The organism is Streptomyces sp. NPDC048659 (assembly GCF_040650575.1).
Classification (GTDB): domain Bacteria; phylum Actinomycetota; class Actinomycetes; order Streptomycetales; family Streptomycetaceae; genus Streptomyces.
Genome location: NZ_JBEZHM010000010.1, coordinates 1 through 191653 on the forward strand (window position 1 = coordinate 1; position 191653 = coordinate 191653).

The 191653-nt window shown below is 74.7% G+C and carries 147 protein-coding genes, 5 pseudogenes and 1 riboswitch; of the genes and pseudogenes, 86 read left to right on the top strand and 66 right to left on the bottom strand.

The window, feature by feature from the left end; all coding sequences use genetic code 11:
- Positions 1 to 159: 159 nt before the first annotated feature.
- Positions 160 to 549, bottom strand: a complete 390-nt coding sequence (locus tag AB0C99_RS10460; protein WP_362472343.1) for a helix-turn-helix transcriptional regulator — start codon at positions 547 to 549, stop codon at positions 160 to 162.
- 103 nt (positions 550 to 652) lie between these two features.
- Positions 653 to 1438 carry a class I SAM-dependent methyltransferase gene (locus tag AB0C99_RS10465; protein WP_362472346.1) on the bottom strand — a complete coding sequence of 262 codons (786 nt, stop codon included), beginning with the start codon at positions 1436 to 1438 and terminating at the stop codon, positions 653 to 655.
- Between the two features lie 257 nt (positions 1439 to 1695).
- Here AB0C99_RS10465 and AB0C99_RS10470 point away from each other — a divergent pair, with 257 nt between their 5' ends.
- Entirely contained in the window at positions 1696 to 2283 is a 588-nt protein-coding gene (locus tag AB0C99_RS10470) for a sulfite oxidase-like oxidoreductase (RefSeq protein WP_362472348.1), read from the top strand.
- 23 nt (positions 2284 to 2306) lie between these two features.
- Here AB0C99_RS10470 and AB0C99_RS10475 read toward each other — a convergent pair whose 3' ends face one another.
- Both AB0C99_RS10475 and AB0C99_RS10480 read right to left on the bottom strand, forming a co-directional pair.
- Positions 2307 to 2660 (bottom strand): GNAT family N-acetyltransferase, encoded by a 354-nt coding sequence (locus tag AB0C99_RS10475; protein WP_362472351.1) that lies wholly within the window; start codon positions 2658 to 2660, stop codon positions 2307 to 2309.
- A gap of 59 nt (positions 2661 to 2719) precedes the next feature.
- Entirely contained in the window at positions 2720 to 3643 is a 924-nt protein-coding gene (locus AB0C99_RS10480; protein ID WP_362472354.1) for a pirin family protein, read from the bottom strand.
- A gap of 106 nt (positions 3644 to 3749) precedes the next feature.
- Here AB0C99_RS10480 and AB0C99_RS10485 point away from each other — a divergent pair, with 106 nt between their 5' ends.
- Complete coding sequence (locus tag AB0C99_RS10485; protein WP_362472357.1) at positions 3750 to 4253, top strand: carboxymuconolactone decarboxylase family protein; 504 nt, start codon at positions 3750 to 3752, stop codon at positions 4251 to 4253.
- Positions 4254 to 4258: 5 nt separating this feature from the next.
- On the opposite strand, the gene AB0C99_RS10490 is transcribed toward AB0C99_RS10485, so the two are convergent.
- Positions 4259 to 5614, bottom strand: a complete 1356-nt coding sequence (locus AB0C99_RS10490; RefSeq protein ID WP_362472360.1) for a glycosyltransferase 87 family protein — start codon at positions 5612 to 5614, stop codon at positions 4259 to 4261.
- Positions 5615 to 5727: 113 nt separating this feature from the next.
- Between AB0C99_RS10490 and AB0C99_RS10495 the strand changes: the two genes are divergently transcribed.
- From AB0C99_RS10495 to AB0C99_RS10505, 3 genes are read left to right on the top strand one after another with little or no spacing between them, the layout of a single operon-like run.
- Complete coding sequence (locus AB0C99_RS10495) at positions 5728 to 6897, top strand: molybdopterin-dependent oxidoreductase (protein WP_362472363.1); 1170 nt, start codon at positions 5728 to 5730, stop codon at positions 6895 to 6897.
- Complete coding sequence (locus AB0C99_RS10500; protein WP_362472366.1) at positions 6894 to 7307, top strand: hypothetical protein; 414 nt, start codon at positions 6894 to 6896, stop codon at positions 7305 to 7307. Before AB0C99_RS10495 ends, AB0C99_RS10500 begins: the two co-directional genes overlap by 4 nt.
- An 18-nt stretch (positions 7308 to 7325) precedes the next feature.
- Positions 7326 to 7523, top strand: a complete 198-nt coding sequence (locus tag AB0C99_RS10505) for a hypothetical protein (protein ID WP_362472369.1) — start codon at positions 7326 to 7328, stop codon at positions 7521 to 7523.
- A gap of 228 nt (positions 7524 to 7751) precedes the next feature.
- On the opposite strand, the gene AB0C99_RS10510 is transcribed toward AB0C99_RS10505, so the two are convergent.
- The 3 genes from AB0C99_RS10510 to AB0C99_RS10520 are packed head-to-tail and all read right to left on the bottom strand — an operon-like array spanning position 7752 to position 9735.
- Positions 7752 to 8402 carry a methyltransferase domain-containing protein gene (locus tag AB0C99_RS10510; protein ID WP_362472372.1) on the bottom strand — a complete coding sequence of 217 codons (651 nt, stop codon included), beginning with the start codon at positions 8400 to 8402 and terminating at the stop codon, positions 7752 to 7754.
- The gene (locus AB0C99_RS10515; protein ID WP_362472375.1) at positions 8399 to 9031 is read right to left on the bottom strand and encodes a DUF2064 domain-containing protein; all 633 of its coding nucleotides are present in this window, start codon (positions 9029 to 9031) and stop codon (positions 8399 to 8401) included. The genes AB0C99_RS10510 and AB0C99_RS10515 overlap by 4 nt, the downstream gene beginning before the upstream one ends.
- Entirely contained in the window at positions 9028 to 9735 is a 708-nt protein-coding gene (locus AB0C99_RS10520; RefSeq protein WP_362472378.1) for a glycosyltransferase family 2 protein, read from the bottom strand. The genes AB0C99_RS10515 and AB0C99_RS10520 overlap by 4 nt, the downstream gene beginning before the upstream one ends.
- A gap of 117 nt (positions 9736 to 9852) precedes the next feature.
- Between AB0C99_RS10520 and AB0C99_RS10525 the strand changes: the two genes are divergently transcribed.
- Complete coding sequence (locus AB0C99_RS10525) at positions 9853 to 10659, top strand: response regulator transcription factor (protein ID WP_362472381.1); 807 nt, start codon at positions 9853 to 9855, stop codon at positions 10657 to 10659.
- Positions 10656 to 11765, top strand: a complete 1110-nt coding sequence (locus AB0C99_RS10530; RefSeq protein WP_362472383.1) for a HAMP domain-containing sensor histidine kinase — start codon at positions 10656 to 10658, stop codon at positions 11763 to 11765. The genes AB0C99_RS10525 and AB0C99_RS10530 overlap by 4 nt, the downstream gene beginning before the upstream one ends.
- A 231-nt stretch (positions 11766 to 11996) precedes the next feature.
- Here AB0C99_RS10530 and AB0C99_RS10535 read toward each other — a convergent pair whose 3' ends face one another.
- The 4 genes from AB0C99_RS10535 to AB0C99_RS10550 form a co-directional block, all read right to left on the bottom strand.
- A complete protein-coding gene (locus tag AB0C99_RS10535; RefSeq protein ID WP_362472385.1) occupies positions 11997 to 13070 on the bottom strand; it encodes an NAD-dependent epimerase/dehydratase family protein in 1074 nt (357 codons plus the stop codon).
- Positions 13071 to 13133: 63 nt separating this feature from the next.
- Positions 13134 to 14150 carry a quinone oxidoreductase gene (locus AB0C99_RS10540; RefSeq protein ID WP_362472388.1) on the bottom strand — a complete coding sequence of 339 codons (1017 nt, stop codon included), beginning with the start codon at positions 14148 to 14150 and terminating at the stop codon, positions 13134 to 13136.
- Between the two features lie 28 nt (positions 14151 to 14178).
- Positions 14179 to 15243: a sulfotransferase gene (locus tag AB0C99_RS10545; protein WP_362472391.1), complete on the bottom strand. Its 1065-nt coding sequence runs from the start codon at positions 15241 to 15243 to the stop codon at positions 14179 to 14181.
- A 122-nt stretch (positions 15244 to 15365) separates the two neighbouring features.
- Positions 15366 to 16676 carry an MFS transporter gene (locus AB0C99_RS10550; protein WP_362472393.1) on the bottom strand — a complete coding sequence of 437 codons (1311 nt, stop codon included), beginning with the start codon at positions 16674 to 16676 and terminating at the stop codon, positions 15366 to 15368.
- 56 nt (positions 16677 to 16732) lie between these two features.
- Here AB0C99_RS10550 and AB0C99_RS10555 point away from each other — a divergent pair, with 56 nt between their 5' ends.
- Positions 16733 to 17368, top strand: coding sequence for a helix-turn-helix domain-containing protein (locus AB0C99_RS10555; protein WP_362472395.1), 636 nt, complete (start codon positions 16733 to 16735; stop codon positions 17366 to 17368).
- A gap of 167 nt (positions 17369 to 17535) precedes the next feature.
- Here AB0C99_RS10555 and AB0C99_RS10560 read toward each other — a convergent pair whose 3' ends face one another.
- Both AB0C99_RS10560 and AB0C99_RS10565 read right to left on the bottom strand, forming a co-directional pair.
- Complete coding sequence (locus tag AB0C99_RS10560) at positions 17536 to 17700, bottom strand: hypothetical protein (protein WP_362472398.1); 165 nt, start codon at positions 17698 to 17700, stop codon at positions 17536 to 17538.
- A 42-nt stretch (positions 17701 to 17742) separates the two neighbouring features.
- Positions 17743 to 18882, bottom strand: a complete 1140-nt coding sequence (locus tag AB0C99_RS10565; protein WP_362472401.1) for a helix-turn-helix domain-containing protein — start codon at positions 18880 to 18882, stop codon at positions 17743 to 17745.
- A 255-nt stretch (positions 18883 to 19137) separates the two neighbouring features.
- On the opposite strand from AB0C99_RS10565, the gene AB0C99_RS10570 reads away from it, so the two are divergent.
- Positions 19138 to 20148 carry a hypothetical protein gene (locus tag AB0C99_RS10570; RefSeq protein ID WP_362472403.1) on the top strand — a complete coding sequence of 337 codons (1011 nt, stop codon included), beginning with the start codon at positions 19138 to 19140 and terminating at the stop codon, positions 20146 to 20148.
- A gap of 78 nt (positions 20149 to 20226) precedes the next feature.
- Here AB0C99_RS10570 and AB0C99_RS10575 read toward each other — a convergent pair whose 3' ends face one another.
- Both AB0C99_RS10575 and AB0C99_RS10580 read right to left on the bottom strand, forming a co-directional pair.
- Positions 20227 to 21201, bottom strand: coding sequence for a class I SAM-dependent methyltransferase (locus AB0C99_RS10575; protein ID WP_362472406.1), 975 nt, complete (start codon positions 21199 to 21201; stop codon positions 20227 to 20229).
- Between the two features lie 53 nt (positions 21202 to 21254).
- The gene (locus AB0C99_RS10580; RefSeq protein WP_362472409.1) at positions 21255 to 30866 is read right to left on the bottom strand and encodes an amino acid adenylation domain-containing protein; all 9612 of its coding nucleotides are present in this window, start codon (positions 30864 to 30866) and stop codon (positions 21255 to 21257) included.
- A gap of 207 nt (positions 30867 to 31073) precedes the next feature.
- Here AB0C99_RS10580 and AB0C99_RS10585 point away from each other — a divergent pair, with 207 nt between their 5' ends.
- Positions 31074 to 38135 carry an amino acid adenylation domain-containing protein gene (locus AB0C99_RS10585; RefSeq protein ID WP_362472411.1) on the top strand — a complete coding sequence of 2354 codons (7062 nt, stop codon included), beginning with the start codon at positions 31074 to 31076 and terminating at the stop codon, positions 38133 to 38135.
- A gap of 227 nt (positions 38136 to 38362) precedes the next feature.
- On the opposite strand, the gene AB0C99_RS10590 is transcribed toward AB0C99_RS10585, so the two are convergent.
- The 3 genes from AB0C99_RS10590 to AB0C99_RS10600 are packed head-to-tail and all read right to left on the bottom strand — an operon-like array spanning position 38363 to position 42444.
- Positions 38363 to 38632, bottom strand: coding sequence for a phosphopantetheine-binding protein (locus AB0C99_RS10590; protein WP_362472414.1), 270 nt, complete (start codon positions 38630 to 38632; stop codon positions 38363 to 38365).
- A gap of 23 nt (positions 38633 to 38655) precedes the next feature.
- Positions 38656 to 39837 carry a cytochrome P450 gene (locus AB0C99_RS10595; RefSeq protein WP_362472416.1) on the bottom strand — a complete coding sequence of 394 codons (1182 nt, stop codon included), beginning with the start codon at positions 39835 to 39837 and terminating at the stop codon, positions 38656 to 38658.
- A 6-nt stretch (positions 39838 to 39843) separates the two neighbouring features.
- Entirely contained in the window at positions 39844 to 42444 is a 2601-nt protein-coding gene (locus AB0C99_RS10600) for an AMP-binding protein (RefSeq protein WP_362472419.1), read from the bottom strand.
- A gap of 257 nt (positions 42445 to 42701) precedes the next feature.
- Here AB0C99_RS10600 and AB0C99_RS10605 point away from each other — a divergent pair, with 257 nt between their 5' ends.
- The 25 genes from AB0C99_RS10605 (at position 42702) to AB0C99_RS10725 (ending at position 70799) form a co-directional block, all read left to right on the top strand.
- Positions 42702 to 43736, top strand: coding sequence for a VOC family protein (locus tag AB0C99_RS10605; RefSeq protein ID WP_362472422.1), 1035 nt, complete (start codon positions 42702 to 42704; stop codon positions 43734 to 43736).
- A complete protein-coding gene (locus AB0C99_RS10610; RefSeq protein WP_362472425.1) occupies positions 43733 to 44842 on the top strand; it encodes an alpha-hydroxy acid oxidase in 1110 nt (369 codons plus the stop codon). The genes AB0C99_RS10605 and AB0C99_RS10610 overlap by 4 nt, the downstream gene beginning before the upstream one ends.
- Positions 44839 to 46161 carry a PLP-dependent aminotransferase family protein gene (locus AB0C99_RS10615; protein ID WP_362472427.1) on the top strand — a complete coding sequence of 441 codons (1323 nt, stop codon included), beginning with the start codon at positions 44839 to 44841 and terminating at the stop codon, positions 46159 to 46161. The genes AB0C99_RS10610 and AB0C99_RS10615 overlap by 4 nt, the downstream gene beginning before the upstream one ends.
- 4 nt (positions 46162 to 46165) lie before the next feature.
- Complete coding sequence (locus AB0C99_RS10620) at positions 46166 to 47233, top strand: N-acetylneuraminate synthase family protein (protein WP_362472430.1); 1068 nt, start codon at positions 46166 to 46168, stop codon at positions 47231 to 47233.
- Complete coding sequence (locus AB0C99_RS10625; RefSeq protein ID WP_362472433.1) at positions 47217 to 48026, top strand: SDR family oxidoreductase; 810 nt, start codon at positions 47217 to 47219, stop codon at positions 48024 to 48026. Before AB0C99_RS10620 ends, AB0C99_RS10625 begins: the two co-directional genes overlap by 17 nt.
- A 26-nt stretch (positions 48027 to 48052) precedes the next feature.
- The gene (locus AB0C99_RS10630) at positions 48053 to 49978 is read left to right on the top strand and encodes a transketolase C-terminal domain-containing protein (protein WP_362472436.1); all 1926 of its coding nucleotides are present in this window, start codon (positions 48053 to 48055) and stop codon (positions 49976 to 49978) included.
- A 13-nt stretch (positions 49979 to 49991) separates the two neighbouring features.
- Positions 49992 to 50666, top strand: coding sequence for an RraA family protein (locus tag AB0C99_RS10635; protein ID WP_362472439.1), 675 nt, complete (start codon positions 49992 to 49994; stop codon positions 50664 to 50666).
- Entirely contained in the window at positions 50666 to 51556 is an 891-nt protein-coding gene (rfbD, locus tag AB0C99_RS10640; RefSeq protein WP_362472442.1) for a dTDP-4-dehydrorhamnose reductase, read from the top strand. Before AB0C99_RS10635 ends, rfbD begins: the two co-directional genes overlap by 1 nt.
- Positions 51556 to 52200 (top strand): HAD family phosphatase, encoded by a 645-nt coding sequence (locus AB0C99_RS10645; RefSeq protein WP_362472445.1) that lies wholly within the window; start codon positions 51556 to 51558, stop codon positions 52198 to 52200. The genes rfbD and AB0C99_RS10645 overlap by 1 nt, the downstream gene beginning before the upstream one ends.
- Position 52201: 1 nt before the next feature.
- Positions 52202 to 53521, top strand: a complete 1320-nt coding sequence (gene lat, locus AB0C99_RS10650; protein ID WP_362472448.1) for an L-lysine 6-transaminase — start codon at positions 52202 to 52204, stop codon at positions 53519 to 53521.
- Between the two features lie 103 nt (positions 53522 to 53624).
- A complete protein-coding gene (locus AB0C99_RS10655) occupies positions 53625 to 53840 on the top strand; it encodes an MbtH family protein (RefSeq protein ID WP_362472451.1) in 216 nt (71 codons plus the stop codon).
- Between the two features lie 173 nt (positions 53841 to 54013).
- The gene (locus AB0C99_RS10660; RefSeq protein ID WP_362472454.1) at positions 54014 to 56764 is read left to right on the top strand and encodes an AAA family ATPase; all 2751 of its coding nucleotides are present in this window, start codon (positions 54014 to 54016) and stop codon (positions 56762 to 56764) included.
- 166 nt (positions 56765 to 56930) lie between these two features.
- The gene (locus AB0C99_RS10665) at positions 56931 to 60044 is read left to right on the top strand and encodes a BTAD domain-containing putative transcriptional regulator (protein ID WP_362472456.1); all 3114 of its coding nucleotides are present in this window, start codon (positions 56931 to 56933) and stop codon (positions 60042 to 60044) included.
- Between the two features lie 281 nt (positions 60045 to 60325).
- Entirely contained in the window at positions 60326 to 60655 is a 330-nt protein-coding gene (locus tag AB0C99_RS10670) for a hydroxyisourate hydrolase (protein WP_362472459.1), read from the top strand.
- A 310-nt stretch (positions 60656 to 60965) separates the two neighbouring features.
- Positions 60966 to 61331 carry a hydroxyisourate hydrolase gene (gene uraH / locus AB0C99_RS10675; RefSeq protein WP_362472462.1) on the top strand — a complete coding sequence of 122 codons (366 nt, stop codon included), beginning with the start codon at positions 60966 to 60968 and terminating at the stop codon, positions 61329 to 61331.
- Positions 61332 to 61397: 66 nt separating this feature from the next.
- Positions 61398 to 62375: a helix-turn-helix domain-containing protein gene (locus AB0C99_RS10680; protein ID WP_362472465.1), complete on the top strand. Its 978-nt coding sequence runs from the start codon at positions 61398 to 61400 to the stop codon at positions 62373 to 62375.
- A 304-nt stretch (positions 62376 to 62679) separates the two neighbouring features.
- A complete protein-coding gene (locus AB0C99_RS10685) occupies positions 62680 to 63477 on the top strand; it encodes a fumarylacetoacetate hydrolase family protein (protein ID WP_362472468.1) in 798 nt (265 codons plus the stop codon).
- 52 nt (positions 63478 to 63529) lie between these two features.
- A complete protein-coding gene (locus AB0C99_RS10690) occupies positions 63530 to 64423 on the top strand; it encodes an acetaldehyde dehydrogenase (acetylating) (RefSeq protein WP_362472470.1) in 894 nt (297 codons plus the stop codon).
- Positions 64420 to 65457: a 4-hydroxy-2-oxovalerate aldolase gene (dmpG, locus tag AB0C99_RS10695; RefSeq protein WP_362472473.1), complete on the top strand. Its 1038-nt coding sequence runs from the start codon at positions 64420 to 64422 to the stop codon at positions 65455 to 65457. The genes AB0C99_RS10690 and dmpG overlap by 4 nt, the downstream gene beginning before the upstream one ends.
- 55 nt (positions 65458 to 65512) lie before the next feature.
- The gene (locus AB0C99_RS10700; RefSeq protein WP_362472476.1) at positions 65513 to 65743 is read left to right on the top strand and encodes a phosphopantetheine-binding protein; all 231 of its coding nucleotides are present in this window, start codon (positions 65513 to 65515) and stop codon (positions 65741 to 65743) included.
- Positions 65744 to 65811: 68 nt separating this feature from the next.
- Positions 65812 to 66903 (top strand): histidinol-phosphate transaminase, encoded by a 1092-nt coding sequence (locus AB0C99_RS10705; protein ID WP_362472479.1) that lies wholly within the window; start codon positions 65812 to 65814, stop codon positions 66901 to 66903.
- On the top strand, positions 66900 to 67865 hold the full coding sequence (locus AB0C99_RS10710) for an LnmK family bifunctional acyltransferase/decarboxylase (protein ID WP_362472481.1): 966 nt from the start codon (positions 66900 to 66902) through the stop codon (positions 67863 to 67865). Before AB0C99_RS10705 ends, AB0C99_RS10710 begins: the two co-directional genes overlap by 4 nt.
- Positions 67862 to 68407, top strand: coding sequence for an adenylyl-sulfate kinase (cysC, locus tag AB0C99_RS10715; protein ID WP_362472484.1), 546 nt, complete (start codon positions 67862 to 67864; stop codon positions 68405 to 68407). Before AB0C99_RS10710 ends, cysC begins: the two co-directional genes overlap by 4 nt.
- Complete coding sequence (cysD, locus tag AB0C99_RS10720; protein ID WP_362472487.1) at positions 68404 to 69393, top strand: sulfate adenylyltransferase subunit CysD; 990 nt, start codon at positions 68404 to 68406, stop codon at positions 69391 to 69393. The genes cysC and cysD overlap by 4 nt, the downstream gene beginning before the upstream one ends.
- A 2-nt stretch (positions 69394 to 69395) precedes the next feature.
- Positions 69396 to 70799, top strand: coding sequence for a GTP-binding protein (locus AB0C99_RS10725; RefSeq protein ID WP_362472490.1), 1404 nt, complete (start codon positions 69396 to 69398; stop codon positions 70797 to 70799).
- Positions 70800 to 70830: 31 nt separating this feature from the next.
- Here the strand turns inward: AB0C99_RS10725 and AB0C99_RS10730 are convergent, their stop codons facing one another.
- The 4 genes from AB0C99_RS10730 to AB0C99_RS10745 form a co-directional block, all read right to left on the bottom strand.
- Positions 70831 to 74742, bottom strand: coding sequence for an amino acid adenylation domain-containing protein (locus AB0C99_RS10730; protein WP_362472493.1), 3912 nt, complete (start codon positions 74740 to 74742; stop codon positions 70831 to 70833).
- Complete coding sequence (locus AB0C99_RS10735; protein ID WP_362472496.1) at positions 74739 to 82979, bottom strand: amino acid adenylation domain-containing protein; 8241 nt, start codon at positions 82977 to 82979, stop codon at positions 74739 to 74741. The genes AB0C99_RS10730 and AB0C99_RS10735 overlap by 4 nt, the downstream gene beginning before the upstream one ends.
- 75 nt (positions 82980 to 83054) lie before the next feature.
- Positions 83055 to 84104, bottom strand: coding sequence for a MupA/Atu3671 family FMN-dependent luciferase-like monooxygenase (locus AB0C99_RS10740; protein ID WP_362472498.1), 1050 nt, complete (start codon positions 84102 to 84104; stop codon positions 83055 to 83057).
- Positions 84105 to 84149: 45 nt separating this feature from the next.
- On the bottom strand, positions 84150 to 87869 hold the full coding sequence (locus tag AB0C99_RS10745) for an amino acid adenylation domain-containing protein (protein ID WP_362472501.1): 3720 nt from the start codon (positions 87867 to 87869) through the stop codon (positions 84150 to 84152).
- A 263-nt stretch (positions 87870 to 88132) separates the two neighbouring features.
- Between AB0C99_RS10745 and AB0C99_RS10750 the strand changes: the two genes are divergently transcribed.
- Together AB0C99_RS10750 and AB0C99_RS10755 are read left to right on the top strand one after the other, a co-directional pair.
- A complete protein-coding gene (locus tag AB0C99_RS10750) occupies positions 88133 to 89407 on the top strand; it encodes an MFS transporter (RefSeq protein WP_362472504.1) in 1275 nt (424 codons plus the stop codon).
- Positions 89408 to 89661: 254 nt separating this feature from the next.
- Positions 89662 to 92022: a collagenase gene (locus tag AB0C99_RS10755; protein WP_362472507.1), complete on the top strand. Its 2361-nt coding sequence runs from the start codon at positions 89662 to 89664 to the stop codon at positions 92020 to 92022.
- A 70-nt stretch (positions 92023 to 92092) separates the two neighbouring features.
- On the opposite strand, the gene argJ is transcribed toward AB0C99_RS10755, so the two are convergent.
- The 4 genes from argJ to AB0C99_RS10775 form a co-directional block, all read right to left on the bottom strand.
- A complete protein-coding gene (gene argJ / locus AB0C99_RS10760) occupies positions 92093 to 93271 on the bottom strand; it encodes a bifunctional glutamate N-acetyltransferase/amino-acid acetyltransferase ArgJ (RefSeq protein WP_362472509.1) in 1179 nt (392 codons plus the stop codon).
- Between the two features lie 175 nt (positions 93272 to 93446).
- Positions 93447 to 95078, bottom strand: a complete 1632-nt coding sequence (locus AB0C99_RS10765) for an ABC transporter substrate-binding protein (RefSeq protein WP_362472511.1) — start codon at positions 95076 to 95078, stop codon at positions 93447 to 93449.
- 68 nt (positions 95079 to 95146) lie between these two features.
- The gene (locus AB0C99_RS10770) at positions 95147 to 96775 is read right to left on the bottom strand and encodes an ABC transporter substrate-binding protein (RefSeq protein WP_362472514.1); all 1629 of its coding nucleotides are present in this window, start codon (positions 96773 to 96775) and stop codon (positions 95147 to 95149) included.
- Positions 96775 to 97857, bottom strand: coding sequence for a GNAT family N-acetyltransferase (locus AB0C99_RS10775; protein WP_362472517.1), 1083 nt, complete (start codon positions 97855 to 97857; stop codon positions 96775 to 96777). Before AB0C99_RS10775 ends, AB0C99_RS10770 begins: the two co-directional genes overlap by 1 nt.
- 156 nt (positions 97858 to 98013) lie before the next feature.
- On the opposite strand from AB0C99_RS10775, the gene AB0C99_RS10780 reads away from it, so the two are divergent.
- The 5 genes from AB0C99_RS10780 to cs1 are packed head-to-tail and all read left to right on the top strand — an operon-like array spanning position 98014 to position 104518.
- Complete coding sequence (locus AB0C99_RS10780; RefSeq protein ID WP_362472520.1) at positions 98014 to 99735, top strand: thiamine pyrophosphate-binding protein; 1722 nt, start codon at positions 98014 to 98016, stop codon at positions 99733 to 99735.
- Between the two features lies 1 nt (position 99736).
- Positions 99737 to 101287 carry an asparagine synthase-related protein gene (locus AB0C99_RS10785; RefSeq protein ID WP_362472522.1) on the top strand — a complete coding sequence of 517 codons (1551 nt, stop codon included), beginning with the start codon at positions 99737 to 99739 and terminating at the stop codon, positions 101285 to 101287.
- Entirely contained in the window at positions 101284 to 102564 is a 1281-nt protein-coding gene (locus AB0C99_RS10790) for an ATP-grasp domain-containing protein (RefSeq protein WP_362472525.1), read from the top strand. The genes AB0C99_RS10785 and AB0C99_RS10790 overlap by 4 nt, the downstream gene beginning before the upstream one ends.
- A gap of 53 nt (positions 102565 to 102617) precedes the next feature.
- On the top strand, positions 102618 to 103538 hold the full coding sequence (speB, locus tag AB0C99_RS10795) for an agmatinase (protein WP_362472733.1): 921 nt from the start codon (positions 102618 to 102620) through the stop codon (positions 103536 to 103538).
- A gap of 2 nt (positions 103539 to 103540) precedes the next feature.
- Positions 103541 to 104518 carry a clavaminate synthase Cs1 gene (gene cs1 / locus AB0C99_RS10800; RefSeq protein WP_362472527.1) on the top strand — a complete coding sequence of 326 codons (978 nt, stop codon included), beginning with the start codon at positions 103541 to 103543 and terminating at the stop codon, positions 104516 to 104518.
- A 14-nt stretch (positions 104519 to 104532) separates the two neighbouring features.
- On the opposite strand, the gene AB0C99_RS10805 is transcribed toward cs1, so the two are convergent.
- Together AB0C99_RS10805 and AB0C99_RS10810 are read right to left on the bottom strand one after the other, a co-directional pair.
- Entirely contained in the window at positions 104533 to 105789 is a 1257-nt protein-coding gene (locus tag AB0C99_RS10805; RefSeq protein ID WP_362472530.1) for an MFS transporter, read from the bottom strand.
- 52 nt (positions 105790 to 105841) lie between these two features.
- Entirely contained in the window at positions 105842 to 106636 is a 795-nt protein-coding gene (locus AB0C99_RS10810; RefSeq protein ID WP_362472533.1) for an AfsR/SARP family transcriptional regulator, read from the bottom strand.
- Between the two features lie 514 nt (positions 106637 to 107150).
- Between AB0C99_RS10810 and AB0C99_RS10815 the strand changes: the two genes are divergently transcribed.
- The 5 genes from AB0C99_RS10815 to AB0C99_RS10835 all read left to right on the top strand — a co-directional run bounded on the left by AB0C99_RS10815 (position 107151) and on the right by AB0C99_RS10835 (position 113461).
- Complete coding sequence (locus tag AB0C99_RS10815) at positions 107151 to 108212, top strand: MBL fold metallo-hydrolase (protein WP_362472536.1); 1062 nt, start codon at positions 107151 to 107153, stop codon at positions 108210 to 108212.
- A 284-nt stretch (positions 108213 to 108496) separates the two neighbouring features.
- Complete coding sequence (locus tag AB0C99_RS10820) at positions 108497 to 110923, top strand: glycoside hydrolase domain-containing protein (RefSeq protein ID WP_362472539.1); 2427 nt, start codon at positions 108497 to 108499, stop codon at positions 110921 to 110923.
- Positions 110924 to 110976: 53 nt separating this feature from the next.
- Positions 110977 to 111639 (top strand): M15 family metallopeptidase, encoded by a 663-nt coding sequence (locus tag AB0C99_RS10825; protein ID WP_362472542.1) that lies wholly within the window; start codon positions 110977 to 110979, stop codon positions 111637 to 111639.
- Between the two features lie 242 nt (positions 111640 to 111881).
- The gene (locus tag AB0C99_RS10830; RefSeq protein WP_362472545.1) at positions 111882 to 112658 is read left to right on the top strand and encodes a hypothetical protein; all 777 of its coding nucleotides are present in this window, start codon (positions 111882 to 111884) and stop codon (positions 112656 to 112658) included.
- Positions 112659 to 112798: 140 nt separating this feature from the next.
- Positions 112799 to 113461, top strand: coding sequence for a deoxynucleoside kinase (locus AB0C99_RS10835; RefSeq protein WP_362472548.1), 663 nt, complete (start codon positions 112799 to 112801; stop codon positions 113459 to 113461).
- A 43-nt stretch (positions 113462 to 113504) separates the two neighbouring features.
- On the opposite strand, the gene AB0C99_RS10840 is transcribed toward AB0C99_RS10835, so the two are convergent.
- The 5 genes from AB0C99_RS10840 to AB0C99_RS10860 all read right to left on the bottom strand — a co-directional run bounded on the left by AB0C99_RS10840 (position 113505) and on the right by AB0C99_RS10860 (position 120501).
- Positions 113505 to 115691 (bottom strand): discoidin domain-containing protein, encoded by a 2187-nt coding sequence (locus AB0C99_RS10840; protein ID WP_362472551.1) that lies wholly within the window; start codon positions 115689 to 115691, stop codon positions 113505 to 113507.
- A gap of 155 nt (positions 115692 to 115846) precedes the next feature.
- A complete protein-coding gene (locus tag AB0C99_RS10845) occupies positions 115847 to 117217 on the bottom strand; it encodes a GH1 family beta-glucosidase (RefSeq protein ID WP_362472554.1) in 1371 nt (456 codons plus the stop codon).
- 110 nt (positions 117218 to 117327) lie between these two features.
- Positions 117328 to 118167, bottom strand: a complete 840-nt coding sequence (locus AB0C99_RS10850) for a carbohydrate ABC transporter permease (protein ID WP_362472736.1) — start codon at positions 118165 to 118167, stop codon at positions 117328 to 117330.
- Between the two features lie 13 nt (positions 118168 to 118180).
- Positions 118181 to 119173, bottom strand: coding sequence for a sugar ABC transporter permease (locus AB0C99_RS10855; protein ID WP_362472557.1), 993 nt, complete (start codon positions 119171 to 119173; stop codon positions 118181 to 118183).
- Between the two features lie 11 nt (positions 119174 to 119184).
- A complete protein-coding gene (locus AB0C99_RS10860; protein WP_362472560.1) occupies positions 119185 to 120501 on the bottom strand; it encodes a sugar ABC transporter substrate-binding protein in 1317 nt (438 codons plus the stop codon).
- A 138-nt stretch (positions 120502 to 120639) separates the two neighbouring features.
- Between AB0C99_RS10860 and AB0C99_RS10865 the strand changes: the two genes are divergently transcribed.
- Positions 120640 to 121986: an ROK family transcriptional regulator gene (locus tag AB0C99_RS10865; protein WP_362472563.1), complete on the top strand. Its 1347-nt coding sequence runs from the start codon at positions 120640 to 120642 to the stop codon at positions 121984 to 121986.
- A 109-nt stretch (positions 121987 to 122095) separates the two neighbouring features.
- Here the strand turns inward: AB0C99_RS10865 and AB0C99_RS10870 are convergent, their stop codons facing one another.
- From AB0C99_RS10870 to AB0C99_RS10880, 3 genes are all read right to left on the bottom strand, one after another.
- Entirely contained in the window at positions 122096 to 123460 is a 1365-nt protein-coding gene (locus tag AB0C99_RS10870; RefSeq protein ID WP_362472566.1) for a carbohydrate-binding protein, read from the bottom strand.
- A 226-nt stretch (positions 123461 to 123686) separates the two neighbouring features.
- Positions 123687 to 124622 carry a LysR family transcriptional regulator gene (locus AB0C99_RS10875; RefSeq protein ID WP_362472568.1) on the bottom strand — a complete coding sequence of 312 codons (936 nt, stop codon included), beginning with the start codon at positions 124620 to 124622 and terminating at the stop codon, positions 123687 to 123689.
- Positions 124623 to 124706: 84 nt separating this feature from the next.
- Positions 124707 to 125195: a MarR family transcriptional regulator gene (locus tag AB0C99_RS10880; RefSeq protein WP_362472571.1), complete on the bottom strand. Its 489-nt coding sequence runs from the start codon at positions 125193 to 125195 to the stop codon at positions 124707 to 124709.
- Positions 125196 to 125338: 143 nt separating this feature from the next.
- Here AB0C99_RS10880 and AB0C99_RS10885 point away from each other — a divergent pair, with 143 nt between their 5' ends.
- Positions 125339 to 126616, top strand: coding sequence for an NAD(P)/FAD-dependent oxidoreductase (locus AB0C99_RS10885; RefSeq protein WP_362472573.1), 1278 nt, complete (start codon positions 125339 to 125341; stop codon positions 126614 to 126616).
- 38 nt (positions 126617 to 126654) lie between these two features.
- Here the strand turns inward: AB0C99_RS10885 and AB0C99_RS10890 are convergent, their stop codons facing one another.
- The 4 genes from AB0C99_RS10890 to AB0C99_RS10905 all read right to left on the bottom strand — a co-directional run bounded on the left by AB0C99_RS10890 (position 126655) and on the right by AB0C99_RS10905 (position 129188).
- Positions 126655 to 126966 (bottom strand): hypothetical protein, encoded by a 312-nt coding sequence (locus tag AB0C99_RS10890; protein ID WP_362472576.1) that lies wholly within the window; start codon positions 126964 to 126966, stop codon positions 126655 to 126657.
- Positions 126967 to 127411: 445 nt separating this feature from the next.
- The gene (locus AB0C99_RS10895; RefSeq protein WP_362472579.1) at positions 127412 to 127867 is read right to left on the bottom strand and encodes a hypothetical protein; all 456 of its coding nucleotides are present in this window, start codon (positions 127865 to 127867) and stop codon (positions 127412 to 127414) included.
- A complete protein-coding gene (locus AB0C99_RS10900; RefSeq protein ID WP_362472582.1) occupies positions 127864 to 128619 on the bottom strand; it encodes a hypothetical protein in 756 nt (251 codons plus the stop codon). The genes AB0C99_RS10895 and AB0C99_RS10900 overlap by 4 nt, the downstream gene beginning before the upstream one ends.
- Positions 128610 to 129188: a sigma-70 family RNA polymerase sigma factor gene (locus tag AB0C99_RS10905; protein WP_362472739.1), complete on the bottom strand. Its 579-nt coding sequence runs from the start codon at positions 129186 to 129188 to the stop codon at positions 128610 to 128612. Before AB0C99_RS10905 ends, AB0C99_RS10900 begins: the two co-directional genes overlap by 10 nt.
- 153 nt (positions 129189 to 129341) lie before the next feature.
- Here AB0C99_RS10905 and AB0C99_RS10910 point away from each other — a divergent pair, with 153 nt between their 5' ends.
- The 4 genes from AB0C99_RS10910 (at position 129342) to AB0C99_RS10925 (ending at position 133673) form a co-directional block, all read left to right on the top strand.
- Positions 129342 to 129851 carry an Asp23/Gls24 family envelope stress response protein gene (locus tag AB0C99_RS10910; protein WP_362472584.1) on the top strand — a complete coding sequence of 170 codons (510 nt, stop codon included), beginning with the start codon at positions 129342 to 129344 and terminating at the stop codon, positions 129849 to 129851.
- A gap of 64 nt (positions 129852 to 129915) precedes the next feature.
- Complete coding sequence (locus AB0C99_RS10915; protein ID WP_362472587.1) at positions 129916 to 130932, top strand: DUF6286 domain-containing protein; 1017 nt, start codon at positions 129916 to 129918, stop codon at positions 130930 to 130932.
- Positions 130929 to 131528 (top strand): hypothetical protein, encoded by a 600-nt coding sequence (locus AB0C99_RS10920; RefSeq protein ID WP_362472589.1) that lies wholly within the window; start codon positions 130929 to 130931, stop codon positions 131526 to 131528. The genes AB0C99_RS10915 and AB0C99_RS10920 overlap by 4 nt, the downstream gene beginning before the upstream one ends.
- Positions 131529 to 131588: 60 nt before the next feature.
- Positions 131589 to 133673, top strand: a complete 2085-nt coding sequence (locus AB0C99_RS10925) for an MMPL family transporter (protein WP_362472591.1) — start codon at positions 131589 to 131591, stop codon at positions 133671 to 133673.
- Positions 133674 to 133708: 35 nt separating this feature from the next.
- Here the strand turns inward: AB0C99_RS10925 and AB0C99_RS10930 are convergent, their stop codons facing one another.
- The 3 genes from AB0C99_RS10930 to AB0C99_RS10940 all read right to left on the bottom strand — a co-directional run bounded on the left by AB0C99_RS10930 (position 133709) and on the right by AB0C99_RS10940 (position 136054).
- A complete protein-coding gene (locus AB0C99_RS10930; RefSeq protein ID WP_362472594.1) occupies positions 133709 to 134515 on the bottom strand; it encodes a hypothetical protein in 807 nt (268 codons plus the stop codon).
- A gap of 281 nt (positions 134516 to 134796) precedes the next feature.
- Entirely contained in the window at positions 134797 to 135264 is a 468-nt protein-coding gene (locus AB0C99_RS10935) for a DUF5959 family protein (protein WP_362472595.1), read from the bottom strand.
- Positions 135265 to 135349: 85 nt separating this feature from the next.
- Positions 135350 to 136054, bottom strand: a complete 705-nt coding sequence (locus AB0C99_RS10940; RefSeq protein ID WP_362472598.1) for a TetR/AcrR family transcriptional regulator — start codon at positions 136052 to 136054, stop codon at positions 135350 to 135352.
- A 139-nt stretch (positions 136055 to 136193) separates the two neighbouring features.
- On the opposite strand from AB0C99_RS10940, the gene AB0C99_RS10945 reads away from it, so the two are divergent.
- Positions 136194 to 137279 (top strand): alpha/beta hydrolase, encoded by a 1086-nt coding sequence (locus AB0C99_RS10945; protein WP_362472601.1) that lies wholly within the window; start codon positions 136194 to 136196, stop codon positions 137277 to 137279.
- Between the two features lie 99 nt (positions 137280 to 137378).
- Here the strand turns inward: AB0C99_RS10945 and AB0C99_RS10950 are convergent, their stop codons facing one another.
- The 3 genes from AB0C99_RS10950 to AB0C99_RS10960 all read right to left on the bottom strand — a co-directional run bounded on the left by AB0C99_RS10950 (position 137379) and on the right by AB0C99_RS10960 (position 139757).
- Positions 137379 to 137876, bottom strand: a complete 498-nt coding sequence (locus tag AB0C99_RS10950; RefSeq protein WP_362472742.1) for a hypothetical protein — start codon at positions 137874 to 137876, stop codon at positions 137379 to 137381.
- Positions 137877 to 137912: 36 nt separating this feature from the next.
- Positions 137913 to 139181 (bottom strand): hypothetical protein, encoded by a 1269-nt coding sequence (locus AB0C99_RS10955; protein WP_362472603.1) that lies wholly within the window; start codon positions 139179 to 139181, stop codon positions 137913 to 137915.
- A gap of 69 nt (positions 139182 to 139250) precedes the next feature.
- Positions 139251 to 139757, bottom strand: a complete 507-nt coding sequence (locus AB0C99_RS10960) for a hypothetical protein (RefSeq protein WP_362472606.1) — start codon at positions 139755 to 139757, stop codon at positions 139251 to 139253.
- Positions 139758 to 139917: 160 nt separating this feature from the next.
- On the opposite strand from AB0C99_RS10960, the gene AB0C99_RS10965 reads away from it, so the two are divergent.
- Positions 139918 to 140907, top strand: coding sequence for a LysR family transcriptional regulator (locus AB0C99_RS10965; protein WP_362472608.1), 990 nt, complete (start codon positions 139918 to 139920; stop codon positions 140905 to 140907).
- A 111-nt stretch (positions 140908 to 141018) separates the two neighbouring features.
- On the opposite strand, the gene AB0C99_RS10970 is transcribed toward AB0C99_RS10965, so the two are convergent.
- The 3 genes from AB0C99_RS10970 to AB0C99_RS10980 all read right to left on the bottom strand — a co-directional run bounded on the left by AB0C99_RS10970 (position 141019) and on the right by AB0C99_RS10980 (position 143853).
- Positions 141019 to 141984 (bottom strand): MASE1 domain-containing protein, encoded by a 966-nt coding sequence (locus AB0C99_RS10970; protein WP_362472611.1) that lies wholly within the window; start codon positions 141982 to 141984, stop codon positions 141019 to 141021.
- 141 nt (positions 141985 to 142125) lie between these two features.
- Positions 142126 to 142968 (bottom strand): PP2C family protein-serine/threonine phosphatase, encoded by an 843-nt coding sequence (locus tag AB0C99_RS10975; protein ID WP_362472614.1) that lies wholly within the window; start codon positions 142966 to 142968, stop codon positions 142126 to 142128.
- A 207-nt stretch (positions 142969 to 143175) separates the two neighbouring features.
- A complete protein-coding gene (locus tag AB0C99_RS10980; protein WP_362472617.1) occupies positions 143176 to 143853 on the bottom strand; it encodes a TetR/AcrR family transcriptional regulator C-terminal domain-containing protein in 678 nt (225 codons plus the stop codon).
- Between the two features lie 144 nt (positions 143854 to 143997).
- Here AB0C99_RS10980 and AB0C99_RS10985 point away from each other — a divergent pair, with 144 nt between their 5' ends.
- Positions 143998 to 144702 carry a TetR family transcriptional regulator gene (locus AB0C99_RS10985; protein WP_362472619.1) on the top strand — a complete coding sequence of 235 codons (705 nt, stop codon included), beginning with the start codon at positions 143998 to 144000 and terminating at the stop codon, positions 144700 to 144702.
- Positions 144699 to 145364 carry an epimerase gene (locus tag AB0C99_RS10990; protein WP_362472621.1) on the top strand — a complete coding sequence of 222 codons (666 nt, stop codon included), beginning with the start codon at positions 144699 to 144701 and terminating at the stop codon, positions 145362 to 145364. Before AB0C99_RS10985 ends, AB0C99_RS10990 begins: the two co-directional genes overlap by 4 nt.
- A 67-nt stretch (positions 145365 to 145431) precedes the next feature.
- Here the strand turns inward: AB0C99_RS10990 and AB0C99_RS10995 are convergent, their stop codons facing one another.
- Both AB0C99_RS10995 and AB0C99_RS11000 read right to left on the bottom strand, forming a co-directional pair.
- A complete protein-coding gene (locus tag AB0C99_RS10995) occupies positions 145432 to 145734 on the bottom strand; it encodes an SDR family oxidoreductase (protein WP_362472624.1) in 303 nt (100 codons plus the stop codon).
- 23 nt (positions 145735 to 145757) lie between these two features.
- Entirely contained in the window at positions 145758 to 146627 is an 870-nt protein-coding gene (locus tag AB0C99_RS11000) for an SDR family NAD(P)-dependent oxidoreductase (protein ID WP_362472626.1), read from the bottom strand.
- Positions 146628 to 146744: 117 nt separating this feature from the next.
- Between AB0C99_RS11000 and AB0C99_RS11005 the strand changes: the two genes are divergently transcribed.
- The 10 genes and pseudogenes from AB0C99_RS11005 to AB0C99_RS11050 all read left to right on the top strand — a co-directional run.
- The gene (locus AB0C99_RS11005) at positions 146745 to 147971 is read left to right on the top strand and encodes a glycosyltransferase (RefSeq protein WP_362472629.1); all 1227 of its coding nucleotides are present in this window, start codon (positions 146745 to 146747) and stop codon (positions 147969 to 147971) included.
- A 197-nt stretch (positions 147972 to 148168) separates the two neighbouring features.
- The gene (locus AB0C99_RS11010) at positions 148169 to 149659 is read left to right on the top strand and encodes a YHS domain-containing protein (RefSeq protein ID WP_362472631.1); all 1491 of its coding nucleotides are present in this window, start codon (positions 148169 to 148171) and stop codon (positions 149657 to 149659) included.
- A 1-nt stretch (position 149660) separates the two neighbouring features.
- Positions 149661 to 149906: a toluene-4-monooxygenase system B family protein gene (locus tag AB0C99_RS11015; RefSeq protein WP_362472634.1), complete on the top strand. Its 246-nt coding sequence runs from the start codon at positions 149661 to 149663 to the stop codon at positions 149904 to 149906.
- A complete protein-coding gene (locus tag AB0C99_RS11020) occupies positions 149903 to 150259 on the top strand; it encodes a Rieske 2Fe-2S domain-containing protein (RefSeq protein ID WP_362472637.1) in 357 nt (118 codons plus the stop codon). Before AB0C99_RS11015 ends, AB0C99_RS11020 begins: the two co-directional genes overlap by 4 nt.
- Positions 150259 to 150618 carry an MmoB/DmpM family protein gene (locus AB0C99_RS11025; protein ID WP_362472645.1) on the top strand — a complete coding sequence of 120 codons (360 nt, stop codon included), beginning with the start codon at positions 150259 to 150261 and terminating at the stop codon, positions 150616 to 150618. Before AB0C99_RS11020 ends, AB0C99_RS11025 begins: the two co-directional genes overlap by 1 nt.
- A gap of 1 nt (position 150619) precedes the next feature.
- Entirely contained in the window at positions 150620 to 151639 is a 1020-nt protein-coding gene (locus AB0C99_RS11030; RefSeq protein WP_362472648.1) for a hypothetical protein, read from the top strand.
- Between the two features lie 49 nt (positions 151640 to 151688).
- Positions 151689 to 152003 (top strand): annotated as a pseudogene (locus AB0C99_RS11035) (RHS repeat-associated core domain-containing protein); the annotation flags it as partial.
- A 60-nt stretch (positions 152004 to 152063) separates the two neighbouring features.
- Positions 152064 to 152303: a hypothetical protein gene (locus AB0C99_RS11040; RefSeq protein WP_362472651.1), complete on the top strand. Its 240-nt coding sequence runs from the start codon at positions 152064 to 152066 to the stop codon at positions 152301 to 152303.
- A gap of 30 nt (positions 152304 to 152333) precedes the next feature.
- Complete coding sequence (locus AB0C99_RS11045) at positions 152334 to 153341, top strand: hypothetical protein (protein WP_362472654.1); 1008 nt, start codon at positions 152334 to 152336, stop codon at positions 153339 to 153341.
- A gap of 209 nt (positions 153342 to 153550) precedes the next feature.
- Positions 153551 to 153679 (top strand): annotated as a pseudogene (locus AB0C99_RS11050) (MBL fold metallo-hydrolase); the annotation flags it as partial.
- Here the strand turns inward: AB0C99_RS11050 and AB0C99_RS11055 are convergent.
- Positions 153675 to 154334, bottom strand: a complete 660-nt coding sequence (locus AB0C99_RS11055; RefSeq protein WP_362472657.1) for a helix-turn-helix domain-containing protein — start codon at positions 154332 to 154334, stop codon at positions 153675 to 153677. The pseudogene AB0C99_RS11050 and the gene AB0C99_RS11055 overlap by 5 nt on opposite strands.
- 79 nt (positions 154335 to 154413) lie before the next feature.
- Here AB0C99_RS11055 and AB0C99_RS11060 point away from each other — a divergent pair, with 79 nt between their 5' ends.
- Positions 154414 to 155340, top strand: coding sequence for a sterol desaturase family protein (locus tag AB0C99_RS11060; protein ID WP_362472660.1), 927 nt, complete (start codon positions 154414 to 154416; stop codon positions 155338 to 155340).
- Positions 155341 to 155516: 176 nt separating this feature from the next.
- Here AB0C99_RS11060 and AB0C99_RS11065 read toward each other — a convergent pair.
- Together AB0C99_RS11065 and AB0C99_RS11070 are read right to left on the bottom strand one after the other, a co-directional pair.
- Positions 155517 to 155624: pseudogene (locus tag AB0C99_RS11065) on the bottom strand (TetR/AcrR family transcriptional regulator); the annotation flags it as partial.
- A gap of 198 nt (positions 155625 to 155822) precedes the next feature.
- Complete coding sequence (locus AB0C99_RS11070) at positions 155823 to 156368, bottom strand: PadR family transcriptional regulator (protein WP_362472663.1); 546 nt, start codon at positions 156366 to 156368, stop codon at positions 155823 to 155825.
- Between the two features lie 55 nt (positions 156369 to 156423).
- Here AB0C99_RS11070 and AB0C99_RS11075 point away from each other — a divergent pair, with 55 nt between their 5' ends.
- Positions 156424 to 157953, top strand: coding sequence for an MDR family MFS transporter (locus AB0C99_RS11075; protein ID WP_362472665.1), 1530 nt, complete (start codon positions 156424 to 156426; stop codon positions 157951 to 157953).
- 199 nt (positions 157954 to 158152) lie between these two features.
- Entirely contained in the window at positions 158153 to 159112 is a 960-nt protein-coding gene (locus tag AB0C99_RS11080) for an AraC family transcriptional regulator (RefSeq protein WP_362472668.1), read from the top strand.
- A gap of 131 nt (positions 159113 to 159243) precedes the next feature.
- On the opposite strand, the gene AB0C99_RS11085 is transcribed toward AB0C99_RS11080, so the two are convergent.
- Positions 159244 to 160116 (bottom strand): NAD(P)H-binding protein, encoded by an 873-nt coding sequence (locus AB0C99_RS11085; RefSeq protein ID WP_362472671.1) that lies wholly within the window; start codon positions 160114 to 160116, stop codon positions 159244 to 159246.
- Positions 160117 to 160559: 443 nt separating this feature from the next.
- On the opposite strand from AB0C99_RS11085, the gene AB0C99_RS11090 reads away from it, so the two are divergent.
- Entirely contained in the window at positions 160560 to 160865 is a 306-nt protein-coding gene (locus tag AB0C99_RS11090) for a WhiB family transcriptional regulator (protein ID WP_362472744.1), read from the top strand.
- Between the two features lie 198 nt (positions 160866 to 161063).
- On the opposite strand, the gene arr is transcribed toward AB0C99_RS11090, so the two are convergent.
- From arr to AB0C99_RS11105, 3 genes are all read right to left on the bottom strand, one after another.
- Positions 161064 to 161474 (bottom strand): NAD(+)--rifampin ADP-ribosyltransferase, encoded by a 411-nt coding sequence (gene arr, locus AB0C99_RS11095; protein WP_362472674.1) that lies wholly within the window; start codon positions 161472 to 161474, stop codon positions 161064 to 161066.
- A gap of 192 nt (positions 161475 to 161666) precedes the next feature.
- A complete protein-coding gene (locus AB0C99_RS11100; RefSeq protein WP_362472677.1) occupies positions 161667 to 163190 on the bottom strand; it encodes an aldehyde dehydrogenase family protein in 1524 nt (507 codons plus the stop codon).
- Positions 163191 to 163239: 49 nt separating this feature from the next.
- The gene (locus tag AB0C99_RS11105; RefSeq protein WP_362472747.1) at positions 163240 to 164478 is read right to left on the bottom strand and encodes a GAF domain-containing protein; all 1239 of its coding nucleotides are present in this window, start codon (positions 164476 to 164478) and stop codon (positions 163240 to 163242) included.
- Between the two features lie 281 nt (positions 164479 to 164759).
- Positions 164760 to 164864: riboswitch (ZMP/ZTP riboswitch) on the top strand.
- Positions 164865 to 164892: 28 nt separating this feature from the next.
- On the opposite strand from AB0C99_RS11105, the gene AB0C99_RS11110 reads away from it, so the two are divergent.
- The gene (locus AB0C99_RS11110; RefSeq protein WP_362472680.1) at positions 164893 to 165747 is read left to right on the top strand and encodes a bifunctional 5,10-methylenetetrahydrofolate dehydrogenase/5,10-methenyltetrahydrofolate cyclohydrolase; all 855 of its coding nucleotides are present in this window, start codon (positions 164893 to 164895) and stop codon (positions 165745 to 165747) included.
- 164 nt (positions 165748 to 165911) lie between these two features.
- The gene (locus tag AB0C99_RS11115; protein WP_362472683.1) at positions 165912 to 166691 is read left to right on the top strand and encodes a hypothetical protein; all 780 of its coding nucleotides are present in this window, start codon (positions 165912 to 165914) and stop codon (positions 166689 to 166691) included.
- A 76-nt stretch (positions 166692 to 166767) separates the two neighbouring features.
- On the opposite strand, the gene AB0C99_RS11120 is transcribed toward AB0C99_RS11115, so the two are convergent.
- A complete protein-coding gene (locus tag AB0C99_RS11120; RefSeq protein ID WP_362472686.1) occupies positions 166768 to 168198 on the bottom strand; it encodes an SWF or SNF family helicase in 1431 nt (476 codons plus the stop codon).
- Complete coding sequence (locus AB0C99_RS11125) at positions 168195 to 171176, bottom strand: DEAD/DEAH box helicase (RefSeq protein ID WP_362472750.1); 2982 nt, start codon at positions 171174 to 171176, stop codon at positions 168195 to 168197. The genes AB0C99_RS11120 and AB0C99_RS11125 overlap by 4 nt, the downstream gene beginning before the upstream one ends.
- Before the next feature lie 359 nt (positions 171177 to 171535).
- Between AB0C99_RS11125 and AB0C99_RS11130 the strand changes: the two genes are divergently transcribed.
- The 3 genes from AB0C99_RS11130 (at position 171536) to AB0C99_RS11140 (ending at position 175052) form a co-directional block, all read left to right on the top strand.
- Positions 171536 to 172642, top strand: coding sequence for an acyl-CoA desaturase (locus AB0C99_RS11130; RefSeq protein ID WP_362472689.1), 1107 nt, complete (start codon positions 171536 to 171538; stop codon positions 172640 to 172642).
- A 117-nt stretch (positions 172643 to 172759) separates the two neighbouring features.
- Positions 172760 to 173293 carry an MOSC domain-containing protein gene (locus tag AB0C99_RS11135; RefSeq protein WP_362472692.1) on the top strand — a complete coding sequence of 178 codons (534 nt, stop codon included), beginning with the start codon at positions 172760 to 172762 and terminating at the stop codon, positions 173291 to 173293.
- A gap of 151 nt (positions 173294 to 173444) precedes the next feature.
- Positions 173445 to 175052 carry a phospholipase gene (locus AB0C99_RS11140; RefSeq protein ID WP_362472695.1) on the top strand — a complete coding sequence of 536 codons (1608 nt, stop codon included), beginning with the start codon at positions 173445 to 173447 and terminating at the stop codon, positions 175050 to 175052.
- Between the two features lie 279 nt (positions 175053 to 175331).
- Here the strand turns inward: AB0C99_RS11140 and AB0C99_RS11145 are convergent, their stop codons facing one another.
- From AB0C99_RS11145 to AB0C99_RS11165, 5 genes are all read right to left on the bottom strand, one after another.
- Positions 175332 to 176267: a MurR/RpiR family transcriptional regulator gene (locus AB0C99_RS11145; protein WP_362472698.1), complete on the bottom strand. Its 936-nt coding sequence runs from the start codon at positions 176265 to 176267 to the stop codon at positions 175332 to 175334.
- 114 nt (positions 176268 to 176381) lie between these two features.
- The gene (locus AB0C99_RS11150) at positions 176382 to 177836 is read right to left on the bottom strand and encodes a tannase/feruloyl esterase family alpha/beta hydrolase (protein WP_362472701.1); all 1455 of its coding nucleotides are present in this window, start codon (positions 177834 to 177836) and stop codon (positions 176382 to 176384) included.
- Positions 177837 to 178025: 189 nt separating this feature from the next.
- On the bottom strand, positions 178026 to 178865 hold the full coding sequence (locus AB0C99_RS11155) for a hypothetical protein (RefSeq protein WP_362472704.1): 840 nt from the start codon (positions 178863 to 178865) through the stop codon (positions 178026 to 178028).
- A 142-nt stretch (positions 178866 to 179007) separates the two neighbouring features.
- Positions 179008 to 181176, bottom strand: a complete 2169-nt coding sequence (locus AB0C99_RS11160; RefSeq protein ID WP_362472707.1) for a reprolysin-like metallopeptidase — start codon at positions 181174 to 181176, stop codon at positions 179008 to 179010.
- A 126-nt stretch (positions 181177 to 181302) separates the two neighbouring features.
- Entirely contained in the window at positions 181303 to 181905 is a 603-nt protein-coding gene (locus AB0C99_RS11165) for a methyltransferase domain-containing protein (RefSeq protein WP_362472710.1), read from the bottom strand.
- Positions 181906 to 182089: 184 nt separating this feature from the next.
- On the opposite strand from AB0C99_RS11165, the gene AB0C99_RS11170 reads away from it, so the two are divergent.
- The 10 genes and pseudogenes from AB0C99_RS11170 to AB0C99_RS11215 form a co-directional block, all read left to right on the top strand.
- Positions 182090 to 182989, top strand: a complete 900-nt coding sequence (locus AB0C99_RS11170; RefSeq protein ID WP_362472713.1) for an MHYT domain-containing protein — start codon at positions 182090 to 182092, stop codon at positions 182987 to 182989.
- Between the two features lie 440 nt (positions 182990 to 183429).
- The gene (locus AB0C99_RS11175; RefSeq protein WP_362472716.1) at positions 183430 to 186231 is read left to right on the top strand and encodes a nitrate- and nitrite sensing domain-containing protein; all 2802 of its coding nucleotides are present in this window, start codon (positions 183430 to 183432) and stop codon (positions 186229 to 186231) included.
- The gene (locus AB0C99_RS11180; RefSeq protein ID WP_362472719.1) at positions 186228 to 186662 is read left to right on the top strand and encodes a roadblock/LC7 domain-containing protein; all 435 of its coding nucleotides are present in this window, start codon (positions 186228 to 186230) and stop codon (positions 186660 to 186662) included. Before AB0C99_RS11175 ends, AB0C99_RS11180 begins: the two co-directional genes overlap by 4 nt.
- A 12-nt stretch (positions 186663 to 186674) precedes the next feature.
- Positions 186675 to 187091, top strand: coding sequence for a DUF742 domain-containing protein (locus tag AB0C99_RS11185; RefSeq protein ID WP_362472722.1), 417 nt, complete (start codon positions 186675 to 186677; stop codon positions 187089 to 187091).
- Positions 187072 to 187686 (top strand): ATP/GTP-binding protein, encoded by a 615-nt coding sequence (locus AB0C99_RS11190; protein WP_362472725.1) that lies wholly within the window; start codon positions 187072 to 187074, stop codon positions 187684 to 187686. Before AB0C99_RS11185 ends, AB0C99_RS11190 begins: the two co-directional genes overlap by 20 nt.
- 127 nt (positions 187687 to 187813) lie before the next feature.
- Positions 187814 to 188236: a roadblock/LC7 domain-containing protein gene (locus AB0C99_RS11195; protein ID WP_362472728.1), complete on the top strand. Its 423-nt coding sequence runs from the start codon at positions 187814 to 187816 to the stop codon at positions 188234 to 188236.
- Between the two features lie 60 nt (positions 188237 to 188296).
- Positions 188297 to 188458 (top strand): annotated as a pseudogene (locus tag AB0C99_RS11200) (DUF6397 family protein); the annotation flags it as partial.
- A 144-nt stretch (positions 188459 to 188602) separates the two neighbouring features.
- Entirely contained in the window at positions 188603 to 189538 is a 936-nt protein-coding gene (locus AB0C99_RS11205; protein ID WP_362472753.1) for a DUF6397 family protein, read from the top strand.
- A 432-nt stretch (positions 189539 to 189970) separates the two neighbouring features.
- Positions 189971 to 191557, top strand: a complete 1587-nt coding sequence (locus AB0C99_RS11210; protein ID WP_362472731.1) for an ATP-dependent DNA ligase — start codon at positions 189971 to 189973, stop codon at positions 191555 to 191557.
- Positions 191554 to 191653, top strand: a pseudogene (locus tag AB0C99_RS11215) (TetR family transcriptional regulator); the annotation flags it as partial. The gene AB0C99_RS11210 and the pseudogene AB0C99_RS11215, both read left to right, overlap by 4 nt.

Genomic DNA, 191653 nt, shown 5'->3' on the forward strand with positions numbered 1-191653 from the left:
CGAGGGGGACGAGCAGGGCGGCGGTGAGCGCGGCGGCGGCGGTGCGGCGTCTGGCCGGGGAGAGGGCGAAGGACATGACGGTACGACTCCTTGGGGACGACGTGCGACGGCGTGAACGGGGCGAACGGGGCGAACGGTGGGAACGGCGGTGACGAGCTGTCAGGTGCGGTCGATGTGCACGCTGGTCGACTTCACGCGGGCGGTGGCCCGCATGCCGACCTCCAGTCCCAGCTCCTCGACGGCCTCCCGGGTGAGGAGGGACACCAGGCGGTGCGGCCCGGCCTGGATGGTCACCTGGGCCGCGATGTCACCGAGCTTGATCGCGGTGACGATCCCCGGGAACGCGTTGCGCGCCGACGTGTACGAGACGTCCTCGCCGTCGCCCTGGGCGAGCTCGGCGGAGAACGCGGCCAGCGACTTCCCGTCGATCACGCGCCGGCCGCTCTCGTCGCGGTGCGTCGCGACCCGGCCCGCGTCGGCCCAGCGCCGCGCGGTGTCCGGGCTGACGCCCAGCAGACGCGCGGCCTGCCCGATGGTGTAGGACTGCATGTTCGATACCGTAGGGCGCTCGGCCTCGCATCTGCAAGAAAGCCGTACGAGCCTCCATGGCGGATGCGAGCGCGCTTGGAGGAAGCGACGAGCCCCGCGGCCGTCAGGGCGTCGCACGGACGATGACCAGGGAACCCTCGTACGTGGGCCGGGTGCGCAGGTGCCCGTGGCGCGCGTCCCACGCCCCGGAGCGCAGGTCGTCGGTGAGCTTCCGGTCGAAGCGCTCCCGGGCGTCGTCGTCGATGAAGCTCCAGGCCGAACACGCCTGGCGGGCCGCCGGGTCGAGCAGCATCTCGGGGCGCCCGAAGTACGCCTCGTTGAAGCCGTCGGTGCAGTCGAGCGGGATCGGCACGCGCCGGGTCTCCACCGTGCCGCCGAGGGCGGCGGCCATGGTCGCGAGCGGCGGGTGGCGGCGGGCCTCGGCGTCCAGGACCTCGGGGGCGTACGCGTACAGCCAGAAGTCGCGGACGAGCAGCGGGTCGCAGGTCAGGACCACGACCGGGCCCCGGGTCACCCGGCGCAGCTCGCGCAGCCCGGCGGTGACGTCGCTCCACTGGTGGACGCTGAAGAGGGTCATCGCCCCGTCGAAGGTGTCGTCCGGGAACGGCAGGTCCTCGGCGACCGCGTCCACCGCCCGCGCGAGCCGGACCGGGCGCCGGGCGCGCATCGACTCCGAGGGCTCGACGGGTGTGATGCGCCCGGCCGCCGTCTCGTACGAACCGGCCCCGGCGCCCACGTTGACGACGCTCCGGGCCCCGCCGAGCGCCTCCGCGATGGCCTGCGCGATCCGGTCGTCGGGGCGGCGGCGGGAGGAGCGGTCCGGGCCGACGGGGCCGTGGGCGGCGCGGCCGACACCGCCGGCGCCGCCGTCCTCGGTGCGTACCTGCATGGTCCTACCTCGCCTTGGGAGCGGAAACGGGGCCGCGCGACCGCCGGAGGCGCCGGGTCGCGGGTGCGGGACGGCGCCCCACGGAAGCATCGTGCATCCACGAGGGGAGATACGGAAGACGCTTCGCAGATGCCTGGCGAATCACCTGTGAGACTCACAGATGCGAGTTCGGACGAAATGCCGACCGCTGTCCGGCCGGAGGGGAGGGCGATGGGTACAGTGGATCATCCACGAGGGCCACAGGTGCGAGGTGTGCGGTGCGAGGTGACGCCCTTCCCCCGGGGCAGCGCGAGGCCAGGGGATGGCCCCTGTCCCACTACGGGCCGGTGCCCCGCTTCCGCCCGGAGCGCTGGAACCTCCAGGTCTTCGGCGCCACGGCGAGCGGCGGGAAGCACTCCTGGACCTTCGACGAGGTGACCGCCCTGCCGACGGCCACGATCACGGCCGACCTGCACTGCGCCTCGGGCACCTCGACCTTCGGCCACGAGTTCTTCGGCGTCCCGGCGGCGGTGCTCCTGGAGCTCGCCCCGCCCGCCCCGGCGGTCACCCATGTGATGGCCTGGGCCGAGTACGGCTACAGCGCCAACCTGCGCCTCGCCGACTTCGCCGCCGAGCGGACGCTGCTGGCCACCCACCACGGCGGCGAGCCCCTCACCGTCGAACACGGCTTCCCGCTGCGGCTGGTCGTGCCGCACCTGTACGGCTACAAGGGGCCGAAGTGGCTGCGCGGGATCGAGTACATGACCCGGGACCGGCGCGGCTTCTGGGAGGAGCGCGGCTACCACAACACCGCCGACCCGTGGGCGGAGCAGCGCTACGCGTACCAGGAGGACGAGCCGGGCTGAGCGGACGGTCTCGGCGGACGGCCTCAGCGGCCGAGCCGGGCGTCCAGCCAGGCGAGGACCTCGGGCGTCACCGGGTCGGTGATGTCGGCGAACTCCTGGTGCTTCTTGAGGAACTTGGCGACGTACGGGCAGACCGGGACGATCCGCATCCCGGAGGCGCGCACGTCGGTCAGCGCCCGCTCGACGAGGATCGAGGCGAGCCCCCGGCCCGCGTACGCCTCGTCGGTCTCGGTGTGGAAGAACACCCGGCGGTCCTCGCGGTCGCGGTAGGCGGTGAGGCCCGCGCGCTCGCCGTCGACGAGGATCTCGTAGCGGTGCCGCTCGTCGACGCGGCGCACGACGGGGGCGGCTGTCGCGGGGGTGGTCTGCTCGGTCATGGCGATTCCTTGTCGGTGGAGGGCGGTGACGGACGGACGTGACGGAGGGGTGCGCCCGGTCAGGCGCGGGGCGGGTTGCGGCGCGGGGTGATCACGGCGTTCGGGAGCGCCGGGGCGGGGAGCCGGTCGCCGGGGTAGCCGGGGACCTCGCCGAAGCGGTCGGAGGCGCGCTCCCACTCCTCGCGGGCCTCGACGACGTCCTGGTGGTCGCGGCCGATGAAGTTCCACCACATGACGATCTCCTCCTCGAACGGCGTCCCGCCGAGCAGCACGGTCCGGGCGGTCCGGGCGGAGTCGTTGACGAGGGTGAGGGCGGTGCGGCCGGGGGCGGCGTAGCCGAGCTCGGCGGGCTTGAGGGCGGCGCCCTCGAAGCGGACGTCCCCCTCGTCGACGAGCAGCCCGTGCTCGAACTCCGGGTCCACCTCCAGCGTGACGGAGGCCCCCGCGTCGAGGAGGACCTCGGCGCCGAGGAGCGGGGTGAAGGTGCCGACGGGGGAGGTGTCGCCGGCCAGGGTGCCGAGGAAGACGCGGAGTTCGGCGCCGTCGACGCGGACGGGCCGGGGCGCGTGGTGCTGGAAGGCGCGCGGGGCGTGGCGGTGCGCCTCGGGCAGGGCCACCCAGAGCTGGACGCCGTGCAGTTCGGTGGTGTCCGGGGTGGAGACCTCGGTGTGGGCGATCCCGTGACCGCCCGTCATGAGGTTGATCTCGCCGGGCCGTACGAAGGCGTGGGTGCCGAGGCTGTCGCGGTGCTCGATCTCCCCGGCGAAGAGCCAGCTGACGGTCGCCAGGCCGGTGTGCGGGTGCGGGGCCACGTCCATGCCGCCCGACTCGGCGACGCGGTCGGGGCCGTAGTGGTCGGCGAAGCACCAGGCGCCGATGAGGGTGCGGGCGCGCTGGGGAAGAGTGCGGCGTACGGTCATCGCGCGGGGGCCGCCGAGCGGGACGTCCCGGGCGGTGAGGACCTGCACCTCGGTCTGCGCCATCTTCTCGGTCCTCTTTCCCGGTTTCCCAGATGTAGTTTCGTTTTCAACAATTATGGGTGATCATAGAGCCGAAGGCAACCCACCACCACGGGCGAAGGAGCACAGGGTGACCGAGACCCCCCAGACCACGACGGCGGCCCCCCGGACGAACGGCCGGATCTACCTCGACAAGCAGAGCCCCGCCGCCTACAAGGCGCTGCTCGGCACCGCCGAGGCCGTCCGCGCCACCGCCGCCGACGCCGGGCTCGACCGGATCCTCGTCGAACTGGTCAACCTGCGGGTGTCCCAGCTCAACGGCTGCGCCTCCTGCCTCGACGTGCACACCAGGGCCGCCCTGCGCGCGGGCGAGACCAGCCGGCGCCTCGGCGTGCTCGCCGCCTGGCGCGACACCGAGCTCTTCACCGGCCGCGAGCGCGCGGCCCTGGCCCTCGCCGAGGCCACCACCCACCCCTCCGACGCCCTCGCCCAGGAACGCGCCTACGCCGAGGCGCGCACCGTGTTCACCGACGACGAGCTCTCGGCCGTGCTGTGGGTGGCCGTCGCCATCAACGCCTTCAACCGCGTCTCCATCCTCAGCAAGCACCCGGTACGCGACACCCCCGCCCGCTGACCCGCTCAGGGGGCCGCGCACACGCCCCCGGCCGCCACGGCCCGCCGCCCCCGGGCACCCGCGCCCACCCCCACGGCCACGGCCGCCGCCCCGTAGGCGGCGGCCGTCCCCCAGGGGCCCGTCGCCGGACCCGCGAGATACGCCACCGCCCCGGCCGCCGCCACGCCCAGCCACTCCCACCGGCCGTCCAGGGCCACCAACGCCACCAGGAGCAGCGCGTACCACGAGTAGCCCGGGGTCAGCAGCAGGAAGGCCGCGCCCGTCGTCACCAGCGCCCCGCTCCAGGGCCGCTCCGGATCCCCGCGCCACCACACCGCCGCCGCGACCGCCGCGATCCCCAGCAGGGCCGCGGGCGCCGCCCACGCGTCCGGCAGCACCAGCCGCAGCAGCGCGTAACGGCCGCCCGCGTCGGCCGAGTCGTACCCCTCCTCCCGCGCGTACCCGCCGAGATAGCCGAGGACGGAACCCTCCGACACCAGGAGGTACGGGACGTACGACAGCGCCACCGTCACCGCCGCCGGCACCAGCACCGCGAGCACCCCCCGGGGCCGCCGCAGCCCGGCCAGCGCGCCCGGCAGGAGCAGGACGGGCAGCAGCTTCGCCGCGACCGCCAGCCCGAGCAGCACCCCGCCGGCGACCCGCCGCCGGGCCACCACCAGCAGGCCGACGACCGCGAACAGCACGGCCAGCACGTCCACATGGGCGTTGTCCACCGCCTCCACCGGCACCGCCGGACACCAGCCCCACAGCGCCGCCCGCCAGACCTCGCCCCGACGGCGCAGGAAACCGGCCAGCACCCCGGTCACCGCGAGCGCGAGCGCCGCGGCCCCGGCCTGCAGCGGCTTGTGCCGCGCGTCCGCCGGCCCGACCGCCTCCACCAGCAGGAACCAGCCCTCGGCGACCGGCGGATAGATCGTCGGCACCGAGGGCCGGTTGATCCGGGTGCAGCCGCCGCCCGGCAGCGGCGACAGCTCCCGCCCGGCCGCACAGGAGGCGGGATCCGGGAACAGCCAGGTGTCCCGCAGCGGCACGAGCGCCGGATCCGCGGGCACATGGTCGTACGGCGAGATCCCGGCGGCCTGCACCCGCCCGTCCCACGCGTACCGGAAGGAATCCGTCGACGTACGCGGCCCCGCCAGCAGCCCCGTCGCCGTCACCGCGACCGCCCCCGCCAGCACCAGCGGCACCACCGCCCGGCCCGGCACCCGGCGCAGCGCCACGACGGCACAGGCGAACAGCGCCCAGGCGGCCGCGTACCCGGCGAGGAAGGCGGTGCCGCCCGAGCTCCCGCGCACCAGCGCGGCGAGGACGGCGACCAGCGCCGCCAGCGGAAGAACGGCCGTGAGCAGAGGGCGGGACATGGACGCAGCGTGCCAGCGGCCGGGCGGGCGGGCCCGCCGACCCGGCGGGGCGTTCGGGTTTCGTAAGGTGTCGGACCGCCCACCGGCCCGCCCGGAGCGGTGTCATGGACGGCATGACCCCCCGCACGTCCGGGCCGCGCCCGCCCGTCCGGCCGGAGTTCCGGCCGCCCTCCTTCACCGGCCGCCTCCACGACGCCCGCACCGCCACCGCCGTCGGCCGCTGGCTCGGCGCCGCGTTCGCCGTCTGCTTCCTCACCGGGCTCGTCAGCCACTACCTCCAGCACCCGCCGGACTGGCTCGCCGGCCGGCTGCCCGCCCGCCCGGTCTGGGGCTACCGGCTCACCCAGGGAGTGCACGTCTCCACCGGGATCGCGGCGATCGTGCTCCTCCTGGTCAAACTGTGGACCGTCTACCCCCGCCTCTTCGTCTGGCCGCCCGTCCGCTCCGTACGGCACGCGCTGGAACGCCTCTCCGTCGCCGTCCTCGTGGCCTCGGCCGTCTTCGAGGTGCTGACCGGACTGCTCAACATCGCCCAGTGGTACCCCTGGCCCTTCGCCTTCGTGCCCGCGCACTTCGCGGTCGCCTGGGTGGCGGCCGGCGCGATCCTCCTGCACATCGCCGTCAAGGCCCCCGAGATCGCCGCCCATTGGGGACGCCGCTCCCCGGGGACGCGGTCGCTCCCCGCCGCCGACGCCGTCGACCGCCGCTCGCTGCTCCTCGGCACCGCCGCCGCGGCCGGGGCGGTCACCCTGACCACCGTCGGACAGTCCCTCACCCCGCTCAAGACCCTCGACCTGCTCGCCCCGCGCCACCCCGACCACGGCCCGCAAGGACTCCCCGTCAACCGGACGGCGGCGGCGGCCGGGGTCTCCGCGGCCGGCCTCGGCGCCTGGCGGCTGGAGGTCGCGGGCCCCCGCCCGTACACCCTCACCCTCGACGAGCTGCGCGCGATGCCGCAGACCGCGGCCGCGCTCCCCATCGCCTGCGTCGAGGGCTGGAGCGTCCAGGCGCACTGGGCCGGGCTCCGGGTGCGCGACCTGGTCGAACGGGCCGGGGGACGGCCCGGGACCGCCGCACTCCGCGTCACCTCGCTCGAAGTGAGCGGCTCCTACCGGGTGATGGAGATGGGCCCGCAGTACGCCGACGACCCGCTGACCCTGCTCGCCCTGACCCTCAACGGGAGCGCCCTCTCCCTCGACCACGGCTTCCCCGCCCGGATCATCGCCCCGAACCGGCCCGGCGTCCTCCAGACCAAGTGGGTCCACCGACTGGAGGTCCTGTGAACCCCCGCGAAGCCGTACGGTACGGGGCCGGGGCCCTGGGCGTCGCCTCGATCGGCCTCGGCCTGTGGCTGCTGACGACCGGACCCGACCCGCTGGGCGTCCTCGTCTGGCTGGCCGGGGCGCTCCTCCTGCACGACGGGGTCATCGCCCCGCTGGTCCTCGCCGCCGGCCTGCTGCTCGCCGCCCGGCGCGACCGCGGCCTGCTGCGCGGCGCGTCGATCGTGGCGGGCACCCTCGTCCTGATCGCCCTGCCCCCGCTGCTGCGCCCCGGCCCGCCCCCGAACCCCTCCGTCCTCCCGCTGCCCTACGCCCGCAACCTGCTCCTGCTGCTCGCGGTCGTGGCCGCGACCACCGCGGCCGTCGCCCTGACCCGACGGCTCCGCGCCCGGCGGGACGCGCGGGAGGAGTGACCGCTCTACGCTGCCGTCATGCGCAGACCGAAACCGCACGAAGTGCCGCCCCCGTACCGACGCTTCGCCGGGCACTGCCACGTCTGCGGCCTGGGCCTCCAGTGGGAGGCGCACAGCCGCACCGCGGTGGTCGACGGCACGGGCGGCACCTCCTGCGAGGAGTCGTTCACGGGCCGGCACGTGCTGATCCCGGCGCGGCGGAGGGGCGGGGGGTGAGGGGGAGGGGGCGGAGGGCTGGGGCGGGGTGAGCCTCGGCCCGGCCTGCGGCTTGGGCCGCGCTTCGGCTCGGTCCGGCCTTTGGGTCGGTCCGGCCCTCGGGTCGGTCCGGTCCTCGGGCTCGGTCCGGCCCTTGGCGCGGCCCGGCCCCCCGGGGCTCAGCCCACTCCTCGGGCTCAGCCCACTCCTCGGGCTCAGCCCGTTCCCCTGGCCCGGCCCGGCCCCGGCTCAGTCTGCCCCCGGCGTCAGCGTCGTGAAGCGGCGGTCCGACACCGACCAGTGGTCCGTGACCCGCCAGCCCGTCGCCGCCGCGTGCCGGGCCAGCGGGCGGGGGCCGACCCGGGCCCAGGGGAACGGGGCGCCCAGGCCGCCCCGGCCGTCGGCGACGCGGACCTCGCAGCGTTCGTCGACGTCGGCGGGCGCGCACTCGGCGACCAGGCGGCCGGAGCGCGACACGACCTGCCGCAGCCGGCGCAGCAGCGCCGCCGGATCGCCGCCGATGCCGATGTTGCCGTCGATCAGCAGCGCCGTGTCCCAGCGGCCCTCCCCGGGCAGCGGCTCGAACACGGACCGGCACAGCGCCGGACCGCCCAGCCGCCCGGCCCGCGCGACCGCCTCCGGGCTCAGGTCGATGCCCAGCGCCGGGCGCCCCTCGGCGGCGAGCGCGGCGACCAGCCGGCCCGGGCCGCAGCCGACGTCCAGGACCGTGCCGCGACAGCGCGCCAGCACCGACCGGTCCGCCAGATCGGGCGCCCGGCACCAGCGTTCCACCTCCAGCGGCAGCAGCCGGCCGTCGTCCCGGCGCAGGAAGAGCGGGCCCCGCCCGGAGCGCAGGGCGGCGCCGTACGGACCGGCGCGCCACGTCGTCGTCGCCGTCACCCGACCGCCCCCGCCACCCGCGCGGTCAACGCGCCGTGCCGCGCCGCGAACCGCGTCCCCGGCGCCTCGGCCGCCACGAACGCGGCGTCCTCGGCCGTGTCCACGTCGCGCAGCACCGGCAGGGTCCCGACCCGCAGCCCGGCCGCGCCCAGCCGGCGCCGCTGGAGGGCGCCCGTGTCGGGGCGCGACATCGGCACGCCGAGCAGCAGGGCGGGATCCGGCGCCGCGAGCCCGAGGGCCCAGAAGCCCCCGTCGGCCGCCGGACCGAACCAGGCGTCGTGCGCCTCCCAGCACAGCGCGGGCGCGAGCAGACCCGGCGTCACCTGCGGGGTGTCCATGCCGATGAGCAGCGCGGGCCCGGGGCACCCCGCGAACGCGGCGGCGAGCCGCGCGTCCAGCCCGCCCGCCGCCTGCGGCACGATCTCGAAGCCCGGCGGCAGCCAGGGCCCCGGCCGCCCGTCGAGCACCAGGACGTGCCGGGCGGCCGGGACGAGGAGCGCGGCGGCGAGGGTGTCGGCGAGCGCCGCCTCGGCCAGCTCCGCCGCCTCCCGGGGGGTGAACGGGGGCGTGAGCCGGGTCTTCACCCGGCCCGGCAGCGGCTGCTTCGCGATGACGAGGAGGTCCGTCACGGGCGGGCACCCCCGGCCACCAGGCCGGCCGGCGCGGGCTCGTCGAGGACCCGGCTCATGTCCCGTACCGCCTGCCAGGTCCCCTTCCAGGTGCCGGTGACCTTCGAACGGCCGGTCCGCGGCAGATACGGGACATCCGTCTCGCGCACCCGCCACCCCGCGTCGGCCGCCCGCACCACCATCTGCAGCGGATAGCCGCTGCGCCGGTCCGAGAGCCCCAGCCCGAGCAGCGCCTCGCGCCGCGCGACCCGCATCGGCCCCAAGTCGCGCAGCCGCAGCCCGGTGCGGCGGCGCAGCAGCAGCGACAGCGCCAGGTTGCCCGCCCGCGCGTGCGGCGGCCAGCTCCCGCGCCCCACCGGGCGGCGCCGCCCGAGCACCAGGTCCGCGGCGCCCTCGGCGACCGGGGCCAGCAGACCGGGCAGCAGCCCGGGGTCGAGCGAGGCGTCGCAGTCGCAGAAGCAGACGAACTCGGCCTCCGCGGCGAGCAGCCCCGCGTGGCAGGCGGCCCCGAAGCCGCGCCGCGGCTCGTGCACCACGGTCGCGCCGAGCTCGGCGGCGAGGGCGGCGGAGCCGTCGGTCGAGCCGTTGTCGACGACGACCGGCCGCCAGCCGGAGGGGATGCGGGCGAGGACCCAGGGCAGCGCCCCGGCCTCGTCGAGACAGGGAAGGACGACATCTACGGTCACGGGTTTCACGGGTCCCACCGTAGGAACCCCGACCCCCCGGAAGGCCGCTTGGGACCTTACGAAACGCGGACATCGCCCCGCACACCGCCCGGCCGGCGGTGACCGGACGCCCGCCCGGGTGCCACGCTGTCCCGCATGAACGAGCACAGCGCACCCCGCCCGGCCGCCCGGATCCTCGTGGTCGACGACGACCCGACCGTGGCCGAGGTGGTCGGCGGCTACCTCGACCGGGCGGGCTTCGCCGTCGCGTTCGCGGCCGACGGCCCCGGGGCGCTGCGCCGGGCCGCCGAGATCCGCCCGGACCTTGTCGTCCTCGACCTGATGCTGCCGGGGCTCGACGGCCTCGACGTCTGCCGGAGGCTGCGGGAGAGCGGCCCCGTACCGGTCATCATGCTCACCGCGCGCGGCGACGAGGAGGACCGGATCACGGGCCTCGAAGTCGGCGCGGACGACTACGTGACCAAGCCGTTCAGCCCCCGCGAGCTGGTGCTGCGGGTGGCGTCCGTGCTCCGGCGCGGTGCGACCGCCGGGGCCGCAGGGGCCGCAGGGACGGGGCCCGCCCTTCCGGAGCGGCTGCGGGCCGGGAACCTGACCGTGGAGCCGGCCACCCGCAGGGCGACCCGGGAAGGCCGTGAACTCCCGCTCACGCTCAGGGAGTTCGACCTCCTCGCGTACCTCCTGGCGCATCCTGGCACGGCCCACACCCGGGAGGAGCTGATGCGCCGCGTCTGGGGCTGGGAGTTCGGCGACCTGTCCACCGTCACCGTCCACGTCCGGCGGCTGCGCGCCAAGATCGAGGACGATCCGGCGGCACCGCGCCTCATCCAGACCGTGTGGGGCGTCGGCTACCGCTTCGAACCGGCCGGGAGCGGGGCCGAAGCCGAGGTCGAGGTCGAGGACGAGGTCGAGGACCGGACCGGGGCCGAGGCCGGTGCCCTGTGAAGGACGTCCTCCTCATCGCCGCCTTCGCGCTCGCCGGAGCCGCCTGCGCGGGCGCGGTCGGCGCGGTCGTGATCCGGCTGGTGCGCCACCGGTCCGTCGCCGTCTCGCTGACCGTCGTCGCGGCCGTCACCGTCACCGCGATGCTGGCCGGCACGCTCGCCGTCGCCCAGGCCATGTTCCTGTCCGGGCACGACCTGTGGGTGGTGACGGTCGTCGCCGCCATGGCCGCGCCGGTCTCCCTGGGCACCGCGCTGCTCCTCGGGCGCTGGGTGGTCGCCCGCAGCCGCGCCCTGACCCACGCGGCCCGCGACTTCGGCGACGGCGGCAGCTTCGCCGCGCCGCGCGGCCCCGCCACCGCCGAACTGGCCGCGCTGACCCGGGAGCTGGCCGCCACCAGCGCGAAACTGGAGGCGTCCCGGCGCCGCGAGCGCTCCCTGGAGGCGTCGCGGCGCGATCTGGTCGCCTGGATCTCGCACGACCTGCGCACCCCGCTCGCCGGGCTGCGGGCCATGGCCGAGGCGCTGGAGGACGGGATGGCCGCCGACCCCGCCCGCTACCACCGCCAGATCCGGACCGAGGTCGAACGGCTCACCACGATGGTCACCGACCTCTTCGAACTCTCCAGGATCCACGCCGGGGCGCTGTCCCTCAGCCCGAGCCGGATGTCGGTGTACGACCTGGTCGGGGACGCGCTGAGCGGCGCCGACCCGCTCGCCAGGGAGCACCAGGTGCGCCTGCTGGGCGGCCGGGTCGAGTCGGTGCCCGTCGAGGTGGACGGCAAGGAGATGACCCGGGTGCTGGCCAACCTCCTGGTCAACGCCATCCGGCACACCCCCGCCGACGGGACGGTGGCCGTGGCGGCCGAACGCCGGGGCGGTGCCGTCGTCGTCTCCGTCACCGACGGCTGCGGCGGGATCCCGGACGAGGACCTGCCCCGGGTCTTCGACACCGGCTGGCGCGGCACCCCGGCCCGCACGCCGCCCTCCGGGGCGGGCCTCGGGCTGGCGATCGTACGCGGCATCGTGGAGGCCCACGCGGGGCGCGCGGAGGTACGGAACGTACCGGGCGGCTGCCGCTTCGAGGTCACGCTGCCGACGGCGGGTTGAACGGGGGCGGGTTGAACGGGGCGGGTCGAACGGGGGCGAGCCGGGAGGCGGCGGGCGGGCAGGCGCCGGGCCGGGAGGCGGCGCGCCGACGCGGCCGGACAGCCCCGCGCCGACGGGCCGCCGTGGGCCGCCGCCCGCCGCCCGCCGCCCGCCGTCGGCTGTCCCCCGGCCGGCGCCCAGCCCACAGCACCGCCCACATCGCCGCCCAGCCGCCCGCCCGGCGCCTCGCGGCTACCCGCCGACCCCCGCCGAAGCCCGCTGCCCGGCCCGCGCGAACTCCGTCATCCCCTCCGCGAAGCCGACCCGGGGCCGCCACCCCAGGGCCTGCCGCAGCCGGGTGGAGTCCGCCGTGATGTGCCGGACGTCGCCGAGCCGGAACTCCCCGGTGACCACCGGCTCCGGGCCACCGCTCGCCGCCGCGAGGGCCGCCGCCATCTCGCCGACCGTACGGGGCTCGCCGGTGCCGGTGTTGTACGCGGTGAGCGCGCCGGGCGGCACGCCGCCGTCCCCGCGCAGGGCCTCCAGCACGACCGCGTTGGCCGCCGCCACGTCCCGCACGTGGACGAAGTCCCGGCGCTGCCCGCCGTCCTCGAAGACCCGGGGCGCCTCGCCTCGGGCGAGCGCGGAGCGGAACAGGGAGGCCACTCCGGCGTACGGGGTGTCCCGGGGCATCCCCGGCCCGTACACGTTGTGGTAGCGCAGCGACACCGCCGTCCCGCCCGTCGTCCGGGCCCAGGCGGCGGCCAGGTGCTCCTGCGCCAGTTTGGTCGTCGCGTACACGTTGCGGGGGTCCGTGGGCGCGTCCTCCGCCACCAGGCCCGGGGCGAGCGGGGCGCCGCAGTCGGGGCAGCGCGGCTCGAAGCGGCCCGCCGTCAGGTCCTCGGGGCGGCGGGGGCCCGGCCGGACGCGACCGTGCCGGGGGCAGCCGTACCGGCCCTCCCCGTACACCACCATCGAACCGGCGAGGACGAGCCGCCGCACCCCGGTCTCCACCATGGCCGCGAGCAGCACGGCGGTGCCGAGGTCGTTGCAGCCCACGTAGCCGGGGGCGTCGGCGAAGTCCTTGCCGAGGCCGACCATCGCGGCCTGGTGGCAGACCGCGTCAGCGCCGCGCAGGGCCGCGCGGACGCTCGCCGCGTCCCGCACGTCCGCGTGCAGGAACTCCGCGTCGGGCGGCTCGGGGGCGACGGGGTGGGCGCTGGGCAGCAGGGCGTCGAGCACGACGGGCTCGTGGCCCGCCCGCCGCAGGGCCCCGACGATGTGCGAGCCGATGAACCCGGCTCCTCCGGTGACGAGTACGCGCATGGGCGCACGCTACGGACCCGCCGGGCCCGGCGCGGCGGTGCGCGCCGGGCCGTAAGACTTCCGTCATACGGGCGGAGGACCGGCCGGGCTCTCGGGGCTCTCCGGGCCCGGGGCGCACACGAGCAGGGTCTTCGCGATCGTGGTGCGGGATTCCAGGGCCGCGTGGGCCGCCGCCGCCTCGGCGAGCGGGTACGTGCGGCCGACGCGGACCCGCAGGTCGCCGTCCCGGACCAGGCGGAGCACGGCGCCGCCGCGGCGCAGCAGTTCCTCGCGGCCCGCGATGTGGTGCTCCAGGTTGGGGCGGGTGACGAACGCGGAGCCGGCTGTGTTCAGGCGCTGGAGGTCGAACGGGGGGACCGGGCCGCCGGACTGGCCGTAGACCGCGAGGACGCCCCTCGGGCGCAGCGCGGCGAGGCTCTCGTCGAAGGTCGGGCCGCCGATCCCGTCGTAGACCGCGGCGGCGCCCGCCCCGCCGCTGTGCCGGCGCACCGCCTCGGTGAGCGCGCCCGGCGTGTAGTCGACCACCTCGGCCGCCCCGGCGGCCCGCGCCGCCGCCGCCTTCGCCGGGGTGGAGGCGGTGCCGACGACCGTGCCGCCGCGCAGCCGGACGAGCTGGGTGAGGAGCGTGCCGACCCCGCCGGCGGCGGCGTGCACGACGACGGTGTCGCCGGGCCGTACCGGGTGGGTGTCGTGGCTGAGGTAGTGGGCGGTCATGCCCTGGAGGAGGGCCGCCGCGGCCGTCTCGGGGGCCAGCCCGGCGGGCACCGGCACCAGCCGGTCGGCGGGCAGGGCGGCGAACTCGGCGTACGCGCCGGGGAGGTTGGCCCAGGCGACCACGTCCCCGACGGCGACCTCGGTGACCCCGGGCCCGAGGGCGACGACCGTGCCGGCGCCCTCCTGGCCCGGCACGTAGGGGAGTTCGCGCGGGTAGACCCCGGACCGGAGGTAGACGTCGACGTAGTTGACCCCGGCGGCGGCGAGCCGGACCAGCGCCTGGCCCGGTCCGGGCGCCGGGCGGTCCACGTCGACGAGCCGCAGCACCTCGGGGCCGCCGGGCCCGCTCACCCGTATCGCTCTCATGGCGGGGATCGTACGCCGGGCGGGCGGCTCAGGCGGCCGTGTCATAGCCGGCCTCCTCGGCCAGGTCGCCGACGATCGGCAGGACCTGGCGGATCTCCCGCTCGTGCCGCAGCCACTTGTCCGGGTCGGGCCTGGTCTGGGTCATCACGACGGGCAGGTCGCGGCGGCCCCAGGACTCGGCGAACGGCAGGTCCACGGCGTCGGCGACGGCCTCCATCGCGGCGACCGGGTCGGACTTGACGTCCTCGTAGCGCAGCAGCACGGAGTTGCCGGTCGGGGCGAGGGCTTCGGCCGCGTCGAGCACGGCCCGGTTGTGGGCCAGCCAGTTGCGGGCGCAGACCTCGGCGAGCGGCAGCCCGGTCCAGTCCCGCCAGCCGGGCGGCAGGCTCAGGTTCCACCACTCCTTGCCCCAGGGGAAGACGTCCGAGTAGCCCTTGATGTCGAGCGGTTCGGGCACCGGGTAGGAGAAGAACATCCGCGGGTTGAGCCAGGCGTCCATGAGGGAGCCGATGCTGGTGCGCGGGTCGCGGACGACGAAGACGTACTTGGCGTCGGGGTACAGGGCCTGGAGGAAGGGGATCCGGAAGCAGGACTGGATGCTCTTCTCCACCAGCCGGATGCCGTCGGCGAGTTCGGCCCCGGTGGGGCGCGGGCCGCGCGGCGGGAAGCAGAACGGGGTGATCTCGTCGAGCTCGCCGCCGTCCCGGGTGGTGGGCGGGCCGACCGGCAGCTCGCCGGGGAAGCGCTCCTGGAGGGCCTTGAGCGGCACGTCGTAGTAGTACGGCTGGGGCCCCTGGGCGCTGATGAAGTCGAGGTAGTCGAGCTTGTCGTCGACGGACCACTCGGCGCCGGGCCGGCGCGCGGCGGCCAGCAGGTCCGCTTCCAGGCGCGCCGCCACCTCGGGGGTCGCGTCGGATGCGTCGAGGGCGTTGGACTCCCAGCCGCGGCGGCTGGGGTGCAGCTCCCCGCGCTCCCAGATCGGCTTGCCCTCGCGGCCGATGCTCCAGACGTGCTCGCTGCGTTCGACGAGGCTGCGGACCAGGCTGGTGCCGGAGCGGGGGTGGCCGACGATGAAGATGGGCTGCTTGAGCATGGCGGAACTCGCCTTCGTGAGGAGGGGAGTGAGGAGGGTGTGAGGAGACGCGTGAGGCGAGGTGTGCCGAGAGGCGTCAGGAGGATGCGAGGATGCGAGGAGGGGCGTGAGGCGGGGGCCGGTCAGGCGGGCCAGCGGGCGGACCGGACGTTCCGGTTGGCCAGCCCTGCGGCGGTGATCAGCGCCTGGACACCGGCGATCACGGCGATCGCGCCGGTGACGCCGAGGAACTGCAGGGTCACGCCGCCGACCAGGGAGCCGAGCGGGGAGCCCGCGCCGATGAGGGTGATGGTGGCGGCGATGGCACGGCCCCGCCGGTGGTCCGGGGTCTGCCGGAAGATCATGATGTCGACGAGGATCTTCAGGGCGGGCAGTCCGAGCGCCGCCAGCGTCAGCATGGCGAAGACCCAGACCGGGCCGAGCGGGAACGCCAGCAGGGCGACCGCGAGGGTGGTGAGCGTGGAGGCGGCGAGCAGCAGCCCGCCGGGGCTGAGCAGCCGGTTGAGCCGGGGCACCAGCACCGAGCCGAGGAGCATGCCGACGGCGGTGCCGGAGAGCGCCAGGCCGATCGTCCCGGCGGAGTGGTCCTGCTGACGCAGGGTCACCATCACCATGAGGATGGCGGCGGTGACGCTGAAGTAGAAGACGCAGACGAGGAGCAGGGCGGAGCGCAGCAGCCGGTCGCCGAGGAGCTCGACCAGCCCGGAGAAGGCCGTGGTGAGCGGGGCGAGGGCACTCTTGCCGCTCTTCTCGGCCTGGTCACCCCGGTCACTTGCCTCACTCCCCTCACTCCCGTCGCTCTCGTCGGGCCGTGGGCTCGCCGGTACCTTGACGGCCAGGGCGCAGAGGAAGGAGATGACGAAGCCGGCGATGGCGGCGAGGAAGGGAAAGGCGCGGGAGACGAGGTAGAGGGCGCCGCCGAGGGGCGGTCCGGCCAGTGCCGCGGCCCCGCTGCGGGCCTCGTCCTGGCTGAGCGCCGCCGTGAGCTGATGGTCCGGCACCACGGCGCGGATCAGCAGCATCCGGGCGGGCGCCCCGAAGGCCGTACCGGCGCCGAGGGCGACCGCGGCCACCATCAGCAGGCCGAAGTCCGCCCAGCCGGCCGCCAGACCGAGCACGATGAACGCGAGGGTGAGGGCGCGGACGGCCTCGGAGACGAGGAGGACGCGGCGCCGGTCCCAGCGGTCGACGAACACGCCGGCCGGAAGTCCGACGAGGAGGGCGGTGCCGATCTGGGCGAAGCCGAACAGGCCGGCCAGGGCCGGGGATCCGGTCAGCGACATGATCAGGAGCGGATAGGCGACCTCGACGGTTTCGAGGCCGAGGTTGGCCGCGGCCGCTCCGATCCACAGAATTTGGAAGCGCCGGTTTCGGCGCAGGGGTGTCGGCGTGGGGAGAGTCGCGCTATCACCCTGATGTAAGCGTTCACTCATGCGTGAACGGTAGCATGGACATGAATGATTCGCTACGAGGAAACGGAGTGGGGCACATGGCCGACGATGCCGAAGCGGTGACGGTCGTCCGCGAGGTGGACGACGTGGAGACGCTCAAGGCCCTGTCCGACCCGCTCAGGCTGGCGATCCTGCGCACGATGATGAGCGACGTGCGCGCCGGGCACCGGGTGAAGGACATCGCCCGGCTGCTCGACCAGCCGCCCACCCGGCTCTACCGGCACATCAAGGTGCTGGAGGCGGCGGGCCTGATCAAGGTGGCGCAGACCCGGATGGTCTCGGGGATCCAGGAGAGCCAGTACCAGGTCGCGCAGTTCGCGCTGCGGCTGAGCCGGGACCTGCTGGCCGCGCCGGGCAACGCGGGGGATCTGGCGGACGCCTTCGCGGCGACCCTGAACGACTTCCGCGACCGGCTCGTCCGGGACATCATCAGCGGCCGGTTCCAGCCGGAGCCCGAGGCCGCCGCCGACGAGGGGAGCGCGGGCGCGGACCCGCTGGGGCCGATGGTCGTCGCGCTCGACCGGCGCCTGACACCGGAGCGGGCCGTGGAGTTCCGCTCACGCCTGACGGAGCTGATGGAGGAGTTCAACCGCCCCGACGACGAGGAGAAGGCCGATGTGCCGGTCGAGTTCCTGCTGATGTTCTGGGCACCCAAGGACCCCGCGGACGGCTAGCGCGTGTCTCTACGATCGGTTCGTCGACCGACCGGGTGTGTCCGTCCGATGACTGATCACTGATGCGACGCGGGACCGGATCGAGCCGCTGACGCCGGCCGATCCGGTCCGTGGCCCGCGGTGTGCGGGGGTGGCGGGCGGGACGCGAGAGCCGTCCCACCCCGAAGTCAGCCGGAGCACGCCTTGACGATCACGTAGATGATGACGCCGATGATGATCAGGCCGAAGCACCCGCCGCCGTCGTCGCCGTCGACCGAACGCCGGATCCGGTCGCGTTCGTCACTGCGTCCCCGCTCGTATGCCTGACGCTTCTCCCAGTCGTCGAAGTACACGGTTTCTCCCCCCGGTCACCGTATGAACGATCTCGCTTCAGCTCAGAACCCAGCCTGGACCGGCGAGCCTTCATCGTGGGGTCGGCCCGCTGGATCGGTTTGTGGGTGTGCGCAGGGTGACTTGTCGTCCCGTGCGGCCTGTTGGAGACGGGTCGCTTCCGCGCGGTACTCGCCCGGGCTCATCCCGTACGCGGCCCTGAACGCCCTGCTGAACTCGGCCGGTACGAGAAGTCCCCAGCGGGCGGCGACGGCGGCGATCGGCCGGCCGCGCATTCGGGTGTCGGCAAGGTCGGCCCGGCAGCGTTCCAGGCGCCGGCGCCGGATCGTCGCCGAGACCGTGGCCGGTTCCTGCCGGAACAGGGCGTGGAGGGACCGGAGGGAGATGTGGTGGTGAGCGGCGATGGCCGCCGGTCGGAGCCCCGGATCGCCGAGGTGGTGCGTGATGAAGGCGTTGATCTGGGCACGGAGCACCGTGGCGCGGGTCTCCGACGGCACGAGCTCCGCTCTGTCGAGCCGGTCGGCGGCGAAGGAGGTGACCAGGTCGGCGGTGATGGTGCCCAGGCGGTGGGCTTCCGCCGGCCCGATCTCGGACGCGTGGGCGAGCAGGGTGCGCAGGTGCCGGCACAGCAAGGCACCGCTCGCCCCCTCAGGGACGAGTCGTCGCGCGAGGAGACGGTCGGCCTGCGCGGACGGCAGGGAGAGAGCGTTCCTCGGGATGCGGAGCAGAGCCACCTCGGTCATGCCGTCCGGGTCACGCACGCCGGCTTCCAGCGGGTGGGACGTGTCGAAGAGGACCATGTCGCCCCGGCCGACGAAGGCGTCGTTGCGGAGTTGGGTGGCCGCCATGGCACCGCGGCGTATCCACCCGAGCTGGTAGGTCTCGGGATCGAGACGCCGGATGTGCCGTGCCGTCCGGGCGGCTTCCAACGGAGGAAACCTGAAGTGTGCCACCTGCACCACACCGAGTTGGAGGGCCGACACCTCGGAACGGAAGTCCGCCGTGTACGGGGTCGAGAGCGTGATGGGGAAGATGTACTGCCGGATCTGATCCGAGTACCACGCGAAACGGTCCGGGGCCTGGACGGCCTCACTCGACAGGGTGACGAAGAGCCCGTTCTTTCCGCCACCGCTCTCTTGGTCCGGGCGCGGTTCGGCCGCTGCCTGAGGATTCACGTTGCCCACGTGCCCATGGTGGGGAGCGGGCGCGAAAGCCGGACAGCCCGTTTCGGGCCATGACGGCGTGAGCTTCGCGCCGATTCGCCTCCGGCTGCCGTGTCGCCGTGCTGTCCGCTCCGGTCTCACCCGCTCCAGGCCCGGAGTCCTTGGCGACCCCTTGCCGGACCCCGGCAGCGCGTCGGCCGGCGCGCTGCCGGGGCCCCCTCTCGTGGTGCCGCCCTCGCCCGGGGAGGATGGAGCCGCAGGGGGAGGGGGAGCAGGATGAGGCATGTGCCGTTTTTCCGTTGGGTGCTGACACTGGGTGTCGTGCTCTTCGCGTGCTCGGTGGGGCTCGACAGCGTCAGATCGGAGCTGCCCGAGGCGCGCCAGATCGATCTGTCGGTGGTCGACGAGAAGCCCGACGGGACGTGCAGGGTGCGGTGGGTCGACCCGTACCAGAAGAAGGTGCGAGAGGCGCCCTACCACTGCGACGCCGGGCGGGCCGACAGTCTCAAGGCGCCCCAGTACTTCGATCATCGCGGCTACGGCTGGGAGTCCGGCTTCATGATCACCGAGGGCCCGGACCGGGGGAACCTGGAGGACCTCACCGCCGAGCCGGACCTCGGGGCCTCGGGCGTCCTCCTGCTGCTGGGGGTGCCGCTCATCGGCGTGGGGCTGATCGGCGGGAACCTCCGCGCCCTGCCGCGTGTCATGGGGGTGCGGGCGGGGCTCGTCCGCCGCGCGACCCGGCTGTCCGAGGCGGCCGCCTGGGCGGCCGAGGACTACGAACGGGCCCTGGCGGCGGTACGGGAGGCGGAGCACCGCGCGCTCCCGTCGCGGGCTTCCGGCGGTACCCCGGACCCCCGCCTCGTCACGGCCCTGTGGGCCCTGCGGGAGGCGGGCCCGCAGGCGCGCGAGACGGCGGCCCTCGCCCGGGCGCTCGCCGACCGGACGCACGCGCTCCTGCACTACGCGGCCCCCGCCGCCGGCCTGCGGACGATGCTGCGGGCGGGCCCGTCGGCGCGCCTGAACGCCGAGGGCGCGCTCAACGACCTGCGCTGGCTGCTGGCCGACGCCGAGCGGAATGGCCTCCCCGAGCGCTTCGCCCAGACCTCGGTCGACCTCCTCCGCGGCCAGGAGTCCGACCAGGCCACCCTCGCGGCCCAGGCCGACTACACCCGGAACCCCGACGCCTACCACGCCCTGCTGGCCCAGCTGACCGGCCCCGAACCGGAGAGCCGACCTCGGGCGACGCCTGCGCGCCGGGCGCCGCAACGGTACGGACGGCGGTGACCGCGCCCGGACGCCCCCGGGTCCCGGCCGGTGAGGCCGGGGACCGGGGGCGTCCGGTGGGTGGGGCGGAGGGTTGGGTCACTTGGCCGCGATGAAGAGGCGGCCGCCCGGGAAGCGGTGCGGGATGCACTCGGCCTTTTCGAAGCCGGCCTGGCGGAAGCGGGACAGCCAGTCCTCCTCCGGGGGGAGGGTCACGTTCATGAAGCCGGCGTGCAGGTAGGTGAAGAGGGCGCTGAAGCGGCGCTCCCGCTCCGCCGACGCGTACGGGACCGCGTCGGTGATCGCCATGATGCCGCCCGGCCGCAGCGCCTCCCGGCAGCGGCGCAGCACGCGGTCGAAGACGTCGCCGTCCAGGACGATGTCGTGGAAGACGAAACCGGCGTGGATGACGTCGGCGCCCTCCACCGGACCCGGGTCGTCCGCGATCGACTGGATCGGCCGCTCCACCACCGTCAGTCGCTCGCCGACCCCCGCGTCGCCGGCCGCGCGGGCCGCCTCCGCGCAGGCGCCCGCGCTCATGTCCAGGGCCACGCCGGTGCTCTCCGGCAGCCGGCCCAGCAGGTCGATCAGCAGGCCCGCGGCGCCCGCGCCGAGGTCCACGATCCGCTTCGGCCGCGCGGCCAGGATCGCCTCGGTGGCGGCCGGGTAGAAGCCCTGGCTGCCGATCCACCGCGAACTGACCGCGACCTCACGCCCGTTGCGCTGGTGCCGGGCGGCGGCGCCGGCCGGGTCGCGCAGGAACTCCGCCGGGTTCTGCACGTACGGCTGGTTGGCCCGCAGCGACCAGGTGAGGTACCCGGCGTCGTGGATCCGGTCAGCGAAGTCGTCCGCGATCCGGAACTCCTTCACCCCCGTCGGCACCAGCAGCGCCGCCGCGACCAGCGTGGCCAGGAAGCCGTCCATGCCCTCCTCGGGCACGTCGGCGGCCATCGCCAGCTCCGCCGCGCCGACCGGCTCGCCGCGCTCCAGCAGCGGGACGATGCCCAGCCGGTCGGCCATCTCCAGCAGCGTGGCCGTGGCGGCGAGATCGGCGGCGGTCTCCGAGGGGCTCATGCGTGACATCGTGCTCTCCCATTCCCATACGAGGATCGACTCGGGTTCTGAGGTCATCGGGGGTCCGGCTGGTGGCCGGAGGACTCGGGCGGCCCGGCGGGGCCGGTGCGGCGCCGCAGCTTCGGGCGGCCGCGGCCCGCGGACCGGCCCAGGCGCTCGGCGAGGGCCGCGACCGTCGGGGACTCGAACAGCGCGGCGACGCTGAGGCTCGCGTCGTAGCGCGTCCGCACCCGGTTCAGCAGCCGGGTCGCGAGCAGCGAGTGGCCCCCGAGGTCGAAGAAGTTGTCGTGGACGCCGACCCGCTCGGCCTTCAGGACCTCCGCGAACATCGCGCACAGGGCCTCCTCCCGCTCGTCGCGGGGCGCCGTGTAGACGGGCCCGGCCGCCCGCGGGTCCGGCGCGGGGAGCGCCCTGCGGTCGACCTTGCCGTTGGCGGTCAGCGGCAGCCGGTCCAGCGTCACGAAGACGCTCGGCACCATGTGCTCCGGCAGCAGCGCGGCGACGTGCTCGCGCACCGAGGCCACGTCCGCCCCGGCCGGCACCAGATAGCCGATCAGCCGCTCGCCGTCCCCGGTCACCGTCGCGTGCGCCACGTCCGGGTGCCCGGTCAGCGCCGCCTCGACCTCGGCGGGTTCGATCCGGAAGCCGCGCACCTTCAGCTGCGCGTCCGCCCGGCCCTCGAACTCCAGCACCCCGTCCGCCCGGCGGCGGGCCAGGTCGCCGGTGCGGTACATGCGCCCGCCGGGCGGCCCGTACGGATCGGCCACGAAGCGGCCCGCCGTCACCTCGGGCTGGCGCGCGTACCCCCGGGCGAGCCCGGTCCCGGTCACGTACACCTCGCCCGGCACCCCCGGGGGCACCGGCCGGAGCCGCTCGTCGAGCAGATAGACGCCGGTGTGGTCCATCGGCCTGCCGATCGGCACCGTGCGGGCCGGGGCCCCGTCGAGCGGGTGCCAGGTGGAGATGATCGTGGTCTCGGTGGTGCCCCAGGCCGCCGCGACGGCGGTGTCCGGCGCCCCGGCCAGCAGCTCCGCGACCGTCGCGGGCGACACCACGTCCCCGGCGACCCACACCAGGTCCATCGCCGCCATCGCCGCCGGAGCCTCGGCCACCATCAGGTTGAACAGCGCCGAGGTGAAGACCGCCGTGGTGGCCCCGCCCCCGGTCACCGTGCGGGCCAGCACCTCGGTGTCCAGCTCGCCCTCCGGCGCGATCACCACCCGTCCGCCGGTCAGCAGCGGCAGCCAGATCTCGTACGTGGACGGGTCGAAGGAGACCGGCGAGTGCATCAGGGCGTCGGCGGGCCGCAGCCCCGCCCAGGCGCGGTCGGCCACGAACTCGGCGACGGCGCGGTGCGAGACGCTCACCGCCTTCGGCGTGCCCGTCGAACCGCTGGTGAACATCGTGTACGCCGTCAGTTCCGGGTGGCCCGTGACGGACGGGCCGTGCTCGGCGGTGCCGGGGGACGGGCGGACGACCGTGACTCCCGTCAGGTCCGTCCGGTCCTCCGCCACCAGCAGCCGCGCGCCCATGTGGTCGACCATGTGCTGCCGCCGGGCGAGCGGCGCGGAGCTTGGCAGCGGCAGGTAGCCGCCGCCCGCCTTGATCACGGCCAGCACGGTGACCAGGTAGTCGATCCCGCGCGGCAGGCGCACCGCCACCGGGTCGTCGGGCCGGCAGCCCGCCGCGACCAGCGCGTGCGCCAGGTGGTTGGCCCGCCGGTCCAGCTCCCCGTACGTGATCGAGCGGTCGCCCTCGACCGCCGCCACCGCGTCCGGCCGGGCCGCGGCCCGCCGGGCGAACAGCGTCGCCAGGTCCTCGCCGACGACCGGCCGCCCGGTCTCGCGCGGCGCGGCCAGCGCGCTCCGCCGCTCCTCGTCGGAGAGCAGCTCGAACCGCCCGATCGGCGCGTCCGGGTCCGCGACCGCAGCCGCCAGCACCCGTAGCAGCCGGTCCGTCAGGGACGCCACCGTCTCCCGGTCGAACATGTCGGTGCGGTAGCGCACCTCGCCCGTGATGCCCTCGGGCTCCCGCCCCGCCCCGAGCCGCTCGGCGAAGCTCAGGCTCAGGTCGAAGTCCACCGGGCCGACCTTGAGCGAGGCCAGCTCGCCCTCCGTCGGCGCCGCCGACACCTCCGTACCGGACAGCGCGAAGGCGGACTCCGCGTTGTTCTGGAGCACCAGCATCGTCTGGAACAGCGGGTGCCGGCTCAGGCTGCGGGCCGGGTTCAGCGCCGACACCAGCCGGTCGAACGGCAGCTCCTGATGGGCGTACGCGGACAGGTCCAGCTCCCGGACCCGGCCCAGCAGTTCGCGGAAGCTCGGATCGCCGGAGGTGTCGGTGCGCAGCACCAGGCTGTTGACGAAGCAGCCGACGAGCTGGTCGAGACCGTCGTCGCTGCGCCCCGCGACCGCCGTGCCCAGCGGGATGTCGGTGCCCGCGCCGAGCCGGGTGTACAGCGCGGCGAGGGCGGCGTGCAGCACCATGAACAGCGTGGTGTGGGTGGACCGGGCCAGGTCGAGCAGGCCCGCGTGGAGCGGCGCGGGCAGGGCGACCGGGAGCAGCGCGCCGCGCAGGTCCGAGGAGTCCGGCCGGGGCCGGTCGTAGGGCAGCGCCAGCTCCTGCGGGAGCCCGGCGAGCCGCTCCCGCCAGTGCGCGGTGAGCCGGTCGCCGTCCGGGCCCGCGAGCAGCGCCCGCTGCCACAGCGTGTAGTCGGCGTACTGCACCGGCAGCGCGCGGGCGGCCGGGGCCCCGCCGGCCAGGCGCGCCGCGTAGGCGGCGGCCAGGTCCTGGGCGAGCGGGAGCTGCGACCAGCCGTCGCCGGCGATGTGGTGCATCAGCAGGAGCAGCGTGTGCCGCTCCGGGCCGGTGCTGAACAGGTGCAGCCGCAGCGGGAGTTCGGCGGTGAGGTCGAAGCGGTGCGCGGCGGCGGCCGTCAGCTCCCGGTCCAGCTCCTCGGGCGCCACCTCCGTCACCCGCAGCACCTCGTCCGGGTCGGCCCGCTCCAGGACCTCCTGGCGCGGCACCCCGTCCGTCTCGGGGAAGCGGGTGCGCAGCGTCTCGTGCCGCGCCAGCAGGTCGCCGACGGCGGCGCGCAGCGCGCCGGTGTCCACGGGCCCGTCCACCCGCAGCGGGAGCGGCCAGCCAAGACCGTTCCACCGGGAGAGGAACCAGAGGCGTTCCTGGGCGTACGACAGCGGGAGCGGCTCCGGGCGGGCGGCCGGGACCAGGGCCGGGCGGGCGCGGCCCGCCGGGTCGGCGGTGCCGCCGGTGCCGCCGGAGCCGATCCGCGCGGCGAGCGCCGCCGCCGTCGGGGCCTCGAACAGGTCGGCCACACCCAGGTCCGCGCCGAGATGGGTGCGGATCCGGTTGACCAGCCGGGTGGCGAGCAGCGAGTGCCCGCCCAGGTCGAAGAAGTTGTCGTGGGCGCCGACCCGGCTCCGGCCGAGCAGTTCGCCCATCAGCCCGGCCACGATCTCCTCGGTCGGGGTGCGCGGCGCCGTGTAGCCGGCCCCGGCGGTGAACTCCGGCTCGGGCAGCGCCCGGCGGTCCACCTTGCCGTTGCCGGTCAGCGGCAGCCGGTCCAGGAGGACGAAGGCGCTGGGCACCAGGTAGTCGGGGAGCGCCCCGGCCAGGTGGTCGCGGACGGCGGCGAGGTCCGGCGCGGCGCCGTCGGGCACCAGATAGGCGACCAGGCGGCGTTCACCGGCGGGGTCCTCGTGGGCGGTGACGAACGCCTGCGCGATCTCCGGCAGCGCGGTGAGCGCCGCCTCGGCCTCGGCGGGCTCGACGCGGAAGCCCCGGATCTTCACCTGGGCGTCGGCCCGTCCGACGAAGTCCAGCGTCCGGCCGGCCCGCCGCCACCGGGCGATGTCGCCGGTGCGGTACATCCGGGCGCCGGGCGGGCCCCACGGGTCGGCGGTGAAGCGCTCGGCGGTCAGCCCGGGCTGTCCGGCGTAGCCCCGGGACACCCCGGTGCCCGCGATGTACAGCTCGCCCGGCACCCCGGTCGGCACCGGCCGGAGCCGCGCGTCCAGCACGTACAGGCGGGTGTCGTCCATCGGGCCGCCGATCGGCACCCGGGCGGGCACCGGCTCCGCGCCGGACATCGAGAAGCGGGTCGAGCAGGTGGTGGTCTCGGTCGGCCCGTACAGGGCGCGGACCGTCAGCTCCGGGTGGCGCTCCAGCAGCCGGGCGACGGCGGCGGGCGGCACGACGTCGCCGCCGGTCAGCACCTCCCGGACGCCCGCGAAGCACTCCGGGTCCTCGGCGAGCGCCCCGAACAGGCCCGAGGTCAGCCAGATCCGGTCCACGCCGGAGCCGGTGACCGCCGCGGCGAGCCCGGCCGCGTCGAGGATCCCCTCGGGCGCCACGACGACCGTGCCGCCGGTCAGCAGCGGGGTCCAGATCTCGTGCACCGAGGCGTCGAAGCCGGTCGCCGAGTGCATCAGCACCGTGGCCCCGGCCCGCCAGAGGCCGTCGCGGACGAATCCGGCGGCGTTGCGGTGGGTCAGCACGACGGCCTTCGGGACGCCGGTCGAGCCGCTGGTGAACATCACGTACGCGGCCTGGTCGGGGTGGGGGTGGGGGAGCGGCGGGTGGTCGGCGGTGCCGTCGCCGGGGGGCAGCACGGTCAGGCCGGTCAGGCCGTCGAGTCCGTCCGTCCCGGTGAGCCCGGCCGCACCGGTCAGCCCGGTCAGCCCCGCCGCACCGGCCGACTTGTCCGTCCCGGTCGGCCCGGCCGCACCGGTCAGCCCGTCCGTCCCGTCCGTCCCGTCCGTCCCGTCCGTCCTGTCAGTCCCGTCCGCACCGGTCAGCCCGGTCAGCCCGGCCGTCCCGGCCGTCCCGGTCACCGAGTCCGCCCCGGTCCCGCGGTCGGTGACCAGCAGTTCGGCACCGGCCCGCTCCGCCATCTCGCGCAGCCGGGCCGCCGGTACGCCCGAGGGCAGCGGCAGGTACGAGGAGCCCGCCTTGAGCACCGCGAGCATCGACACGACCAGCTCGGCCGAACGTTCCTGCAGCAGGGCCACCGGCCGGTCCGGGGCCGCGCCGGCCTCGACCAGCCGGTGCGCCAGGTGGTTGGCCCGCCGGTCGAGCTCGGCGTACGTGAGGACCGTCGGGCCCGCGATCGCCACCGCGTCGGGGTGTTCCGCCGCCCGCGCCGCGAACAGCCCCGGCAGCGAGGCCCCGGGCAGCTCCCGCGCGGTGTCGCGCCGGCCGTGCAGCAGCGCCTCGCGCTCGGCGGCGCCGAGGACGTCGAGCCCGCCGAGCCGCCGGTCGGGGTCGGCGGCCACGGCCGCCAGGACCCGCACGAACCGGTCGGCCAGCGCCTGGACGGTCTCCGGGTCGAACAGCCCGGTGCGGTAGACGATCTCGCCCACGATGCCGTCGGCGGCGCCGTCCCCCGCGTACCCCTCGGTCAGGTTCACGAACAGGTCGAGCTGGGCGGCGGACGGCGTCGAGCGGACCACCTCCACGTCCAGACCGGCGAGGCCGAAACCGGCGTCCTCGTTGTTCTGGAGCACCAGCATGGTCTGGAACAGCGGGTGGCGGCTCAGCGAGCGGCCCGGGTTCAGCGCCTCCACCAGCCGGTCGAAGGGCAGCTCCTGGTGGCTCAGCGCGGCCACGTCGGAGGTCCTGGCGCGCTCCAGGAGCTCGCGGAACGTCGGGTCGCCCGAGGTGTCGGCGCGCAGCACCACGTTGTTGACGAAGAAGCCGACCAGCTCCTCCAGCTGGTCGTCGCCGCGCCCGGCGACCACCGTGCCGATCGGGATGTCGGTGCCCGCGCCGAGCCGCGTGTACAGCGCCGCGAGCGCCGCGTGCAGCACCATGAACAGCGTGGTCCGGCTCCGCTGCGCCAGGTCGAGCAGCGCGGTGTGCAGCTCCGCCGGGATCCGCAGCGGCAGCAGCTCGCCCGCGTGGTCGGCACCGGCGGGCCGGGGCCGGTCGTACGGCAGCGCCAGCTCCTCCGGCAGCCCCGCCAGGTAGTCCCGCCAGAACCCGGTCAACTGCTCCTGGTACGCGCCGGTCAGCAGCTCCCGCTGCCACAGCGCGTAGTCCGCGTACTGCACCGGCAGCGGCGCCCGCTCCGGCGCGCCCCCCTCCCGGCGGGCCGCGTACGCGGCGGCCAGGTCCTGCGCCAGGGGCCGCATCGACCAGCCGTCGCCCGCGATGTGGTGCAGCACCAGCACGAGGACGTGCCGTTCCGGCGCGGTCCGCAGCAGCCGCACCCGTACGGGCGCCTCGGCCGTGATGTCGAAGGGCTCCCGGCACGCGGTCCGCACGGCCTCGTCCAGCTCCGCCTCGGCCACGTCGAGGACCCGCACCGGGCCGTCCGGGCCGCGGTCCTGGCCGCCGTTCGGGCCGTCGACCGGGCCGTCGACCGGGCCGCCGTCGGGGCCGATGTCCGGGCCGCCGTCCGGCGCCGCGGGCAGCACCCGCTGGAACGGGCTGCCGTCCCGCTCGTCGAAGACCGTGCGCAGCGTCTCGTGCCGGGCCGTCAGGTCCCGGACCGCGCCGTTCAGCGCCGCCAGGTCCACCGGGCCGGCCAGCCGCAGCACCACCGGCAGGTTGTACGTCCAGCCCAGCGGGTCCATCCGGTTGACGAACCACAGGCGCTGCTGCGCCCAGGACAGCGGCAGCCGCTCCGGCCGTTCGCCCGCCACCAGCGGCGGCGCCTCCAGCTCGCCGGTCGCCGCGATGGTGGCGGCGAGCCCGGCCATGGTCGGCGTCGCGAACAGCGCGTCGAGCCCGACCCGTACGCCGAAGGCGCCCCGGACCCGGTTGAGCAGCCGGGCGGCGAGCAGCGAGTGCCCGCCCAGCTCGAAGAAGTCGTCGTCGATGCCGACCCAGGCCCGGTCGAGGAGCTCGGCGGCCAGCTCGCACAGCAGCTTCTCCCGCGCGTCCCGGGGCGCCCGCCCCGACACCTCGCCGCGGAAGTCCGGCTCGGGCAGCGCCCGCCGGTCCAGCTTGCCGCTCGCGGTCAGCGGCAGCGCGTCGAGCACCACGAACGCGGCGGGCACCAGATAGGAGGGCAGCTCCCCCCTGGCCAGGTCGCGCAGCGCGGCGACGAGCAGCCCGCGCCGCCGGGTGGCGATCGGGTCGTTGGTGAAGGCGGCGGCGCCCCCCGGCCGGTACGTCCCGGCCAGCGCCCGGGGGTTGTCGGCCGCCGGGAACACCACGTCCACCAGGTCGGGGCCCGCGGCGGACCAGGTGACCACGGCGGTGCGGCCGTGCGCCCCGGCGAGGGCGTGCCAGTCCTCCGGGTCGGTCCGGTCCGCGGGCCCGTCGAGCGCCGCGCGGGCCGCCGCCACCGGCTCGCCCGCCCGGACCGCCCGCGCGGCGGCGACCTCGCCGGCGACCCGCGCGTTGCGCACCCCGGTCAGCCGCAGCGCCGTCCCGTCGGCCAGCCGCGCGGCCAGCTCCTCCGGGTCCCGCACGTCGGGGCCCCAGCGCAGCTCCGGGACACCGGCCAGGTCCTGCGCGGGGGTGCCGGGGCCGTGCAGCACCACGTCGTAGCGGTGCTTGGTCAGCTCGTTGTGGTCCGCGCCCCGCTTGAGCCGTACGTCCACGGCGCCCGCGCCGACGGAGTGGAACAGGCCCGGGTCGATCAGCAGCTCCTTCTCCAGGAGCACCGCCTGCTCGACCTCGCGGCGCAGCGCCTCCGGCTCCGGGTCGTGGCCGAGCTGCCCGAGCCGGACGCCGGTCCACATGGCGTCCACGAGCGGCAGGCAGCGCACGTCGCCGACGAGCAGCCGGCCGCCCGGCGCGAGCAGGCCGAGCAGCTTGACCAGGACGTCCCGCAGATAGCGCTCGTCGGGGAAGTACTGCACCACGGAGTTGATCAGGATGGTGTCGAAGCGGCCCCGCGGCAGCCCCTCGGTGTCGTCGGCGGGCTGGACCCGCAGGGTGACCTTCGCGGCCTCCGGCTCCCCGGCCAGCCGGTCGCGCAGGCCCTCGACGGCGGACGCCGAGTAGTCGGTGCCCCAGTACTCGTCGACCTCGCCGACCAGCCGGGTCAGGATCAGGCCCGAGCCGACGCCGACCTCCAGGACCCGCCGGGGCGCGAAGTCCCGCACCCGGCCGACGAACGCCTCCCGCCAGCGGCCCATCTCCTCGACCGGGATGCCCTCGCCGGTGTACGTGGAGTTCCAGCCGGAGAAGTCGGAGCCGAAGGCCGAGCGGTCGGACTCGTCGTAGAAGGTCTCGTAGATCTGCTGCCACTCGTCGACGTGCCTCCCGGCGTTGCCGTCGTCGTCGCTCTCCCGGACCGGCGCGGCCACCACGTAGGCCGCGAGGCGCTTCTCGCCCCGCTGGTCCTCGTGCACCAGCACCCGGGCCTGCTCCACCGCCGGGTGCCCGGTCAGCACCGCCTCGATCTCGCCCGGCTCGATCCGCAGGCCCCGGATCTTCACCTGGTCGTCGGCCCGCCCGCAGTAGGCGAGCTGTCCGTCCGGCAGCAGCCGCACCAGGTCGCCGGTGCGGTACATCCGGCTCCCCGGCTCCCCGAAGGGGTCGGCGAGGAAGCGCTCGGCGGTCAGCGCGGCCCGGTTCACATAGCCGCGGGTCACCCCGCCGCCCCCGCTGTACAGTTCGCCGATCTCGCCGGGCGGTGTCGGGCGCAGCGCCGCGTCCAGGACGTACAGGCGGGTGTCCCCGGAGCGGGAGCCGATCGGCGGCGCGTCGGGGCCGGGCACGAGCGGCGCGGACAGGGTGATCGCGATCGTGGTCTCGGTGGGGCCGTAGCCGTTCACCATCCGGCGGCCCGGCGCCCACAGCTCCACCAGGCGCGCGGGGCACGCCTCGCCGCCGACCATCAGGGCCCGCAGCGCGGGCAGCGCGGCGGGCGGCACGGTCGCCAGCACCGACGGGGCGACGAAGGCGTGGGTGATCCCGTTGTCCGCGAGGAACGCGGCCAGCTCCTCGCCGGCCGGCGGGTCCGGCGGGGCGACGACCAGCGTGCCGCCCGGCGCGAACGCCAGCAGCACCTCGATGATCATGGCGTCGAAGCTGGGCGAGGCGAGCTGGGACACCACCGCGTCCGGGCCCGATGCCATCCGCTCCACCAGATCGGCGGCGAACGCGGGCAGCCCCCGGTGCGGCACGGCGACGCCCTTGGGGCGGCCCGTCGAACCGGAGGTGTAGATGACGTACGCGAGGGAGAGCGGGCGGTGCGCGGGGGAGGGTGCGCTCGCGGGCTCCTCCGCCGGGCCGGACCCGCCCGCCTCCGCCTCCGCCAGCAGCTCCGGCAGGGACCACTGGGCCGTGCCGGGCGTGTCCGGCAGGCCGTACCGCTCCGCCCCCGAGGTCAGCAGGGCGCGCGGGGCGCTGTCCGCGCACATGAACGCGATCCGCTCGGCCGGGTGGTGCACGTCCACCGGCAGGAACGCGGCGCCCGCCTTCCCGACCGCCAGCATCGCGACGATCAGCTCGGCCGAGCGCGGCAGCGCCAGCGCCACCAGGTCCTCGGCGCCGACACCTCGGGCGCGCAGCACCCGGGCCAGGCGCCCGGCCCGGGCGTCCAGTTCGGCGTAGCTCAGCTCGACCGGGCCGCAGCGCAGCGCGGGCGCGTCACCGCGGCTCGCCGCGTGCCCGGCCACCAGGCCGTGCAGGGACTCGTTCGGGTCGATAGCGGCCGACGGCAAGCGCTCCGGCGAAAACGGCATCGCGGGTCTCCATGGTCGTTGTGTGCCGGTGGGTCCCATGCGGGCTGGCTCATGATGGGCGGACCCCGAAGAGGGCGACAACCCCTATCCGCACGCCCCGGAACCCCTGGCCGCAGTCCCTTTCGACACGCGTGACCTCGTCTTCCGCGCGCGCCGCCCTATCGTGCGGCCGACGCCCGTCGACGCCTCGCCGGCCCAGGAGGATCCGTGTTCCCGTTGGTCCCGCTGTCCTTCGCGCAACAACGCCTCTGGTTCCTCAACCGCCTGGACCCGGACGCCTGGACCTACAACCTGCCCCTCGCGCTGCGCCTGGAGGGCCCCCTCGACACCGCCGCCCTGCGCGCCGCCCTCGGCGACCTGGTGGCCCGGCACGAGAGCCTGCGCACCGTCTTCCCCGAGGTCGACGGCGAACCCCGCCAGCAGGTCCGCGAGCACGTCGACACAGACGCGTTCGTCACCGTGCGGGACGTCGGCCCGGACGGCCTCGCCGCCGACCTGGACCGGCTCGCCCGGCACACCTTCGACCTCACCGCCGACCTGCCGCTGCGGGTGTGGCTGCTGCGCGCGGGGGAGGAGGACCACACCCTGTACGTGGTGCTCCACCACATCGTCGGCGACGGCTGGTCCATGGCGCTGCTCGGCCGCGACCTCGGCACCGCCTACGCGGCCCGCCGGGCCGGCGCCGCGCCCGGCTGGGAGCCGCTGCCCGTCCAGTACGCCGACTACGCGCTGTGGCAGCGCGAGCTCCTCGACGGGCCCGACGGCGCCGAGCTGCTCGCGCACTGGACCGACCGGCTCGCCGGGCTGCCCGACGAGCTCCCGCTGCCGCTGGACCGGCCCCGGCCCGAGGTCTCCGGCGACGACGGCGCCGAAGTGCTGGCCGAGCTCCCCGCCGAGCTGCACACCAGGCTGCTGCGGCTCGCCCGCGACGCGGACGCCTCCCTCTTCATGGTCGTGCACGCCGCCCTCGCCGCCCTCCTGACCCGGCTCGGCGCGGGCACCGACATCCCCCTGGGCACCATGGACGCGGGCCGCGCCGAGGAGGACCTGGAAGACCTCATCGGCTTCTTCGTCAACACCCTCGTGCTGCGCCTCGACACGTCCGGCGACCCCACCTTCCGCGAACTCCTCGGCCGGGCCCGCGCGGCCGACCTCGCCGCCCTCGCCCACCCCGAACTCCCCTTCGACCGGCTCGTCGAGGCCCTCAACCCCAGCCGCGCCCTCAACCGCCACCCGCTCTTCCAGGTCGCGCTCGTCCTCCAGAACAACACGGCCGCCCGGTACGCCCTCGACGGACTGACCGTCACCGAGACCCGCAACCGCGCCGTCGCGGCCCACTTCGACCTCTCCGTGAGCTTCACCGACCGCTACGCCCCCGACGGCACCCCGCTCGGCCTCACCGCCCAGCTCGTGCACCGCACCGAGCTCTTCGACCGGGACACCGTCACCGCCCTCGCCCACCGCCTGGTCCGGATCCTCGAACAGGTCGTCGACGACCCCGACCGCGCCCTCGGCGAACTCGACCTCCTCGACCCCCGCGAGCGCCACGCCGTGCTGCACGCCTGGAACGGCGAGACCGGCCCCGAACCGGCCACCGGCCTCGCCCGCGCCGTCGCCCTCCAGGCCGCCCGCACCCCCGCCGCGCCCGCCGTCACCGACCCGGCCGGCACCCTCGACTACGCCACCCTCGACCACCGCGCCGACCTGCTGGCCGGCCGCCTCGCCCGGCTCGGCGTCACCGCCGAGACCCGGGTCGCCCTCCTCCAGCAGCGCTCCGCCGACCTGGTCGTGGCGATGCTCGCCGTCCTCAAGGCCGGCGGCTGCTTCGTACCGCTGCCGCTGACCGCCCCCACCGACCGCCTCCTCGACATCATGGAGCGCTCCGGCGTCACCCTCCTCCTCACCGACGACGCCCTCCACGCCCACGACGCCGCGACCGGCGCCGGACTGCCGACCCTGAACGTCACCGGCTTCCGCGCCGACGACGCCGACCGCGCGGCCGTCCCCGCCGCCGACGCGCACCCCGACCAGGCCGCGTACATCATGTACACCTCCGGCTCCACCGGGACGCCCAAGGGCGTCGTCACCACCCAGCGCGGCGTCCTCGCCTTCGCCCGCGACCGCTGCTGGCAGGACCCCCGGCCGCGCCGCGCGCTGCTCCACTCACCGCACGCCTTCGACGCCTCCACCTGCGAGATCTGGGTGCCGCTGCTCTCCGGCGGCGAGATCGTCGTGGCACCCCCCGGCGACGTCGACGGCGCCGTCGTCAAGGCCGCCGCCCTCACCGACGTGCTGCTCGTCTCCGGCCTCTTCCAGGTCATCGCCGAGGAGGACCCCGACTGCTTCGCCGGGCTGCGCGAGGTGATGACCGGCGGCGACGTCATCAGCTCCACCGCCGTCCGCGCCGTCCTGCGCCGCCACCCGGAACTCCGGGTCCGCGCCACCTACGGCCCCACCGAACTCACCATGTGCTCCGTGCAGATGCCGCTCGCCGACCCCGACACGGTCCCCGACAGCGTGCCGCTCGGCCGGCCCATGGACGACACCTCCGTCTACGTCCTCGACGAGCGGCTGCGCCCCGTCCCCGTCGGCGTCGTCGGCGAGCTGTACGCGGCCGGCGCCGGACTCGCCCGCGGCTACGACGGACGCCCAGGACAGAGCGCCGAACGCTTCCTCGCCGACCCCTTCGGCCCGCCCGGCACCCGCATGTACCGCACCGGCGACCTCGCCCGCTGGCGCGCCGACGGCACCCTCGAATTCGCCGGACGCGCCGACGCCCAGGTGAAGATACGCGGCTTCCGCGTCGAACCCGGCGAGGTGGAGAGCGTCCTCGCGCGCCACCCGCACGTCGCCCAGGCCCACGTCCACGCCCGCGAGGACCGCCCCGGCGACAAGCGGCTCGTCGGCTACCTGGTGCCCGCCGTGCCGGAACCCGACCTGGCCGGCATCCGCGCCGCCGCCGCCTCCGTCCTGCCGCCCTACATGGTGCCCGCCGCCCTCGTCCCGCTCGCCCAACTGCCCCTCACCCCCAACGGCAAGATCGACCGGCGCGCCCTGCCCGCCCCCGAGACGGAGACCGCCGCGAGCGAGCGCGTCGCCCCCCGCGACGACCGCGAACGCGCCCTGTGCGCCCTGTTCGCCGAGGTCCTCCAGCTCCCCGAGGTCGGCGTCCACGACGGCTTCTTCGCCCTCGGCGGCCACTCCCTGCTCGCCATCCGCCTGGTCAACCGCGTCCGCACCGCCCTCGGCGCCGAACTCGGTGTCGCCACCCTTTTCCAGGCGCCCACCGTCGCCGAACTCGCCGCCCGCCTCGCCGCCCCCGACACCACCCGGCGCATCCCCGCCGTCCCGCGCACCGAGGCCATGCCGCTCTCCCACCAGCAGGAGGGCCTCTGGTTCCTGCACCAGCTCGACCCGGCCTCCCCGGTCTACAACGTGCCGCTCGCGCTGCGCCTGACCGGCCCCCTCGACCCCGAGCGGCTCGCCCGCGCGCTGGGCCGCCTCGTCGGGCGCCACGAGAGCCTGCGCACCCGCTTCCTCGTCGCCGACGGCGTCCCCGTCCAGGTCACCGACCCGGCCCCCGCCGACCGGCCGCTCCCCGTCACCCCGCTCCACCCCGACGAGCTCGCCGACACCCTGGCCCGCGCCGCGACCCGCCCCTTCGACCTCGCCGCCGACCCGCTGCTGCGCACCGAACTCCTCCGGCTCGGCCCCGCCGACCACGTCCTCGTCCTCTGCGCCCACCACATCGTCGCGGACGGCTGGTCCGCCGGCGTCCTCCTCGACGAACTCGCCACCCTCTACACCGCGCCCGACACCACCCTCCCCGCCCTCGGCATCCAGCCCGCCGACCACGCCGTCTGGCAGCGCGCCCGGCTCGCCGACGCCGAGCTCGACAAGCAGCTCGACTACTGGCGCGAACGGCTGCAGGCCCTGCCCCAGCTCGACTTCCCCGCCGACCACCCCCGCACCACCGCCGCCGCGCACCCCGGCGCCACCGCCGAACTCCACCTCCCCGACGGCCTCGGCACCGCCCTGCGCGGCCTCGCCGACACCGAGCGCGGCTCGCTGCTCTCCGTCGTGATGGCCGGCTTCCTGCTGGTCCTCTCCCGCCACACCGGCCAGGACGACATCGGCATCGGCTCCGTCCTCTACGGCCGCGACCGCCCCGAACTCGAACCCCTCGTCGGCTACTTCGCGAACACCGTCGTGCTGCGCGCCGACACCTCCGGCGACCCCACCTTCCGCGAGCTCGTGCGCCGCTGCGAAGAGGCCGTGCGCGGCGCCGGCGAACACCAGGACCTCCCCTTCACCACCCTCGTCGAGGAGCTGCGGCCCGCCCGCGAACCGGGCCGCAACCCGCTCTTCCAGATCAGCCTCACCCTGCACGCCGACGAGACCGCCGCCGCCGGACCCGCCTTCGGGCCGGTCACCGCCGAGGCCGTCCCCGTCGCCGGCCGGGTCGCCCGCTTCGACCTCGCCGCCCACGCCACCGTCACCGCCGACGGCGGACTGCGCCTCCAGGCCGAATACGCCACCGACCTCTACGAGCCCGACCGGATCACCCGGCTCCTCGGCCACCTCGGCCGGGTCCTCACCCGCGCCGCCGCCGCCCCCGACGCGACCCTCGGCACCTTCGCCCTCACCGGCCCCGAGGAGTCCGCCCTGCTGCGCGGCTGGAGCGCCGCCCGGCGCGAGGTCCCCGCCGAGGGCTCGCTGTGGGACCTCTTCGCCGCCCAGGCCCGCCGCCGCCCCGACGCCGTCGCCGTCGTCGCCGGAGACGAGCGCGTCACCTACCGCGAACTCGCCCGCCGCGCCGAACGCCTTGCCGCCCGCCTCGCCGCGCGCGGCGTCACCCGCGGCGGCCTGGTCGGCCTGAGCCTGCACCGGGACGCCGACCTCGTCGTCGGCATCCTCGGCATCCTGCGCGCCGGCGCCGCGTACGTACCGCTGGACCCCGACCACCCGGCGCAGCGCCTCGCCTACATGGCCGCCGACGCGGGCCTGTCCGTCGTCGTCACCCGAAGCGGCCTCGACGTGCCCGGCGAACCGCTCCTCGTTGACGCCGACACCGACGGCGAACTCCCCGTCCCGGCACCGGCCGCGACCGCCGCCGACCTCGCCTACCTGATCTACACCTCCGGCTCCACCGGCGCGCCCAAGGCCGTCACCGTCCCGCACGGCCAGGTCGTCCGGCTGCTGCGGTCCACCGAGGAGTGGTACGGCTTCGACGAGCGGGACGTGTGGACGCTCTTCCACTCCTTCGCCTTCGACTTCTCCGTCTGGGAGCTGTGGGGCGCCCTCGCCTACGGCGGCCGGCTCGTCGTCGTACCGCAGTGGCAGACCCGCTCGCCCGAGGACTTCCACCGGCTGCTCGCCGAGGAGCGGGTCACCGTCCTCAACCAGACCCCGGCCGCCTTCCGGCAGCTCGTCGCCGCCGACGAGGAGCACCCCCGCGAACTCGCCCTCCGTTACGTGGTCTTCGGCGGCGACGCGCTGGACGTCGACGCCGTACGCCGCTGGTTCGACCGGCACGGCGAGGAGTACCCGCGCCTGGTCAACATGTACGGCATCACCGAGACCACCGTCCACGTCACCTACTGCCCGCTCACCCGCGAGCTGCTGCGCGACAACACGAGCCCCATCGGCGAGCCCCTCCCGGACCTGTCCCTGTGGGTCGTCGACAAGGCCGGGCAGCCCGCCCCCATCGGCGTCCCCGGCGAGCTCCTCGTCGGCGGCGCGGGACTCTCCTGGGGCTATCTCGGGCAGCCCGGACTGAGCGCCCGCCGCTTCGTCGCCGACCGCTTCGGCGGCACCCCCGGCGCCCGGCTCTACCGCTCCGGCGACCTGGCCCGCCGCCGCGCCGACGGCGGCCTGGAGTACCTGGGCCGGATCGACCACCAGGTCAAGATCCGCGGCTTCCGCATCGAACTCGGCGAGGTGGAGGCCGTGCTGGCCGCCCACCCCGACGTCGAGAACGCCTGCGTGACCGTGCGGGACGACCGGCTCGTCGGCTACCTGGTGCCCAAGACCGGCACGACCGGCGGCACCGGTGTGGACCTCGCCGCGCTGCGCGCCCACCTCGCGGAGCGGCTGCCCGGCTACATGGTGCCCTCCGCCCTCGTCCCCGTGGAGCGCATCGCGCTCACCGGCAACGGCAAGGTCGACCGGGCCGCGCTGCCCGCCCCGGAGGCCGCCCGCGACGGCGAGTTCCTCGCCCCGCGCGACGCCACCGAACGCGCGGTCGCCGAGGTCTGGGCCGCCCTGCTGGGCACCGAGCGGATCGGCGTCCGCGACAGCTTCTTCGACCTCGGCGGCACCTCCCTCGACCTGACCCGGCTGCGCGCCGCGCTCCGCGACCGGCTCGGCGTCGAACTCGACATGCGCGACCTGTACTCGGCACCCACCGTGGAGATGACCGCCATGCTGCTCGAACCCTCCCGCACCGCCCGCACCCAGCCCTCCCCGCTGGTCCCGATCAAGGCGTCCGGCAGCCGGCCCCCGCTCTTCCTGGTCCACGCCGTCGGCGGCTCCGTCGTGCCCTACCTGCCGCTGGCCCGGCTCGTCGACCCCGACCAGCCGCTGTACGGGCTTGAGGACCCGGGACTCGACGGCGGCCCCCTCACCGCGGACCTGGGCTCGCTCGCCGCCCGCTACGTCGACGCGATCCGCGCCGTCCAGCCGCACGGCCCCTACCACCTCGGCGGCTGGTCGCTGGGCGGCGTGGTGGCCGCCGAGATGGCCGCGCGGCTGACCGCCGCGGGCGAGACCACCGCCCTCGTCGTCATGCTGGACACCGGGATGCCCCCGTACCTCGGCGAGGAGCTGCCCGACCGGGCGGTGCTCCTCGGCGGCTTCGTCCACGACCTGGCCGGCCTCGCGGGCGTCCCCGCGCCCCCGTACGACGAGGCGGGGCTGCGCGGCCTGCCGCCGGAGCTCCAGGACGAGCGGCTCCTCGACCTGCTGGAGCGCGCCGGACTCGTCCCGGCCGGCATCCGCGAGGACATGCGCGAGCGGATCCGGGTCTTCGAGGCCAACACCCGCGCCCTGCTGCGCCACCGCCCCGGACCGATCGACGCGCGCCTGGTCCTGCTCTCCGCGAAGCAGCAGCCGCACCGCCCGAAGACCCGGCCGTGGCGCGTCCTGGCCCGCGGCGGCTTCGAGTACCACACCGTCCCCGGCGACCACCACACCATGCTCCAGCAGCCCCACCTGACGGCCCTGGCGGAGAGCCTGCGCGGGGTCCTGGCCCGCCTGGTCCGCCCCTGACACCCGTCCCGCCCCGCGCACGCACACGAAGGCCCCGGCCGGTCCACCGGCCGGGGCCTCCGCGCGTCCGCGTCCGGGCGTGGTACGGGGTGGGGAGGCGGCGCGTCCCGGCGCGGACCCGCCCGGCCCCGGGCCCGTACCGCCCCCGCCGGGCACGCGAAGACGGCGGGAGCGGAGGTCCGCTCCCGCCGTCGTCCGGTCGGGTCCCGCCGGGCCGCCCCGGGAGGTCAGCCGCCGGCCGGGGTCCCGTCGGGACCGGCCAGCCGGGCGGCGAAGTCCGCGAGAACCGGGTGCTCCAGCAGGACCCGGACCCGCACCGAGACGCCGAGGCGGCGGCGCACCGCGGCCACCACCTCCATCGCGGCCAGCGACTGGCCGCCCAGGGCGAAGAAGTCGGCGTCCGCCGTGACGGGGACGCCCAGCACCTCCTCCCAGATCGCGGCGATCTCCCCGAGCCCGGGCGGCGGCGCGGTGCCGGTGGTGTCGGCCGTGTCCATGGTCGATCAGCTCCTTGACGGGATCACGCCGGGCTCAGCCGCACCGGCAGTCGGGTCAGTCCGTGGATGAAGTTGCCGGGGCTCCACTCCGGCTCGCCGGCCGGGGCGATCCCGCCCACCCGGCGGAGCAGCGCCGTCAGCAGCGCCGTCAGCTCCAGGCGCGCGACCCGGGACCCGACGCAGACGTGCGGGCCCCAGCCGAAGGCGAGGTGCCGGTTGGGCGTCCGGTCGGGCCGGAAGACGTCCGGGTCGGCGAAGACGGCCGGGTCGCGGTTGGCCGAGCAGATCCAGGCCGTCACCCGGTCGCCGGGGCGCAGCGCGGTCCCGGCGACCGTCACCGGCCGGGTCACCGTCCGCAGCGCGTGCAGCCCGGGACTGGTCCAGCGCAGGATCTCCTCGACCGTCGTCGGCAGCAGTTCGGGCCGCGCGCGCAGCGCCGCCCACAGCTCCGGGCGCTCGCCGAACACCAGCAGCGCCCCGGCCGCCGAGTAGCGCACGGTCTCGCTCGCGCCGGTCAGCACCCCGCTGCAGTTGAGGATGAGCTCGTCGTCGGTGAGGTCGCCGCCCGCCGCCAGCAGACCGCTGATCAGATCGTCGCCGGGGCGGGCCCGGCGCTCGGCGATCAGGTCCGCGAAGTAGCCGAAGATCTCGGCGTTGGCGTCCAGCCGGTCGATCGGGTCGGGGGAGTCCAGGCCGTCGGTGGTGAGCCGGCCGATCAGCGGCCAGTCGACCCGGGGCAGGTCCATCATGGCGCAGATGACCTGATTGGGCAGGAGTTGGGCCAGCCCGCCGACGGCGTCCAGGGTGACGGGGCCGCCGCCCGGCGGACCGAGCGCCTCGTCCACCAGTTCGGTGACGCCCGCGACGATCCGGTCCTGCCGGCGGCGCAGCGCCGCCGGGGTGAAGGGCGCCCCCACCACGCGGCGGATGCGGCCGTGCCGCGGCGGGTCGCTCACCACCATCATCCGGTCCGCGACCAGTTCGGCCGCCTCCCCGGAGCCGCCGAGCCGGATCCCGGCCCGGGAGCTGAAGACGCCCGGGTCGCCCAGGACGGCGAGGACGTCGTCGTACCGCGCGGCCACCCAGAAACCGGGTCCCTCGGGCTCCGGGTGCCAGGTCAGACCGGGCCGTTCGCGGACGGCCGCCAGCAGACCGGGGAAGCGGTGTCCGGAGAAGACGTCCGGCGCGAGCAGGTCGATGTCCATCGCCGCTCAGCGCGCCTCGATGACGGAGAACGGCGACCCGGGGATGGGCAGCACCCGGTGCAGCTCGTACCCGGCCGCCTCCAGGATCCGGCGGAAGCCGGCCCGGTCGCGCTCCCGGCCGCCGGTGAGCACCATCATGCCGAGGTCGCTCCAGTGGCTGACGTGCCCGGCGCCGTCCTCCGGCACCAGCATCTCGATGACCAGCAGCCGGCCCCCGGCGGGCAGCGCCCGGCGGCTCGACCGCAGGATGTCCACGGCCTGGGCGTCGGTCCAGTCGTGCAGCACGCTGCACAGCAGATGGGTGTCGGCGCCGGTGGGCACCGAGGCGAAGAAGTCACCGGCCACCGGGCGGCAGCCGGGCACCCCGCCGCGGAGGTTCACCTCCTCGATCACCGAGGGGCGGTCGAAGAGCACCCCGTCGGCGTGCGGGGCGACGGCGAGGATCTCGCCGAGGAGGAAGCCGTCGGCGCCGCCGATGTCCATGATGACGCGCGCGTCGGACCAGTCGACGGCCCCGGCGGCCTGCCGGTAGAGCCGCCCGGTGCGCTCCCGCATCCGGCGCAGGAAGGCGAGGTTCTCGCCGCGCCGGGAGTTCTTGACGCCGAAGAAGCCGCCGTCGCCGTCGTTGTCGGCGCCGTCGCCGAAGGAGGCGGTGCCGGTGCGGAAGGTGTCGGTGGCCCGCAGCCAGGCGAGCGGGCTCTCCGCGTTGACCAGCGACGCGGAGAGGCTGTCGGGGTGGTCCCGGCGCAGCCGCGCGCCGAGCGCGGTCAGCCGGAAGCCGCCCTCCCGGTCGCCGGCGAAGAACCCGGCGGCGGTGAGGGCGGCCAGCAGCCGGCCCAGGGCGTCGGGGTCGGCGTCGATCAGCTCCGCGGTCTTCGCCACGGGCAGGGGGCACGCGGGGTCCAGCACGTCGGCGACGCCGAGTTCGACGGCGATCCGCAGGGCGTGCGGCAGGACCGCGACCATGCTGTCGTCGACGAGCGTGAGGTAGTCCCGCACGATGGGGTCGGTGGCCTCGACGGCCTCGGTTCTCTCCGCTCCCGGCGCCCTCTCGGGGCGCTCCGCGGGCTCCGTGAGCCGTGTGTCCTCCGGCCGCTGCGGGGCGAGGGTGCTCCCGGCCGTCGTCTCGGCGGATTCGGTGTACGTGGTGGTCATCGTCAGCCCTTTTCCGGGAGTCGGTACGCGCAGCAGTTCGGTCACGGCACGGTGGTCGACCTTGCCGTTGGCGTTGAGGGGGAGTGCGTCGAGCCGGCGCACCACGTCGGGCACCAGGTGGCCGGGGAGCCGGTCGCGCAACTCGGCGCGCAGCCGGTCGGGTTCGGTGTCGCCGGTGAAGGCGAGCGCGAGGCGTTCGTACGCGCCGCCGCGGCCGGGCAGCGCCACCGCGACGCAGTCGCGCACCCCGCCCCGCGCGGTGGCGCGGCTCTCCACCTCGCCGAGCTCCACCCGGTAGCCGCGGATCTTCACCTGCCGGTCGGCGCGGCCCAGGAAGTGCAGCACCCCCTCGGCGTCGCGCTCGGCGCGGTCGCCGGTGCGGTAGACCCGCGTGGGCACCCCGTCGAGCTCGACGGTGACGAACGCCTCGGCGGTGCGCTCCGGGTCGTTGAGGTAGCCGTCGGCCAGGCCCGCGCCGGAGACGCAGAGTTCGCCGTCGACGAGGTGGATCCCGGTGCCGGGCGCCGGGCGGCCGATGGGCACGCCGTGCGGCAGCGCGCAGTCCTCGGGGCTGATCCGGTGCATGGTGGCGAAGGCGAAGCTCTCCACCGGGCCGTAGCAGTTGACGACGGTCGTGCCCGGGTGCGCCAGCAGCAGCTCGCGCACCGGACCGGGGGAGAGGCGTTCCCCGCCGATGAACATCAGGTCCACGCCCCGGAAGCAGTCCGGGTCCAGCCGCACCAGCAGGTTCACCACCGAGGCGACCAGCACCAGGGTGTTCACCCCGTGCCGCTCGACGAGCTCGCGCAGGGCGTCGGGCAGCAGGTGGTCCTCCTCGGGCAGCACCACGGTGCCGCCCCGGCTGAGCATCCCCCACAGTTCGAGCCCGCAGGCGTCCCAGCCGACCGGGGCGAGCTGCGGCAGCGTCCGCCCGGGGCCGAAGGCCGCCAGCGGGCCGCTCTCGAAGAGCCGCAGCACCGCCCGGTGCGGGGTCACCACCCCCTTGGGGGCGCCGGTCGAGCCGGAGGTGAAGAAGACACAGGCCGGGGCCTCGGGCCCGAGCTCCGCCGGGACCGGTCGCGGCGCGGCGACGGGCGTCGCCGGCGGGGTCCAGCAGGGGGCGCCGGCCAGCGGGGTGTCCGTGACGAACAGCTCCGCGTCCAGCAGGCGCAGCAGCTCGCGGACCCGCTCGTCGGGCCATTTCACGTCGATGGGGCAGTAGGCCGCGCCGGTCTTCAGGACGGCCAGCAGGAGGGTCACCATCCGGGCCGAGCGCGCGACGCGGACCGGGACCAGGCTGCCCGGTCCCACCCCCGCGGCGGCCAGGGCGGCGGCGTGCGCGTCCGCCGCCGCGACCAGTTCGGAATAGGTGACGGGGCCGTTTTCGTCAATCAGAGCAATATGGTCGCCATATTCTGCCGCGCGTTCGTCGAGTGCCTTGTGAATCAGCACGTACCGCTCCTTGTCCGCAGCTTCGATCCGTCGCATACTCACCTGCCGCCCTGGCCCGCGCAACCCCTATGAACCCCATAGCGGACCCCCCGGCACCCAAGTGCGAGAAGGCGGGTTCCGCACTGTTCGGCGGCTGGCACGGGCTTCCGTTGACATTCTTCCGAGGCCGTCCGTAGCTTTTCGGCGTCGCGGTACCGGGATCTGAACAATTCTTGTTCCCGACGTCGAAACCGATTATCGAGCCTTGGGGGAATTCAATGTCGTCCGGACCCCAGACCAGAAATCAGCACGCCGTCGACGCCGAGATCGACCACATCACCCTCTCCGTCGGCGACGCCCACGCCAGGGCCGCCGAGTTCGTCGAGCGCTACGGCTTCGAGGTCATCGCCGCCGGCGAGACCCCGGAGTTCACCGCCGTGGCGGTGGGCCAGCGGGACACCGTCCTGCTGCTCCTCCAGGGGCGCGTCGACTCCCATCCGGCCAGCCTCTACACCGCCCGGCACGGCGACGGCGTCAGCGACATCGCGCTGCGCGTCGCCGCACCGGACCCCACGGTGCTCGACGCCTTCGGCGACGTCACCCACAGCTTCGTGCACCGGCCCGAGGGCGAGCCCTGGTCGCTGCCCGGCATCACACCCGTGCCCTCCGACGATGCCGATGGCGCCGACGGGGCAGCCGCCACCGGAGCCGCCGAACCGCTGCCCCGCCACCTCCTGTGCGTGGACCACATAGCGGTCTGCCTGGAGAACGGCGAACTCGACCGCACCATCGAGTCCTACCGCGCCGCCCTCGGCTGGGAGGTGGTGTTCGAGGAGGACATCCACGTCGGCGCCCAGGCCATGCAGTCCAAAGTGGTGCAGAGCCCCAACGGGGGCGTGACGCTCACGCTGATCCAGCCGATGAGCGGCGCCGCCCCGGGCCAGATCGACGACTTCCTGAAGAAGCACGGCGGCGCCGGTGTCCAGCACCTCGCCTTCGCCGTGCCGGACATCGTGGACGCCGTCGCCGACCTCGGCACCGCCGGCGTACGGTTCCTGTCCACGCCCGACACCTACTACGAGGACCTCGCCGAGCGCCTCGGGGACTCCGGCTACGCGGTCGAGGAGCTGCGCAAGTACAGCGTCCTCGCCGACCGGGACCACGACGGCGAGCTGTTCCAGATCTTCACCCGCTCCGAGCACCCGCGCCGCACCCTCTTCATGGAGATCATCGAACGGCGCGGCGCCACCACCTTCGGCAGCAACAACATCCGCAAGCTGTACGAGGCCGTCGAACGGCAGGACCTGCTGTGACCGGCGGTCCCGGTGTCCTCACGGGCGAACCGCTCACCCTCGACGACGTCGAGGACCGGGCCCGCGCCGTACTGCCCCCCGAGGTCTACGACTTCGTCGCGGGCGGCAGCGGCACCGAGTCCACGCTGTACGCCAACCGCGGCGCCTTCGACCGCTGCCACCTGGTGCCCCGGGTCCTCAACGGGGTGGAGCACGCCGACACCTCGGTCACCCTGCTCGGGGCCCCGGCCTCGATGCCCGTCGCCGTGGCGCCGATGGCCTTCCACGCGATGGTGCACCCGGACGGCGAACCGGCCGTGGCCCGCGCTGCCCGCGCGGCAGGCGTCCCGTTCACCGCGGCGACCCTGGCGAGCCGCCCGCTCGACGAACTCGCCCCCGCCGGGGGTCAGACGTACCTCCAGCTGTACTGGCTGCGCGACCGGGACCGCACCGCGTGGCTGATCGCGGAGGCCGAGCGGCTGGGCGCCCGCGCCCTGATCCTCACCGTGGACGTCCCCTTCATGGGGAGGCGGCTGCGGGACCTGCGCAACGGCTTCACCGTCCCGGCGCACGCCGCTCCGGCGAACCTGTCCGGCGCCCAGCGCGGCGCCGGACAGAGCGTCGGCGGCCACGCCGCCTCGGTGATCGACCCCACCCTGTCCTGGGCCGACCTGGAGTGGGTGCGCGCCCGGACCCGGCTGCCGCTCGTCCTCAAGGGCGTCCTCGACCCGGCGGACGCGCGGCGCGCGGTGGAACTCGGCGCCGACGGCCTCGTGGTGTCCAACCACGGCGGACGGCAGCTCGACGGCGCCGTGCCCAGCCTGACGGCGCTCCCCGCGATCCGGGACGCGGTCGGCGACGACTGCGAACTGCTCCTCGACAGCGGGGTGCGCAGCGGCACGGACGTGCTGCGCGCGCTGGCCCTCGGCGCCTCCGGGGTGCTGCTCGGCCGGCCGGTCCTGTGGGGCCTGGCCGCCGGCGGCGAGTCCGGGGTGGCCGGGACGCTCGAACTGCTGCGGACCGAACTGGAGGTGTCGATGGCCCTCGCCGGCGCGCCCAACGTGGCCGCGGCCCGACGCCTCGGCGTGCGCTGGGCGCCGTGCGCGGACGAACGGGAGGGAACATGACCGAGGCGTCCCACGCCTCGACGGCACGGCCGGGGACGGTGCTGGACCTGGCCGGGCTGCACGGCTCGCTGTCCGATCCGGCGCTGCTGTCGATGAACCTGCTCAACGAGGTGTCCGAACGCTACCCGGACGCGATCTCCTTCGCGGCCGGCCGGCCCGACCCCGGCGGCTTCGCCGTCGAGGACGTGCACCGCTACCTGCGCGCCTGGACCGGGCACGTCACCGACACCGAGGGCGCCGCCACCGCCCGCAACCGGCTCTACCAGTACGGCAGGACGAAGGGCGTCATCCAGGACCTGGTGGCCCGCAACCTCGCGGCCGACGAGTCCATCCACGTCGACCCCGAGTCCATCCTGGTCACCGTCGGCTGCCAGGAGGCGATGGTCCTGGTGCTGCGCGCGCTGCGCGCCGACGACCGGGACGTCCTGCTCGCCACCGACCCCGCGTACGTGGGGATCACCGGCGCCGCCCGCCTGGTCGACCTGCCGGTCGTGCCCGTCGGCAGCGGCACCGGCGGCCTCGACCTGGACGACCTGGCCGCCAAGGTGCGCGGCGCCCGCGAGGCCGGACTGCGGCCCCGGGCCTGCTACCTGGTGCCCGACTTCGCCAACCCGACCGGGCTGAGCCTCGACGTGCCGACCCGGCACCGGCTGCTCGACCTGGCCGCGGAGCTCGACATCCTGATCATCGAGGACAACCCGTACGGCTTCTTCGGCGGCGGCGCGGCCCCCCGGCCGACGCTCAAGTCGCTGGACACCGGCAACCGGGTCGTCTACCTCGGCTCGTACGCCAAGACCGCCCTGCCCGGCGCCCGGATCGGCTTCGTCGTCGCCGACCAGCCGGTCGTCCGGGACGGCACCGCGGCCGGCGTCCTCGCCGACGAGCTCTCGAAGATCAAGAGCATGATGACCGTCAACACCCCGCCGATCGCCCAGGCGGTCATCGGCGGCATGTTGCTGGAGCACGACTTCGCGCTGCGCGAGGCCAACCGGGACGCCACCGCCCGCTACGGGGAGCGGCTGGACCACCTGCTCGACGGACTCGCGCAACGCTTCCCCGCCCCGTCGCAGGTCGGCTGGAACCGGCCCGACGGCGGCTTCTTCCTGGTCGTCACGGTCCCGTTCGTCGCCGACGACGACCTGCTCGCCTACTCGGCCAAGCGGCACAAGGTCATCTGGACGCCGATGCACCACTTCTACGCGGCGGGGGGCGGACTGCGGCAGCTGAGGCTGTCCATCAGCTCGCTCACCCCGGAGAAGATCGACCTCGGTCTGGACCGGTTCGCTTCGCTGGTGACCGACCTTCTGGAGAGGACCTGAAACCATGAGAGCGCTGACGGTAAACGAGCGGATCGTCTCGGACGACACCGACGCCTACGTGATCGCGGAGATCGGCCACAACCACGAGGGCGAGCTCGGCAAGGCGGAGGAACTCATCCGCCAGGCCGCCGCCGCCGGGGCCAGTGCGGTCAAACTGCAGAAGCGGGACAACCGCTCCCTCTACACCCGGGAGATGTACGACTCCCCGTACACCGGGCGCAACAGCTTCGGCCCCACCTACGGGGCGCACCGCGAGTTCCTGGAGTTCGGCCGCGCCGAGTACACCCACCTCCAGCAGCTCTCCGCCGAGCTCGGCGTCGACTTCTTCGCCACCGCCTTCGACTTCGCCAGCGTGGACTTCCTCGCCGAACTCGGGGTGCCCGCCATCAAGATCGCCTCCGGGGACGTCCGCAACACCCCGCTGCTCGCCTACGCGGCGAAGGCCGGCAAGCCGCTGATCGTCAGCACCGGCGGCGCCGACATGGAGACGGTCCGCCGCGCCTGCGGCACCATCCTGCCCATCAACCCCGAGCTCGCGCTGCTCCAGTGCACCGCGACCTACCCCGCCCAGACCGAGGAGCTGAACCTGGCGGTCCTCGGCACCTACCGGGCCGAGTTCCCCGACACCGTGATCGGCTACTCCGGCCACGACCTCGGCCCCTGGGCCGCGTGGACCGCGTACGCGCTCGGCGCCCGGGTGGTGGAGAAGCACGTCACCCTCGACCGCACCCGGCCCGGCAGCGACCACAAGTTCTCGCTGGAGCAGGAGGACATCGCCGAACTCGTCGACGGGCTGCGCCGGGTGCGCCGCTCGCTCGGCAGCCCTGACAAGCAGGTCCTCGCCGCCGAGCGGCCCGCCGTCCTCAAGATGGGCAAGAAGCTGGTCGCCCAGCGCGACCTGCCGGCCGGCCACCGCCTCACCCTGGAGGACGTGGCCATCAAGTCACCGGGCGACGGGCTCACCCCCGACCGGCTCGCCGACGTCGTCGGCCGCCGCCTGAGCGGCGCCCTGACCGCCGACGCCGACATCGTCCTCGACGAACTGGTGGACGGCGATGCCGGCCGCGACTGATCTGACGGGCACGGTCGCCGTCGTCACCGGCGTCTGCGGACGCCTCGGCCCGGTCTGGGTGGACGCCCTGCTCGGCGCCGGTGCCGACGTCGTCGGCCTCGACGTGCGCGACACCGAGGGGCCCGAGCTGCGGGCGGTCGTCGAGGCCCACGACCCGAAGCGCTTCCTGCGCCTGGTCGCGGACGTCACCGACACCGGCAGCCTGCGCCGCGCGCTCGACAGCTGCCTGGAGCGGGCCGGCGAACCGGCCGTCCTCGTCAACAACGCGGGCATCGACAGCCCGCCGTCCGCCGACGGCGGCGGCCGGTTCTTCGAGGACGTCCCGGACGGCGAGTCCGGCGCCGTGCTCGACGTCAACGCCCACGGCACGCTGCGGATGTGCCAGGTCTTCGGCTCCCGGATGGCCCGCAACGGCACCGGCTCCATCGTCAACATCGGCTCCATGTACGGGGCCCTCGCCCCCGACCCGCGGATGTACGAACACCTCCCGGTCGACCCGCCGTTCCTGAAGCCCCCCGCGTACGGCATGTCCAAGGCCGGGGTCGCGGCCCTCACCCGCTACCTCGCGGCGCTGTGGGGACCGGCCGGGGTCCGGGTGAACACCCTGTCGCCCGGCGGGGTGCTCGGCGCCCAGGACCCCGTCTTCCGGGAGAAGTTCGACGCCCGCGTCCCGCTGCGGCGGATGGCCCGCGCCGACGACCTGACCGGACCGCTGCTGTTCCTCGCCTCCGACCAGAGCCGCTACGTCACCGGCACCGAGCTCGCCGTGGACGGCGGGTTCGGCTGCTGGTGACCCCCACCCCTCCCCGAGGAGAAGCCATGGACAGGCCCCTGGCCTGGATCCCGCGCGCCGAGTTCGTGCGCGTCCTCGGCCACGTCGCCGACCCCCACGAGCGGGCCCTCGCCTTCTCGGCGATGTGCCGGATCAACACCCTCTACATGATCACCCGCGCCGGATCGGGCCACATCGGCTCCAGCTTCAGCGCCGCCGACATCGTCAGCCGGCTGCTCCTTGAGGAGCTCGACCGGCCCTTCGAGGCCGACGGAGACGTCTACTTCTCCTCCAAGGGCCACGACGCGCCCGGACTGTACGCCGCCATGATCGGCCTCGGGCTGCTCGACGAGGACCTCCTGCACCGGCTGCGCCGCATCGACGGACTGCCCGGACACCCCGACGTCGGCACCCCCGGGATGCTCTTCAACACCGGCTCCCTCGGCATGGGCATCTCCAAGGCCAAGGGCCTCGTCCTCGCCCACCGGCTCACCGGCCGCACCTCCCGCGTCGTCGTCATGACCGGCGACGGCGAGCTCCAGGAGGGCCAGAACTGGGAGGCGCTGCCCAGCGCCGCCCGCCACGGCATGGGCGAACTCACCGTCGTCGTCGACCACAACCGGCTCCAGTCCGACACCTACGTCACCGACGTCAGCGACCTCGGCGACCTGGCGGGCAAGTTCACCGCCGCCGGGTGGGGCGTGCTGCGCTGCGACGGACACGACCCCCGGCAGCTCGCCGCCGCCTTCGCCCGCCGCGCCGCCGACCACCCCGACCGGCCCGTCGTGATCATCGCGGACACCGTCAAGGGCGGCGGCTGCGCCACCTTCGCCGCCACCTCCATGGCCCCCGGAGAATGGCGCTACCGCCACCACAGCGGCGCCCCGAGCCCCGCCGACCACGACACCGCGTACCGGGAGCTGCTCGACACCGCCGACGGCATCCTCCGCGCGAGCGGCCTGGACCCGCTGCGGCCCGTCGGGCTGACCCTGGACCTGCCGCCGAAGCCGCCCGCCGTCCGGCTGCCCGAGGTGTACGGGCGGCTGCTCACCGAGGCGGCCCACGAGGACCCCCGGATCGTCGCGCTCGACGGCGACCTGGTCCTCGACACCGGCCTGATCCCCTTCCGCGAGGCCCACCCCGACCGCTTCGTCGAATGCGGCATCGCGGAACAGGACATGGTCTCCATGGCCGGCGGGCTCGCCGCGGGCGGACTGCGCCCCTTCGTGCACTCCTTCTCCTGCTTCCTCCACTCCCGCCCCAACGAGCACATCTACAACAACGCCACCGAAGGGCGGCCAGTGGTCTACGTCGGCTCGCTCGCCGGACTGCTGCCCGCCGCGCCCGGCCACTCCCACCAGGCCGTCCGCGACGTCTCCGCGCTCTCCGGCGTCCCCGGCCTCGCCATCCTGGAGCCGTCCCACCCGGCCCAGCTCGCCGCCGCCCTCGACCACTGCCGCACCACCGCGGACAGCGTCTACCTGCGCCTGTCCAGCCAGCCCGTGCCGCCCGAGCTCGCCGAACTGCCGCCCGCCCCGCTGGAGGTCGGCCGGGGCCGGGTGCTGCGGCCCGGCGGCCCCGTCGTCGCCCTCGGCGCCGGGCCCGTCGTCCTCGCCCAACTGCTCGGCGCCGCCGAACTGCTCGCGGCCCGTGGTGTCGAGCTGACCGTCGTCGACCTGCCCTGGCACAACCGGGTCGACCCCGAGTGGCTCGGCAAGCTCCTCGCCGGCGTCGGGCACGTGTACGTCGTCGAGCACCAGTACGTCCACGGCGGCCAGGCCGACCTGATCGCCCGCCGCCTCCTGGAGTCCGGCACCGCCGACGGCACCGCCTTCCGCGGCATCGGCCTCACCGAGGTGCCCCGCTGCGGCACCGAGGCCGAAGTCCTCGCCGCCCACGGCCTGGACGCCGCCCACCTCGCCCACCTCATCGGCGCCGACGTCCTCGGCGACGCGCCCGCACCCACCCACTGACGGGAGAACCACCGTGGAGACCGTCCGCAACGCACTCGACCGGCCGCCCCTGGAGATCGTCGAGGGCTTCCGCGCCGTACTCGCCGAGTACAGCCCGAGCTGCCTCGTCACCGACGCCCGCCGCCGCGTCGGCGCCATCGGCGGGCTGCTGCCCGTCAAGCACCACCACAAGATCGCCGGACCGGCGCTCACCGTGAACCTCTCCATCGACGACCTCGTCGACTGCATGCCGGTCCTCGTCCAGGCCCAGCCCGGCGACGTCATCGTCGTCGCCTGCCACGAGACCACCCGCACCGCGATGTGGGGCGGCCTCATGTCCACCCTCTCCCAGCAGATCGGCATCGCCGCCGGCATCGTCGACGGCGCCGTCCGCGACGTCGACGAGATCCGCGACCTGGACTTCCCCGTCTGGTACCGCAGCACCGTCCCGCGCCCCTCGCCCACCGCCGTCCACGACCGCACCGAGCCCGTCCAGGTCAACGTGCCCGTGGTCGTCGACGGCCAGGTCATCAACCCCGGGGACATCGTCGTCGCCGACGAGAACGGCATCGCCGTCGTCCCCAAGGACGACGCCGCCGCCGTCCTGGAGCGCACCCGGATGAACATCGACCGCGAGCGCGTCATCCGCGACAAGATCAGCTCCGGGCTCTCCGTCGCCGAACTCATCGCCGAGTTCGGGCACCTGTGATGCGGGTCTACCTCACCGGCGCGGACGGGATGCTCGGCACCGCCCTGCGGCACGAGCTCGCGAGCCGCCCGGAGACGGCCGACTGGCCGGTCCACGGGGTCTCCCTCGCCGACTTCGACATCGGCGACGCCGACGCCGTCCGCGCCTCCGTCGACGCCTTCCGCCCCGACGTCGTCGTGCACACCGCCGCCAACGCGGTCGTCGACTCCTGCGAACGCGACCCGGCCCTGGCCCTGCGCGTCAACGTCGCCGGCACCCGCCACGTCGCGGACGCCTGCCGCCGCCACGGCAGCCGGCTGATCTACATCTCCAGCGACTACGTCTTCGACGGCCGGGCCCCCGGCCCGGCCGGCTACAACGAGGACGACATCCCCGCCCCGGTCAGCGTCTACGGCCTGAGCAAACTCGCCGGCGAACGGATCGTCGAAGCCGTCCCCGACCACCTCGTGGTCCGCACCTCCTGGCTCTACGGCGGCACCGACCCGCGCCTCGACCAGGTCCTCGCCGCCGCCCGGGAGTTCCTGGACGGCGGCCGGCCCCGGCTGATCGACGACCAGTTCAGCAGCCCCACGTACCTCCCCGACCTGGCCTCCGCGCTGGTGCGGCTGCTGCCCGGCGCCCTCGCCGTGCGCGGCCTGCTGCACATCGCCAACCGGGGCCGGGCCAGCTGGTACCAGGTCGGCCTCGCCCTCGCCGAACGGCTCGGCACCGCCCACCCGGTGCCCATGTCCATGGCCGAGGCCGGCTTCGTCGGCGGCCGGCCGCGCGACTCCCGCCTGGACAGCACCCGCGCCGCGGCCTTCGTCCACGCGATGCCGCACTGGACCGACGCCCTCGCCCGCTACTGCGCCCTGCTCACCGCGGGCGACCGAGGGCCGGTGAGCCGCTGATGCCCCTCCCGTTCCTGCTGCTCGACTTCGACGGCGTCGTCTGCGACACCGAACGCGCCGCGCTGCTCGCCTGGCAGGACCTGTACGACCGGCTCGGCGTGCCCTTCGACCCCGGGGTACGGGCCAAGATGCTCGGCAACTCGGCCGGGGCGCGCCTCGCCCTGGCCGACCTCGCCGGCCGCCTCGGCCGCCCGGTCACCGGCGCCGAATGGGCCTGGCAGCGGGAACGGCGGGCCCTCCGGTGCTCCGCCGCCCCCGCCCGGCCCGGCCTGGAGCCGCTCCTGGCGGGCGCCCGGGGCGCCGCGGTCGTCTCCAGCAGCCCGTACGCCTGGGTCGCGGGCCACCTCGGGCGGCTCGGGCTGCGCGACCGCTTCGCCTTCCTGGTCACCGGCGACGACACCGACCGGCACAAACCCGCACCGGACCTGTACCTGCTCGCCCTGGACCGGGCCGGCCTGGCCGCCGCCGAGGCGCTGGCCGTCGAGGACTCCCCGACCGGGGTCCGCGCCGCCCTGGCCGCGGGCCTGCGCTGCGTCGCCGTGCCCTGGGAACCCGCCGGGGCCGCCGCGCTGGCCGACGCCGACGCGGTGCTCCCCGGCCTCGACGCGCTGGACCCGCGGCGCTATCAGCACAACGAGGTGTGACATGGACATCACGGCGAACGCGCCGCACCCGCCGGCCACGGCGATCACGGCGGACAACGCCCTGGCGGAACTCTCCCGGCACGTCCTGATGGACGGCCTGGACCTGGTCCTCGACCTGGAGCGCAGCCGCGGCAGCACCCTCGTCGACGCGCGCGGCGGCGAGGAGTACCTGGACCTGCTCACGTTCTACGGCTCGCTGCCGCTCGGCATGAACCACCCGGACATGGCCGACGACCCCGCGTTCCTGGCCGAACTCACCCGGGCCGCCCTGCACAAGGTCACCAACTCCGACATCTACACCGTGCAGTACGCCCGCTTCGCCGCCGCCTTCCGCCGGGTGCTCGGCGACCCCCGGCTGCCGCACCTGTTCTTCATCGACGGCGGCGCCCTCGCCGTCGAGAACGCCCTCAAGGTCGCCTTCGACTGGCGGGCCCAGCGCCCCGGCGCCGACCCGGCCGCGCCCCTCGAAGTCCTCCACATGGAGGGCGCCTTCCACGGCCGCAGCGGCTACACCCTCAGCCTCACCAACACCTCGCCCACCGTCACCGCCCGCTACCCGGCCTGGGACTGGCCCCGCGTCCCGCTGCCCGTCCCCGGCGCCGAACGCGAGGCCGTCGACACCGCCCGGCGCCACCTCACCGAGCGCGCCGGCCGCATCGCCTGCTTCGTCGCCGAACCCGTCCAGGGCGCGGGCGGCGACCGGCACCTCGGCCGCGAGTTCCTGCTGCGGATGCAGGAGCTCTGCCACGACCACGACGTCCTGTTCGTCCTCGACGAGGTGCAGACCGGCTGCGGACTGTCCGGCGCGCCCTGGACGTACCAGCGGCTCGGACTCGAACCGGACGTCGTGGCCTTCGGCAAGAAGACCCAGGTCTGCGGCCTGATGGCGGGCGGCCGGGTGGACCAGGTGCCCCAGGGGGCGCTGGCCGTGCCCGACCGGCTCGGCTCCACCTGGGGCGGCAACACCGCCGACATGGTGCGGGCCACCCGCGTCCTGGAGATCATCGAACGGGACGGGCTCATGGCCGCCGCCGAGACCACCGGCGCCCACCTCGGCCGGCTCCTCGCCGACCTGGCCGCCGCCCACCCCGCCCTCGTACGCGACGTCCGCGGGCTCGGCCTGATGTGGGCCTTCGACCTGCCCGACACCGCGACCCGCGACGAGGTCCTGAACCGGCTGCGCCGCAGCCACCGCGTCCTGCTGCTCCCCGGCGGCCCGCGCGCCGTGCGGTTCCGCCCCGCCCTCACGATCGGGACCGGGGAGCTCGACCGGGGCGTCGCCGCCCTGGACACCGTGCTGACCTCGCTCGACGTGCGGTGAACGGCCCCGGCAGTACGGGGACATAGGGGTTGTCAGCACCGGACCGCGCGACAAGAATTCGGGCGGCTCTCTATTTCACCGGCAATTGAGGAGTGCGAAGGTCATGAGCAATCCGTTCGAGGACGAAAACGCCTCCTACCGCGTTCTGGTCAACGCGGAGGAGCAGTATTCCCTGTGGCCGGATTTCGCCGAGGTCCCGGCCGGCTGGACCGTCGCCCTGCCCACCACCACCCGCCAGGCGTGCCTGGACTACGTGAACGAGCACTGGACGGACATGCGGCCCAAGAGCCTCGTCGAGGCGATGAGCCAGACCGGCTGACGCCTCCGCCCCGCACCGCCAGGGACCCCGCGGCAAGGCCGCGCGGTCCCTGGCCGCGTTCTCCCGGAAAGCCCCGCGAAATCATCGATAGCGCGCTGATAGCCGGTCGATGAGCACGGCGGGAAACATGGGCCGCCTCGGCGACGGCAGGGGAGGAGTTCACGGTGGAACTGGTGGAGCGCGAAGCACCGTTGGCGCTGTTGACCGCACTGTCCGAACGGGCGGGGGAGGGCCAAGGACGCGCCGTCCTGGTCTCCGGACCGGTCGCGGCGGGCAAGAGCGTCCTGATGCACCACTTCGCCGATCGGGCCCCGAGCCTGGGACTGCTCCCGCTCACGGCCCTGGCCTCGGCGGACGAACGGCACCTGCCCCTCGGCGTCGTCCGGCAGCTCGTGGACGAGGCCCCCTTCGACGAGACGGACCGGGCCCGCGCCGTCGCCCTCGTCGAGGAGGGCGTGCACGCCGCCCGGCACCGCACCGGCACGACCGGCCCGGGGCTCGACCCCGCCATCGTCCACGGGCTCTGCGCCCTCCTCCTGGAGCTGGCCGAACGCCGCCCGCTCTACCTCGCCGTCGACGACGTCGAACAGGCCGACCAGGCGTCCCTGACCTGCCTCGCCTACCTGGCCCGGCGCCTCAACACCGCCCGGGTCCTCGCCGTCTTCACCCACGGCGGCCACGGCTGCGACACCGACTTCCGCTTCGCCGCCGACCTGCTGCGCCAGCCCAACTGCCACCGCGCCGAGGTCACCCCGCTCTCCCCGGCCGGGGTGCGCCGGCTCACCGCCCAGCACCTCGGGGACACCGTCGCCGAGGAGCGCGCCGCCGACTGGCACGCCTACAGCGGCGGCAACCCGCTGCTCGTCGAGGCCCTGGTCCGCGACCACCTCGGCGGCGGCGAGGCCGGACCGCGCTACCGCGAGGCCGTCCTGTCCTGCCTGCGCCGCAGCTGCCCGGACATGGCCACGGCGCTCCACGGCTACCTGGTCCTGGGCGAACTCGACCACCTGGAAGACCTGGTGGACCTCGGCCCGGCCCGTACCACCGAGGCGGTGCACGCGCTCATCGCGGGCGGCCTCCTCACCATGGACGGCTTCCGGCACGAGGCCGCCCGCGCCGCCGTCACCGGCGCCGCCGACCCCGAGGAGCTCGCTCGGTTGCACGCCCGCGCCGCCGTCCTCGCCCACGAGCGCGGCGCCGGCACCGACGTGGTCGCCGACCACCTGCGGGGCGCCGGCGGCGGCGTCCTGGAGGAGCCCTGGGCGCTGCCCGCGCTGGAGGACGCCGCCGCGCACGCCCTGCGCGACGGCGCCGCCGACCGCGCGGTCGAATGCCTCCGGCTGGCCCGCGCCGTCTGCACCGACCCGCAGCGCCGCTCCCGCCTCACCGCCGCCCTGATCCGCGCCGAGTGGAGCATCAACCCCGGCGTGTCCAGCGGCCGGCTCGGCGAACTCGTCGAGGCCATGCGCAAGGGCTGCCTGCGCGGCGCCGACGCCCTCACCCTGGCCCGCGCGCTGCTCTGGCACGGGCGCTTCGAACAGGCCCAGGAGGTCCTCGGCCACCTCGCCGGGGCCGGCCAGCCCGCCGACCCGGAGACCGCCACCGAACTCCAGATCACCCGGCGCAGGCTCCGCCACACCTACCCCTCCTTCCTGCCCGCGCTCGGCCCCCGCTCCGCCGCCGGACGGCCCCCCACCCACTCGGTGAGCGCCGACCGCCGCCTCCAGGCCGTCTCCGCGCTCGCCGCCGTGCTCGGCGAGGGCCCCAACCACGAGGCCGTCGGCATCGCCCAGCGGGTGCTGCACGGCACCCGGCCCGACGAACTGTCCACCGAGACCGTCGAGAGCGCCCTCCTCGCCCTCGCCTACAGCGGCCGGGCCGAACGGGCCGGCGCCTGGTGCGACCTGTTCCTGGACCGGATGCGCTCCCGCCACACCCCCAGCAGGCGGGCCAGACTCGGCGCCGTACGGGCCGAGATAGCCCTGCGCCGCGGCGACCTGAACGACGCCCGGCGCCACGCCACCGAGGCCCTCACCCTGCTCCCGCCGATCAGCTGGGGCGTGACCGTGGGCGCCCCCCTCAGCACCCTCGTCCTCGCCACCACCGCCATGGGCCGCTACGACGAGGCCCAGGCCCACCTGGACCACCGCGTCCCGGACGCCATGTTCGAGACCCGCTACGGCATGCACTACCTGTACGCCAGGGCCCGCTTCGGACTCGCCACCGGCTACCTGGAGATGGCCCTGGAGGACTTGCGCCGCTGCGGCGCCAGGCTCGCCCAGTGGGGCATGGACACCCCCGGCCTGATCCCCTGGCGCACCGACGCCGCCGAGGTCTACCTGGGCCTCGGCCGCCCCGAGGAGGCCAAGCGGCTGCTCGCCGAGCAGCAGGCCCGGTTCACCTTCATGCCGAGCCGGGTGCGGGGCACCGCGAGCCGGGTCCTCGCCGGGGCCAGCGCCCCCGCGCACCGGCCCGGCCTGCTCCGGCAGGCCGCCGAGCTGCTCCAGTCCGACGACGGCGACCGCTACGAACTCGCCCTCGCCTTCGCCGACCTGGCCCGCGCCTACCGCACCCTCGGCGAGTTCCGCCGGGCCGCGGCGGCCGAGCGCCGCGCCGTCATCGTGGCCGCCGACTGCCACGCCGAGGCCCTGGTCCGCGGGCTCGCCGTGGAGAGCGCCACCGCCCTGCCCACCCCCGCCGACGGCGGCGACGGCCTCACCGAGGCCGAGCGCCGGGTGGCCTCGATGGCCGCCGTCGGCTGCTCCAACCGGGAGATCGCCGAGGGCCTGCACGTCACCGTCAGCACCGTCGAGCAGCATCTGACCCGGACCTACCGGAAGCTGCGCATCAGCCGCCGCGCCGACCTTCCGCCGCTGCTGGGCGGGCCCGCCGCCGGGGACCTCACCGACGCGCGGCGGCGCTGACGGCGGGCCCTCCTCCCGGCCCGTCTCCCGGCCCTCCTCCCGGCCCGGTCCCCCCGGCCACTTCCGGCACACCGCTCACTGGACAGACCCGATCGGGTTAGGTAGATATGGTGTTGCTGCGCGTAGCTGACCGGCGGAAACTGTGTCGTGGATGTGAAGGACGGTCATGCGCTTTCGATTACTCGGGCCGTTGGAAGTGCTCGGTCCCGGTGGCCCGGCGCTGATCACCGCCGAGCGTCAGCGCATCGTCCTGGCCGTCCTGCTGCTCGAACCCAACCGGATCGTACCCATGGGTACGCTCGTCGACGCCGTCTGGGGCGACTCCCCGCCGCCGACCGCCCGCGCCCAGATCCAGATCTGCGTCTCCATCGTGCGCGCGAGCATGGCGAAGGCCGGCCTGCCGGACGTCATCCAGACCCGGTCGCCCGGCTACTTCGTCGAGGTCGCCGACGGCGAGCTGGACCTGCACGTCTTCGAGGGCGCCGCGACGGCCGGCCGTGCCGCCGCCGAGGCCGGCCGCTTCGAGGAGGCCGCCGCCGCCTTCGAGACCGCGCTCGGACTCTGGCGCGGCTCCGCCTGCTTCGGCGGCGGCATCACCAGCACCGTCCTCCAGGCCCCCGCCGCCCGCCTCGACGAGCAGCGGCTCACCGTCGTCGAGCAGTGGGTGGACGCCCGGCTCGCCCTCGGGCTGCACCAGCCGCTGGTCGCGCGCCTGATCGACCTCGTCATGCAGAACCCGCTGCGCGAACACCTGCGCGCCCAGCTGATGGTGGCGCTGTCCCGGTCGGGGCGGCAGGCGGAGGCGCTGGAGATCTACCGGCGCGGCCGGCGCGAGCTGATCGACGAGCTCGGCATCGAGCCGGGGGAGGAGCTGCGCCGGCTCCAGGAGTCGATCCTGTCCGGCCGGCTGGACGGGCCGCCCCCGGCGGGTGTGCCCGCCCTCGCCGTGCCCGCCGCCCGGGCCCCCGGGCCGGCCGCCTCGACGGCGCCCGGCGCTCCCGGCACGCCCGGCGTGGCCGCGGCGCCCTCGGGGTCCGCCGTGCCCGCCGTGCCCGCCGTGCCTTCCGGGGCGACCGCCGCCGTCGAGCCGCCGCCCGTGCCCCGCCTGCTGCCCGGCGCCATCGCCGACTTCACCGGGCGCGACGAGCTGCTCGCCCGGCTCAAGCGGCTGCTGGAGGACGAGACGGAGTCCTCGTACGCGCTGCGGATCGTCTCCATCACCGGCCGGGGCGGCGTCGGCAAGACCACCCTCGCCGTACATCTCGGACACTCCCTGGCGAAACGATTCCCCGATGGCCAGATGTTCGCCAAGCTGCGCGGACCCTCGGCCCAGCCGATCCTGCCCGCCCGGATCCTGGAACGCTTCCTGCGCAGCCTCGGCATCCCCGGCTCCACCATGCCCCCGGCCATCGAGGAGCGCGCCGAGCTCTTCCGCAACCTCATCGCCGACCGGCGGATGCTCATCGTCCTCGACGACGCCATCGACGAGGAGCAGGTGCGCTGGCTGTTACCCGGCTCGTCGAACTGTCCGGTCCTCATCACCAGCCGCTCCCGGCTGGCCGGGCTCGAAGGCGCGAGCTCGGTCCAGATCGACGTGTTCTCCACCGAACAGGCCCTCCAGCTCCTGAGCCGCATCCTCGGTGCCGACCGCGTCCAGAGCGAACTGCCCAGCGCCCTCCAGCTGATCGAGCTCTGCGGCAACCTCGCGCTCGCCCTGCGGATCGTCGCCGCCCGCCTCGCCGCCCGCCCGCACTGGCCGCTGGCCAAGATGGTGTCCCGGCTCCGCGACGAGAGCCAGCGGCTGGACGAGCTCACCCACGGCGGCGTCGGCGTCCGCGCCGGACTCGCCATGGTCTACCAGGGCCTGCCCCCCGACGCGCAGCGCCTCTTCCGCCGGCTGTCCATGCTGGAGGCCGCCGAGTTCTCCAGCTGGGTCGCCGCGCCGCTGCTCGACCTCGACGCCACCGACGCCGAGGACGTCCTGGAGTTCCTCGTGGACGCCCAGCTCGTCGACGTCGAGGTGGTCAGGGGCCGCCGCCCCCGCTACCGCCTGCACGACCTGGTCCGGGTCTACTCCCAGGAGTGCCTGGCCGAGCACGAGAACACCGCCGAGCGCTCCGCCGTCCTGGCCCGGGTGCTGAGCACCTGGCTGATGCTGGTCGAGGAGGCCCACCGCCGGGCGTACGGCGGCGACCACACCCTCATCCACGGCGACGCCCCCCGGCTGCCGCTCGACGCCTCGGTCCTCGATCGCGAACTCGACGACCCGCTGCGCTGGTTCGAGGACGAGCGGGCCGGCCTGATCACGGCCGTCCGGCAGGCCGCCGGGGCCGGACTCGACGAGCTCTGCTGGGACCTGGCGCTCACCCTCGTCACCCTCTTCGAGATGTACGGCTACTTCGACGACTGGCGCACCACCCACGAGATCGCGCTCGCCGTCACCCGCCACAACGACAACCGGCGCGGCCAGGCCGCCATGCTGTACTCCCTCGGCGCCCTGCACATGTTCGAGTACAAGATGGACGAGGCCCGCGGCCGGCTCGGGCCCGCCCGCGAGCTGTTCCGCGAGGTCGGCGACGTCCACGGCGAGGCCCTCGCGCTGCGCAACCTCGCCTTCGTCGACCGCATCCAGGGACGCCTGGACGAGGCGATGACCGGCTACGAGCGGGCGCTGGCCATGCTCGCCGAGGTCAACGACTCCACCGCCGAGGCCCATGTCCTCAGCAACATGGCCCAGATCCACCTGGACCGCGGCCTGATCGCCGAGGGCAAGGAGACGATGGCCGCCGGGCTCGCCGCCGTCGAGCGCTCCGGGAACCGGCGGGTCCGCGCCCAGATCCTGTGCCGGCTCGGGGAGGCGCACCTCCAGATCGACGAGATCACCGAGGCCGAGTACGTGTTCGGCCAGGCCCTCGACACGGTCCGCTCCGTGGGCGACCCGGTCGGCGAGTGCTACGTGCTGCGCGGCCTCGCCATGGTCCGCTCCCGCCAGCGCAGCCACGACGCCGCCTACGAGATGCTCGAAGAGGCCGCCGGCATCGCCTCCCGGGCCCGGGAGTATCTGGCCATCGGCCGGATCCAGCTCTCGCTCGGCGAGGTCGCAGCCGACAAGGGCAGTCATGAACGCGCCAAGGAGCACATCCGGGCGGCCCTCGACGTCTTCGGGCGGATGCAGGCCACCCGGTGGCAGGAACAGGCGCTACGGCTCATGGAGGAGGTCCGCGCGGCCTCCGACGACGCGGCCGCGGCCGCCGCCTACGCCCCGGCGAGCACCGGCTGACCCCCGCTCCCGGAGCGCCCGGCGGCGCCGCCCCCGTACCGGGCCCGCCGCCCCCCGCGCCGGGCCCCGCCGGCGGCCCCGTACCGGCCCCTCGGGCCCGGGGCGGCACCGGAACCGGCCAGCGGGGTGCGAAAACGCCCACGCCCCCACCGGCCGCGTGTCAGGATGCCCGCCTCGGCGCCGCGCGGGGACGCCGCGGTCGCGGCGGGACCGAGATCTCGCGGGCGGGGCGCATCCGGCGCCCCGTCCACCCAGCACGCAATCGATGAGGCCGGTGTCACGTGAAGCTCGGAGTGTGTGTCTCTGATGGAACCAATGGGCGGCCCGTCGACGGGCTGATGGTCCGCCTCGAACGGCAGAGCCCGGACGAGTGGCGCACCGTCTGGCACGGGCTCACCGGGCAGGACGGACGGCTCGACCGCCCCGCCCTGCCCGAGGACGAACCCGGCCCCTTCCGGCTGGTCCTGGAGACCGACCGGTACTTCACCACCCTCGGGATGCGCCCGTTCTACAGCCACATCGCGGTCGCCTTCGCCGAATGGGAGTGCGACCAGGAGATCCCCATCGTCATCGCCCCGCACGGCTACGCGGTGAGCGCCGTCGCCCGATAGCGCCGGCCCACCCCCGCCGACCTGCGACGACGGACGGCCCCCAACCCCGGTCGTCCCCCTGCCGCGGCCCGCCCCACGGCGAAGGAGACCCCTTCCCCAGGCGGCCCGCCGCCCGCGCTTAGCGAGTACTTAGCGTTCCAGTAGGAGGACGAAAACGGAGCTCACTAGAACTGGAGTCGTCCACCCGGGCCTCCGGGTCGCGAGTTTCCGTAGGGGAGAGAAAACATGCTGGCACTGCTGAACACCCTGGTCGGCTTCGGTGGCTTCGGTGGCTTCTTCACCACGGACGACACCATCTGGGGCTGAACCGGTGAGCATCTCGGCACGGGTCATCGACTCGACCAACGGCTGCCCGGTGGCGGACCTCGCCGTCACCCTGCATGCCCGGGACCACGGCGACTGGCCCGTGGTGGCCCGCACCCGCACCGACAGCGCGGGCACCATCGGCTCCCTGAGCCCCGGGCCCCTCGCGCCCGGCGCGTACCGGCTCGTCTTCGACACCGGCGACTACTTCGCCGAACGGGCGGTCGACAGCCTCTACGCGGAGGTCATCGTCTCGCTCCACCACCAGGGCGACCCCAGCGACCTGCACATCCAACTGCTGGTGAGCCCCTTCTCGTACACCACCTACCGGGGCCACGTCCCCGCGACGGCGCGGGCGGCCGGAAGGGTCTGAGACCCGGCGGACGGCACCCGCGGACACGGCACCGGGGCACCGCAGCAGGCAGAAGGGGTGAGGGAGTTGCCGGACACCACGCAGTCGGCCGCGCACACGGCGACCACGCACACGGCACCGGTCCGCACGGTGCCGGTCGGATCCCTGCTGCCGGCGGACTCGCCGCGGCTGGCCGGCCTGAACGAGGGCCACGCACGGGCCCTGGCGGAGAGCGGCACCGCCTTCGAACCGATCCTCGTGCACCGGGAGACCGGCCGGGTCATCGACGGGATGCACCGGCTGCGCGCCGCCGTCCTGCGCGGCGAGAGCGCGATCGCCGTCCGGCACGTCGACGGCGCCGCCGCCGACCTCTTCATCCGCTCGGTGCACGCCAACATCGCCCACGGACTGCCGCTGACCCTCGGCGACCGCAAGGCCGCCGTACGGCGCATCCTCGGCAGCCACCCGCATTGGTCGGACCGGGCCATCGCCGCCGTCACAGGGGTGTCGCCGAAGACCGTAGGGGTCCTGCGGGGGCAGCGTTCGACTGAGGAATCTCCTCAGTCGAACCCCCTGGTCCACCGGGTCGGCAGGGACGGCCGGGCCCGCCCCGCCGACATGCCCGAACGGCGCCGCAAGGCCCGCTCGCTGCTCGCCGAACGGCCCCGCGCGACCCTGCGCGAGGTCGCCCAGGAGGCCGGGGTCTCCGTCAGCACCGCCCACCGGCTGCGGCAGGAACTGCGCACCGGACCGCCCGGCCCCGGCTCCCACCCCGGCCCCGCCGAGCGGGGACCGGCCGCCGCCGCGCTGCGGGTCCGCGCCCTCGACGTGCTGGCCAACGACCCCTCGCTCCGCTTCACCGACAGCGGCCGGGCCCTGCTGCGGTGGCTCAACGGGCAGGCCCAGGGGCTCGCGGCCGGCGAACAGCTGCTCGCCGCCGTGCCCCCGCACTGCGCCCGCGCCCTCACCGAGGTCATGAGCCACTACGCCCGCGAGTGGGAGCGGCTGGCCGCCGGGATGCAGCGCGGCGACCCGGTCGACGGCCCCTGGCGGGCGGTCCGCTGAGGCCGCCGAGGGAAAACCTTCTGCGCCGCACACTTCGTCGTTACGGTGAGACGCGCGACGAGGGGACGGCCCGCGGCCCGCGAGCCCCGCGGCCGGCCGCCCCCGCCCCGATCCGCACCGCCGGTCCGCGCGACCCGGTCCGCGCGCGGCACCTCCTCGTACCACGACGCGGAACGCGCGTACGGCAGCGGGCAGTTCAGCCACCAACCCAGGCAACGCAGGCAACCCAGGCAACGCAGGCAACCCAGGCAACGCAGGAAACCCAGGCAGAGCAGACAGACCAGGCAGCTCGGACAGGAGCGGAGTGGACATCCCGGTGGACGACGACGTCAGACTCAAGGCCAAGGCGCTCTACGAGGCACGAGCCACGGGACGCCCCATCCCCCCCTTCACCGACGCCCAGCCCGAGCTGGACATGAACGACGGCTACGCCATCCAGCGAGAACTGGTCGCCCTGCTCACCGAGGCCGGCGACACGGTCATCGGCTACAAGGCGGGACTCACCTCCGCCCCGATGCAGCAGCTCCTCGGCGTCACCACCCCCGACTACGGGCCGGTGCTCGCCTCCACCGTGTACGAGAACGGGGCCACCACACCGGACGGGGCGTTCATCGCGCCCAAGGTCGAGGCGGAGATCGTCTTCCGGCTCGGCGCGCCGCTGCGCGGCCCCGGGGTGACCGCGGCCGAGGCCCGCGCCGCGGTCTCCGAGGTCATGGCGGGCCTGGAGATCGTCGACTCCCGCATCGAGGGCTGGCGGATCCGCCTCGCGGACACCGTCGCCGACCTCGCCTCCAACGGCGCCGTGGTGCTCGGCCCGCCGTGCGAGCTGCCCGCCGACTGCGACGTACGCCTCATCGGCATGGCCTTCTCCCGCAACGGCGAACTCGTGGCGACCGGCGCCGGCGCCGCCGCCCTCGGGGACCCGACCGCGGTGGTCGCCTGGCTGGCGAACGTCCTCGGCGAGCACGGGGTGACCCTCGAAGCGGGCCAGCTGATCATGACGGGCGCGCTCCACGCCGCGGTCCCCATGGCCCCCGGCGACAGCTTCGTCGCCGAGTTCGACCGGCTGGGCACCGTCACGCTCCACGTGGGCGACGCGTAGACCACCGACGCGCCTCACGGCGCACCTCTAGACAGGGAAGGGCGATGCAGCCATGAAGGGAAACGGGCGCCTGCCCGTGGCCGTCCTCGGCGCCGGCCTCATCGGCGTCGATCTGGCCGAGAAGATCATGCGTTCGGAGTACCTGGAGTGCGGCCTGGTCGTGGGACGCGACGAGAAGACGCCCGGCCTGCGCCAGGCGGCCGAACTCGGACTTCCCATCGGGACGCGCGGGATCGAGTCCCTGCTCGACGCCCCCGAGCCGTTCGGCATCGTGTTCGACGCGACCAACGCCATGGCCCACGCCGAGCACGCGGAACTCCTGCGCGCCACCGGGGCCCGCCTCGTCGACCTCACGCCCAGCAAGGTCGGCCGGATGGTCATCCCCAGCGTCAACGGGGAGGAGGCCCTGAGCTGCGCCGACATCAACATGATCAGCTGCGGCGGGCAGGCGTCCATCCCGGTCCTCCACGCCATCACCCAGAGCCACCGCGTCGACTACGTCGAGGTCGTCACCACGGCCGCCAGCCCCAGCGTCGGCCGCTCCACCCGGCTCAACCTCGACGAGTACATCGAGACCACCCAGGACGCCGTCCGCGAGTTCACCGGCGTCAAGGACGTCAAGGCGATCCTCAACGTCAGCCCCGCCAGACCCCCGGCGACCTTCCGGGTCGCCATGTCCCTGCTCGGCGAGGGCTTCGGCGCCGCCTCCGTGGAGGCGGCCGTCACCACGGCCGCCGCGCAGGTCCGCTCCTTCGCCCCCGGCTACCGGATCACCGCCCGCGTCGTCGACGAGCACAAGGTCTTCGTCGCCGCCGAGGTCACCTCCACCGGCGGACGCATCCCCCGCTACGCGGGCAACCTCGACATCATCAACTCCGCCGCCGTCCACATCGCCGAACGCGGCGCGGCGGCCGGCCCGGCGCGCATCGGTACGGAGACGTCATGAGCGCAGCACCCCCCGCCGGCCCCGCCGGGAAGCGGGTCCTCATCCACGACGCGTCCCTCCGCGACGGACACCACGCCGTCCGCCACCAACTGGGCCGCGAACAGCTCCGCGCCTACGCCGAGGCCGCCGACACCGCCGGGATCCCGGTCGTCGAGATCGGCCACGGCAACGGCCTCGGCGCCTCCTCCCTCCAGGTCGGCCAGGCCCGCCTCGACGACGACACCATGCTGTCCACCGTCCGCGAGGCCCTCACCCGCAGCCGGATGGCCGTCTTCATGCTGCCCGGCTGGGGCACCACCGCCGACCTCGAACGGGCCGTCGCCCACGAGGCCGACGTGGTCCGCGTCGGCACCCACTGCACCGAGGGCGACCTCGCCGAACGGCACCTCGGCTACCTGCGCGACCGGGGCGTCGACGCCCAGGCCGTGCTCCTCATGAGCCACATGGCCAGCCCCGAGCGGCTCGCGAAGGAGTGCGCCCGGCTGGTCGGGTTCGGCGCCACCGCCGTCGGCATCATGGACTCCTCCGGCCACTACCTGCCCGCCGACGTCACCGCGCGCGTCGGCGCCATGCGCGAGGCCGTCGACGTGCCCGTGATGTTCCACGCCCACAACAACCTCGGCATGGCCGTCGCCAACTCCGTCGCCGCCGTCGAGGCGGGCGCCGACATCCTCGACGCCTGCGCCCGAGGCTTCGGCGCGGGCGCCGGGAACACCCAGCTCGAAGTCCTCGTACCAGTCCTGGAACGGATGGGCTTCAGCACCGGCATCGACCTGTACGGACTCCTGGACGCGGCCGACCTCGCCGAACGCGAACTGATGCCGGCCCCGCCGACCATCGACTCGGTGAGCGTCGTCAGCGGTCTCGCCGGAGTCTTCTCCGGCTTCAAGACCCGGGTCCTGGACGTCGCCCGGCGCGAGGACGTCGATCCGCGCGACGTCTTCTTCGAACTGGGCAGGAGACAGGCCGTCGCGGGCCAGGAGGACCTCATCGTCGAGGTCGCCCTCGCCCTGAAGGCGGCCCGCAGTGCGTGAACGCCGCAATCCCGCGGCTTCCGTTCGGGCGAGCACGACGAGGGAAGAGCCGGACGTGTACGAGGAACTCAAGGACATCCTGGTCAGCGAACTGCACGTACGGGCCGAGGACATCGCGCCGACGGCCACCCGCGAGGAGGTCGGGCTCGACTCCCTCGCCGTGCTGGAGCTCGCCGCCGCGCTCGACGCGCGCCTCGGCATCGAGGTGCAGGACTACGAACTGCTCGACGCCGGCACCCTCGCCGACGTGGCCCGCCTGATGGCGGAGCGCCGGCCGGGAGGCTGAGCCCCACCGTCGATCCCGGCACCGCCCCCGCGACCGGCCGCGGCGGTGCCCTCTCCATTGGGAGCCCCATGTCTCACCCACGCCTGCGCGCGGTCCTGGAGACCGTCGCCGCCTACACGCCCGCGGCCGGCCTCCAGGACCCGGCCGACCGCCCCAGCCCGCTGTCCGCCAACGAGTCGCCGCACACCCCGCTGCCCGGCATCGCCGAGGCCGTCGCCCGGGCCGGCACCGAGGTGAACCGCTACCCGGACCCCGGCTGCGGCGAGCTGATCCGCGCCCTCGCCCGCGCCCACGGGACCACCGAGGACCACGTCGCCGTCGGCGCGGGATCCGTCGCCCTGCTCCAGACCCTCTTCCACGCGGTCGCCGAACCGGGCGCCGAAGCCGTCCACGCCTGGCCCTCCTTCGAGGTCTACCCCACCCTCGCCGCCCTGTCCGGGGCCACCGCCGTCCCCGTGCCGCTGCGCGAGCACAGCCACGACCACGACCTGCGGGCCATGGCCGACCGGATCACCGACCGGACCCGGCTCGTGATCGTCTGCAACCCCAACAACCCCACCGGCACCCTCCTCGGCCACGAGGAGCTGCGGAAGTTCGTCGCCGCCGTCCCCCGGGACTGCCTGGTCGCCGTCGACGAGGCGTACCACGAGTACGTGCGCGGCGGCGAGCCCACCGGCGCCCTCGGCCTCATCGCCGACCACCCGAACCTGGTCGTGCTGCGCACCTTCTCCAAGGCGTACGGCCTCGCCGGGCTGCGCACCGGCTACCTGATCGGCGACCCCTGGGTCGTCGAACGGCTCCGCAAGGCGAGCCTCCCGTACGCGGTGAACAGCGCCGCCCAGGAAGCGGCCGTCGCCGCCCTCGGCCTCGCCGGACCGCTGCTGGCACGCGTCGAGGAGACCGTCGCGGAACGCACCCGCGTCCGCGAGGCCCTGCTCCGCCAGGGCTGGACGGTCCCCGACAGCCAGGCCAACTTCGTCTGGCTGCCGCTCGGCCCCGACACAGCGGACTTCGGCGCCTGGTGCGCCGGACGACGGGTCGCCGTACGGGCCTTCGCCGGTGTCGGCGTCCGCGTGTCCATCGGCACGGCCGAGGACGACGACCGCTTCCTCGCCGCGGCGGACGCCTGGCGCGGCACCCGGAAGGAGACCGGCGCGTGACCACCCTCGACACCGCCCGCCCGGCCCCCGCCCTCACGGGCGTCACCCGGCACGTCGTCGTCGCCCCCGGCATGTGCAGCGGCGGCTCCCTGGTCTTCGGCCGCATCGGCGACTGGACCTGGGACGTCGTCGCCGCCTCCTGCGGCATCAACGTGCACGCCGCCAGGACCGCCGGGGGAGACCCCGCCTACCTGTCCTTCTACTACTTCCACGTGCGCGGCGGCGAGACCGTCCACCCGCACGGACTGACCTTCGGCGACGAACTGCGCGTCGACTCCCGCTCGTTCCAGTTCGGCGGCCAGTCCGTCATCACCCTGCACCGGCTGGCCCCCGCCGGCCTCGACCTGCCCGAGGGGCCGCTCGACCCGGCCGAGGTGTACGAACACCCGCACCCGCACTGCCTCTACGCGGAGAACTTCAACCGCTGGATCGCCCGCACCACCGAGGGCAGCAACCGGGGCCTCGCCCAGGTCACGCCCCCCGACTTCGCCTACCAGGACCTGGCGCCGCTCCCCAACGCGTACTCGCCGCGCTCGCTCGTCGGCCGGGCCCGGGCCACCGGCAGCTTCCACCCCGAGGGACCGCCCGGCTGCCACGAGGCGGGCGAACCGCTGACGTTCCCGTACACCCTGGACGTCGTCCGCGACCTCAACGGCGCCGGACTGATGTACTTCGCCTCCTACTTCGCCGTCTTCGACACCATGCTGCTGCGCCTGTGGCGGTCCCTGGGCCGCACGGACGAGCAGTTCCTGCGCCGCAAGGTCACCGACCAGAAGATCGGCTACTTCGGCAACGCCGACCCCGGCACGGTCTTCACCGTCACCGTACGGCGCTGGCGCTCCGACACGGACCCGGGCACCGAGACCGCCGACATGGCCCTGCGCGACGCGGCGACCGGGCAGCTGATCGCCGTCACCGCGATCGAGACCGAGCTCGCCCCCGGCACCGCGGGTGCGCCGTGAGCGCCGCCGCCGTCGGAGCGACGGTATGGCTGACCGGGCTGCCCAGCGCCGGCAAGAGCACCATCGCCCGCGCCGCCGCCGAGGCGCTGCGCTCCGCCGGGCGCCGCACCCAGATCCTCGACGGCGACGAACTGCGCGCCCACCTCACCGCCGACCTCGGCTTCTCCCGCGCGGACCGGGACGTGAACGTGCGCCGCGTCGGCTACGTCGCGCAGCTCCTCGCCGCGCACGGCGTCACGGTGCTGGTGCCCGTGATCGCCCCGTACGTGGACGCCCGCGCGGAGGTCCGCGCCCGGCACGAGGCCGCCGGCACCGCGTACGTCGAGGTGCACGTGGCGACACCGGTCGAGGTCTGCGCCGGGCGCGACGTGAAGGGGCTCTACGCCCGCCAGGCGCGCGGCGAACTCTCCGGGCTGACCGGCGTCGACGACCCGTACGAGCCGCCGGCGGCGCCGGAGCTGCGGCTCCCGGCCCACGAGCAGACCGGGACCGAGTCGACGCGGGCGCTGCTGGCGCTGCTGCGGGAGAGGGGGCTGGCATGACGACGGCGACGACCGCGACGACCGCGACGACACCGGCCGCCGTGCCCGCACCGGCGGCGCCGGTGCCGCCCCCGCCCGCCGTGGCCGGGGCGGAGCCGCGGACGCACGCGGACGTGCTGGAGGCCGAGGCCGTGCACATCATCCGGGAGGTGGCGGGCGAGTTCGAACGCCCGGTGATCCTCTTCTCCGGCGGCAAGGACTCCGTCGTCCTGCTGCACCTCGCGCTGAAGGCGTTCGCGCCCGCACCCCTCCCGTTCGCCCTGCTGCACGTGGACACCGGACACAACTTCCCCGAGGTCCTCGCCTACCGCGACCGTGTGGTCGCCGCACACGGGCTGCGCCTCCATGTGGCCTCCGTACAGGACTACCTCGACCGAGGTGTGCTCACCGAACGCCCCGACGGCACCCGCAATCCCCTCCAGACCCTGCCGCTGACCGAGACCATCCGCGCCGAGGGCTTCGACGCGGTCTTCGGCGGCGCCCGGCGCGACGAGGAGAAGGCCCGCGCCAAGGAACGGGTCTTCAGCCTCCGCGACCGCTTCTCCCAGTGGGACCCGCGCCGCCAGCGCCCCGAACTCTGGCGCCTCTACAACGGGCGGCACGCCCCCGGCGAGCACGTCCGGGTCTTCCCGCTCTCCGACTGGACCGAGCTCGACGTGTGGCAGTACGTCGCCCGCGAGGGCATCGAGCTGCCGGAGATCTATTTCGCCCACGAGCGCGAGGTCTTCCGCCGCTCCGGGATGTGGCTGCCCGTCGGCGACTGGGGCGGCCCCCGGGACGGCGAGACCGTCGAGCGGCGGCTGGTCCGCTACCGCACCGTCGGCGACATGTCCTGCACCGGGGCCGTCGACTCGGCGGCCGTGACCCTGGACCAGGTGATCACGGAGGTGGCCGCCGCCCGGCTCTCCGAGCGCGGCGCCACCCGCGCCGACGACCGGCTCTCCGAGGCATCCATGGAGGACCGCAAACGCGAGGGGTACTTCTGAGCATGACGCCCACGACGACATCCCCCACACCCGTGCCCGCCGGACAGCCGGCCACCGGTCTCCCGGCCGGCGGCCTGCTGCGGTTCGCCACCGCGGGCTCCGTCGACGACGGCAAGTCCACCCTGGTGGGCCGCCTCCTGCACGACTCCCGGGCCGTCCTGGCCGACCAGCTGGAGGCCGTCACCCGCGCCTCCGCCGGGCGGGGCCAGGACGCCCCCGACCTCGCCCTCCTCACCGACGGCCTGCGCGCCGAACGGGAACAGGGCATCACCATCGACGTCGCCCACCGCTACTTCGCCACCGCCCGGCGCCGGTTCATCCTCGCCGACACCCCCGGCCACGTGCAGTACACCCGCAACATGGTCACCGGCGCCTCCACGGCCGACCTCGCCGTGATCCTCGTCGACGCCCGCCACGGCGTCGTCGAGCAGACCCGCCGGCACGCCGCCGTCGCCGCCCTGCTGCGCGTCCCGCACCTCGTCCTCGCCGTCAACAAGATGGACCTCGTCGGCTACCGCGAGCCCGTCTTCGCCACGATCGTCGCCGAGTTCGGCGAGCACGCCGCCGGGCTCGGCGTCCCCGCCGTCACCGCCGTCCCGATCTCGGCGCTCGCCGGGGACAACGTGGTGGAGCCCTCGGCGCACATGGACTGGTACGGCGGCAAGACCGTCCTCGAACACCTGGAGACCGTCCCGCTCGACGACGACGACGGCGACGCCCAGTCCGGGCGGCCCGGCCGCTTCCCCGTCCAGTACGTCATCCGCCCGCGGACGGCCACGCACCCCGACTACCGGGGCTACGCGGGCCAGCTCGCGGCCGGCACGCTGCGCGTCGGCGAACAGGTCACCGTGCTGCCCTCCGGGCGCACCACCCGGATCTCCGGCATCGACCGGCTCGGCCGGCCGGTGGAGAGCGCCCGCGCCGGGGACTCGGTGACCGTGCTGCTCGCCGACGACCTCGACGTCTCCCGGGGCGACCTGATCGCCCCCGCCTCGGGCGCCCCGACCCCCGTCCAGGAGATCGAGGCCACCGTCTGCCACGTCGCCGACCGGCCGCTGACCGTCGGCCACCGCGTCCTCGTCAAGCACGGCACCCGCACCGTCAAGGCGCTCGTCGAGGACATCACGGCCCGGCTCCGCCTCGACGACCTGTCGCTGCGCCCGCACTCCGGGGCCCTCGCGGCCAACGACATCGGCCGGATCCGGCTCCGCACCGCCGAGCCGCTGCCCGTCGACCCGTACGCCGAATCCCGCCGCACCGGCTCCTTCCTCCTCATCGACCCCGGCGACGGCACCACCCTGACGGCGGGCATGGCGGGCGCCTCCTTCGGCGCGCCCGCCGACGCCGAGGCCGATACGGGCGCCGAGGCCGGGACCGGGGCCGACGAGGCCGGCTGGGACTTCTGAGCCCGCGCGGGCCGGGGGAGCCCGGGCGGGGTCAGCGCCCCGCCCGGCCCCCCGTCGCCCACGCCGACAGCACCGCCCCGATCTCCGCGACCGGGGCGGGATCCAGCATCTCGTAGTGCCCGCACGGCACGTCCACGGCGGTCAGCCGCCCCTCGACGTACGCCCGCCAGGCCGCCGGGTCCGCGCCCGCCGCGCCGTCGGCGGCGGCCCTGACGTGCAGCACGTCCACCCCGCGCGTCCGCGCGGGCGGCGTCCGCAGCGCGTCCACCGCCGACCGCACCGCGAGCCGCGCGCCCTCCACGACCCGCTCCCCGAGCAGCGCGAGCTGCTCCGGCGGCGCCCCGTCCGCCGCGAACCCGGCGGACCCGGCCACGTGACGGTGCGTCACCTCCCAGTCCGGCAGGCCCTCCCCGGGCGCCGGATACGAGTCGAGCAGGGCCACGAACTCCACCGCCCGCCCCGCCTCCGCCAGCTCCGCCGCCACCGCGTACGCGAGGGTCCCGCCCACCGACCAGCCCAGCAGCCGGTACGGGCCCTCCGGCTGCGTCTCCACGATCCGCCGCGCGTACTCCCGCACCAGCTCCCCGGGCTTGCCCGCGCCGCCCTCCGGCGCGCCCAGGCTCGGCGCCTGCAGCCCGTACAGCGGCACCTCCGGGTCCAGGTGCGGCAGCAGCCGCGCGTACGGCCAGGCCAGGCCGCTCGCCGCGTGCACCGCGAACAGCGGCCGCAGCCGCCCGCCGGAACGCAGCGGCAGCAGCACGTCCAGGCCCGAGCCGCCGCCCTCCCCGTCCAGCCGTCCCAGCCGGCGCGCCAGCGCCGCCGGGGTCGGCGCCTCGAACAGGGCCCGCACGGTCAGCTCCGTGCCCAGCACCGCCCGCACCCGGCTGACCAGCCGCGTCGCCAGCAGCGAGTCCCCGCCCAGGTCGAAGAAGCCGTCGTCGGGACCGGCCCGCTCCACCCCCAGGACCTCGACGAACAGCGCGCACAGCGGCTCCTCGTGGGCGTGCGCCGCCCCGCGCCGCGCCGACACCCCGTACGCGGGGGCGGGCAGCGCCCCCCGGTCCAGCTTGCCGTTCGGCATCAGCGGCAGCCGCTCCAGCGGCACCACGGCCGACGGCACCATGTGGTCCGGCACCATGTCGCGCAGCGCCCGCCGCAGCCCCGCCCCGTCCAGCGGCGCGGCGCCCGGCCCGCCGCCCGGCACCGCGTAGGCGACCAGCCTGCGGTCGCCCGGCCGGTCCTCCCGCACCACCGCGACCGCCTGCGCCACCCCCTCGTGCCGCAGCAGCGCCGCCTCCACGTCGCCCAGCTCGATGCGGAAGCCCCGCACCTTCACCTGGCCGTCGAACCGCCCCAAGTACTCCAGCTCCCCGTCCGCCCGCCACCGCACCCGGTCGCCCGTCCGGTACATCCGGCCGCCGGGCTCCCCGAACGGGCAGGCCACGAACCGCTCCGAGGTCAGCGCGGCCCGGTTCAGATAGCCGCGGGTCACCCCCGCCCCCGCGATGTACAGCTCGCCCGGCCGCCCCACCGGCACCGGCTGGAGCCACGGATCGAGCACGTACACCCGGGCGTTGGGCACCGGCCGCCCGATCGGCGGGTCGCCCGCCGCGTCCCCGGCCCGCCCGCGCCACCACGTCGAGTACGTGGTCGCCTCGGTGGGCCCGTAGATGTTGGTCACCGCGCAGCCGGGCACCCGCTCCCACAGCTCCCGCAGCAGCGCGCCCGGCACCGCCTCGCCGCCCAGCACCACGTGCCCGGCCGCCACCTCGAAGGCGCCGCCCGCCACCATGGTCGCCACCGCCGACGGGACGCCGCTCACCAGGCTGCCCTCCCAGCCGCCCCGGTCCAGCAGCGCGAACAGGTCGTCCACCAGCTCCAGGCGCCCGCCGAGCGCCAGCGTCGTCACGATCTCGAAGACCGACACGTCGAAGCTGAGCGAGGTGGACGCCAGCACCCGCGCCATCCCCTCGGCGCCGAAGTGGTCCGCCACGGTCGCCGTGAAGTTGACGGCGTTCCTGTGCTCGACCACCACACCCTTGGGCACCCCGGTGGTGCCCGAGGTGTAGATGACGTACGCCGGATGCCCGGGCAGCAGCGGCTCCGGCCGCTCCGCGTCCGCGACCTCCCCGTCCGGCCGCTCCGCGATCCGCCGCGCCACCGCCGGATCGTCCAGGACCAGCGCCGCCGTGCCCTCCGGCAGCACCTCCCGGGTCGCCCCCGTGACCACCGCGAGGCGCGGCCGGGCGTCGCCCAGCATCCGCGCCACCCGGTCCGCCGGATAGCGGACGTCGACCGGCACGTAGGCGGCGCCCGCCGTCAGCACGGCGAGCAGCGCCACCACCATGTCCGCCGTCCTCGGCAGCGCCAGCGCCACCAGGGTCTCCGGCCCCGCGCCCTCGGCGAGCAGCTCCCGCGCCAGCCGGTGCGCCCGCCGGGTCAGCTCGCCGTACGTGAGGACCAGCTCCCCGTGGACGAGCGCGGGCCGCTCCGGGTCCACCGCCGCCCGCTCCCCGATCAGCGCGGGCAGCGTCGCCGGGGCCACCGGCCGGGCGGTGGCGTTCCACTCCTCCAGGAGCCTGCGCCGCTCCCCGTCCGGCAGCGACGGCAGGGCGCCGACCCGCAGGTTCGGGTCCTCGGCGACGGCCTCCAGGATCCGCGTCAGCAGGCCCGCGATCCCCTCCACCGCCGCCCGGTCCAGCACGTCGGGCCGGAAGTCGAGCCGCAGGCCCAGCTCCTCGGCCGGGGTGCAGATCAGCGAGAGCGGATAGTGGGTGGCGTCGAAGCCCGACACGTCCACCAGCAGCGCCTCGCCGAGCCGCCGCCGTCCCGCGCCCGCCGGATAGTTGTCGAGCACGGCCGTGGTGTCGAACAGCGCCCCGAACCCGGCCTGCCGCTGGATCTCCGTCAGCCCCAGGTGATGGTGGTCCAGCAGGTCCAACTGCTCGTCCTGGACCCGTTCGAGGACGTCGAGCAGCGAGTCCCCGGGCTCCGCCCGCACCCGCGCCGGGACCGTGTTGATGAGCAGCCCGACCATCGTGTCGACCCCGTCGACGTCGGCGGCCCGCCCCGACACCGTCAGCCCGAACAGCACGTCGCCCCGCCCGGTGAGCTGCCGCAGCACCAGCCCCCATGCCACCTGCGTCACCGTGCCGAGGGTGACGCCCGCCTCCCGCGCCCGCTCGGCCAGCGCGGCCGTCCGCTCGGCCGGCAGCGTCCACAGCACCCGCTCCGGCACCACCGTGCCCGCGCCCGGCGCGCGCGGCGCCACCAGCGTCGGCCCGTCGATCCCGGCCAGCGCCCCGGCCCACGCCTCCAGCGACCACTCCGGGTCCGTCGCGTCGAGCCAGTCGAGATAGGAGGTGTACGCGGGGGCGGGCGGCAGCTCCGCGCCGCCGGGCCCCGCCTCGTACAGCGCGAACAGCTCGTCGAGCAGGATCGCGGTGGACCAGCCGTCCAGGATGATGTGATGGTTCGTCAGCACGAACCGCCAGCGGGTGCCGCCCAGCCGGATCAGCAGGAAGCGGATCAGCGGCGGCCGGGCGGTGTCGAAGCGCCGCCGCCGCTCCTCGTCCAGCAGCCGCGCCGCCTCCGCCCGCCGCGCCTCGGGCGCGGTCCCGGTCAGGTCCGCCGTCCGCCACTCGACCCCGACCCCGGACGCGACGAACCGTACGGGGGCGCCCGAGGCGTCCGTGCGGAAACCCGACCGCAGGCTGTCGTGCCGGTCCTGGAGCGCCTGGCAGACCCCGCGCAGCCGCTCGGGGTCGAGCGGCCCCACGAACTCCAGCGCGAGCTGGATCGTGTAGACGTCCTGGCCCTCCGCGTCGAACGCGGTGTGGAAGAACAGCCCCTGCTGGAGCGGCGCGGGCCGCGAGACCGGCCCGTCGTCCCGCCCCGGGCCGTGCTGCGGGCCGTGCTCGTCGGTGCGGTCCAGTGCGGTCACGCCGTCTCTCCCGGTTCGCCGGTGGATGGGGATGGGGATGGGGATGGGGAAGCAGGTGGGGAAGCAGGTGGGGAAGTGGTCAGGGTCTCCAGGGCCTCGAACCAGGCGTCGGCCAGCGCCGCCACCCGCGCCCGGTCCAGCAGCGTCTCCGGATACGCCCAGGTGACATGGAGCTCCGGCCGGCCCGCGCGCTCGTGCGCGACCGCCGACAGCTCCAGCAGGTGCGTCACGGGCAGCTCCGGGTCGCCGCCGCTGGACACCGCGCCCGCCTCCGGCGCCAGGCCCCAGTCGGCCCCGTCCGGCCGGTCGAAGCGGCCCAGGTAGTTGAAGAGGAGCTGCGCCCGGGGCCGCGCCGCGAGCACGGGCCCCGCCTCCGGGTGCAGATGGCGCAGCAGCCCGTGCCCGAGCCCCTTGTCGGGCAGCGCGCCGAGCCGCGCCGCCACCACCCGTACGGCCTCCTCGGGGGCCTCCGGGCGCCCCGCGAGCCGTACGGGGAACATGCTGGTGAACCAGCCCACGGTCGCCGACAGGTCCAGCCCCTCGGCGATCTCCTCGCGCCCGTGCCCCTCCACGTCCACCAGGAACGGGGCCCCCGCGTCCGGGCCGTCCGCCGCCGCGCGCCAGCGCCCCACGGCCGTGCTCAGCGCGCCGAGCAGCACCGCGTCCACGCCCGCCCCGAGCCGCGCGGGCACCCGGGTGAGCAGCGCCTCCGTCCGGTCGGCCGGGAGCACCCGGGTCACCGTCCGCTTGACGCCCTCCACGTCCCGGCCGGGCACCAGCGCCGCGCCGGGCACGAGCGGCCCGACCCCGTCCGACTGGCCCAGCCAGAGCGGGAGTTCGGCCGCCCGCGCGGGCGCCTCGCGGGCCAGCCGGCGGCCCCAGTCCGCGAACGACACGGGCGCCGCGTCCCCGGCCGCCGCGCGCGGCGCCACGCCCGAGGCCAGGTCCTCCAGCAGGATCCGCCAGGACACGCCGTCCACGACGAGGTGGTTGACCATCAGGAGCAGCCGCCCGGGGCGGCCGGGACCCGCGTCCCACCAGACCGCCTGGACCATCCGGCCCTCCTCCGGCGCCAGCCGCCGCCGGGCCGCGTCCGCCTCGGCCCGCAGCCGCTCCTCGGGCACCCCGCCGTCCGCGCCGGGCGCGTCGATCACCAGCAGGCACCCGGCCGCCCCGGCGGCGCCGACCTGGCCGCTCGGCAGCGCCTCCAGGCGCCACGCGGGCTCCCGGGTCAGCCGGGACCGCAGCGCCTCGTGCCGGTCCAGCAGAGCCTGAAGCAGCTCCCGCATCCGCGCCTCGGTCAGCCCGGCCGGGGTGCGGACCAGCACCGACTGGTGGAAGCCGGCGACCGGGCCGCCCCGCTCCCGCTGCCAGTGCAGGATCGGCGTCAACGGCACCTCGCCACCGGCCGCCGCCGGGGCCTGGGGGGCAGCCGGAGCCGCCTTGGCGGGCCTGACCTTGGCGTGCCGGGCGAGCTCGGCGACGGTCCGGTGCCGGAACACGTCCCTGGTGGAGAGCCCCAGGCCCCGCGAACGGGCCCGGGACACCAGCCGGATCGACACGATGCTGTCGCCGCCGAGGGCGAAGAAGTCGTCGTCCACGCCCACCGACGGGAGCCCGAGGACGGCGGCGACCAGCTCGCACAGCAGCCGCTCCGCGTCGGTGGCCGGCTCCCGCGCCGCCCCGCCCGGCGCGGCGGGCGCCTGCGGGGCGGGCAGCGCCGCCCGGTCCAGCTTCCCGTTGGGCGTCAGCGGCAGCCCGCCGGGCAGCACGACGACGGTGGGGACCATGTACGCGGGCAGCGCGCTCCGGGCCCAGGCGTCGAGCTCGCGCACGAGCGCGGCACTGTCGGGAGCCGCGGCGCCGTCGCCTGCCTCGGGAGTCGTGCTCCCGCCGGCCGTCTCGGGGGTCGTGCTCCCGCTGTCCGCCCCGGGCGTCGTGCCCGCGCCGGTCGTCCCGGCCTCTGTGCCCGCGAGGGTCGCCTCGGGTGCCGTGCTCCCGTCGGCCGTCTCGGGCGTCGTGCTCCTGCCGGTCGTCCCGGGCGTCGTGCCCGCGCCGTACGGCCCGGCCTCTGTGCCCGCGCGGGTCGCCTCGGGTGCCGTGCCCCCGTCGCCTGCCTCGGGCGTCGTACTCCCGCTGTCCGCCCCGGGCGTCGTGCCCGCGCCGGTCGTCCCGGCCTCCGCGCCCGCGCCGGTCGCCTCGGGAGCCGCGCCCCCGCCGGCCGCCCCGGCCCCCGCGCCCCCGCCGCCCGCCCCCGCCCCCGCGCCCCCGCCGTCCATCGCGACCCGCGCGGGCACCGCGTACGCGACGAGCCGTCGTTCGCCCGGCCGGTCCTCGCGGACCACGACCGCGCTGCGGACGACCCCGGGGTGCCGGTCCAGGACCGCCTCGATCTCCCGGGGTTCGATCCGGAAGCCCCGCAGCTTCACCTGGTCGTCGCCGCGCCCCAGGAAGTCGAGCCGCCCGTCCGACGTCCACCGCACCAGGTCGCCGGTGCGGTACAGGCGCGCCCCCGGCGGCCCGAACGGGGCGGCGACGAACCGCTCGGCGGTCAGCCCCGGGCGCCCGAGATAGCCTCGGGCCACCCCGGCGCCGCCCACGTACAGCTCGCCGGGAACCCCCACCGGCACCGGCCGCAGCGCCCGGTCCAGGACGTACACGCGGGTGTCGCCGAGTGGGGTGCCGAGCGGCGGGCGCGCGGTGTCGCGCGGGCCGAGCGGGGCCGCGAGGGACCAGATGGTCGTCTCGGTCGGCCCGTACACGTTGGTGACCTCCGCCGCCAGGCCGAGCAGCCCCGCGGCCAGCGCGGGCGGCAGCGCCTCGCCGCCCACGAGGACCCGCAGCCCCCGCACCGCGTCCGGGACCTCCGCCACCAGCCCCGACCACAGCGAGGGCGTCGCCTGGACGGCGGTCACCCCGTGCCGCCCGATCAGGCGCCCCAGGGCGCGCGGGTCGCGCACCTCGTCGGGCGAGGCGAGGACGACCGCCGCCCCGTCGACCAGCGGCAGCAGCAGCTCCAGGTGGGCGATGTCGAAGGCGACGGTGGTCACGGCGAGCAGCCGGTCGGCGGGTCGCAGCGGCAGCCGGTCCCGCACGGCGGCGAGGAGATGCGCCAGGTTGCCGTGGCCGACCACCACGCCCTTCGGCCGGCCCGTCGAACCGGAGGTGTAGAGGACGTACGCGGCGCTGTCGGCGGCCACCTCGGCCGCGCCGTCCACCGCGCCGTCCACCGCACCCGCCGCACCGACGGCTTCGGCTGTGTCGAGCCGCGGGTCGTCCGGGGTCAGCCAGTCGGGGGTGCCGAGGGCGTCGCGGGTGGCGGCGTCCGCGAGCACGAGCAGCGGCGCCGCCTCCGCCAGCACGGCCGCCACCCGGTCCCGGGGATGGTGCGGATCGACCGGCAGATAGGCGGCGCCCGCCCGGTGCACGGCCAGCAGCGCGACCACCAGGTCGGGGGTGCGGTTCATCGCGACCGCGACCAGCGCCTCCGGACCGGCGCCGAGCCCCCGCAGCCGTACCGCCAGCCGCTCCACCCGGGTGTCCAGCTCCCCGTACGTGATCCGGCGCGCCCCGTGCAGCAGCGCGGGCGCGTCGGGCGCCGCGGCGGCCCGCTCCCGGAACCGGCGCGGCACCGAAGGACCCGGCAGCACCGCGCCGGGCGCCGGGCCGCTCCACGCGCCGAGCACGGCGGACCGCTCGGCCGGGGACAGCAGGTCGAGCAGGCGTACGGGCTCGGCGGGACGGGCCGCCGCGTCGGCGAGGAACGCGGTGAACCAGACCGCGAACCGCTCCGCCGTGCCGTGGTCGAAGAGCTCCCGGGCGTAGACGAGGGTGCCGTCGAGGCCCCCCTCCGACTCGGTGAGGTCGAGCAGCAGGTCGAACGGGACCGCGCGGTACCGGGCGTGGTCCAGCGCCTCCGCGCGGAGCCCGGGCAGCTCCACCGCGCCGCCCGCGTTGTTCTGGAGGCTCAGCATCACCTGGAACAGCGGGTGCCGGGCCGCCGACCTGGCGGGGTCGAGGGCCTCCACGACCTGCTCGAACGGCACGTCCTGGTGCTCCAGCGCCGCGAGGACCCCGGGCCGCACCCGGTCGAGCAGCGCGCCGAAGTCCGGGTCGCCGGAGACATCGGTGCGCACCGCCACCGTGTTCACGAAGCAGCCGACCAGCTCGTCGAGCGCGCTGTCGGCGCGCCCCGCGACCGGGCTGCCGACCACGATGTCCGTCCCGGCGCCGAGCCGCCCCAGCAGCCCCGCCAGCGCCGCGTGCAGCACCATGAAGACGCTCGCCCCGTGCCGCCGGGCCAGCGCGGTCAGGCACGCGTGGTCGGCGGGCGCCAGCCGGAACGGCACCGTGCCCGTCTCCAGCGAGGCCACCTCCGGACGCGGCCGGTCCGTCGGCAGCGGCAGCTCCTCCGGCGCCCCGGCCAGCGCCGCCTTCCAGTGCGCGAGCTGCCGGGCGAACGGGCTGCCGGGATCCCCGGGATCGCCCAGCGCCGCCCGCTGCCACAGCGCGAAGTCCGGGTATTGCAGAGGCAGTTCCGGCAGTACGGGCGCCTGCCCCCGCAGCCGGGCGGCGTAGGCGGCCGAGAGGTCGCGCAGGAACGGGGCGGCGGACCAGCCGTCGAAGGCGATGTGATGGACGGTCACCACGAGGACGTGCGACTCGGCCCCGCACACCAGCAGTTCGGCCCGCAGCGGCAGCTCCCGCGCCAGGTCGAAGCCCGGCTCGGCCGCCCCGGCCACCGCCGCCCCGACCTCCGGCTCCGCCACCTCCCGCACCCGCAGCCCGAACCCGTCCCCGTCCCGCACCACTTGGCGCGGGACCCCGTCGGTGACCGGGAAGACCGTGCGCAGGCTCTCGTGCCGCGCCACCACGTCCCGCAGCGCCGCCTCCAGCGCCCCCGCGTCCAGCGCGCCCGTCAGCCGCAGGGCCGTCGTCACCGTCTGCGCGGCGGCGCCCTCCGCCAGCTCGCCCTGCATCCAGAAGCGGAGCTGCGAGAACGACGGCGGCAGCACCTCCCCGCGCGGCCCCGGCCGCAGCGCGCCCCGCCCCGCCCCCGAGGCCCCGAACCGCGCCGCGAGACCGGCGGGTGTCGGCGACTCGAACACGGCCTTCGGCCCGATGCCCTCGTCCAGCGTCTCGCGCAGCCGGTTCACCAGCCGGACCGCGAGCAGCGAATGCCCGCCCAGCGCGAAGAAGTCGTCGTCCGCGCCGACCTCCGGCACCCCCAGCACCTCGGCGAACAGCCCGCACAGCAGCCGCTCGGCTGGCGTGCCCGGCGCCCGCGAACCGGCCCGCACGACGGGCGCGGGCAGCGCCGCCGCGTCCAGCTTGCCGTTGGGCGTCAGCGGCAGCCCGCCGGGCAGCACCACGACGGCGGGCACCATGTAGTCGGGCAGCGACCGGCGGGCGTGCTCCAGCAGCTCGGGCGCCGGATCGTCCGCCGCCCCGGGGGCGGGGACGACGTAGGCCACCAGGCCGCGCTCCCCGGGCCGTTCCTCCCGTACGAGCACGGCGGCGCGCCCCACGGCCGGGTGGCGCTCCAGGACCGCGGCGACCTCGCCCGGCTCGATCCGGAAGCCCCGGATCTTCACCTGGTCGTCGGCGCGGGCGAGGAAGTCGAGCTCGCCGTCCGCCGTCCAGCGCACCACGTCGCCGGTCCGGTACATGCGCCCGCCGGGCGGCCCGTACGGGTCGGCGACGAACAGCCCCGAGGTGAGGCCGGGCCGCCCGAGGTAGCCGCGGGCCAGCCCGGCGCCCGCCAGGTACAGCTCGCCCGGCACCCCGGCGGGCACCGGCCGCAGCCGCCCGTCGAGCACGTACGCCCGGGTGTCCGCCATGGGCCGCCCGATCGGCGGCTTCCCGCCGTGCGCGTCCCGGGTCGGGTCCAGCCGCCGGAACGCGGAGAACGTCGTGTTCTCCGTCGGCCCGTACACATGGGTGAGCGCCGTGCCGGGGAACTCCGTCAGCATCCGCCGCAGGGCCCCGGCCGAGGGCTGCTCGCCGCCGGTCCAGACGTGCCCGAGCCGCCCGAGCAGCGGATCGCCCTCGGCGACCAGCAGGTTGAACAGCGAGGTGGTGAGGAACGCGCTCGTCGCCCCGCCCTCGGCCGCCGCCCGCGCCAGCGCACCCGGGGACGCGTCGCCCGCGGGCACCACGACGACCGTGCCGCCGGACAGCAGCGGCACCCACAGCTCGTACGTCGAGGCGTCGAAGGAGTGCGGCGAGTGGGCCAGCACCCGCGCGTGCCCGCCGTCCGCCGCCCAGCAGGGGTCGCAGGCCAGCGCGACGATGCTCCGGTGCGTCACCAGCACGCCCTTGGGGCGGCCGGTGGAGCCCGAGGTGTACATCACGTACGCGGCCGCGTCGGCGGTTACGGGTACGGGGACGGGGAGTTCGGAACCCTCGGCGTCCTCCGGCCCGGAGCCCGTCTCCCGTCCGGTGTCCTCCCCGGCGTCCTCGTGCGGCGGGAGCAGCGGGAGCAGCGGCAGGTCCAGCGGCGGGCCCGCGAGGGCCTCGGCGCGGGCTCGGGTCGCCGGGTCCGCGAGGAGCAGGTGGGGCCGGGCCTCGGCCAGGACCGCGCGCTGCCGCTCGTCCGGGTTGCGCGGGTCGAGGGGCAGGTACGCGGCCCCCGTCCGCACCACGGCGAGCAGGGCGACGACCAGGTCGGCCGAGCGTTCGGCGGCCACCGCGACCAGCCGCTCGGGACCCGCGCCCGCGCGGCGCAGCCGGTGCGCCAGGCGCGCGGACCTGGTGTCCAGCTCCCCGTACGTGAGCCGGGTCGCGCCGCACACCACCGCGAGGGCGTCGGGTGTGGCCGCCGCGCGCCGCCGGAACAGCTCGGGAACGGAGTCGGCCGGGAGCGCGCTCTCCGGGCCCTGCCACTCCTCCAGCACCGTGCGCAGCTCGGCGGGGGAGAGGAGGTCGAGTTCGCCGGTGGGCCGCTCGGGCGCGGCGACCGCCTGGGCGAGGAAGGCGGCGAAGCGGCGGGCCAGGCGCTCGGCGGTGGCGTGGTCGAAGAGGTCGCGGGCGTAGACCAGGGAGCCGCCGAGGCCGCCGTCGGTCTCCGTGAGGTCGAGCAGCAGGTCGAAGGCGACCGTCCGGTGCGGCACCGGGTCCAGGAGCCGGGTGTCGAGACCGGGCAGGCGGAGGGCGGCGTCCGCGTTGTTCTGGAGGCTCAGCATCACCTGGAACAGCGGGTGCCGGGCCGCCGTCCGCGCCGGGTTGAGGGCCTCCACGACCTGCTCGAACGGCACGTCCTGGTGGTCGAGCGCGGCCAGCACACCCGTCCGGGCCCGCCCGACGAGCGCGTGGAAGTCGGGGTCGCCGGAGGTGTCGGTGCGCACGACGACGGTGTTGACGAAGCAGCCGGCCAGCTCGTCGAGGCCGACGTCGGCCCGCCCGGCGACCGGGCTGCCCACCAGGACGTCCGTCCCGGCGCCGAGCCGCCGCAGAAAGCCCGCCAGGGCCGCGTGCAGCACGATGAAGGTGCTGGCGCCGTGCCGCCGGGCGAGCCGGGACAGCGCGCCGAAGGACTCGGGCGGCAGGCGGAAGGGGACGCTGCCCGCCCGGTACGAGGCGGCGGCGGGCCGGGGCCGGTCGGCGGGCAGCGGCAGTTCGGCCGGGGCCCCGGCGAGCGCCCCCGTCCAGTGGGCCAGCTGCTCGGCGAAGAGGCTGCCGGGCTCGTCGGGCGCGCCGAGCTCCTTGCGCTGCCAGAGGGTGAAGTCCGCGTACTGGAAGGGGAGTTCCTCCCATTCCGGGGCGCCGCCGCCGGTCCGGGCGGTGTAGGCGCGCGCCAGGTCCCGCAGGAAGGGCGCGACGGACCAGCCGTCGAAGGCGATGTGGTGCACGGTGACCGCCAGCACGTGGACCTCGGGGCCGTCCGGGGCGCCGACCGCGAGGAGCACGGCCCGCAGCGGGATCTCGTGCTCCAGCGCGAAGACGTGCCGGGCGGCCTCGGCCACGGCCGCCTCGACGTCCTCCTCCGCGACCCGCCGCACGGGCAGCTCGACCGGCGCGTCGGCCAGGACCCGCTGCCCCGGCACCCCGTCGGCGACCGGGAACACCGTCCGCAGGATCTCGTGCCGCGCCACCACGTCGCCCAGCGCCGCCCGCAGCGCCTCCGCGTCCAGCCGGCCCGTCAGCCGCAGCGCCATGGAGGCGTGCGGCGAGCCGCCCGCGCGGTCCATCTCTTCCTGGAACCAGAACCGCAGCTGCGAAAACGACAGAGGGATCACGGTGGTCTCGGCCTTTCAGCTCTCTCGGGTCACTCGGGTCACTCGGGTCTCTCGGGTGGTCGGCCGGCGGGACGGTCAGCCGGTCGCGTACGAGGCGCGCAGCTCGTCCAGGTGGCGCAGCCCGTCCAGGACGGTCTTGGTGTCGATGCCGAAGTCGATGAGGCAGGCGAGCTCGTCCACCCCGGCGGCGCGCAGCCGCTCGACCGTGAGCCGCGCGTCCGCCACCGTCCCGAAAAGCCCCCGCTGCTCGAAGTACGCGTCGAAGGACCGCGCGACGAGGAAGTCCAGGTCCTCCTCCTCCAGCGCGTCGAGGTCGAAGTCCGGGTCCAGGGAGCCGAACGAGCGCGTCAGCAGCTCGACGGAGCTCTTCAGATACGCGGACAGCGGCGCCTCGACCCGCGCGCGGACCTCGTCCCGGTCGGCGCCGAGGAAGGTGTGCAGCATCAGGACGACGTGCCCGTCCCAGCCGTCGTGGGTCTCCCGCGCCACCCGCCGGTACTCCGCGATCCGCGCGGCGAGTCCGTCCACGTCCTGGTGCAGCAGATGGGTGAGCACCCCGGCGCGCGCCACCGCCGCCGTGCGGAAGGTCTCCGGGTCCCCGGCGCTGGTCACCCACAGCGGCAGCTCCCGCTGCACGGGCGGCGGGAAGATCCGTACGCGCGCGGGGGCGCCGTTGCCGTCGACGACCTCGCACTCCTCCCCGCGCCACAGCGCCCGCAGCCGCCCGGCGGTCTCGGCCAGGGCCCGCTTGCGGTCCGCGTACGGCACGGTGCCGAGGGCGAAGTCCACCGGGTGCCAGCCGGAGGCGAGGGAGATCCCGGCGCGCCCGCCGGAGAGGTTGTCCACGACGGACCACTCCTCGGCGATCCGCAGCGGGTGGTGCAGCGGCGCGACGACGCTCCCGGCGCGCAGGGCGACCCGGCTCGTCACCATGGCCAGGGCGGCGCCCACCACGGACGGGTTCGGGTAGAGCCCGCCGAAGGGGTGGAAGTGCCGCTCGGGCGTCCACACGGCGCGGAAGCCGTGCCGGTCGGCGAAGCGGGCGCCCTCCAGGAGCAGTTCGTAGCGTCCGGCGTCGCCGTCGGGCGTGCTGTCGTCGGCGAAGTAGAAGAGGCTGAAGTCCATAGGGGATCCCTCGGTGTGCCTGGTGGTCGGGACGGGGGCGCTCCGTCAGTCGGGGCGGGCCATCCTGCGCAGGGCCGGTCTGGCCTTGCGGGCGCCCGGGATCCGGGCGGCGAGCGCGGCGACGGTGGGCGCCTCGAAGACCGTGCCCACCGGCACCTCCACCCCCAGCTCGGCGCGGATGCGGCCGGCCAGGCGGGTGGCGAGCAGCGAATGCCCGCCGAGCTCGAAGAAGTCGTCGTCGACACCGACCGCGCCGGACGGGCCGACCGCGCCGACCGTGCCGAGCTCCAGGGCCGTGTCCGGCCCGCTCGGCCCGCTCGGCCCGTTCGGCGTGTCGCCCGCTCCGAGCCCGAGGACCTCCGCGTACAGCCGGCACAGCGTCGCCTCGGTGGGCGTGCCCGGCGGGCGGCCCGCCGCGCGCCGGGCGCCGGGCGGGGCGGGGAGGGCGGCGCGGTCCAGCTTGCCGTGCGGGGTGAGCGGGAACGCGTCGAGGACGACCATCGCCGAGGGCACCATGTACCCGGGCAGGTACTCCGCCGCCCAGGCGGTGACCTCCGCGACGAGCTCGGCGTCGTCGGACCCGGCGAAGGGGACGGGCACGTTGACGTACCGCTCCGGGTCGGTCAGCGGCCCCGCCCCCGGCTCCGTCGCGAACTCCCGCCCCGCCGGCGCGAATTCGAGGTCCATGTGCGTGGGGCCCGCCTTCGCGGACCAGCGCGCGACGGCCCGGTACCCGAGCCCCTCGCCGAGCCGCGCCAGCTCCTCCGGGTCGGCACCGGCCCCCGGCGTCCCGCCCGCCGCGCGCAGGTCCTCGGCGAGGCGCCCGTTCGGCACCCCGGCGAGCCGCACCGGCGTGCCGTCCCCGGCGCGGGCGCGCAGCGCCTCGGCGAGGGCGCCGGGGGAGCGCACGTCCGCCCCCCACAGGAGCTCCGCCGCCGCCGTGCCGCCGCCGTCGTCCCCGAGCCGCCGGGGGCCGGTGCGCAGGACCACGTCGTAGCGGTAGCGGGTCAGTTCGTCGTGGTGGGCGCCGCGCTTCAGGCGCACGTCGCAGTACGTGAACGGCGGCGCGGCGGGCCCGTCCGGGACGGTGAGGGACCGGAAGAACTCCGGGTCGACCAGCAGTTCGGGCTCCGCCGCGAGTCCGCGCGCCGCCACGCGCCGCCGCTCCGGACCGCCCGGATCTCCCGGCGCGCCGTCCGCCGCGCGGGCCGCGACCGCCCCGTGGAGGGTCTCCGCGAGGCCCAGGTGGCGCACGTCGCCGACGAAGACCGCCCCGCCGGGCGCCAGCGCCTCCGCCGCGAGCCCGAGGACCCGCGCGAGGTGCCGCCCGCTCGGGAAGTACTGCGCGACGGAGTTGAGGACGACCACGTCGAAGTGGCCGCGCGGCACGCCCTCGTGGGCGTCGGCCGCGCCGACGCGCAGCTCCACCCGCCCCGCCAGCTCAGGCCGCCGGGCCACCTGCTCTCGCAGCCGCCCGATCACCCGGGGCGACAGGTCGAGCCCCCAGTAGGACTCGGCGTCCGGGGCGAGGCGCGACAGCAACAGGCCGCTGCCTACGCCCAGTTCGAGGATCCGGCGGGGCCGCAGGGCGCGGATCGCCCGGACCGTCTCCTCGCGCCACTCGCGCAGCCCCGCGAGCGGCAGCGGCCCGCCGTCGTACGCGCTGTTCCAGCCGGTGAAGTCCTCGCCGAAGGGGGCCGTCCCGTCGCAAGGCACCGCGTCGTGGACCCGCCGCCACTCGGCCACCCGCGCCGCGTCGCCCGCCTCCGTCCCGGCCGCCGGGCCGGGCTCCCGCCGCAGGTACGCGACGAGCCGCAGGTCCCCGCCCGCGCCCGCCCCGCCGCTCCCGGGGCCTCCGGCGTCCTCGCGCGCGGTCACCGCGGCGGCGGCCACCCGGGGGTGCGCGGCCAGCCGGGCCTCGACCTCGCCCGGCTCGATCCGGTGGCCCCGCACCTTCACCTGGCCGTCCGCCCGGCCGGCGAACTCCAGGTCGCCCGAGGGAGTGCGGCGGACCAGGTCGCCGGTGCGGTACATCCGGCTCCCGGCCGGGCCGTACGGGTCGGCGACGAAACGATTCGCCGTCAGATCGGGGCGCCCCAGGTAACCGCGCGCCACACCGGCCCCGGCGACGTACAGCTCACCCACCACCCCGTCGGGCACCGGCCGCAGCGCGCCGTCCAGGACGTGCAGCCGGGCGCCCCGGACCGCCCGGCCGATCGGCGGCGGGCCCGCGTCGCCCGCCGCGAGCGGACCGCTCATGCTGGCGCAGACCGTCGTCTCCGTCGGCCCGTACGCGTTGATCAGGGTCCGCCCCGGCGCCCAGCGCCGCCGCTGCTCCGCGTCCAGCGCCTCGCCCGCCGCGACCAGCACCCGCACCCCGGGCAGTCCGTCCAGCGGCAGGGCCCGCAGTACCGACGGCGGCAGCGTCGCGTGGCTGACCCCCTGCTCGGCGACGAGGCGGCTCAGCCCGGGGCCGGGCAGCAGCTCGCGGGCGGGCGCCATGACCAGCGCCGCCCCGGCGGACAGCGCCATCGCCAGCTCCCAGAAGAACGCGTCGAAGCCGGGCGAGGCGAACTGCAGGACCCGGCTGGCGGGTGTCACCCCGAGGCTGTCGCGCTGATGGGCGGTCAGCCAGGCGAGCCCCGACCGGGTGACGACCACGCCCTTGGGGCGGCCGGTGGAGCCGGAGGTGTGGATGACGTACGCGGGCAGCTCGCCCTCCGCCCGCCGCGTCCCGGCGGGCGGCCCGTCGGCCGGGGACCCGCGCAGCGCCTCGGCGGTCGCCGGGGCGTCGAGGTCGAGCCGGGGCACGGGACCGTGGTCGGGCAGGACGCCGCCGCCCCGGGCGAGCAGCAGGACCGGGCGCGCGTCGCCGAGGACCTGGGCGATCCGCCGCTCCGGGTAGCGCGGGTCCACGGGCAGCACGGCGGCCCCGGACTTGAGGACGGCGAGGACGGCGACGACCAGCTCCACCGAGCGGTCCAGCGCCGACGCGACCAGCACGCCGGGCCCGGCGCCCCGCGCGGCCAGCAGACGCGCCAGCCGGTCGGCGCGCGCGTCGAGTTCGGCGTACGCCACCCGCTCCCCGCCGAAGATCACGGCGACGGTGTCGGGGGAGGTCCGGGCCCGCTCCTCGAAGAGGTCGAGGAAGGGGCGCGGCGCGGGTTCGGAGAGGGGTGGGGCGAACAAGCCGGGTCGGGCACCGGACAAGCCGCCCTCAGCGGCCCCTTCGGCGCCCGGGACCAGCAGGGTCTCGCCCCGGCAGACGCGGGCCCACTGCCGGACCGACGCGTCGAGCCCGAGCCCGGCGTCCCACACGACGGGAGGGGGAGGGGCAGCGGCGGCGGGGGGTCCGGGGACGGTCGCCGTCCCCGCCTCCCCGCCCGCGGATAACAGCCGGGCCGCCCGCCGCTCGCTCATCGCCGAGTCCGCCGCCGCGCCCTCCGCGAAGGTGAACACCGGCTCCCCGTCCGGGCCTTCGGGCGCGGAGCCGCCCGGCCCGGACGGCACGTGGACGTACCCGGCACCGACCCGCCACGCGGCGAGCATCGCCGCGACCAGGTCGGCGCCGCGCGGCAGCCGGAAGGCGACGGCCGTGCCGGGGCCCGCGCCCGCCGCGCGCAGCGCGCGGGCGGTGCGCTCCGTGCGCGCGGCCAGCTCGCCGAAGCTCACCGACTCCGCCGGGGTGGTCACGGCGGCGCGCCCGGGGTGCCCGGCCGACTCCCGCAGGAAGGGGCCGAGGAGTTCGTGCGCGCTGGTGACCACGGACAGCTCCTTGCACGGGGAACGGAAAGGGTGCGGTGCCGGTCGGGCGTCGCCGGAGGGAGCGGGGGCGCCCCATGCCCCCCGCGTGGCCTGCGGTGTCGGTCGTCGACGCGGTCGAGCCTAAGCGGCACCGACGGGAAATGGCCACCCTGGTTTCCAGGGCGCTGAACTTGTACGATCCAGCACGCGCTCGTGGCCACCGCACGTACGCTGTGGCGCGTTCGGAAATCCGTTCGCGCTATCGCATCCCGGAGGCCGCGCTGGTGTCCGCCCCGCCCACCGCCGCACGGTCCGCGCAGGGCCACGGCCACCGCCCGCACCGCAACTTCCGCCTGCTGCTCGTCGGCGAGACCACCAGCAAGCTCGGCATCAGCGTCACCTCCGTCCTGCTGCCGCTGGTCGCCGTCACCACCCTGCACGCCTCCCCGTTCATGATGGGCGTGCTCACCGCCGCGCCCTGGCTGCCGTGGCTGGTGCTCGGGCTGCCGGCGGGTGCCTGGGTCGACCGGCTCGCGCCGCGCCCGGTGATGCTGGTGTGCAACGCGGTCTCGGCGGCGGTCTTCGTGAGCGTGCCGGTCACCTGGTGGCTCGGCGCGCTGACCATGGGGCACCTGCTGGCCGCCGCCCTGATCGAGGGCGCCGCCTCCGTCTTCTTCTCCACCGCCTACTCCTCGTACCTGCCCCTCCTGGTGCCCCGCGGGGAACTGATGGGGCGCAACGCGCAGTTACAGGCGGGGGACCAGGCGGCCAGGGTCGCGGGCCCCGGGCTCGGCGGGCTGATCGCCCAGACCGCGGGCGGCGTGCCCGGACTGCTCCTCAACGCGGCCACGTTCCTCGTCTCCTCGCTCTGCCTCATGGCCATCCGGGGCGCCGCGCCGCGGCCCGCCCCGGCGCCCCGGCGCCCGCTGGCCCGGGAGATCGCCGACGGGCTGCGCTTCGTCACCGGCGACCCGTGGGTACGGGCCGTCACCGGCTTCGGCGCGGCGGTCAACCTGGCGATGGCCGGCTTCCAGGCGGTTCAGATCGTCTTCCTCGTACGGACCCTCGGCGTCGGCTCCGACACCCTCGGCTGGCTCGTCTCCTGCGGCGGGCTCGGCGGGGTGCTCGGCGGACTCGCCGCCGGACGGCTCGCCCGGCGCCTCGGCAGCGCCCGCGCGCTGCTGGTCGTCCAGTTCACGGCCGCGCCCTTCGGGCTGCTCGCCCCCTTCGCGGGGCCGGGGCCCCGGCTCGGGTTCTTCGTGGCGGGGACGGTCGTGATGTTCGCCGGGGTGGTCGCGTGCAACGTCGTCATCGTCAGCTTCCGGCAGGCGTACTGCCCGCCGGAGCTGCTCGGACGCGTCACCGCGACCACCCTGTTCCTCAACTACGGGACCATCCCGCTCGGCGCGCTCCTCGGCGGCTCCCTCGCCTCGCTCCTCGGTGCCCGCACCACCCTGTGGGCCGTCACCGCCGCGCTGATCGCCGCCGGCGGCTTCCTGCTCGTCGGCCCCCTCAGGGGCCTCCGCGACCTCCCGGGAGCCCCAGCCACCGAGGGCTGATCCGCCGGCACACCCCCTCCGGCACCCTGATGTGCCGTCACCCCGCCGCGTCCGTCGGCGGGGTGTTTCCCCTGCTCACGCCGTGATTCGAGATCCCGCCGCCCGGCGACCGCCCGGCGGCCGACCGGATCCGTCCAGGAAGAATCCGGTCACAGGTCTTCCAGAACAATGCGACATGTGAAATTTTACAGACCTCGTGTCAGCCGCCCGTGTTTCCCAGCATGTGGCTCCAACGGCCCCGGAGGCCCCCACAGATGCGTCCCTTGCGTCCCTCCCGGATATCGAAGACCCGCGCCCGAAGACTCCCCGTGCTCGGCGCCGCCCTCTTCCTCTCCCTCGGTCTGCTCGCGCCCCAGGCCCAGGCCACCGCCGCCGCCGGTGAGGCCGCCGGTGCCGCCGCGGCCCTCGCCGCCGACGCGGCGGGCGCCGCCGCGCCCCGCGCGATCCCCGTCCCCAAGTCGCCGCACGCCATCAGCGCCACCCCGCGCTTCCGGCTCTCCTCGCAGGACGGCACGGAGGAGAACGGCGCCCGGCCCGCGCCCGCCACCGCCAAGCCCGCCGCCCGGGACAAGGCGGGCCGCCTCACCGCGAGCGCCGCCGCCGAGGCGTGCCCCGACCTCTCCGGCGTCATCGACGCCACCGGCGCCACGCTCGTCCAGCGCCTCAAGGCGCTCCCGCAGATCACCTGTACGTACCCGCTGTTCAACCTCACCGGCGACAACGCCCGCAAGGCGTTCCGCGAGGCCCAGATGGTGACCGTCGCCGACGCGCTGCGCGCCGACGCGGCCACGTACGCCGGGAACAACGCCACCTCCACCGGCCAGCTCGTGATGTTCCTGCGCGCCGGCTACTACGTGCAGGACAACAACGCCGACGCGGTCGGCGCCTACGGCCCGGCGCTCACCACCGCCGCGCGCGGCGCCCTGGACGCCTTCTTCGCCGCCCCGCGCAGCAAGGACGTCACCGACGCCAACGGCGAGATCCTCAACGAGGTCGTCACCCTCATCGACAGCACCCAGGAGGCCGGCCGCTACGCCGGCGTCGTGAAGTGGCTGCTCGGCTCGTACACCGGCAGCTGGCCCGCCCAGATGAACCTCGCCATGCAGCACGTCGAGTGGGTCGTCGACAACGCCTTCAAGGCCAAGAACGACTCCCGGGGCTGGCGCGCCGCCCTCAAGGCCGACCCGTCCATCCTCGACACCTGGGCCGGCTTCGTCACCCGCAACGGCGCGGACCTGAACCGCCTCGACGTCATCAGCAACGTCGGCCGCTACCTCGGCAACGTCCTCGACGTCCCCGAGCTCAAGGACCGCGTCCGGCCGCTGCTCAAGGACCTGATCAACCGCTACCCCAACACCGGCCCGACGGCCCCGCTCACCATGAACCTCGGCTGGTACACCCGCCAGTACGACCGGGGCAACTGCGCCACCTACGCCATCTGCGACCTCGGCCAGCGCGTCCTGCCGACCGTCCTGCCGATCCAGCACACCTGCAACGCCGGCCTGAAGATCCGCGCCCAGGACATGTCGCCCGGCCAGCTCGCCACCACCTGCGCCAGCCTGATCGGCCAGGACGCGTACTTCCACCGGATCATCGGCGACAAGGGCGCCATCCCCGGTGACGTCAACACGAACCTGGAGGTCGTCGCCTTCGACGACTACACCCAGTACGCCCTGTACGCCTGGGCCATCTACGACATCGACGTCGACAACGGCGGCATGTACGAGGAGGGCAACCCGGCGGTCCCCGGCAACCAGGCCCGCTTCATCGCCCACGAGGCGAGCTGGCTGCGCCCGGAGTTCCAGATCTGGAACCTCAACCACGAGTACACCCACTACCTCGACGGCCGCTACAACATGTACGGCGACTTCGAGGCGGGCATGGTCACCCCGACCATCTGGTGGGTCGAGGGCATCGCCGAGAACATCTCGTACGGCTACCGAGGCGAGCGCAACGCCGACGCGATCGCCGAGGCGGCCCGCAACACCTACCGGCTCAGCGAGCTGTTCGACACCGTCTACGGACAGGAGGAGGACCCCACGGTCAACTCCGACCGGGTCTACCGCTGGGGCTGGCTCGCCGTCCGCTACATGATGCAGAAGCACCCCGCCGACGTCCAGGCCGTCCTCGGCCGCTACCGCGCGGGTGACTGGACCGGCGCCCGGACGCTCCTGAAGCAGACCATCGGCACCCGCTACGACGCCGACTTCGCCACCTGGCTGGCGACCGACTGCGCCACCGCCGACTGCGGCCCGCTGCCGGACGCCCCGTCCGACGCGGCCCCGCTGTGCACCCTGAGCGACCCGCGCCAGTTCGACCAGAACTGCCGCCGCGAGGGCCTGACGGCCGCGGCCGGCAACTACAGCTACCACTTCGTGTACCTGCCGGCCGGGGTGAAGAAGCTGACCCTCACCAGCTCCGGCGGCACCGGCAACGCCGACCTGTACTACGGCGGCGGCAGCTGGGCCACCACCGGCTCCTACCAGGCGAAGTCCGTCAACGCCGGGAACGCCGAGACGCTGACGATCGACAACCCGCCGTCCGGCTGGGTCTACTTCAGCCTCGCCGCCGCCCAGGACTTCGGCGGCGTCACCCTCACCACCCGCACCGGCTGACGGCCGGCGCGCCGAACCCGGAGCGCCGGGGCCCCCAGGGGCCCCGGCGCCTCCGCGTCCACCGCCAAGCTCAGGTGGTGTACTGCGAGTTGAGCCGCACGTACCCCTCGGTCAGATCGCAGCCGTAGACGGTGAACCGGCCCTCCCCGATGCCGAGGTCCACGCCGATCACCACCTCCTCGTGCGCCTTCAGGTACGCGGCCACGGTCTCCCGGCGCTCGTCCTCGTCCGCGCCAGGCGGGTAGACGCCGATGTCGCCGAAGCGCACCGCCACGTTCTCCGGCACGATGTCCACGTCGTCCTGGCACTTGCCGACGGCCATCACGACCCGGCCCCAGTTCGGGTCGGCCCCGTGCACCGCCGTCTTGACCAGCGGCGAGTTGACCACGGCCTTGCCGACCCGCTTGGCCTGCGCGGTGTCCCGGGCGCCGGTCACCTCGACCTGGATCAGCGTCGACGCCCCCTCGCCGTCCGAGGCGATCATCTTCACCAGGCCCAGCGCCACCGTGTGCAGTGCCTCCTCGAAGGCCGCGGGGTCGACCGGGCCGGCCAGCCCGTTGGCGAACAGCGCCGCCGAGTCGGAGGTGGAGGTGTCGGTGTCGATCGACACCGCGTTGAAGGTGACGTCCATCGTCCGCTTGAAGACCGCCGTCAGCGTCTCCCCGTCGAGCTCGGCGTCCGTGACGAAGAAGGTCAGCAGCGTCGCCATGTCCGGCTCCAGCATCCCGACGCCCTTGGCGATGCCGGTCAGCGTCGCGTCGCCGATCCGCACGCTCAGGACCTTCGCCCGGGTGTCGGTGGTCATGATGGCCCGCGCGGCCGTCCCCATGTCCCGGGCCCCGTCCGCCGCGGGCGGCCAGGCCAGCCCCTCCAGGTGGCCGGAGATCCGCTCCAGCGGGTACTGGCGCCCGATGACCCCGGTGGAGGCGATCAGCAGCTCCTCCGGGTCGATCCCGGCCGCGCGGGCGGCCGCGTCCCGCACCGTGACCGCGTTGGCCGCGCCCTGCGCGCCGGTGGCGACGTTGGCGTTGCGCGCGATGACGACGACGCCGCGCGCGAGGCCGTCGGCCGCCGCCGCGCGCGAGAGCGTCACGGACGGCCCGGCGAACCGCGAGCGGGTGAAGACGGCGGCGGTCCGCGCCGGGACCTCGGAGACGATGAGGCAGAGGTCGTCGCGGCCGTCGTCCTCGATGCCGACGGGCGCGGTGTGGACGAGGAATCCCTGGGGGACGGCGGTGTCGGAGTGCATGGCCTCATTATGCATGGAATTTCTCCTGGCGGAATAAGTATTCATGTCGGGTCGAGTAAGGGGCCGGGGGGTCCTCGACCCGCCGGCCCACGTCCTTGGTACCAGACGCCGCGGCCCTCACGCCCGCGAACGCCGCATCGCGTCAGCCGTTCGTGCCCTGGGCGTCCCAGGTGTCCTAGGCGTCCCCGCCGCCCCCGTCGGCCACCGACATCACCGCGTAGTCGTACATCCCGTACGCCGGGGACATCGCCACGTTCGCCGCCCGAGGCCCCCGGAACAGCACCGACTTCACGTACATGTACGGGCACATCACGGCCTCGTCCAGGGCCGCCCGGTCCACCGCCGCCCAGATCCCGGCGCGCACCCGCTCGTCGCTCGTCGCCGCCCCGGTGTCCAGCAGCGCGTCGATCCGAGGCGAGGCCAGCTCCCCGAGGTTCTGGTTGCCCGTCTCCTTGATCGCGCGCGAGTCGGCGATCTGCTGGAGGAAGCCGTAGCCGTCCGGGAAGTCGGCCGCCCAGCCGAACATCGCGATCCCGATGCCGTGCTCCCGCACGTACTCCGGCACGCCCACCGCCTTCGTGAAGTAGTCGCCCGAGGTGTACGGCACCACCTCGGCGCGGATGCCGATCCGGGCCAGCCCCTTCGCCAGGGCGAGCGCCGCGTTCCACTCCTTCGTCCGGTCCTCGCGGGCGCCGATCCGGGTCTCGAAGCCGTCCGGCAGCCCCGCCAGGGCCAGCTCCCGCCGGGCCGCCTCCAGGTCGCCGCTGCCCTCCGGGCCGACCGGATAGCGGTCGAAGGGGGCGTGGCCGAGGACCGACGAGGGCAGCAGCGTGGTGGCGATCTCGCCGGCCGGATCCCCGCCGTAGGCGAGCAGCATCGCCGCCTTGTCCGTCGCGAACTGCACCGCGCGCCGGGCGTGCACGTCCGCCAGCGGGCCGATGTTCTGGTTGATGCAGTACAGCCAGACGAAGCCGGTGCGCGGGTTGTCCACCCGCTCCCGCAGCTCCGGCTCGGCCAGCAGCCGGTCCTGCGTCGCGGGCTGCACCCCGACCCCGGCGAGGTCGATGTCCGCCTCCCCGGCCAGCAGGATCCGGTCCACCTCCGCCCCGGTCACCCCGAGCCGGACCGTGACCCGGTCCGGCAGCGCGGTGCGCACCGGATCGCCCGCCGCCTCCCAGTGCGGGTTGCGGCCGAGCACCAGCTCCGCCCCCGGCTCGTACGCCTCGATGCGGTACGGCCCCGAGGACACCGGCCGCAGCCGGTAGCGCGGGTACGTGTCGTGGGCGCGGGGCACCGGGATCGTCGTGGGCAGCGCGGCGAAGTAGTCGAAGGCGGCGAAGGGCTCGCGCAGCCGGAAGACCAGGGTCCGCTCGTCCGGGGTCTCGATCCCCTCGGGCCCGGTGAGGTACTGCCGGAAGTACGCGGGCCCGCCGCGCGTCGCCGGCCCCTCGTACACCTCCTCGGGGAACGCGGCCCGCAGCACCGCGTACCGCACGTCCGCCGAGGTCACCGGCGTGCCGTCCTCGAAGCGGACGCCCTCGCGCAGCCGGTAGGTCCAGGTCCGGTCGCCGTCGGACGCGACACCCAGCCCCTCGGCCAGGTCCGGCACGAGCTTCGGGGTGCCGTCCGCGCCGGTGGTGTAGCCGACCAGCGGGCGGCCGATGAGCCGGATGAAGTTCCAGGTGTACGCGTAGTACGTGTCGGCCGGGTCGAGCGAGTCGAAGTCGTCCGTGCGGACGAACCGGAGCGTCCCGCCCCGCTGGTCCGACGGGTTCACGACGCCGCGTGCTGCCGCATTGAATGCCACGGGTTCTCCGGTGCTCTGGGATCGGGCGGGGGAGGGGGAGGTGCCGAGGGGGCGGCGGGGGAGCGGGCTCACCGCGCCAGCCCCATCGCCTGGATGTCGTACAGCCCGAAGGCCGGGTGCACATAGGCGTCGGTGACGTCGGGGTGCCGGTAGTGCAGCGTCCGGTCGTGCGCCATCGGCAGGATCACGGCACGCTCCATCACCGTCTCCTCCACGCGCCGCCACAGCCGCCGCCGCTCCGCCGGATCGGCCCCCGCCTGCGCCTCGTCGATCAGCCGGCGCACGAGCGGGTCGTCGAGCTCGGCGAAGTTGAAGTTGCCGCCGCCCCGCTTGATCTGCCGCCCGTCCACCAGCGGGGCGAGGAAGCCGTACTCGGTCGGGTAGTCGGCGCCCCAGTCGGTCACCCCGAGCCCCAGGCCCAGGGAGCGGACCGTCCCGGGGTGCCCGAGCCCGGAGCGGTAGTACGAGGCGGTGTCCAGGACCTCCACACGCGCCCGGATGCCCACCCGGGCCAGCGAGCGGGCCAGCGTCCGGGCCACCAGCTCGAACTTCCCCGGCTGCGTGCCGATCACCGTGTCGAAGCCGTCCGGCAGCCCCGCCAGGGCCAGTTCGGCGCGGGCGGCGGCCAGGTCGCCGGTCAGATCGGCGCCCGACGGGTAGCGGTCGCCGCCGGTGTGCGCGGGCAGCGTGGGCGGGATGAGGCTGGTGGCGAGCGAGCCGCCCACCCCGTCCCCGCCGCGCGCCTCCAGCAGCGCCGCCTTGTCGGCCGCGTAGAACACGGCCCGCCGGGCGTGCACGTCGTCGAAGGGCGGGACGGCCGTCTGCACGGTGATGTACTGGAGGAAGCCGGTGGCCGGGTTGTCGGCGCGGGCCCGCAGCTCCGGGTCGGCGAGGATCACGTCCCGCGCCGCGTGCTGGATCCCGCGCCCCTCGACGTCCACGTGGAACTCCCCGGCGATCAGCCGCGCGTCCAGCTCGTCCACGTCGACGCCGAAGGTCACCGCCAGCTCGTCCGGCAGCGCCGGCCGCACCGGGTCGGTGTCCCGGTCCCAGCGCGGGTTGCGCACCAGCAGCAGCTCGCTCCCGGGCCGGTAGCGCTCGATCCGGTACGGTCCCGAGCACACCGGCGCCGCCCCGTAGTCCGCCCCCGTGTCGTACCGGGCCGGCACGGGCGCCGTGTTGGGCTGCGCCATCAGGAAGTCGAAGTCCGCGAACGGCCGGCGCAGCCGGAAGCGCAGCGTCCGCCCGTCCGGGCACTCCACGGCCCGGCACCGCTCCCCGCCGTACGGGCCCCGGTAATCCCCGTGGTCGAGCAGGTCCAGCAGGTAGGTGGGCCCGCCCGGCAGCACGTCCTGCGCGAAGACCCGCTCCACGGCGTAGGCCACGTCCCGGGCGGACACCTCCTCGCCGGTCTCGAAGCGCACCCCGTCCCGCAGCCGGTAGGTCCAGGTCAGCCCCCCGTCCGACACCTCGCCCGGCCCCTCCGCCAGGTCCGGCACCACCGTCGGCGCCGCCGGGTCGGTGCCGAAGGCCATCAGGGTCCGGTGCATGGTCCGCTGCAGCAGCCACGACCACACGTAGTACGTCCGCGCCGGGTCCAGCGAGTCCACGTCGGCCGAGGCCACCATGGCCAGCCGCCCGCCGGGCTTGCCGCCCGGGTTCGCCACGGCGCCGACGGCCGCGTTCCAGCCCGCCATCAGCCGAGCTCCTTCACGTACAGGTACTGGGCCGACAGGCCGCAACCCCGGGACACCTTCGCCTCCGTCGAGCCGATGCCGTAGTGGACCGTGCGCACCCCGTGCCGCGGGGCGTGGTCGGCGAGCGTGTAGTACAGGAGCTCGTAGTACAGCGGCAGCTTCCCGACCGCCGCGTAGTCGAAGCCCGCCCGGTGCGCGAACCAGGCGTCGCCGTGCGCGAGGACCAGCCCGAAGCCCACGACGCTCCCGTCGAGCTCGGCGCGCGACACCAGCGCCCGCCCGCCGAGGCGCTCCGCCGCCGCCCGCAGCACGGCCTCCGAGCGGCGCGGGTCCCAGCCGGTCATCCCGTACTTGCCGAACAGCTGCGTCTCCAGCGCCGCCAGCCGAGGGATGTCGGCCGGATCCAGCGGGTCCAGCGTGATCCACACCCCCGAGTCCTCGATGTGCCGCCGCTCGGAGCGGACCCGGCGCGAGCGGCGGCCCGGCAGCGCCATGGCGTAGTCCATGAACCCCTCGCCGGGCAGCGTCAGGCTCGCGAACCGCCCCGACTCGTGCGACACGTACCCGCGTTCCGCCAGCACCTCGCGCTGGAGCACGTCGGACGCGTCCACGTACGGCAGGCAGATCGACCGGCAGCCCTCCAGCGCGGCGGCGCGCTCGGCCCGCTCCACGATCGCGTGCGCGATGTCCGCCCCCGTGTCCGGAGCCAGCAGCAGCCGGGTCCGGCCCAGGTGCCGGCCGCCCGACATCATCGACGGCATCAGCCGGTCCACGTCACCGAAGCCGGCCAGGATCCCGGCGGCGCCCGCCATGCCCTCCTCGGCGCAGTGCCGGATCAGCAGGTCCGTGCGCCCCAGCGACCAGGGGGACTCGTGGGTCGCCCGCACCATCGGCAGCGCGGCCAGCAGCCGGTCCCCGTCGTGCGCGGTCAGATAGCCCATCCACGCCCCGGCGGAGTCCTGCAGGACCCGCATCCAGTCCGGGCCGAGGAAGAAGTCCTCCGCGCCGACGAGCCCGTCCCAGCCGGCCTCGCGCGCGTCCTCGGGCGACTGCCATTGCCTGATCACCACTCCACTGGTCACGGGGGGATCCTCGGCCCGCGCGGTCTTCACCCGCTCTCGGCGCGCTCCCCGGCGGCGCCCGCCGCGACCGGATAGCGGCCTGAGAGAGCGGGGAGAGCGGACCGGCGCAGGGTGTGTCCTGCTTCCCCGTCGCCCCGTGAACCAGGAGACCGAGCCATGTCGCGCGTATCCACCGGCCCCAGCGAGCAGCCGACCACCGCGCACGCGCTGCTGAAGCGTCTGCGAGAGCACGGAATCGAGAAGGTCTTCGGCGTCGTCGGACGCGAGGCCGCGTCGATCCTCTTCGACGAGCAGGACGGCATCGAGTTCGTCCTCACCCGCCACGAGTTCACCGCCGGCGTCGCCGCCGACGTCCTCGCCCGCATCACCGGCCGCCCGCAGGCGTGCTGGGCCACCCTCGGTCCCGGCATGACCAACCTCGCCACCGGCATGGCGACCAGCGCCCTCGACCGCTCCCCGGTCATCGCGATGGCGGCCCAGTCCGAGTCGCACGACATCTTCCCGAACGACACCCACCAGTGCCTCGACCTGGTCAAGATCGCCGAGCCGATCTCCAAGTACGCCGTCGAGCTGGAGCGCCCGCACGAGATCACCGACCTCGTCGACTCGGCCGTCACCGCCGCGATGACCGAGCCCGTCGGCCCCTCCTTCATCAGCCTCCCGGTCGACCTGCTCGGCTCCTCCGAGGGCATCGACCTCGACACGGACCACGGCCCCGCCCGCACCCCGGCCCGCCCGATCAACACCGTCCAGCCCGGCTGGGAGAACGAGGCCGAGCGCGCCGTCGCCCTCGTCCGCGAGGCCGCCAACCCGGTGTTCGTCGTCGGCGCCGCCGCCATCCGCGCCGGGGCCGTCCCCGCCATCCGCGCGCTCGCCGAGCGGCTCGACATCCCCGTCATCACCACGTACATCGCCAAGGGCGTGCTCCCGCAGGACCACGAGCTGAACTACGGCGCCGTCACCGGCTACATGGACGGCATCCTCGGCTTCCCCGCCCTGGAGAACCTCTTCGGCCCGGCGGACGTCATCCTCACCCTCGGCTACGACTACGCCGAGGACCTGCGCCCCTCCATGTGGGAGCGCGGCGGCGCCAAGCGGACCGTCCGGGTGTCCCCGACCGCCAACCCCGTGCCGCGGATCTACCGCCCCACCGTCGACGTCGTCGCCGACGTCCGCGCCTTCGTCGAGTACCTCGACGCCGGGACCGCCGACACCCCCGCCAAGGACAGACACCGCGTCGACGCCCTGCGCGAGCGGATCGGCGAGCTGCTCGCCGACCCCGAGGGCTACGAGGACGGGATGCGCGTCCACCAGGTCATCGACTCCATGAACACCGTCATGGAGGAGACCGCCGAGGCGGGCGAGGGCACCATCGTCTCCGACATCGGCTTCTTCCGGCACTACGGCGTGCTGTTCGCCCGCGCCGACCAGCCCTACGGCTTCCTCACCTCGGCCGGCTGCTCCAGCTTCGGCTACGGCGTGCCCGCCGCCATCGGCGCCCAGCTCGCCCGCCCCGGCCAGCCCACCTTCCTCATCGCGGGCGACGGCGGCTTCCACTCCAACAGCGCCGACCTGGAGACCATCGCCCGCCTCAACCTGCCCATCATCACCGTCGTCGTCAACAACGACACCAACGGCCTCATCGAGCTCTACCAGAACATCGGCCACCAGCGCAGCCACGACCCGGCGATCAAGTTCACCGGCGTCGACTTCGTCCAGCTCGCCCAGGCCAACGGCGTCGACGGCACCAAGGCCACCACCCGCGAGGAGCTCCTCGCCGCGCTCCGCAAGGGCGTCGAGCTCGGCCGCCCGTACCTCATCGAGGTCCCCGTGAACTACGAGTTCACCTCGGGCGGCTTCGGGGCGCTGAAGATCTGACATGACGCAGCCCGAGCTTCCCGCCGCCTACGGCCTGCTGGCCTCCGCCCATCTGGGCGGGGGCCGGGCCCCCGAGGCCGCGTTCGCCACCCGCGGCCGGCACACGCGGCTGACCGAGCGCCTGCCCGGCCAGACCGTGGACGCCGTCCTGGTCCACCCCGGCGCCGACTGCGCGGGGGCGCACACCGCCGAGGAGGACACCCTGGTGCTCCTCGCCGGGGAGATCTACAACCGCGACGAGATCCACGACACCCTCGGCACCCCCACGGACGCCACCGACGCCGAACTCCTCGCCGGCCTGTTCGCGAAGTACGGGCCGCACGCCTTCCGCGTGGTCAACGGGCGGTACGCGGCGCTGCTCGCCACCGGCGGGCGCCTGCTGGCCGCCACCGACCACGCCGGCTCCGTCCCGCTGTACGTCCGCGCCGAGCCGGGCCACACCCTCGCCGCCACCGAGGTCAAGGCCCTCACCGGCGCGGGCGGCGACGGCGGCACCGTCGGCGCCGGCGGGACCGTCAGGGGCGCCCCCATCCCCGGGGCCCGCCGCGTCCGCGGCCTGCCCGGCGTCCACCAGGTGCCCGCCGGCGCCGTCCTCGACATCGACGTCGCCGCCGGCACCGTCACCGCGCACCGCACCTGGGTGCCGCCCGTGCACCGCCGCCTCATGGACGAGGACGAGGCCGTCGACCGGGTCCGGGCGGCCCTGGAGGCGGCCGTGGTCCGCCGCCTCCCCGGCACCCACCGCCCGCTCGTCGTGCTCTCCGGCGGCATCGACTCCTCCGCCGTCGCCGCGCTCTCCGACGGCGTCGCCACCGCCGGGATCGACACCCTGTCCATGGGCACCGACACCTCCGACGAGTTCCCGCAGGCCCGCGTCGTCGCCCGGCACCTCCGCTCCACCCACCGGGAGATCACCGTCCCCTCCGCGGAGCTGCTCACCCTGCTCCCGCACACCGTGCACGCCGCGGAGTCCCTGGACCCCGAGGTCATCGAGTACCTGCTGCCGCTCACCGCGCTCTACCGGCGGATGGACGGCCCCGCCCGCCGGGTCCTCACCGGCTACGGAGCCGACATCCCGCTCGGCGGGATGCACCGCGAGGACCGGCTGCCCAACCTGGACACCGCCGTCGCCCACGACATGGACACCTTCGACGGGCTCAACGAGATGAGCCCCGTCCTGTCCACCGTCTCCGGCCACTGGTCCACCCACCCCTACTGGGACCGGGAGGTGCTGGAGACCCTCACCTCCCTGGAGGCCGGCCTCAAGCGCCGCTACGGCCGCGACAAATGGGTGCTGCGCGCCGCCATGGGCGACCTGCTCCCCGCCGAGACCGTCAACCGGCCCAAGCTCGGCGTCCACGAGGGCTCCGGCACCACCGCCTCCTTCTCCGCCCTGGTCCTGCGGGCGGGCGCCGCCGAGGACGAGGTCGCCGCCGTCAAGGGACGGGTCGTGCGCGAGCTCTACGACCGCGTCGTCGTCGGCGGCGCACACCCCGACACCGTCGACGTCGAGGAGCTCACCGGAAAGATCGTGGCGGAGGGCAGGGGATGAGCGGCTACGAGGGATTCCGCGGCCGGCGGCTCGCCGTCGTCGAGTCGATGCTCCACGACGCCTTCTACGACGGCATCCACCGCGCCCGCGACCACGGCGCCGAGATCTGGCTCCTGGTCCAGGGCGAGGAGTGGTACACCGGCGGCGGGCCCATCGAGGACCACCCGCTCGGCCGGGTGGACCGCGTCCTGCACGTCGACACCCACGACTGGCGCGCCGTCGTCGACGCCCTCACCGACACAGACGGCAAACCGCTGGTCGACGGGGTGCTGTCGTTCTCCGACTACCACACGGAGGCCACCGCCCGCGCGGCCGAGGCCCTCGGCCTGCCCTCCCAGGGGCTGGCGGCCGTACGGGCCGCCAACCACAAGCACCTGCTGCGCGCCGCGCTCGGCGACGACCCCGCCAACGTGCGCTGGCGGCTGGTCACCGACGCTGCGGAGATGGACGAGGCCATCGACCACGTCGGCCTGCCGCTCATCGCCAAACCCCCCTCGGAGGCCATCTCCTACGGCGTCCGCAAGTGCGCCACCCGCGAGGAGGCCCACACCGCTTGGACGGAGCTCTCCGCCATCCGGCACTCCCTGCGCGGCCAGCCCAGGCCCGGCCACGTCCTCGTCGAGGAGTACGTGTCCGGCACCGAGATCAGCGTCGAGTCCATGACCGTGGACGGCGCCACCCACTTCTTCGGCGCCACCTCCAAGGACCTCCACAAGCAGACCATGCTGGAGGAGGCCCACTCCTTCCCGGTCGCCCTCGGACCCGGCCTCTGGGAGGAGGTCCGCGCCGCCGTCGACCGCACCCTGCGGGCGATCGGCTACCGGCAGGGCCCGGCCCACACCGAGGTCATGCTCACCGCCGCCGGACCCCGCATCGTCGAGGTCAACCCCCGGCTGCCCGCCCACATGATCTCCACGATGGTCACCGACGTCTGCGGCACCAACCCGCACCTGGACGCCAAACTGCTCGCCCTCGGCGCCCCGCACACCCCCGAGGGCGCGCCCGGCCGGGGGACCGCGGGCGGCGCCGCCGTCACCGTCCTCTTCCCCGACGAGACCGGCGAGTTCACCGGCGCCGACGGGGTCGAGGACGCCGAACGGCTCGGCGTCACCGTCCGCTTCCACCACGCGCCCGGCGACCTGGTCGCCGACCGCCTCGACAACTCGGCCTCCGTCGGCTTCGTCTACGCGCGGGCCGCCGACGCCGACGCCGCGCTCCGGCTGGCCCGCGAGGCCGCCGCGCTCATCCGCATCCACACCCGGAGGACGGCCCCGTGAGCGGACAGCTCAACTCCAGCGTCTCGCCGCGCTACGCCCAGATCCCCACCTTCATGCGCCTGCCGCACGACCCCGCGCCCCGCGACAAGGACGTCGTGGTCATCGGGGCGCCGTACGACGGGGGCACCAGCTACCGGCCCGGCGCCCGCTTCGGACCCCAGCAGATCCGCTGCGAGTCCGGGCTCATCCACGGCGTCGGCATCGACCGGGGCCCCGGCGTCTTCGACCTCATCGAGGTCGTCGACGCCGGCGACATCAACCTCACCCCGTTCAACCAGCACATCGCCATCGCCACCGCCCAGGAACACCTCACGGCGCTGCTCGCGGACAACTCCGCCTTCCTCATGCTCGGCGGCGACCACTCGCTCACCCTGTCCGCGCTCCGCGCCGTCCACCACCGGCACGGCCCGGTGGCCGTCCTGCACCTGGACGCCCACTCGGACACCAACCCGGCGATGATCGGCGGCGAGTTCCACCACGGCACGCCGTTCCGGCACGCCATCGAGGAGGGCCTGGTCGTCGCGGACGCCATGGTCCAGCTCGGGATCCGCGGCCACAACCCGAAGCCCGACAGCCTCGACTACGCGCGCGGCCACGGCGTCCGGATCGTCACCGCCGACGAGTTCGCCGAGCTGGGCGTCCGCGCCGCCGCCGCGCTCATCCGCGAACGGCTCGGCGACCGCCCGGTGTACGTCTCCGTCGACATCGACGTCTTCGACCCGGCCTTCGCCCCCGGCACCGGCACCCCCGCCCCCGGCGGGCCCACCAGCCGCGAGGTGCTGGCGCTGCTGCGCACGGTCGGCGAGCTCAACCCCGTCGGCTTCGACGTGATGGAGGTGTCCCCGCTGTACGACCACGCCGGGATCACCAGCGTGCTCGCCACCGAGGTCGCCGCCGAACTGCTCTACCAGTACGCCCGCGCGCACCACCCCAAGAAGCAGCACCAGAAGCACGAGAAGGACGAGGAGGAGTAGGAATGGCCATTCTGGATGTCACCGAGCACCGGGAGCGGCTGCTGGCGCTCGCGTCGCGGCTTCCCGCGGTGCCGCGCCAGGACCTGTACCACTTCCTGGACGTGGCCCACCGGCTCGCCCAGGAACTGCCGTACGAGATCAGCGACACGCTCGACGCCTTCAACCACGCGGGCAACGGGGACGGGTACCTCCTGATCCGCGGCCTCGCCGTGGAGGAGGACCACGAGCTGCCGCCGACGCCGACGAGCACCCCGGCCCCGGTCGAGCGCCCCCGGCTCAACATGGAGGCGTACCTGGCGATCATCGGCCGCCGGCTCGGCCTGCACACCGGCTACGCCGAGCTCCGGTCGGGGACTGTCTACCACGACGTGTACCCCTCGCCGGGCGCCCACCACCTGTCCTCGGAGACCAGCGAGACGCTGCTGGAGTTCCACACCGAGATGGCGTACCACACGCTCCAGCCCAACTACGTGATGCTGGCCTGCTCCCGGGCCGACCACGAGCGCCGGGCGGAGACCCTGGTGGGCTCGATCCGCAAGGCGTTCGGGCTGCTGGACCCCGGCACCGTCGAGCGCCTCTACGACAACAAGCAGCCCTGCGAGGTCGACGTGGCCTTCCGCGGCGGTATCGAGGACCCGGGCGCGATCGCGAAGGTCAAGCCGCTGTACGGGGTCCAGGACGACCCGCTGCTCGGCTACGACCGCGAGCTCCTCAAGCCCCACGAGGGCGCCGACGCGGAGGCCGTGGCGAAGCTGTCGCAGGCCCTGGACGACGTCACCGAGGGCGTGTTCCTGACCCCCGGCGACCTGCTGATCATCGACAACTTCCGTACCACGCACGCGCGGACGCCGTTCACGCCGCGCTGGGACGGACACGACCGGTGGCTGCACCGGGTCTACATCCGCACCAACTCGCACGGCCAGCTGCCCACCGGCGGCGAGCGCGCGGGTGACGTGATCACCTTCACGCCGCGCCGGTAGGCACACCGGCGGTGTCAGTCCCCGGGACCGCTCGCGGTCGCGGGGACCGGCGCCGTCGCCTCCGCGGCCGGATCCCGCCGCAGCGCCAGCATGGCGAGGCCCAGCGCCACGGTCGCCCCGGTGAGCAGCCACCACAGGCCCGCCGGCGCGTGGGTGAGGAAGAAGGTCACCAGCAGCGGCACCACCGCCAACGCGAGCCCGACCAGCACCTGGTTGAACGCCTGGTAGTAGCCGAGTTCGCGTTCGGGGGCGAGCTTGACCAGGAGGACCGCCAGGGTCTGGGTGGCCAGGATCTCGCCGAGCGTGTAGACCGCCATGCCCGCGATCAGCAGCGGCAGCAGCGCCCCGAACGGCAGCGCGCCGGCCAGGCCCAGCACCGCGAGCAGCCCGGCGTGCAGCACGCTGCCGACGGCGACGACCCGCAGCGGGGAGCGGCCCTCGACCCGGCCGGTGACGGGGAGCTGGAGGACGACCATCAGCACAGTGTTCACGGCGAAGAGCACGCCCACCGTCCAGCTCGGGGTGCCCAGCTCCTCGATGAGGTAGACCGGCAGCCCCGCCTCGGTGGCGACGATGACGGTGATGAGCAGGAAGTTCGCCAGCGCCATCCACCGGAACATGCCGCGCCGCCACGGCCGCCCGCCGCTGAGCGGCGCCTTGGCGCGCGAGGGCCGCACGCTGGGCAGCGGCAGGTACAGCAGGGCCGCGACGGCGAAGCTGAGGGCGTTCAGCAGGCCCATGGTGACGAAGCCGGAGCGCCCGTCGCCCGCCACGAAGGCGAGGCCCGCGAGCAGCCCGCCGAAGCCCATGCCCGCGTTGAGCGTCACCCGGGTCAGGGCGAGCCAGCGGCCCACCTCGCCCTCGGGCGCGATCCCCGAGGCGAGCACCGGCACCGAGACCTGCTCCGCCCGCTGCGCCACGGCGGCGACGACCGCGAGGGCCACGAAGGCCACGACGTTGTGGACGAAGAGGTACGCGACGAAGACCGCCGCCCGCAGCAGCGCGGCCCCGATCAGCACCGTCTTGGTGCCCCACTCGTCCACCCAGCGCCCCACCAGCAGCACGGCGGGCAGCGCGATCAGCGTGGCCACGGTGAGGCCGGCGCCCACCGTGGTGAGGGAGAGCTCCGTGACCGCCACGAAGAAGAGCAGCTGGTACGGGTAGAAGAAGCCGGTGCCGACGGCGTTGACCAGGGCGGCCGTGCCGAACCAGCCGACCCCCTCGCCCCGGGGGAGCGTCGGCCCCCGGCTCCCCTTGCCGGCGTTGCTCACGGTGATGTCCTCCGGGTCGTCGATGACGGGTGCGGGGCCGGACGGCCGTCGCTCAGGCGTGGATGAGGGCGCTGTCCTGGCGCAGGATCGCCTGGGCCAGGGTGCGCAGGGTGGGGCCCGGGTCGATGCCGAGCTCCTCGGCGAGGGTCCGCCGTACCCCGTGGAAGACCTCCAGGGCGTCGGCCTGGCGGCCCGAGCGGTACAGGGCGAGCATCAGGTCGGCGTGCAGGCTCTCCCGGAGCGGGTAGCGGTCGACCAGCTCGAACAGGTCGGAGAGGACCTCCTCGTGCCGGCCGAGCTGGAGTTCGAGCGAGGCCCGGTAGTGCACCGAGGCCGTGTACTCCTCCTCCAGCCGCGTGGCGCTGCCCCGCAGGCCCTGGTACGTGATGTCGGCGAGGGCCGGGCCCCGCCACAGCTCGTGGGCCGAGCGCACCAGGCGGGCGGCCTCGTCGATCCGGCCGCGGCGCTGCATGTCGCGGGCCGCCGCGATGGTGGCCCGGTAGGCGGCCACGTCCACCGCGCAGCAGTCGCCGTTGAGGCGGTAGCCGGTGGCGCAGGACTGCACCGCCTCCGAGGGGCTGCCGGCGTTCACCAGGGCGGTGCGCAGCATCCAGATGCCCGTCTGCACCTGGCCCATGGCGGTGCGGGGCGGCATGTCGTACCAGACGGCCCTGATCAGCTGGTCGGTGGGCACGACCCGGCCGGGCTGGAGGGCCAGGGCGGCCAGGATGCCGCGCTGGCGGCGTCCCGGAACGGGCACGTGCGTCCGACCGACGCGTACTTCCAGCGGACCCAGCACCGCGATGTGAACCGATGCGGGGCCGCTCTCACCGTCAACAGCGTTCATTCCGGTCCTCCCCCGAGGGTTGCGCGCGTCGACTGGGAATGATTGGTGCGTGAGAAGTAGACGGAGTGTGTAAGGGCCATGTCAATGGACTCCGGGAGGCCCGGAACGAATGGCTGGTTCCGCCGGGGGTGGTACATCTCAACGCCCGTACGCCCCCTCGGTATTGAGAGTTCCGCATATGCCTCCGCAACAGGTCAGTCCGGGCCGCGGAAGGGGCGCGCGCCGGCTGGATCCGGGATCCGCACCTCCGTCCACCCGGACGGGAAAGCGGGGGCACCAGAGTGTTCTCGGACAAACGCCGACCCGCCACGGCGTTCGAGCCGTTCACCACGCGAGCGCGCCGCAGAGCGTACCCGTGAGTACCCTCCGGGTCCGCACCCCCGCGGCACGAACCCGCGTTCGGAGCGGAGCGCTCCGGGGCCGCCACGCCGGGGAGCCGAAATGACCGGAAAGAGCGGCATCCGCTCGCCCGCTGTGTACCTTCCTGACCGCGAACGTGATGGCGGAGGGGCACATGAGACAGCGACGACGGACGGTCCTCAGGAGCACCATGGCGCTCGGCTCGGCCGCGCTCATGGGCCGGGCGCGCCCGGAGCGCGCCGGCGCGGAGCAACGGCGCCCGACCCCCGGGGGACTGACCCTCCAGTGGCTCGGCGTGGCCGGCTGGGAGCTCCGCTTCGGCGACACCCGGCTGCTCTTCGACCCGTACCTGAGCCGGATGCCCTACGCGGACGCCGACGGCGCCCTCGACCCCGCCCTGCCGCTGCGGCTCGACCCGAAGGCCGTCGCCGCCGTCGCCGAACGCGCGCTCGCCGGGCCGCCCGCCCTGATCCTGGTCAGCCACGGGCACTTCGACCACCTCGCCGACGTGCCCCAGCTGCTGGCCCACCCCGACTGGGCGGGACACCGCATCCGCACCCTCTGCGACGAGACCTCCGACCACCTGCTCACCGCCATGGGCACCCCCGAACACCGGCTCGCGGACGTGATCCGGGTCCGCGGCGGCGAGCAGCTGCGCTTCCCCGGCCTCACCGTCGAGGTCCTCCGCAGCCTGCACAGCCAGTTCGCCGACCACGGCTACTTCGCCCCCGGCACCCACGTCGGCCGCCCCCGCGCCCCCCGCACCCTCGGCGACCTCGTCGAGGGCCGCACCCTCGCCTACCAGGTCACCTTCGACGACGGCCCCTCCGTCTACCTCTCCGGGACCAGCAACCTCGCCGAACGCGAACTCACCGGCCTGCGGCCCGACATCGCCGTCGTCGGCATGACCTCCCACAGCGCCGTCCACCGCTACCCGGAGCGGCTCCTCGCCGCGCTCGGCGACCCCCCGCTGCTGCTGCCGAGCCACCACGACGACATGGTCTCCCCGCTGATCCCCCCGGCCGGGGCCGCCGGGGCCGCCGGAGCCGCCGGAGCCGCCGGGACCGCCGGAGCCGCCGGGACCACCGGAGCCGACCGCTCCGCCGCCGCGCACGCCCTGGACCGGGCCGCCGGGGCCCGCGGCACGCAGACCACCCGGGTCCTCGACCCCGTACCGCTGCGGCCCTTCACCGCCACCGGCCCGGCCGGGACCTGACACCCGCCGCCCGCCCCGGCGGCGCCCGGCGCATTCCGGCCGGGGCGCTCTTCCCGCGCTCTCCGCCCGCTCTCCTCCCGCCCCCGCGCCCGGCCCGCCCCCGCCCCGCCCGCACCCGCCCGTGACCTGCGCGGACACCCGGGCCCCCACCGGGCGCACGCCCCACGCGCACCGTAGGACCCCGCCGGGACCCGGTGCGCGGCGGCTACCTTCGGTCGGGCCCGCGCCCGGCCCTCCGACGCCGGCCGGGCCGGACAGCGCGTACCGAGAGGCAGGGATCAGCCGTGGCCGACCAGAAGGTGCTCGAAGCGCAGAAATGGGTGAACGCCACCTACGGGACCGTGGCGGGCTACGTCCGCTGCCCCGAGGACGGCCGCACCGGCTGGTCCACCATGAACGCCCTGATCATGGGCCTCCAGGCCGAACTGGGCATCAGTCCCGTCGTCGCCAGCTTCGGCCCCACCACGATGGGCAAGGTCGCCGCCCTCGGCGAGATCGGCTTCGGCTGGGACAAGAACCGCAACATCGTCGCCATCCTCGAACACGGCCTGTTCTGCAAGGGCTACTGGGCCGTCGAGCCCGACAGCTACGGCTGGTACACCGGCGTCACCCGGCAGGCCGTCAAGGACCTCCGCTCCAACATGGGCGTCCCCGAGGGCGACGGCACCGTCGACGCCAAGCTCTTCAAGTGCATCCTCAACATGGACGCGTACGTCGTCGTCGCCGGCGGCACCGACAAGATCCGCGGCATCCAGCGCTGGCTCAACGGACGCTACTGGCAGCGCGACGCCTACAGCATCGGCCCCGCCGACGGCATCTACTCGCGCGACGTCCAGAAGGCGCTGATGATCGCCGTCCAGTACGAGCTGGGCATCGCCTCCCCGAACGGCAACTTCGGCCCCGCCACCCAGAGCGGCCTGCGCGGCAAGAACCTCGGCCCCGGCGACTCCGGCGTCTTCGTCGAACTCTTCTCCGCCGCCTGCGTGTTCAACGAGCCGATCGGCGACTACCGCACCAACCAGCGCGCGAGCTACGACAACGCCCTCTCCGACTACGTGAAGGCGTTCCAGCGCTTCTCCCAGCTGGCCGAGAACGGCCGCGCCGACTACCCCACCTGGGCCCAGCTGCTCGTCTCCATGGGCGACCCCGACCGACCCGCCGGCGGCTCCGACACCCGCTTCGAGATCACCGCCTCGCGCGCCCAGTGGCTCTACGCCAACGGCTACCGCGCGGTCGGCCGCTACCTCTACGACCCGCCGGGCTCCACCCTCGACAAGGAGATCAAGCCGGGCGAGCTGCGCACGATCTTCGACGCCGGCCTGCGGGTCTTCCCGATCTACCAGGACAACGCCCGCCAGCTCTCCGACTTCACGTACACCAAGGGCTACCAGCACGCTCTCAACGCCCACTCGCTGGCCAGCGGCTACGGCTTCAACCGCGGCACCGTCCTCTACTTCGCCGTCGACTACGACGCCACCCAGGACGAGATCGACTCGGCGATCGTGCCCTACTTCCAGGGTGTCGCCGCCGGACTCGCCGGCCAGGGCAAGAAGTACGTCCACGGCGTCTACGGCTCCCGCAACGTCTGCATCAACGTCACCAACAGGACCTTCGCCCGCTACTCCTTCGTGTCCGGCATGTCCTGGGGCTTCTCCGGCAACCTCGGCTTCACCCTCCCGAACAACTGGTCCTTCAACCAGATCAAGGAGTTCCAGGTCGTCAACGGCTCCGACACCTTCGACCTGGACCGCGACGTCTGGCGCAACAACAGCGACCCCGCCACCGCCTCCGTCAACGACCCCACCGGACCCGCCGACGCCTTCATCGCGTACATCGAGCGCCTGTACAACATCGCCGTCTCGTACAACTCCTCCGACCGCAGCGCCTCGCAGCTCGTCATGGAGTACATCCGGCACGCCGAGTACGGCAACAAGGACTGGATGAACGAGCTCGGCTGGTGGTTCCTCATCGGCGGCTACGACGAGAACTTCATCACCTACGCCAACGACCGGGGCATGACCATCATGAAGGAGTTCAAGGACCCCTTCACCGGCTACAACCTCGGCGCCGAACACCTCATGGCCACCGCCAACGGGCACTTCCTCACCGCCCAGGACTCCAACCAGAAGGCCGCCAACGGCGGCGACGTCGCCGGCTGGGCCGGCGACTGGATGACCTTCTACGCCGACTGGCGCAACTCCGAGGAGCAGTACGCCTCCGGCCGCGCCTTCTGCGCCGCCAAGCTGGCCGTGCCCAACGTGGCCTCCTCCTTCGGCTTCAACGACATGATCGAGGACGCCGACGGCTACCTCCTGGCCCGCGCCGTCCGCGGCGGCAAGAACATCCTCCAGGCCGTCCGGGACCACTACAACGGCGGCGGCGGACTGCGCCGCTTCAACGACTTCTTCACCAACCGCTGGGGCACCGCCGAGAACTGCAAGTTCTCCGCCCACAACGCGCTCACCGCCGCCGACCTCACCCTCGGCCTCGGCCGCAAGCAGCTCATCTCGCTCGCCGGCGCCATGCTGCCCTCGATCCTGCAGAACCTGCCCGGCGGCGGCGACAAGCTGGACTCCTTCGAACTCGGCTTCGTCGACGCGATGCTGGCCCGCATGGGCATGGAGACCCGCTCCCTCGGCACCTACCGGGCCAACCACGCGACCTACCTGCGCGCCGCCCGCTCCCGCGGCGCCGCGGGCACCGGACGGTGAGCCGACCCCGCCGCACGGCCGACGCAACGCGACTCACGACCGAAGGAAGAGGCATGACGCACCCCATCGACCGCCGCCGCGTCCTGGCCGCCGGCGCCGCCCTCGGCGCCGCCACGGCCCTGGCCCCCGCCCTGACCGGCACGGCCCACGCCGCACCCGCCCCCCGGGCCGCCGCCTGGACCGGGAAACGGACCGCCAACGGCTGGCCCGTCCTGGAGCAGGCCCAGGAGTTCACGGTGGAGGGCTCCGGCCGCCGCGTCCGGCTGGCCGCCGGGCCCGCCGCCGTGCTCCTGCTCCACGTGGCCCGCCGCTTCCACTACGAGATAGCCGAGCTGCGCGCCGACGACCTGGACGGACACACCCGCAACCGGACCGTCGGACAGCGCTACGAGTCCAACCACCTCTCCGGCACCGCCCTCGCGATCCGCCCCGCCGCCTACCCGACGGGTGTCAAGGACGGCCTCTACCCGCGCGAACTGGTCGTCGTCCGCGACATCCTGGCGGAACTGGAGGGCACCGTCGCCTGGGGCGGCGACTTCCGCACCCCCAAGGAGTCGCACTTCCAGCTCGCCCACGGCCCCGGCGACCGGCGCCTCACGGCCGTCGCGGCCCGGATCGAGGGCTGGAACGCGGGCCCCGGCGGCGTCGGCGCCGGAGCCACCGACGCCTTCGCCCCCGAACGGCGCGCCAGGGCACGCGCCTTCGCCCGGAGCTGACCGCCCCCCACCGCCCGGCCCCACCGCCGGGCCCTGCACCCCGGCCGGTCAGCCCGCCCGGACGGCCTCCCGGTAGCGCCGGGGGGGGGCCAGCCCGGTCGCGCCCGCCACCCCCCCGGGGCCACCTCGACCGGCTCCTCGCCGTCCTCGGCGCCCACGGGCTGCCCGTCTACCAGCGCGACCACCACGTCACCCCCGACCTCGCCGTCGTCAACCTCTGCGTACCGGGACCGGAGCGGTTCATGCTGGTCACCGACGGACAGGTCGTCGTCCTCGGCCGGCGCGGAACGGCGGTCCTCGGCCATGACCGAACCCCTCGGGCGCCCGCTCGCCCTCACCGACGCGCCCTCCTCGCCGCGCTCCTCAACGCCTGCGGCGCGGCCGACGGCACCGGCACCGCCCACGACGCCGCCGACGTCCGGGAGGACCTCACCGCCCCCGGCGTCGACCTGGCCGACGGCACCCTCCTCGTCCGCTCCGGCGAGGCGCCCGCCGCCTTCGCCACCACCCGCACCGCGGAGCGCGCCGGGCCCGTCCACCGGCTCACCCTGGAGCGCGCCGTCCACCCCGGGCACCGCACCCCCGAGCTGCTCCGGCGGCTGCTCGACTGGTGCCGGGAGACCGGGACCCGCCGCCACCGCGCGCTGTACGGCGACGCCCCGCTGGAGCTCCACCTGCGCACCCACCACGGCCAGGGCCGGCTCGCCGAGGCGCTCGACACCGCGGGCTACCGGCGGGCCCGCGCCCACCAGGGCATGTGGCTCGACCTCGCCGCGCACCGGCCGGCCGGCGCCCCGCCGCCGGACGGCACCGTGATCGTCCCGTACGCCGACTCCTTCGACGCGGCGCTCCTCGCCGCCCGCAACGCGATCTTCGCCGACCGGACACCGAGAACCCGATGGCCGCCGGCGGCTTCTACGCGCACAGGGGGCTGCGCACCTTCCGCACCTGGACCACGCACGTCCTGGCCGTGCCGCCGCCCCCCGCCGGGCGGGCCCCCGGCCCGGCGTCCTCTATGATTTCCGAGGCCCGGGCGGGGACCACGTGACACCGATCATGAAGATCCTGGGGAACAACCGGCCGACCGCCGCCTCCGCACCCGCGGGGCCGGCAGCCCGGTCCGCGCCCGTGAACGGAAGCCCCCAGGGAGAAGTGAGGTATGTCGGTGATCTGCGTCGGAGGCATGATCGGGATCGGCAAGACCAGCGTCGCCGAGCTGCTCGCCAAGGAGCTGGGCAGCGACGTGTTCTACGAGAGCGTGGACGACAACCCGATCCTCCCGCTCTTCTACACGGCGAGCCCCGAGGAGATCCAGGCCAAGCGCTACCCCTTCCTCCTCCAGCTCTACTTCCTGCAGACACGTTTCGCCTCGATCAAGGAGGCGTACCGGCGGGGCGACAACGTCCTCGACCGCTCCATCTACGAGGACTGGTACTTCGCCAAGGTCAACCACGACCTCGGCCGCATCAGCTCCCTGGAGATGCAGGTCTACGAGGGCCTGCTGAACGAGATGATGCGCGAGATCGACGGCCTGCCCTACCGCAAGGCCCCCGACCTCATGGTCTACCTCAAGGCCGACTTCGAGACGGTCCTGAAGCGCATCGGACTGCGCGGCCGCGACTTCGAGCAGGACGAGGCCCTCGTCGAGTACTACCGCACCCTGTGGGCCGGCTACGACGACTGGGTCAACCTGCACTACGCGGCCAGCGAGGTCCTCGTCATCGACATGAACCGCACCGACGTGGTGAACGACGCCGACGACGCCGCCCGCGTGGTCCGCGAGGTCAAGGACGCCCTGGCCGCCGCCCGCGCCCGCGCCTGACCCCGCCCGGTCGGCCCGGACGGGGTCAGGGGTCGGGGGACCGTCAGGGGAAGCTGACGACGGTCGAGGGCACGGTCGCGGTGCCCTCCGTGGGCGCGCCCGTGTCGTTGATGACGTGGTCGAACTGCCCGTTGCCGCCGAGCGAGACCGTCAGCAGCCCGTGGAACCGGACACCCGGCTTCACCGGCGCCTTGAAGCCGTGCGCCTGCCGGATCGTCGGATCGACGTTGTAGTAGCAGTAACTGCCCAGGCCCCAGCCCTCGTGGCTGGTCACCGAGTCGTCCACGCGGTACGCGGCGTAGCCCCGGGTGGCGCCGTTCTGGATGGCGGCCTGGTTCGGCGCGTCGTACGCCTTCTCGTTCTGGAAGAAGATCGTGCGCCCGCGGTCGCCGAACCACTCGACGTCGTACTTGTTGAAGTGCTCGACGAACAGGCCGGTCGCGAGCACGTCGTCGCCGTTGACGCGCACCCCGTAGTCGGCGCGGTTGGTCTCCCAGCCGACGCCCTCGCCGTGGTCGGCGCGCCAGACCCAGGTGTGGTCCACGATCGTGTCGTCGCTGTTGACGACCATGCCGACGGTGGCCCGGCCCGCGCCCGCCCCGCCGACGCGGATGTACACGTCCTGGACGGTCGTCGGGTCGGCGGCGTGGTCGGCGGACGCGTTCTGCGGGCCGACCTCCAGCAGCGTCGCCGAGTTCACCGGACCGGCGTCGACGAGGAAGCCGGCCAGCCGGACGCCGTCGACGTCGGCGACCCGCAGCGCGGTGACACCGTTGTCCGGGATGAGCGTGGCCAGCCCGAGGCCCAGCACGATCGTGCCCGGACGGTTCACCTCGACGGTCCGGTCGACGTGGTGGACGCCGGGGGTGAACAGCAGGTGCAGGCCCTGCGCGAGTGCCTGGTTCATGGTGGCCGCGCTGGTGCCCGGCTTCACCACGTAGAAGCGGTCGAGCGGGATCCGCTCGCCCTGCGGGGCGCCGTTCGCCCAGGTGGTGCCCCGGGCGTTGGTCCGCTTGGCCGGGGAGAAGACCTTGAACTGCCCGTCCTCCCAGATCAGATACGGCTTCTCGCGCGAGATCGGGGTGGTGGCGAGGGTCGTGTACCGGGGCTCGGGGAAGGACTGCGCGGGCGCGCCCTCGGTGCCGGAGAAGACCTGGTTCCAGACCGAGTTGGACCAGCCGCCGATCGAGCTGTCGCGGGTGTACCACTGCTGCTGCGAGTAGTTGCCGATCTGGCCGTCGATCTTCGAGTCGGCGATGTAGCCCCCGCTGGCCCAGCCGTAGCCGTTGGGCGCGAGGTTGAGCCCGCCCTTGACGTGCATCCGGCGGAAGGAGGACGCCTGCGCGACGGCCCAGCGGTCGGTGCCGTTCACCGGGTTCAGCGCCAGGCCCTCGGCGCTCCGCCAGAAGTTCTGGGTGGCGTTGCCGTTGAACCAGCCCGCGTCCACGGTCACGTCGCCGTTGATCGTGGTGTCGTCGGGGCGGACCCCGAGCCCGGCGATCTGGGTGTAGAAGCCGAGCTGCGCGTTGAGCCCGTTGTACGTGCCCGGCTTGAACAGGAACGCGTGCCGGCCGTTGCCGAACTGCGCCGACTCCTGCTGCCGGAAGACGTCGTCGAGCTGCCCCTGGATGTTCGGCGTGGCCGGGTCGACGATGTGCACGTTGGGCCCGAGGTCCCCGCCGCCCGGCAGCGGCGTGCCGCCGCCGTCGGCGGTGCCGTACACCTGGAACTCCCACAGCGAGTAGCCCCAGGCGGTGCCCCGGGCCAGGCCGTTCATCCGGACGTAGCGGCCGGTGCCGGACAGGGCGAGCTCGTCGGTGCCGCCGTCGCCGCCGGTCACGGTGGTGACGGTGCGCCAGTCGGTGCCGTTCTCGGACGCCTGGATCTGGTAGTTCCGCCCGTAGGCGGCCTCCCAGGTCAGCACGGCGCCGCTCAGGGCGGCGCTGCGGCCGAGGTCGACCTGGAACCACTGGGCGTCCGACCAGTCGCTCGCCCAGCGGGTGCCGGTCAGGTCGCCGTCGACGGCGCCGCCCGCGCCGAACGGGCCCTCGGTGGAGGAGGCGGTGGCCGGCCTGCCCTGCGAGAGCAGGGCGGGCGCGGCGGCGGCGGGCGCGGCCGGGGCGACCGCGAGCAGACCGCCCGCGAGCGCGGCGACCAGCCCGCCGACGGCGGCCCGCCGGGCGCCGGAGGCGCGGCGCCGGGCGGGTGGCGGAGAGGTGAGGAAGGGCATCGGGACTCCTGGGGAGACGTGGGGGCAGGGGGGATGGCGCACGTTCCTCGGGGGCGGGTGGGCGGCCGGGGCCGGGCCGGGGCCGGAGCCCGCGGCCCGGCGGCCGGACGGTGGCCCGGACGGTCCGGCCACCCGGTCCGGCCCGGCGGCCGGGGTCAGCCGTGCAGCTCCCGGTGGGCGCGGATGATCTCCGCGTACCGCCGGCCGCTCGCCTTCACCGTCCGGCGCTGGGTCGCGTAGTCCACGTGCACCAGGCCGAAGCGCTTGTCGTAGCCGTAGGCCCACTCGAAGTTGTCCAGCAGGGACCAGGCGTAGTAGCCGGCCAGCGGCGCGCCCTTGCGCACGGCGCGGGCGCAGGCCGCGAGGTGCTGCTCCAGGTAGCGCACCCGGTCCGGGTCGTCGACCGCGCCGCCGGGACCGGTCGCGTCGGGGAAGGCGCAGCCGTTCTCCGTGACGTACAGCCTGCGCACCCCGTACTCCTCGGTGAGCCGCAGCAGCAGCGCCTCCAGGCCGCCGGCGTCGATCGGCCAGTCCATGCCGGTGCGCGGCACGTCCGGCAGGCGCACGGCGCGGGCGTGCGGGACGGGACCCTCCGGGTCGTCGGCGACGGTCTCCGGGAAGTAGTAGTTGAGGCCGTGCCAGTCCAGCGGGGCGGCGATCAGCGCGTCGTCGCCGGGCTGCTCGGGGAGCTCCACCCCGTACAGCTCGCGCATGTCGGCGGGGAAGCCGCGCCCGTACACCGGATCCAGCCACCAGCGGTTGGTGTGCCCGTCGGCGCGCCGGGCCGCGGCGAGGTCCTCGGGGCTGCCGGAGGCGGGGGTGATGGGGGAGTGGTTGGTGACCAGGCCGATCTCGGCGCCCGGGGCCGCGGCGCGCACGGCGGCGGTGGCGAGCCCGTGGCCGAGGAGCAGGTGGTACGAGGCGCGGACGGCGGCCGTGAGGTCGGTGAGCCCCGGGGCCATCCGGCCCTCCAGGTGGCCGATCCAGGCCGAGCAGAGCGGCTCGTTGAGGGTGGCCCAGCGGGTGACCCGGTCGCCGAGGCGGCCGGCGACGACGGAGGCGTACGCGGCGAAGTGCTCGGCCGTGGCGCGTTCGGTCCAGCCGCCGCGGTCCTGGAGGGCCTGCGGCAGGTCCCAGTGGTAGAGCGTGATGTTCGGGGTGATCCCGGCGGCGAGCAGGGCGTCGACGAGCCGGTCGTAGAAGTCGAGTCCGGCGGCGTTCACGGGCCCGTCGCCGCCGGGCACGACGCGGGGCCAGGCGATCGACATCCGGTAGGAGTCGGCGCCGAGTTCGCGCATGAGCGCGACGTCCTCGGGCCAGCGGTGGTAGTGGTCGCAGGCCGTGTCGCCGTGGTCGGCGTTGTCGATCCGGCCCGGGGTGTGGCTGAAGGTGTCCCAGATGGACGGGGAGCGGCCGTCTTCGGCGACGGCGCCCTCGATCTGGTAGGCGGAGGTGGCGGTGCCCCAGGCGAAGCCGGCCGGGAACGCCTCCAGGTCGAGCGGGTGGGAGTGGGCGGAGTCGGACACGGAGCACCTTTTCGTGAGGGACCGCGCTGCGGCGGCGGGAGCGGGAGCGGGAGCGGGAGCGGGAGCGGGAGCGGGGCGCGCGGTGGGCGCGAAGGGCGGTGCGGCGCCGGTCACTTGACGGCGCCCGCGGTGAGCCCGGCGACGAGATAGCGCTGGAGCAGCAGGAACCCGGCCACGACGGGCACGCTCACCACGAGGGAGGCGGCCATCACCTGGTTCCAGTAGACGTCGTTCTGGGTGGCGTAGCCCTGGAGGCCGACGGCGAGGGTGCGGGTGGTGTCGTTGGTCATGACCGAGGCGAAGAGGACCTCGCCCCAGGCGGTCATGAAGGCGTAGACGGCGACCGCGACGATTCCGGGCAGCGCGGCCGGGACGATCACGCGGAAGAGCGCGCCGACCGGTCCGCAGCCGTCCACCTTCGCCGCCTCGTCGAGCTCGCGCGGGATCGAGTCGAAGTAGCCGGTGAGCATCCAGATCGAGAAGGGCAGCGAGAACGTCAGATAGGTGAGGATCAGGCCCTCGCGGGAGCCGAAGAGCGCGATGCCCGTGGCGTTGCCGATGTTGACGTAGATGAGGAAGAGCGGCAGCAGGAAGAGGATGCCGGGGAACATCTGCGTCGACAGGACCGTGACCGCGAAGACCCGCCGGCCGCGGAAGTCGTAGCGGCTGATGGCGTACGCGGCGAAGACCGCCACCGCCACCGAGCAGACGGTCGCCGCGCCCGCCACGGCCAGCGAGTTGAGGAAGTAGTCGGCGAGCGGGACCGTCCGCCAGATGTCGAGGTAGGGACGGAAGGTCACCCGGGACGGCAGCCACTGGAAGCTGCCCGAGACGTCCGCGAGCGGCTTGAGGGAGCTGGAGACCATCACGTACACCGGCAGCAGCACGAAGCCGGTGAGCAGGGTGAGGAAGATCCGCCGGGTCCACAGGAAGGAGCGCGGCGCCGCCATCGGCGAGCGGGGCTCAGGCATCGGAGACCTTCCTTCCCCGGGAGGTGAGCAGCAGGTACGCGCCCGTCACCAGGAGCAGGAAGAGCAGCAGCAGGACGGACATGGCCGAGCCGGTGCCGAAGTTCCAGGTCTGGAAGGACGACTGGTAGATGTGCAGGGAGATCAGGTCGGCCGCCTCGGGCGCCGCCTTGCCGAAGAGCACGAACGGCGTGTTGAAGTCGTTGAAGGTCCACAGGAACAGGACCAGCACGAGGACCTGGTTGACCTGGCGCAGCGACGGCAGGGTGATGTGCCGCAGCTGCCGCCAGACGCCGGCGCCGTCGAGGGCGGCGGCCTCGTACATGTCCCGGGGGATGTTCTGGAGCCCGGCCATCACGGTGAGGAAGGCGAACGGCCAGCCCTTCCAGACCGAGACGGTCAGCAGCGCCCAGAAGCTGTTGTCGCCGATGAGCCAGAAGGCGGGTCCGTCGGTGAGGCCGAGCTGGTCGTGCAGCACGTGGTTGACCAGGCCGTTGTCCCGCTGGAACATGAACGCCCAGGTGATGACCGCCGCGTAGACCGGCAGGGCGTACGGGACGAGGAACAGCGTCCGCAGGATCGCCCGGCCCCGGAAGCCCTCCTGGAGGAAGACGGCGGCGGCCGTGCCCAGCAGCCAGCACAGGGCCACCGAGGCCAGGGTGAACAGGCAGGTGGTGACGAAGGACTTGAGCAGCGCCTGGCCGACCGGGGCGTCGAAGTCGAGGGAGACGGAGTAGTTGTCGAGGCCGGCCCAGGGCGCGGCCGACCAGTCCCGGATGAAGAACTGGGTGAGCTCCTTGAAGCTCATCCCGATGCCGATGAGCATCGGCAGCAGGTGCACGAGGAGTTCGAGGACGAGGGCGGGCAGGAGCAGCAGGTACGGGAGGGCGATGCGGCGGCGTCCCGGGCGGCGCGGCGCGGGCGCCTCGCCGGGCGCGGCCCCGCGCACCGCGGGCTCGCCGCGCGGCGCGACGGCGGTCTGGGTCATGGGGGCGCTGCCTACTTCTTCGGCATCTGCTGCTGGGCCTTGTCCAGCTTGGCCCGCACGGACTCGGTGGTGACCGGCCGGCTGGCGGCGGCGTCGGCGAAGAGCTCCTTCACCGCGGTGCCGACGACGGTCTCGAACTGGGACTCCTCCGGGACCTGCGGCAGCGCGGCGGCGCTGCCGGCCAGGGTGTCGCGGATGACGGCCAGCGAGTCGGAGCCGAAGGCCGCGTCGGCCTGCGCGGTCTTGACCGGCGGGACGGAGCCGTATGCCTTGTTGAGCAGGATCTGCTCCTCGTCGCCGGTCATGAAGTCCACGAACTTCAGGGCCCCGTCGAGGTTGCGGGTGTTCTTGAAGACGGAGATGTTGATGCCGGCGACCATCGAGTTGGTCTGCGCGCCCTGGCCGGGGGTGCCGGAGGCGACGGGGGCCGGGACGACGCCCCACTCCTCGGGCTTCATGCCCTGGGCGGCGAAGGTCTGCGAGGGGGTCTGCCACAGGACCATGCCGGTGCGGTTCTTGGCGAAGTCCGAGAGGGACTGGTTCTGCGCGTACTCGGCGTTGCCGGGCGCCGTGATCTTCGCGGCGGCCATCAGGTCCACGTACTGCTTGACGGCGGCGACGGCGCCGTCGGAGGTGAAGGCGGGCTTGCCGTCGGGGGTGAAGAAGTCCGCGCCGTGCTGCTTGCCGAGGACGAAGACCTGGTGGATGTTGTTGGCGAGGTTGGCGCCCTCGACGCCGATGCCCCACTTTCCGTCCCGGCTCAGCTTCCTGCCCGCGGCCTCGACCTCGGCCCAGGTGGTCGGCGGCTTCGCTATGCCCGCGTCGGCGAACATCTTCTTGTTGTAGTAGAGCGCGTACGCCATGGAGTACAGCGGCACGGCGGCCGGGTCTTTGCCGGGGGCGCCGGTGGAGCCGAGCGCGGAGCCGACGAAGCGGTCCTTGCCGCCGATCGCGCCGAAGTTCTTCTCGTCCCAGGGCAGCAGGGCGCCGGTGGCCTGGAGCGAGGCGCTCCAGGTGTTGCCGATGTTGAGGACGTCGGGGCCCTGGCCGGACGTGGTGGCGGTGAGGATCCGGTTGAGCAGGTCGGACCAGGGGATGACCTCCAGCTTGACCTTGATCCCGGTCCGCTTCTCGAACTTGTCGAGCTCGGGCTGGAGCACCTTCTTGTCGGCCTCCAGGCTGGGGCCCTGGTTGGTGGCCCAGTAGGTGAGCGTCTTCGGGGAGCCGGAGCCGCCCGCGCCGCCGGTGGTGCCGCCGCCGCAGGCGGTGGCGGCGAGGAGGAGCGAGAGGGTGACGGTACCGGTGACGGCGGCTCTGCGTGTGCGCATGGCTCCAGGGCCCTTTCAGGGACGACGGGAGGACCGAGGGAACGGGGGCGGTCCCGACCGCCATCCCGTGTCATCGGCTTAATTTAGGATGTGAGTTAAGCCTCATGGGAAGGGCGCGTCAAGGCCCGGAATCCGGGTATGTTGCAGCGAAAGACTTCAGAGACGGGAACCCACGTGCACGCGACACATGGCCGTACGGTGCGTGACCTGCGGCGCGAGAACCGCACCGCCGTACTGCGCAGGCTGTACTTCGACGGACCGATGAGCCGCCTGATGCTCGGCCCCGCCATCGGGCTGAGCTCCGGATCGGTCAGCAACGTGGTGGCCGAACTCGTCGCGGAGGGACTGGTCGAGGAGGCCGGCAGCGTCGACTCGGCCGGCGGACGCCCGCAGACCCTGCTGCGGATCAGCCCCGGCAGCGGCTGCATGATCGGCGTTGACGTCGGCGAGACCCGGGTCAGGGTCGAGCTCTTCGACCTCACCCTCAACGAACTCGCCCGCACCGAACGGGCCCTGCCCAGCACCGGACCGCGCATCTCGCGCTACGAGGTCGACCTGGTGGTCCGTCACGTCCGCGACGGCATCGCGGAGGTGCTGCGCGCGGCGGACGTCCCCGCCGACCGGCTGCTCGGCGTCGGTGTCGGCGTCCCCGGCATCATCGCGTACACCCCGGAGGAGGGCGCCGTCGTCCACGGGCAGACCGTCGGCTGGGACGCCGTCCCCTTCGAGCGCCTGCTGCGCGAGGCCGTCGACCTGCCCGGCACCGTCCCGTACTGGATCGACAACGGCGCCAAGACCCTCGGTCAGGCCGAGATGTGGTTCGGCGCCGGACGCGGCGCCCGCAGCGCCGTCATCGTCCTCTTCGGCTCCGGCGTCGGCGCCTGCGTCGTCACCGACCCGCTCGGCCCCGGCCGCGCCCTCGAATGGGGCCACCTCACCGTCAGCGTCCGGGGCCGCCGCTGCCGCTGCGGCTCCCAGGGCTGCCTGGAGGCGTACGCGGGAGCCGAAGCCCTCCTGGAACGCTGGGCGGAGGCGGGCGGCCGGCCCCCCGAGGGAGCCGACGAGGAGACCGCGCTCACCGCGATGCTCACCGCCGCCTACCCGCCCGAGGACGCGGGGACCGCCCCCGACACCACGGCGCTGGCCGTCCTGGAGGAGACCGCCGAATACCTCGGCGCGGGCTTCTCGGACCTCATCAACCTCTTCCAGCCCGAGCGCGTCCTCGTCGGCGGCTGGGCCGGCCTCCAGCTCGGCGCCCGCTTCCTCGACACCGTCACCGCACATGCCACCCGCTACGCGCTGCGCTACCCGGCCAGCCGCACCCGCGTCGCCCTGGGCACCCTGGGCCCGGAGGCGGTCACGGTCGGCGCCGCCCTCCTCCCCCTGGCGGACTTCTTCACCCGCGGCGGCCGCCGCCCCGAGACCGCCCCGGCCACCCCGGACCCGGCCTGGCGCACGGCCCTGGCGGACCGGGTCACGCCGTGAGGGGCCGCGCGTGACGGGACACGGGTGACGGGGCGCGCGTGGCGGGGCACACGCGAGGGGCCGTACCCGCCGGTCGGCGGGTACGGCCCCCGGTGAAGCGGGACCGCTGTCAGACGCGCTGCCACAGCGACGGCACGGCCGGCGGCTCCCAGCCCGTCTGGGCCTGGTGGCCCTGGAGGCAGCGGTACGTCGCGCCGCCGTACGTCACGGTGGCACCGGCGGCGTACACCGTGCCCGCCTTCCAGGTGCCGCCCGGCTGCGGCTCACCCGGGCCGGGACCCGGGTCCGTGCCGCCGGTCCGCAGGGTCAGGCCGTACGCCGACAGGATCGGGTTCAGCGGCTGGAAGTACGTCGTGCCGCCGCTGGAGCAGTTGCCCGAACCGCCCGAGGTCACCCCCTGCGCCTGGCTGCCCGAGATGTACGAGCCGCCCGAGTCGCCCGGCTCGGCGCACACGGTCGTGCGGGTCACGCCGCCGACCGTGCCCTCGGCGTAGGTCACGCTCGTGTTGTGCTGCTGGATCGTGCCGCAGTGCCAGCCCGTGGTGGAGCCGGAGCGGCAGACCGACGCGCCGACCGGCTGCAGCACCGAACCACTGACCTGCACGTTCGCGCCGCCCGAGCCCTTCACGTACGGGGTCGCCGTCCAACTGGAGTTGGCCGCCACCCACGCCATGTCGTTGCCGGGGAACACCGACGCCTGGAAGCTGCCCTGCGCCACCTGGTTGAAGCCGCTGGTGCTCTGGCCCGCGCGCCCGCAGTGGCCCGCCGTCGCGAAGCCCTGCGTGGTGCCCCGGGTCACCGGGAAGCCCACCGAGCAGCGCCCGCCGCCGCCCATGTAGTACGCGTCGCCGCCCCGGAGGTCGTAGAGCGGGCGCGGCGCCTCGGCGACGCGCACCGCCCGCACCAGCCGGGCCGGGACACCGGTGGCCGCCGCCAGGCGCGCCGCCGCGCCCGGCCGGACCTCCTCGACGACGAGCACGTTGGCCCGCACGTCCACGTACCGCACCGGAGCCGAGGCGTCCGCCGCGCGGTCCAGGGCGGCCTTCGCCCGGTCCAGGGCGGCCAGGTCGTGGCCGACCAGCCGGGCCGTCGCACCGCTCGCCCGTATCGCGTCCAGCTCGGCGGCGCGGGTGGTGGCCACGGTCAGGGTGCCGGACTCCGCCCCGTCGACCCAGGCGCCGGCGAACGAGGCGCCGAGCCGGTCCCGGAGCCGGGCGGCCGTCGCCCCGGCCTCCGCCTCGTTCACGAGCCGGCGCTCGGCCTGGGCCCGGGTCAGGCCCAGGTCACGGCCCATCGCGGCGAGCAGTTCGGGCCGCGCGTCGGCGGCGCCGAGGGCCCGGGCGGCGCTCTGCGCGCCGGGGGAGGTCCCGGGGGAGGGCTGCGCGGCGGTCGCCGACCCGGCCTGAAGCCCGGCCAGCACCATCCCGGCGGCGGCCAGCGCGGTACAGGCCGCGCGGGCGTGTCGTCGGAGCATGAGGAGTCTCCTCGGTTCTCGGTGGGGGATCTGCGGAGAACCGTAGGAACGGCGGCGGGGGAGGGGGAGCCTCCGGTCGGCCCCTTCCCTCGCGTTATGCCCCGGGCGTGGCCGGGTGCGGCCGAGGGTCCGTCACCTGGCGACGGGGGGAACGGCGATGGTGACGGGGGGACGGTGAGGGCGACCGGGGCGAGGGCAGCGGTGACGGTGACGGTGGCCGTGCCGGTCAGGGAGGCGCGTCCGCCGGTGTCCGCCCCGCGCTGCGCGCCAGCGCCTCCGCGTGGGCGTCGCGGGCGTACGCGAGGACGGCGGCGGCCCGCCCGGCCGCCCGGCCCTCGGGGTGCCAGCCGAGGAGGTGGCGCCAGATCAGCGGGGCCCCCGTGAGCGGGCGGGTCACCACGCCGGGGGTGGCCGGAAAGGTCGCCCGGCACAGGCCCACCGCCCGGCCCACCTGGACCAGGTGCACACAGGACGCGGTGTCCGCCTCGTACACCCGGGCCGGGGTGAAGCCGGACCGCACGCAGGCGGCGGCGAAGCAGTCGCCGAAGCAGCCGTCGCCCGGCACGTCCGTCCACTCCTCGGCGGCGAGTTCGGCCAGGGCGACCTGGGCGCGGGCGGCCAGCGGATGCCCGCTCGCCAGCATCGCGTACACCGGGTCGCGGGCCACCTCCGTCCAGGCGAGCCGTCCGGCCTCGGGCGGCGGGCTCTCCCCGCAGACGCCGACCAGCGCGAAGTCGAGCCGCCCGGCCACCACCCCCCGGGCCACCTCCCGCTCCGACCAGGACGTGTACGTGGAGACCCGGGCGTCCGGGTCGGCCCTGGCCAGCCGGTCCACCAGGCCGCCGAGGAGCGGCCCGTGGGTCCCGCCGAGCCGGGGCCCGGGGGCGGCGCCGTCACGGGCGAACCTGACCGCCTCCTCCTGGAGCCCGCTGACGGCGGGCAGCACCACCCGGGCCCGGTCGAGGACCAGGTCGCCGAGCGCGGTCGCCCGCACCCCGTCCCGGCCGCGCACGAACAGGGGGCCGCCCAGGGTCCGTTCGATCCGCTTGAGCTGGGCGCTGAGCGCGGGCTGCGCCAGCCCGAGGGCGGTGGCCGCGCGGGTGAGGCTGCCCGCCTCGGCGATCGCCCGGACCGTCTTCAGATGCCGCAGCTCCAAGTCCATGCGCCCAGCTTGACGCGCCGCCCCCGACAGGTCCAGACCAAGGGACGGGTCGGCCGGGCTCCTCCCGCCGGGCGCGTCACGCGGTCAGCGTTCGGGCGCGCGGAGCGCCGTCAGTTCCTCGTTGAGCGTGGTCAGGAACGCCAGCGCCGTGGCCAGTTCCGCGTCGTCGAACCGCTCCCGGGCCCGGGAGGTCGCCTCGGCCAGCGGGCGGAAGTACTGCCGGGCCACGGCCCGCGCCCCCTCCTCGTAGCGCACGTGCACGACCCTGCGGTCCGCGCTCTCCCGGGACCTGCGGACGTGGCCGGCCTTCTCCAGGCGGTCGAGACAGGCGGTGACCGCCCCCGAGGTCAGTCCCAGCTTCTCGCGCAGCAGGCTCGGCGTCAGGGGCTGCGGACTGTCCAGGATGATGCCGAGGGCCTGAACGTCGGTCGGGTGCAGGCCGTGGGCCAGCGCGAAGCCGTGGACCAGCCGGTTCAGCTCCCCGTGCGTACGGCGCAGCGCCACCGCGAAGCCCTGGAGGTCACCCGTCACACGCCTCGGGGGCGACGTCGTCTCGTCATCGGTACCGGCCACACGGCCAGCCTACGTGTCCCGGCGGCGAGCGGATCACCGGCGAGGCGCCGCCCCGCCGCGTCCTCCCGCGACCGCCCGGTCACCGGCAGTAACGTGACCGTCGCCCGGCGGCGGGCGAAGGACACCGAGGAGAGGTGGCGGCGATGAGCGGGACCGGCGGAGCGTGTGCGGACGTGGTGGTCGTCGGGGCCGGCGCGGCCGGTCTCGCGTGCGCGGCGGACCTCCTCGCCGCCGGTCTGAGCGTGCGTCTGCTGGAGGCGGACGACACGGTGGGCGGCCGGATGCGGACCGACCGGATCGGCGGCTTCACTCTCGACCGGGGATTCCAGGTGTTCAACACCGCCTATCCGCAGGTCAAACGGCGCCTGGACCTCAAGGCGCTCAGGCTGCGGCCGTTCACCCCCGGTGTGCTGGCACACACCTCCGACGGGCCGCGCCGCTTCGGCGACCCGACCCGACGCCCCCGGCACGGCGGGCCGCTGCCCGCCGAAGGCGCCTCGGTCCGCGACACGGTGGCCCTGGGCCTGCTGTCCGCCCGCGACATGCTGGCGCCCGTGTCGTGGCTGCGAGGGCGTCCGGACGCGACCACCGCGACCGCGCTCGCCGAGGCCGGGCTGTCCGCCGGACTCGTCGAGACCTTCCTCCGGCCCTTCCTCTCGGGCGTCTTCCTCGAAGACGACCTGGAGACGTCGGCGCGCTTCTTCCACCTCGTCTGGCGGACCATGCTGCGGGGAACGCCGTGCCTGCCCGCCGACGGCATCGGCGCCGTCCCCGCACAGCTCGCCGCCCGGCTCCCCGACGGCGTGCTCCGCACCGGTGCCCGGGTCGCCGCGCTGACCCCGGACGGAGTGGCCCTCGCCGAGGGCGGCGGCCTGTCCGCCCGTACCGTCGTCGTCGCGACCGGCCAGAGCGCGGCGGCCCGACTGCTGCCCGGCCTCCGCGTGCCGCCCGGCCGGACGGTGACCACCCTCTACCACGCGGTCGCGCGGTCCCCCTTGGCCGAACCGACCCTCGTCGTCGACGCGCGCCGCCGGTTCCTGAACTCCTGCGTTCTCACCGAGCTCCACCCCGGATACGCCGACGACGGCCGCGCCCTCGTCTCGACCTCCGTCCTCGGCTCCCCGGGGCCCGACGCGACGGCGGCGGTCGAAGCGGCTCTCGGCGAGGCGTACGGGGCGGACGTGGCCGACTGGGAGGCGGTGCACCGGGTCACGGTGCGCGACGCCCTGCCCGCCATGCCCCCGCCGCTGGCCCTGTCCCGCACCAGCCGCTTCGGGCCGGGCCGTTACGTCTGCGGCGACCACCGGGCGACGGGCTCGCTCCAGGGCGCCCTCGCCTCCGGGGCGCGCGCCGCCCGGGAGGTCCTCGCGGACCTCCGGGCGGCACCGGACGCACCCGCCGCCGCGCCGCCGCAGCCCTGACCCGACCCGGGGCCGGCCCGCCGCCGCGTACCGGCGGGTCAGCCCACGACGGGCACGGTCAGCAGCAGCTGCAGCACGAGGGTCCAGCAGCCCGCGGCCACCGCCGCTCTGCGCCACCGGCGCAGCCGGGGCTCCGAGACGGGATCGGCCCGGACGGGGCGAACGGGTCTGCCCACCGGGACCGCCCTGGCCGGATACCACGACGGGGCGGCGCCGGACGCGGGCTCGATGGCGGGTCCCCGCGCGGCGGGCGACCGGAGCTCCAGCACCGCGAGGCCGTTCAGGAACTCGGCGTAGGCCCGGCGGCGCGCCCCGCGCGGGGCGGACCGGCCCGACTCCCAGCAGCGCACCGTCGCCGGGGTGACGCCGAAGGCCGCCGCGACCTGAGGACGGGTGAGTCCCCACGCCTCGCGGAGCCGCAGCCGCGTCGCGGGCGGCGGGAGCGGAGGCAGCGCCGGGAGCGCCGGGAGCGTCTTGGGCGTCGGAAGAGGCGGAAGAGGCGGAAGGGGCGGAAGGGGCGGCAGAGTCGGCAGAGTCGGAAGGGACGAGGAACGGCGGGCGCGAGCGTGAGCGTGAGCGTGGGCGGGCGCGTGGGTGCCGGTGAGCGTGCGGACGGGGCCGTGCGGGGCGGGTGTGCGCGGGGCCGGAGTCTGCGGGGCCGGAGGCGCGAAAGTGGCGTTCATATGAAGTCGGACCATCGGTCTGACGGATCGTCACGCCCGATCCGCAGGCTTCACCCGGGCGGCGCAGTGCCCGGCGTCTCCCACCGGCCGAGCCCGCGCCCGACGCCGGCGTTCACACGATCCCGGTCACCACCACCGTCGTCCGCACCCGCCCGCCGAGCGGCGCGCCCTCCTCGTCCAGGATCGGCTCGGCGGCGTGCTCCACGGCGCGCCGGACCGCCCGCGCGACGTCCCGCGCGCGCCCGCCGCCCCGGCGGACCGTCAGCAGGATCTCCACCTCCCACGTACCGTCGGCCGCGTCCCTGACGGCCCGGACCCCGCCGGGGTGGGGCGCCTCCCGGGCAGCCTCCCGCGCCATCTCCCGGGCCGTGTCCCGGGCCGCCTCCCCGTCCCCCCGTACCGGCCTTCCCCCGTCCGGCGCCCGGACGGCGACGCGCCCGGAGGCCCCCACGGTCAGTCTGCGCAGCAGCCCGGCGAGGTTCGGGCGCAGGAAGGCGACCCCCTCGGTGGCCCGGGCGGCCGCGCCCGCCCTCCGTTCCAGCTCGGTCCGGGTGTCCCGCTGCGTCACATCGAGCTCCTCTCCGGCCCGGGGCCGCCCTCCGGCCCCGGCGGGACGTCCTCCGCGAGCACGTCGACGACGCGTACGTCGACCTCCCGGACGTCCATGCCCAGTGCCTCGTCCGCCACGGCGAACACTGTGTCGCGCACCGTCTCGGCGGCGCCGGGCAGCGCCGCGAGCGAGGCGGCGACAGCCACCCGCACGCGCAGGGGGCCACGGCCCGCGCCATCCTCACTTCCGGTCTCCCCCAGCGGATGGATGCGGCAGCTTCCGGCCCGGATGCCGGGCAGCGCGTCCACGGCGGCGCGGAGCTCGCGCGCCGCCGCCGACTCGAAGATCCAGCCGGACCCGTCCGCACCGTCGTCCAGCGGCAGCCTGCGGCCGGGCCGCAGTTCCAGGCGTACGACATCCATGACCCGGGCGGTCAGGGCTTCGGCGGCGCCATGGGCGTCGTAGAAACCGTCGGCACCTTCGGCACCGGGCGCGCAGGGGCCGATCCGGGCGCCGGGGCCGCTTCGGGCGTCGAGGTCGCTTCGGGTGTCGAGGTCGCGCGCCGCCGCGATCAGCCGGTCGAGCGAGCGCAGCTCGGCGACGGCAGCCGAACAGTGGGGGCAGCGGGCACCGTGACCGTCGTCCGCCGCCGTGCCCCGGCCGTGCCCGGCCGCCCCCTCCCAGACCTCCTCCAGCGACCGGCCGCAGGGCAGCACCTCGTCCTCCTCGCCGCCTTCTCCGGAGGGCCGCGGGTCCGCGTTCAACGCCATTCGCTCATCGCCTCCGTCAGACTGCGCCGGGCCCGGAAGATTCTGCCGCGCGCCGCCGTCGCGCTGATGCCCACGGCCTCGGCGACCTCCTCGTACGACAGCAGGTGCAGCTCCCTCAGGATCCAGCACGCGCGCTGCTCCGGGGAGAGCTCGGCCAGAGCGGCCGTCAGATCGGCGAGCGCCGCGCTCGATTCCGCCGCGCGGGCGGGCGAGCCCTCGTGCGCGGGAGCGGGCGGCTCGGGAACGGAGTCGAGTTCCATGGTCGGCCGCCGGGCTCTGAGCCGGTTGAGGCAGCCATTGGTGACGATCTTGAACATCCAGGTGAGGAACGTCGCGTCCCCACGGAAGTCCGGGAGCCTGCGCCACGCGCTGACCAGGGCGTCCTGAACGACGTCCTCGGCCTCCGCCGCGTCGCTCAGCATCCGGCGGGCCAGCCTCAGCAGGGTCGGGGCGTGCCGGCGGACCAGCGTTTCGAACGCCTCCTCGTCGCCCTCGCGCGCCCGTTCGACGAGCAGGGTGTCGTCGGGGCCGGTCCCGCACCGGGTCGGCCCCGGCGGTTCGTCCGTCAGCCCTCGCACTGGCCGTTCCTCTCCTCACCGGGCGCGTCCCTCCGGGACCGGGCGCGCTCGAAAGTCCGCGGATCGCCGCGTGACGAATGCCGCTCGCCGGTGTCCAACGACGTGAACGACCACTTGTGTCGAGAGCCGACGAGGAGAAATCACATGGCCGAGGCAACCGTGACCGCCGGGGACACCAGCCGACTCGACGTACGGCGCCCGCGCCCCGCCCCCGGAGACGGCGCGCCCGCCGCGCCCGCCGCGTACACCGCCGCCGAGCCCGCGGGCGGCAGGGGCAGGACCACCATCGCGGACCTGGTCGTCGTCAAGGTCGCGGGCATGGCGGCGCGCGAGATCCCGGGCGTGCACGACATGGGCGGCGGCCTGTCCCGGACGATCGGCGCGGTGCGCGACCGGGTGCCGGGCGGGCGCCCGAACGTCGGCCGGGGCGTGAAGGTGGAGGTCGGCGAGCGTCAGGCGGCCCTGGACATCGAGCTGGTCGTCGAATACGGCGTGCCCATCGCCGACGTGGCCCGTGACGTACGGGAGAACGTCGTCGCGGCGGTGGAACGGACCACGGGCCTGGAGGTCGTCGAGGTCAACATCGCGGTGAACGACGTGCACCTCCCCGACGAGGTGCCGGAGCCGTACACCGGGGAGAGCCGCGTCAACTAGACCGGGCCGTGGCCGATTCCCCGTCCGGCGACGGACGGTCGACTTCTCGTGAGGTGGGTGTGGAGTGAGCAGATCTCTGACGGGACCTGCCGTCGGCGAGCGCGGCGGCGTCCGGGTCTCCGACCGCGCGGTCCGGCGCATCGTCCGGCAGGCGGCGACGGAGGCCCTGGACGGCGCCGGTACGCTGCGGGAGCCCGCGGTCGCGAGACCGGGGGAGGGGTACGCACAGGTGCGGGTCGGCATCGACCTCGCCTACCCCGCCGATCTGGTCGGGCAGGGCGAGCGGGTACGGCGGCACGTGATCGACCGGGCGTCGGAGCTGTCCGGTCTGCACATCAGGCGGGCCGACGTCGTCATCGAAGGACTGTCGACCGCGCCGACCGCGTCCTTGGACCTTGGGGAGGTACGGGAGTTCCAGGAGCTACGGGAGTCCCAGGAGCCACGGGAGCTACGAGAGTCCCAGGAGCCACGGGAGGGGGCCGCGGCGCCCGAGTCGGACGCGGTACCGGCGGAGCGGGCGGGGCCGCCGCGCCGGGTGGGGCGTCGGCCGTGGTCCGCGCGGCGGCTCCCGGCCCTCGCGCTCTCCCTCGTCGGCGCGGCGACGGCCGGAGCGCTTCTGGTCCGGGCGGTCCGGGACGGGCTCGGCCCGTGGGGCGGGCGGGGTGAGGTCCCGCTGTCACCGGGATTCCTGACTGCGGCGGGCGCGGCGGTCGCCCTGTTCGGCCTCGTCCTGCTGGTCCTGGCCGTCACGCCAGGCCACCGGCGCCGGCTGCCGATGGCCTCGCCCGACGCCGCCGCGCGCGCCACCCTGGACCGCGCCGCCCTCGCCCTGACGCTCCGGCAGGCCGTGCTGCGCGTCGAGGGGGTGGGCTCGGTCCGGGTGCGGCCCGGCTGCCGTCGCGTACGGATCCGGGTGCGGACGGGCGCGCCCGGTGCGACGGACGCGCTGGAGGCGGAGGCCACGCGGGCCGCCTCGGACGCGCTGGGGGGCGCCGGACTGGTCCGGGCCCCGGGGCTGTCCGTCAAGGTGGCGGCCGTCGGTCGGGGCCGCCCGCACGAGGACGCGGAGGGTGCCGAGTGAACGCCGCCCGGCTCGTCGTCAACCGGCTCCTCCTGCTGCTGGCCGGTGGCGCGGCGGTGTCGGCGGGGGCCCTGCTCCTCTGGGCCGGGCCGTCCGTCCGGAAGGCCCTGCCCTGGTCACCGCCGACCGAACCGGCCGCACTGTGGCGGGCGTACGGACAGCCGACGGGCGCCGCCCTCCTCCTGCCGCTCGCGGCCCTGCTCGCGCTGTCGCTTCTCTGGGGCGTCGGCCAACTGCCCGACGGGCGCCGGTCGCGGCTCATCGCGGCCGTACCGGGGCTCCGCGTCCGGCGCCGGGCGCTGGCCCGCGCGATCGCCCGGGACATCCGCGCGCTGCCCGGAGTCGACGCGGCGGGCGTCGGGCTGCGCGGTCACGCCGGTGACCTCCGGGCGACGGTCAGGCTCCGGCTGACGGGAACGGCCCCGCCGGGAGAGGTGCTGCGCCAGGTCGTCGACGGCCCCGTACACCGGGCCCGCGCGGCGCTCGACGCCGAACTGGCGGCGGAGATCCGGGTGACGGCGCGCCGACGGCTCACGCGTGCGGGCGGCGGCGGGCGAGCGGCAGGCCCGCCAGGCAAGGGGGCGGAGTGCAAGTAACTCAACCGATGAGATACTTTACAGCCGAACTTGTTGTGCCATCGTCTCCAGAGGACTGACATGAGAAGCGCATCGCGGTGGGTACGTTGGCTGGTGCCGGCCGTTCTTCTGGTGGTGTGGCTGGGCGTCGGCGGCGTCCTGGGCCCCTATGCAGGCAAGCTCGGCGAGGTCGCCACGAACGACCAGGCCGCGTTCCTGCCGCGCAGCGCCGAGTCGACCCGCGTCCTCGAAGCCCGCAAGGCGTTCGAGACCTCGGCGACGGTGCCCGCGATCGTCGTCTGGACGACTGCCGGGGGAACGGCGACGGAGGCCCAGCGGCAGGCCGCCACCCGCGCCGTGGCGGGACTGGCCGGGGACACCGGCGTCGCGGGAACGCCCTCACCCGCGCTCCTCTCCGAGGACGGGCGGGCCCTCCAGGCCGTCGTGCCCCTCGCCCCCGGCCTCGGCGAGGACCTGCGGTCCGTCCTCGACGACGTCCGTACGGCCGCGGCATCGGTCCCCGGCGCCGTGGTCCAGATCGCGGGCCCCGCCGCCAGCCAGGCCGACCTGTCCGGGGCCTTCGCCGGGATCGACGGCCTCCTCCTGGGTGTCGCGCTCGGCGCCGTCCTGCTCATCCTGCTGCTGGTCTACCGCAGCGTGCTGCTGCCGCTGGTGATCATCATCAGTGCCGTGCTGGCCCTCGGCCTGGCCTGCGCGGTGGTCTACGCGCTGGCCGAGCGTGACATCGTCCGGGTCGACGGCCAGGTCCAGGGCATCCTGTCGATCCTGGTCATCGGCGCCGCGACCGACTACGCCCTGCTGCTCGCCGCGCGCCACCGCGAGGAACTCGCCGCCCGCGACGACCTCGCGGCGGCGGCCATGGCGGCGGTGCGCCGCTCGGCGGGCGCGATCGTGGCCAGCGCCGCCACCGTGGCACTGGGCCTGATCGCCCTGCTCGCGAGCGATCTGACGAACAACCGGGCTCTCGGCCCCGTAGGCGCCATCGGCATCGTCTGCGCGGTGCTCAGCACGCTGACGTTCCTGCCCGCGGTGCTCGTCCTGCTCGGCCGCGCCGCCTTCTGGCCCGCCACCCCGAAGCCCTCGGACGCCACGGAGGAGGGCCACCGGATCTGGCGCCGCGCCGCGGCCCTCATCGACCGCGCGCCCCGCCGGGTGTGGGTGTCCACCGCGGCCGTCCTGCTCGGCCTGGCCGCGTTCTCGACGGGACTGTCCGCCAAGGGCGTGCCGCTCGACGAGATCTTCGTGAACGACGCCCCCTCCGTCGCCGCGCAGCAGACCCTCGCCCGGCACTTCCCGGGCGGATCGGGGAACCCCACGGTGATCATCGCCGACGCGGGCCACACGGAGGAGGTCACCCGAGCGGCGGCCGAGACCGACGGGGCCTCGTCCGCCGCGCCCGTCACCGCGACCGGTCGCCCGGGATCCGGCGCCCCGCTCGTCGTCGACGGCCGCGTCCGCGTCGACGCCACGCTGTCCGCGGCAGCCGACAGCGACGCCGCCAAGAAGACCGTCGAGCGCCTGCGCGACCGCCTCCACGCGCTCCCCGGCGCGGACGCGCTCGTCGGCGGCTACACGGCCCAGCAGTACGACACCCAGCGGACGGCCGAGCGGGACCGCGGCGTCATCGTCCCCGTCATCCTCGGCGTCATCCTCCTGATCCTGGTCCTGCTGCTCCGCTCCCTGCTGGTCCCGGTCCTCCTCGTGGCCACGGTCGCGCTCAACTTCTTCGCCACGCTGGGGGTGTCGGCCCTCGTCTTCGAGCACCTGCTCGGCTTCAGCGGCACCGACGCCTCCGTACCGCTCTACGGATTCGTGTTCCTCGTCGCGCTGGGGGTGGACTACAACATCTTCCTCATGACGCGGGTGCGCGAGGAGACCCTGACGCACGGGACGCGCCAGGGCGTGCTGCGCGGGCTGACCACGACCGGCGGAGTCATCACCTCGGCGGGCGTGGTCCTCGCGGCCACGTTCGCGGCCCTGATGGTGATCCCGCTGGCCTTCCTGGTGCAGATCGCCTTCATCGTCGCCTTCGGCGTCCTCCTGGACACCCTGGTCGTCCGGTCCCTCCTCGTCCCGGCCCTGGTGATCGACGTGGGCCCGCGCGCCTGGTGGCCCAGCGCGCTGGCCCGGGAAGGCGCGGCGTAGCGGAGGGGGAGAGGCGGAAGATCCGGCCCGCCGGGTCAGACGAGGGACGACGCGGAGCCCTCGACGGCACCGGCGGGCACCTTGACCTTGACGGGCTCGCCCAGTCCGGTGAGGGTCAGCTCGGTCGTGGACCGGACGGACCCCTGGAGGTCCATCTCCAGCCGGACCCGCACGAGCCGGCCCCGCTCGTCGATCCAGGCGTCGGCGGTGACGGGGATCGGAGCGCCCAGCATGTCGCGCATCTGGTCGACCTGCTTCCGCGCCGCATCGGCCATGTCCAGGGTCAGCGCCGCGTGGGGGAGCATCCCCCGGTAGAGCGCGGCGGACACCCCGTCCACGTCGTCGACCGCGACCCGCTGATACCCCTCGGCCATGACCACCTGCCGCAGCAGGAACTCGGGGTCGTTGCCCGGCGTCTTGAGCAGCCGCTGCCCCTTGACCCCGGCCCGGTCCACGAAGGTCCAGCCGACGGACTCCGCGCCCGCGCTGCCTCGTATGTAGAGCCGCTCCGGGGTGAAGACCTGCTCGAAACGGGCCACTTCCTCAAGGCTCACGACGAGCGCACCCTGCCGACGAGCGAAGTCGTGACTGCCCTTCCCCGTCACGGCGTACACCTTCCCACCCGCCTGTCCGACCTCCCAGCGGTACGCCGTACGGGCCGTGGTGACCCCCTCGACGGCCTTCCGCACCACGGCGGCGTGATCGGCCTCAGTGGTGGCGACAGCGGAGACCGAGGGAGCGGCAGCCGCGGGCCCGGCGTCCGACCCGCCCGCGCCCTTCGCCGCACATCCGGAGGTGAACAGGGCCAGACAGACGAGAGCGGCGGAGAGAGTGCGACGCATGAGGGTGGAGCTCCAAGCACGGTAGATCAGGGAACGGCCGCGCCCATCCATCACTCTGTGCACGCCGACCGTGTGATCACCCTACAGAGCAGACATTCCGCACTCGAACGGATTTCCGTGCGTGCCCGATGAACCGAGTCGGGCCGGCGCCTGTTTGACGGGCCGCCGCCCCAGCCGGGGCCTGGAACCGCTCGTGCGCGCCGTATCCCCCCGTCTGGACACGCCGTAGACTCCGACGCCGACGGCCGGCGAGACCGCACGCCGAGCCGGTTCTCGACGGCTCAGCGTCGCCACTCGTAGGCGCCGGGAGAGGTCTCCACCACCTCCTGCGGCCATGCGGCACGGACATGGCGCAGCCGTTCGTGGTGATCATCGGCCCATCCGGCGGCCAGGCGCACGGGGACACGGACAGATGTCCCCGATGCGGCCATGTCCTCCACCACGAAGACGGCGACCCCGTCCTGCCCGGAAGGCTCGAACCGGATCTCGGGGTTGCGTCCGTCATCCATCCAGACGGCATCCCGCCCGGCTGCGAGCTCTCCCAGGACCTGTGACCAGCTGTCCAGGTCGTCCGGAGCCAGACACGCATCGAGACGTCCTTGGGCGAAGCCGCTCGTGACGACGATCTCCGCATCGAGGTGATCGTGCAGGGTCAACACCCCAGGCATCGTCCGGCCCAGAACGCGAACCTCAAGACTGCTCTCCCTGTCGGCCAGACGGATCAGATCCACAGTGCTGCCCTCGGCCACGCCCGCTCCCCACTCTCGCAACGACTCTCGTCATCATGCACGTGCATGAGCGCCCGGCCGTACGGGGGCGTTGCGTGGGCAGTTCTCAGCCGGCGTCGCCCCCGGGCGAACCCGAGGCCCCCGGCCGCACGATGCCCATGGCGCTCTCGACGTCCTCGTCGCTCAGGCTCGGGGTCGTCAGCGGGAGGTTGTCGGGGCGTTCGCGGAGGCCGTTGAGGAGGACTTCCAGGTAGCGGCGCCAGATTTCGGGGCGGCTGCCTTCGGCGAATCGTGTGGCCGAGTGCAGCATGTGCTGGATGACGGGGAGGTCGGACGGGTTCACCTCGGGACGTAGGTCCCCGCTCGCCTGGGCCCGGCGGATCAGGGCGTCCAGGAAGGGGAGCATGCCGCCGCGTGCCGTCTCGATGGGCGCGGAGGTGTGGGCGCCGAGCATCAGCACCTCGTGCAGGCCCCGGTTCGCGGCCAGGTCGGTCGCCATCTCCGTGAGGAAGTCGACCAGGCCCTGCCAGGGGTCGGGATGGGCCAGGGCCCGCTCCGCCGAGTCCTGGCGGCGCTTCAGGTCCTCCTCGAACAGCGCTCGGATCAGGGCTTCCTTGGTGGGGAAGCGGCGGTAGAGGGTGCCGACACCCACCTTCGCGTGGTGGGCCACGGTGTCGAGCGTGACCCCGAGGCCATGTTCCGAGAAGACCTCGCGTGCCGCCTGCAGGATGCGTTCGCGGTTGAGGGCGGCATCCCGTCGCAGCGGCCTGCCGCCCTCGGCCGGGCCGCGCTCCCGGGAACTCTCCGTCATGCGGCATAAGGGTAGGCCGGTGATCCGGGCTGGTCCGCACCCCCGTCCCGGTGCCGGCGTCAAGAGTGGAGATGCATTCTCCACTTACTCGGGAGGTCTCATGTCCGCACGCGGCAGGTTAGGCAGGCTCGCGGGAGTCGTGGTTCTCGCCCTCGGGGCGACGGTGGGCTCGGGCACGGCATCCGCCGTCGCGCCGGACGCCTCGGCCCCGGCGTCGGCCGAGTGCCCGCGGAACCCCGTCGGCACACCCGGCGGCGGCGCCATCCCGGTCGCCAAGACGATCGCGCCGACCAGCACGAGGTCCAGCAAGGTCATCGTCCCGGACGGGCCGCAGATCCGGTGCGGCCGGACGCCGGTGACCCTGCATCAGGGCATCACCTACGCGACACCGACGGCGGCGGGCCGGCCCGTCGAGCTGAAGCTCGACCTTCAGGTGCCCCGGACAAAGGGACCCAAGTCCCTGGTCGTCTACATCACCGGCGGCGGCTTCGTGATGGCGGACCGGTCGAACAACCTCGACCAGCGCACCTACGTCGCCGAGCAGGGCTACGCCGTGGCGAGCATCGAGTACCGCACCATACTGAGCGGCTCCACCTACCGCGACGGCGTCGCCGACGTGAAGTCGGCCATCCGCTACCTGCGCGCCCACGCGCACAAATGGGGCATCGACGCGGAGCGGGTGGCCGTCTGGGGCCAGTCCGCCGGCGGCTACCTCGCCGCCATGACCGGTGCCACCAACGGCGACGAGCGCTTCGAGCAGGGCGAACACCTCGACCGGAGCAGCACGGTCCAGGCCGTCGTCGACGAGTTCGGCGCCCACGACCTGGCGAAGGTCGCCGACGACTTCGACGTGGAGACCAAGGCCGTCACCATGGCGCCCGGCAGCTTCGTCAACGCCTATGTCTTCGGCCCGAACTCACCCCTGACCGTGGCGACCGAACCCGCCGCTATCCAGGCCGCCAACCCCGCCACCTACCTCGGCCGCCGGTCGGCCCCCATGATCCTGCTCCACGGCGACAGCGACCGGATCATCTCGCCCAGCCAGTCGCTCATCATGCTGGACGCCCTCAGGGCCGCGAAGGTGGAGGGCACCCGCTACGTCGTCAAGGGGGCGGACCACGGGGACCTGGCCTTCCTCGGCGACACCGAGGCCGGCAAGAAGTGGACCACGCAGAAGGTCATGGGCACGATCACCCGGTTCCTGGACAGGAAACTCCGAGGCTGATCCGTACCCCTCACGGGCACGCCCACCCGGAGTGCGGAACCCCTCGCCCTTGGGAGCCCAAGGGCGAGGGGTCTCGGCCGTGTCGCCGCGTGCCGCCGCTCAGCAGTTCCGGATGGACCACACGGGCCCCCAGTCGTACGTGAAGGGCCTGGGGTCCGGCAGGACCACGTCCCGCACCTGGCCGTTCTGGCCGTAGAAGAACGCGGCGGCGCCGACCTGGTTGTTCACCACCTGGCCCACCCCGTTCCAGTAGGACAGGGAGTACTGGGCGCACCGGTAGAGGAAGAAGACCTTGTACTTGCCCACCACCGGGTCCCAGACCCCGGTGCAGAGGTTCCCCGACGCGCACGTGACCGGGCTGCCCGACGACGTGTGCACGTAGTCCGCCCAGGGCGAGACCGTCGGCGACACGGCCGCCACGGTACGCGAGGAGGGCCCCTCGCCCCGGGGCGCCGGCGGCATGACCATGGTGTGGCCGCCGCCGGCGCGGGGCCCGTCCGAGGCTGCCGCCTGGGCCGGGCCCGCCGCGAGGACGGACACCAGCACCCACAGCAGCGCACCGCCCGCACCGAGGTTCGAACGCCTGCTACGCGACATCGTCACACTCCACTCCTTCTCCGGGCATTCCCGGGGTCACTTCGGATTCGTGCACAGCGGTACGTCCGGCAGCCGGTCGGCCGGATGGCTGATGTAGATGTTGGTGATGTAGCCCCCGTACTGCGGGAGATACGCCCACCAGTCGTTGGTGTACGGCGGGACGGAGACGGACTGCCCCTTCTTCTGGCAGCCCACCAGCACCTCCACGCCGGCCGGGAGCCGGGTCAGCGGGTCGCCCCCGACGACCGGTTCCGGCCGCACGGCGACGTCCTGACCCCAGGTCCCGTACCACTTCCCCTTCGCCGCCGTGCCGCCGGGCACGTTCAGGGAGCGGGTCAGCCGGCCGAGGTCGGTGTACGCCTTCCCGTACGACGTGCCGTCCGGGTGCAGGGTCAGGACGGCCACGATCGAACGGTCACCGGCCCCGACGGTGCCGGTCGTGTGCAGCGCCGGCCGGCTCAGGTCGACGCTCGCGTCACCGTCACCGTCACGGTCCCCCTCGCCGACGGACGCGGCGCTCACCGAGCCGCAGTTCCCCTTCGCGTACTGCCCCGACCAGCCCTGCTTCACGGCCCACGGGCGGTCGAACGCGCCGGCGATGCCGAAGTGCTGGTCGAAGGAGTCCGACGCGCACCGCGTCGACTGGCGCAGGCGCTCCATCACGAAGTCGCGCACCGGCGCCGGAGCGGACTCCAGGATGTGCCGGTAGGTCGTCACGACGTCGCGGGCCGACATGGCGGTGTAGCCCCAGTACCCCTCGTAGCCCGCCGGTGGGGGAGCGGTGTCGGCGAGCCCGAGCCGCGTGACCATCCGCTCGACGATCGCCGGCCCGCCGTAGGTCGACCAGTAGTGGTTGGCGGCGGCGTCCTGACTGCTGCGGAGCATGGCGTCCAGGCGCGTGCGGTCGGCTGCCGGAAGGCTGCCGGGGCTGCGGTTCCACAGGAAGTCGAGCGCGATCAGGAGCTTGACGACCGACGCGGACCGGAACGCGGCGGCCGGGGCGAGTTGTTCGGTGAACGTCCCGGTCTGCCGGTCGAACACGGCCACGCCCGCCGTGACCCCCACGGGCACCTGGGGGCTCGCGGGCGTGACCGACACGGAGTCACCCGTGAGTCCCGTCCGTACCGTCGAGCCCGTCGAGCCCGTCGAGCCCGTCGAGCCCGTCGCGGCCGCATCCGCGGCCGTGGCCGAGTGCGGGAGCGCCGCGCCGGTGAAGGAGAGGGAGAGGAAGGCCGCCGTCGCGGCGAGCAGACGCCGGGGCGTACGGCGATCGGTGGTGCGGGAGCACATGGAGATGCGGAGCATGGTGTGGGGGTCCTCGCTGCATGGGGGAGCGGGCTGCCCGGGTCCCGGGCAGCGGGGCTCCCGGCGGCTCTACGGGATGTTGCACTCCGTCATACCGGGCCAGGGATCGGTCGACGTCCACACGTCGACGGCGGGGATGAAGCCCCACCCGTGCTGGCGCTCGCGACCGGGAGCGATACGGTCACCCATCGTGTAGTACCAGATGCTGTTGCCGCCGCCGTGCGCGGCGCCCCTGCCCCAGCACACGAACCAGCTCGGCGACGTGTCGATCCAGCCGATCGCCGAACAGGCGGCGATGAAGCTGGCACAGCCGTACAGCGGGGCGCCGGTACGGTTCCCGCACACCCAGTCACGCGTCCAGGTGCGCCCCGTGTACGCGTCGTAATGGCTGACGTTGCGCGCGGTGCACCCGGCCTGGGCCGCGAAGGGCGCGGCCTCGGCCGTGGTCGGCGGCGCGTTCTCCGCCGCCGCCCGGACACTCGTACCGGCCTGGGGCGACGACGCCTGAACGGCGCCGGCGCCGAACAGCACGGCCAGCAGGGCGGCGAGCACCGCCACCGCTCGTCTCACAGACATGTTTCGGCCCCCGTTGTCGAGAAAGCAATGGTCGGATGGCCCGGTGGAACCGAGGAGGTTTCACGGGGCGTCGCTTGAGAACCGAGCCTTCCACTCGCTCTCTGTCCATGTCATCGCTTGTGGCCATGCGACATGAAAGACGATCGATAAGGGATTCATCATGGTTGCTGGCGAAACGGCCGCAGGAGGCGCCGGGCCGACGGGCCCCGACCCGCGGACGCCGAGCGCCCATCAGCTCCGGCTGTTCGTCGCCCTCGCGGAGGAACTCCACTTCTCACGCGCCGCCGCCCGGCTGTTCATCACCCAGTCGGCCCTGAGCCAGCAGATCAGGGACCTGGAAAGACGCCTCGGGGTCAAGCTGTTCGACCGTTCGAGCCGGGCCGTGACGCTCACCCCGCAGGGCCGCGTGCTGCTGGCGGACGCGCGCGGCGTGGTGGCGGCCATGGACCGCCTGAGCCGCAGCGCTTCGACGCAGGCGCGCCGACTCTCCGGACGGCTCGTCGTCGGCACCATCGGCGCGGAGGCGGCGATGCCCTACACGCGCGCCGTGCTGCGCCTGCTCCAGGAACGCCACCCGCTGGTCGAGGTCGACGTGCGCAGCCTCCACTTCGCCGACCACTTCGACGCCCTGTTCCGCCACGACGTCGATGTGGCCTTCCTCCGGCCACCCGTCCCGCCCGGCGTCGAGGTGCGGCAGCTCGCCACGGAACCCCGGCTGGCCTGCCTCGCCGCGAGCGATCCGCTCGCGGACCGGGAGCGGATCGCCCTCGCCGACCTGGCCCGCCACCCGGTGGTCGACGTCCCGCCGCAGGTGCCGCGACTCTGGTGGGACTTCTGGGCGGCCGACCCCCGCCCCGACGGCACCCCGGTGCGCTATGGACCCGTCGCCTCGGACCTGGAGGGCCTGCTGCACCTCGTGGCCCAGGGCCAGGGCATGTGCTTCCTGCCGGCCGCGGCGCGCGACCTCTTCCCGCGCCCCGGCATCCGCTACGTGGAGGTCACGGACCTGCCCCCGTCGACGGCGGCCCTCGCCTGGCTGAGGGAGAACCGCACGGAACCGCTCGTCGAGGCCGTGGCGGCAGCCGCCGCACACGTGGCCTCGGCGCGGGACCGGGGGGCCGTCCCGGGCGGGGGCCAGGCGGCGGACTGACTGCACGTCAGAGCGCGCGGCGACACCGGGCGCGTACAGCTGACGCGCCCCGCGCGGTGCGTTTCCCCGCCGGGCAGCCGTCGTTCGGCACCCGCCCCCCCGGCGGGAGGATCACGGACTCCGCTGCCCGCCCGGTGGAGCCGCCCGGCTCTCGGCGGTGCCGGGCGGGTCAGGTGAGGGCTCGCCCGCCGCGAGGTGCTCCAGGACCTCCGCCAGTTCCTGGCAGGCGCGGCGCACGGACCGGCGGGTCGCCCGCTGCTCGGTGATGACGGAGGCGAGAAGCAGGGCCGTCAGGGCGGCGGAACCGTTGAACGCCTGGAGTTTGGCCATGATCTCGACTTCCGTGAGGTGGAGGAACGCGCCCCGCGCGGAGGTCGCCGCGGAGGTGGCGAGCACGGAGGCGTAGAGCGCGCACAGCATGCTCCCGGCGAGCTGGAAGCGGAGCGCCGCCCAGATCAGCAGGGGGAAGACGAGGAAGAGCATGCTCATCGGGCTGAGGACGACCACGGGCATGACGATCAGGGTCGCCAGCCCCAGAAAGGCCGCCTCCTTCCAGCGCCGTAACCGGAGCCGTCCGGCCGGTCCCGCGAGGACGAGCACGAGCGGGGCGACGAGCAGCACCCCCATCGTGTCGCCCACCCACCAGGCCAGCCAGACGGGCCAGAACTCGCTCGCGTCCAGGGAACTCCTCGCCACCTGGAGCCCGACCCCCGCGGTCGCGCTGATCGTCATGGCGCCGAACCCGCCGAGGAAGACCAGGGCGAGCCCGTCCCGCAGCCGCGCCATGTCGCGCCGGAAGCCGGCCCGCTTCAGGAGCACGAAGGCGCAGAGCGGCGCGACGGTGTTGCTGACCACGGTGACCACCGTGGCGGGCCCCGGGGTGGTGAGGGAGGCGATGACGAGGAAGGAGCCGAGGGCGATCCCGGGCCAGACCCGCGCGCCGAGCAGCAGCAGGGCGGCGACGGCGACGCCGGTGGGAGGCCAGATGGGGGTGACCACCACGCCCTCGACGACGAGACGTCCCATCAGGCCGAGTCGTCCGGCCGCGAAGTAGCACGCCGCGACGGCCAGCGACATCAGAGCCGTCTCCGTAACGGACCGGTACTGCCGAGTTTCCCACACGTCAGCCATGAGACACCGGCCGGACCGCCGACGCCGGGCAAGGCCCCTGCGTGTCGGGTCCCGAGGCGAGCCCCTCCCTCCCCTTACGCCTCCCCCTCACTCCTCGGCCGCGGGCGGGGCCGGTACGCCGTCGTGGCCGACGACCAGGACGGCCGCGTCGTCCTCGTGCCCCACCGTGGCCGCCAGCCTCATGACGGCGGTGGCGAGCGCGTCGACGTCCAGTCCGGCGACGGCGGTGATCCCGGCGAGCCGGGTCACCCGGTCCAGCCCCTCGTCGATGTGGAGCGAGGGCCCCTCCACCACGCCGTCGGTCAGGAGGACGAAGACGCCGTCGGTGGTGAGCCGGTGGCGCGTGGTCGGGTAGTCGACGGCGCGCAGTACGCCGAGCGGAGGCCCGCCCTCGCTGTCGTCGATGCCGGAGCGGCCGTCGGTGGTGGCCCAGATGTGGGGGATGTGACCGGCCCGGGCGCACTCCAGGGTGCCGGCGGCGGGGTCCAGCCGAAGAAAGGTGCAGGTGGCGAAGAGGTCGGCGCCGAGGGAGACGAGCAGGTCGTTGGTGCGCCCGAGCAGCTCTCCCGGGTCTCCGGTGACGGACGCCAGCGCGCGCAGTGCCACGCGGACCTGACCCATGAAGGCGGCGGCCTCGATGTTGTGTCCCTGCACGTCGCCGATGGACATGCCGATCCGCCCGCCGGGCAGGGAGAACGCGTCGTACCAGTCACCGCCGACGTTGAGTCCGTGGTTGGCGGGCTCGTAGCGGACGGCCAGCCGCGCGCCCGGAAAACTGGGCAGGTCGGAGGGGAGCATCCCGCGCTGCAGGGCCACGGCGAGCTCGACGCGGGAACGCTGGGTCTCGGCCAGCTCCCGCGCCCTGGCGGTCAGCGACCCGAGCCGGACCAGAAGGTCCTCGCTGTTGTCGGCCGGCCGTCTGTGGAACATCGATCACTCCGACGTCACGACGATCCTCGCGTCGCTTCGCATCGCATTGCCTCGTCCCGGTCCCCGGTCCCCGGCACGCGGAACCACACGGGACCACACGGGACCGCCTCGGTACGAACAGGTCCCTCCTACTGTGCCCGGAGAGGACGGCGTCCGCATCTCATCGGCAGCGGGGCCACGTGTCGGGTGACCGCACGGGTCTGGCGGCTAGGCCGTCGGCGTCAGGCGGGTCTCGAATCCGTCGAGGATCGCGGCGAGGCCGAAGGCGAAGGTGTGGTCGGGGGCCGCGCTGTACTCCGCCGCCGCGCTGCCGCCCAGACGCTCGCGGAGGCGGGGGAAGCCCATGGCCACCTCGGTGGCCGCCGCCATGGTGTCCGCGAGCTGCTGCTCCGGGGCGCCGCTCCTGCTCAGGCGCCGGGTCAGCGAGACCTTGGCGGCGGCGCCGAGGGCGGTGCCGAGTACGTAGACGAAGACGGTGGCGGCGGCCCGGTCGGCGTCCGCCGGGGAGAAGCCGGCCTTCTCGTACAGGGCGAGGCTGTGGTCGTCGTGGCGGGACTTGCCGGGGCCGTAGAGCAGGTGGCTGCCGAATGCCTGCCCGAGCCACGGATGCCGGGTCAGCATGGCGTGCGTGCTGCCGGCCATCGCCGTGGCGGCCGGGCGCCACGCCATCGCGTCGAGGTCGGGCAGCTCCACCTCGTTCCAGACCGCGTCCCCGGCCAGCCGGACCAGCTCGTCCTTGGTCTTGATGTGCCAGTAGACGGCTGTCGCCGCGGTGCCCAGGCGGGCGCCGAGGCTGCGCATGTTGAGGCCGTCGAGCCCTTCGTCGTCGAGGAGTTCGATCGCGGCGCGGACGATCTGGTCGGGGGTGAGCGTGTTCCTGGCCATGCCGGGATCCTACTTGAACTTAGTTCTTGAGTGTGGAGAGGCTGGGGGCCTGGTCCGTTCCGGGGTGCGGCGCAAAAGGGCGACGCGTACGCAACGAAACGGGAGCTTGATAATAATGCAACGCCGGTGCGATAAACTGCCCTCGTGAGTACCCCACAGTTCGGCCGGGCCCGCTCCGCCGAAGCCAAGCGCGCCCGCGAGGACGCGATCCTCGCCGCGGCCTCGCGCCTCGCCCTGGAGCACGGCGTGCGCGAGGTGACGGTGACCGCCATCGCCGACGAGGTCGGCATGCACAAGTCCGCGATGCTGCGCTACTTCGAGACCAGGGAGGAGATCTTCCTGCGGCTGGCCGCGGGCGGCTGGCGGGACTGGGCGGCCGAGGTGCGCGACCGGCTCGGCGCGCTCCCCGCCTGCGCGGACGCCGCGGCGCCGCAGTGGCCGCACGCCGCCCGGTCGATCGCCGGGGTGCTCGCGCAGTCGCTGACGGCCCGCCCGCTCTTCTGTGACCTGCTCGCGCACACGCCGCTGAACCTGGAGCGCAACGTCTCCCACGACGCCGTCCGGACCTTCAAGCTCCGCGCGATCGCCGAGGTCGCCGAGACCGGCGCCGCCATCGCGGCCGTCACCCCGCTCGCCGCCGGCCAGGCGCGGTCCGTGGTGACGACGGCCACCGCGATGGCCGGGGCGCTGTGGCAGATGGCCGCCCCGGGCACCGGGCTGCGGGCCTTCTACGAGACCGACCCCGAGCTGGCGCACTCCGTCGTCGAGGTCGAGCCCCGCCTGACCGACATCCTCACCGCCCTGCTCACGGGCTACGCCGCCCAACCGCACTCAGGAGGAGACGCGTGAACGTCGTCATCTTCGGCGCCTCAGGGATGGTCGGGCAGGGCGTGCTCCGCGCCTGCCTCCTCGACCCCGAGGTCGACCAGGTGCTGGTCGTCGTCCGCCGCCCCGTCGGCATCACCCACCTCAAGCTTCGCGAAGTGCTCCACGAGGACTTCGCCGACCTGTCGGCGCTCGCCGGGCGGTTCGCGGACCTCGACGCCTGCTTCTACTGCCTGGGCGTGTCCGCGGCCGGCCACGACGAGGCGGAGTACACGCGCCTCACCTACGACTTCACGCTCGCGGCGGCCGGGGCGGTGAGCGCGGACAACCCGGCGATCGTCTTCACGTACGTCTCCGGCGAGGGCACGGACAGCACCGAGCGCGGCCGTGTGATGTGGGCGCGCGTCAAGGGCCGTACCGAGAACGCCCTGCTCGCCACGGGGATGGACACCTACCTCTTCCGCCCCGGCTACATCCGGCCCCGGCACGGCGCGGTCTCCCGCACCCGCGCCTACCGCCTGACCTACGCGCTCACCTCCTGGCTCTACCCCGTCCTGCACCGCCTGGCCCCCGCGCACACCACCACCACCGACCACCTCGGCCGCGCCATGCTCGCCGTCGCCCGCACCCGGCCGCCCGGCGACCGGGTGCTGTACAGCAGGGACATCAACCGGCTCGGCGCGTAGCGCGCCGCCGCCCGCCCGGTACGAGGCCCGGCGCGGGCGGCCGTGCGTGCCGAAGCCTTCCGGGGGTTCAGGCGAGGAATCCGCCGTCCACGGCGAGGTGGCAGCCGTTGACGTACGCGGCGTCGTCGGAGAGCAGGAACGCGACGGCGGTGGCGATCTCCCGCCCGGTGCCGACCCGGCCCATCGGGATGCCGGTCTCCGCGACGGGCCTGGTGTCCTCGGCGTTGGCCCGGGTCATCTCGGTGTCGATGACGCCGGGCTGGAGCTCGTTGACGCGCACAATCAGGCCGCCGAACTGGATCGCGGTGGCGCGGCCCATGCCCGAGCCCGCGCCGGTGACCAGAGCGGTCTTCGCGTGGAACGGTCGCATCCCGGATTCTCCGATCGGGTGTCTCAGACGGCGGACGGCAGGGTTACGGGGTAGGGGGCGCCGGTGTCGGCGGAGGCGGAGACGGCCTGCCAGGCGGTGGCCTCGGCCAGTTGGCCGCGCGAGTAGGCCAGCGCCATGTCGACGGCGCCCGCGCCCAGCAGCAGGTGGCCGGGGATCTCGTCGGCGTGGGCGAGGCGGACCAGGATCCCGGCGGCACGGTCGGGGTCGCCGAGCGCGGCCCCGCCGCCGCGCAGCAGGTCGGCCAGCGAGCCGACGGTGGCCGCGTACTCGGCGGGCACGCCGTCGATCCGCATCGAGGCCCCGGCCCAGTCGGTGGCGAACCCGCCCGGCTCGACCACCAGGTAGCGGATGCCCAGCGGGGCGGTCTCGGCGGCGAGGACGCGGGTGAACCCGTCGACGGCGAACTTCGCGGCCTGGTACGACCCGAGCCCCGGGGTCGCGCCGACCCGCCCGCCGACGGAGGAGAACTGGATCACCAGCCCGCCGCCCTGTGCCTTCAGCAACGGGATCGCGGCCTTGGAGACGTGGTAGACGCCCCAGAAGTTGGTGTCGAACTGGCGGCGGAAGTCCTCCTCGTCGGCCGTCTCGACCGGGGCGAGGTTGGCGTAGCCCGCGTTGTTGACCACCACGTCGACGCGGCCGAACGCCGCGCGGGCCGCGTCGAACGCGTCCTGGACGGCGGCCGGGTCGGTGACGTCCAGGGCGACGGGAAGGACGCGGTCGCCGTGCCGGGCGACCAGTCCGTCGAGCTGCTCCGGCCTGCGGGCGGTGGCCACGACCCGGTCGCCGGCCGCGAGGGCGGCCTCGGCCAGGGAGCGGCCGAAGCCGCGGGAGGAACCGGTGATGAACCAGGTGCGCGTGTCAGTGTCCATGGATTTAGTGAAACATCGTTGCGGTAATAACGCAACAGAGGCTCGTTAGTGGATTCTGTCGTCTGCCGTCTGGGGTGCCTCCTTCGCCGTGGAGTCCGGGTGCGGCACACTGGCGGCGTGCGCATCGTGATGATGACGGCGGGATCGCGGGGTGACGTCGCGCCCTACACGGGTCTGGGCGCCGGGCTGGTACGGGCGGGGCACGAGGTGACGTTGGCCGCGCACAAACTGTTCGAGCCGCTGGTGGCGGGGTCGGGGGTGCGGTTCCGGCCGCTGCCGGTGGACCCCCGGGCCGAACTCCACTCGGTGCGCGGCCGACGGCTGCACGACGCGCGGACCGGTGCGGGGAAACTCGTACGGTTGGCGTCCATGGCCAGGGGAGCCGTCGACGAGATGACGGGGGCCCTGGTGGAGGCGGCGCGGGAGGGCGACGTCCTGCTGGTCGGCGGGTCGCTGGGGCCGCTCGGGTACGCCATCGCCGACGCCCTGACGATGCCCGCTCTGGGACTGCACCTCCAGCCCTTGCATCCGACGGGCGAGTTCCCCGCCCCGGTCCTCGGGGTGCGGCCCCTCGGAGCGGTGGGGAACCGGCTGAGCGGACGGGTCGTCATGACCTCGGTGGACCTGCTCTTCTCCGACGCCGTGCGGTCGCTGCGGCGGCACGGGCTCGTGACGAAGGGCCGCCGCTCCCGAGGGCCCCGGTCGCGGCCGGTGCTCCACGGCTACAGCGAACTCGTCGTCCCCCGGCCCCGGGACTGGCCCGACGCGCTGAAGGTGTGCGGATACTGGTGGCCGCACGAGACCGGCCGGTTGTCCCAAGAGGTGGAGGACTTCCTCGCGGCCGGGCCCCGGCCGGTCTTCGTCGGCCTGGGCAGCGCCACCGTGCCCGATCCCGAGCGGGTGAGCCGCGAGATCGTCACCGCGCTGCGCGCGGCCGGCGTCCGAGGGATCGTCCAGCGCGGCTGGGCGGGACTGGGTGCCAGCGGCGACGACATCCTGACCGTCGACGAGGTGCCGCACGCCTCGCTGTTCCCCCGTACGGCCGCCGTCGTCCATCACGCGGGAGCGGGCACGACCGGCGCCGTCCTGCGGGCCGGGGTGCCCTCCGTTCCGGTGCCGGTCCAGTTCGACGCGGCGTTCTGGTCGTCCCGGCTGACCGCGCTGGGCACCGCCCCCGGAGTGGTACCGCTGCGCCGCCTGACCTCCGGGGCCTTGGCCACGGCCCTGCGCCGGGCCACCGAGGACGGCTCCTGTCGCGCTCGTGCCCGTACCCTGGCGGACCGCCTGGCCACGGAGGACGGCGTCGCACCGGTGCTCGCGGCGCTCGACCGCCTGCCGTCCTGACCCTCCCGCCGGACGGGTGCGGCGAAGCGCTAGCAGAGTCCAGGGCCGGCTGCCAGGGCGCACTGCGGTGCATCCGGTGGTACGCGCCGATGTCCCCTGTGCCCCCGAAGACGGGTCCACGAAGAGTTCCCGAACCGCCCTCCGTCATCGACAGTGGGTGCCCGGCGCATACGAGAACGGCACCGAAGGAGTGGCCCATGCCTGCCCTTCCCCGCTCCGCCTGGTACGACCTCACCCGAGACATGAACTGGACGCTGTCGTACGTGGACGAGGACCTGGCGTTCCCCCAGGAAGTCTGCGACACGCGCGGTGTGCCCGCCGAGGCGTGGTGGGAATGGGACGAACCGTACAAGATCACGTACCCCGAGTACGTGCACAACCAGGCGGGCAAGGACGCTGCGGTCTACGCGGTGAACCAGGTGGCCGCGCGCTCGCACGTCTACGAACGCCTCGATCCGGGTTGGCGGGCGGCGGTACTGGCGCACTACGGGGTGACGCCGCTGGCGGAGTACCTGGGGGCGATCGCCGAAGGCCGGATGGCACGGTTCGGGAGATCGGCGGCGTGGCGGAACATGGCCGTCTTCGGCACGCTCGACGAGATCCGGCACGCACAGATCCAGGCGTACTTCGCCTACAGCCTGCTGGGCAGGGAACCGCGCGCCGACTGGGCGCACCGGACCTTCCACACCCAGCACTGGGGGGCGATCGCCGCCCGGTCGGCGTTCGACGACACCTTCGGGGGGAACGACGCGGTCTCCACGGCGATCCAGCTCACCTTCGCTCTGGAGACGGGATTCTCCAACCTCCAGTTCCTGGGGATGGCTGCGGAGGCCCTGGAGGTCGGGCATCTGGAGTTCGCCGCGCTGATCTCGTCGATCCAGACTGACGAGGCACGCCATGCCCAGCAGGGCGAACCGACGATCAAGGTGCTGCTCAAAGCGGGCCGCAAGGACGTCGTCCAGGAACTGGTCGACGTGGCGTTCTGGCGGGTGTGGCGGATCTTCGCGCTGCTCACGGGCATGTCGATGGACTACTACACACCGCTGGAACACCGGAGCCAGTCGTTCAAGGAATTCATGAACGAGTGGATCGTCAAGCAGTTCCGCGAGCAGTTCCACGATCTGGGGCTGGAGCTGCCCTGGTACTGGAACGACCACTTCCTGCCCGAACTGGACTGGTTCCACCACACCGTGCAGATCGGCGTGTGGTACCTGCGGTCCACCATGTGGTGGAACCCGCACGCGGGCGTGTCCGCGCCGGAGCGTGCCTGGCTGGAGGAGAAGTACCCCGGGTGGGGCGAGAACTACGGCCCCCTGTGGGACCAGTTGGCCGACTGCCTGCGGGAAGGGCGGGAGATCCCTACGGCCCTGCCCACCCTGTGCCACCTGTGCAACCTCCCGCTGACCAATCCGTCGGGCCACCGCGCGGGCACACTGGATTCCCCCGAGCCCCTCACCCAGGAGCACGCGGGGCGGCGCTACTTCTTCTGCTCCGCGCCGTGCCGGTGGATCTTCTCGCTGCGGCCCGAACGGTATGCGGGACACGTCAACTTCACGGAACGGTTCGTGGCCGGCGACATCCAGCCCGCCACCCTGGACGGGGCTCTGGCCTACATGGGGCTGGCTCCCGAGGAGTACGGCGACGACTCCGTCGGCTACGCGTGGATCCTCGACCGGAAGGAACCGTGACATGGCCGTCCTCCCCGTGCAGGTGGCCGTCGACCGCGAACTCTTCCTCCGGCTCGTCCTGCTCGACGACACCGACTCGGTCGAAGAAGCCGCACGGAAGATCACCGACCGGATCCTGGGCGCCTTCGTCCCCGTACGGGAGCAGCCGCTGACCGTCTCCCACCAGGGGCGCGTGCTCGATCCGGGCCTCTCCCTCGGCGCCTGTCAGGTCGGGCCGATGGACGTGCTCCGGGTGGCGTACGCATGAGCGCGGACGTCCGCTGGACGCGGGCCGCCGCCGACGAGGACCTGTGGGAGGGCGACCTCCTGGGTGTCGAGGTGGCGGGCCGCCCGGTCCTGCTGGTGCGCCTCGCGGGCGGGGCGGTCAGGGCGTACCAGGGCCAGTGCCCGCACCAGGGCCTCCCGCTGGCCGAAGGGGACTTCGACGTGGACACGGGTGTCCTGACCTGCTCGGGACACCTGTGGGAGTTCGACGCGGCCACCGGCGGCGGCATCAACCCGAGCACCTGCCTGCTGACCGCCTACACGGTCCGGGTACGGGAGGGATCGGTGGACATCGCCGTTCCCACGCAGAGCGACGGCCAGAAGGGAACCGGCTGATGCACGCGGACCGGACAGACCCCCAGGCGGCGCGGACCGGAGACGAAGCGGCCGCGGACGACCCGCCGCCGAGGCTCGTCGGCCCGGTCCTCCGAGGCATGGACGCCGACCTGGCCCAGGCCGTCATCGCCGCCGTGGAGACGGACAACCCCGGGCAGGAGGTCCACGTGGTCGACCGCGGCGGGTACATCCGGGTCCACACCGTCGGGCGGTGCCGGCTCACCCGGGCCGGCCTGGAGTCGGAGCTGGGACACGACTTCCCCCTGTCCAGGCTGGAACCCGCACTGGGAGCCTTCGCCGGGCGGATGCGCATCACCGATGACGAGATCGTCTGGTATCTGGCGAGGCAGGAGGACTGACGTGACGCACGCACCGCGCCCCAAGGCACGCACCTGGAGCCTTCTCGGCGACGTCCGGCGCAAGCCCAGCCCGTACGAGGCGGTCACCGCCCGCTTCCAGTACACCTTCCGGCGCGAACCCGCCCCCTTCGAACTCGACCGGGGCGCGCCCCTCAACCAGTGGTACCTGGCCCACCGGGAGGGCTCCGCCTTCCAGGTGCCCGACTGGGAGGGCTTCCGTGACCCGCACCGGCTGACCTACAAGGACTACGTGACGCTGCAGCACGAGCGGGAGGTCCACACCGACCTTCTGATCGACGAGCACGAGGCGGCCCGCACCCTGCACACGCTGGACCCCGCGTGGGTGACGCTGCTGCGCCGGCTCGTCGTCCCGCTGCGCTTCCCCCTGCACGTGCTGCAGATGACCGCCTCGTACACGGCCCACATGGCACCGTCCGCGTTCATCACCAACTGCGCCGCCTTCCAGGCCGCCGACGAGGCCCGCCGGATCCAACGCCTGGCCTACTGGACCAGAGCCCTGGCGAACGCGCACGACGACGACCTCGCCGCGACCGCCACGGCCCGCTCGGCGTGGGAGGAGGATCCCGCCTGGCAGCCGCTGCGCCGCGTCCTGGAGGAACTCCTGACCGTACCGGACTGGGGCGAGGCGTTCACCGCGCTCAACCTCGTCGTCAAACCGGCGCTCGACATCCTCGTCGACGAGTCGCTCGCCGGTCTGGCCCAGGACAACGGCGACGCCTTTCTCGCCGACCTGTGCACCGAGTTCTCCCACGACGCCCGACGCAGTCGCGACTGGACCCGTGCCCTCGTCCGCTACGCCCTGGACCAACGCCCCGACCACGCGGAGCTGCTGCGGGACTGGGCGGACGCCCGACGGCCGGACACGGAACAGGCCACAGCGGCCCTGGCCGCCCTCTTCGCCCAGGCACCCGTCCCCGCCCCTCCCGAGGAGGTCCGCACCGCGATCGCCGTCGGACTGACCGCACTGCACACGGACGGCGGCCTACGGACACCGTCCTGACCCGTGCCCACCACGACCGGCCGACGCGCGCTTCATCGCCATCGCCATCGCCATCGTCACCGACCTCGCCGGGACCCCTGCCGAACTCGTCTCCGTCACCGGCGAGACGGCCTGGCGCAGCCGCTCGACCGCCTGGGGACCACCGGGTGGAACCGCGACGCCACCGCCTACACCCCACTGCGCTTCCCCGGCCAGTACGCCGACCGGGAAACCGGCCCGCACTACAACTTCTTCCGCCACTACGCCCCCGACACCGCCCGCTACACCAGCCTCGCCCCCCCTCGGCCTCTCACCCGCCCCCCCCAACCCGGCCACCTACGTCGCCAATCCCTGGGCGTCAGCCGACCCCCTGGGACTCGCCCCCAAGCGCTGCAGCTTCGACGCCTACGACTGGGGCGATGCGACAAGCGGCTTCGGAGGCAGCGTGCGCTACGGGCGCCTGGACCACCTGGGACGCCCCACCGAGCAACGCGTCCAGGTGGAGGCGGTGATCTACGACCAGGTGGAGGACAACGACGAGATCGTCCAGTACAACGTCGTCCCCAAGTACGCGGGCACCAACCCGATACCCCACGAGATCCACTTCACGGCGTACGGAAACAAGGGGTTCACCTTCACCTACATTCTGGAGAACCCCGCCGCCTACGTCCGAACCGGCGTCTAGCGCCCCCGACGACTCGTTCCGGAGAACCGCATGACCCGCACCACACCCCCCCGTCCCTACGACGTCGAAGCGCTGTTTCCCGCCCTCGCCGACTACCGGCGCACGGCCACGCGACTGCACCCCCGCCCCGGCGACCCGACGGCGCACGACAGCTCCGTGGCCGGCCCCATGCTCTGGCCTGCCGACGAACCCTGGCCGGTGTGCACCGCCGTCCATCCCAAAGCAACCGGCCACCTGCTGGCCGATGTCCGTCACGCGCGCCGCATCCACGCGGCCTCGGAGGGACGGCAGAAGACCGACGAGGAGATCGCACTCCTCGCCGGCTTCCAGACCGGTCCGCACCACCTCCCGATCGGCGACGCGGACCCCATCCCCATGCTGGCCGTCGCCCAGCTGTGGGCACGCGACATCCCCGACCTCACCGGACCCGAGGGACACGACCTCCTTCAGGTCTTCTGGTGCCCCTTCGAAGCACACGGCCCCGACCAGAGCGTCGACGTCGTCCTGAACTGGCGCCGCAGCGAAGACATCGGAACCGTCCTCGGCGACCAGCCCGAACCGCTCGTCGTCGGCTCACCCGAGTGCGTGCCCCAGCCCTGCGAACTCCACCCCGAGCAGATCACCGAGCACGAATACCTCGGCCTGCTCCCCGAGGACCTCCAAGAGTCCATCGCGGAGTGGGAGGAAGGGCTCCTCGACGAGGACGAGGAAGAAGCGGAGGCGGACTTCCCCACCGAGTACTCCAGCGATCTGTCCCTCGCACCCGGCTGGAAGGTCGGCGGCTTCGCCACCTGGCACCTCACCGACCCCCGCCCGATCGACTGCACCGTCTGCGGCACCCCCATGCCGCCGCTCCTGACCGCGCACTACGTCGAATGGGACCCCGCATCGGAGAGCTGGGCCCCACGCGAGGACCTCCGCCCCGACCTGTTCCGGCATGTCATCACCCCCACCGGCGTGCATCCGGGGCGCGGCTACCTGCGGATCCACACCTGCCCCGCGGATCCGTTCCACCCCCACCGCCTCAGCTTCCAGTGACGGGGGCCTGGAGGCAGCGGGGGCGCCCGATCGGCCCGCGGCGGTGAACGCGTCCTCCCCGGCTTGGCGGCGGCTGGACACGCTCATCCGGAGCGGGCTCGGCGGCTGAGACGGGGACGGACGGGGGCACCGGTGGGCGGTTCCGGTCTGCCCCTCGCCGTCAGGAGTGCGCGAACGCAGCCTGGTATGGAGACTGCCTGCAGTCCCGGGACCACGCACCCGATGGCGAACTGTTCGACGGGCGGACCCTGACCGTGGCCGGAACCACCCTCACCGTGCTCCACACACCCGGACACACCCCGGGGGCGGTCTGTATCCACGCACCGGATCTGGTCACCGAAACGGAGTGTGGTTCCACATGCGGTCGTAGTCCGCCCACGTGGGTGCCGGGCCGGGCAGGCCGCTGTGGGAGCCGCGCAGGCCGTCGAGCGCCAGAGCCAGCATCCTGTGGCGGGCGTGCTCGTCCAGCTCCGTGCGCCGGGGGTAGCGGCTGAACATCTCGATGACGTGGGTGATGTCGAGGGTGGTCACGTCGGTGCGCACCGTCCCGTCGTCGTGACCGCCGCGGAGGAGCCGTTCCGCCAGCTCCTTCGCCCGTTCGTTGGCGGCGATGACCTCGGGGGGAAGGGTGAACGACCCGGCCAGGGTGGCGAACGCGCCGGTCCGGGCCTGGACCGCGGCCGCCATGTAGCGGGCCAGGATCTCCCAGCCGGTCCCGCCCGGCTCCGCGGCGGCTTCGAGTTCGGCGATCGTGGACGAGATGCCGGTGACGCACAGCCGCTGGAGGAGCTGCTCTTTGCTGCCGTACCGGCGGTAGAGAGTGCCGATGCCGACGCCCGCCCGCTCCGCGATGGCGGACACCGGCGCGTCGGCTCCCTGTTCGGCGAACACGTCGCGCGCCGCTTCGAGTACGAGGAGGTCGTTGCGTTCCGCTTCGGCCTGGCGTCCGAAGCGCCCTCCGCCCAACGTCCCTTCCGTGTCTCTCTTCTTCATGCCGTCCAACCTATTGCCTGTCGGAGCGATCCGCTCCGATACTCCCTATCGGAGCGAATCGCTCCGATAGGAGGTTCCGATGGAGAACACATCCCTGCTGGCCATGTCCGCGCCGCTCTTCGTCCTGCTGATCGTCCTTGAGATGGTCTACTACCGGCTCCATCCCGACGAGAACGCCAGCGGCTACACGGTGCGCGACACCGCGGCCAGCCTCGCCGTGGGCGCCGGCGCTGGTGTCGTGGACATCGTCTACAAGACGATCGCCCTCGCCGCGTTCGTCGCGCTGTACGAGCTGACCCCGCTGCGCGTCGACGTCACATGGCTGACGTTCCCGCTGATCCTGCTGGCCCAGGACTTCTTCTACTACTGGATGCACCGCTCGCACCACCGGGTGCGCGTCCTGTGGGCCAGTCACGTGGTCCACCACTCCAGCCTCAGGTACAACCTCTCCACGTCCGTGCGGCAGCCGTGGACCGGCCTCACCTCGCAGATCTTCTACGTCCCCCTGGCCTTGGCCGGCGTACCGCCCTGGGCGATCCTTCTGTGCGGCGGCATCAACATGCTCACGCAGTTCTGGCTGCATACCGACCGCATCGGCCGACTGCCCCGCCCTATCGAGAGGATCATCAACACGCCCTCCAGTCACCGCGTCCACCACGCCTCGCAGGGCGGCTATCTGGACCGCAACTTCGGCGGCATCCTGATGATCTGGGACCAGCTCTTCGGTACCTGGGCCCAGGAGACGGAACGCCCCCTTTACGGGCTGACCAAGAACATCGACACCCACAACCCCCTGCGGATCGTCTCCCACGAATACGCTGCCATCGGACGGGACCTGGCACGCGCCACGCGCTGGCGGGACCGGGCCCGGCACCTCGTGGGCAAGCCGGGCTGGCGGCCTGAGCGGTCGGCCGCCTCTTGCTCCTGCTCCAGGCCCGCCGTCCCCGCCGGCGCCGCCACCGATACCTGCGCACACTCGGGGAGCCGGGGTGTCGGCGCTCCGTGACCTGGGCGGGGTCTCCGGGGCCGGGTGTGGCGGCGGGCTCGCCGCCGGCTCCGGCCGCCTCCGTTCGGCTGCCCGGCCCCGCGGTCTCGCACGGTGAGGCGCAGTCCGTCGAGGAGGACGGCGAGGGTGAGTGCGGCTGTGCGGTGCTCCCCGCCCGCCCGGCGCAGCCGCCCGTTGAGGTCCTCGAACCCCTCGGTAACCAGGGCGTCGAGTGCGGCATGGAGGTCACGGAAGTGGCGTGTGGGGGCGGCGTGGCTCACTCCGAGGTCGCGGGCGAGCCCGCGTTCGCGCGTCAGTGGGCCGGTCCTTGAAGGCGTGACCTCCGGCGCGCGGGCGGGGCTCCGCCCCCGGGGGCGCGGCGGCCTCGGGCTGCGGCCCCGGGGTTTACGCGACCCAGGGCCAGGCTGCCCGCGCGTCACCCCCGGGCGCGCCCCCGCCGGCCCCGGGCTCGGCCCCGTCCCCCCGACTGTTCGCCCGGCGTGTCAGCCGTGCTCCGCCGCGTCCGCCCGCTCTTCCAGGTCCCGCGCCGTGTCGGCGGCCCAGTCCCGCATCATCGTGGCGTTGCGCACGCCGAGGTCGAGGGCGTACTTGCCGAAGGGGTCGGCGGGTGCCGTGCGCGCTTCGACCTCCTCCTTGAGGCGGAGGACATCGTCGAGCCGGGCGGCGTGCCGGGCCTCCTCCGCGCGCATCACCGCCGCCGCGTCGCGTGGCGGCAGGAGGCTGACGAGGAAGCCGCGCAGCGCGGACTCGTTGCGGACGCCCCGGAAGTGGTCGTCGCCGTGGACCCACGCGCTCACCTCGTCACGGCCGGCCTCGGTGACCGTGTAGACCTTGCGGCCGCGGCCGTCGCCCGCGTTCTCGACGGTGACCGCCCCGGACGCCTCCATCTTGGCGAGCTCCGGATAGATCTGCCCGTGTCTGGCCTGCCACACGAGGTTGACCGAGGTGTCGAAGCGCTTCGCGAGCTCGTAGCCGGTGGCCGGGCCGTGGTGGGCGAGCGTGCCGAGCAGGGCGATCCGTAGAGACATGATCACAGGATACCCAGACATTGACCTGTCAGGACTGACCTGTCAGCATCGTCATATGAAGCAACCCCGGCGCGCGGTCGACGGACCGCTCCTCATCGCCGTCCTCGGCGGCATGTTCCTCGCGATGCTCGACCAGACGATCGTCGGCACCGCACTGCCCCGCATCACCCAGGACCTCGGCGGCGGCGAGCTCTACACCTGGGCCGTCACCGCCTACCTCCTCACCTCGACCGTCACCGTCCCCCTCTACGGGCGGCTCTCCGACGTCTACGGGCGCAAGCCGCTCCTCCTCACGGGCATCACGGTCTTCCTCGTCGGCAGCGCCTTGTGCGCGGCGTCCCAGGACATGACCCAGCTCATCGCCTTCCGGGCCGTCCAGGGGCTGGGCGCCGGCGCCCTGATCCCGCTCTCCCTCGCGCTCTTCGCCGACTCCGTGCCGCCCGAGCGGCGCGGCCGTACACAGGGAGCCGTGGGCGGGGTGATGGCGGCCAGCTACGTGATCGGCCCCTACCTCGGCGGGCTGTTCACCGACCGGGCCAGCTGGCACTGGGTGTTCCTGGTCAACCTCCCGGTCGGCGTGACCGTGCTCGCCGTCATCGGGCGCCGACTGCCCGCCGGCGTCCGCCTGCCCGGTGCGGGACGCCCGGACTACGCGGGCATCACCCTGCTCACCGCCGCGATCAGCTCCCTCCTGATCGGACTGACGATGAAGGGCATCGACGGCCGCGACTGGACCGACGCCGCCGTCACGGGGCCCCTCGCCCTCGCCCTCGTACTCCTCGTGCCCTTCCTCCTCGTCGAGCGCCGCGCCGCGCAGCCGATCATCCCGCTGCGCCTCTTCCGCAGCCGTTCCTACGCGCTCGCCAGCGCCGCCTCGTTCTTCTCGGCCTTCTGCCTCTTCACCGCCGTCGTCTTCCTGCCCCGCTATTTTCAGGAGGCTCTCGGCCACGACGCCAGCACCAGCGGGCTGCTCCTCTACCCGCTGATGGTCGCCATGGTCATCGGAAGCCTCCTCGGCGGCGCGCTCCTCAGCCGAGGCGGACGGGCCCGTGTCTGGCTGGTCCTCGCCGCCTTGGCGGCCGCCGCCGGATCGCTGCTCTTCGTCCGGCTCACCCTGGACACCCCCCTCCCCGTCATGTCCCTCTGGATGGCGCTCATCGGCCTGGGCATCGGGCCCATGCTCTCGGGCCTGACCCTCGTCATCCAGTCCGCGGTCGCCCCCGCCGACATCGGCACCGCCAGCTCCAGCATCACGTTCTTCCGCCAGATCGGCGGATCGGTCGCCCTCGCCGTGGCGGGCACCCTCTACGCCGACACCCTCGCCCGCCGGCTGGGCGAGGGACCCCACCAGGCGCAGGCCGCGGCCACGGCGGCGGTCGTCCCGGCCCTCGCCGTCACCGGCGCCCTGGCCACCCTGCTGGCCGTCGCCTTCCTGCCCGGCCGCCGCGCCACGGACCGCCAGGACGCCCCGCCCGCGCGGACCCCCTCGCCGCGCCTCCCCGAAGCGCGGGCCGCCGGCGTGGCGGTGCGGGACGACGAGCGGCCCCGCGACACCAGGACGGCCCCGGGTCCCGACGTACCGTGACCGGAACCCTCGTCGACGGTCCTTGGGCGCCGGCATCCGCGTCCCCACACACCGGCAGGGGACGTCCAGGGCCGGCGCACGGCGGACGGACGCCGTCGCACCGAACGCTCCGGTCCGCACGGCCCGGAGCGATGGGAGCCCGTCCGCCGGGCATGGGTGAGCGTCCGGCGCCGCTCCCGGTCTGCCTATGGTGGGCGGCATGGACGTGTTCGACGAGCTGCTGCGTGGTGTCCGAGGCAAGGGCGCGGTCTTCGGGCGTTCGGTGCTGTGGCCGCCCTGGTCCCTGCGCTTCACCGACGGGCCCTACCTGACCCTCGTCCTGCCGCTCCGCGGCGCGGGATGGATCGTGGCCGAGGAGGGCGAGCCCCGCCGCGTCGCGCTCGGTGAGGTCGCGATCGTCCGGGGGCCCGCGCCGTTCTCCTTCACCGACGACCCGGCGCACGGCCAGGGGGAGGGGGAGGGCCGAGCCATCGGCGTACGGGAGATCCACTGGAACGTGGAACAGCCGGACGCCGTCGAACGGGACGGCGAACTCAGCGGCCCCACCGTGCTGCTCGCCGCCGCCTACGACGTACGGGCACAGGTTCCGCAGCGGCTGCTGCGCGCGTTGCCGCCGGTCCTGGTGGTGCCCGACGAACCCGACTGCGCACCGCTGCGCGACTATCTGGAGAGCCAGATCGGCGGCGGCCGGCCGGGGCGGCAGATCGTGCTCGACCGGCTGCTGGACTGGCTGCTGGTGTGCACCCTGAGGGACTGGTTCGACCGGCCGGAGGCCCAGCCGCCGCGCTGGTACGGCGCTCTCGGCGACGAGGTCGCCGGGGCGGCGCTGCGGGCGATCCACGAGGATCCGACGCACCCCTGGACGACGGCGGAGCTCGCCGCGCGGGCGGGGGTGTCGAGGACGACCCTGGCGAAACGCTTCACGGAGCTGGTGGGCGACGGGCCGGTGGCCTACCTCACCGAGTGGCGCATGACGCTCGCCGCCGACCTGCTGAGCAGTACCGAGCTGACGGTCGCGGCGGTGGCCCGGAAGGTCGGCTACGCCGACGCGTTCGGCTTCGGCGCCGCGTTCAAACGCCTGCGGGGCGTGAGCCCCGGCGCGTACCGGCGAGACGCGACGGCCGCCCCGGAGCCGGGCCGGTCCGCTCCGGCGGGCTGACCAGGCCGCGCGCAGGAACGGGGGAGGGGGACGGGTGACCGGGGACGCGGCCGGCAGCCCCGGTGCGCGTCGGCGGGGTCGGCTCGTGGCCGCCGCTCATCGGGTCCCGCCCGCCGCTCCTCCCGTACGGGTCAGGCCCAGGCGCCGGCCGCCGCCGCGTCCCGGGCGAAGTCGGCCATGTCGCGCGGCGGGCGGCCGAGCGCCCTGCGGACACCGTCCGTCAGCGGAGCCTCCCGGCTCGTGAGGATCGGGTCCATCGCCTCCGTCCACACGGCGGCCTCCTCCGCGGGCACGCCCTGCGCCTCCAGCCCGGCCCGGTAGGCGGACGGCGTGACCGGAACGTAGGCGGCGCGCACTCCGGCCGCCTTCGCGATCTCGTCGAGCATCTCGGCGACGCTCAGCGCGCGGGGCCCGGACAGCTCGTACACCTCACCGTCGTGGCCGTCCTCCACGAGGGCCGCGACGGCGACCGCCGCGATGTCGTCGGCGTCGACGAACGCGGCGCTGCCGTCACCGGTGGGCAGGGACAGCTCACCGGCGCGCACGCCGTCGAGGAACACGCCCTCGCTGAAGTTCTGGGCGAACCAGCCGGGCCGCAGGATCGTCCAGACGACCCCGGAGGACCGGACGGCCGCCTCGCTCTCCCGATGCGGGGCGCCGACCGCGTCGGTGAGGTAGCCGGGAGTGCCGGTGCCCCGGGCGGAGAGCAGCACCAGCCGCCGTACGCCGGTGGCGACGGCCAGCTCGACGAAGCCGGGCGTGGGGGAGGGCGAGCCCTCGGGCCCGACGACGTAGACGGCGCTGACCCCGCTGAGGGCCGGCCCCCAGGTGGCCGGGTCGCCCCAGTCGAAGGGGGTGTCGCCGGAACGGGACGCGGCCCGGACCTCCACGCCCCGCTCGCGCAGGAGGGCGACGACCCTGCGGCCGGTCTTTCCGGTTCCGCCGAGGACGAGGACGGTTCCCGGGGTGGTGGTCGTGCTGGTGGTGATGTCGCTGTGTGTCATGGGTCGAGCCTCACAGGACGGGCCTCCGGCGGCCATGGGCGATCGTCCGCAAGGCATGTCCATGGGTCCGGCACCCGCCCGCGACACAAGCCGACCCGGACCATCACGGTCTGCGGCGGCCCGGGTTCGGCCGGGGGCTGAGACGGGTACGCGCGCCTGTCACGGTGTCGCGTCTGCGTCAGCAGGGCGTTCTCACGGCCTAAAGGGTGTCGCAGAAGGCTCCGTTCTGGGGCAGCTCCGCGCACTGAGGGACCTTCTCGCCGACAGAATGCCGGTGCCGTGGCGGGCGCTGGCGGCGTGGACAGCCTCCGGGTGCGTGCGGCGGTTGTGTCGCTCGATGGGGCGAACCTGCGGGCGAGGTGTAGACCCGGCGCATGTGCCTCCGTAGCGTGCCAGATCCATCAGGAGGGGCAACCGCACATGCGAGGTGGAGCGTGGGGGGAATGATGAGCGGAGGCTGGGCCGCGTCGGGGCTGTGCCGGACCGAGGCCGCTGACGACCTCTTCGTCGAGGGAGCAGCTCAGAACCGGGCCAAGGCATTGTGCTTTGGCTGCCCGGTGCGCGCGGAATGCCTCGCCCACGCACTCGACGAACGCATCGAGCACGGCGTGTGGGGCGGCATGACGGAACGGGAGCGGCGGGCGCTGCTGAAGCGCCGCCCCACCGTGCGTTCCTGGGCCGCGTTGCTGGAGGCGGCGAGGCGGGAGCACGACGCCGGCCGCGCCGTCGTGGCCCGCAGTACGGCTTGACGTACAGAAGGGCCGTCGGGCGGCGTTGTGCCGATCACCTCTTCATCTGTCGTGCGGGTGCCTGCGAGCGGCGGCCGGACGGGTGTCCGCATGTCACAGGATGAGCCGGCGGCGCACCATTCGGGCGTACGAGCACGTTGCGGGTGATGGAGCGGTGGCCCGGCGACCCCGGAGTCCGGCCGAGGCTGGGGAGACTCCTCAGTTGAGGATCTCCCCCCGCTCGTCCGCACGGATCGCGGCGAGCCGCTCACGCCAGAGCCGCAGCGCGTCCGGGGTCAGTCGCGTCCAGTCGTGGACCTCGGCCACGATGCGGAGCGGCTCCCGGCTGCGGTAGGAGCGGGTGGGATTGCCGGGGAACTTCTTGTCGGTGACATTCGGGTCGTTCTCGAACTCCCCGGTCGGCTCGACCAGGTACACGCGCGGCTCGCCGTCCCCGGCGGCGAGCTCGGCCGCGAGTCCGGCGCCGTCGCGGAGCGCCGTGAAGTAGATGTGGTTCATCACGATCTCCGGCCGGTAGTTGGATCGGAACCCCGCCGTGAGCAGGTCTCCGATCCGCAGGTCGGCCTTCGTGCCGTGGAAGAAGGGCCCCGGGTCCAGCGTCTCGGTCATGCCCCTCAGCCTACGATCCCGGACCGGGGCGCCCCGGCGGGGGCCGCGGGACGACGACACACCGGACGTGGAGCCGGGCGTCCGCACGGGGTGTCGCTCACCGACAGTCCGCCGGTGGGGCACGAAGCGTGTGCCCGCACCCGCGGAGTGTCGTCTGCCTCGCCCCGGGCGGGAGTCCGGTCCGTGACCGGTCTAGAAGAACCCGACCGCCTTCGGGGAATAGCTGCTGAGAATGTTCTTCGTCTGCTGGTAGTGGTCCAGCATCATCTTGTGGTTCTCGCGGCCCACGCCCGACTGCTTGTACCCGCCGAAGGCCGCGTGGGCCGGGTAGGCGTGGTAGCAGTTCAGCCAGACGCGGCCCGCCTGGACGGCGCGGCCCGCGCGGTAGCCCGTGTTGGCGTCGCGGGTCCAGACACCCGCGCCCAGGCCGTACAGGGTGTCGTTGGCCGTGCGGATCGCGTCGTCGAAGTCGGTGAACGACGTGACGGCGACGACCGGGCCGAAGATCTCCTCCTGGAAGATCCGCATGTGGTTGTCGCCCTCGAAGATGGTCGGCTGGACGTAGTAGCCGCCGGCCAAGTCGCCTCCGTGTTCCACGCGCTGACCGCCCGTCAGGATCTTCGCGCCCTCCTGCTGGCCGATCTCCAGGTACGAGAGGATCTTCTTCAGCTGGTCCTCCGACGCCTGTGCGCCGATCATCGTCGCCGGGTCCAGCGGGTGGCCCGGGACGATCAGTTCGGTGCGGGCGATCGCCGCCTCCAGGAACTCGCGGTAGTGGCCGCCCTGGATCAGCGCGCGCGACGGGCAGGTGCAGACCTCGCCCTGGTTGAGCGCGAACATCGTGAAGCCTTCGAGCGCCTTGTCGCGGAAGTCGTCGTCCGCCGCCCACACGTCGTCGAAGAAGATGTTCGGCGACTTGCCGCCCAGCTCCAGCGTCACCGGCTTCAGGTTCTCGGCGGCGTACCCCATGATCAGCCGGCCCGTCGACGTCTCGCCCGTGAACGCGATCTTCGCGACGCGAGGGGAGGACGCCAGCGGCTTGCCCGCCTCCTCGCCGAAGCCGTTGACGATGTTCACCACACCCGGCGGCAGCAGGTCCGCCACCAGGCTCATCCAGAAGTGCACCGAGACCGGGGTCTGTTCGGCCGGCTTCAGGACGACCGCGTTGCCCGCCGCGAGCGCGGGCGCCAGCTTCCACACCGCCATCAGGATCGGGAAGTTCCACGGGATGATCTGCGCGACCACCCCCAGCGGCTCGTGGTAGTGGTACGCCACGGTGTCCTCGTCGATCTCGCTCAGCGCGCCCTCCTGCGCGCGCAGCGCCCCCGCGAAGTAGCGGAAGTGGTCGATGGCGAGCGGGATGTCGGCGGCCAGCGTCTCCCGTACCGGCTTGCCGTTCTCCCAGCTCTCGGCGACCGCCAGCGCCTCCAGGTTCGCCTCCATCCGGTCCGCGATCCGCAGCAGCACCTGCGCGCGCTCCGCCGGGGCCGTCCGGCCCCAGCCCGGCGCCGCCGCGTGCGCCGCGTCCAGCGCCCGCTCCACGTCCTCGGCCGTTCCCCGGGCGACCTCGGCGAACGGCCGGCCGTCCACCGGGCTCGGGTTCTCGAAGTACCCCCCGCGCGCCGGGGCGACGTACTCACCGCCGATCCAGTGGTCGTAGCGGGGCTCGTACGACATGATCGAACCCTCGGTGCCGGGTGCGGCGTAACGCGTCATGGCTCTGGCCTCTCCTCGTACCGCGCCGGCCGTCCCGGGCCGGCTCTGCTCAGCGCCGAGTCTGCGCCGCCCGACGTTGCAAGCCCGTTGCGCCCGCGCCCAGTTCGGCGTCCAGCGCGGTCAGCCGCGCCCGTACGGCCGGAGCCTGCGCCGCCGGCACGGCCGCCGCCAGCGCCCGCCACACCGCGAGGTCGTCCTCGCCCCAGGCGCTGTACGCCCAGTCGGCCAGCAGTCCCGGATCGGCCCGGTCCACCAGCGCCGCCCGCAGCCGCCCCGCCAGCCGCTCCCGCAGCCGCACCACCCCCGGCGCCCGCGAGCCCGGCAGCAGCGGCCCCGCGTACTCCCCGATCGCCGTCGCCAGCGCCCCCGACACAAGCCGCCGGTCCACCGTCAGGAAGTCCGCGTCGACCTCCCCGGTCAGCCGGTACGGGCGCGAGGCCAGCAGCTCCGGACCCAGCAGGCCCCGCAGCCGGGACAGCTCCGCCCGCAGCGTCACCGGCGTGACCGCCCCGTCCTCGTACAGCAGCGTCAGCAGCTCGTCGCCGCCCACCCCCTCCGGCCGGTGCGCCAGCACCGCCAGGATCTCGCTGTGCCGCCGGCTCAGCCGCAGCCGCCGCCCGCCGGTCCGGAGCAGCGCCTCGTCGCGGCCCAGCGCCGACAGCCGTGGCCGGGCGGCGGCCGGGGCGGGCGCCAGCAGCGCCAGCTGCGACTCCGCCGCCCGCGCCACCGCCTGCACGAACGCCAGGCTGTGCGGATGCGCGAGACCCGCCCCGCCCGTGATGTCCACCGCGCCGAGGAGGCGCCCGTCGCGCGGGTCGTGCACCGGCGCCGCCGCACACGTCCACGCCTGCGCCGGGCGCTGGAAGTGCTCCGCCGCGCACACCTGCACCGGCCGGTCCATCGCGAGCGCCGTGCCCGGCGCGTTCGTCCCCGCCGCCGTCTCCGACCAGCGCGCCCCCGGCACGAAGTTCATCCGCCCCGCGCTGCGCAGCGTCCCCGGATGCCCCTCCACCCACAGCATCCGCCCCGCCGCGTCGCACACCGCGATCAGATGCTCGCCGTCCCGCGCGTACGTCCCCATCAGCTCCCGGATCACCGGCATCACCGCCGCCAGCGGATGCTCCTCGCGGTGCCCCGCCAGCTCGTCCTCGTCCAGCTCGACCCGAGCCCCGCCGTCCGGGCTCACCCGCGCCCGCACCGAGCGCCGCCAGGACTCCGCGACCAGCGGGCGCACCGGCGGCACCCCGAGCGGGCCGCCGGCCGTGAACGCCTCGTACGCCCGCCGCACCGCACCGGCCCCGCCCGCACCTTCCGCCGCGCCTGTCGCAGCCGTACCGCCCGTCGTGCCCGTCCAGCCCGTCCCGCCCGCCGCGCCCGTCGCGGCGGTCAACGGTTCGTTCAACTCGGCCTCCCCGGCGCGGTCGTTCGCCTCGTGGAGGCCATCGTCGTGCGCGCGCGAGGCGCCGACAAGCGTCTTGGCGGACGTGCATATGCCCCCTGTCCGGTACCCGCCGGTGCCCGTCCCGGGCGCCCGTCAGGTACCCGTCAGGAGGACCGTCACGTACAGTGGTCCCGGGCCGTGACTGGCGCTGGAGGTGGATCACCACCGGGGAGCGGCCCGGCGGACGCGCTCATCACGCGGCCGTGCCGTCGTCGCGCGCCTGGGCATCCACCGGTCATCGTCGACGCCCAGGAGTGGCCCATGTCCACCAGCACCGCCCGCCTCATGGACGGCACCGCCCTCGCCCGCCGCACGGTCGAGGAGACCGCCGTCCGCGCCGCCGAGATCACCCGCCGCACCGGCACCACCCCCTGCCTCGCGACCGTCCTCGTCGGCGCCGACCCGGCCTCCGTCACGTACGTCAAGATGAAGCAGAACCGCTGCGCGAAGGCCGGAATCCGCTCCAAGCACGTCGAGCTGCCCGCCGCCACGACCACCGAGGAACTCGTCGCCGCGATCACCGCGCTCTCCGAGGACCCCGAGGTCCACGGCATCCTGCTCCAGCACCCCGTCGGCCCGCACATCGACGAGCGCGCCGCCTTCGAGGCCATCGCCCCGGAGAAGGACGTCGACGGCGTCACCATGGCCTCCTTCGCCGCCATGGGCTTCGGCCTGCCCGGCTTCGTCTCCTGCACCCCCGGCGGCATCATGCGCCTGCTCGACGCGTACGACGTGGAGCTCAGCGGCAAGCGGGCCGTCGTCGTCGGCCGCAGCGCCATCCTCGGCAAGCCGGCCGGACTGCTCCTCCTCGGCCGCGACGCCACCGTCACCTACTGCCACTCCCGCACCACCGACCTCTCCGCCGCCGTCCGCGAGGCCGACATCCTCGTCGCCGCCGTCGGCAAGCCCGCCTTCATCAAGGGCGAGGACATCAAGCCGGGCGCCGTCGTCATCGACGCCGGTTACAACCCGGGCAACGTCGGCGACGTCGACTTCGCGAGCGCCGCCGAGCGGGCCTCCCTCATCACCCCCGTCCCCGGCGGCGTCGGCCCGATGACCATCGCCGTCCTGCTCGCCCAGACCGTCGAGGGGGCCGAGCGCCAGCTCGGACTGTGACCCGCCCGGACCGTGGCCAACCCGCCCGGGATGTCCCTTCCGTGCTCCTCCGCCCGTGATCGGGGTCTCGCCCCAGCAGCGGGATTGTCACGGTTCTGTACGAGCGGTGCCCAAGTCACGGATATCGCTCGCCACATGGGCGACGCCGGGTGAACCTGTTCCCTATGCTCCACCCGCCGACGGCATCCCCGTCCCGCGGCGCCCGGCCCCCTCGGCGGCCGGGCGCCGGCGCCCTGCTGGTCCTGGCGCTGGCCGCGGTCCTGTTCCTCTCGGTCGCCCTCACCGCCCGCGGCGGCTCCGACGCGCGCCCGCCGCGCGCCACCGGCCCCACGCGCGCCGCGGCGGGCACCGCGCCGCCCCCGGACGCGGGACCCGCCGGAGGCCGGTCCGACACGCCGTACGACACGCCCGGCCGGGGGCCCTCCACGCGCGGCGCGAGCCCCTCGCAGCGGCCCTCCCGCACCCCGGAACCGACCCGGGCGCCGAAACCGCGCCAGATCCGCACCGCCCCCGCCGCGCCCGCCGTCACGCCCACGGCCCCGGCCACCGCCAGCAGGACGCCGCAGCCGGACACGCACCGCACGGCCGCGCCCACGGGCACCCCGTACGACCGGCTGCACACCGGCGCCTGCTTCGACATCGACCGCGACGCGCCCGGCACCGTCGTCCGCCGCGCCTGCGACACGCCGCACGACGCCGAGGTCGTCGCCCGGCTGCGGCTCACCGGCCGGTACGCCGACGACCGGGCCGTCCGGGACGCCGCCGCCGAGCTGTGCCGGGCGCTGCTCCGCCGCAAGGCCGCCGACCAGCCGCTCGGCACCCGCTGGACGACCTTCGTCCAGTACCCGTACCGCACCAGTTATCTGCTCGGCGACGACGCCGTGGTCTGCAGCCTCGCCGCCCCCTCCGACACGGGGCGCCGGCTCACCGCGCCCCTTCAGTGACGGCGGGGCGCGCCGGGGACGGGCTGACCGCGCCGCCGGGGTGACGGCGCGCCCGGCCCACTCGGGCCGGGGCCCGTCAGGGCGCCGGAGGCGCCGTCGCCGCAGCCGTCACCGTCGCGAGCGCGGCCGCCGGGTCGTGCTCCGCCGGGCCGGCCGGTGTCCAGTGGCCGCTCTCCTCGCGGTACGGCCACCAGCGGCCGTCCGCGCCGAGCCGGAGCTGGGCGCCCGTGCCGTCGACGGTCCAGCGCGCCGCCCCCGCCGGTCGCAGCACCGGCCGCTCGCCCTCCTCCCACGCCTCCGCCAGCCGGGTCCGCGCCCGCACCAGCGCCTCGGGCGTCGGCTCCGTCTCCTCCTCCAGTACCGCGAGCGCCGCCGCGCCGCCGAACCGCCAGGCCCGTACGGCCCGTTCGAGCCCGCCCCGGTCCCGGTCCGAGCCCTCGGCGAGCCGTACCGCGATCCACGCCACCGGCGCGCCCGCGGCGAGCCGCACCGCGTCCTGCGACGGCGACAGCGGCGTGTCGTCGAGCGTGCCCGCGAGCATCCGCCGCGCCCGGTCCGCCGCGTCCGCCGCCAGGAACTCCAGCGCCGCCGGGTCGACCCCGGGCCCCGGCCCGGTCTCGGTGTCCAGCGACGGCGGCTCGCCCGGCGCCGCGAACGGCACCGGTGGGGCGGGCAGCGGCGGCAGGATCGCGCCCGCCGCGAACGCCTCCGCCGCCGACACGCCACCCGACGCGCCGCCCGGCACCCCGGGAGCACCCGACACGCCCGACCCGCCCGACACGCCGGGGACGCCCGACCGGCCCGCCGCGGCCGAGTCGGCGGACTCGTCAGGCTGGCAGGACCCGTGAGTCCCACCCGCCCCGCCCGCGCCCTCCTCCGGCGCCGCCGCGCCCGCGGCCCGCGCCGCGCTGCGCTCCTGGAGCGCGTCCAGCAGCTCCCGCTCCCCGCGCCCCCGCATCAGCAGCAACACGAACGGGTCCTCGTCGAGCAGCCGCGCCACCTGGTAGCACAGCGCCGCCGTGTGCGGGCAGTGGTCCCAGGCGCCGCAGCCGCACTCCGGCTCCAAGTCGCCGATGCCCGGCAGCAGTTCGAGCCCGTTCGCCGCCGCGTCCTCCACCAGGTGCGGCGGCAGCTCCCGGTCCAGGAGCGCCGCGATGTGCCCCGCGCTGTCCACCGCCAGGTCGAGCAGCCGGTCCCACTTCGCCGCCGACAGTTCCTGGAGCAGCACGTCGGCGCGGTACGCCATGCCGTCGGGGTCCCGCACCACGGCCGTCAGCCGGCCCGGCCGCACCGACACCGCGCCGACCGCCCCGGCCCGCGCGTGCCGCCGCCCCTGCTTCAGCTGCTGCCCGTCGAGCGCCGTGTCCTCCAGCGCCCGCAGCCACTCCCGGCCCCACCAGGTCCGGGCGAACACCGAGCCCCGCACCGGCGGCAGCGCCGCGAACGTCCGCTCGTCAACGGACTCGTCCCGGGACTCGTCCCCGTACCCGTCCCCGTACTCGCTCATCGTCCGTCCTCCCCGCGCAGCCGTACCAGCTCGGCCAGCTCCCCGTCGGTCAGTTCCGTCAGCGCCGCCTCGCCGCCGCCCAGCACGGCGTCGGCCAGTTCGCGCTTGCGCTCCAGCATGTCCGCGATCCGGTCCTCGATCGTCCCCTCGGCGATCAGCCGGTGCACCTGCACCGGCTGGGTCTGCCCGATCCGGTACGCGCGGTCCGTGGCCTGCGCCTCCACCGCCGGGTTCCACCAGCGGTCGTAGTGCACGACGTGCCCGGCCCGGGTCAGGTTGAGGCCCGTGCCCGCCGCCTTCAGCGACAGCAGGAACACCGGCACCTCGCCGTCCTGGAACCGCGCGACCATCGCCTCCCGCTCGGCCACCGGCGTGCCGCCGTGCAGGAACATGGTGGCCACGCCGCGCCCGGCCAGGTGCGCCTCCAGCAGCCGCGCCATCCGCACGTACTGCGTGAAGACGAGGACGCCGGAGCCCTCCGCCAGGATCGTGTCCAGGAGCTCGTCGAGCAGTTCCAGCTTGCCCGAGCGGCCCTCCACCCGCGGGTCCTCCTCCTTGAGGTACTGCGCCGGGTGGTTGCAGATCTGCTTGAGCTCGGTCAGCAGCTTGACCACCAGGCCGCGCCGCTCCATGCCGTCGGCCTCGGCGATCGCGGCCAGCGTCTCGCGCACGACGGCCTCGTAGAGACCCGCCTGCTCCTTCGTCAGGGCCACCGCCCGGTCGGTCTCCGTCTTCGGCGGCAGCTCGGGCGCGATCCCCGGGTCGGACTTGCGGCGCCGCAGCAGGAACGGGCGCACCAGCGCGGCGAGCCGTTCCGCCGCCGCCGGATCGCGCCGGCCCTCGACGGCCGCGGCGTACCGGGAGCGGAACGCGCCGAGGCCGCCGAGCAGTCCCGGTGTCGTCCAGTCGAGGATCGCCCACAGCTCGGAGAGGTTGTTCTCCACCGGCGTGCCCGAGAGCGCCACCCGCGCCCGGCCGGGGACCGTCCGCAGCGCGCGGGCGGTGGCCGAGTACGGGTTCTTCACGTGCTGGGCCTCGTCGGCGACGACCAGGCCCCAGGAACGCCCGGCGAGCCGCGGCGCGTCGAGCCGCATCGTGCCGTACGTGGTGAGGACGAACTCGCCGTCGGCGAGCCCCTCCAGCTCGCGCGCCGGACCGTGGAAGCGGCGCACCGGCGTGCCGGGCGCGAACTTCTCGATCTCGCGCTGCCAGTTGCCCATCAGCGAGGTCGGGCACACCACGAGGGTGGGCCCGGCGGTCTCCGGGGCGGTCTGCCGGTGCAGGTGGAGGGCGATCAGCGTGATCGTCTTGCCCAGCCCCATGTCGTCGGCGAGACAGCCGCCGAGCCCGAGCGAGGTCATCCGGTCGAGCCAGCCCAGGCCGCGCAACTGGTAGTCGCGCAGGGTCGCGGCCAGCGCGGCGGGCTGCGCGAGCTCCTGCCCCCCGCCCTCCTGTCCGCCGCCCTCCGGGTCGGCGAGCCGGGCCCGCAGCCGGGCCACCCAGCCGGTCGCCTCGACCTCGACCTGACGGCCCCCGATCTCGGCGGTACCGGTGAGGACGGCGCCCAGCGCGTCGACGGGCGTCAGCTTCCGGTCCTGGTAGCCGCGGGCGCGCCGCAGCTCTTCGGGGTCCACCAGGACCCACTGGTCGCGGAGCCGCACCAGCGGCCGGCCGGCCTCGGCGATCCGGTCGAGCTCCGCGCGGGTGAGCTCCTCGTCGCCCACCGCGAAGCGCCAGTCGAAGGAGAGCAGGGCGTCGGCCGACAGGAACGAGGGCATTCCGTCCCCCCGGTCCCGCCCGCTCCGATCGCCCTTCCTGTCCGTGCCGACGGCTTCCTCGCGTCCGTCGGGCGACGCGCCGGGCGGTCCGATGACCGCGCGGGCGGTCAGCCGGTGCGCGAGCTCGCGCGGCCAGTGGACGCGGACCCCGGTCGCCGCGAGGGCGCGCGCGGCGGGCCCGAGCAGCTCGGTGACCTCCTCGTCGGCGAGCTCGACTGTGTCGGGCACGGCCGCCGAGAGCAGCGGGGACAGCGCGGGCCAGGCGCGCGCGGCCCGCCGCAGCGCGAGGAGCGCGTCCATCCGGGCCCGGGGCCCGAACGACCCGCCCGCCGGGGAGGTCCCGGCCCACACCTCGGCCGCGTCGGCGACGAGGGACGGATCGGCGACGGCGTGCATCTGCAGGACGGCGCGGAAGGACGGGCCGGGAGAGCCCCCGCCGATCCCGTCGAGCCCACTGCCGCCGCCGACGCCCCCGATGCCGTCGACGTCCCCTCCGACACCGACGAGTTCAAGGCGCAGCGACAGCCGTACGCCCGCGTCGTGACCGGCCGCCACGTCCGCGGCCCAGCCGCGGAGTTCGGGCAGTTCACGCGGCGCCCGCCGCTCGTCGGCGGCGAAGGCGGGACCGCCCGCGGCCAGCGGCGCGGCCGGGGTGCGCGGCAGCACGTCGGCGACGGCGTCGGCGAACGCCCGCAGCAGCCCCTCCTGTTCGGGGAGGAACAGCGACTCTCCAGCGTCCGACTCCGACTCCGACTCCGATTCCGACTCCGACTCCGATTCCGATTCCGCCTCCGACACCGAGCCTTCGGCCCCGGCGGCGAGCGGTACGGCGTGGGCGGCGGGCGGCATGGAGGCGGCGAGGTCGCGCAGCGCGGCCAGCTCCTCGGGGCCGAGCGGCCCGACCCGCCACGCGTCGTGGTCCCCTGCCGTCAGCCCCGGCAGCAGCAGCCCACGGGCGACCAGGTCGAGGGAGAACAGGGCCGCCGCGCCCCAGAAGGCGCTCGCGGGGGAGGCGTCGTCGGCGGACCGAGCCCGTGCGAGAACCGGCAGGGCCTCCCGTACGGGAAGGAGCAGCGCGGGCACGGTCCGCGGCAGCACGTCGTCACCGACGACGGTCAGCTCCGTGCCGGCGCCGGCCGGCGGGGTGAACTCCGGTGCCCAGAAGGCGACCCGGCCGGCCCGCGGCGGATCGGCGGGCAGGAAGACGGCGGAACAGCGTCCGAGCTCGGGAGAAGGGACGGGAAGACCGGATGTCGAAGGGGACGGAGAAGACGGAGACGAGGACGACGGCGACAGCGACAACGCATTCCTCAAATTTGACTACTTAAGGTCGAGCGGCCGAGGGTACCTGAATCCGCCCCCGCATGCGCCCCTTCGGCCTGTGATCCCGATCACTCCGAACCTCGGGGGTGGGGAAGGCCCCACCCCCCGCCCCAGGGGCGCCCCCCGAGCGTGCCCGGGTGGTGCCGTCATGGCCCGGCACCACCGCCGATCCATACGTTTCCCTCAGTCGCCGCGACTCGCGCGGCGCCCCCCTCCCACGGACTCCGGAGCCCGCCATGCCCCAGGCCACCGCGACGCTCGCCGCTCCCGCAGCGGCACCCGAACCGCGCCCCGCCCGCCGCCACGGCAAGGGCGGCGGCAGCGAGTTCGCCCCCCTGCTCCGTACCGTCAAGGAGCAGGGGCTCCTGGAGCGCCGCCCCGGCTGGTACGCCCGCGGCATCCTCGTCAACCTCCTCGGCATCGCCGCCGTCGTCGCCGGCCTCGTGCTCATCGGCTCGTCCTGGTGGGCCCTGTTCCTCGCGCTGCCGCTCGCCGTGCTCTCCGCGCGTGTCGCCTTCGTCGGCCACGACGCCGGACACGCCCAGATCACCGACCGGCGCGGGCTCGGCAGGGCGATCCAACTCGTCCACGCCAACCTGCTGTTGGGCATGAGTCGAGAGTGGTGGAACGACAAGCACAACCGCCACCACGCGAACCCGAACCACCTCGACAAGGACCCCGACGTCGCCGCCGACATCCTCGTCTTCGCCGCCCACCAGACCGGCGGGCGCGCCGGACTGCGCGGCTGGCTCACCCGCCACCAGGCGTGGCTCTTCTTCCCGCTGACCACCCTGGAGGGCATCGCGCTGAAGGTGTACGGGGTCCAGGCGCTGCTCGCCGAGGACGGCCCCTGCCGCAACCGCCGCGAGCGGCTCGTCGAGGGCGGACTGCTCCTCGCCCACTTCGTCGGCTACGCGGCCCTGCTCCTGACGCTGCTGACCCCGCTCCAGGCCCTCGTCTTCGCCCTCGTCCACCAGATGCTGCTCGGCGTGCACCTGGGCATGGCCTTCGCCCCCAACCACAAGGGGATGGAGATGCCCGACGCCCACCCGGACGGCGACTCGTGGGGCCACCTGCGCCGCCAGGTGCTGACCTCCCGCAACATCCGGGGCGGGGCGCTCACCGACTGGTTCCTCGGCGGCCTCAACTACCAGGTCGAGCACCACCTCTTCCCGAGCATGCCGCGCCCGCACCTGCGCCTCGCCCAGGGGGCGGTGCGCGCCCACTGCGCGGCGCTCGGCATCCCGTACACGGAGACCGGCTTCGTCGACTCGTACCGGCAGGCTCTCGGCCACCTCCACGAGGTGGGAGCACCCCTCCGGGCCGGGGGCGGCGTCGCATAGGGTCGGGGCGCACGACAACAGGGCAGAGGGGAGCTCCAGGTCATGGGCGGTACGAGCGGTACGAGCGATACGAGTGGCGTGAGCGGCATGAGTGGCGCGGGTGGCAGTGGGGAAGCCGTGGTCACCGCGGTCAGCAGCAACGGGGTCTACTCGTTCACCAAGCCCAACCGGGAGAGCATCACGCTCCTCGCCGGTCTGGGGGTGGAGGGCGACGTGCACGCGGGCGTCACCGTGAAGCACCGCTCGCGGGTGGCCAAGGACCCGACCGTGCCCAATCTGCGCCAGGTGCACCTGATCCACGCGGAGCTCTTCGAAGACGTGGCGCCGGCCGGCTTCGACGTGGCGCCGGGCGCCCTGGGGGAGAACGTCACCACCCGGGGGCTCGATCTGCTCGGCCTGCCGACCGGCACCCGGCTGCACCTGGGCGCCGAGGCGGTCGTGGAGGTCACCGGACTGCGCAATCCGTGCGCGCAGATCGACAACTACCGGCACGGGCTGCTGAAGCAGGTCCTCGGCCGGGACGAGGAGGGCCGGATCGTGCGCAAGGCGGGGATCATGTCGGTCGTCCTGGTAGGCGGCGAGGTGCGGCCCGGCGACGCGATCCGCGTGGAGTTGCCCGCGGAGCCGCACCGGCCCCTGGAAAAGGTCTGATCGGCGCCGGTTTCCCGGATGGCCGGATTCCGACCGGTTCGGGTGAACCACAGGCTACGGGCTGGTAACTTGCGCGAGTTGATCAAGGCCGAGGGCGTCGCGGAGCGGCGCCCTCCGGCCTGTGCCACTCCCCACATCGCAAGGAACCACATTGGTCCGCACCACCGCCCCCACCGTTCGTACGGCGGCCCTCGCCCTGTCTTTCGCCCTGCTGCCGGTCGTCCCGGCAGTGGCGGCGGAGTCCCCGGCCCCCGCCGCCACCCCGCGCCTCGACGCCGTCGAGCGGGTGCTGCGGGAGGTCTCCCCGGGGCTTGAGGGCTCCGTATGGGAGCGCACCTCCGGCAACCGTCTGGGCGCCTCCACCCCCGGCGGCTCCGACTGGCTGCTCCAGACGCCCGGTTGCTGGGGCGACCCGTCCTGCGCCGACCGGCCGGGCTCCCGGCGCCTGCTGGAGAAGGTGCGCGAGGACATCGCGGGCGCCCGGCAGAGCGTCGACATATCCACCCTGGCCCCGTTCCCGAACGGCGGTTTCCAGGACGCCGTCGTGGCGGGCCTGAAGGACGCGGTACGGAAGGGCAACCGGCTCCAGGTGCGGATCCTGGTCGGCGCCGCGCCCGTCTACCACGCCAACGTGATCCCCTCCTCGTACCGCGACGAGCTGGTGACCAGGCTCGGCGCGGACGCCGCGAGCGTCACCCTCAACGTCGCCTCGATGACGACCTCCAAGACCGGTTTCTCCTGGAACCACTCGAAACTGGTCGTCGTGGACGGCGAGTCGGTCATCACCGGCGGCATCAACAGCTGGAAGGACGACTACCTCGACACCGCCCACCCGGTGAACGACGTCGACCTCGCCCTGTCCGGCCCGGCGGCGGGCTCGGCCGGCCGCTATCTCGACACCCTGTGGGACTGGACCTGCCGCAACAAGGGCAGTTGGAGCAGCGTCTGGTTCGCCTCCTCCAACGGCGCGGGCTGCCTGCCCACCCTGCCCCGCACCGCCGCCCCGGCACGGGCGGGCGACGTGCCCGCGATCGCGGTGGGCGGCCTCGGCGTCGGGATCCGGCAGAGCGACCCGAGCTCGCCGTTCGCGCCCGTGCTGCCCGACGCCTCCGCCGCCAAGTGCGGCCTGACGGGGCGCGACCACACCAACGCCGACCGGGACTACGACACGGTCAACCCGGAGGAGAGCGCCCTGCGCGCGCTGGTGGCGAGCGCGAGCGAGCACGTCGAGATCTCGCAGCAGGACCTGAACGCCTTCTGCCCGCTGCTGCCCCGCTACGACATCCGGCTGTACGACACCCTCGCCGCCAAGCTGGCCGCGGGGGTGAAGGTCCGCATCGTCGTCAGCGATCCGGCCAACCGAGGCGCCGTCGGCAGCGGCGGCTACTCCCAGATCACGTCCCTGAACGAGGTCAGCGACATCCTGCGCAGCCGCCTCAAGGCGCTGACCGGCGACGACGGCAGGGCCAGGACGGCGATGTGCCGGAACCTCCAGTTGGCGTCCTTCCGCGCCTCCGACCGGCCGACCTGGGCCGACGGCAAGCCGTACGCACAGCACCACAAGCTGGTCTCGGTCGACGACGCGGCCTTCTACATCGGCTCGAAGAACCTCTACCCGTCCTGGCTCCAGGACTTCGGCTACGTGATCGAGAGCCCCGCCGCCGCCCGTCAGCTCGCGGACGGCCTGCTGGCCCCGCAGTGGACGTACTCGCGGGCCACCGCCACGTACGACTACGCGCGCGGCGTCTGCCAGGCGTGACGTCGCGACCGGGGGCGTAGGGAGGCGGCCTCGGCCCAGGGGGGGGGTTGGCCGAGGCCGCCACGGGTGTTCCGCGGGGATCCACGAGCCTGAACCTCACCCGGCCGCGCGGCGAGGAGGTGCTACGCGGCGGGTGGCTGATCCGACGAGGACATGGGGTCGTCCTCCCTGGCTCCCGAGGGATCCGGAACACCGGAAAGTCAGTAAATATATTTACTGTCGAGTACGCAAGGGTATGAAAAGTTTCATGCGGCTCGGCGGGTTTGCCCGGACACCGCTCTAAAGGAAGAAGCCGTGCTGGTCGGCGGCCTGCTCGTACTGTTCGAGCCGGGCCTGGGTGCGCTCCGGGTCGGCGTCCGCCATCGCCTGGAGCAGCGCGGCCGAGAGCATCCCCGGCGCCGCGTACGAGTCGAAGACCAGCCGCGACCCGGTGCCCGCCGTCAGCACCACGTCGGCCTCCTCCACCAGCGGGCCGACCGTGGGGTCGGTGATCAGCACCACGCGCAGCCCCGCGGCGCGCGCGGCCCGCAGCGCGGCCAGGCTCTCGTGCGCGTGCCGCGGCATCGCGAAGGCCAGCACGCACGTGCCGCCGGCCGCCCGCGCCTGGAGCAGCGCGTCGTACGCCACGCTGCCGCCGCGCGTCACCAGCCGCACGTCGGGGTGGATGCGGCGCGCCGCGTACGCGAAGTACTCCGCGAGCGACGCCGAGATCCGCAGCCCCAGCACGGTCAGCGGCACCGAACCCGCCAGCTCGCGGCCGATCTCCAGGACCTGGTGGGTGTCGGCGAGGAGGCGGCGGACGCTCTCCAGGTTCTCGATCTCGGCGTCGACGGCCGCCTGGAGCCCGTTCTGCCGGAGCTGCTCGCGCGGGTCGGCGGGGCCGGGGGTGCCCGGGGTGCCGGCCACCGCGCTCAGCGCGATGGGCTGGAGCACGTCACGCAGCGCGGGATAGCCGCTGAAGCCGAGGGAGACCGCGAACCGGGTCACGGAGGGCTGGCTCACCCCGACCCGCTCGGCGAGCTCGGTGATGGAGAGGAACGCGGCCTCGGTCAGGTGGTCGACGAGGTACTGGGCGATCCGGCGCTGACCGGGGGAGAGGCGACGCCCGTCGAAGAGCGCCAGCAGCCGCTCGGCGGGCGGCCGCTCCTGGTCCGGCGGGGTGGACCCGGGCGTGATCGCGGCCGCCTGCGCACGTGCCTGCTGCCCCGATGACACCGGCGGCCTCCCTCTCGCGTCGCTCGGGTTCCAACATAGCCCACGCCCCGACGGCGGATGATCATCACGGCGTACGGGGCGGAGCGGGCCCTGCGGGGCGGGGCGGGCGAGCCGCTACCGGGCCGCGACGCGCGCGGGGGCCCCGGCGGCGGGGTCCGGCACAGCCCCCGTGACGGTGGCCGTCGCGGAGCCCGCCACGCGGTCCGTCACGGAACACGAGTTGACCGGGTCGCCCCCGGCCGGCCGCGCGATCACGTGGTCGGCGGGCGGGGTCGCGCCCCGCTCGACCCAGCGGGTCAGCGCGGTGAAGGCCGAGCGGTAGCAGGGCAGGATCGGCCGCAGCCTGTCCGGATAGCTGTCGTAGAGGCCGTCCGTGTGGGTGCCGTCGCGCACCGTGTAGAAGCGGTGCAGCGCGCCCCGGCCCCGGTCGTCGATCATCCGCGCGTACACCGCCGAGTCGGTGGCGAGCGGCAGCAGCGTGTCCAGGTCGCCGTGCAGGGTGATCAGCGGCTTGCCGATCCGGCCGGTCAGCGCCACCTTGGCGACCGCGCGGCGCACCGAGGCGGGCCGGGACAGGTAGTCGTACGAGGCGTCGGAGGCGCACGGGGCGAGGATCTCCGGGACGGTCGTCCCGGCCGTCGCGCCGGGGCACTTCGGGTCGTACGAGGGGTCGAACTCGGCCCGGAACATCTTCTGCGTCAGCCCCCAGTACGCCTTCTCGTGGTACGGCCACAGAAAGCGCGAGCCCGGCGCGAAGCCGGCCCGGAGCAGGTCGTCGTCCGTGGCCGTGCCGAAGGTGCGGGCCACGGTGACCGGGAGGCTGGTGAGGAGGTTGGGGCCGCGGGTGGTCCAGAGCACGCCCTCCCAGTCGACGCCGCCGTCGTACAGCTCGGGCCGGTTCTCCAGCTGCCAGCGGGTCAGGTAGCCGCCGTTGGAGATGCCCGTCATGTACGTGCGGCGCGGCACCTGGCCGTAGCGCTGCCGGACCGCCCGCTTCGCGGCCCGCGTCAGCTCGGTGACCCGGCGGTTCCACTCGGCGACCGCGTCGCCCGGCTCCCGCCCGTCGGTGAAGAAGTCCGCGCCCGTGTTGCCCTTGTCGGTCGACGCGTAGGCGAAGCCCTGGGCCAGGACCTGGTCGGAGACCAGCGTGTCCGTGGAGTACTGGCGCCGGGTCCCGGGCGCGCCGGTGACGACCAGGCCGCCGTTCCAGCGGTCGGGCAGCCGGATCACGAACTGCGCGTCGTGCGCCCAGCCGTGGGTCGCGTTCGACCGCGAGTCGTCGGGGAAGTAGCCGTCGATCTGCACCCCCGGGACACCGGACGGGTTGCGCGTCCCCTTCGCCGAGAGCCCCGCTTGGTCCGCCAGGTCGGTGTACGGCGTGCCCGCGAGGCCCGCGGTCGTCAGATCGGCCAGACACTCCGACTCCTGCCGCTCCGCCCCCGGCACGTCCAGCCGGTCCTGCCGGGCGCAGTGCCCGGGGACCTCCGCCCCGGCGGGGGCCGCGGGGCCGAGGACGGTCACCCCGGCCAGGAGTGCGGCGAGCAGCGGAACGCCTCGGATCGGGCGCATGACGGGCCTCCGGTGGGACGACGGTACGGGGGGCGCCCGGCCGCCGGTGCGGCGCCGGGGCGCGCCTCCGGTGCGTCGGCGTACACCTCGGCGCGCCGCCACATCCTGCGCGGCGCGCCGATCGCCCGGCCATGGGCCCGCGCCACACCTCGGCCCCCGCCGCCATGTGGCTCCGGGGCCGGGCGGCGGCTAGGCGGGCCGGACCGCCATCGCGTCCAGCGCCTCCAGCAGCGCGGGCAGCTTGGGGCCCGAGGTCACCGGGAGCACCTCGTTCGGTTCGGTGTCGAGGAGGACGAAGGCCATGTCGCCGGTCCGCGCGACCAGCGACCAGCCGGGGCCGTCGGCCCGCAGCGTCCGCGCGCCGCCCCCGGCGAAGCTGGACCGGACCCGCCCGACGGGCGGCGCCTGCTCCAGGTAGGAGCCGAGCTCGACGAGCGCCCGGCGCACGCCGAGGTGGGGCCCGCCGGAGCCGGACCCCGGTCCGGCTCCGGTGTCGCTGCCCCCGTCCCCATCCTCGCCCCCGATTCCTTCCATCCGTCCCCGCCACTCCTCCCACTGGAGGGCCACCATGTCCGCGCCGAGCCGCCGCTGGGCGGGTCCCCACCCCGTCTCGTCCGGCGGGGCGAGCGTCGCCGGGGAGCCCTCCTCCGGTGCGGGGTCGTGGGGTGCCGGGACCCCCGGCGCGGCCGTGGCGACCGGGAGCGGCCAGCCGGGCAGCGCCGAGACGACCGAGTCCTCGCCGGGGGAGAGGTCGTACGGCACCCCGATGTCCCAGGTGGAGATGGCCACCGCGACGAGCGAGACGTCGTCCACGATCACCGTCCACCGGGCGCCGGCGCCGTCCTGCCCGAAGACGAGCCCGTACCCCTCCGCGTACGGTTCGAGGCCGAAGGAAGCGCAGGCGGCCGGGTAGTCGTCGCCGAGCACGGTCGGGAACGACGCCGGTGTGAGCAGCGCCGCCGTCAGCACGAACAGCGCGTCGTCGTCGCCGTCGGCCGCGCCGGGCACCACGGATTCCGGACCGCCCACGGCAGCCTCCCCATCTGGTCGTCTCAGGTCGTCGCTGGTCGTCGGCGCACCCTAACCAGTGAGTAACCTGCGCGTCGAGAGGCACGGCGCCGCGGCCCCGCGGGACTGCCGTCCCGGCGGGGCCGCGGGAGCGGGGCGGGGGTCAGCCGCGCTCGAAGACGGCCGTCAGGGTGTGGCTCTCCTCCTCGAAGAGCACGGCCGTCTCGCCCTTCGAGCGGTCCTCGTCGCCGCCGTACGGCTCCCCGTCGAGCAGCCAGTCCTTGAAGACGAAGCCGGGGGCCGGGGTCGCGGTGGCCGTGACCGTGTCGCCGTCCGAGTAGGGGCCTTCCTGGGACAGTTCGACGGTGCCGCGGCCCTGCTCGATCACCGTGAGCTTGTGCCGCCTCTGCTCGAACAGCGCGGTGAGCCGCATGTCGTCCGCGCCGACGTCGACCCCGATGACGTCCTCGTCACCCGCGTTCGAGCCGTCGAGCACCCAGCCCGCGAAGTCCCAGCCGGGCGCCGGGACGGCCTCGTAGAGCAGGTCGACGCCCTCCAGTTCGGCCCGCTTGGCCGGGGCCTTCTTCACCGTGCCGCTGCCGGAGCTCTTGGTGGTGACCTTGGAGGTGGGTGCCGTGCCCTTCTTGAACTCGGCGACCAGGGTGTGGTCCCCGGCCGGCGCGCGGAACCCGGTGGCGCCGCCCTTGGCGGCCTTGCCGTCGAGCTTCCAGCCGGAGAAGACGTACCCCTTGTTCGCCGCCGCGTTGTACGTGGAGCTGGTGCCCTGCGGGTACGGGCCGGGGGTGCCGGCCGTGACCGTGCCGGCGCCCTTGGGCGCGACCGAGGCGGTCACCGCGCACAGCGCGTCGGAGGTCTTGGCCGCGCGGTAGGCGGCGACGGCCTTGCCGGTGCGGCTCAGCACGTCGGTGCTGTCGGCCGAGTCGGGCTTGCCGATCGGGACGCCGAGCGGCAGACCGCGGTAGGACTGCTTGGGGTTGCTGAAGCGGTTGATCCGGGTGCACGGTCCCTTGGTGGCCTTGCGGCAGCTCGACTCGTACGCCATCACGGAGGACCACTCGCCCTTCGGCGGGAAGTAGCCGGTGGCGCCGTTCTCGGGCTGGACCGGCTGGGTCACCCGGTCGTGGTCCGCGCTCAGGTTGTGCCCGATCTCGTGGCCCATCGAGAAGCGGGGGATGGCGCTCTGGCCGACCACCGAGTAGCCCCAGGCGGCGGTGGAGGGGCCGGGGTTGGGCGGCGTGTAGCCGAGGCCGCCGGCCGCGCGGCCCGCCGCGATGACGGACACCAGGTCGGCGCCGTACTGGTCGCGCAGCTGCGGCAGGTTGTCGGCCACGCCGTCGTTCGCCGTGGCGACGGCGGAGAGCAGCGAGCCGGTGACGCCGTCCTGGGCGGCGGACACGCTGGCCAGCGCGGTGCCGACGAGCCGCACCCGGGTCCTCACCCCGCTCTCGGCGAACGCCTCGTTGGTGAGCGCGATGCCCCGCGCGGCGGCGGCCCTGATCTGCGCGTCCCCGCCCGCCTCGGTGCGCGCGCCGGGGGTGTAGCCGACGAGGACGTCGACCAGGGCGTAGCCCTTGCCGCCCTTGCAGGCGGCGGCCGCGCGGGCGGCCTCCCCGGAGGAGAGGACCGCGCCCGCGAGCGCCGTGGCCTGGGCGGGCCGCGCGCCGGTCACGGGCCGGGTGGCGGGCGGGAGGGGGACGACGGGCTCGTCCTCGTCGGTGAGCGGGGTGGTCTGGGTGATCAGCACCCGCCCCTTGGCCAGCGGCTCCACCGCGTACAGGTCGCCGCCCAGCATGAACTGGGCGCTGAGGACCTCGTTCCCCGGCCGCCGGTCGCAGCCGCCCTCCAGGGTGAGGACCACGTCCTGGTCGGTGGTGCCGGAGACGGTGCCGTGCCAGACGAGGATCGAGCCGACGGTGCTCCGCTTGGTCTCGACCGCCTGCACGGTCAGGCCGTCGAAGAGCGGGAAGGTCACCTTCTGCCCGTAGGCGCTGCCGCAGACCGGGGCGAGCGCGGCCGGGATCACCCGGGCGACCCGGTGGCGCACGTAGTCCGCGCCGAAGTCCTCGCCCGCGTCGGCGTCCTCGGGGGTGGTGCCGGTGCGCGCCCCGCCCCGAGGGGCGGCGTGGTCGTGGTCGGACGGGCCGCGCTCGAACACGCCCCCGGCGACGGCCGCCCGGACCTCCCGGTCCCGCGCCGCGGCCGGACCGTCCTGTTCCGCCCCGTCCGAGGGAGGTGCGAAGCCGGTGATCGCGGTGGCCCCGAGCACCATCGCCCCGAGTGCCGCGCCGCCCGTCCATCTGTTGCGGGCCATCTGTCGCCTTCCTGCCGTCCTGTGGCCCGGCCGTCGTGCCGGCCGGGCCCGTGCTGTCGGATCGTCAGATGGCTTCCTCACGGCATTAGTACGATCACCGGATCGCCCGCACAGTCACTCCGTCAGTCACTCCGTACGGCGTACCGCGAGCGCCAGGTAGCGGGTGTCCTCGTCCACGTAGCTCGTCAGGTCCCAGCCCGAATCGGCCAGTACCGTACGGAGGTTGGGCTCGGCCCGCAGATCGTCCGGGGTGATCCGGCGGCCGTGCCGGGCGGCGAGGGCGGCGCGGCCGATCGGGTGGAAGAGCGCGAGCCGCCCGCCGGGCCGTACCACCCGGGCCAGCTCCCGCAGATCGCCCACCGGATCGGCGAGGTGCGAGATCAGCCCCGCCCCGAACACGGCGTCGAGCGCGCCGGACCGCAGCGGCAGCCGGGCCACGTCCGCGAGGAGCAGCGCGGCGGCCTCCCCGCGGCCGGCCCGTACCGCCTCGTCGAGCATCTCGGGCGTCAGGTCCGCGCCGAGCACGCTGCCCGTCGGCCCGACCGCGGCCCGCAGCGGCGGCAGCGCGCGGCCGGTGCCGCAGCCCGCGTCGAGGACCGCGTCGCCCGCGCGCAGTCCCAGCTCGGCCACGGCCGCCGCGTAGGCGGGCCCGTCGTCGGGGAACCGGGAGTCCCAGTCGGCGGCGCGGACGCCGAAGAACTCTCGTACCTGTGTGGGGTCATCGCTCATGTGCTCCATGATCGCGGATCGGGTCCTCACCCACAGGTGTGAGGTTCCGACTCGGACGAGTGAACGTTCTGTGTGCACGTTCGAGTCGGCCGTGATCGTTCGGGAACATCTCTCTGTCATATTCCATCAGCTTTCGAAATGCGCCCCTGATGCGCCCCCGGGGGCGCACTAGCGTCCCTGAGTCATGGGACACCTGGACCACGCCACCTACGGCTGGCTGACACCCGCGCTGTCGTACGCGATGGCCTGCATCGGCGCCGCCCTCGGCCTGCGCTGCACCGTACGCGCCCTCGACGCGACCGGCCGCTCCCGGCGCAACTGGCTGCTCACCGCCGCCTCCGCCCTCGGCACCGGCATCTGGACGATGCACTTCGTCGCCATGCTCGGCTTCGGCGTGACCGGCACGGACATCCGCTACGACGTCCCGCTCACCCTGCTCAGCCTGCTCGTCGCCATGCTCGTCGTCGGCACCGGCGTCTTCGCCGTCGGCTACGGCCGTGACAGCCGCCGCTCGCTCCTCATCGGCGGCCTCACCACCGGCCTCGGCGTGGCGAGCATGCACTACATGGGCATGGCGGCCCTCCGGCTGCACGGCCGGGTCCACTACGACCCGCTGCTCGTCGCCCTCTCCGTCGTCATCGCGGTCGTCGCCGCCACGGCGGCCCTGTGGGCGGCCCTGCACATCCACGCGCCCGCGGCCGTGGCCCTCGCCTCCCTCGTCATGGGCGCGGCGGTCAGCAGCATGCACTACACCGGCATGACCGCCGTCAGCGTCGAGGTCACCCCCTCCGCCGCGCCCCTCCCCGGCGCCTCCGTCATGCAGTTCATCTTCCCGCTCGCCGTCGGCCTCGGCTCCTACCTCTTCATCACCTCCGCCTTCGTCGCCCTCTCCCCCACGGCCGGCGAGCGCGCCGCCTACGCCTCCGCGGGCCGCCTCACCGAACCCGACGACCGCGCGGTCGACGTCGCACCCCCCGGCTTCCGCCCCGAGCCCCCGGCCGCCCGCCCCAGCGCGCCGCCGCGCACCTATCCGTCGGGCCCGGTGGACGACGCCCCGGCCGGTCCGCGCCAGGTGACCGCCTGAGCGGCGCCCCTCCGGAAACCAGGTGCGCGGTCGCCCGCGCCGTAAGCCCCGAGCACCAGGCGGACCGCCCCTTACCGGGCGGCCGTGAACCAAGGAACGAGGAGGCCATGCGAACTCCCCGCAGGACACCGGACACCGCGAGCCCGCCCCTGTCCGGCCCGCCTGGCCCGCCTGGCCTGTCCGATCGGTCTGGCCCGTCCGCCGCCACGGCTCGCGGGCGCCGCGCGCACGCCGGCCGACCCGCCGACGAGCCCGGGCGCGGCGAGGCCGGACGCGACGCGGCCGGAGGCGGCGAGACGGCAGGCGGCGGGACGGGACGCGGCGGGACGGGAGGACGGGGCGGCGCGGAGACGGCGGCCCGCGGCCCCGCGCGCGGGCCGCGGCCCCGTACCGTCCGCCTGCGGCCCCGAACCGTCCGCGCGAAGATCGTCTCCCTGCTCATGGTCCCGGTCGTCTCCCTCCTCGCCCTGTGGGGCTTCGCCACCGTCACCACCGCCCAGGACATCGCCCGGCTCCGGCTGGTCCAGTCCGTCGACGACGACGTCCGCAGGCCCGTCACCGCCGCCGTCACCGCCCTCCAGGACGAACGCCGCACCGCCCTGCGCCAGGCGGCGGCCCCCGGCGCGGGCCGCGCCGCCGAGCTCAAGGACGGGATCGCGCGGACCGACGCCGCCGTCGCCCGGCTCCGCCTCGACCCCCGGCACACCGTCGGCGACACCGGCACCCTCCCCCCGGACGTCTCCGCCCGCGTCGCCGCCTTCGTCACCCGGGCCGAGGGACTCGGCCGCCTCCGCACCGCCGCCGCCGAAGGCCGCGCCGACCGCGACCAGCTCTACACCGTCTACACCTCCGTCATCACCGCGGGCTTCGCCGTCGGCGGCGCCCTCACCGGCATCCAGGACCCCCAGGCGGGCTCCGACGCGCGCGTGCTCCTCGAACTCGCCCGCGCGGGCGAGATGCTGGCCCGCGAAGACGCCCTCCTCGGCCAGGCCCACCTCACCGGGCAGCTCGACACCGCCCGCCTCCGCGCGTTCGGCGGCGCCGTCGAGGCCCGCCGGGCCCTCGCCGAGACCGCCGCCGCCGACCTGCCCCCGGCCCAGCGCGCCGCCTGGCAGCGGCTCACCGACCAGCCCAGCTACCGGCGGCTCACCGCCGCCGAGGACCGCGTCCGCGCCGCCGCCCCCGGCCGCCGCGCCGCCCAGGCCGCGCCCTCCGCCGACTGGGACGACGCCCACGCCTTCGTACGCGACGGGATCAGCGGCATCGAGACGGCCGCCCACCGCACCGCGGCCGACCGGTCCGACCCCTTCGGCGGCGGCGCCTTCAGCACGGGCGGAGCCGCCGTCCTCCTCGGCCTCACCGCCGTCGCCGCCTCCCTCGTCATCTCCGTCCGCATCGGCCGCGGCCTCGTCGTCGAACTCGTCAGCCTGCGCAACACCGCTCTGGAGATCGCCCGCCGCAAACTCCCCTCCGCCATGCGCCGGCTGCGCGCCGGAGAGGAGATCGACCTCCGGGCCGAGGCGCCGCCCGGACCCGCGCCCCAGGACGAGATCGGCCAGGTCGGAGAGGCGCTCGCCACCGTCCACCGGGCCGCGCTCTCCGCCGCCGTCGAACGCGCGGAGCTCGCCGGAGGCATCTCCGGGGTGTTCGTCAACCTCGCCCGCCGCAGCCAGGTCCTGGTGCACCGTCAGCTCAATCTGCTCGACACCATGGAGCGGCGCGCCGACGACCCGAACGAACTCGGCGACCTCTTCCGGCTCGACCACCTCACGACCCGGATGCGCCGCCACGCCGAAAGCCTCATCATCCTGTCCGGCGCCGCCCCCGGCCGCGCCTGGCGGGTGCCCGTGCCGCTCACCAACGTCGTACGGGCCGCGGTCTCCGAGATCGAGGACTACGCGCGCGTCGAGGTCCGCAGCCTCCCCGAGACCGCCATCACCGGCGGCGCCGTCGCCGACCTCACCCACCTGCTCGCCGAACTCATCGAGAACGCCGCCCAGTTCTCCCCGCCCCACACCAAGGTCCGGATCAGCGGCGAACCCGTCGGCAACGGCTACGCCCTGGAGATCGAGGACCGCGGCCTCGGCATGGGCAAGGACAGCCTCGCCGAGGCCAACACCAGGATCGCCCGCTCCGAGGCCCTCGACCTCTTCGACAGCGACCGGCTCGGCCTCTTCGTCGTCAGCCGCCTCTCCGCGCGGCACGAGATCAGGGTCCACCTGAAGACCTCGCCGTACGGCGGCACCACCGCCGTCGTCCTGCTCCCCACCGACCTCCTCCAGGCCGCCCTCCCGCCCGGCCGGAGCGCCCCCCAGGGCCACCCCGACCCCACCCCGGACCACGAACCCGCCCCCGCGCGGGGCACCACCGCCGCCCACACCGTCCAGGCACCCGTACGCGGCGAACGCCCCGCCCCCGGCTCCGGCAGCCCCCGGACCCCGGACGCCGCCGGTCCCGAGGCGCCCCGCGCGGCCCGGCTTCCCGCGCTTCCCGCACCCAGGGAGGCGCGGGACGGGCTGCGGAAGCCGCGTGCGGGCGAGGCCGGGGCGTGTGCGGGCGATGCCGGGGCATGTACGGGCGAGGCCGGGGTCGGCCAGGAACCGTCGCGTACAGGCGACGCCCGGGCCGGCCAGGAACCCCCGCGCACGGCGGGCGCCCCGTCCGGGCAGGAGCCGCCGCCCGCCGGAGTGACCGCCATCCGCCCGCGCCCCCGCCCACTGAACGCCCCGCCACCGCCGCGCGCCGCCACGGTCCTGCCGTCGCCGCCGGTCACCGAGCCGTCCCGCCCGTCGCAGCCGTCCGACGCCGCCCACGGAGGACCGCCCGAGCACGCCGGACCCGGTGCCCGGGACCAGGGTGTCCCGGGCCCGGGCGGCGGTGCCCTCGACCCGGGCGCGCCGGGCAGGGGCGGTGGTGCCCCGGACCCGGACATCGCGGAGCCGGATGCCGAACTGCCCCGGCGGATCCGCCAGGCCAGCCTCGTCCCGCAGCTGCGTGAGACCCCCGCCCCCGCCCCGTACACGTACCCCGGAACGGACCCCGCGCGGGATCCGGCCGAGCGCACTCCCGAGCAGGTCAGGGACCGGATGACCGCCTACCGCGACGGCTGGCGGCGCGGCGGCGGCCCCGCCCCGGGGACCCCCGCCCACGGCACCCCGTTCGACAGCAGACGCCCCCTGGGCCACGGCCGCCACGGCCGGCCCGCCACCAGCGCCCCCGGCAGTGAAGGAGACGACGCATGATCGACCACGGGAGGACGGGCCACCACCGCTCCGGCGAACTCGACTGGCTCCTCGACGACCTCGTCACCCGCGTCCGGGAGGTCCGCCACACCGTCGTGCTCTCCAACGACGGCCTCGCCGTGGGCGCCTCCAGCGGACTCAGCCGCGAGGACGCCGAGCACCTCGCGGCCATCGCCTCCGGCTTCCACAGCCTCGCCAAGGGCGCCGGGCGGCAGTTCCACACCGGCGGGGTGCGCCAGACCATGGTCGAGATGGACGACGGCTTCCTCTTCGTGGCCGCCGCCGGGGACGGCTCCTGCCTGGCCGTGCTCAGCTCCGTCCACGCCGACATCGGCCTCATCGCCTACGAGATGGCCCGCCTGGTGAAGCGGGTCGGCGAACACCTGCACACTCCGCCGCGGCTCGCCGCGACCCCGCCGGCCGCCGGCTGACCGGAGAACCCCATGAACGAGGACAGCACCGGACCGCTCCCGACCGGGCCGGGCAGTCAGTGGTACGACGCGGAGGCCGGACCCCTCGTCCGCCCGTACGCCCTGACCGGCGGGCGCACCCGGCCGGGACCGAGCAACGTGCGGTTCGACCTCATCGCGCTCGTCGTCGTCGACGACGGACCGCCGGGCGGGGCCGAGGAGTCCCTGCTCGGCCCCGAACACCGGTCCCTGCTCGCCCTGTGCCGGGCCGAGACCCAGTCGGTCGCCGAACTCGCGGCCGACGCCGACCTCCCCGTCGGCGTCGTGCGGGTGCTCCTCGGCGACCTCCTCGAAGCGGGATTCGTGCGGGTCAGCAGGCCCGTACCGCCCGCCCAGCTCCCTGATGAACGCATCCTGAGGGAAGTAATCGATGGCCTACGAGCGCTCTGAGAGCACCCCCGAGGGCGGCGTGGACGCCACCGCCCTCGCGCTGAAGATCCTGGTCGCCGGAGGGTTCGGCGTCGGCAAGACCACCCTCGTCGGCGCGGTGAGCGAGATCCGGCCGCTGCGGACGGAGGAACTGCTCAGCCGTGCCGGGGAGTCGGTGGACGACACCGGGGGCGTCGCCCAGAAGACGACCACGACCGTCGCCATGGACTTCGGCCGCATCACCATCCGCTCCGGGCTCGCCCTGTACCTCTTCGGCACGCCGGGCCAGGACCGCTTCTGGTTCCTGTGGGACGAGCTCGCGCAGGGCGCGCTCGGCGCGGTCGTGCTCGCCGACACCCGGCGCCTGGAGGACTGTTTCCCCGCCGTCGACTACTTCGAGCACCGGGGGATTCCCTTCGTCGTCGCCGTCAACTGCTTCCCGGGCGCCCGGACATACGGCGCGCACGACGTGTCGCGGGCCCTGGACCTCGACCGCGGCACTCCCGTGGTGCTGTGCGACGCCCGCGACCGCGACTCCGGCAAGGAGGTGCTGATCCGCCTGGTCGAGTACGCCGGACGGATGCACGCGGCGCGGCTCCTGGACTCGGTGGGCTGAGCGCCGGGGCGCGCTCGGGGCGCGCTCGGGGGGCGCACGGCGCGCAGGTGGCGACGGGTGCTTGCCCTGTCCACGACAGTGCGTAAGGCTGACCGGAGACACGCGTCAACAGGGGGAGGACCACACGATGGCGTTGGACCGAGGACTCGACTGGCTGCTCGACGACCTGACCGGCCGGGTCGATTCCATACAGCACGCGCTGGTGCTGTCGAACGACGGTCTGGTGACCGGTTCGAGCAGCGGACTGGCCAGGGAGGACGCGGAGCACCTCGCCGCGGTCTCCTCCGGTCTGCACAGCCTCGCCCGGGGGTCCGGGCGGCACTTCAACGCGGGCCGGCCACGCCAGACGATGGTCGAGTTCGACGAGGCACTGCTGTTCGTGACGGCCGCCGGCGAGGGAAGCTGCCTGTGTGTCCTGAGCGCGGCGGAGGCCGATGTCGGCCTGGTCGCCTACGAGATGACGCTGCTGGTCAACCGGGTCGGCGAACACCTCGGCGTGGCGGCGCGGCAGCCCGGCGGCGAAGTTATCCACAGGTCGAGCGGAGGATAGTCACGAAGGGTTACGGTCATCACCGAGAGTGTTCACGACTCACGGGGGAGGGCCGAGCCCATGACCACACAGGGACGCACGACCGGACCGGACCGCACGCGTACGGGGGAGGAAGACCCGCCGACGGTGGCGCCGGGACGGGCGGCGGAGGAGCTGGGACTGCGGCGCGACGAGTTCCAGCTCGCCGTCCAGCTCGGCATCGTCCGGACGGTGCCGCCCGGGGCCCGGGGCGGGCCCGGAGGACGGGAGGGACCCGGCGGGTCCGAAGGGGCTGACGTGCCTGACGGACCTGACGGACCTGGTGAGTTCGGCGCGCCCGGGGAGGCTGGGGCGGTCGGGACCGGAGGCGTTGCGCCCGACGGCGTCGTGCCTGGAGGAGTCCGATCCGGGCGCGGTGAGGAGCGCGGCCGCGTGCGGCGGAGCGAGATCGAACGCCTCAGGGCTTCCCCGGACTTCCCCGAGGGCCTGCGGGAGCGAGTCCGGGTCGTCGGCTCGGCGGAGGGCGCCCGGCTCATCGGGGTCACCCCGCACCGCTTCGCCCGGCTCGCGCGCACGGGCCACTTCAGCCCGCTGCGCTTCTACGTCAATCGCTACCGGGCCGTCGTCTGGCTCTACCCGGCCGCGGAGCTCTGCGAGTTCGCCCGCAGCCACCCGGGCCTGCTCACCGGCCGCCTCCCCGTCGACGTGCGCTCCGAGGCCGACGGCAGCGTGGACTGGCGCCCGCGCAACTGGCGGGCGCGGCGGCTCGGTTCGCTGCTGCGGGCGAGCGACGATCCCTGGGTGCGCACGGCGGCGATCGCCTCGCTGCTCGCTCCGCTCGACCTGGCCGAGGTGGTCGACGATCCGTGGGAGCGGGCCTATCTGGAGCGGCTGCAGCCCGCGCCGCCCGCCTGGCGGCCGGCCGGCCCGACCGCCCGGGAGGTCGCCGACCGGTTGATGCTCGCCGACGACCCCGACGAGATCCTGTGGCACCGGATGAGCCTGGCCCTCGCCCTGGACGAGGCCCGCGCCGACCGCCAGGCCCCGGGACCGGACCCGCGCGGGGAGCTTCCGGGGGAGCGTTCGGGCGGGACGCCGTCGTGGTGGGCGGCTGCCCCGGTGCCGGTCGGTGAGCCCTGGTCGGCCCCGGCACGCGAGGTGTCCGGGGCAGCCCCGGACGGGGCGGCCCGGAGGGTCCCGGTCCCGATTGGGCCCGCGCCCGGGAGGGCGGCGGGGCCCGTCCGGCCGCCCGGGAGGCGGGTCCGGCGCGGCCTGCTCGACCGGCTGCGGCGGCGCGGGGAGGCGGTGCGCGACGAGAGCTGATTTAGCCGGGCCGAGTTGGACGGAGCCGGGTCGAGCCGCGCCGAGCCGGATCGAGCCGGATCGAGTCGGGCCGAGCCGAGCTGGACCGGGCCAGACCGGGCCGAGCATGACCGAGCCGAGCCGTACCGAGCCTGACCGAGCCGGAGCGAGCCGAGCCGAGCCGAGCCGGACGGAGCCGGACGGAGCCGGTCCGGACGGAGCCGGGCCGAGCCGAGCTGGACCGGGCCAAGCCGGGCCGGGCCGGGCCAAGCCGGGCCAAGCCGGGCCGGGCTGAGTCGGGCCGAGCCCGACCGAGCCAAGCCGGACTGGGCCAGAGCGGGCCGGGGCTGAGCCGGAGGAGCCGGGGCGGATGGAGCCGGGCCGAGCCCCGCCCCGAGCCGGGCCCGGAAGGCCCGGGGTGCAGTGTGCTCGGGGCGCGGGCAGGATGGGCGCATGTTGCTGGCCCGGGTCGCGGAGGTGTCGGGGCAGGTCGCGGCCACCTCGGCGCGGTCGGGGAAGACCGCCCTGTTGGCCGGGCTGTTCGCGGAGGCGGACCCCGAGGAGAGCCCGCTGGTCATCGCGTATCTGTCCGGGCGGCTGCCCCAGGGACGGATCGGCGTGGGCTGGAGCGTGCTCCGCCACGTCGTCCCGCCGGCCGTGGAGCCCGCCGCCCGGCCGACGCTCACCCTCGCCGGCACCGACGAGGCCATGACCCGGCTCGCCGCCGTCTCCGGTGCGGGCGCGCGGGCGCGGCGCGAGGAGCTGGTGGGAGGGCTGATGGCCGCGGCGACCTTGGCCGAGCAGGAGTTCCTGCTCCGGCTGCTGTCCGGTGAGGTGCGCCAGGGCGCCCTCGACGCCGTCGCCCTGGAGGGCGTCGCGAGGGCGGCGGAGGTGGCGCCGGAGGAGCTGCGGCGGGCCGTGATGCTGGAGGGCTCGCTGCCGAGGGTCGCGCGGGCGGTGCTCGCCGAGGGGGCGGCGGCGCTGGCCGCGTTCACCCTGCGGGTCGGCAGCCCGGTGCAGCCGATGCTGGCGCACACCGCGGGCGGTGTCGCGGAGGCCGTGGCGGCGCTGGGGCCCTGTGTCGTGGAGGAGAAGCTGGACGGCATCCGGATCCAGGTGCACCGCCTGGGCGACCGGGTCCGGGTGTACACCCGTTCGCTCGACGACATCACCGACCGGCTCCCCGAGGTCGTCGCCGTGGCCCTGGCGGTGCCCGGCGACGGGCTCGTCCTGGACGGCGAGGTCATCGCGGTCGATCCGGGGACGGGGCGGCCGGTGCCGTTCCAGGACATCGCCTCGCGGGTCGGGTCCCGCGTCGACGTGGCGGGCGCGCGGGCCGCGCTGCCGCTGTCGCCGGTGTTCTTCGACGTGCTCGCGGCGGACGGCCGGGTCCTCGTGGACCTGCCGGGCGAGGAGCGGCACGAGGTCCTGGCGCGGCTGCTGCCGGAGTCCGCGCGGGTGCGGCGCAGGGTGGTCGCCGACCCGGCGGAGCCCGGCGCGGCCGAGGCGGCCGAGCGGTTCTTCCGGGAGACGCTCGCGCGGGGCCACGAGGGGGTCCTGGTGAAGGCGCTCGACGCGCCCTACGTGGCCGGGCGGCGCGGGCGGAGCTGGCTGAAGGTGAAGCCGGTGCACACCCTGGACCTGGTGGTGCTGGCCGCCGAGTGGGGGCACGGGCGGCGCACCGGGCTGCTCTCGAACCTGCACCTGGGCGCGCGGGCCGCCGACGGCTCGTTCGTGATGCTCGGCAAGACGTTCAAGGGGCTCACGGACGAGATGCTGCGGCGGCAGACCGAGCGGCTCGGTGAACTGGCCCTGTCGGACGACGGGTTCACGGTGCGGGTGCGGCCCGAGTTCGTCGTGGAGGTCGCCTACGACGGCCTCCAGCGCTCGACCCGCTACCCGGCCGGGGTGACCCTGCGCTTCGCCCGGGTGGTGCGGCACCGCCCGGACAAGAGCGCGGCCGAGGCCGACACGGTCGAGCGGATGCTCGCCGGGGACGGGGGCGGGGACGGGGACGGGGACGGGGACGGAGGCGGCTGAGGCTCGACGAGGTCGCGCGCCGCGCTGGTGTCGGAAACGCCACGCTCTACCGCAACTTCCCCGAGCGCGCCGACCTCGTCCGCGAGGTCGTCAAAT

Coding starts and splice junctions, on each gene's coding strand:
- AB0C99_RS10460 (WP_362472343.1), bottom strand. CDS start 549: ATGCAGTCCTACACCATCGGGCAGGCCGCGCGTCTGCTGGGCGTCAGC.
- AB0C99_RS10465 (WP_362472346.1), bottom strand. CDS start 1,438: ATGCAGGTACGCACCGAGGACGGCGGCGCCGGCGGTGTCGGCCGCGCC.
- AB0C99_RS10475 (WP_362472351.1), bottom strand. CDS start 2,660: ATGACCGAGCAGACCACCCCCGCGACAGCCGCCCCCGTCGTGCGCCGC.
- AB0C99_RS10480 (WP_362472354.1), bottom strand. CDS start 3,643: ATGGCGCAGACCGAGGTGCAGGTCCTCACCGCCCGGGACGTCCCGCTC.
- AB0C99_RS10490 (WP_362472360.1), bottom strand. CDS start 5,614: ATGTCCCGCCCTCTGCTCACGGCCGTTCTTCCGCTGGCGGCGCTGGTC.
- AB0C99_RS10495 (WP_362472363.1), top strand. CDS start 5,728: ATGACCCCCCGCACGTCCGGGCCGCGCCCGCCCGTCCGGCCGGAGTTC.
- AB0C99_RS10505 (WP_362472369.1), top strand. CDS start 7,326: ATGCGCAGACCGAAACCGCACGAAGTGCCGCCCCCGTACCGACGCTTC.
- AB0C99_RS10525 (WP_362472381.1), top strand. CDS start 9,853: ATGAACGAGCACAGCGCACCCCGCCCGGCCGCCCGGATCCTCGTGGTC.
- AB0C99_RS10535 (WP_362472385.1), bottom strand. CDS start 13,070: ATGCGCGTACTCGTCACCGGAGGAGCCGGGTTCATCGGCTCGCACATC.
- AB0C99_RS10540 (WP_362472388.1), bottom strand. CDS start 14,150: ATGAGAGCGATACGGGTGAGCGGGCCCGGCGGCCCCGAGGTGCTGCGG.
- AB0C99_RS10545 (WP_362472391.1), bottom strand. CDS start 15,243: ATGCTCAAGCAGCCCATCTTCATCGTCGGCCACCCCCGCTCCGGCACC.
- AB0C99_RS10550 (WP_362472393.1), bottom strand. CDS start 16,676: ATGAGTGAACGCTTACATCAGGGTGATAGCGCGACTCTCCCCACGCCG.
- AB0C99_RS10555 (WP_362472395.1), top strand. CDS start 16,733: ATGGCCGACGATGCCGAAGCGGTGACGGTCGTCCGCGAGGTGGACGAC.
- AB0C99_RS10570 (WP_362472403.1), top strand. CDS start 19,138: ATGAGGCATGTGCCGTTTTTCCGTTGGGTGCTGACACTGGGTGTCGTG.
- AB0C99_RS10575 (WP_362472406.1), bottom strand. CDS start 21,201: ATGAGCCCCTCGGAGACCGCCGCCGATCTCGCCGCCACGGCCACGCTG.
- AB0C99_RS10580 (WP_362472409.1), bottom strand. CDS start 30,866: ATGCCGTTTTCGCCGGAGCGCTTGCCGTCGGCCGCTATCGACCCGAAC.
- AB0C99_RS10590 (WP_362472414.1), bottom strand. CDS start 38,632: ATGGACACGGCCGACACCACCGGCACCGCGCCGCCGCCCGGGCTCGGG.
- AB0C99_RS10595 (WP_362472416.1), bottom strand. CDS start 39,837: ATGGACATCGACCTGCTCGCGCCGGACGTCTTCTCCGGACACCGCTTC.
- AB0C99_RS10605 (WP_362472422.1), top strand. CDS start 42,702: ATGTCGTCCGGACCCCAGACCAGAAATCAGCACGCCGTCGACGCCGAG.
- AB0C99_RS10615 (WP_362472427.1), top strand. CDS start 44,839: ATGACCGAGGCGTCCCACGCCTCGACGGCACGGCCGGGGACGGTGCTG.
- AB0C99_RS10620 (WP_362472430.1), top strand. CDS start 46,166: ATGAGAGCGCTGACGGTAAACGAGCGGATCGTCTCGGACGACACCGAC.
- AB0C99_RS10625 (WP_362472433.1), top strand. CDS start 47,217: ATGCCGGCCGCGACTGATCTGACGGGCACGGTCGCCGTCGTCACCGGC.
- AB0C99_RS10630 (WP_362472436.1), top strand. CDS start 48,053: ATGGACAGGCCCCTGGCCTGGATCCCGCGCGCCGAGTTCGTGCGCGTC.
- rfbD (WP_362472442.1), top strand. CDS start 50,666: ATGCGGGTCTACCTCACCGGCGCGGACGGGATGCTCGGCACCGCCCTG.
- AB0C99_RS10645 (WP_362472445.1), top strand. CDS start 51,556: ATGCCCCTCCCGTTCCTGCTGCTCGACTTCGACGGCGTCGTCTGCGAC.
- lat (WP_362472448.1), top strand. CDS start 52,202: ATGGACATCACGGCGAACGCGCCGCACCCGCCGGCCACGGCGATCACG.
- AB0C99_RS10655 (WP_362472451.1), top strand. CDS start 53,625: ATGAGCAATCCGTTCGAGGACGAAAACGCCTCCTACCGCGTTCTGGTC.
- AB0C99_RS10665 (WP_362472456.1), top strand. CDS start 56,931: ATGCGCTTTCGATTACTCGGGCCGTTGGAAGTGCTCGGTCCCGGTGGC.
- AB0C99_RS10690 (WP_362472470.1), top strand. CDS start 63,530: ATGAAGGGAAACGGGCGCCTGCCCGTGGCCGTCCTCGGCGCCGGCCTC.
- dmpG (WP_362472473.1), top strand. CDS start 64,420: ATGAGCGCAGCACCCCCCGCCGGCCCCGCCGGGAAGCGGGTCCTCATC.
- AB0C99_RS10705 (WP_362472479.1), top strand. CDS start 65,812: ATGTCTCACCCACGCCTGCGCGCGGTCCTGGAGACCGTCGCCGCCTAC.
- cysD (WP_362472487.1), top strand. CDS start 68,404: ATGACGACGGCGACGACCGCGACGACCGCGACGACACCGGCCGCCGTG.
- AB0C99_RS10725 (WP_362472490.1), top strand. CDS start 69,396: ATGACGCCCACGACGACATCCCCCACACCCGTGCCCGCCGGACAGCCG.
- AB0C99_RS10740 (WP_362472498.1), bottom strand. CDS start 84,104: ATGGACTTCAGCCTCTTCTACTTCGCCGACGACAGCACGCCCGACGGC.
- AB0C99_RS10755 (WP_362472507.1), top strand. CDS start 89,662: ATGCGTCCCTTGCGTCCCTCCCGGATATCGAAGACCCGCGCCCGAAGA.
- argJ (WP_362472509.1), bottom strand. CDS start 93,271: ATGCACTCCGACACCGCCGTCCCCCAGGGATTCCTCGTCCACACCGCG.
- AB0C99_RS10770 (WP_362472514.1), bottom strand. CDS start 96,775: ATGGCGGGCTGGAACGCGGCCGTCGGCGCCGTGGCGAACCCGGGCGGC.
- AB0C99_RS10780 (WP_362472520.1), top strand. CDS start 98,014: ATGTCGCGCGTATCCACCGGCCCCAGCGAGCAGCCGACCACCGCGCAC.
- AB0C99_RS10785 (WP_362472522.1), top strand. CDS start 99,737: ATGACGCAGCCCGAGCTTCCCGCCGCCTACGGCCTGCTGGCCTCCGCC.
- AB0C99_RS10790 (WP_362472525.1), top strand. CDS start 101,284: ATGAGCGGCTACGAGGGATTCCGCGGCCGGCGGCTCGCCGTCGTCGAG.
- speB (WP_362472733.1), top strand. CDS start 102,618: ATGCGCCTGCCGCACGACCCCGCGCCCCGCGACAAGGACGTCGTGGTC.
- cs1 (WP_362472527.1), top strand. CDS start 103,541: ATGGCCATTCTGGATGTCACCGAGCACCGGGAGCGGCTGCTGGCGCTC.
- AB0C99_RS10810 (WP_362472533.1), bottom strand. CDS start 106,636: ATGAACGCTGTTGACGGTGAGAGCGGCCCCGCATCGGTTCACATCGCG.
- AB0C99_RS10815 (WP_362472536.1), top strand. CDS start 107,151: ATGAGACAGCGACGACGGACGGTCCTCAGGAGCACCATGGCGCTCGGC.
- AB0C99_RS10825 (WP_362472542.1), top strand. CDS start 110,977: ATGACGCACCCCATCGACCGCCGCCGCGTCCTGGCCGCCGGCGCCGCC.
- AB0C99_RS10830 (WP_362472545.1), top strand. CDS start 111,882: ATGCTGGTCACCGACGGACAGGTCGTCGTCCTCGGCCGGCGCGGAACG.
- AB0C99_RS10835 (WP_362472548.1), top strand. CDS start 112,799: ATGTCGGTGATCTGCGTCGGAGGCATGATCGGGATCGGCAAGACCAGC.
- AB0C99_RS10840 (WP_362472551.1), bottom strand. CDS start 115,691: ATGCCCTTCCTCACCTCTCCGCCACCCGCCCGGCGCCGCGCCTCCGGC.
- AB0C99_RS10850 (WP_362472736.1), bottom strand. CDS start 118,167: ATGGCGGCGCCGCGCTCCTTCCTGTGGACCCGGCGGATCTTCCTCACC.
- AB0C99_RS10855 (WP_362472557.1), bottom strand. CDS start 119,173: ATGACCCAGACCGCCGTCGCGCCGCGCGGCGAGCCCGCGGTGCGCGGG.
- AB0C99_RS10860 (WP_362472560.1), bottom strand. CDS start 120,501: ATGCGCACACGCAGAGCCGCCGTCACCGGTACCGTCACCCTCTCGCTC.
- AB0C99_RS10865 (WP_362472563.1), top strand. CDS start 120,640: ATGTTGCAGCGAAAGACTTCAGAGACGGGAACCCACGTGCACGCGACA.
- AB0C99_RS10870 (WP_362472566.1), bottom strand. CDS start 123,460: ATGCTCCGACGACACGCCCGCGCGGCCTGTACCGCGCTGGCCGCCGCC.
- AB0C99_RS10875 (WP_362472568.1), bottom strand. CDS start 124,622: ATGGACTTGGAGCTGCGGCATCTGAAGACGGTCCGGGCGATCGCCGAG.
- AB0C99_RS10885 (WP_362472573.1), top strand. CDS start 125,339: ATGAGCGGGACCGGCGGAGCGTGTGCGGACGTGGTGGTCGTCGGGGCC.
- AB0C99_RS10900 (WP_362472582.1), bottom strand. CDS start 128,619: ATGGCGTTGAACGCGGACCCGCGGCCCTCCGGAGAAGGCGGCGAGGAG.
- AB0C99_RS10910 (WP_362472584.1), top strand. CDS start 129,342: ATGGCCGAGGCAACCGTGACCGCCGGGGACACCAGCCGACTCGACGTA.
- AB0C99_RS10925 (WP_362472591.1), top strand. CDS start 131,589: ATGAGAAGCGCATCGCGGTGGGTACGTTGGCTGGTGCCGGCCGTTCTT.
- AB0C99_RS10930 (WP_362472594.1), bottom strand. CDS start 134,515: ATGCGTCGCACTCTCTCCGCCGCTCTCGTCTGTCTGGCCCTGTTCACC.
- AB0C99_RS10940 (WP_362472598.1), bottom strand. CDS start 136,054: ATGACGGAGAGTTCCCGGGAGCGCGGCCCGGCCGAGGGCGGCAGGCCG.
- AB0C99_RS10950 (WP_362472742.1), bottom strand. CDS start 137,876: ATGTCGCGTAGCAGGCGTTCGAACCTCGGTGCGGGCGGTGCGCTGCTG.
- AB0C99_RS10955 (WP_362472603.1), bottom strand. CDS start 139,181: ATGCTCCGCATCTCCATGTGCTCCCGCACCACCGATCGCCGTACGCCC.
- AB0C99_RS10960 (WP_362472606.1), bottom strand. CDS start 139,757: ATGTCTGTGAGACGAGCGGTGGCGGTGCTCGCCGCCCTGCTGGCCGTG.
- AB0C99_RS10965 (WP_362472608.1), top strand. CDS start 139,918: ATGGTTGCTGGCGAAACGGCCGCAGGAGGCGCCGGGCCGACGGGCCCC.
- AB0C99_RS10970 (WP_362472611.1), bottom strand. CDS start 141,984: ATGTCGCTGGCCGTCGCGGCGTGCTACTTCGCGGCCGGACGACTCGGC.
- AB0C99_RS10975 (WP_362472614.1), bottom strand. CDS start 142,968: ATGTTCCACAGACGGCCGGCCGACAACAGCGAGGACCTTCTGGTCCGG.
- AB0C99_RS10980 (WP_362472617.1), bottom strand. CDS start 143,853: ATGGCCAGGAACACGCTCACCCCCGACCAGATCGTCCGCGCCGCGATC.
- AB0C99_RS10995 (WP_362472624.1), bottom strand. CDS start 145,734: ATGCGACCGTTCCACGCGAAGACCGCTCTGGTCACCGGCGCGGGCTCG.
- AB0C99_RS11000 (WP_362472626.1), bottom strand. CDS start 146,627: ATGGACACTGACACGCGCACCTGGTTCATCACCGGTTCCTCCCGCGGC.
- AB0C99_RS11010 (WP_362472631.1), top strand. CDS start 148,169: ATGCCTGCCCTTCCCCGCTCCGCCTGGTACGACCTCACCCGAGACATG.
- AB0C99_RS11015 (WP_362472634.1), top strand. CDS start 149,661: ATGGCCGTCCTCCCCGTGCAGGTGGCCGTCGACCGCGAACTCTTCCTC.
- AB0C99_RS11020 (WP_362472637.1), top strand. CDS start 149,903: ATGAGCGCGGACGTCCGCTGGACGCGGGCCGCCGCCGACGAGGACCTG.
- AB0C99_RS11025 (WP_362472645.1), top strand. CDS start 150,259: ATGCACGCGGACCGGACAGACCCCCAGGCGGCGCGGACCGGAGACGAA.
- AB0C99_RS11045 (WP_362472654.1), top strand. CDS start 152,334: ATGACCCGCACCACACCCCCCCGTCCCTACGACGTCGAAGCGCTGTTT.
- AB0C99_RS11055 (WP_362472657.1), bottom strand. CDS start 154,334: ATGAAGAAGAGAGACACGGAAGGGACGTTGGGCGGAGGGCGCTTCGGA.
- AB0C99_RS11060 (WP_362472660.1), top strand. CDS start 154,414: ATGGAGAACACATCCCTGCTGGCCATGTCCGCGCCGCTCTTCGTCCTG.
- AB0C99_RS11070 (WP_362472663.1), bottom strand. CDS start 156,368: ATGTCTCTACGGATCGCCCTGCTCGGCACGCTCGCCCACCACGGCCCG.
- AB0C99_RS11075 (WP_362472665.1), top strand. CDS start 156,424: ATGAAGCAACCCCGGCGCGCGGTCGACGGACCGCTCCTCATCGCCGTC.
- AB0C99_RS11080 (WP_362472668.1), top strand. CDS start 158,153: ATGGACGTGTTCGACGAGCTGCTGCGTGGTGTCCGAGGCAAGGGCGCG.
- AB0C99_RS11085 (WP_362472671.1), bottom strand. CDS start 160,116: ATGACACACAGCGACATCACCACCAGCACGACCACCACCCCGGGAACC.
- AB0C99_RS11090 (WP_362472744.1), top strand. CDS start 160,560: ATGATGAGCGGAGGCTGGGCCGCGTCGGGGCTGTGCCGGACCGAGGCC.
- arr (WP_362472674.1), bottom strand. CDS start 161,474: ATGACCGAGACGCTGGACCCGGGGCCCTTCTTCCACGGCACGAAGGCC.
- AB0C99_RS11100 (WP_362472677.1), bottom strand. CDS start 163,190: ATGACGCGTTACGCCGCACCCGGCACCGAGGGTTCGATCATGTCGTAC.
- AB0C99_RS11110 (WP_362472680.1), top strand. CDS start 164,893: ATGTCCACCAGCACCGCCCGCCTCATGGACGGCACCGCCCTCGCCCGC.
- AB0C99_RS11115 (WP_362472683.1), top strand. CDS start 165,912: ATGCTCCACCCGCCGACGGCATCCCCGTCCCGCGGCGCCCGGCCCCCT.
- AB0C99_RS11120 (WP_362472686.1), bottom strand. CDS start 168,198: ATGAGCGAGTACGGGGACGGGTACGGGGACGAGTCCCGGGACGAGTCC.
- AB0C99_RS11130 (WP_362472689.1), top strand. CDS start 171,536: ATGCCCCAGGCCACCGCGACGCTCGCCGCTCCCGCAGCGGCACCCGAA.
- AB0C99_RS11150 (WP_362472701.1), bottom strand. CDS start 177,836: ATGCGCCCGATCCGAGGCGTTCCGCTGCTCGCCGCACTCCTGGCCGGG.
- AB0C99_RS11160 (WP_362472707.1), bottom strand. CDS start 181,176: ATGGCCCGCAACAGATGGACGGGCGGCGCGGCACTCGGGGCGATGGTG.
- AB0C99_RS11165 (WP_362472710.1), bottom strand. CDS start 181,905: ATGAGCGATGACCCCACACAGGTACGAGAGTTCTTCGGCGTCCGCGCC.
- AB0C99_RS11170 (WP_362472713.1), top strand. CDS start 182,090: ATGGGACACCTGGACCACGCCACCTACGGCTGGCTGACACCCGCGCTG.
- AB0C99_RS11175 (WP_362472716.1), top strand. CDS start 183,430: ATGGTCCCGGTCGTCTCCCTCCTCGCCCTGTGGGGCTTCGCCACCGTC.
- AB0C99_RS11180 (WP_362472719.1), top strand. CDS start 186,228: ATGATCGACCACGGGAGGACGGGCCACCACCGCTCCGGCGAACTCGAC.
- AB0C99_RS11185 (WP_362472722.1), top strand. CDS start 186,675: ATGAACGAGGACAGCACCGGACCGCTCCCGACCGGGCCGGGCAGTCAG.
- AB0C99_RS11190 (WP_362472725.1), top strand. CDS start 187,072: ATGGCCTACGAGCGCTCTGAGAGCACCCCCGAGGGCGGCGTGGACGCC.
- AB0C99_RS11195 (WP_362472728.1), top strand. CDS start 187,814: ATGGCGTTGGACCGAGGACTCGACTGGCTGCTCGACGACCTGACCGGC.
- AB0C99_RS11210 (WP_362472731.1), top strand. CDS start 189,971: ATGTTGCTGGCCCGGGTCGCGGAGGTGTCGGGGCAGGTCGCGGCCACC.